Origin of the sequence: Methylobacterium sp. NFXW15, from assembly GCF_049887755.1 — a bacterium.
Classification (GTDB): Bacteria; Pseudomonadota; Alphaproteobacteria; order Rhizobiales; family Beijerinckiaceae; genus Methylobacterium.
Window position 1 is genome coordinate 1 of the sequence record NZ_JAGEKG010000001.1, and the last position, 223,605, is coordinate 223,605.

At 69.4% G+C, this 223,605-nt stretch carries 216 protein-coding genes, 1 tRNA gene and 1 pseudogene (1 of these 218 only partly in view); 97 read left to right on the top strand and 121 right to left on the bottom strand.

What is annotated here, in order from left to right; genetic code table 11:
• The 5 genes from J4O73_RS00005 to dsbD form a co-directional block, all read right to left on the bottom strand.
• The coding region (locus J4O73_RS00005) for a YeeE/YedE family protein (RefSeq protein WP_426213960.1) at window positions 1-343 on the bottom strand (343 nt) is incomplete at its 3' end.
• Between the two features lie 204 nt (window positions 344-547).
• Window positions 548-1,015 (bottom strand): DsrE family protein, encoded by a 468-nt coding sequence (locus J4O73_RS00010; protein WP_426213961.1) that lies wholly within the window; start codon window positions 1,013-1,015, stop codon window positions 548-550.
• A complete protein-coding gene (locus J4O73_RS00015; RefSeq protein WP_426213962.1) occupies window positions 999-1,805 on the bottom strand; it encodes a L,D-transpeptidase in 807 nt (268 codons plus the stop codon). The genes J4O73_RS00010 and J4O73_RS00015 overlap by 17 nt, the downstream gene beginning before the upstream one ends.
• Window positions 1,805-2,422 (bottom strand): DsbA family protein, encoded by a 618-nt coding sequence (locus tag J4O73_RS00020; RefSeq protein ID WP_426213963.1) that lies wholly within the window; start codon window positions 2,420-2,422, stop codon window positions 1,805-1,807. The genes J4O73_RS00015 and J4O73_RS00020 overlap by 1 nt, the downstream gene beginning before the upstream one ends.
• Window positions 2,423-2,457: 35 nt before the next feature.
• Entirely contained in the window at window positions 2,458-4,227 is a 1,770-nt protein-coding gene (dsbD, locus tag J4O73_RS00025) for a protein-disulfide reductase DsbD (protein WP_426213964.1), read from the bottom strand.
• 98 nt (window positions 4,228-4,325) lie between these two features.
• On the opposite strand from dsbD, the gene J4O73_RS00030 reads away from it, so the two are divergent.
• Window positions 4,326-4,988, top strand: coding sequence for a response regulator (locus J4O73_RS00030; protein WP_426213965.1), 663 nt, complete (start codon window positions 4,326-4,328; stop codon window positions 4,986-4,988).
• Complete coding sequence (locus tag J4O73_RS00035; RefSeq protein ID WP_426213966.1) at window positions 4,985-6,301, top strand: ATP-binding protein; 1,317 nt, start codon at window positions 4,985-4,987, stop codon at window positions 6,299-6,301. Before J4O73_RS00030 ends, J4O73_RS00035 begins: the two co-directional genes overlap by 4 nt.
• A gap of 5 nt (window positions 6,302-6,306) precedes the next feature.
• Here the strand turns inward: J4O73_RS00035 and J4O73_RS00040 are convergent, their stop codons facing one another.
• The 3 genes from J4O73_RS00040 to J4O73_RS00050 all read right to left on the bottom strand — a co-directional run bounded on the left by J4O73_RS00040 (window position 6,307) and on the right by J4O73_RS00050 (window position 9,239).
• Window positions 6,307-6,630, bottom strand: a complete 324-nt coding sequence (locus J4O73_RS00040; protein ID WP_426213967.1) for an ArsR/SmtB family transcription factor — start codon at window positions 6,628-6,630, stop codon at window positions 6,307-6,309.
• A gap of 468 nt (window positions 6,631-7,098) precedes the next feature.
• Window positions 7,099-7,175, bottom strand: a tRNA-Met gene (locus J4O73_RS00045).
• Between the two features lie 93 nt (window positions 7,176-7,268).
• Window positions 7,269-9,239 carry an OPT family oligopeptide transporter gene (locus tag J4O73_RS00050; protein ID WP_426213968.1) on the bottom strand — a complete coding sequence of 657 codons (1,971 nt, stop codon included), beginning with the start codon at window positions 9,237-9,239 and terminating at the stop codon, window positions 7,269-7,271.
• Between the two features lie 134 nt (window positions 9,240-9,373).
• Here J4O73_RS00050 and J4O73_RS00055 point away from each other — a divergent pair, with 134 nt between their 5' ends.
• From J4O73_RS00055 to J4O73_RS00070, 4 genes are read left to right on the top strand one after another with little or no spacing between them, the layout of a single operon-like run.
• Window positions 9,374-9,709 (top strand): hypothetical protein, encoded by a 336-nt coding sequence (locus J4O73_RS00055; protein ID WP_426213969.1) that lies wholly within the window; start codon window positions 9,374-9,376, stop codon window positions 9,707-9,709.
• A gap of 33 nt (window positions 9,710-9,742) precedes the next feature.
• The gene (locus tag J4O73_RS00060; protein WP_426213970.1) at window positions 9,743-10,645 is read left to right on the top strand and encodes an aldo/keto reductase; all 903 of its coding nucleotides are present in this window, start codon (window positions 9,743-9,745) and stop codon (window positions 10,643-10,645) included.
• The gene (locus J4O73_RS00065) at window positions 10,635-11,372 is read left to right on the top strand and encodes an NADPH-dependent F420 reductase (RefSeq protein ID WP_426213971.1); all 738 of its coding nucleotides are present in this window, start codon (window positions 10,635-10,637) and stop codon (window positions 11,370-11,372) included. Before J4O73_RS00060 ends, J4O73_RS00065 begins: the two co-directional genes overlap by 11 nt.
• Window positions 11,369-12,694 carry an NTP/NDP exchange transporter gene (locus tag J4O73_RS00070; RefSeq protein WP_426213972.1) on the top strand — a complete coding sequence of 442 codons (1,326 nt, stop codon included), beginning with the start codon at window positions 11,369-11,371 and terminating at the stop codon, window positions 12,692-12,694. Before J4O73_RS00065 ends, J4O73_RS00070 begins: the two co-directional genes overlap by 4 nt.
• A gap of 1,348 nt (window positions 12,695-14,042) precedes the next feature.
• Here the strand turns inward: J4O73_RS00070 and J4O73_RS00075 are convergent.
• The 5 genes from J4O73_RS00075 to J4O73_RS00095 all read right to left on the bottom strand — a co-directional run bounded on the left by J4O73_RS00075 (window position 14,043) and on the right by J4O73_RS00095 (window position 20,039).
• Window positions 14,043-16,100: an ATP-binding protein gene (locus J4O73_RS00075; RefSeq protein ID WP_050735150.1), complete on the bottom strand. Its 2,058-nt coding sequence runs from the start codon at window positions 16,098-16,100 to the stop codon at window positions 14,043-14,045.
• Entirely contained in the window at window positions 16,097-16,552 is a 456-nt protein-coding gene (locus J4O73_RS00080; RefSeq protein ID WP_236961626.1) for a hypothetical protein, read from the bottom strand. The genes J4O73_RS00075 and J4O73_RS00080 overlap by 4 nt, the downstream gene beginning before the upstream one ends.
• Window positions 16,553-16,626: 74 nt before the next feature.
• A complete protein-coding gene (locus J4O73_RS00085) occupies window positions 16,627-17,946 on the bottom strand; it encodes an SIR2 family protein (RefSeq protein ID WP_426213973.1) in 1,320 nt (439 codons plus the stop codon).
• Window positions 17,947-18,222: 276 nt separating this feature from the next.
• The gene (locus J4O73_RS00090; protein ID WP_050735148.1) at window positions 18,223-18,891 is read right to left on the bottom strand and encodes a uracil-DNA glycosylase; all 669 of its coding nucleotides are present in this window, start codon (window positions 18,889-18,891) and stop codon (window positions 18,223-18,225) included.
• Window positions 18,888-20,039: a nucleoside triphosphate pyrophosphohydrolase family protein gene (locus tag J4O73_RS00095; RefSeq protein WP_050735147.1), complete on the bottom strand. Its 1,152-nt coding sequence runs from the start codon at window positions 20,037-20,039 to the stop codon at window positions 18,888-18,890. The genes J4O73_RS00090 and J4O73_RS00095 overlap by 4 nt, the downstream gene beginning before the upstream one ends.
• A gap of 206 nt (window positions 20,040-20,245) precedes the next feature.
• Here J4O73_RS00095 and J4O73_RS00100 point away from each other — a divergent pair, with 206 nt between their 5' ends.
• The gene (locus tag J4O73_RS00100) at window positions 20,246-20,773 is read left to right on the top strand and encodes a hypothetical protein (RefSeq protein ID WP_050735146.1); all 528 of its coding nucleotides are present in this window, start codon (window positions 20,246-20,248) and stop codon (window positions 20,771-20,773) included.
• A gap of 7 nt (window positions 20,774-20,780) precedes the next feature.
• A complete protein-coding gene (locus J4O73_RS00105; RefSeq protein WP_050735145.1) occupies window positions 20,781-21,374 on the top strand; it encodes a hypothetical protein in 594 nt (197 codons plus the stop codon).
• A 603-nt stretch (window positions 21,375-21,977) separates the two neighbouring features.
• Here the strand turns inward: J4O73_RS00105 and J4O73_RS00110 are convergent.
• The 3 genes from J4O73_RS00110 to J4O73_RS00120 form a co-directional block, all read right to left on the bottom strand.
• Complete coding sequence (locus J4O73_RS00110; RefSeq protein ID WP_050735144.1) at window positions 21,978-25,271, bottom strand: efflux RND transporter permease subunit; 3,294 nt, start codon at window positions 25,269-25,271, stop codon at window positions 21,978-21,980.
• Between the two features lie 3 nt (window positions 25,272-25,274).
• Window positions 25,275-26,504: an efflux RND transporter periplasmic adaptor subunit gene (locus J4O73_RS00115; protein WP_050735161.1), complete on the bottom strand. Its 1,230-nt coding sequence runs from the start codon at window positions 26,502-26,504 to the stop codon at window positions 25,275-25,277.
• A 70-nt stretch (window positions 26,505-26,574) separates the two neighbouring features.
• Window positions 26,575-26,886, bottom strand: a complete 312-nt coding sequence (locus J4O73_RS00120; protein WP_050735143.1) for a hypothetical protein — start codon at window positions 26,884-26,886, stop codon at window positions 26,575-26,577.
• Window positions 26,887-26,993: 107 nt separating this feature from the next.
• Here J4O73_RS00120 and J4O73_RS00125 point away from each other — a divergent pair, with 107 nt between their 5' ends.
• Window positions 26,994-27,266, top strand: coding sequence for a metal-sensing transcriptional repressor (locus tag J4O73_RS00125; RefSeq protein WP_050735142.1), 273 nt, complete (start codon window positions 26,994-26,996; stop codon window positions 27,264-27,266).
• A gap of 8 nt (window positions 27,267-27,274) precedes the next feature.
• Entirely contained in the window at window positions 27,275-28,609 is a 1,335-nt protein-coding gene (locus J4O73_RS00130; protein WP_050735160.1) for an MFS transporter, read from the top strand.
• A gap of 299 nt (window positions 28,610-28,908) precedes the next feature.
• Here the strand turns inward: J4O73_RS00130 and J4O73_RS00135 are convergent, their stop codons facing one another.
• Both J4O73_RS00135 and J4O73_RS00140 read right to left on the bottom strand, forming a co-directional pair.
• Window positions 28,909-30,033, bottom strand: coding sequence for a nickel/cobalt efflux transporter (locus tag J4O73_RS00135; protein WP_050735141.1), 1,125 nt, complete (start codon window positions 30,031-30,033; stop codon window positions 28,909-28,911).
• A gap of 13 nt (window positions 30,034-30,046) precedes the next feature.
• Window positions 30,047-30,325: a metal/formaldehyde-sensitive transcriptional repressor gene (locus J4O73_RS00140; protein ID WP_050735140.1), complete on the bottom strand. Its 279-nt coding sequence runs from the start codon at window positions 30,323-30,325 to the stop codon at window positions 30,047-30,049.
• 87 nt (window positions 30,326-30,412) lie between these two features.
• Here J4O73_RS00140 and J4O73_RS00145 point away from each other — a divergent pair, with 87 nt between their 5' ends.
• Window positions 30,413-30,628, top strand: coding sequence for a DUF1289 domain-containing protein (locus J4O73_RS00145; protein ID WP_050735139.1), 216 nt, complete (start codon window positions 30,413-30,415; stop codon window positions 30,626-30,628).
• A 784-nt stretch (window positions 30,629-31,412) separates the two neighbouring features.
• Here J4O73_RS00145 and J4O73_RS00150 read toward each other — a convergent pair.
• The 15 genes from J4O73_RS00150 to J4O73_RS00220 all read right to left on the bottom strand — a co-directional run bounded on the left by J4O73_RS00150 (window position 31,413) and on the right by J4O73_RS00220 (window position 48,795).
• Entirely contained in the window at window positions 31,413-33,272 is a 1,860-nt protein-coding gene (locus J4O73_RS00150; RefSeq protein WP_050735138.1) for a TniQ family protein, read from the bottom strand.
• Between the two features lie 10 nt (window positions 33,273-33,282).
• Window positions 33,283-34,410 (bottom strand): ATP-binding protein, encoded by a 1,128-nt coding sequence (locus J4O73_RS00155; protein WP_050735137.1) that lies wholly within the window; start codon window positions 34,408-34,410, stop codon window positions 33,283-33,285.
• 10 nt (window positions 34,411-34,420) lie between these two features.
• The gene (locus J4O73_RS00160; RefSeq protein WP_050735136.1) at window positions 34,421-36,682 is read right to left on the bottom strand and encodes a DDE-type integrase/transposase/recombinase; all 2,262 of its coding nucleotides are present in this window, start codon (window positions 36,680-36,682) and stop codon (window positions 34,421-34,423) included.
• On the bottom strand, window positions 36,664-36,885 hold the full coding sequence (locus J4O73_RS00165; RefSeq protein WP_050735135.1) for a hypothetical protein: 222 nt from the start codon (window positions 36,883-36,885) through the stop codon (window positions 36,664-36,666). The genes J4O73_RS00160 and J4O73_RS00165 overlap by 19 nt, the downstream gene beginning before the upstream one ends.
• On the bottom strand, window positions 36,882-37,577 hold the full coding sequence (locus tag J4O73_RS00170) for a TnsA endonuclease N-terminal domain-containing protein (RefSeq protein WP_050735134.1): 696 nt from the start codon (window positions 37,575-37,577) through the stop codon (window positions 36,882-36,884). The genes J4O73_RS00165 and J4O73_RS00170 overlap by 4 nt, the downstream gene beginning before the upstream one ends.
• Window positions 37,577-38,776: a hypothetical protein gene (locus J4O73_RS00175; RefSeq protein WP_050735133.1), complete on the bottom strand. Its 1,200-nt coding sequence runs from the start codon at window positions 38,774-38,776 to the stop codon at window positions 37,577-37,579. The genes J4O73_RS00170 and J4O73_RS00175 overlap by 1 nt, the downstream gene beginning before the upstream one ends.
• Before the next feature lie 92 nt (window positions 38,777-38,868).
• Window positions 38,869-39,039: a hypothetical protein gene (locus J4O73_RS00180; protein WP_160320619.1), complete on the bottom strand. Its 171-nt coding sequence runs from the start codon at window positions 39,037-39,039 to the stop codon at window positions 38,869-38,871.
• A 472-nt stretch (window positions 39,040-39,511) separates the two neighbouring features.
• Window positions 39,512-40,012 carry a hypothetical protein gene (locus J4O73_RS00185; protein WP_050735132.1) on the bottom strand — a complete coding sequence of 167 codons (501 nt, stop codon included), beginning with the start codon at window positions 40,010-40,012 and terminating at the stop codon, window positions 39,512-39,514.
• 528 nt (window positions 40,013-40,540) lie between these two features.
• Window positions 40,541-41,947 (bottom strand): hypothetical protein, encoded by a 1,407-nt coding sequence (locus tag J4O73_RS00190; RefSeq protein WP_111473126.1) that lies wholly within the window; start codon window positions 41,945-41,947, stop codon window positions 40,541-40,543.
• Window positions 41,948-42,450: 503 nt separating this feature from the next.
• Window positions 42,451-43,371: a 3'-5' exonuclease gene (locus J4O73_RS00195; protein WP_050735130.1), complete on the bottom strand. Its 921-nt coding sequence runs from the start codon at window positions 43,369-43,371 to the stop codon at window positions 42,451-42,453.
• 23 nt (window positions 43,372-43,394) lie between these two features.
• The gene (locus J4O73_RS00200; protein WP_050735129.1) at window positions 43,395-44,375 is read right to left on the bottom strand and encodes a hypothetical protein; all 981 of its coding nucleotides are present in this window, start codon (window positions 44,373-44,375) and stop codon (window positions 43,395-43,397) included.
• On the bottom strand, window positions 44,372-46,315 hold the full coding sequence (locus tag J4O73_RS00205) for an AAA family ATPase (protein ID WP_050735128.1): 1,944 nt from the start codon (window positions 46,313-46,315) through the stop codon (window positions 44,372-44,374). Before J4O73_RS00205 ends, J4O73_RS00200 begins: the two co-directional genes overlap by 4 nt.
• A gap of 84 nt (window positions 46,316-46,399) precedes the next feature.
• Window positions 46,400-47,191 (bottom strand): metallophosphoesterase, encoded by a 792-nt coding sequence (locus J4O73_RS00210; protein ID WP_050735127.1) that lies wholly within the window; start codon window positions 47,189-47,191, stop codon window positions 46,400-46,402.
• A 54-nt stretch (window positions 47,192-47,245) separates the two neighbouring features.
• Window positions 47,246-47,677 carry a hypothetical protein gene (locus J4O73_RS00215; protein ID WP_050735126.1) on the bottom strand — a complete coding sequence of 144 codons (432 nt, stop codon included), beginning with the start codon at window positions 47,675-47,677 and terminating at the stop codon, window positions 47,246-47,248.
• A gap of 89 nt (window positions 47,678-47,766) precedes the next feature.
• Entirely contained in the window at window positions 47,767-48,795 is a 1,029-nt protein-coding gene (locus J4O73_RS00220) for a hypothetical protein (protein ID WP_007565570.1), read from the bottom strand.
• Between the two features lie 758 nt (window positions 48,796-49,553).
• Here J4O73_RS00220 and J4O73_RS00225 point away from each other — a divergent pair.
• From J4O73_RS00225 to J4O73_RS00240, 4 genes are all read left to right on the top strand, one after another.
• Window positions 49,554-50,339 (top strand): hypothetical protein, encoded by a 786-nt coding sequence (locus J4O73_RS00225; protein WP_050735125.1) that lies wholly within the window; start codon window positions 49,554-49,556, stop codon window positions 50,337-50,339.
• 17 nt (window positions 50,340-50,356) lie between these two features.
• Window positions 50,357-50,689, top strand: a complete 333-nt coding sequence (locus J4O73_RS00230) for a hypothetical protein (RefSeq protein WP_050735124.1) — start codon at window positions 50,357-50,359, stop codon at window positions 50,687-50,689.
• Window positions 50,690-51,316: 627 nt separating this feature from the next.
• On the top strand, window positions 51,317-51,631 hold the full coding sequence (locus J4O73_RS00235) for an ArsR/SmtB family transcription factor (protein ID WP_050735123.1): 315 nt from the start codon (window positions 51,317-51,319) through the stop codon (window positions 51,629-51,631).
• A gap of 188 nt (window positions 51,632-51,819) precedes the next feature.
• Window positions 51,820-53,142, top strand: a complete 1,323-nt coding sequence (locus tag J4O73_RS00240) for a hypothetical protein (RefSeq protein ID WP_050735159.1) — start codon at window positions 51,820-51,822, stop codon at window positions 53,140-53,142.
• A gap of 464 nt (window positions 53,143-53,606) precedes the next feature.
• Here the strand turns inward: J4O73_RS00240 and J4O73_RS00245 are convergent, their stop codons facing one another.
• From J4O73_RS00245 to arsH, 9 genes are all read right to left on the bottom strand, one after another.
• Window positions 53,607-54,725, bottom strand: coding sequence for a DNA-binding protein (locus J4O73_RS00245; RefSeq protein WP_050735158.1), 1,119 nt, complete (start codon window positions 54,723-54,725; stop codon window positions 53,607-53,609).
• Window positions 54,726-55,362: 637 nt separating this feature from the next.
• Window positions 55,363-56,097, bottom strand: a complete 735-nt coding sequence (locus J4O73_RS00250; protein WP_050735121.1) for a DUF4396 domain-containing protein — start codon at window positions 56,095-56,097, stop codon at window positions 55,363-55,365.
• A gap of 8 nt (window positions 56,098-56,105) precedes the next feature.
• Complete coding sequence (locus J4O73_RS00255; RefSeq protein WP_050735120.1) at window positions 56,106-58,547, bottom strand: heavy metal translocating P-type ATPase; 2,442 nt, start codon at window positions 58,545-58,547, stop codon at window positions 56,106-56,108.
• An 84-nt stretch (window positions 58,548-58,631) separates the two neighbouring features.
• On the bottom strand, window positions 58,632-59,189 hold the full coding sequence (locus tag J4O73_RS00260) for a DUF305 domain-containing protein (protein ID WP_426213974.1): 558 nt from the start codon (window positions 59,187-59,189) through the stop codon (window positions 58,632-58,634).
• A complete protein-coding gene (locus J4O73_RS00265) occupies window positions 59,186-59,518 on the bottom strand; it encodes a four-helix bundle copper-binding protein (protein ID WP_050735119.1) in 333 nt (110 codons plus the stop codon). The genes J4O73_RS00260 and J4O73_RS00265 overlap by 4 nt, the downstream gene beginning before the upstream one ends.
• Before the next feature lie 371 nt (window positions 59,519-59,889).
• A complete protein-coding gene (locus J4O73_RS00270) occupies window positions 59,890-60,366 on the bottom strand; it encodes a hypothetical protein (RefSeq protein ID WP_050735118.1) in 477 nt (158 codons plus the stop codon).
• A gap of 94 nt (window positions 60,367-60,460) precedes the next feature.
• On the bottom strand, window positions 60,461-60,673 hold the full coding sequence (locus J4O73_RS00275) for a heavy-metal-associated domain-containing protein (protein ID WP_050735117.1): 213 nt from the start codon (window positions 60,671-60,673) through the stop codon (window positions 60,461-60,463).
• A 131-nt stretch (window positions 60,674-60,804) separates the two neighbouring features.
• Window positions 60,805-61,110: a hypothetical protein gene (locus tag J4O73_RS00280; RefSeq protein ID WP_124262909.1), complete on the bottom strand. Its 306-nt coding sequence runs from the start codon at window positions 61,108-61,110 to the stop codon at window positions 60,805-60,807.
• A 35-nt stretch (window positions 61,111-61,145) separates the two neighbouring features.
• Window positions 61,146-61,892 carry an arsenical resistance protein ArsH gene (gene arsH / locus J4O73_RS00285; protein ID WP_050735116.1) on the bottom strand — a complete coding sequence of 249 codons (747 nt, stop codon included), beginning with the start codon at window positions 61,890-61,892 and terminating at the stop codon, window positions 61,146-61,148.
• Window positions 61,893-61,942: 50 nt separating this feature from the next.
• Between arsH and J4O73_RS00290 the strand changes: the two genes are divergently transcribed.
• From J4O73_RS00290 to J4O73_RS00310, 5 genes are read left to right on the top strand one after another with little or no spacing between them, the layout of a single operon-like run.
• Complete coding sequence (locus J4O73_RS00290; protein ID WP_050735115.1) at window positions 61,943-62,302, top strand: ArsR/SmtB family transcription factor; 360 nt, start codon at window positions 61,943-61,945, stop codon at window positions 62,300-62,302.
• Window positions 62,295-62,822 carry an arsenate reductase ArsC gene (locus J4O73_RS00295; protein ID WP_050735114.1) on the top strand — a complete coding sequence of 176 codons (528 nt, stop codon included), beginning with the start codon at window positions 62,295-62,297 and terminating at the stop codon, window positions 62,820-62,822. The genes J4O73_RS00290 and J4O73_RS00295 overlap by 8 nt, the downstream gene beginning before the upstream one ends.
• A complete protein-coding gene (gene arsC, locus J4O73_RS00300) occupies window positions 62,822-63,247 on the top strand; it encodes an arsenate reductase (glutaredoxin) (RefSeq protein WP_050735113.1) in 426 nt (141 codons plus the stop codon). Before J4O73_RS00295 ends, arsC begins: the two co-directional genes overlap by 1 nt.
• A gap of 35 nt (window positions 63,248-63,282) precedes the next feature.
• The gene (locus tag J4O73_RS00305) at window positions 63,283-64,578 is read left to right on the top strand and encodes an arsenic transporter (protein WP_050735112.1); all 1,296 of its coding nucleotides are present in this window, start codon (window positions 63,283-63,285) and stop codon (window positions 64,576-64,578) included.
• Between the two features lie 7 nt (window positions 64,579-64,585).
• Complete coding sequence (locus tag J4O73_RS00310; protein ID WP_050735111.1) at window positions 64,586-65,746, top strand: MFS transporter; 1,161 nt, start codon at window positions 64,586-64,588, stop codon at window positions 65,744-65,746.
• 242 nt (window positions 65,747-65,988) lie between these two features.
• On the opposite strand, the gene J4O73_RS00315 is transcribed toward J4O73_RS00310, so the two are convergent.
• The 7 genes from J4O73_RS00315 to J4O73_RS00345 form a co-directional block, all read right to left on the bottom strand.
• Window positions 65,989-66,465 (bottom strand): DUF411 domain-containing protein, encoded by a 477-nt coding sequence (locus J4O73_RS00315; RefSeq protein WP_050735156.1) that lies wholly within the window; start codon window positions 66,463-66,465, stop codon window positions 65,989-65,991.
• 20 nt (window positions 66,466-66,485) lie between these two features.
• On the bottom strand, window positions 66,486-69,638 hold the full coding sequence (locus J4O73_RS00320; RefSeq protein ID WP_050735110.1) for an efflux RND transporter permease subunit: 3,153 nt from the start codon (window positions 69,636-69,638) through the stop codon (window positions 66,486-66,488).
• The gene (locus J4O73_RS00325) at window positions 69,635-71,158 is read right to left on the bottom strand and encodes an efflux RND transporter periplasmic adaptor subunit (protein WP_050735109.1); all 1,524 of its coding nucleotides are present in this window, start codon (window positions 71,156-71,158) and stop codon (window positions 69,635-69,637) included. Before J4O73_RS00325 ends, J4O73_RS00320 begins: the two co-directional genes overlap by 4 nt.
• Window positions 71,155-71,559, bottom strand: coding sequence for a FixH family protein (locus J4O73_RS00330; RefSeq protein ID WP_050735155.1), 405 nt, complete (start codon window positions 71,557-71,559; stop codon window positions 71,155-71,157). The genes J4O73_RS00325 and J4O73_RS00330 overlap by 4 nt, the downstream gene beginning before the upstream one ends.
• Window positions 71,560-71,640: 81 nt before the next feature.
• Window positions 71,641-72,054, bottom strand: a complete 414-nt coding sequence (locus J4O73_RS00335; RefSeq protein WP_050735108.1) for a hypothetical protein — start codon at window positions 72,052-72,054, stop codon at window positions 71,641-71,643.
• Window positions 72,055-73,233: 1,179 nt separating this feature from the next.
• The gene (locus tag J4O73_RS00340) at window positions 73,234-73,884 is read right to left on the bottom strand and encodes an NrsF family protein (RefSeq protein ID WP_050735107.1); all 651 of its coding nucleotides are present in this window, start codon (window positions 73,882-73,884) and stop codon (window positions 73,234-73,236) included.
• Window positions 73,881-74,435, bottom strand: a complete 555-nt coding sequence (locus J4O73_RS00345) for a sigma-70 family RNA polymerase sigma factor (protein ID WP_039903061.1) — start codon at window positions 74,433-74,435, stop codon at window positions 73,881-73,883. The genes J4O73_RS00340 and J4O73_RS00345 overlap by 4 nt, the downstream gene beginning before the upstream one ends.
• Window positions 74,436-74,957: 522 nt before the next feature.
• Here J4O73_RS00345 and J4O73_RS00350 point away from each other — a divergent pair.
• The 10 genes from J4O73_RS00350 (at window position 74,958) to J4O73_RS00395 (ending at window position 84,591) form a co-directional block, all read left to right on the top strand.
• Window positions 74,958-75,569, top strand: a complete 612-nt coding sequence (locus J4O73_RS00350; RefSeq protein WP_050735106.1) for a DUF2231 domain-containing protein — start codon at window positions 74,958-74,960, stop codon at window positions 75,567-75,569.
• 842 nt (window positions 75,570-76,411) lie between these two features.
• Window positions 76,412-76,708, top strand: a complete 297-nt coding sequence (locus J4O73_RS00355) for a hypothetical protein (protein WP_050735104.1) — start codon at window positions 76,412-76,414, stop codon at window positions 76,706-76,708.
• A 47-nt stretch (window positions 76,709-76,755) separates the two neighbouring features.
• Window positions 76,756-78,288: a TolC family protein gene (locus tag J4O73_RS00360; protein ID WP_050735103.1), complete on the top strand. Its 1,533-nt coding sequence runs from the start codon at window positions 76,756-76,758 to the stop codon at window positions 78,286-78,288.
• Between the two features lie 41 nt (window positions 78,289-78,329).
• On the top strand, window positions 78,330-79,748 hold the full coding sequence (locus J4O73_RS00365) for a multicopper oxidase family protein (RefSeq protein WP_043380886.1): 1,419 nt from the start codon (window positions 78,330-78,332) through the stop codon (window positions 79,746-79,748).
• Between the two features lie 163 nt (window positions 79,749-79,911).
• Window positions 79,912-80,202, top strand: a complete 291-nt coding sequence (locus J4O73_RS00370) for a copper-binding protein (RefSeq protein ID WP_050735102.1) — start codon at window positions 79,912-79,914, stop codon at window positions 80,200-80,202.
• 75 nt (window positions 80,203-80,277) lie between these two features.
• The gene (locus tag J4O73_RS00375; protein WP_050735101.1) at window positions 80,278-80,988 is read left to right on the top strand and encodes a copper-binding protein; all 711 of its coding nucleotides are present in this window, start codon (window positions 80,278-80,280) and stop codon (window positions 80,986-80,988) included.
• Window positions 80,989-81,170: 182 nt separating this feature from the next.
• Entirely contained in the window at window positions 81,171-81,698 is a 528-nt protein-coding gene (locus tag J4O73_RS00380; RefSeq protein WP_373320056.1) for a transglycosylase SLT domain-containing protein, read from the top strand.
• Between the two features lie 121 nt (window positions 81,699-81,819).
• Entirely contained in the window at window positions 81,820-82,617 is a 798-nt protein-coding gene (locus J4O73_RS00385) for a GNAT family N-acetyltransferase (protein WP_050735099.1), read from the top strand.
• Between the two features lie 66 nt (window positions 82,618-82,683).
• Window positions 82,684-83,988, top strand: coding sequence for a hypothetical protein (locus tag J4O73_RS00390; RefSeq protein ID WP_007563965.1), 1,305 nt, complete (start codon window positions 82,684-82,686; stop codon window positions 83,986-83,988).
• A 327-nt stretch (window positions 83,989-84,315) separates the two neighbouring features.
• Window positions 84,316-84,591: a MerR family DNA-binding transcriptional regulator gene (locus tag J4O73_RS00395; RefSeq protein ID WP_007563962.1), complete on the top strand. Its 276-nt coding sequence runs from the start codon at window positions 84,316-84,318 to the stop codon at window positions 84,589-84,591.
• A gap of 129 nt (window positions 84,592-84,720) precedes the next feature.
• Here J4O73_RS00395 and J4O73_RS00400 read toward each other — a convergent pair whose 3' ends face one another.
• The gene (locus J4O73_RS00400; protein WP_007563961.1) at window positions 84,721-84,945 is read right to left on the bottom strand and encodes a GDCCVxC domain-containing (seleno)protein; all 225 of its coding nucleotides are present in this window, start codon (window positions 84,943-84,945) and stop codon (window positions 84,721-84,723) included.
• A complete protein-coding gene (locus tag J4O73_RS00405; RefSeq protein ID WP_007563959.1) occupies window positions 84,945-85,367 on the bottom strand; it encodes a hypothetical protein in 423 nt (140 codons plus the stop codon). Before J4O73_RS00405 ends, J4O73_RS00400 begins: the two co-directional genes overlap by 1 nt.
• Before the next feature lie 69 nt (window positions 85,368-85,436).
• On the opposite strand from J4O73_RS00405, the gene J4O73_RS00410 reads away from it, so the two are divergent.
• Window positions 85,437-85,862 (top strand): MerR family transcriptional regulator, encoded by a 426-nt coding sequence (locus tag J4O73_RS00410; protein WP_007563956.1) that lies wholly within the window; start codon window positions 85,437-85,439, stop codon window positions 85,860-85,862.
• 145 nt (window positions 85,863-86,007) lie between these two features.
• Here J4O73_RS00410 and J4O73_RS00415 read toward each other — a convergent pair whose 3' ends face one another.
• Complete coding sequence (locus tag J4O73_RS00415; RefSeq protein ID WP_007563954.1) at window positions 86,008-86,553, bottom strand: MerR family transcriptional regulator; 546 nt, start codon at window positions 86,551-86,553, stop codon at window positions 86,008-86,010.
• 67 nt (window positions 86,554-86,620) lie between these two features.
• Here J4O73_RS00415 and J4O73_RS00420 point away from each other — a divergent pair, with 67 nt between their 5' ends.
• From J4O73_RS00420 to J4O73_RS00445, 6 genes are all read left to right on the top strand, one after another.
• Window positions 86,621-87,376, top strand: a complete 756-nt coding sequence (locus tag J4O73_RS00420; protein ID WP_050735098.1) for a cation transporter — start codon at window positions 86,621-86,623, stop codon at window positions 87,374-87,376.
• A gap of 47 nt (window positions 87,377-87,423) precedes the next feature.
• Entirely contained in the window at window positions 87,424-88,410 is a 987-nt protein-coding gene (locus J4O73_RS00425; protein ID WP_050735097.1) for a cation diffusion facilitator family transporter, read from the top strand.
• 7 nt (window positions 88,411-88,417) lie between these two features.
• On the top strand, window positions 88,418-89,104 hold the full coding sequence (locus tag J4O73_RS00430) for a hypothetical protein (protein ID WP_007563950.1): 687 nt from the start codon (window positions 88,418-88,420) through the stop codon (window positions 89,102-89,104).
• Window positions 89,105-89,116: 12 nt separating this feature from the next.
• Window positions 89,117-89,863, top strand: a complete 747-nt coding sequence (locus J4O73_RS00435; RefSeq protein WP_007563949.1) for a response regulator transcription factor — start codon at window positions 89,117-89,119, stop codon at window positions 89,861-89,863.
• Entirely contained in the window at window positions 89,860-91,194 is a 1,335-nt protein-coding gene (locus J4O73_RS00440) for an ATP-binding protein (RefSeq protein ID WP_426213975.1), read from the top strand. The genes J4O73_RS00435 and J4O73_RS00440 overlap by 4 nt, the downstream gene beginning before the upstream one ends.
• A gap of 99 nt (window positions 91,195-91,293) precedes the next feature.
• Window positions 91,294-91,557 carry a hypothetical protein gene (locus J4O73_RS00445; protein ID WP_007563945.1) on the top strand — a complete coding sequence of 88 codons (264 nt, stop codon included), beginning with the start codon at window positions 91,294-91,296 and terminating at the stop codon, window positions 91,555-91,557.
• A gap of 213 nt (window positions 91,558-91,770) precedes the next feature.
• Here J4O73_RS00445 and J4O73_RS00450 read toward each other — a convergent pair whose 3' ends face one another.
• Both J4O73_RS00450 and J4O73_RS00455 read right to left on the bottom strand, forming a co-directional pair.
• Window positions 91,771-92,010, bottom strand: a complete 240-nt coding sequence (locus J4O73_RS00450; protein WP_007563942.1) for a hypothetical protein — start codon at window positions 92,008-92,010, stop codon at window positions 91,771-91,773.
• A 172-nt stretch (window positions 92,011-92,182) separates the two neighbouring features.
• A complete protein-coding gene (locus J4O73_RS00455) occupies window positions 92,183-92,419 on the bottom strand; it encodes a hypothetical protein (protein ID WP_007563940.1) in 237 nt (78 codons plus the stop codon).
• Window positions 92,420-92,649: 230 nt separating this feature from the next.
• Here J4O73_RS00455 and J4O73_RS00460 point away from each other — a divergent pair, with 230 nt between their 5' ends.
• The 14 genes from J4O73_RS00460 to J4O73_RS00525 all read left to right on the top strand — a co-directional run bounded on the left by J4O73_RS00460 (window position 92,650) and on the right by J4O73_RS00525 (window position 106,150).
• On the top strand, window positions 92,650-93,021 hold the full coding sequence (locus J4O73_RS00460; protein WP_039902985.1) for a hypothetical protein: 372 nt from the start codon (window positions 92,650-92,652) through the stop codon (window positions 93,019-93,021).
• Between the two features lie 120 nt (window positions 93,022-93,141).
• Window positions 93,142-94,494 carry an efflux RND transporter periplasmic adaptor subunit gene (locus J4O73_RS00465; RefSeq protein WP_007563937.1) on the top strand — a complete coding sequence of 451 codons (1,353 nt, stop codon included), beginning with the start codon at window positions 93,142-93,144 and terminating at the stop codon, window positions 94,492-94,494.
• 11 nt (window positions 94,495-94,505) lie between these two features.
• Window positions 94,506-97,754 (top strand): efflux RND transporter permease subunit, encoded by a 3,249-nt coding sequence (locus J4O73_RS00470; protein ID WP_007563935.1) that lies wholly within the window; start codon window positions 94,506-94,508, stop codon window positions 97,752-97,754.
• Between the two features lie 5 nt (window positions 97,755-97,759).
• Window positions 97,760-98,317 (top strand): hypothetical protein, encoded by a 558-nt coding sequence (locus J4O73_RS00475; protein ID WP_007563933.1) that lies wholly within the window; start codon window positions 97,760-97,762, stop codon window positions 98,315-98,317.
• Window positions 98,318-98,357: 40 nt separating this feature from the next.
• A complete protein-coding gene (locus tag J4O73_RS00480; RefSeq protein WP_007563931.1) occupies window positions 98,358-99,299 on the top strand; it encodes a cation diffusion facilitator family transporter in 942 nt (313 codons plus the stop codon).
• Between the two features lie 225 nt (window positions 99,300-99,524).
• Window positions 99,525-99,803, top strand: coding sequence for a hypothetical protein (locus J4O73_RS00485; protein ID WP_124262910.1), 279 nt, complete (start codon window positions 99,525-99,527; stop codon window positions 99,801-99,803).
• Between the two features lie 184 nt (window positions 99,804-99,987).
• The gene (locus J4O73_RS00490) at window positions 99,988-100,596 is read left to right on the top strand and encodes a permease of the major facilitator superfamily (RefSeq protein ID WP_007563927.1); all 609 of its coding nucleotides are present in this window, start codon (window positions 99,988-99,990) and stop codon (window positions 100,594-100,596) included.
• Window positions 100,597-100,727: 131 nt separating this feature from the next.
• Window positions 100,728-101,165, top strand: a complete 438-nt coding sequence (locus J4O73_RS00495) for an EamA family transporter (RefSeq protein ID WP_050733501.1) — start codon at window positions 100,728-100,730, stop codon at window positions 101,163-101,165.
• A gap of 67 nt (window positions 101,166-101,232) precedes the next feature.
• Window positions 101,233-101,892 (top strand): response regulator transcription factor, encoded by a 660-nt coding sequence (locus tag J4O73_RS00500; protein WP_050733500.1) that lies wholly within the window; start codon window positions 101,233-101,235, stop codon window positions 101,890-101,892.
• Window positions 101,889-103,184: a sensor histidine kinase gene (locus tag J4O73_RS00505; RefSeq protein WP_007563921.1), complete on the top strand. Its 1,296-nt coding sequence runs from the start codon at window positions 101,889-101,891 to the stop codon at window positions 103,182-103,184. Before J4O73_RS00500 ends, J4O73_RS00505 begins: the two co-directional genes overlap by 4 nt.
• A gap of 92 nt (window positions 103,185-103,276) precedes the next feature.
• Window positions 103,277-104,053: a COG4705 family protein gene (locus tag J4O73_RS00510; RefSeq protein ID WP_050733499.1), complete on the top strand. Its 777-nt coding sequence runs from the start codon at window positions 103,277-103,279 to the stop codon at window positions 104,051-104,053.
• A gap of 68 nt (window positions 104,054-104,121) precedes the next feature.
• On the top strand, window positions 104,122-104,529 hold the full coding sequence (locus J4O73_RS00515) for a hypothetical protein (protein WP_050733520.1): 408 nt from the start codon (window positions 104,122-104,124) through the stop codon (window positions 104,527-104,529).
• Window positions 104,530-104,558: 29 nt separating this feature from the next.
• Complete coding sequence (locus J4O73_RS00520) at window positions 104,559-105,341, top strand: COG4705 family protein (RefSeq protein ID WP_050733498.1); 783 nt, start codon at window positions 104,559-104,561, stop codon at window positions 105,339-105,341.
• Between the two features lie 29 nt (window positions 105,342-105,370).
• Window positions 105,371-106,150, top strand: coding sequence for a COG4705 family protein (locus J4O73_RS00525; RefSeq protein WP_050733497.1), 780 nt, complete (start codon window positions 105,371-105,373; stop codon window positions 106,148-106,150).
• A gap of 117 nt (window positions 106,151-106,267) precedes the next feature.
• Here J4O73_RS00525 and J4O73_RS00530 read toward each other — a convergent pair whose 3' ends face one another.
• A complete protein-coding gene (locus J4O73_RS00530) occupies window positions 106,268-106,462 on the bottom strand; it encodes a hypothetical protein (RefSeq protein ID WP_341776989.1) in 195 nt (64 codons plus the stop codon).
• Between the two features lie 11 nt (window positions 106,463-106,473).
• On the opposite strand from J4O73_RS00530, the gene J4O73_RS00535 reads away from it, so the two are divergent.
• The gene (locus J4O73_RS00535; protein WP_050733495.1) at window positions 106,474-107,091 is read left to right on the top strand and encodes a Uma2 family endonuclease; all 618 of its coding nucleotides are present in this window, start codon (window positions 106,474-106,476) and stop codon (window positions 107,089-107,091) included.
• A 422-nt stretch (window positions 107,092-107,513) separates the two neighbouring features.
• Here the strand turns inward: J4O73_RS00535 and gyrB are convergent, their stop codons facing one another.
• The 3 genes from gyrB to J4O73_RS00550 all read right to left on the bottom strand — a co-directional run bounded on the left by gyrB (window position 107,514) and on the right by J4O73_RS00550 (window position 111,798).
• On the bottom strand, window positions 107,514-109,958 hold the full coding sequence (gene gyrB, locus J4O73_RS00540; RefSeq protein WP_426213976.1) for a DNA topoisomerase (ATP-hydrolyzing) subunit B: 2,445 nt from the start codon (window positions 109,956-109,958) through the stop codon (window positions 107,514-107,516).
• Window positions 109,959-110,179: 221 nt separating this feature from the next.
• On the bottom strand, window positions 110,180-111,148 hold the full coding sequence (locus tag J4O73_RS00545; protein ID WP_426213977.1) for an aldo/keto reductase: 969 nt from the start codon (window positions 111,146-111,148) through the stop codon (window positions 110,180-110,182).
• A gap of 5 nt (window positions 111,149-111,153) precedes the next feature.
• Complete coding sequence (locus tag J4O73_RS00550) at window positions 111,154-111,798, bottom strand: MBL fold metallo-hydrolase (protein ID WP_426213978.1); 645 nt, start codon at window positions 111,796-111,798, stop codon at window positions 111,154-111,156.
• Window positions 111,799-111,940: 142 nt separating this feature from the next.
• On the opposite strand from J4O73_RS00550, the gene J4O73_RS00555 reads away from it, so the two are divergent.
• The 3 genes from J4O73_RS00555 (at window position 111,941) to J4O73_RS00565 (ending at window position 118,381) form a co-directional block, all read left to right on the top strand.
• Window positions 111,941-113,881, top strand: a complete 1,941-nt coding sequence (locus tag J4O73_RS00555; RefSeq protein ID WP_426213979.1) for a cytochrome C oxidase Cbb3 — start codon at window positions 111,941-111,943, stop codon at window positions 113,879-113,881.
• A 352-nt stretch (window positions 113,882-114,233) separates the two neighbouring features.
• Entirely contained in the window at window positions 114,234-117,299 is a 3,066-nt protein-coding gene (locus tag J4O73_RS00560; protein WP_426213980.1) for a penicillin-binding protein 1A, read from the top strand.
• Window positions 117,300-117,319: 20 nt separating this feature from the next.
• Window positions 117,320-118,381, top strand: a complete 1,062-nt coding sequence (locus J4O73_RS00565; RefSeq protein WP_426213981.1) for a hypothetical protein — start codon at window positions 117,320-117,322, stop codon at window positions 118,379-118,381.
• A gap of 31 nt (window positions 118,382-118,412) precedes the next feature.
• On the opposite strand, the gene J4O73_RS00570 is transcribed toward J4O73_RS00565, so the two are convergent.
• Window positions 118,413-118,625, bottom strand: a complete 213-nt coding sequence (locus tag J4O73_RS00570; RefSeq protein ID WP_426213982.1) for a hypothetical protein — start codon at window positions 118,623-118,625, stop codon at window positions 118,413-118,415.
• 294 nt (window positions 118,626-118,919) lie between these two features.
• Here J4O73_RS00570 and J4O73_RS00575 point away from each other — a divergent pair, with 294 nt between their 5' ends.
• Window positions 118,920-119,168 carry a hypothetical protein gene (locus J4O73_RS00575; protein ID WP_426213983.1) on the top strand — a complete coding sequence of 83 codons (249 nt, stop codon included), beginning with the start codon at window positions 118,920-118,922 and terminating at the stop codon, window positions 119,166-119,168.
• 99 nt (window positions 119,169-119,267) lie between these two features.
• On the top strand, window positions 119,268-119,867 hold the full coding sequence (locus J4O73_RS00580; protein ID WP_426213984.1) for a hypothetical protein: 600 nt from the start codon (window positions 119,268-119,270) through the stop codon (window positions 119,865-119,867).
• Here the strand turns inward: J4O73_RS00580 and J4O73_RS00585 are convergent, their stop codons facing one another.
• Window positions 119,868-120,446, bottom strand: a complete 579-nt coding sequence (locus J4O73_RS00585) for a polysaccharide biosynthesis/export family protein (RefSeq protein WP_426213985.1) — start codon at window positions 120,444-120,446, stop codon at window positions 119,868-119,870.
• A 186-nt stretch (window positions 120,447-120,632) separates the two neighbouring features.
• Between J4O73_RS00585 and J4O73_RS00590 the strand changes: the two genes are divergently transcribed.
• On the top strand, window positions 120,633-122,942 hold the full coding sequence (locus tag J4O73_RS00590) for a GumC family protein (protein ID WP_426213986.1): 2,310 nt from the start codon (window positions 120,633-120,635) through the stop codon (window positions 122,940-122,942).
• Between the two features lie 8 nt (window positions 122,943-122,950).
• Here J4O73_RS00590 and J4O73_RS00595 read toward each other — a convergent pair whose 3' ends face one another.
• From J4O73_RS00595 to J4O73_RS00605, 3 genes are all read right to left on the bottom strand, one after another.
• Complete coding sequence (locus J4O73_RS00595; RefSeq protein ID WP_426213987.1) at window positions 122,951-124,159, bottom strand: GNAT family N-acetyltransferase; 1,209 nt, start codon at window positions 124,157-124,159, stop codon at window positions 122,951-122,953.
• 127 nt (window positions 124,160-124,286) lie between these two features.
• Window positions 124,287-124,628 carry a hypothetical protein gene (locus J4O73_RS00600; RefSeq protein ID WP_426213988.1) on the bottom strand — a complete coding sequence of 114 codons (342 nt, stop codon included), beginning with the start codon at window positions 124,626-124,628 and terminating at the stop codon, window positions 124,287-124,289.
• Window positions 124,629-124,736: 108 nt separating this feature from the next.
• Window positions 124,737-124,940, bottom strand: coding sequence for a DUF2842 domain-containing protein (locus J4O73_RS00605; RefSeq protein WP_426213989.1), 204 nt, complete (start codon window positions 124,938-124,940; stop codon window positions 124,737-124,739).
• 154 nt (window positions 124,941-125,094) lie between these two features.
• Between J4O73_RS00605 and J4O73_RS00610 the strand changes: the two genes are divergently transcribed.
• From J4O73_RS00610 to J4O73_RS00620, 3 genes are all read left to right on the top strand, one after another.
• Window positions 125,095-126,195 carry a COX15/CtaA family protein gene (locus J4O73_RS00610; protein WP_426213990.1) on the top strand — a complete coding sequence of 367 codons (1,101 nt, stop codon included), beginning with the start codon at window positions 125,095-125,097 and terminating at the stop codon, window positions 126,193-126,195.
• 154 nt (window positions 126,196-126,349) lie between these two features.
• Window positions 126,350-127,033, top strand: a complete 684-nt coding sequence (gene trhA / locus J4O73_RS00615) for a PAQR family membrane homeostasis protein TrhA (RefSeq protein ID WP_426213991.1) — start codon at window positions 126,350-126,352, stop codon at window positions 127,031-127,033.
• Window positions 127,034-127,145: 112 nt separating this feature from the next.
• Window positions 127,146-128,654 (top strand): undecaprenyl-phosphate glucose phosphotransferase, encoded by a 1,509-nt coding sequence (locus J4O73_RS00620; RefSeq protein ID WP_426213992.1) that lies wholly within the window; start codon window positions 127,146-127,148, stop codon window positions 128,652-128,654.
• 137 nt (window positions 128,655-128,791) lie between these two features.
• On the opposite strand, the gene J4O73_RS00625 is transcribed toward J4O73_RS00620, so the two are convergent.
• Entirely contained in the window at window positions 128,792-130,033 is a 1,242-nt protein-coding gene (locus J4O73_RS00625) for a penicillin-binding protein activator (RefSeq protein WP_426213993.1), read from the bottom strand.
• 139 nt (window positions 130,034-130,172) lie between these two features.
• Between J4O73_RS00625 and rsmI the strand changes: the two genes are divergently transcribed.
• On the top strand, window positions 130,173-131,108 hold the full coding sequence (rsmI, locus tag J4O73_RS00630) for a 16S rRNA (cytidine(1402)-2'-O)-methyltransferase (protein WP_426214836.1): 936 nt from the start codon (window positions 130,173-130,175) through the stop codon (window positions 131,106-131,108).
• Window positions 131,105-131,488, top strand: a complete 384-nt coding sequence (locus J4O73_RS00635) for a YraN family protein (RefSeq protein ID WP_426213994.1) — start codon at window positions 131,105-131,107, stop codon at window positions 131,486-131,488. The genes rsmI and J4O73_RS00635 overlap by 4 nt, the downstream gene beginning before the upstream one ends.
• A 49-nt stretch (window positions 131,489-131,537) precedes the next feature.
• On the opposite strand, the gene J4O73_RS00640 is transcribed toward J4O73_RS00635, so the two are convergent.
• From J4O73_RS00640 to J4O73_RS00650, 3 genes are all read right to left on the bottom strand, one after another.
• A complete protein-coding gene (locus J4O73_RS00640) occupies window positions 131,538-131,927 on the bottom strand; it encodes a response regulator (protein WP_378969238.1) in 390 nt (129 codons plus the stop codon).
• A 290-nt stretch (window positions 131,928-132,217) separates the two neighbouring features.
• Window positions 132,218-133,327 carry a L,D-transpeptidase family protein gene (locus J4O73_RS00645; protein WP_426213995.1) on the bottom strand — a complete coding sequence of 370 codons (1,110 nt, stop codon included), beginning with the start codon at window positions 133,325-133,327 and terminating at the stop codon, window positions 132,218-132,220.
• A gap of 81 nt (window positions 133,328-133,408) precedes the next feature.
• Window positions 133,409-134,254 (bottom strand): extensin family protein, encoded by an 846-nt coding sequence (locus tag J4O73_RS00650; protein WP_426213996.1) that lies wholly within the window; start codon window positions 134,252-134,254, stop codon window positions 133,409-133,411.
• A gap of 161 nt (window positions 134,255-134,415) precedes the next feature.
• On the opposite strand from J4O73_RS00650, the gene J4O73_RS00655 reads away from it, so the two are divergent.
• A complete protein-coding gene (locus J4O73_RS00655) occupies window positions 134,416-136,491 on the top strand; it encodes a M3 family metallopeptidase (RefSeq protein ID WP_426213997.1) in 2,076 nt (691 codons plus the stop codon).
• An 86-nt stretch (window positions 136,492-136,577) separates the two neighbouring features.
• The gene (locus tag J4O73_RS00660) at window positions 136,578-137,441 is read left to right on the top strand and encodes a hypothetical protein (RefSeq protein ID WP_426213998.1); all 864 of its coding nucleotides are present in this window, start codon (window positions 136,578-136,580) and stop codon (window positions 137,439-137,441) included.
• 9 nt (window positions 137,442-137,450) lie between these two features.
• On the opposite strand, the gene J4O73_RS00665 is transcribed toward J4O73_RS00660, so the two are convergent.
• Window positions 137,451-137,669, bottom strand: a complete 219-nt coding sequence (locus tag J4O73_RS00665; protein WP_426213999.1) for a hypothetical protein — start codon at window positions 137,667-137,669, stop codon at window positions 137,451-137,453.
• A gap of 207 nt (window positions 137,670-137,876) precedes the next feature.
• The gene (locus J4O73_RS00670) at window positions 137,877-138,275 is read right to left on the bottom strand and encodes a DUF2267 domain-containing protein (protein WP_426214000.1); all 399 of its coding nucleotides are present in this window, start codon (window positions 138,273-138,275) and stop codon (window positions 137,877-137,879) included.
• Window positions 138,276-138,527: 252 nt separating this feature from the next.
• Between J4O73_RS00670 and J4O73_RS00675 the strand changes: the two genes are divergently transcribed.
• Window positions 138,528-139,388 carry a transglutaminase-like domain-containing protein gene (locus J4O73_RS00675; RefSeq protein ID WP_426214001.1) on the top strand — a complete coding sequence of 287 codons (861 nt, stop codon included), beginning with the start codon at window positions 138,528-138,530 and terminating at the stop codon, window positions 139,386-139,388.
• Between the two features lie 221 nt (window positions 139,389-139,609).
• On the opposite strand, the gene J4O73_RS00680 is transcribed toward J4O73_RS00675, so the two are convergent.
• On the bottom strand, window positions 139,610-139,795 hold the full coding sequence (locus J4O73_RS00680) for a hypothetical protein (protein ID WP_426214002.1): 186 nt from the start codon (window positions 139,793-139,795) through the stop codon (window positions 139,610-139,612).
• A gap of 852 nt (window positions 139,796-140,647) precedes the next feature.
• Between J4O73_RS00680 and ilvD the strand changes: the two genes are divergently transcribed.
• On the top strand, window positions 140,648-142,378 hold the full coding sequence (gene ilvD / locus J4O73_RS00685; protein ID WP_426214838.1) for a dihydroxy-acid dehydratase: 1,731 nt from the start codon (window positions 140,648-140,650) through the stop codon (window positions 142,376-142,378).
• Window positions 142,365-143,246, top strand: a complete 882-nt coding sequence (locus J4O73_RS00690; protein ID WP_426214003.1) for a tetratricopeptide repeat protein — start codon at window positions 142,365-142,367, stop codon at window positions 143,244-143,246. The genes ilvD and J4O73_RS00690 overlap by 14 nt, the downstream gene beginning before the upstream one ends.
• A 201-nt stretch (window positions 143,247-143,447) precedes the next feature.
• Here J4O73_RS00690 and J4O73_RS00695 read toward each other — a convergent pair whose 3' ends face one another.
• The gene (locus tag J4O73_RS00695; protein ID WP_426214004.1) at window positions 143,448-144,071 is read right to left on the bottom strand and encodes a glutathione S-transferase family protein; all 624 of its coding nucleotides are present in this window, start codon (window positions 144,069-144,071) and stop codon (window positions 143,448-143,450) included.
• Between the two features lie 19 nt (window positions 144,072-144,090).
• Entirely contained in the window at window positions 144,091-144,885 is a 795-nt protein-coding gene (gene xth, locus J4O73_RS00700; protein WP_426214005.1) for an exodeoxyribonuclease III, read from the bottom strand.
• 225 nt (window positions 144,886-145,110) lie between these two features.
• Here xth and J4O73_RS00705 point away from each other — a divergent pair, with 225 nt between their 5' ends.
• Complete coding sequence (locus J4O73_RS00705) at window positions 145,111-146,427, top strand: homoserine dehydrogenase (RefSeq protein ID WP_426214006.1); 1,317 nt, start codon at window positions 145,111-145,113, stop codon at window positions 146,425-146,427.
• A 139-nt stretch (window positions 146,428-146,566) separates the two neighbouring features.
• Window positions 146,567-147,556 carry a class II fructose-bisphosphatase gene (gene glpX, locus J4O73_RS00710; RefSeq protein WP_426214007.1) on the top strand — a complete coding sequence of 330 codons (990 nt, stop codon included), beginning with the start codon at window positions 146,567-146,569 and terminating at the stop codon, window positions 147,554-147,556.
• Between the two features lie 100 nt (window positions 147,557-147,656).
• On the opposite strand, the gene J4O73_RS00715 is transcribed toward glpX, so the two are convergent.
• The 9 genes from J4O73_RS00715 to J4O73_RS00755 all read right to left on the bottom strand — a co-directional run bounded on the left by J4O73_RS00715 (window position 147,657) and on the right by J4O73_RS00755 (window position 156,354).
• Window positions 147,657-148,016 (bottom strand): hypothetical protein, encoded by a 360-nt coding sequence (locus J4O73_RS00715; RefSeq protein WP_426214008.1) that lies wholly within the window; start codon window positions 148,014-148,016, stop codon window positions 147,657-147,659.
• 160 nt (window positions 148,017-148,176) lie between these two features.
• On the bottom strand, window positions 148,177-150,753 hold the full coding sequence (locus J4O73_RS00720) for a TonB-dependent receptor (protein WP_426214009.1): 2,577 nt from the start codon (window positions 150,751-150,753) through the stop codon (window positions 148,177-148,179).
• Window positions 150,754-150,980: 227 nt separating this feature from the next.
• Entirely contained in the window at window positions 150,981-151,601 is a 621-nt protein-coding gene (locus J4O73_RS00725; RefSeq protein ID WP_426214010.1) for a hypothetical protein, read from the bottom strand.
• Window positions 151,598-152,485: an ABC transporter permease gene (locus tag J4O73_RS00730; RefSeq protein ID WP_426214011.1), complete on the bottom strand. Its 888-nt coding sequence runs from the start codon at window positions 152,483-152,485 to the stop codon at window positions 151,598-151,600. Before J4O73_RS00730 ends, J4O73_RS00725 begins: the two co-directional genes overlap by 4 nt.
• Window positions 152,486-152,498: 13 nt before the next feature.
• A complete protein-coding gene (locus tag J4O73_RS00735) occupies window positions 152,499-153,245 on the bottom strand; it encodes an ABC transporter ATP-binding protein (protein WP_426214012.1) in 747 nt (248 codons plus the stop codon).
• Window positions 153,242-153,487, bottom strand: coding sequence for a hypothetical protein (locus J4O73_RS00740; RefSeq protein WP_426214013.1), 246 nt, complete (start codon window positions 153,485-153,487; stop codon window positions 153,242-153,244). Before J4O73_RS00740 ends, J4O73_RS00735 begins: the two co-directional genes overlap by 4 nt.
• On the bottom strand, window positions 153,487-153,897 hold the full coding sequence (locus J4O73_RS00745; RefSeq protein WP_426214839.1) for a hypothetical protein: 411 nt from the start codon (window positions 153,895-153,897) through the stop codon (window positions 153,487-153,489). The genes J4O73_RS00740 and J4O73_RS00745 overlap by 1 nt, the downstream gene beginning before the upstream one ends.
• Window positions 153,898-154,051: 154 nt before the next feature.
• Window positions 154,052-155,035, bottom strand: coding sequence for a YVTN family beta-propeller repeat protein (locus J4O73_RS00750; RefSeq protein ID WP_426214841.1), 984 nt, complete (start codon window positions 155,033-155,035; stop codon window positions 154,052-154,054).
• A 101-nt stretch (window positions 155,036-155,136) separates the two neighbouring features.
• Entirely contained in the window at window positions 155,137-156,354 is a 1,218-nt protein-coding gene (locus J4O73_RS00755; RefSeq protein WP_426214014.1) for an ABC transporter substrate-binding protein, read from the bottom strand.
• 192 nt (window positions 156,355-156,546) lie between these two features.
• Here J4O73_RS00755 and J4O73_RS00760 point away from each other — a divergent pair, with 192 nt between their 5' ends.
• From J4O73_RS00760 to J4O73_RS00790, 7 genes are all read left to right on the top strand, one after another.
• Window positions 156,547-157,083, top strand: coding sequence for a DUF3280 domain-containing protein (locus J4O73_RS00760; RefSeq protein ID WP_426214015.1), 537 nt, complete (start codon window positions 156,547-156,549; stop codon window positions 157,081-157,083).
• Between the two features lie 69 nt (window positions 157,084-157,152).
• On the top strand, window positions 157,153-157,851 hold the full coding sequence (locus tag J4O73_RS00765) for a (5-formylfuran-3-yl)methyl phosphate synthase (protein WP_426214016.1): 699 nt from the start codon (window positions 157,153-157,155) through the stop codon (window positions 157,849-157,851).
• Window positions 157,848-158,423, top strand: coding sequence for a uridylate kinase (locus J4O73_RS00770; RefSeq protein ID WP_426214017.1), 576 nt, complete (start codon window positions 157,848-157,850; stop codon window positions 158,421-158,423). Before J4O73_RS00765 ends, J4O73_RS00770 begins: the two co-directional genes overlap by 4 nt.
• Window positions 158,420-159,967: a DUF6513 domain-containing protein gene (locus J4O73_RS00775; protein ID WP_426214018.1), complete on the top strand. Its 1,548-nt coding sequence runs from the start codon at window positions 158,420-158,422 to the stop codon at window positions 159,965-159,967. Before J4O73_RS00770 ends, J4O73_RS00775 begins: the two co-directional genes overlap by 4 nt.
• Before the next feature lie 4 nt (window positions 159,968-159,971).
• On the top strand, window positions 159,972-160,577 hold the full coding sequence (locus J4O73_RS00780) for a DUF447 domain-containing protein (RefSeq protein WP_426214019.1): 606 nt from the start codon (window positions 159,972-159,974) through the stop codon (window positions 160,575-160,577).
• 21 nt (window positions 160,578-160,598) lie between these two features.
• Complete coding sequence (locus J4O73_RS00785; RefSeq protein ID WP_426214020.1) at window positions 160,599-161,132, top strand: SRPBCC family protein; 534 nt, start codon at window positions 160,599-160,601, stop codon at window positions 161,130-161,132.
• Window positions 161,129-162,094 (top strand): YncE family protein, encoded by a 966-nt coding sequence (locus J4O73_RS00790; RefSeq protein WP_426214021.1) that lies wholly within the window; start codon window positions 161,129-161,131, stop codon window positions 162,092-162,094. Before J4O73_RS00785 ends, J4O73_RS00790 begins: the two co-directional genes overlap by 4 nt.
• Here J4O73_RS00790 and J4O73_RS00795 read toward each other — a convergent pair.
• The 6 genes from J4O73_RS00795 to J4O73_RS00820 form a co-directional block, all read right to left on the bottom strand.
• Window positions 162,091-162,291: a hypothetical protein gene (locus tag J4O73_RS00795; RefSeq protein WP_378969184.1), complete on the bottom strand. Its 201-nt coding sequence runs from the start codon at window positions 162,289-162,291 to the stop codon at window positions 162,091-162,093. The two genes, J4O73_RS00790 and J4O73_RS00795, sit on opposite strands and share 4 nt — an antisense overlap.
• A gap of 90 nt (window positions 162,292-162,381) precedes the next feature.
• On the bottom strand, window positions 162,382-163,527 hold the full coding sequence (locus tag J4O73_RS00800) for a chlorophyllase/cutinase-like alpha/beta fold protein (protein ID WP_426214022.1): 1,146 nt from the start codon (window positions 163,525-163,527) through the stop codon (window positions 162,382-162,384).
• Window positions 163,528-163,625: 98 nt separating this feature from the next.
• Window positions 163,626-163,847: a hypothetical protein gene (locus J4O73_RS00805; RefSeq protein WP_426214023.1), complete on the bottom strand. Its 222-nt coding sequence runs from the start codon at window positions 163,845-163,847 to the stop codon at window positions 163,626-163,628.
• 110 nt (window positions 163,848-163,957) lie between these two features.
• Entirely contained in the window at window positions 163,958-164,404 is a 447-nt protein-coding gene (locus tag J4O73_RS00810) for a response regulator (RefSeq protein WP_426214024.1), read from the bottom strand.
• A 234-nt stretch (window positions 164,405-164,638) separates the two neighbouring features.
• Window positions 164,639-165,508, bottom strand: a complete 870-nt coding sequence (locus tag J4O73_RS00815) for a dienelactone hydrolase family protein (protein WP_426214025.1) — start codon at window positions 165,506-165,508, stop codon at window positions 164,639-164,641.
• A gap of 66 nt (window positions 165,509-165,574) precedes the next feature.
• The gene (locus tag J4O73_RS00820; RefSeq protein ID WP_426214026.1) at window positions 165,575-166,507 is read right to left on the bottom strand and encodes a YihY/virulence factor BrkB family protein; all 933 of its coding nucleotides are present in this window, start codon (window positions 166,505-166,507) and stop codon (window positions 165,575-165,577) included.
• A gap of 171 nt (window positions 166,508-166,678) precedes the next feature.
• Between J4O73_RS00820 and J4O73_RS00825 the strand changes: the two genes are divergently transcribed.
• The 4 genes and pseudogenes from J4O73_RS00825 to J4O73_RS00840 all read left to right on the top strand — a co-directional run bounded on the left by J4O73_RS00825 (window position 166,679) and on the right by J4O73_RS00840 (window position 171,312).
• The gene (locus J4O73_RS00825) at window positions 166,679-167,575 is read left to right on the top strand and encodes a DMT family transporter (protein WP_426214027.1); all 897 of its coding nucleotides are present in this window, start codon (window positions 166,679-166,681) and stop codon (window positions 167,573-167,575) included.
• An 85-nt stretch (window positions 167,576-167,660) separates the two neighbouring features.
• Complete coding sequence (locus J4O73_RS00830; protein WP_426214028.1) at window positions 167,661-169,214, top strand: FAD-dependent oxidoreductase; 1,554 nt, start codon at window positions 167,661-167,663, stop codon at window positions 169,212-169,214.
• Window positions 169,215-169,314: 100 nt separating this feature from the next.
• Window positions 169,315-169,521 (top strand): annotated as a pseudogene (locus J4O73_RS00835) (hypothetical protein).
• A 108-nt stretch (window positions 169,522-169,629) separates the two neighbouring features.
• Window positions 169,630-171,312 (top strand): acyl-CoA dehydrogenase family protein, encoded by a 1,683-nt coding sequence (locus J4O73_RS00840; protein WP_426214029.1) that lies wholly within the window; start codon window positions 169,630-169,632, stop codon window positions 171,310-171,312.
• 118 nt (window positions 171,313-171,430) lie between these two features.
• Here J4O73_RS00840 and J4O73_RS00845 read toward each other — a convergent pair whose 3' ends face one another.
• A complete protein-coding gene (locus J4O73_RS00845; RefSeq protein ID WP_426214030.1) occupies window positions 171,431-171,604 on the bottom strand; it encodes a hypothetical protein in 174 nt (57 codons plus the stop codon).
• A gap of 527 nt (window positions 171,605-172,131) precedes the next feature.
• Between J4O73_RS00845 and J4O73_RS00850 the strand changes: the two genes are divergently transcribed.
• The 4 genes from J4O73_RS00850 (at window position 172,132) to J4O73_RS00865 (ending at window position 177,130) form a co-directional block, all read left to right on the top strand.
• Complete coding sequence (locus J4O73_RS00850) at window positions 172,132-172,485, top strand: phasin (protein WP_426214031.1); 354 nt, start codon at window positions 172,132-172,134, stop codon at window positions 172,483-172,485.
• A 134-nt stretch (window positions 172,486-172,619) separates the two neighbouring features.
• Window positions 172,620-173,165 (top strand): hypothetical protein, encoded by a 546-nt coding sequence (locus tag J4O73_RS00855; RefSeq protein WP_426214032.1) that lies wholly within the window; start codon window positions 172,620-172,622, stop codon window positions 173,163-173,165.
• A 152-nt stretch (window positions 173,166-173,317) separates the two neighbouring features.
• Window positions 173,318-174,574 (top strand): N-acetylmuramoyl-L-alanine amidase, encoded by a 1,257-nt coding sequence (locus J4O73_RS00860; protein WP_426214033.1) that lies wholly within the window; start codon window positions 173,318-173,320, stop codon window positions 174,572-174,574.
• 144 nt (window positions 174,575-174,718) lie between these two features.
• On the top strand, window positions 174,719-177,130 hold the full coding sequence (locus J4O73_RS00865) for a penicillin-binding protein 1A (protein ID WP_426214034.1): 2,412 nt from the start codon (window positions 174,719-174,721) through the stop codon (window positions 177,128-177,130).
• A gap of 37 nt (window positions 177,131-177,167) precedes the next feature.
• Here J4O73_RS00865 and J4O73_RS00870 read toward each other — a convergent pair whose 3' ends face one another.
• The 3 genes from J4O73_RS00870 to J4O73_RS00880 form a co-directional block, all read right to left on the bottom strand.
• Complete coding sequence (locus tag J4O73_RS00870; RefSeq protein WP_426214035.1) at window positions 177,168-178,097, bottom strand: AEC family transporter; 930 nt, start codon at window positions 178,095-178,097, stop codon at window positions 177,168-177,170.
• Between the two features lie 700 nt (window positions 178,098-178,797).
• Entirely contained in the window at window positions 178,798-179,256 is a 459-nt protein-coding gene (locus J4O73_RS00875; protein ID WP_426214036.1) for a hypothetical protein, read from the bottom strand.
• 96 nt (window positions 179,257-179,352) lie between these two features.
• On the bottom strand, window positions 179,353-180,558 hold the full coding sequence (locus J4O73_RS00880) for a trans-sulfuration enzyme family protein (protein WP_426214037.1): 1,206 nt from the start codon (window positions 180,556-180,558) through the stop codon (window positions 179,353-179,355).
• A gap of 78 nt (window positions 180,559-180,636) precedes the next feature.
• On the opposite strand from J4O73_RS00880, the gene J4O73_RS00885 reads away from it, so the two are divergent.
• On the top strand, window positions 180,637-181,155 hold the full coding sequence (locus J4O73_RS00885) for a TspO/MBR family protein (protein ID WP_378969146.1): 519 nt from the start codon (window positions 180,637-180,639) through the stop codon (window positions 181,153-181,155).
• Window positions 181,156-181,159: 4 nt separating this feature from the next.
• Here J4O73_RS00885 and J4O73_RS00890 read toward each other — a convergent pair whose 3' ends face one another.
• The 4 genes from J4O73_RS00890 to J4O73_RS00905 form a co-directional block, all read right to left on the bottom strand.
• Window positions 181,160-181,693, bottom strand: coding sequence for a phosphate-starvation-inducible PsiE family protein (locus tag J4O73_RS00890; protein ID WP_426214038.1), 534 nt, complete (start codon window positions 181,691-181,693; stop codon window positions 181,160-181,162).
• Between the two features lie 73 nt (window positions 181,694-181,766).
• On the bottom strand, window positions 181,767-182,324 hold the full coding sequence (locus J4O73_RS00895) for a DUF4337 domain-containing protein (protein ID WP_426214039.1): 558 nt from the start codon (window positions 182,322-182,324) through the stop codon (window positions 181,767-181,769).
• Window positions 182,325-182,402: 78 nt separating this feature from the next.
• On the bottom strand, window positions 182,403-185,540 hold the full coding sequence (locus J4O73_RS00900; protein WP_426214040.1) for an efflux RND transporter permease subunit: 3,138 nt from the start codon (window positions 185,538-185,540) through the stop codon (window positions 182,403-182,405).
• Window positions 185,541-185,549: 9 nt separating this feature from the next.
• Window positions 185,550-186,716, bottom strand: a complete 1,167-nt coding sequence (locus J4O73_RS00905; RefSeq protein WP_426214843.1) for an efflux RND transporter periplasmic adaptor subunit — start codon at window positions 186,714-186,716, stop codon at window positions 185,550-185,552.
• Between the two features lie 201 nt (window positions 186,717-186,917).
• Here J4O73_RS00905 and J4O73_RS00910 point away from each other — a divergent pair, with 201 nt between their 5' ends.
• Window positions 186,918-187,100, top strand: coding sequence for a hypothetical protein (locus J4O73_RS00910; RefSeq protein WP_426214041.1), 183 nt, complete (start codon window positions 186,918-186,920; stop codon window positions 187,098-187,100).
• 35 nt (window positions 187,101-187,135) lie between these two features.
• Here J4O73_RS00910 and J4O73_RS00915 read toward each other — a convergent pair whose 3' ends face one another.
• The 4 genes from J4O73_RS00915 to J4O73_RS00930 all read right to left on the bottom strand — a co-directional run bounded on the left by J4O73_RS00915 (window position 187,136) and on the right by J4O73_RS00930 (window position 193,580).
• Window positions 187,136-188,191, bottom strand: coding sequence for a glycosyltransferase (locus J4O73_RS00915; protein WP_426214042.1), 1,056 nt, complete (start codon window positions 188,189-188,191; stop codon window positions 187,136-187,138).
• A complete protein-coding gene (locus J4O73_RS00920; RefSeq protein ID WP_426214043.1) occupies window positions 188,188-189,285 on the bottom strand; it encodes a glycosyltransferase in 1,098 nt (365 codons plus the stop codon). Before J4O73_RS00920 ends, J4O73_RS00915 begins: the two co-directional genes overlap by 4 nt.
• 12 nt (window positions 189,286-189,297) lie before the next feature.
• Window positions 189,298-190,395, bottom strand: coding sequence for a glycosyltransferase family 4 protein (locus J4O73_RS00925; protein WP_426214044.1), 1,098 nt, complete (start codon window positions 190,393-190,395; stop codon window positions 189,298-189,300).
• Window positions 190,396-190,712: 317 nt separating this feature from the next.
• The gene (locus J4O73_RS00930; RefSeq protein ID WP_426214045.1) at window positions 190,713-193,580 is read right to left on the bottom strand and encodes a phosphoenolpyruvate carboxylase; all 2,868 of its coding nucleotides are present in this window, start codon (window positions 193,578-193,580) and stop codon (window positions 190,713-190,715) included.
• Between the two features lie 69 nt (window positions 193,581-193,649).
• Here J4O73_RS00930 and J4O73_RS00935 point away from each other — a divergent pair, with 69 nt between their 5' ends.
• Both J4O73_RS00935 and J4O73_RS00940 read left to right on the top strand, forming a co-directional pair.
• Window positions 193,650-193,940, top strand: a complete 291-nt coding sequence (locus tag J4O73_RS00935; protein WP_426214046.1) for a hypothetical protein — start codon at window positions 193,650-193,652, stop codon at window positions 193,938-193,940.
• Complete coding sequence (locus J4O73_RS00940; protein ID WP_426214047.1) at window positions 193,937-194,527, top strand: hypothetical protein; 591 nt, start codon at window positions 193,937-193,939, stop codon at window positions 194,525-194,527. The genes J4O73_RS00935 and J4O73_RS00940 overlap by 4 nt, the downstream gene beginning before the upstream one ends.
• Window positions 194,528-194,536: 9 nt before the next feature.
• Here the strand turns inward: J4O73_RS00940 and J4O73_RS00945 are convergent, their stop codons facing one another.
• Entirely contained in the window at window positions 194,537-194,902 is a 366-nt protein-coding gene (locus tag J4O73_RS00945) for a ComEA family DNA-binding protein (RefSeq protein WP_426214048.1), read from the bottom strand.
• Window positions 194,903-195,133: 231 nt separating this feature from the next.
• Between J4O73_RS00945 and J4O73_RS00950 the strand changes: the two genes are divergently transcribed.
• Together J4O73_RS00950 and rpmF are read left to right on the top strand one after the other, a co-directional pair.
• Window positions 195,134-195,676 (top strand): PAS domain-containing protein, encoded by a 543-nt coding sequence (locus J4O73_RS00950; RefSeq protein ID WP_426214049.1) that lies wholly within the window; start codon window positions 195,134-195,136, stop codon window positions 195,674-195,676.
• Between the two features lie 163 nt (window positions 195,677-195,839).
• Window positions 195,840-196,028, top strand: coding sequence for a 50S ribosomal protein L32 (rpmF, locus tag J4O73_RS00955; protein WP_003601373.1), 189 nt, complete (start codon window positions 195,840-195,842; stop codon window positions 196,026-196,028).
• A 148-nt stretch (window positions 196,029-196,176) separates the two neighbouring features.
• On the opposite strand, the gene J4O73_RS00960 is transcribed toward rpmF, so the two are convergent.
• Together J4O73_RS00960 and phaR are read right to left on the bottom strand one after the other, a co-directional pair.
• A complete protein-coding gene (locus J4O73_RS00960; protein WP_426214050.1) occupies window positions 196,177-196,440 on the bottom strand; it encodes a hypothetical protein in 264 nt (87 codons plus the stop codon).
• 125 nt (window positions 196,441-196,565) lie between these two features.
• Window positions 196,566-197,153 carry a polyhydroxyalkanoate synthesis repressor PhaR gene (phaR, locus tag J4O73_RS00965; protein ID WP_426214051.1) on the bottom strand — a complete coding sequence of 196 codons (588 nt, stop codon included), beginning with the start codon at window positions 197,151-197,153 and terminating at the stop codon, window positions 196,566-196,568.
• 341 nt (window positions 197,154-197,494) lie between these two features.
• Between phaR and J4O73_RS00970 the strand changes: the two genes are divergently transcribed.
• Both J4O73_RS00970 and phbB read left to right on the top strand, forming a co-directional pair.
• Window positions 197,495-198,679 carry an acetyl-CoA C-acetyltransferase gene (locus J4O73_RS00970; protein ID WP_426214052.1) on the top strand — a complete coding sequence of 395 codons (1,185 nt, stop codon included), beginning with the start codon at window positions 197,495-197,497 and terminating at the stop codon, window positions 198,677-198,679.
• Window positions 198,680-198,812: 133 nt separating this feature from the next.
• Window positions 198,813-199,541 carry an acetoacetyl-CoA reductase gene (gene phbB / locus J4O73_RS00975; RefSeq protein ID WP_378969116.1) on the top strand — a complete coding sequence of 243 codons (729 nt, stop codon included), beginning with the start codon at window positions 198,813-198,815 and terminating at the stop codon, window positions 199,539-199,541.
• A gap of 42 nt (window positions 199,542-199,583) precedes the next feature.
• On the opposite strand, the gene J4O73_RS00980 is transcribed toward phbB, so the two are convergent.
• Entirely contained in the window at window positions 199,584-200,813 is a 1,230-nt protein-coding gene (locus tag J4O73_RS00980) for a glycerophosphodiester phosphodiesterase family protein (RefSeq protein ID WP_426214053.1), read from the bottom strand.
• A 262-nt stretch (window positions 200,814-201,075) separates the two neighbouring features.
• Here J4O73_RS00980 and ggt point away from each other — a divergent pair, with 262 nt between their 5' ends.
• Entirely contained in the window at window positions 201,076-202,665 is a 1,590-nt protein-coding gene (gene ggt, locus J4O73_RS00985; RefSeq protein ID WP_426214054.1) for a gamma-glutamyltransferase, read from the top strand.
• A gap of 129 nt (window positions 202,666-202,794) precedes the next feature.
• Window positions 202,795-204,285: a carboxypeptidase M32 gene (locus tag J4O73_RS00990; protein WP_426214055.1), complete on the top strand. Its 1,491-nt coding sequence runs from the start codon at window positions 202,795-202,797 to the stop codon at window positions 204,283-204,285.
• A gap of 20 nt (window positions 204,286-204,305) precedes the next feature.
• Here the strand turns inward: J4O73_RS00990 and J4O73_RS00995 are convergent, their stop codons facing one another.
• The 9 genes from J4O73_RS00995 to phnG all read right to left on the bottom strand — a co-directional run bounded on the left by J4O73_RS00995 (window position 204,306) and on the right by phnG (window position 210,784).
• Window positions 204,306-204,542 carry a hypothetical protein gene (locus J4O73_RS00995; protein ID WP_426214056.1) on the bottom strand — a complete coding sequence of 79 codons (237 nt, stop codon included), beginning with the start codon at window positions 204,540-204,542 and terminating at the stop codon, window positions 204,306-204,308.
• Window positions 204,543-204,602: 60 nt separating this feature from the next.
• Window positions 204,603-205,139 (bottom strand): phosphonate metabolism protein/1,5-bisphosphokinase (PRPP-forming) PhnN, encoded by a 537-nt coding sequence (gene phnN / locus J4O73_RS01000; RefSeq protein ID WP_426214057.1) that lies wholly within the window; start codon window positions 205,137-205,139, stop codon window positions 204,603-204,605.
• Window positions 205,139-206,275: an alpha-D-ribose 1-methylphosphonate 5-triphosphate diphosphatase gene (locus J4O73_RS01005; protein WP_426214058.1), complete on the bottom strand. Its 1,137-nt coding sequence runs from the start codon at window positions 206,273-206,275 to the stop codon at window positions 205,139-205,141. Before J4O73_RS01005 ends, phnN begins: the two co-directional genes overlap by 1 nt.
• A gap of 76 nt (window positions 206,276-206,351) precedes the next feature.
• A complete protein-coding gene (gene phnL, locus J4O73_RS01010; RefSeq protein WP_426214059.1) occupies window positions 206,352-207,056 on the bottom strand; it encodes a phosphonate C-P lyase system protein PhnL in 705 nt (234 codons plus the stop codon).
• A complete protein-coding gene (gene phnK / locus J4O73_RS01015) occupies window positions 207,053-207,823 on the bottom strand; it encodes a phosphonate C-P lyase system protein PhnK (RefSeq protein ID WP_426214060.1) in 771 nt (256 codons plus the stop codon). Before phnK ends, phnL begins: the two co-directional genes overlap by 4 nt.
• On the bottom strand, window positions 207,820-208,656 hold the full coding sequence (locus J4O73_RS01020) for an alpha-D-ribose 1-methylphosphonate 5-phosphate C-P-lyase PhnJ (protein ID WP_426214061.1): 837 nt from the start codon (window positions 208,654-208,656) through the stop codon (window positions 207,820-207,822). Before J4O73_RS01020 ends, phnK begins: the two co-directional genes overlap by 4 nt.
• A complete protein-coding gene (locus J4O73_RS01025; protein ID WP_426214062.1) occupies window positions 208,653-209,741 on the bottom strand; it encodes a carbon-phosphorus lyase complex subunit PhnI in 1,089 nt (362 codons plus the stop codon). Before J4O73_RS01025 ends, J4O73_RS01020 begins: the two co-directional genes overlap by 4 nt.
• A gap of 4 nt (window positions 209,742-209,745) precedes the next feature.
• Complete coding sequence (gene phnH, locus J4O73_RS01030; RefSeq protein ID WP_426214063.1) at window positions 209,746-210,330, bottom strand: phosphonate C-P lyase system protein PhnH; 585 nt, start codon at window positions 210,328-210,330, stop codon at window positions 209,746-209,748.
• 1 nt (window position 210,331) lies between these two features.
• Window positions 210,332-210,784, bottom strand: coding sequence for a phosphonate C-P lyase system protein PhnG (gene phnG, locus J4O73_RS01035; protein WP_426214064.1), 453 nt, complete (start codon window positions 210,782-210,784; stop codon window positions 210,332-210,334).
• A 63-nt stretch (window positions 210,785-210,847) separates the two neighbouring features.
• On the opposite strand from phnG, the gene phnF reads away from it, so the two are divergent.
• Window positions 210,848-211,615, top strand: coding sequence for a phosphonate metabolism transcriptional regulator PhnF (gene phnF, locus J4O73_RS01040; protein ID WP_426214065.1), 768 nt, complete (start codon window positions 210,848-210,850; stop codon window positions 211,613-211,615).
• Between the two features lie 17 nt (window positions 211,616-211,632).
• On the opposite strand, the gene phnE (J4O73_RS01045) is transcribed toward phnF, so the two are convergent.
• From phnE (J4O73_RS01045) to asd, 6 genes are all read right to left on the bottom strand, one after another.
• Window positions 211,633-212,502, bottom strand: a complete 870-nt coding sequence (gene phnE / locus J4O73_RS01045) for a phosphonate ABC transporter, permease protein PhnE (protein WP_426214066.1) — start codon at window positions 212,500-212,502, stop codon at window positions 211,633-211,635.
• Window positions 212,499-213,380, bottom strand: coding sequence for a phosphonate ABC transporter, permease protein PhnE (gene phnE / locus J4O73_RS01050; RefSeq protein ID WP_426214067.1), 882 nt, complete (start codon window positions 213,378-213,380; stop codon window positions 212,499-212,501). The genes phnE (J4O73_RS01045) and phnE (J4O73_RS01050) overlap by 4 nt, the downstream gene beginning before the upstream one ends.
• A gap of 160 nt (window positions 213,381-213,540) precedes the next feature.
• Window positions 213,541-214,473 carry a phosphonate ABC transporter substrate-binding protein gene (gene phnD / locus J4O73_RS01055; RefSeq protein ID WP_426214068.1) on the bottom strand — a complete coding sequence of 311 codons (933 nt, stop codon included), beginning with the start codon at window positions 214,471-214,473 and terminating at the stop codon, window positions 213,541-213,543.
• 75 nt (window positions 214,474-214,548) lie between these two features.
• A complete protein-coding gene (gene phnC, locus J4O73_RS01060) occupies window positions 214,549-215,373 on the bottom strand; it encodes a phosphonate ABC transporter ATP-binding protein (protein WP_426214069.1) in 825 nt (274 codons plus the stop codon).
• A gap of 195 nt (window positions 215,374-215,568) precedes the next feature.
• On the bottom strand, window positions 215,569-216,255 hold the full coding sequence (locus J4O73_RS01065; RefSeq protein WP_426214070.1) for a DUF1045 domain-containing protein: 687 nt from the start codon (window positions 216,253-216,255) through the stop codon (window positions 215,569-215,571).
• Between the two features lie 125 nt (window positions 216,256-216,380).
• On the bottom strand, window positions 216,381-217,256 hold the full coding sequence (asd, locus tag J4O73_RS01070; RefSeq protein ID WP_426214845.1) for an archaetidylserine decarboxylase: 876 nt from the start codon (window positions 217,254-217,256) through the stop codon (window positions 216,381-216,383).
• Between the two features lie 36 nt (window positions 217,257-217,292).
• On the opposite strand from asd, the gene J4O73_RS01075 reads away from it, so the two are divergent.
• A complete protein-coding gene (locus J4O73_RS01075; protein WP_426214071.1) occupies window positions 217,293-218,954 on the top strand; it encodes an aminotransferase class III-fold pyridoxal phosphate-dependent enzyme in 1,662 nt (553 codons plus the stop codon).
• A gap of 227 nt (window positions 218,955-219,181) precedes the next feature.
• On the opposite strand, the gene J4O73_RS01080 is transcribed toward J4O73_RS01075, so the two are convergent.
• The 3 genes from J4O73_RS01080 to J4O73_RS01090 all read right to left on the bottom strand — a co-directional run.
• Complete coding sequence (locus tag J4O73_RS01080; RefSeq protein ID WP_426214072.1) at window positions 219,182-219,793, bottom strand: hypothetical protein; 612 nt, start codon at window positions 219,791-219,793, stop codon at window positions 219,182-219,184.
• 47 nt (window positions 219,794-219,840) lie between these two features.
• Entirely contained in the window at window positions 219,841-220,527 is a 687-nt protein-coding gene (locus J4O73_RS01085; RefSeq protein ID WP_426214073.1) for a class I SAM-dependent methyltransferase, read from the bottom strand.
• 311 nt (window positions 220,528-220,838) lie between these two features.
• Window positions 220,839-223,605 carry the 3' portion of an AAA family ATPase gene (locus J4O73_RS01090; protein WP_426214074.1) on the bottom strand. 716 nt of this gene lie beyond the right edge of the window, so only the last 2,767 of its 3,483 coding nucleotides appear in the window; the start codon falls outside the window, past its right edge — the gene reads right to left on this strand; it ends in the stop codon at window positions 220,839-220,841.

A 223,605-nucleotide genomic window follows, 5' to 3' on the forward strand; every position in this document is an offset into this window, starting at 1 on the left:
GCGAGCCGCGGCCGATGCCGCAGACGCCGTGGCCGCTGGTGCAGCCGGCGCCGAGGCGCGCCCCGAACCCGACCAGCAGACCCGCGAGGACCAGGATCGGGAACGACGCCCCGACCGTCACCGGCGGAAGGCTGCCCCCCAGGCCGGCATAGGCGAGCGGCGCCACGACGAGGCCCGCCACGAAGGCGGCCCGCCATCCGGTCTCGCGCGAGGGTGGGGCGAGCAGTCCGCCGAGGATGCCGCTGATGCCCGCGATGCGTCCATTGAAGAGGAGCAGCAGCGAGGCGGACGCTCCGATCATCGCTCCGCCGAGAACCGCGCTGACGGGGGTGAAGCCTTCCATCTCGATCTGTCCCGAATCGCGATCCGGGTTGGTGCCCGAACCGGCCGCGGGAACGCTGCCCGCGCGAACATTAGATTATGCTCATTTAGCAAAATCTAATGTAACGGCAAGCGGGAATGCGACCCGGCGGAGAGTCGACCGAGGGTCAGGTGCGGCTGCGCACCAGCGGGGCTCCGCGGTCGATTGCCGAGGCCGTGCCAGACCTCAGGGATGGATGTAGGCGAACCCCATGCCCTGCAGGCGCCCCAGTTCGGCGACGCCGCTCGGCACGAGGTCGTCTTCGCCGACGCCGTACAGGGTGGTGCGGTCGATCTTCCGTTCGCGCAGGGTGTTGGCGCAGACCAGGAACCGCACGCCCATCCCCTTGAGCGCGTCGATGCGGCCGGCGAGCTCCTTGTCATTCGCAGCCGACTGGAAAAGCCCGACCCCGTCGCCGAGGCTCACCACGCGGATCTCGACATGCGCCTTGCCCACGGCCTCGACGTGATTGCGGAGGTTGGCGAGCAGGCGCTTGAAGTAGGCTGATCCGTTCGGGCCGCCCCCACCGTTGTGATAGACCACCTTCTGGTCGGCGTAGTAGCCGGCCGGCGCCTCCGAACCGGCGCGGACCGTCCCGATGCCCATCGTCGCGAGGATGACCGCCAGCATCAGGCTCCTAAAGACCGTCGTCATCCGCCACTCCATCGTCCGTCAGGGGTTCGGGCGCCGCCGAGGCGCCGCGCGAAAGGTCGTCGAGGCGCGCACGGTCGAGGCTGCCGGTGGTCTCCGGCGCGGCCGGCCGCGCGGCGTGTGCGGTGCCCTGCGACCCGAGCACGACGACCTTCGAGCCGGTGGGCACGCGTCGATGCAGGTCGATGACGTCCTGGTTGAGCATGCGGATGCATCCGGAAGAAACCGCCTCGCCGATGCTCCAGGGCTCGGTGGTGCCATGGATGCGGTAGAGCGTGTCCTTGCCGTCCTTGAACAGGTAGAGCGCCCGGGCACCAAGGGGATTGCGTGCGCCCCCGGGCATGCCCCCGGCCCAACGCCCGTTCCGGTCGGGGTCACGCCGGAGCATGTCGGGGGTCGGCGTCCAGCGCGGCCAGGACGCCTTGCGCGCGACCGTTGCCTCCCCGGTGAACTCGAAGCCGGCCTTGCCCACTCCGACCCCATAGCGCATCGCCTTGCCGCCCTCCATGACGAGGTAGAGGAAGCGCCTGTAAGGATCGACCACCACGGTGCCGGGCGGCTGCCGGGTCGGATAGTCCACGACCTGGCGGACGTTGCGGGCCTTGAGGTCGTGCGGCTCGACCGCATCGACCGGGAACGGCTCGTCCGTGATGGCGGCATAGCGGCGGACAGCATCCGCCGGTAGGCGCGGCCCCACCTCCGCGACCGGACCGGGGGCACCCATCGAGGCCGAACAGGCCCCGAGCGCTGCGGCGAGCGCGAGGAGCGCCACGAGGCGCAGGACCGGCCGCATTACGAGCGGCCCTTGGCGCGCGCCTGTGCCACCGCCTGCTTGAAGCCGTCGTAGTCGAGGGCGGCAGCGACCTTGAGCGGGCCGATCAGGAAGACCGGCGTGCCCTGTAGGCCGAGGGCGTCCGCCTGGTCGAGGTTGCGCTGGAGCAGGGCGGCGATCTCGCCCTGGTGGGACGCCCGGTCCGACTCCAGCCGGGCCATGTCGACGCCGGAGGCGGACACCGCCTCCAGCATCCGCTCCTTCGGGATCTTGCGGCCGGGGATGCCCATCAGCGTGCGATGCACGTCGTCGTAGCGCCCCTGGTACCTCGCCGCGAGGGCGAGCTGGGCGCCGTAGACGGAAGCCTCGCCGAGGATCGGCCAGTCCTTGTGGACGAGGCGGATGCGACCGTCCGCCTTCACCAGCCTGAGCAGGTCGGGCTCGGCCTTCTTGCAGAAGGGACAGTTGTAATCGAGGAAGGCGACGATGGTCAGGTCACCCTTCGGGTTGCCCGAGACCGGCGCCTCCGGGTCGTTGAGGATGGCGTTGGCGTCGATGCCCTCGGCGCGGGCGGGACCGACGGCCAGCCGTGCGAGGGCTGCGGCGGGCAGAAGGGCGAGCAGGGTCCTGCGGTCCATGACGGTCTCCTTGGAAGTGTCGAAAGGGGGATGGCTCAAGCGCCGACGAGGGCGAGGCGGCGCGCCAAGTCCTCGACCGTGAGCTCGCCCTCGGTGCGGGCCTCGCCGATCTCGCCGCCGTCGGGGCGCATCAGGATGAGGGTCGGCGGGCCGACCACCTCGAAGCGGCGCATCAGGGCGCGGGTGTCGGCGTCGTCGCGGGTAACGTCGGCGCGGATGACCGAGACGGCCTTGAGCCGCTCCCGGATGCCGGAATTTGCGAGGACCGTCCGCTCGTTCGTCCGGCAGACGGTGCACCAGTCGGCGGCGAACTCGACCAGCACCGGCTTGCCCTCGGCTCGGGCCGCCAGGAGCGTGGCCTCGAAGGCGGAAAGCGTGGAGACCGTGCGGCTTCCGGCGACATGATCCGCTTGCGACCAGCCGAGGCCGGCGAGGGGCCGCAGCGGGTCGTCCGCGCCCGTCGCAGCCCCGAACAAGAGGAGCCCCCCATAGGCGAAGGCCACCAAGCCGGCCGCGCGACCGGCGCATGACGGACGGCCGTTCGTGGTCAGCATCGCGAGCGCCAGCCCGGTGCCGATGGCGAGCGCAGCCCAAAGCAGGAGGGACAATCCGTCCGGCAGCAGGCGTGTCACGAGCGAGGCCGCGAGAGCGAGGAAGACGAAGCCGAAAGCTTGCTTCGCCCGCTCCAGCCAAGGGCCGGACCGGGGCAGGATGCCCGCACCGAACGCGCCGACCAGCACCAGCGGCGCGCCCATCCCGAGGCCGAGGGCGAAGAGGGCCAGCGCCCCGCGCAGGACATCCCCCGTTTGGGCGACGTAGAGCAGTGCGGCGGCGAGCGGCGGCGTCACGCACGGTCCGACGACGAGGGCCGAGCTGAAGCCGAGGAACGCGGCCCCGGCGACCGATCCTCCCTGCGCCGCCGGGGCGCCGAAGCGGTCCCGCCACCAGCGCGGCGCCTGCAGATCGAACAGGCCGAACATCGACAGGGCAAGCGCGACGAAGGCGGCGGCCATTAGGCCGAGGGCGAGCGGTGTCTGGAGCGCAACCTGCAGGTTGCGGCCGAGCCAAGCCGCCGCGACGCCGAGGCTGGCATAGGCCGCAGCCATGGCGAGGACGTAGCTTCCGGACAGCGCGAGGCCCCGCCCCGGCGTGAGGCCTTGGCCCGAGCGGACGATCATGCCCGACAAGATCGGCACCATCGGCAGGACGCAGGGGGTGAACGCCAGGAGGAGGCCGAGCCCGAACATGCCCGCCAGGACGCCGACGAGGTTGCCAACAAGGAGGGCCGCCGGTCCGGCGGGGAAGACGTCCCGGCGGGTAGGCGCGGCGGCCGTTTCGCCTGCGGGGGTGGCTTCGCCGCCATGGGATGCGTCGGCGCTCGCCAGGGCGGCAAGGTCCAGCCGCTTCGTGACCGGCGGGTAGCAGAGGCCACGCTCGGCGCAGCCCTGGTAGGTGACCCGGACCTCCCGCAGCCTGGCCAGCGCCGCGCTGGGCACGATGGCCTCCACCGAGTCGTGGTAGACCTCGGTCGGCCCGAAATTCGGGTCGTCCTTTGTCTGCGCGGGCGGCGTGCTGACGGGAAGCTCCGCGCCGGCACCGGCCTCGGCGCGGATCCTGTCGCGGTAAAGGTAGGTGCCGGGCGCGATGGTCCAGCGCAGGTGGAGCGAGAGGTTCGCGTCGCGGCTCGCGACGAGTGTGAAGGGCGTTGGCCGCGCGGCGCCCTCCTGCGACCATCCCGGCGACCACGGCGCGGCGCCCGCCCAGACCAGGGCGGCGAGGATGAGGTGTGCGAGGGGCTTCGGCATGGGCGGGGTCCGGATCGGCCCGCCGCAGGTCAAAAACGCAGCTTAAGCCAGGCTTAAGCCAGGCCCGGAGGATGAGGGACGGTCAGGGGGAGACACGCATGCGCATCCTCGTCGTCGAGGACGATCCCATCCTCTCGGACGGGCTCAGGGCGGGGCTCGGCCTCGGCGGGGCGACGGTCGATTGCGTCGCGACCTGCGCCGACGCCGAGGCGGCGCTGGCCACGAGCGCGTTCTCGGCCATCGTGCTCGACTTGATGCTACCCGACGGCTCCGGCCTCGACGTGCTGCGCGGCCTGCGCCGCCGGAAGGACCGGACGCCCGTCGTCCTGCTCACGGCCCTCGACGCGGTGGCCGACCGGATCGCCGGGCTCGACGGCGGCGCCGACGACTATCTCGGCAAGCCCTTCGACCTCGACGAACTCTCGGCCCGCATCCGCGCGGTTGTCCGCCGGGCCTCGGGACGGGCCGTTGCCATCCTAGAGCACGGGGGCATCCGGCTCGATCCCGGCAGCCTCACCGTCACGGTCGATGGCGTGCCGGTCGGCCTGTCCCGGCGCGAGGTCATGGTGCTGGCGGCGCTGATGGAACGTCCGGACGTCCTCCGCTCCAAGGCCGAGCTGGAGGAGCGGCTCTACGGCTGGCAGGAGGAGGTCGAGAGCAATGCGGTCGAGGTCCACGTGCACAACCTGCGCGCCAAGATTGGCAAGCACGCCATCGAGACCGTGCGCGGCCTCGGCTACCGGATGAGGGCGCCGGCATGACATCCCTGCGCGTCAGGCTCTTCGCGATCCTGCTCCTCGCGACCGGGCTGATCTGGCTCAGCGCGGTCGCCTGGATCTACCTCGGCTCGAAGCGCGAGGTGGAGCAGGTACTCGACACCCGCCTGCAGGAGGCCGCGCGCATGGTCGGCTCCCTCGTGGGAACGGTTGGCGCTTCGACTCCCGATGGAACACACTCCACCATCCCTGCTCCGATGTCCTACGAGCGGCAGCTCTCCTGCCAGATCTGGTCCCTGGACGGGCGCATGGTGGCGCGGTCGAGCGGGGCCCCGGAGCGGCGCCTGACCGACGCACCGGCCGGCTTCTCCGAGCGCGAGGTCGACGGCGAGACCTGGCGGGTGTTCACGGTGGAGGACGCCGAGAAGGGCGTGCGCGTCATGGTCGGCGACCGCCTGGGCCTGCGCGAGCGCCTCGTCACCGACCTCATCATGGGCCTCGTCACCCCCGCGCTCCTCGTCGTGCCGTTCCTCGGGATGCTGATCTGGGCGAGTCTCGGGCGGGGCCTGCGCCCCCTGCGCCGGATGGCCCGCGACCTCGCGGGCCGCGACGCCGACGACATGAGCGCCATCGACGCCGGCCGGGCTCCGGCGGAGGTCCGGCCCTTGGCCGACGCCCTTAACGGGCTGTTCCTCAAGGTCGAGGCGGCCCGTCGGCACGAGCGGGAGGTGACGGCCTTCGCCGCGCACGAACTGCGCACGCCGCTGGCCGGACTGAAGACCCAGGCGCAGGTCGCCATGGCCACCACTGACCCGGACGTGGCGAAGGCGGCGTTGCGCCAGATCCTGACGGCCGTGGACCGCACCACCCGCCTCGTCCGGCAACTGCTCGACGCCGCCAAGCTCGACGCGGCCGGGGAGATGCCGTCCCTGGCGGAGGTCGATGTGGGCGCGCTGGTAGCCGAGACCGTCGACGGGATGCGGGTGCCGCCGGGAGTCCGCACGGTGATCGACCCGGGGCTTCGCGGCTACACCCTGCGGGCCGATGCCGAGAGCCTGCGTCTGGCGGTCCGTAACCTGCACGAGAACGCCGTGCAGCACATGGAGGCCGGCACGGTGGAGTGGACGGCGCGACCCGGTGGCGACGGTGTACTGGTGCGCGACGAGGGGCCGGGGATTCCCGCCGAGGAACTGCCCCACGTCACGACGCGCTTCTTCCGCGGGCGCCATAAGAGCGCGACGGGAAGTGGCCTCGGCCTCGCCATCGCCGAGATAGCGTCCCGCCGGAGCGGGCTGAGCCTGCGGCTGCGCAACCGGCCGGATCGCCCGGGGCTTGAGGCGGAGATCGTCCGCGCCTGACGCGGTCAGCCGAGTTCCGGGCAGAAGATGTCCTTGAGCGTCGTCAGCACCTGGGCGACGCGGGGATCCTCAAGCCTGTAATGGAGCGTCTGGCTTTCGCGGCGGTACGCGACCAGCCCGTCCTCGCGCAGCTTGGCGAGGTGCTGCGACAGGGCCGACTGGCTGAGTTCGACCGCCTCGGCGAGGCTCGTCACGTCCATCTCGCCGCGAGCGACCAGCAGGCATAGGATGAGCAAACGCTTCTCGTTGGCCAGTAGCCGGAGCAGGCGTGCCGCGTCGTAGGCCTTGTCCTGAAGCCGCATCAGTTCGCTTGGCTTGACGGCGTCCATCGGCGGCGCTCCTGAATCAGTGGTACTCGCTTATTTAGCTGCCCCTAATATAGTGTGTCTATTCCGTCTGACCATCACAGCGCATACCGGCAAGGTCAGCGGTTCGGGCCAGGAACTCTCGTCTCAATGGAGTTCGCCACCCGCGCGGAAGGCGCCCATCCTCACCGAAGCAGACCGGCCCCTTTCGGCGTAGCTAGGTCGATAGAAGGCCATCCGCTGCATGAGCGCTCCCACCTGGAAGCGGCCATTCCGCTTACGGCTAGGTGTGGCCATTCGAAACCGTCCAGATTGCTGGTTAGCGGACGCCCCTCGAAGTGGGCTGAGGTGGGGCGCGAGTAGCAGGGCTTGCTCTCTTGTTTCAGACCGCCCATCGCATCCGGCGCTATTTTAGGATTTAAAGCCGACACCCGCAGAGAGCAAGGCAAACAAAAAGCCCCGCTAAGTGCCTAGCGGAGCTTCGGAAATTTTTGGTAGCGAGGGAGGGATTTGAACCCCCGACACAAGGATTATGATTCCTCTGCTCTAACCAGCTGAGCTACCCCGCCCCACAGCGTCGCCGGCCCCTGAGGGCGTCGTCGACCGGCGGGGTATAGGGAGAGCATGCGCTTTGTGTCAACGGGGCGCATCGCGGTTCTCGCTCAATTCGTGTGGGGCCGCATCAGCGCCGCGGCGATGGCGCCAAGGCCCAGGGCAAAGACGGCGAGGCCGAGCGACAGGGCGGTGCTAGCCCCCAATGCGCTGGCGAGGGACAGCGAGCCCGTCCGGCCGGAAGCCGCGTCGATCGCCGCCAGGCCGACGCCGACGAAACTCTCGCCCACCAGCAGGCCCGAAGCGATCAAGACGCCCCGGCGGCGGGACGGTTCGAGGGCTGAAGGATCGCGCCGCCGCAGGGCACGCTCGCAGAGGAAGCCCAGCAAACCGCCGAGCCCGATCGTCATCTCAACCGACAGGGGCAGGTACATGCCGATCCCCACCGTCAGGGCGGGGAAGCTGAAGCCCCGGCGCTTCGCCCGCACTTCGAGCCACACCGCCGCGAGACCGATCAGCCCCCCGAGCAGCAGCATCGGCCAAGGCAGGGTCGCGTGGACGATGCCCTGCGTGATCTGGGTGACGAGCGCCGCCTGGGGCACCGCCAACGCCTCGCGGGGATCCATACCCGGGCGCGGCAGGGCGCCGACGAAGCCATAGGCGGAATAGAGCAGCGACAGCAGCGGCACGATCACCAGGGAGCCCACCGCCACGCCGAGCAGCAGCACCGCCTGTTGCCGCCAGGGCGTCGCGTCAACGAGTTGGCCGGTCTTGAGATCCTGAAGGTTATCGTTGGCGATGGACGAGGCGGTGACGATCACCGAGGCGGCCAGCAGCACCGCCGCCATGCCGAAGCGTTGCAGGTCCGGCGAAGCGGTCGTGCCGAGGACGAGGGGCACCGCGATGGCGCCGACCATCGCGGCGAGGATGCCGATGCCGGAGATCGGGCTCGTGGACGAGCCGAGCAATCCCGCGAGATAGCCGCACACGGCCGCCATCGCCGCGCCGAAGACGAGGCAGAACACCACGCAAGCCGCCGTGACTCCCACCGCCGCAGCGCCGCCGAGGCCGGCCTCGATGCTGAAACGCAGGAACAGGCCCGCGAGGGGAACGCTCAACGCCAGCGCGCCGAGCCCCACACACAGGATCGGCAGGTCGCGCTCCTGCCGGGGCAGATCCCGTGCCGGGCGGCCTGCCGCGGAGGCCGCGGCCTTGATGCTTGCGAGGATGGGCCGGGCGAGGGCCGCCACCGTCCAGAAGCCGCCGACCGCGATGATCCCGGCGCCGACGAGGCGCACCTGACTGGACCAGACCGCCTGGGCCGCCTCTCCCGGATTGCCCCCGGCGGACGGGCCGAAGGCGGTCAGGAGCGGCACGAGGAGGCCCCAGGCGATGACCACGCCGGTGAGCAAGGCGAGGCAGGCACCGATGCCGACGAGGTAGCCGACCCCAATCAGGGCGAGGGAGAAGCCGCTTCCGATGCTGAAGGCCGCTCCACCCACGGAGAAGGCCGTGAGCACGCCGTCAGCCAGCACCCGTAGCCCGTTGGTGAGAAAGGCGACGAGTCCCGACCCTGCTGCGGCGGCGAGCAGGGTCGACAGCCCGCCGCGCCCCTCCTCCGTATGCCCGGCGCGCAGCACCTCGGCGGCGGCGATGCCTTCCGGATAGGGCAGGTTGCTACCGGTAACGAGGGCACGCCGCAGGGGGATGGAGAAGGCGACGCCGAGCCAGCCGCCGACGAGGCAGACAAGGCTTGTTTCCCAGAACGGGAAGCCGTGCCACGTCCCGATGAGCACGAGGCCAGGCAAGACGAGGATGACGTTGCACAGGGTGCCGGCCGCCGAGGCCTGCGTCTGCACGATGTTGTTCTCGAGGATGCCGCCGCCCACGAAGCGCAGCGCCCCCATCGACAGCAGGGCCGCCGGGATCGAGGACGAGAACGTCATGCCCGTCTTCAAACCCATGTAGACGTTGGCCGCCATGAACGCGACGGTGATGACGGCGCCCAGTGCGAGACCCCGCAGGGTGATTTCCCGTCCGTGCCGTCCCGCCGCGTCGGCGACCGTGTTCCTGGCGTCCATGGAACCCCGTTCATTCCCTTGCGCGCAAGACACCACGTCCGGGCGGCCCCGACAACGTGTTGGCCTTCGAGAGAAGCCTCCCCTATCTGAGCCCCGATCGGGACGGGCGATCGCGGGGAGCGGATCGGGACACAATGAAGCAACTCGAGGCCATTATCGCCTGGACGCCGGCCCGGTGGGCCGACCTTCGGCCGGAGACCGCCGGGCAGGTCGTGGTGCTGCCGCTCTCCGAGGGCGACGCCGCCAAACGCTTCGCCATGCGGGCCGGCGCCAGTTCCTCGGCGCTGGCCAAGCTCACGGAGGAAGAACGCATCGCCCGGTTGTTCATCGACTTCCAGACCCTGGTGGTCCGCGACGGGATCGATGTGCAGGCCGCGCACCGAGCCTTTCTCGCCATCGACGAGTACCGCTTCCGCATCGCCCCCGACACGGAGGGCGCCGAGTTCGAGGACCCGCCCGAGGAAGACTGACACGGCCCCCTCATCGCCAGAAGGACGAGCCCGATGCCCCTGTCCCGCCGCGCCCTCCTCGCCGCCGCCGCCCTCGCGCCGGTCGCGCAGCGCGCCATGGCCGAAGCCCCGCTGATCAGGCGGCCGATCCCTTCCTCCGGCGAGACCCTTCCGGCCATCGGCATCGGCACGTCGCGCCGCTACGAGGTCGCGCCCGTACCGGAGCAGGTGAAGCCGCTGCGAGAGGCGGTCGAGACCTTCGTGAAGCTCGGCGGCTCGGTGATCGACACGGCCCCGAGCTACGGCACCGCCGAGGATGTGCTCGGCATGATCCTGTCCGAGGGTGATCTCCGCCGGAAGGTCTTCCTGGCGACGAAGGTCGACACGCGCGGGAGCGAGGAAACCAAGGCGCAGGTCGCCCGATCCCTCCAGCGTCTGCGCACGGATCGCCTGGACCTCGTGGCGGTCCACAACCTGATCGACACGGCCAACAACCTCACTGTCCTGCGCGGACTGAAGGAGCAGAAGACGCTCCGCTATGTCGGCGTCACCGTCTGGCGGGACAATCAGTTCGACGGGCTCGAGCCGGTGATGCGCGCCGAGAAGCTCGATTTCGTGCAGGTGAACTACGCCATCGACAATCGCGCCGCCGCCGAGCGCGTCCTTCCGCTCGCGTCCGAGAAAGGCATCGCGGTGATGGTCAACGTGCCCTTCGGGCGCGACCGGCTGTTCAAGGCGGTGCAGGGCAAGGAGGTGCCGGGGTTCGCCAAGGAGTTCGGCTGCGCGACCTGGCCCCAGTTCTTCCTGAAATACGTCCTCGGCCACCCGGCGGTGACCTGCCCGATCCCCGGCATGGCCAAGGCGGCCTATGTCCAGGACAACCTCGGCGCCGCCCACGATCCGCTGCCCGATGCCGGGCAACGCAAGCAGATGGAGGCTTTCATCGATGCGCTTTGAGAAGCTCACGCGCCGCGCGGCGCTCGCGATCGCCGTCCTGTCCTTGGCGGCGACCCCCGCGCTTGCGCAGGACCAAACGGCCAAGATCCGGATCGGCGTCATCGGCGGCGGCAATATCGGCGGCACGATCGGTGGGTTGTGGGTGAAGGACGGACACGAGGTGATGTTCGCCTCGCGCCATCCCGAGCAGTTGAAGCCGCTCGTCGATGAACTCGGGCCCAAGGCCAAGGCGGGCACGCCCGAGGAGGCGATCAAGTTCGGCGACGCCGTGTTCCTGGCGGTGCCGTACAAGGCTTATCCGGACCTGTCGAAGGAGGTCGGCCCGCTCCTGAAGGGCAAGGTCGTGCTCGATGCCGGCAATGCCACGCAGAAGCGCGATGGCGAGCTCTACGACGAGGTGCAGAAGAATGGCCTCGGGATCACCTCCGCGAAGTACTTTCCCGGAGCCAAGCTGGTGCGGGCATTCAGCACCGCCAACTACAAGGTCTTCGCCAAGGAAGGCGCCAATGGCGGCAAGGATCGCGCGGGCGGTCGCATGGCGATCCCGATCGCGGGGGACGATCCGGAGGCGCTCAAGGTCGCCGAAGGGCTGGTGCGCGATGCCGGGTTCGATCCTGTCGTGATCGGCGGGTTGAAGGACGCCGACAAGGTTGCCATCGGCGCCCCCGGCTTCGGGCACAATGTCACCGCGCCGGAACTGCGTGAGAAGCTCGGGATGGCCAAGTGAATGACCACCCGAGTGGCGGCGAGGCGGTCGCGCCCCGGCGCGGGACCCTTGCGCGGCTCATCGATATCCGGCCGGGCGAAGGCCCGGCCCTGGCCTGGTCCTGGGCCTACATCTTCTCGATCCTCGCGGCCTACTACGTCCTGCGGCCGATCCGCGACCAGATGGGCGTAGCGGGAGGCATCGAGAACCTGCCCTGGCTTTTCACCGCCACCCTCATCGGGATGCTGGCGCTGAACGTGCCCTTCGCCTGGCTGGTGAAGCGCCTGCCACGGGCGCGGTTCGTGCCGCTGACCTATCGGTTCTTCGCGCTGAACATCCTGTGCTTCGCCGCCGCGCTCTATCTGGCACCGCCGGAATGGGTCGTGTGGATCGGCCGGGTGTTCTTCATCTGGCTGTCGATCTTCAACCTGTTCGTCGTCTCGATCTTCTGGGCGACCATCGTCGATGTCTACACCAACGAGCAGGGGCGGCGGCTCTTCGGCTTCATCGCAGCCGGGGCGACGCTCGGCGCCATTGCCGGGTCCGCGACCACGGCGGGGCTCGCCAAGAACGTGCCCACCTGGGGGCTGATGCTGTGTGCCGTGGTGCTGCTGGAGGCGGCGGTGTTCTCGATGCGCGGCCTCGCCCGGCTGGCGCGGCAACTCCACGAGATGCCCGGCTCGACCGAGATGGGGGAGACGCGGGATTCCGCCATCGGCGGCAGCATCTGGTCCGGGATCACGCGGACCTTGGCCTCGCCCTATCTCCTGAACATCTGCCTGTTTCTGCTGCTGTTCTCGATCACCTCGACCTACCTGTATTTCGAGCAGGCGGGCATTGCGAAGCGCAGCTTCCCCGACCGGCAATCACAGACCGCCTTCTTCGCGAGCGTCGACCTCGCGGTGAACGTGCTGACGCTCGGCGTGCAGCTCTTCCTGACGGGCCGGATCGTCGGTCGGATCGGCGTGGCGGCGACGCTGGCGCTGCTCCCCGCCTTCAGCGTCCTCGGCTTCGCGGCCCTGGCCTTCGCCCCGACCATCGCGGTCATCGTGGCGTTTCAGGTGCTGCGCCGGGCGGGCAATTTCGCCATCGCCCGGCCGATCCGCGAAGTGCTGTTCACCGTCGTCCCGCGCGAGGACCGCTACAAGGCCAAGAGCTTCATCGACACGGTGGTCTACCGCCTGGGCGATCAGGCGGGCGCATGGTCCTTCACCGGTATCGGCGCCCTGGGGCTCGGAACGGCCGGTGTGTCGGGCGTGGCCGTTCCGCTCTCGATCCTGTGGTTCTTCAACAGTCTCTGGCTCGGCCGGGCGCAGGAACGGCGGCGGCTGGAAGCCGAATAGACACCGCCGTCGTCGCATGTCATTTCTCGGCAAAGCTTGTCCTGATTTGAGGAATCCCCACAGGGAGTGCTCTCAAATGAGCTTGGCCTAAAGCACACGGAACTCTGTCCATACAGATCCGTGCTTACAGAGAAGTTTGACCTTGTTCGCGAACGGCCCCTCACGTCCGCTCAGCTTCGCGTTTCCGTGTTCTCGACCGACTGCGGCTTCCGCGATGGCTCGGAGGATAACAAATTGCCCTCGTCTCACCGTCTCACCGTCTCACCGTCACGGTTTTTCGGATTGAGGCGGCAGTACCACAGCCTGGTTCCGGAAAAGAATCTGCGCAGCACAGTCCGCAGCAGATCCGACAACCCGCCTTGGTGCACGCTAACATGAGAATTTGTCTTGATTTCTGTTACCTCTGGAGGGGCGGTCTCATTTAAGTTTATCCCGATTTGTAGGGAACGTGATCCGCCTCGCTCCCTAGACCCGACATGCCCAGGCGCGGATGCCTGGTCCAACCCTTGGAAACAGAGGCCGGCATCAAACCCGATGCCGGCTCGATCATAGGGCCGATGGGTCCAGACCGCGTCCTTAGCGTGATCTGCGGACCGGACCATGCCCTTCGGGTTGCCGTACTTTCTTTTCGGAATGGCCGCGAGGACACCACCGGCCCCCAACGCCGGGGGGCATCCGGTCGAGCGCCCTGATCGTTCAGGTCCGAGGAGGCGCCCTGGCGGTCGGCTCGGCTGGCTTCGCCGATACCGTCGCTGCGGTCCTCACGTGTTCGGATCGGCCGCTCCACGATGATCTGGACGGCGGCCCGGCATGCACGAGGAAGCCGCCTCGGGACGAGGCGAGCCGGACGGCTGGGACAGCCGAGGCAGACTATCATGAAAGCGTGTCCCGATTTACGGCCCTGCCAATGGTACGCACTCAAGAGAGCTTATCCCGATTGTCAGGGAAGCCTGTCCTCACGCCCGGGATGTGCTTGAAGCCGGTGGCCTCCGCAGAGGGGGTGGCCTCCGCAGAGGGGCGCCCGTGACCGCGCCGCCCCTCTGCGGACATGATGATTCCCGTGTTGGGCCTGAGCCAGGACCGCTGGCCGGGACGAAACCTTTTCGGTTTCGCGGCCTGATCGGGCATCCACTCCCCGGAATTGCCGCGCGCAGGAATGCTCTCCGCTTTCGACGGGCAGGGCGACACCCACGTCGGACGGGGTCTGCGGAGAGCGGGGAGCGTTTGCGAGGCGGTCGTCGAGCTCCCTGCCCTCTTCCTTCGTCGAGGTCACGAAATCGGGGACCGCGGGTCGAAACACCGGTCCTGGGCGGGCACAGCCCCGACGCCGTCGGTCATCGAGGCCGTCTCAGCTCGCCGCGCTCAGGTCCCTTGCCCTCCTGAGCACGCCGACCATGGCTGGTTCGATGTCCGTCGAGCGAGTGACCGAGGCACCCCCGCCGGGAACAAGATCCAGGTCGTGGCGGCGACCGAGCGCCGTGGGCTCGCTCATGAGGCGCCGGCACAGCAATTCCGCCAACGACGGATCCTCGACGGCACAGACGATCTGCCGGCCCGACCGCTGCAGGGCCGACAGGACCTCGACCAAGTGCAAGGCCCGGAAATCATCGATGTGCTGGACCGGGTCGTCGAGCATGAGCGTCCGCCAATTGCACCATGGCCGGGACAGGTGAACGGAGAGGAGGAAGGCCAGCCCGGCCGCACGCCTCTGCCCGCTGCTGAACACGAATTGCGGGTTCAAGCCGTTGCCGACCCGCAGGCTCAGGAAACGCCTGACGTCGCCGCGTATGCCGTAATCGATGGTCCGCCACTCGGAATGCGGGCGAAGCCGCTGGTACAGCTCGTTCAGCAGCGGGCTGATAACCGCCAGGCGCTCGTCGATGATCTCGGCATTCGTCCTGCGGACCGTACGATCCAGCGTCCGGGCGGTCGTCACCGCAGCGTGGGCGCGCGCGAGCCGGTCGCTCGCGTCGTCGGCCTCTGCCCGAAGCGCTTCGAGGCGCGCTTCGAGCTCCGTTACGCGTTCCACCGCCTGCGAAGCTTCCAAGGTGAGGATGCTCCGTTCCAGGTCGATCAACCGACTCCTTTCGGCCTCCACCACCTCCTCCAGGGCCTCTGGGTCGTAGGCCAGCTCTCCATCCAGGGAACGTCGCACGAGCTCGGCCGAAAGCGCCTCTTCCCGGGCTTCCAGCTCGGCTTGGGCGGACGCGAGGCGATGGACGACCGTCTCGGCCTGCTTCAGGATCTCGCCGGCATCCTCGACCCGGGTTCGGGCCGCCGCGACCTCGCCTCGCGCCTCCGGCACTGCCGACCGCCGGGCGGCGAGGCGCTGGCGCGCGGATGCGAGCCCCGTCTCGAACTCGGGGGCGCCCTGCGGCGCGCGGCATAGCGGGCAACGGTCGTCATGCAGGCCGATCCGGCTGCCGTGATCGACCAGGATCGCGAGCGACGCGGCGAGGCCGTCGCTTTCCTGTTCACGGTCCAGGCGCGCCTCGGCGGCCTGCAGCTGGCGGCGGGCTTCCTGGACCGCGACCTCGGCTTCGGCCACCGCCACCGCGTCCCGGCCTGCGCTGTCGCCGTGTCGCGCGACCGTGTCGCGCAATGCGGCCACCGCGCGAGCCTCGTCGGCGACCCATCCCATCTCGCCGAGGTTCGAACGGCGCCTGGCCAGCGTCTTCCGAGCTGCCGCGACCCGAGCTCCCAGGTCGGGGCCGGCCCCAGGCGTAAGCTCGTCCAGGGTGGCAAGGACGGCCGCGACGTCCCCGGCCTGCAGGGCGACGTCCCGGATCTGCTCCAAGTCGGTCAGCGCCGCGGTCAGACGTGCGCGCGCCTCCTCATAGGCCTGCGCGGCGGCATTGTGTACGGCCTCGGCGGAGGACAGGGCCTCGCGAGCCTTGGCGGCGTAATCCGGACCCTCGATGGCGCCCAGCGCCGCGCGCACGAACTCGAACCGTTGCGTTTCCGTCAGGTCGAGGCTGAGCGCAGCGATCCATTCGTCGCGAATGATGGATGTCCTGCAGACCTGCTGGAGGGCCCGCTCGGGCTGCGCGCCCGGAACGCAGAGCATCGCCTCGATGCGTGCCGCGTCCCGGTCGGCGCCGGTCTCGCGCGAGCGCGTCACTGCGAAGCCGCTCCCGTCATCGGCGCGGAATCCCACGGTGACGAAGTGCGCCTCCGGGTGGCCTTCGCCGCGCCACCAGACGTAGTCGTCGAGGCTTTCCTTCGCCGCCTTGTCGACGAGGTACTTGTCGATTTGGCCGGTGAGGGCGAACTCGACCGCGTCGCACAGCGTGCTCTTCCCGACGCCGTTGCGTCCGCAGATCACGGTGAAGCCAGTGCCGAAATCGACCCGCTGGCGCTCCAGGAAGCCCCGGAAGCCGCACAGTTCGAGGTAGTCGAGCCTCATGGCGCATCCACCAGGATGCGCGCCACCTCGGAAGCGCTCGCCGCGCCCAGGAACGCGGCCACAGCGTCGTCCGGCAGGTCGCTCAAGCGCGCCCGCAGACGGGCCCGGTAATCGGCCCCGCCGATCTCGGGTGCGCTGAGGACCGGCAGGAGGGGCAACAACGTTCTTCGCAAATCGGCCACCGTGCGCAAGTCGCCGCGCGCGATCTTGCGGGTCATGGAGAAGTCCTCCTCGATCCGCTCGATCCGCCGCGCGAGGGCCGGTTCGGAGCCGCAAGCCAGGAACAAGGCGTAAACGTTCCAGGCCTTTGTGCCTGCAGAGCGCAACGAGGCCGCATGCCGGCCGAGCGTGGCCTGCTGGATTTGCTGCCAATCGGCGAGCAGGCTCTCGCCGCTCGCGAAGACGTGCAGGAATCCGACGACCGCCGCGTTCTCGAAGCAGACGACCGGCACGCTGCCGCCCGGCCAGGTCCAAGTCTCATAGCCTGCCGACCGGAGGAGCACCTCGGATTGAGTCGCTATGTCCATCACACGTCGAGCTCCCTGCGGGCGGCGGGAAGGTCGAGCCATGCCGCGGAGGCGCTCGGCCGGATTATGTCGCCCGGTCGCCCTTCCCGAACGACGTTCAACGGCAGGCCGACGTCGGTGGCTCCGGCGCAGACCACGATGTCGGCGACCTCGAACGGCGTCTCCCTGAACCGGTCCTGCACCGTCTGGAGCAGCATGCCCGAACCGTTCACGACCCTGATCCGGCGGCCCGCGAGATCATAGCCGACGGGGGTCTGGCTGGCACCGGCACGCCGCAGCAACAGGTGCGCGTAGCCCAGGACCTCGGACGGCCCCGGGTTCCGCAAGGTCGCCGCGGCGGTGGCCGGCACGCCCTCGGCGTCCCGTCGAAGGTCGTAGAGTTCCTCGCTGCCCAGGTCGGGCGGATCGAGCCAGCCCGCCTCACACTCCGCTCCGAGCTCGCTCTCCAACGCGGCGCGCCCGGCGTGCAGGACCTTGCGTAGGTACGCCTGGGAAAACGCCCTCCGGAGTTCGTCTAGGACTTCGGCCCCCGAACGCTGAACATGCGTGAACCGGACGTTCTCCGAATTGGCCAGGGTCCAGAGTTCGGGCGCCTTGGCCTGCAGGACGTCCTCGGGCGCCAAATCGACCAGCGTCACCGACAGCGGCGCGACGCCCGTCAATGCCTCGGCGAGAACGGTGTTGAGATAGGACCAATCCGACCAGAAGCCGACGACGAGCAGGTCGCTCTCGCGGAGGTGGTGGGCCATCCACGTCTTCGTCTTCTCGATGCGCGCGGCGATCACCCGGTCCTCGGTGAGCTGTGAGGCCGTCCAGACCGTGGCGCGCCGCTCGCGGACGGAGCAGCCATGAAACTTGAGCAGGGGCGCGTGCTTGCGGGCCTGGACCTTTGCCTCGTCGCCGTCGAGGGAGGCGAGGAGATCGAACCCGTATTCCTGCGCGCGGCGCTCGATCAGGGTGTCGTAATTCGCCGACACGACACCGGCGGCCAAGCGCGTGATCAGGAAGTCCGCCACCGCGGCGTGCCCGACGTTGGGCGGCCGGACGAAATCCTCCCAGGGCACGAGAGCGTCGATGAAGACCGACCCGAGCATGTCCTCCTTGGCGAAGATCTCCGCCAGGGACTCCAGGTCGCCGCGCAGTTCCTGCGGGCACTCCGGATCGATGCTCATGACATAGCGGTCGTAGCACCTGGCGGCCACGGTCCAGGCCGACGGCAGGGAACTCGGCGGCGCCATCGACAGGCCGGCGCCGCAGAGGAGGACGAGGCGCCCGGCTTCCATGGAGGCGAGCAATCGCGCACGAACCGCCGCGTCCAAACCGCCCCCCTTCGTCCGCCGGATCTTCGCCAAGGCGATAGACCGGAGGCACGCCTAAGGTAAAGCAAGGTGATCCGGCTTCCCGTTGCCCGCCCCGAGGGTTCACCGGTGCGTCGCACCCTGGAAGTCTCGCCGGCATAGGTGCGCGTGGCCGCCGGGGCGATGGGAAGGTTCGAGGCGTCTCATCCCGGGCCAGCATACGAACACGTGCTGGTGCGTCATGCCTGACTTGGAGGCCCGCCAGACCAACGTCGGGAAGATCCGGCTGCGGTTTCCTTACGGCAGCGTGAGTTGCACCGCGTGCGGAGCTTTGGCGGGTAGGCCGTACAACTCGCCCATCCGAGCGACGAACTCGGTCTGACCTCCGTAGCTGGGATGCCGGACCCGCTCGGCCGCCATACCCAAGTCCGCCAACGCCGCCTCGGCATCCCTCCCGATGGCGACCAGGACCCGGGGCCGCAATTCCGACACCAGCCATTCGAGGAGGTGGCGGGACGCCTGCCGTTCCCGACGGGTGTGGCAGCGATTGGACAGCGGGTCGCCCGACGCGTGCGGATGGAGCGGGAAGACGTTCCAGAGGAAGATCGGACGTCGCAGGTCCCGGAGAACCTGCCAGATCACCGTCGCCGTGCGCTCGGTCATCGCGGGGCCGCGGGTTGCCCGCGCCAGCGGCAATTGACCGTAGAGGCCGGCATGGGCGGAGAGGTGGGCCTCGTCCGTGAGCGCCAGGCCCGTGCGCCGCCCGCCACGGTACCCGAGGTCGCGCGCGATCCAGATCGAGTCGACGCCTCCGGCGAGGGCCGCCTCCAGCACGAGGCGCAGGTTCTCACGCCGGACCTGGGGCGCACCGACGCCGTCGTGGTCCGGGCAGGCCTCGGCGTAGGGGTTGAAGGTGTCGCTGAAGCGAAGCGCCGCGAGGGCCTCGATGAAGGCGCCAGGTGTCATGTCGGCAGGTCCTCGACCAGCATCTTCCGCCCGACCAGATCGAGCCGAAGGCGCCCGCGGCGCTTCTCCCGCAAGAAACGAAACGCTTCGTTACCGGCGAGGATGGCCTCTTCCCAAAGCCAGAGCGGGCAGGCCTCGACCTCGTAGCCGCGCACGAATTGCCTCACCGATTTCAGGAAGGCGAAGCCCAGGTCGCCCGGGCGCTGTCCTTCGAAGAAGCCGAGCTGCTTCGCCTCACCGAAGACGAACGTCGCCACGCCCTCCTCGATCAGGATCGCGCGCGCTCCGTCCTGCCCCTCGTCGACGCGGGCCTCGCTTTTCCTCTTCAGGCGGAACAGCGCGCGCGTCACCGGCGACCAGCCGAGGACGGCGGCGTAGGCATAGTGGAAGGCGTCGTGGAACCGGTAATCGTCCGGCTTCATGATGTTGTCGGTCAGGCGGTCGCCGATGAAGATGCCGTTGCATCGCTGCACGACGTACCGCCTGTCGTTCCCGCCGGTGCGCTCGAAGATGTCGATGGTCAACGCGCGGGGTAGGCGCTCTTCGTCCGGGAACGCCTCGTCGAACAGCGGCGGGGCGACGCGCGTCGCCGGCCAACGGTCCTCGGCCTTCGCGAGGTTGCGCATGGCGGCCTGCTCCAGGGTGACGCCGGCCTCGTTCGCGGCCGCGACGAGAAGGCCGAACACTGCGGAGAGACGCTCCAGGAGGTCCGGGCTTCCCGCGAGGTCGCCCCGCGCCCCCAGCGCGGCCAGCCGGCCGACGGCCCCGGCCAGCTGTAGCAGGGTGTGCTCGAAGGCGACGGTCGGGACGTGCAAAGGCAAGGCACGCTGCGGCTGCACGTCCGCGAAGGTCGGCTCGGGTCCCCCGGCGAGGTCCCGGCCGGCGAGATCCCCCAAGCGCAGCCCGGCGTGATCGGCGATCACCGCCAGGTACCAGAGCGCGTCGCCCATCTCCTCGACGACGCTCGCCTCGTAGCCGAGATAGGACCGCGCGTCGCGCTGCTTCTTCTTGGTCTCGCTCAGCAGGCTGCCCGTCTCGCCGAAGAGGCCGAGCACGGCCAGGTCGAGGCCGGTGCCCTTCCCTCGCGTCCGGTCCGTCCGGACCGCCCCGGCTTGATAACCGTTCAGGCTAAGCGGCGCCGTATCCATGTCCCCTCCCCGCTCCAGGTTGGCCTATCCTCAGGTTGCCATCGTCGGACCTTTCCGGCGCTCAGTCCAGGGTGCCGGTGCCCACCCGCGCCGCCGCGGACGGACCCTTGCCATACCGACCGCGGCTGACCACCTAAGCTTTACTGAGCCAGGCTCCCGGGCGTAATGCGCGACGGAAGGACCTGGGCACCGGGGAGAAGCCGCACATGCCGAAGGTTTGCGTGCTCGGTCCTGTCGACGACGAGGAACGCACGGCCCTGCTCAAGCTCTTGGCCGAGGCGGGCTGCGATGTCGTGGACGAGGAGGTCGCCGCCGTCGAGCCCGGCGAAGGGGAGGACGACGAGGGGGAAGACGGCGAGCACGTCGAGGATCCCGTTGCGCCGGAAGACGACGAGCCCGCACCCGCGGATGACGAGGCCCCCGCCGGTCACGCCGAGACGCCGGACGAGGACTTGGGGGTGATCGTGCTGTCTCCCGATTGCCTCGCGGACGAGGAGCTGGGGCGCGTGATGCAGCGGGCCGCCGCCCAGGGTCGTCGCGTGATCGGGATCTGGCCTCCTGGAACCCAGGACGAGACGCTGCCGCGCGCGTTCGAGGATTACGGCGGGGATACCGTCCCCTGGGATGCGGGCAGCCTGCGGGGCGCCCTACCGCGGAGGAACGCGAAGCCCGAGTGGTTGAAGCCCGACGCCCAGCCGCGGGCGGAGCGCCAGACCAAGCGGAACAAGTGCTGAGGCCGGCGTGCGCGTCCACTCCTACGTGATCGACCACGACCTCGGGTTCGCGCCCAATCCGTTCCACCGGGTGTGCACGCTGAGCGCGTGCAAACCGCTGATCCGGCAGCACGCGAGCGTCGGGGACTTCGTGGTCGGGACCGGCTCGATCCCGAACGGGATCAAGGACCGTGTCGTCTACTGGATGCGGGTCGACGAGATCCTCACCTTCGACCGGTACTGGGACGACGCTCGCTTCGGCGCCAAGCGACCGGTGATGTCCGGCAGCCGCATGCAGATCTACGGCGACAACATCTATCGCCGCTCGGCCGACGGCACCTTCGTCCAGGCCGATTCCTTCCATAGCGAGCCCGGGGGCGTCACCAGCCTGCCGAACCTGGTGCGCGACACCGGTCGGACGGACCGGGTGCTTCTCGGGCGCGAATACGCCTACTGGGGCGGTTCGGGCCCGCTGGTCCCCCAGGAACTGAGCGATCTCGTGCACAGCACGCAGGGCCATCGAAACCAGTTCACGCCCGAGCGGGTGAGCGCCTTCGTGACATGGCTCCGCGGCATGCCGGGCCGCGGCTTGCTGGGTCGGCCGGCGAACTGGCCAGCCTGAGAGCCGAGCGCCCCGGCGGCCCCACCGCCGGCGAACCCGGCCACGAGGCCATGGGCGTGACCCGCTACGAGGTGGCCTCGCCCCGGTCCTTCGGCGACATCGACGCCGCGCGCCGGCTGCCCCCGACGGGCGGCTAGGAAGGCGGCGCTTGCCGGAATGAGCCTGGCTCAGAAGCCTCTACCGCCGACTTGTCCCGTGCGATGCCAAGGGGCTTTCGAGTAGGGGTGACGGGCGGCGACCTTTCATCCGAGCCGGTCGGAAGTCCGGGCGGACAGCCGCTCGTGGCCATGGATCTGGCCTCGATCCGTCGAGCCACGGTGGCGGGACGCGAGCCGAGACCAGGCGTTCCCAAAGGCGTTGAATGGCGGCGGCACACATCGGGTTACGTCGTCCCGCCGCGTGCGCGCCGTCTCACTCGGTCCGTGGCAACCTCGGTGATGCCGATCCTTGCGCGCGGCTGCGCAGGACACGCTCTCAAGAAAGCTTGTCCCGTTTGCAGCACCGCGACAGCGGCGCTCTCAACACAGCTTGTCCCGATTTGCCCGGAACCTTGTCCCGCCGCGATGCGGACGCCCCGATCCGACCGCTCGCGGGGCCGTCCGGCTAAGGTGTTCGTGGGTCGGCCCACGCCACGACATGGCCTCGTGGAGCGGACGGGAGGGACGCCTTGGCCTTGCCGAACCGGACGTAGAGCGCCGGAAGGACCAGCAGCGTCAGGACGGTCGCGCTGGCCAAGCCGCCGATGACGACGGTCGCCAGCGGCCGCTGCACCTCCGCACCTGTGCCCGTCGCCAAAGCCATCGGCACGAAGCCCAGGGCGGCGACCAAGGCCGTCATAGCCACCGGCCGCAGCCGGGTCAGGGCGCCCTCGCGGACGGCATCCGGAATCGCCGTCCCCTCCGCCACGAGCGCGCGGATGTGGTTCAGCAGCACCAAGCCGTTCAGGACCGCGACGCCCGAGAGCGCGATGAACCCGACCGCGGCCGAGACCGAGAAGGGCATGTCGCGCAGCCACAGGGCCGCAACGCCGCCGGTCAGGGCCATCGGCACGGCGCTGAACACGATCAGCGCGTCGCGCCCGGACCCTAGCGCCCCGAGGAGCAGGAGGAAGATCAGCGCGAAGCAGGCCGGCACGACCGCCGCCAAGCGCTGGCGAGCGGCCGTCAGGTTCTCGAACTGCCCGCCCCACTTCACCTCGTAACCGGGCGGCAGCCGCACCTCGGCGGCGATGCGCGCCTGCGCCTCGGCCACCAGCGAGCCGATGTCGCGCCCGCGCACGTTCGCGGTGACCACGACGCGGCGGCGGCCGTTCTCGCGGCTCACCTGGTTCGGCCCCTCGCCCAAGGCGAACGAGGCGAGCTGCCGCAGCGGCACGCTCGTACCGCCGGCCGGCCCGGGAGCGGCCGGGACCCCGGTGCCCGTCCGCGCGGGCGCGGCCTGCGAGGGCGGTAGCGGCACCGGCAGGTTCCTCAACGCCTCGACGTCGCCCCGGGCGTCGTCGGCCAACCGGACCACGATGGCGAAGCGACGGTCGCCCTCGAACACCAGCCCGGCGTCCTTGCCGCCGACCGCCGTGCCGATGACGTCCTGCACGTCCGCCATGCTCAAGCCGCGCCGGGCGATCTCGCGCCGGTCGACCTTGATCTCCAGGAACGGCAGCCCGACCGCCTCCTCGACCTTCACGTCGGCGGCGCCCTCCAGGCTGCGCAGGATGCCGGCGATCTTGCGGGCGCCGTCGACCATCGGGCCGAACTCCTCGCCGAACACCTTCACCGCGAGGTCGTCGCGAACGCCCGCGATCAGCTCGTTGAAGCGCATCTGGATGGGCTGCGAGAACCCGAGCAGCGTGCCCGGGATCAGCTTCGCCTCGGCGTCCATGCGGGCGATCAACGATTCCTTCGCCTCGGACGGGTCCGGCCACTCCGCTTGGGGCCTCAGGATCAGGTAGGTGTCACAGGCGTTCGGCGGCATCGGGTCGGCGGCGATGTCGGGCGTGCCGCAGCGCGAGTAGACGAAGGCCACCTCCGGGAACTTGCTCATGGCGTCCTCGACGCCGAGCTGCATGGCCTGCGACTGCGAGATAGCCGTCGAGGGGATGCGCCGCGCCTCCATGACGATGTTCTTCTCGTCGAGCGTCGGGGTGAACTCCTGGCCGAGCCGCGTCGCCAGGGCCCCGGCCAGCCCGAGGACGACCACCGCGCCGCCTATGAAAGCCAAGGGCGTCCGGACCGCCCCGCCCAGCACCGGTCGATAGGCCGCCTTCAGTCCTCGGATCAGCAGGTTGTCGCCCTCGCCGACCCGCCCGGTGATGAAGGTCGCGACCATCGCCGGGACGAAGGTCAGGGACAGCACGAAGGCCGCCACGAGCGCGATCAGCACCGTCAGCGCCATGGGTGCGAAGGTCTTGCCCTCCACGCCGGTGAACGTCAGCAGCGGCACGTAGACCAGGATGATGATGGCCTGCCCGTAGACGCTCGGCTTGATCATCTCCTCGGCCGAGACGCGCACGGTCTCCAGCCGCTCGTCGAGGCTCAGCGTCCGTCCCAGCGCGTGCTGGCGCTCGGCCAGGTGGCGCAGGCTGTTCTCGGCGATGATGACCGCGCCGTCGACGATGAGCCCGAAGTCGAGCGCGCCGAGGCTCATCAGGTTGGCGCTGATGCGGCCCGCAAGCATGCCGGTCGCCGTCAGCATCATGGCGACGGGGATGACCAGGGCCGTGATGATCGCCGCCCGGATGTTGCCGAGCGCCAGGAACAGCACCGCGACGACCAGCAGCGCACCCTCGGCCAGGTTCCTGGACACCGTCCGGATCGTGGCGTCGACGAGGTCGGTCCGGCTGAGCAGCGTCCGGGCCTGGATGCCCGGCGGGAGAAGCTTGTTGATCTCCTTGATCTTGGCGTCCGCGGCCGCCGAGACGGTTCGGCTGTTCTCGCCGATGAGCATGAGGGCGGTGCCCAGCACGACCTCGCGGCCGTTCTCGCTGGCCGAGCCGGTCCGGAGCTCGCGGCCGATCCCGACCTCGGCGACGTCCCTCACCAGGATCGGTATCCCGGCCCGGGTCGCCACGACGACATCGCGGATCTGGTCGACGTTCTCGATCAGCCCTCCGGCCCGGACGACATAGCCCTCGCCGTTGCGCTCGACGTAGTTGGCGCCTCGGGTCACGTTGTTGGCTCCGATGGCCCGGGTCAGGTCGGCGAAGCCCAGGCCGTAGCCGACGAGCTTCATCGGGTCGGGCTTGACCTGGTACTCCTTGACGAAGCCGCCGATGGCATCGGCACCGGCCACGCCCGGCACGCTCTTCATCTGTGGCCGGATGATCCAATCCTGGACCGTGCGCAGGTAGACCGTGCGCTCGAAGTCGGACCTCAGCCGCTCGCCCTCGGGCGTCAGGTAGCTGCCGTCCGACTGCCAGCCCGGCAGGCCATCGCGGACCGGGGCGCCGTCGCCGGCGGCCTGGTACTCGACCGCCCACCAGTAAATCTCGCCGAGGCCGGTCGAGATCGGCCCGAGCCTGACCTCGACCCCGGGTGGCAGGGTGTTGCGCACCTCGCCCAGGCGCTCGTTCACCTGTTGCCTGGCGAAGTAGACGTCGACCTTGTCGCTGAACACGGCCGTGAGCTGGGCGAAGCCGTTGCGCGAGAAGGAGCGCAAGCTCTCCAGGCCCGGCGTGCCGGCGAGCGCCCGCTCGACCAGGACCGTGACCTGCTTCTCGATCTCGACCGGCGTCAGCGCCGGCGCGATGGCGTTGACCTGGACCTGGTTGTTGGTGACGTCCGGCACCGCGTCGATTGGCAGCCGCGCGAGCGACCAGGCCCCGAAGGCGGTGGCGATGAGCGTCACCAGGATGACCGCGTAGCGGTTGGCGACGGAGAAGGCGAGGATCGGGCGGATCACGGTTCAGTCCTCCGCCGCGGCCTTGCCGAGCTCGGACTTCAGCGTGAAGGTGTTGGCCACCGCCACGGCCTCGCCGGGCTCCAGCCCCTCCGTCACCTCCACGGCGGCGTCGTCCGACCGCCCGAGCTTCACCGGCCTAGCCTCGAAGCCCGCGGCCACCCGCACGAAGACGTTCGGTCTGCCCTCCAAGGTCTGGATGGCCGAGGCCGGGATGAGCACCCGCACCGGCTTGTCGGAGATCACGATCTCGGCACCCACGAAAGACCCGGGCCGCCAGGTCTCGTCCGGGTTGGCCAGTTCCGCGACGACCCGCGCCGCGCGCGTGGCCTGGTCGAGGACGGGCACGATGATGACGATGCGACCGCGCGCGGCCTCGCCGGTCGCCTCGGCCCGCACGGCCACCGCCTGGCCCTCGCGGACCAGCGGCAGGTCGCCGGGGCTCACCGCGAGATCGACCCAGACCGTCGACAGGTCTACGACGCTGTAGAGCTCGGTCTCCAGGTTGTCCCGGCCGACGGCCGCCCCGAGGTCGACGCGCCGCTCCACGACCTTGCCACCGAGCGGCGAGCGGATCTCCTGGCGCTCGAACTGCGCCTCCGGCTGGTTCGGCAACGCCTGGATCTCGGCTTGGCTGAGGCCGAGGAAGGTCAGCTTGCGGCGGGCCGCGTCCTCCTTGACCTTCAGGTCCTGGTAGCTCGCCTGCGAGCGCAGGTACTGCTGCTCGGACGAGATGCGCCTGTCCCAGAGCTCCTTGTCGCGCTCGTAGAGCGTCTTCTGCAGGGCGGCCGACACGCGTGCCGCCAAGTATTCTCCCTTGGCGTCGGCGATCTCGCGGCTGTCGAGGAGCGCCACGACCTCGCCCTTGGCGACCTTGTCGCCGAGCCCCTTGCGCAGCTCCACCACCGTGCCGGTGGTCTTCACCGCGATGCGGGCGGTCAGGTTGGCGTTCGGGACGATGGTGCCCGGCACGTGCAGGTGGCGCGAGAGGTTCCCGCCACCGACCCCGTCCGTGCGGATGCCGGCTTTGCCGACTTGGTCGTCCGTCAGCTTGACGAGGCCGGATCTCTCCGGCTCCGGACCGGCCGCCGCGTGCGGTTCGGGCTTGGCAGGCGCGGCGGCCCCCCTGGCGCCCGCCAGCATGGTGCGGACCGCATCGGGAGCGCCGGGCCACCAGGTCGCGATCAGGACGCCGCCGGCGAGGGCCAGCAGAACGGGGATGAGACGTCTGGACATGTCGGTGCCATGGACGGGCGGCCGCACGCGCACGGCGCCGTCGTTCGAGGATGGGAAGTGGCGGAAAGCCTCAGGCCCTCGGAGGCTCGAACGGTCCCTGCGCCCCGCCCCCGGCTCGGAAGACGTCGTCCAGGCGGGCGAACGACCGCGCCGCCGACGTGGCCACGCTCGCGGGAGCCTTGGCGGCGACGGGCATCACGCCCTGCGCGTGCGATTGCGCGTGGTGGACCAGGTCATCGGCATCCTGGTGGGCCTTGGCGTGGTCCTGTCCCGCCACCGGCGGCATGGCGAGCGCGACGGGACCGGAGGCCGCGTGCCGGGCCTCGGCGAGCAACGGCATCACCGTCACGCCCGCCAGGAGCAACGCGACGGCCACCGTCATGAGACGCCGTCCGAATGACACCCGACACCCTCTTCCCGGCGAGCGCCGTCCATCCCGGCGCGTCGAACACCCTTCCCTTATCCCCTCCGGGGGGATAGCATGTCAACATGGATCACGTTCACGCCTCCCACCCGGAGATCATCAAGCGGCTGAGGCGCGCCCACGGCCATCTCGCCGGCGTCATCGCGATGATCGAGGAGGGCCGCCCCTGCGTGGACCTCGCCCAGCAGTTGCAGGCGGTCGAGAGCGCCATCGCCAACGCGAAGCGCACGCTGATCGAGGACCACATGGAGCACTGCATCGGCGACGGCGTCGCGGACGGCGGCAAGTCCGCCAAAGCGGCGCTGGCCGAGTTCAAGGCGCTGGCCAAGTACCTGTGAAGGCCCCGTTGCTGAGCGTCCTCGCGAACCGCACCTACCGGCACCTGTTCGCCGCGCAGGTCATCGCCCTGGTCGGCACCGGCCTGCTGACGGTGGCCCTCGGCCTGCTCGCCTACCGGTTGGCCGGGGCAGAGGCCGGGGCGGTGCTGGGCACGGCGCTCGCCATCAAGATGGTGGCCTACGTGCTGGTGGCGCCCATCGCGAACGCCTTCACCGGGCAGTTGCCCCGCCGCGCTTTCCTGGTTGCGACCGACCTCGTCCGGGCCGGCGTCGCCCTGATCCTGCCCTTCGTCGACCAGGTCTGGCAGGTCTACCTACTGGTGTTCGTGCTGCAAGCCTGCTCGGCGGCCTTCACGCCGACCTTCCAGGCGACCATCCCGGACATCCTCCCGGACGAGCGTGACTACACCCGGGCGCTGTCGCTCTCGCGCCTCGCCTACGACCTGGAGAACCTGCTCAGTCCGACACTGGCCGCCTTGCTGCTGACGGTCATCGACTTCCACTGGCTGTTCGGCGGCACGGTCGTCGGATTCCTGTGTTCGGCCGCCCTGGTCGTCTCGGTGGCGCTCCCGTCCCCGACGCCGCCCGAGCGCCAAGCGGGGGTGTACGAGCGCACCATGCGGGGGCTGCGGATCTACCTCGCCACGCCGCGGCTGCGCGGGCTTCTCGCCCTGAACCTCGCGGTGGCGGCGGCCGGCTCCATGGTCATCGTCAACACGGTGGTGATCGTGCAGGCCCTCCTGCAACGGCCCCAGAACGACGTCGCGGTGGCGCTCGGGCTGTTCGGGGGCGGCTCGATGCTGGCGGCTCTGCTGCTGCCGCGGGTGCTCGACCGGCTGCCCGACCGCACGGTCATGCTCCCGGCGGCGGCGTTCCTCGGCGTCGTGCTGCTCGGCTTTGCCGCTACGACCTGGGGCGGCGTCATCGGCTGGCCTATGCTGCTGGCCGCCTGGCTGGCGCTCGGGATCGGGTACTCCGCCGCGCAGACCCCGACCGGACGGCTGCTCCGGCGCTCCGCGACGCCCGGCGACCGCCCGGCCGTGTTCGCCGCCCAGTTCGCGCTCTCGCACGTCGCCTGGCTCTTGACCTATCCACTTGCCGGCTGGCTCGGCGCGAAGGCGGGCATGCCGGTCACGCTGGCGGTGCTGGGCGCGCTGACCTTGGTCGCCGTCGCCGCGGCGGCGGCGCTCTGGCCGGCCTCGGACCCGGACGTCGTCGAGCACGCGCACCCCGGCCTCGAATTTGGCCATCCGCACCTGGACGGCGTCGGGACGCGCCGGCATGCCCACGCCTTCGTCATCGACGACCTGCACCAACGCTGGCCCGCGGCCCGGCCGGGATGAACCGACCCGGATGTTCGTCGGGCGCTTCGGTCCCGAGGCCGTGGATGCCACGCGCCGCGGCTCTAACCGAATGGCGAAGGTGCGGGGCTATGCGCCGCCGGAACCCCGCCATGCGGGTCTTCGCAGTGGCAGCCCGGTCAGTCCGTCGACTTGCCCCACGCGTCAGGAGGCTCGACCGGTTCGCTCCGAGCGGGCAGCCGCGTCCATCTCGGCCACATCCGCCGATGCACCGGCGCTTCGACGGCTGTGGGCTTTCGCGGCGAGGACCGGCGGGGCGACCAAGCCCGCCGGGACCGCGCTTACGATGGGCTGATCGATGGGTCGATCCCGACCGCGTGCGCCGCGGGGTCGGGATGGATGCCCTGCCAGCCAAGCCAGCCGGTGTAGAGGCCGACGAGCACGATCAGGGCTGCCGAGGCGTAGGGCGCCCGACGGGCGAAGGCACCGAACCCGGACCACCGCGACGCGACGTGCTTGACGCTGAGGGCGGCCAGCACCCCGGCCGAGACCATCGTGACCGCGAGGCCGATGCTGAAGCAGACGACCAGCGCGAAGCCGAGGCTGAACTGCTTGAGCTGGATGCACAGGAGCAGGACCGTGATGGCGGCCGGGCACGGGATCAGGCCGCCGGTCAGCCCGAACAGCACGATCTGTCCCGTCGTCACCTGACGCCCGGCGAAGCGCCGCCGGATGTCCTCCGCATGCGCTCGGGCATGGGCGTCGTCCTCGTCGCCCAGGTTCATGTGACCGTGGTCGTGATCCTGCTCCTCGAACGCGACCTCGTGGGTTTCCGCACCCGCGGGCCCGTCAAGGCGCAGTCGCGCCGTGAAGGCGTGCGGCTCGGGGATCTCCTCCAGGCTCTCCAGGAAGTCGCCCCCATCGGCGAAGGCGAACGTCTGCCGCCCGCCGTCCGGACGGACCGTCTCGACGGTGACCGCACCCGGCGCGGGCAGCGGACCCGTCCCGGCCCGGAGGCGCCAGCGCGGCGGCACGCCGTCCTCGTACACCTCCAGCGTCAACCGGCCGTCGCCGGTCACGACGTGCCGGTGCTCGCCATGGTGATGATGGTGACCGTGGTGCTGCTCGCGCCAGGTCCGCCACGCCATCCAGAGCGCGATGCCGACGATGAGCACCGCCGACGCCAGCTGGAAATACGGCTCGGCCGTGTCGCCACCCCATTCCTGGCCGAGATACTGTCCGCCCAGCGCGATCACCCAGACGACCGCGGTGTGCGAGAGCGTCGCCGCCAGCCCGAGCAGGACCGCCTGCGTGACCGTGCCCCGGACCGCGATGATGAAGGCGGCCATCATCGTCTTCGAATGGCCGGGCTCCAGGCCGTGCAGGGCGCCGAGCAGGATGGCGCTCGGCACGAACAGCCAGGCATGCGCGGTCCCCTGCTGCAGCAGGTCGGCGAACGGGGTCATGGGGCGGCTCTCGTCATTTGAGGTAGGTCCGCACCACCTCGATCAGCTCGGCGGCGCCCCGGGCGCGCTCGGCGTCCGGCTCGGCGTCCGGGTTCACGACGTGGTGGCGGATGTGGTCTTCCATCAGCTCGGCGGTCAGCCCGTTGATGGCCCCGCGCATCGAGGCGACCAGCATCAGCACGTCGGCGCAGCCGTGCTCGGCCTCCAGGGCCCGCTCGACCGCCTCCGCCTGTCCCTTGATCCGGCGCACCCGCGCCAGCAGCTTGGTCCTGTCCTTGATCGTGTGAGCCATGAATGGCGTCCTCGTCCTCGCAATACATAGGGGGGTACCCTATCTGTGTCCAGCGACCGATGCGTCGCGTGGCGGGGAGGCCCTAGCATGAGGAAGGACGACCCCTGCATCGGGGTTTGCCAGTGGGATGGGCGGACCGGCTGGTGCCTCGGTTGCGGCCGCACGGTCCCGGAAATACGCGCGTGGCGGAAGATGACGCCGTACAGGAAGGCCGCCCTCGCTCGCGAACTGCCGCGGCGCGTTCGGCAGGTCGCCGTCGCGCAGGTCGAAGCCGAGCCCGGCAGGACCCCGAGCCGCTCCTAGATCGCAGGATCTGCCGGGCGGAACGGCGGCCCCGGTCAGATCGTCCCCGACATGGGTTTCGTCCAGCCGGACGCCCCGTCAAGCCACCCCAGTGTAGCCGAGCCGGAATCGAAAGGCGTCGTGACCGGTGACCGTCACCGCCGCGATTGCGTCCGGCACGTCGGGCGGCATGCGTCGGACGATGCGCTCCATCCCGCAGCAGCAAGCCCGGCGGACGAGGACGGCGAGCCCCGATCCGTTTCCGGCGGTCGCGGTCGCCGTCTTTTTGCGCCGGGACACGCCGGGCCAGACCACGAGGCTGACCAGCCCCGCCGCTGCCGATGCCCGAGGCGCGAACCGAGCCCGCCGGCGTCGATGGGCAGGTGAAAGCCTGACCGCGAGGGTGGACGTCGGCACCGTCTCGGCCTCGCAGGCCGGCGGTGATCTCATAAGCGCGTTGGAGGCCGAACCCGAGCGGCGGCAGGACGGAGATCCGATCCAGCCAATGCCGGGCGATCCGGCAGGTCGCCGCCTGCAGCGCCGCCAGCGCCGCCAGCACCGCGACGCCGGTCGCACCGAGGACGGATCCGAGCGCGAGGCCGCGCCAGCCGAACCGGTGGGCCGCCGCCGCGATCACGGTCGCGGCGATGATCCGATCTGTTCACGTCCCCTGGAAGGCGACGGGGTCCCCGAACCAAGACGACGTCACATCCTTCCTCGGTCGACGCCCCGCGCAGATCCTCATCGCCCCGCTCATGGCTTTGCGCCGACGGCGCTCGCGCGGCACGGCGGTCCCGGCGTGCTCCTAGGGTCGCGGCGTGTGGGTCCTTGCGATGCGGCGCCGAAGGTCCGTCGGGACATCCATCCGGCGCCATACCGTCGTGGTCTTTCGGCCCGTGATCGCGAAGGCTGGCCTGACGCCGGCCCGATCCAAGGCTTCCCGCACCCACCGCGCGCCGGATCCCATCTCCCTGGCGAGCGCACCCGTGGTGGCGTACTCGGCCTCGTAAGCCGCGAGCGCATCGTCCCGCACCAGGATCTCCCCGCACGGCATTGCTGTCCCCGCCATGAGGCCTGCCCGGACGATCAGGCCGACGCTGTCCGTCGGGACCGTGAGCCGCCGGCCGACCTCTTCGAGGGTGAGACCCCCACCTTCGCGCGAACGCCGCGCGACCCTGATGTCCTCCGGGTCGACCAGGAAGCCCGCGAGGCCGGGTACGTCCCGCAGGACCGCCCTGACCCGAAGCTGGCCGGCCAGGATCATGTCGCAGGTGCCGCGCACGCCGTCGACCTTGCCGTGCTGGCTGGCTCGCGCGAGCGGAAGGAGGCCGGCGGGCATGGCCCCGACGGTCGGCGCCGAACCACGGATCCGGGATAGCACGGCGGCCACGGCATCCCGGTCGAAGACGTCGGCCTTGATGCCGGCGCGCGCGTGGATCTCGGCGGGCGGAACGATCCGCGCCGCGACCAACATCCGCGTCTGGCGCTTCGCCAGCCCGAGCGCCGCCGGCAGATCCTCCGCGCGGAGCGCGCGGTCGAGGATCGCCCGGATCTGGGCGGCGGTCTCGCGGGCGATGCCGATGGGCGTACCCCTCCTCGTCCGTTGCGGCCAGGCGCCCAGGGCCTTGACGTAGCCGGCGATGAACTCCGGCCTTCGGCCGCATTCCGCGGCGATGTCGGCGAGGCTGACCAACGGGACGTCGGCATGCCGGATCACCACCGAGGTCTTGTGAACCGGGCCCCGACCGGCGTGATGCGCGTATAGGGCCGCCCGAACCGCATCCCCGCTCGCTCCCGCCGGCAGCCGCTTCGCCCAGAGATACAGGTAGCCATAGACCTGTTCGGCCCCCCAGGCGCCGAGGCCGACATGGTCGGCTCTGGCCATCCCGTCGAGCAGGGCGTCGAAGGCGTGCGGCCAGTCCCGGGCGGCGGCGAGACCGGCCGAGAACACCTCCGGATGGCGCTCCGCCGGAAACTTCGAGAGGGCCCCGTCGGCGCCCCCGAGCAGGGCGACGCCGAACCGCTCCATGGCGTCGCAGGCCTCGGCGAGCGTCAGGCCGTCGAGGAGGGGCACGCTGGTCCGGGCCATGCCGCCGAGGCGGCCGACCACGTAGGCGTCCGCCAGCGTCGTCGCGGGCGGGACCCTGGCGCCGTCGCAGGCGAGAAGGGAATGGCCGTTCCTGCAACGGGTCAGTGAGCCGGCTTCCCAGGTGACGCCCGTCCGGCAAATCGGGCAGGACCCCTCCAGGCGGACATGATGGAGGGGACAGGTGCCGACGGCGGCCACGTCCCACCAGAAGCGCCGGTGGATGTTCCAGTGCGCGTGTCGTCCCGACGGCGTCCTGCGAAGGTCGTCCTGCCAACAGCAGGGGCACCACCGCCGCACGTTCGTCGTCCAATCGTCCCGGTGGACCACCTCGTCCGCGATCACGACCTTTTTCTTGGTGATCTCGGTGGGCGTCCAACCCCGGAACGCGTCCTCGCCACGGCCGAGCCGATCCGCGAGGGGGCCGGCGGCGCGGCCCTGCAGGATGTCGCTCATGGAATGGCCCGCGGTCCTGAGGCGTTCGCGGCTCCACGGCTCGCCGTTGACGTCGAAGGCGCGCAGCAGGTGCGCCGCGGCGGATTCCCCGTCGATGACGGGCGGGATGATGGTCAGCCGCATCGGTTTCCCCCTACGCGTCGTCGGCTTGCGTCTCGACCCCGGCCTCGGCGGTCCCCGTCAGGCGCGTGAGCCTCTCGAACTCGATCTCCTTCATCTTCGGCAGGGTCGAGATGTCGACCACCAGGAACGGGTTCCTGCGCGGACCGAGCTCGAAGATCTCCTCGAAGACGAAGCCGAGGTGGTCGACCTGCCCGATGCTCGGCTTGCCCGACTGGATGGCGCGGAAGGCCGCCTTCTTGACGAGGTGCATCATGCGACCGGTGTAGCCGTTCGAAGCCTTGAGCATGCGCTGAACCATGTCGTGCTCCGACAGGCCGCACGCGGCCGGGAAGCCGAGCCTTGCCTCGACCAGCGACAGGAATTTCGTGGCCTTCTTCACGCAGGCTTCCGAGTGACCCAGCGGCTTGATCGGCTTGAAGACGCAGCGCCGGAGGAGCTGGAAATCCTCCTTCAGCACCTTCTTGAGCCAGGGCATGCCCGAGAGCACGAGGGAGACGGGGCGCAACTCCGCACCGGGCGGCCGAAGCGGATCGTCCGGATCCGGGATGACGAGGTTCTTCAGCGTCTCGACCAGGGTGCGCCGCTCGTCACCGGTGCGTCCGCGGAAGGCATGGTGGAATTCGTCGATCATGATGATGGAGACGAGTTGGGCGTGCATCTGGTGGCGCACCCGGGTCCAGATATCGTGCTCCTTCAGGTTGGCGCTGAGCTCCTTCTCCGTCATGGCGAGGTACAGCGCGAGACCCAGCGTCTTCAGCGTGCAGGGGCTCGGCGCCTTGATGTAGACCAGCGGCCGCACGGGGCCGAACTCGTCGCGGAACGGCACGAGCGCCGGGCGGAGCTGCAACCGGGCGAGCAGATGCGACTTCCCGGCCCCGGAAGCGGCCGGGATGACGAGGCACTGACCCTCGACATCGTCGCCGAGGTCCTTGAGCATCTCGTCGAAGCGCGCGACGGTCTTGATCACCACGTCGGTGTTGACGTGGATGGTGTCGACGCGTCGCTTCCAGGCCCGCCGTTCGAGGTCCTGCGGGCTCAAGCGGATCGCGAACCGCTCACGGCGGACCGGGGCGGCCTGGGGGCCGGGAAGGATGGTGACGTCGGGGCGGAAGGTCTCCCCGTCCTGGCTTTGCGGCATGCGATGGCCCTCACTCGGCAGTCCAGTTGTCGGGATCGTCGGGGTCGAACTCGGCGCCGACGTCCGCCGTCACGCTCCGCGGATCGGCCTCGGCGGCGACGGGCCTCGGACCGGCCGGCCGGGCCGCCGGCGCGGCGTCCTGCGGGGCGTCCTGCGGGGCGCTGGCCGGGCGCGGCGCGGTCTTGCGGCCACCCTGCCCGACCCGGGGCGCGGGTGCCGCGTCGGCCGCGGCCGGCGGCGCGGCCTTCCGCGGGCGCCGGGTCCGCAGCCGCTCTTCCTCGTGGGCGCCCTCGTCCGCGACGTCCCAGGCGACCTCGAACATCGGGTCGTCGGCGTGGTCGCGGAACCAGTCGACGTCGGCGCTCGCCAGGCGCTTCGGCTTGACGCCGGCCTTGCGGCATTCGGCGCGCAACAGCTCCATCGCGCGGACGAGCGTCGCGCGAGCGACGCGCTGGCCTTCCTGCGTCATCCGACGCGCCGTGCGGACCACGTCTCGCCACTCCGCCAGGGAGGTCCCGTCGGCCAACCCGTCCTCGCAAGGGACCTTGATCCAACCGGCCTCCTCGTCCACCAGGACGAGGAGGTGGCCGAGATCGGACGCGTCGGCCTTGACGAGGAATTCGTCGCCGAAGTGGAAGCCCTTCCTGCGACGGACGCCCTTCAGTTCGTCGGACTGGTAGGTGAGGCCGAGGAAGGTGATCCCGTTCCGCTGAATGGTCCGCGGGACCACCAGGGCGATGAGCGGGTCGAGGTCGTCGGCCGACGGCGGCAGGCGCGTGCCGTAGCCCGCCAGGTCCTGCCAGCGCAGCAGGGGCGTTCGTCCGAGCAGCCCGCCATGCTTGCGGTTGTGGTAGATGTCGACGACCCAGATCGTGAAGAACTCGACGAGTTGGGCCAGGGTCAGGGCGGCCTGCCCGACGCTGTCGTAGTCGCCGCGCTCGCGCACGTCGCGGAAGGTCCGGCCGGGAAGGTAGGCGCAGAAGTCGCGCGCGATGGTGCCGAGGGCGCGCTCGACCTTGCCCTTCAGGTGGGGCTTGCGCCGGGGCATGTAGCGGAGCTCGAACCGCAGCTGTCCGGCGGCCGCCTTCATCGACCGGGAGTGGAATTCCTTCCCGTTATCGAGCTTGACGACCTCCGGCACGCCGAACACGGGCCACGCCGTGTCGACCCGGATGCCGGTCAGGTCCTTCGGCAGCACCGCCATGCGCAGGCAGTGCATCACCGAAGTCCAGGAGGGACGCTCGTCACTGAGGTGGAATCCCACGATCATGCGGGTCGCGGCGCAGATCGCGACCGTGAGCCAGACCCGCCTCGTGCGCTTGTCCTTGCGGCGCCGGTCCCGCGCCGGCGTGCCGTCGCCCTCCAGGACCAGCACGTCGAGCGGCGTGTGGTCGACCTCGACGATTTCGAGCGGCCGCGTCGCCTGGGGGGCCTTCTTGACGTGCCGGAAGGCCTGCTCCGCCGCCGCGGGGCCCTCGCGATGGTAGATCACGTCGAACTGGCTGACGTTCGCCTTCACCCAACGCCGGATCGTCATGCCATCGGGCACGTCGAAGGGCACGGTGCGCGTCTTGTTCTCGCGCTCGATCCTGCCCTGGATGAAGACGATGACATGGCTCAGCGGCGGTCCGTTCCGGGTGAGCCAGTCCTCGCGCACGCGCTCCGCGATGATCATCTCGACCTCGGGATCGAGGCGGAAACCCGCCCGTCCCTTCAGGTCGTCCAGCGGGATCAGCGCCACGATGGACTTGCCGCCCTTGCGCCAACGCCCGTACCAACCCTTCAGCGAGGAGCCGCTCACCCGTTCGAGCGGCACGTCGTCGGGATGGGAGCCCTCGTTCTCGATGGCCCGCTGCCGGCGCTCGGCCGCGACGAGCCTCGCGATATCGGCGTAGCCCTTCGGGACCTTCCTATGGGTCCGCTCGGCGAAGCACCGGTCGCAGGCCTGCACGTAGTCGAGGCGCATCAGCGCCGCGTCCTGCTGGCGAACGTCGAAGGTGTCGATGTTGCGAAGGAGGTTGTCCCTGACGCCTTGGGGGAGCCCGGCGGCGGTGTCCTCCACCAGTTGGAGCCGCCTGGGCTCGCCGAAGTAGAGGTCGGCCAACTCGGCATGGGTCTTCGTGACCGTGACCGGCCTCGCCCCGAGCGTGCGCAGCGTGACGCCGGCCTCGTCGCGCGAGAGCACCTTGTGGTAGACGCCCTCGACGATGACGAGCGCGTCCGCTTGGAGACGGATCTGGCACGCGCCCATGGTCAGCGCAGCCCCCCGCATGCGCCGGGTCCCGCCATGCGCACCCTCCCGCCGCGGTGGAGGTCCACCAGGACGGCGTCGCTCAGCAAGACGGTCTCGGAACCGCCCGCGAGCCTGCGCAGGGCGAGGCCCGCCCGCTCGCGGGCGACGGAGGCGTAGGGGACGCCGTCGACGACGACGACCGCGCCGATGGGAAGGCGGAACTGCTGGTCGAGCCTGTTCAAGGTGCACTCCTGAGGTTCGCGGGGCGGCGGATCATGGCGTGGTCGTCGAAGGGTCGGCCGGGGTCGGCCAGCTCGGCCTCGCCGCGCGCGACCAGGGCCACGACGGCCCGGAAGGCGCGGGCCTGGAGCCCCGACGCCGCCCGGAGTTCCCGGACGAGACCCCGGCCGCCGAAGCGGTCGAGGACCACGCGCATGGTGTGCTGCTCCGCCTCGTCGACCATGAAGGTGCGCTCGCTCGCGACGAGCGCGGCGTTCGCGACGCGGAGCGCGTCGATCTCGACCTCGGTCCAGAGCTCGAAGCCGTCGTAGCCGGCGGCCCTGGCGCCGGCCTCGATGCGGTGCCGGATCCCGTCCCAGCCCAGCCTGATCACCCTCTTCCGCGGCTTGACCTCGACGGCGAGGCGCCGCCCGTCGTCGATCTCGACGCCGAAGTCGGCCGTGTAGCTGCGCCACCGGACGCCGTCGTGCCAACGGAAGGGTGCGGGCTCCTCCTGGTAGCGCAGGACGGCATCGTCCTGCTCCAGGATCAGGATGAAGTCCCGCGCGAGGAGGCCCTCGTAGGCCACCATGCGGTAGCCCATCCCCGCCTTGCCGGATGGGACCTCGCCCGTGATGCAGTCCCGTCGGCCGGTGACGATCGGGCGCGACGGGCTCGGCTTGCCGACATGGCGGCTTCGCAGGGTCGCCGGCATCAGGACCTCCGCCGGGCGTCAGGGCCGTCAGGTCCCTCGGCCGCGTCGGCGCCACCCGATTCCTCGCCGGTCGGGATCGCGGGGGTGGCCCCGGGCGACAGCCGGATCGGATAGCGCGCGACCCCCTCCTGCCAGCGGTCCAGCGGGGTCGACCGGTCCGGTCCGGAGCGGCGGACGTCGAGATCGGCGAGCCAGGCGTGCGCGGCCGCCATCAAGCCTCCTGCGTCCTCGACCACCTCCCCCCGGGCCGTCAGCCAGCGCTGCAGGCCCGCCACCCGGCAGGGAGCGCCCGGATCGTCGACCGCGGCGAAGTGCAGCCGGATGCCGAGCGCCGCCGCGGAATGCCGGAACGTGGCGCCGAGGAAGGCGGGATCCCGGTCCAGCACGATCACCTCCGGCAGCCCCATGCACAGGCGGGCGGCGCCGAGCGGCTCCGGGGCCGCCGTCGCGGTTTGCGCCCCGAACAGGCCGAGCAGGTCCTCCCCGTCCGGCGGCGCGGTGCCGAGCGCCGCCGCCACGATCACGCCGCTGTAGCTGTCGCGTGCGGTGACCAGGTGAACGCGGTCGGCGCCGAGTTCCGGGACGGCGACCCGCAGGGCTTCCCGGGCGACGACGACCTCGGCGAGAGGACGCCCGCACGAGAGGTGCCGGAACCGGTACGCCTGCTGCAGGGGACGCAGACGGTCGCCCACCATCCGCACGAGGGTGCGGAAAGCGGGAACGTCAGCGGCCGCGCCTCCCCGCGCATGCGACGCTTCCAGGCACCTCGCCTGTGCGAGGCGGGCCATGGCCGTCAGAGTGACGCCCCGGCGCGGGTCGGCCTCGGCCACGACCTGGTCGACAAGCTCGCCGATCCACGGGGCCCAGTGGGTCTGCTGCCGGGGCGACCGCGCCATCCGCCGGTGGGCGAGGCCGGCCGGGTTGCCGTCGGCCTCCCGGAGCCGCGCTTCCCATGCCCTGACCTGGCGCGGCGTGGGCGGATCGACGTCGTCGCTCAGCTCGCAGACGGCGCGGATCGCGACCCGCAGGTGGCGGTCGCCCCGCCGTCCTGGCGGGAGGTCCTCGACCGCCCGCACGTAACGGTGGCGGCGCAGCGCGGCGGCGCGCTCGCGCTCCGTCATCTCGTTGAGGGCCTGGATCTCGGCCCGGAGCCGGTCGGTGTCGGCGGTCGTCGCGGGAAAGAGTTCTAGCTGCTTCATGATCGCGCGGGTCCTCGAAAGGCGGACGGAGCCAGCCTTGGTGGTGGGATGGGCGGTGACCCCGGCCCGGAGGCCGGGGCTTCGGCGGCGGCTCAGAACTCGGTGGGCTCGCTGGCCTCGGTCTCCGGCTCGAACGTCCCCCGCGGGACGCCGAGCAGCGCGGCGACGTCCCCGTCCCAGGCATCGAAGGCCCGGTCGATCAGGGGGGCGAGGGGCGGCTGGAAGTCGGCCGTGAGGGTCTCGACGCGGTACGGCTCGTTCATGGTGCTCTCCTCGGATGGGGTCGCGCGGGGCCGGTCCGGATCCGTCGCGGGGACGGTCCGGGCGCGGCCGGCTTGGGCCGGCGGATCCCGAGGAGGCGGAGCGCAGCCCGCTTGCTTTCGCAGGCGAGAGCTGGCATACGTCATCGGTCTCGAATGTCGGCCTTGTCCCGGTGGTTGGCCGGTTTGGTATGCGGCGGTCGTGATCACGAGGTCCGGCGGTGACGTGGTCGAGAGGGCTCAAGCTCTCGTCCGGCGTGCCGGACCTTACCCGCTACAGCCTTTCGGCTGCGTAGCGGGCAAGCTCAAAGCGTGCGGCCCGGATCGGGCCGTGCGCTTTTATTTTGCCTCGACGATCACTGCCTGGCCCGGAGGGTCGCGGGAGCGCGCGCGGAGGGCTGCGCGATATCGGTTGCGCATCGAAATTCTCCTCGATAATTGATGAGTTGTTGGATCTAGACTGATCTTATGACGCTCAGGCCTTCGTTGGATCTTTCAGATACCAATGTTGTGCCTTCCGATCATGGTAAACGAGGTTTTTATTCTTAAGACGGGTCTTATTTTTCTCCGAGGCATCGAGCGTGTAGCCGGCGTCCCGGACCGCGTCGTTGACTTCAGTCCCCGACAACCCCTTGGCGCCAGCCTTCGCGAGAGCGTCGACGATGACCTGGGCGACCAGGCCGGAGACTTTCGGCGCCGGCATCCGTTCGGCCTCGTCCGGTACCGGCTCGTCGTCCGGCGCCGGCCGGGCCTCCGCTTTCGTCTCGGCCTGGTCGGCCGCCTGGGCCGGTTCCGGGGCGTATGCCGCCCCTTGCTGCAGGGTCGCGATCATCTGGTCGAGGCGGGCCGCCTTGGCGGTCTCCGCCGCGATGGCGCTCACGTGTTCCAACATGAGCTCCTGAAGCTGCCGCGTCCTGTCCGCGGCGGCTTGCCGGGCCCGGTCGCGCTCCTGGCACATCTGGGTGATCACATCCATTCGGCACCCCCGACCAGGTCCAGGTCCGCATCCAGGTCCGGAGGAGCTCCGCGACCTGATGATCGGACCATAGACCGGGTGCCCGCCCAGCCGCAAGTTCTTTCGCCCAGGTCCACCGGACGTGGTAAACGGAAGCTGACCCGGTCGACCCGGTTGAGTGGCTGAATAAAACCGGGTCGCGCCCCCGGCCAACCTTGTCCGTCCCGTCCCCGGGTCATCCTCCGGCCGAGTGTCGCTTGTCTCCAACGGCGGGCGGCCGTCGACGTACCCTAGGACACCCGCAAACGCGACGTCCGCGTTCGTGGATCTTCAAATCGACGAAGCATTCATTCGAGCACAGGCCGCCGTAACAAATGTCGGTCTCCGTATTCTGATCAGCATCGGCGCCGAGACGAAGGCGTATGCCGCATTTCATCGAGCTGGCCCCCGCGGGTCGGCGGGTAGCGCGACCCTCGCATTGGCCGAGCGGCATTGCCGTCGACAGGGCCCCCGATCCGGCCGGCGACCCGGCCGTCCCGGACCTGGTCGTCACGGGCCTGGCCGACCGGTGGGTTGGGCCGGGGCGCGGATCAGGCACCGACCGGCCGGCCCGTCGTGCCACTCGAAGCCGATCTCGACCAGGCCGGACGCCAGCACGAGGTCGCGGACCGGGTCGAACCTCACGGCGCTTCCCTCCTCGTCGGCGGTGCGGACAAGCTCCTCCAGCAACCCGGCATCCTGCGTCCGAACCGCCTCAGGAGCGACCTGGAGCTCGCCGGTCCCGTTGACATGCATGGGGAGGAGTGATGCGCCGTCCAGCCGCGAGAGGCGACGCATCGCGCGATGTGCGGGCGTGTTGAGCTCGTCGGGGATGGACGCATCGAGGAGCGCATCGGCGTCTTCGGGCGCGAGCGTCGTCGGCGCGCCGTCCGACGAGACGACCGCGGATGATTGCTCGAACCGCCCGGCGGCGACGTCGAAGCGGACCGCCAGGAGCAGCCTGACGCCGGCGCGGGACAGGGCGAGGTCCAGCCGGCCTCCGTGTCTCTCGCCCCGGGCATAGCGGGCGTCCCCGATCTCCAGGCCGGCATGCCGGCGCAGCAGTCGTACTGCGGCCGGCGCGAGCGCCTCGTCGATCAGGTCGCGGGAGAGCGCGCCGGCGAGGCTCCGGCGCCATTGCGGACCGCCCCAGTCCGATGTCCGTGTGCCGCGCGCGGGCGGCGCGAGGAGCGCGGCGGCCGTCCAGCGCAGCGCGGGGACGTCGGCCGCGGCCGCGGGGCCGCGGTGAACCAGGTCGGCCAGGTCGCCGATCAAGGATGGAAGGCCCGGCGACAGCGCCGCCTTGAGCCGGCGCTGGACCAGTGCGGCGGCGTCGGCGAGGGCCGACGAACCGGGTCCGGATGCGGGGCGGCCCGTTCGTGTGGCGCCCGGCGCGAGGCCTTCGAGATCGGCGAGGGCCTGTAGGATGAGCGGCAGCATCCGCAGGTACTCGAAGGCCCGCCCGAGGTGCGCCCGCGTGCCGTCGGCATCCTCGGGGACCCAACGGGCGATCCGTTCCAGGGCGGCCAGCACCTCGGCGTGGGCCCTCAGGGCGAAATCCTTCGGGATCGCGTCGAGCACGGCGCGGTCGGCCGGATGGCGCGACCGGGCTAGGGGGGCGACGATGCCGTCCATCCAGGCCTGCCTGACGTGTTTGCGGATGGCGCTCTGCAGCCCGGGGATCTTGGAGACCTGGAGACCGCCCCCGGAAAGCGCCGCATGCAGGGTGCCCATGGCCGTGTCGACGATGGGCCGCGTGTCGGGATGGGCAAGGGCGGAGATGGCCTGCCGCGCCCGCGCGAGTTCGTGCACGTCCGCCCGCATCGGGCGGACGTCGGCGGGGGAAAGCGGGAAGTCGGGGTCGGGATGCATGGCCGGACGGTGCCCCAGGCGCGCGGGCGTCCGGTCGAGGCGCACGGCACGGCCTCGCACCGGGATTGTGCGCGGAGGCCGGGCCGGGTCGGTCCTGTCCTTGGACGGCGCCCGGGAATCGGGCGCACAGCCCATTGTGCGAGGCGCGCGGCAAGGCACAAACGCCCTCCCCGACCCTGCCGGGACGTGCCGCCGCGCCGCCGTCGGCCGCGACGTTCCCGACGGCAAGCCCGGTGAAGTTCCGCTCGCGCGTTCCGCCATGTCCCGCCTCGACATCCAGGGGTTCTCGGGGACCGGGCCGCCTCAGGCGGCCCGGCGCGAATGCACGGGGCGCCGGACCGCGGCGCGCCGCTTCGGCATCCGTCGCACGACGGCGCTCGCGGTGGGCGTCACCGGTCCGGGCGCGGGCGCCGCCGGCCGGTCCGTTGTGCCGGCGACGCCGCGCGGCCCGGGCCCGAGACGCGGCGATTCGGACCGGGGCCCCGAGCCCGATCCGGGTGCCGCGCCCCGCGCCCTCGGGAGACGGGGCCGGGACCCGAGGGCGAGGGTCATCCGCCCCGGCGGTCCCTGTCGACGACGAACGCCGGCCGCGTGTCGGACAGGCGTCGCCAGGCGTCGAGGTAGGCGCCGAGATGCGGTCTGCGGGTCCGCTCCAGCTCCAGGTAATCCTGGAGGCCCGCGATCGCCCTGTCGTGGGCCGCGGCGTCGGTCCGCCCGGCGAGATACGCATGGCGGACGTAGATGCCGAAGGTCGTCATCGTGTCGGTCTCGCAATACGCCCGGACGCGCTCGATCTGTCCGGCTGCGACCATGTCGGCCACCAGCGACCCGTGCTCGCCGAGTTTGCCCGGCATGCCGACCAGCGCGGCGGCCTCCTCCAGGGTGAGCCGGCTGGCGCACCCGAACCCGGACATCTCGTCCATGACGTCGACGTGGGCGCCGCCGTACCGGTTGCCGTAGCTTGACCAGCGCGTGCCGCGCCGGAACCAGGCTTCCGCCGAGATGCCGTGGAGCATCGTGCGGTGGAGCAGCGTCGGCATGTCGAAGCCGCGGCCGTTCCAGGTGACGAGCCGGAACCTGCCGGAGGCGAAATGCCGCCAGAAGCCGCGCAGGATGCGGGCCTCGTCCCAGCCCGCCTCGCCGCCGCTCCTGCAGGCGGTGACCCGATATTCCTCCAGTCCCGTATCGCCGTCGCGCAGGATCTCCGCCTGCACGAAGCTGACGGCGACCACGGCGTGCCACGCGCATTTCGGAAACCTGTCCCTGGCCCACACCTCGGGCGGCGGCATCAGGGTTTCGTCCGGCACGGTCTCGATATCGACGACGAGGAGCGCGTCCGCATCGACGCCGGTTTCCGCCGCCGGCCGACGGTCGTGGCGGACGGCGGAGCGCGCGCCGGCCGCGGGTGCGCTCGCGTCGGACATGGAGGGGAGCCGAAGCCGGGGCGACGGGGAGCGGGTCTGGTGCATGGGGCGGTTCTCCGGGGCGGCTGTCAGACCAGGATCGTGCGGCTGGCGTCGAACCCGTTCGTCGGGTCGTCCGGGTCGTAGGGGTTGCTCACGACGCGCGTGCGCCCGAGCCGCAGGTCGCAGGCCTGCGGCACGTTCCCGTGGATCCAGACGGCCGGGGCGCCCCACCCCTCCATCACGGGGTCCAGGGCGGAGGCGTGCCAGCAGACCCGCCACGGGTCGAGCACGGGCCTCGCCAGGGCTGGCGGCAGGCAGGACCGGGACGGGGCGAAGGCGGTGACGACCGCGGCGCGGTCGCCCGGGCCGATGTCACGCAGGACCGGGTTCGGCATATGGCCATACAGGCCGGCACCGACGGCGACGGCGTTGAGCCCATCCTCGATGAACGCCCGCGAGCGTGCATGCGCGCCGGCCGCGTCGTGCGGGAAGAAGGGCACCCCGGGTGCGCTCGCCGCCTTGTCAGACACCGTCCAGCGGCTGCGGGCGTGCGCGCGGGCGGTCCGGGCGTTCTCGACGCCGTCCAGGGCGAAGTCGGTCCAGAGCGTCGCCCCCAGGATGATCAGGCCGGGCCGGAGCGGATCGCCGAGGCGAACGGCGCCGTCGTGGAGCACGGTGATGCCCAGCGCCGCCCCAAGCGGCACGGCCTCGGCGAGCGCCTCGCCCACGGGTTCGCCGTCGAGGTACTCCGCCGGTCCCGGGACGAGGACGACCGGCCGCCGACCCTGGCGGCCGCCGAGCGCGTCCGCAAGCCAGCGCACGGACCGGCACAGGCCGGGCGCGATCCCGCCCGGGACGAGCAAGGCGTCGAAGTCCGGCAGCGGGTCCGGCAGCACGTGCGGCGCCCGGTCAATCCTCAGGTCGGACAGGGTCCATAGACGGAACGGGACGGGCTTCGGCGGGGCGGACCGCGCCCCGGGGGCGGCCGGCACGGCGGACGGGCCTTCCGTCGGTGCCGGTGCATGCACCTCGGCCCGGGCCACCGGATCGGGAACGTGGAGCGTCACGGCTGTCCTCCGTCCTGCGCGGCGCGGTGTTGGTCCGCCTCGGCGATCAGCGCCCGGAGCGCGTCGCCCGAGACCAGGCGCCGCGCGATCAGCAGCTCGGCGACGGCCGCCACGGCGGTGCGGTTCGCCTCCATGACGGCCAAGGCCTCGCCGCTCAGCCGGTCGAGGTCGCGCTCGACCGCCCCGAGAAGGGTGGGGTCGAGCGACAGCGCGACCGCCACTTCGTGGGGGGCGCCGCGATACGCCAACCGGTCGCCGAGGCCGAGCGAGGCGTGGTTGCCGGCGAGCAGGGTCGTCACGCGCGCGAGGTCCGAGCGGCTATCGCCGCCCGCCCCGGCGCTCGGCTCCCCGAGGAACAGGATCTCGGCGGCCCGTCCGCACAGGAGCGCGACCGCGAGGCCCTCGATCTCCGCGCGGGTCGGGGACTGGCCGAGGCGGGTCGCCACGGAGGTCGCGCCGAGCGAATCCCGGCGCGGGACCAGGTCGACCTGGGCGACGCGGGCGCCGATCCGCTCGAACGCCACGGCGTGCCCCGCCTCGTGGTACGCGCTCCGACGTCGGTCCGCCGGGCTCCCTTGATCCGGCGGCGCGACGCGGCCGAGCAGGTCCTCCGGGCGCATCGGCCGTCCGGCGGCGCGCGCGGCGGCACGGGCCTCGGACACCCACCCGGCGACCTGGGCGCCGCTGGCGCCGAGCGCAAGCGCGCCGAGCGGCGCGAGGTCCATGTCGGGCACCTCGCCGTCGTCGAGGTGTTGCCGGAAGATGACCGCCAGGTCGGCGGCCGAGGGCGGCTTGATCTCGATCACCCGGCCCAGCCGTCCGGGCCTGATCAAGGCGGGATCGAGCCTATCGCCGTGGTTCGTCGCCGCGATGATGCACACCTCGGGGGCGCCGGGCGCGTTGAGCGCATCGAAACCGAGCAAAATGCTCGTGCACAAGGGGGTCCACCACTCGCGTGCGTGGTTGTCCATCGTGGCCCTATTAGGAATACTGTCAGCTTCATCTAGGAATAAAATACTCGGCGCCAGAGCGCACGCGTGCGTGTACGCGGCATCCCATGCGCGGAGCACGCCACCCAGATGTCCGTCGGATCCGGTGAACCAGGCGCCGACCGAGGTCGCGACCAGCGGCAGGCCCGCGGCCTTCGCGAGCGAGCGGACGAAAGATGATTTTCCTAGTCCCGGGGCGGAGCTGAGGGCGACGTGCCTGTCGAGCCGCTGGAACGCGGGCGCGCCGCCGGAGGCGCGCCAGGTCGCGATCTCGTCGATGAGGCGCGTGCCCCAGGCGTGGGCATCGCCGAAGCCGACCAGGGTCGCGAAATCGGGCGCCGACCCGACGGCGGGATCCGCGGTGGCCTTCGAGCGCGCCGCCGCGGCGAGGCGCGCGACGCAGGCCCGCGCCGTCGTCCCGCGCACCGCGGCGGCGATCTCGAAGAAGTCCAGCCCGCGCGCGATCCCGGGCGGCAGGGTCGGACGCCGCCCCGTGGCGGCCCGGACGACCCGCGCGATCACGGCGTCGGTCGCGCCCGGGAGCCGCACGTGCAGGTCCGCCGCGGCGACGAGGGCCGAAGGCAGGTAGCGCGCGGGCGATTGCGAGACGCCGAGCACCCGGTCGCCGCGGGCGAGCCGGTCCGCCACCCGGTCGTTTCCGCGGTCCGCACGGTCCTCGCTTCTCGAAGCGCCGGTGCGCGCCGCCACGTAACCCCACGCCGCCAGGCGCCCGCACGCCTCGCGGACCGGCTCGACCCAGTCTGCGGCCGGAACCTGGACGACGAGGGCGAAGGCGGGGTCGGCGGCGATGCGGCGGCGCTGGGCGGGCGAGAGCGCCGCTTCGAGCGCGAAGGCCGCGAGCGTCTCGGTCGCGGGACGGCGCTCGTCGGCGGCGACGTCCCCGGTCTCCGCCTCGTTCAGGTCGTCGCGCAGGAATGTCAGGTGGGGCATGGTCGCCTTGCTCCGAGGGTGGGTCGAGGTCCGGGGCCGGGTTACGGCGGGCCCGGGTCGCGGCACGCATCCGCCGGCGACGGCCTACGACGGCACCTCGACGACGCAGGCCGGGTCGAAGGCGGGGTTCTCGCCGTCGTAGCCGAGGGGGTTGCACAGGATCCGGGTCGGACCGATCCGGTGGTCGCGGCGGGCGTGGACGTGGCCGTGAAGCCAGAGGTCCGGGCGGCCGGCGGCGATGAGGCTGCCGAGGTCGCTCGCGAAGGCCGGGTTCAGCACGCTGCCGGCGAAGCCCGGGTCGAGCGAGGCACGGGCGGGGGCGTGGTGCGTGACCACGACGTGCGGTCGCGCCCGCGTGCCCGGCGGGTCGACCTCCAGCAGCGCGCGCTCCAGGAAGGCGCGGCTGGCGGCGTGCAGGGCCGCCGCGTCCCCCGGCCGGAATGTGCGCCAGCCCGGGTTGCGGGTCGTCGCGATGCAACGGTGATCGTTGAGGCCGGCCTGCGCGGCCGCCATGGCCCGCCGGCGGTTGCCCGCGCCGTCGATGCCGTAGTCGGTCCAGAGCGTGCCGCCGGAGAAGGCGACGCCGCCGATCTCGACGGTGTCGTCGTCGAGCAGGGTTACGCCGTGCCGTTCCGCGGCCCGGCGTCCGAGCGCGCGCTCCTCGTCAACGGCCGAGCCGTAGAATTCATGGTTTCCCGGCACGACTACGACCGGCATGATCGGTCGGATGGCCTGGCCCAGCCAGAGGATGGTGTCCGCCAGACCCTGGCCGACGTCGCCCGCGACGACGGCGACGTCGGCTTCGGGGATGTGCCCGGGCGTCCACGGCGCCCCCGACAGGTCGCGATGCAAGTCGCTGAAGATCCAGATCCGCACGTGATCGACTCCGGGGTTCTCGGGAACTTCTCGCTCTTCGGGATGCGGCGGCGGTCACCGCCGAGGCGGGGGGCGGCGCCCGGCCCGCCGCCTTCCGGGTCGGCCCGGACGCCCGCCGCGCACGTCCGGCGGTAGGCCGGCGAGGACGTGGGCGAGGACGGTGCGGGCCGCCGCATCGCCCCGCCAGGCGGCGACGAGCACCGTCGAGAGCGCGAGGTCCACGACGGCGGGGTCCGGTTCGGCGCGCCGCGTGAGGTCGAGCGTGACGGCGATGGCGGCCGCGGCCTCACCCCTCCGGGCCGCGGGCCAGGACCGATGATGCAGGCAGACGCCGCCGGCGAGGGCTCGGCGGACCTCCCGGATCGCGGAGGCCTCGATGTCCGGAAGCCGTGCCGTGCGCCAGAGCGCGAGCGGATGGCTTCCCGCGGGCGGCTCGCGGCGCGGGAGGGTCCGGTCGCGGGGATGGGAATCGTCGCTCGCGCGCATGCGTCCTCCGGGCTCGTGACGGGCAAGACGGACCCGCTCCCGCGCGCCGAGGCGCGCGGGCGGGGTTCGTTCGGACGGGATGGCGGTGGCTAGTGCCGGTCGAGGCGCTCGGCGCCCGTGTCGGGTTGGCCCAGGACGAAGTACCTCGACAGGGTGCGCGCCCAGCGCCGGCCATCGGAGGCGTACAGATCGCTGGTGGTGATGCGGCGGCCGTCGGGGAAGTTCGGATGCCCGTGGACCTCGCCGGTGAGCACCCTCACGGACCGGGTGGAGGCCCGCCACCGCTCAAGGCGCGGGGCGCCGTGCAGGTCCTCCCGCGTCGGCTTGACCTGGTCGCGGATCCCCTGGAGCTCGTCGGCGAGGTCGCGCAGCCGGTCGCCGGCCTCGCGCTCGTCCGGCGCCCGAGCCTGTTCGACGTCGACACCGAGGTTCGCGGCGAACGCGGCGGGGTCGACCTCGGCGGCGTGCGGGTTCGCGGCGGCGGCGCGCAGGGCGGCGAGCAGCGTGACGGAGGCCCCGAGGCTGCGGCTCGTGCGATCCCCTTCGGCGATGCGCTGTGCCTCCCCGCGGCCGAACGCCGGCACGACCGTCGGCAGGGTCCGGACACGGCCTCGACCCGGCACGAGCGCCTCGTGCCCACGCATGACGCGGCCGAACGCGTCGGCAGCGGCGGCTCCGCCGCTGCGCCCGCACCCGAGGAGCCAGGGCGGCGAGACCACGTCCAGACCGAAATCCTCCGACGGGTTCATGCCCGCGAGCGCCGACGCCGCGGCATGCTCCTCGAAGGGGGTCGGGCCCACCGGCAGCACCGGCGCGTCGATGCGCGCCCTCAGCCCGAGGTTCCCCAGGCACGCCGCCGGCAGGTCGAGGACGAGATCGTCGTCCCGCCCCACGGCCTCGGCCGCGATCTCTCCCGCCTCCCGTGCGTCGCGCGCCTCGCGCTCGCTGACGGTGAGGCCCTCCTCCGTGACCGTCCGGCCCGGCAACGGGGCCTCCTCGGGGAACCTGACGCGCAGGAGCGTGACGGGGCGGCCGAGAACGCCATAGGCGTCGGCGAGGAGGAGCGCGGCGTAGGCGGCATGGGTCCGGCCAGCGGAACCGAAGAAGGCAGAGATCAAGGGCAATCTCCATGACGGAATCCGGACGCCGGCGCGCCCGGTGGAATGGCCACCGGGCGCGCGACGTCGGACACGTTGTGATTGATCCGTGAATCTTAAGGCAAAAGAGCGGAAATGAACAGCATAATCTGACTATTATCAAGAGCCATATTTTCGGGATGGTTAACGGCGTCGTGGCATATAGTCTTGGGCGCTTCGGATTACTTACGCATACGCGCGAGGTGGACCGGCGTGACGGTGCCGGAGGTACGCTTCCTGCGACCGGCACGGGGCCCCGTGTGACACGTCCGGACCGCGCCCGGCGACCCGAGCGGCGACCTGCGGTCGAAGCCGGCCGGTGCTTGGATCCCCACGCCCCATGCCGTCGTCGCGCAGATGACCCGCTGCGCCCCTGAGAGCCGGGCTTGACCGACCGCCGTGACCGCCGGTTCGGCGCGACGGTCGCCCGGTCAGCACCGATGCCGGGACGAGCCGGCGGCCGGGTCGCAAGGGGGGACCACGCCTCAGGCAGTTCAGGAATTGACGGGTGCGGATCTCGCGGGCGCTGACGGACGCGACAAGGGGCCGTGCCCGCGGCCCGGCCCCGAGGAGGGCGGGACGCCGACGGCGGTCGGCACGAGCGCGGGACCGCGCGACGCGCGATAGACAGTGCGCCGGGAGCGACCAGGGATCCGATAACCAGTAATTTCTGTATTTCTAGACTTACAGAAATACAGATGGCAAGATTCCCTCGATGCATCGGCCCAAAGGAGGACGCCGTGATCGCGACCATCCATTCCAACGACCGCACCGGCCTCCTGGCCGCAGCGTTGGTGGCCGGCGGCCTGACCGCCGCCGGCTCCCGTCCCACCGTCGTCGCCGTCGGCGCCAACGGCGCCCAGGCCTGTGGCCTGGCACGCCTCTCGGGTTCGTTCGACCTGCTCCGCCCCGATCCCGGCGACGCGGCGGCCGTCCTGTCGGGACTGGCGGCACGGTCGGAAGGCGACGTGATCGCCGTCCTGCCGACGGACCTGCTTCGCGAGGGCGGTCCGGGCGAACCCGGGCACCTTCGCGTCGTGGCCACGGCGTGCCGGCTGACCGCGGCCCAGGCCCTGCACGCGACCGCGTCGGGGGCGTGGCACCTTCGCTGCGACAGCGGGCTCGGCCAGCCGGCCTGGCGGATCGCCCCGCGCGTCCTGCCCCTCCGGCTGCCGAGGCTCTCGCCGCTGGAACAGATGCGGCTGCTCGCGGGAGATCTCGGCGGCGGCATGCGGTACGCGGCGGTCGCGCTCGCCGCCACCCTCCTCGCCGTCTCGGCGGATCCGGACGCCGAGCGCTTCGAGGCGGGTGACCTGGCCGCGCTCATGTCGCCGCTTTCCCCGGCCCGGGACCGTGCCCTGCACGAGCGGCTCCTCGACTGCGCTGCCGCCCTGGCCGACCCGGTTCTCCGAGACGCCCCCGTCGGCACCGCCGAGGCCGCGGGCGACCGAATCCGCAAAGCCCGCCCGACGCCGGTGGCGACCGCTCGCCTCCGCGCAACGCAACCCGCCCGCCTTCGCGCCTGACGGAAAGGACCAGAGCGATGATCAACCGCACGAAACCGAACCGCCTCTCGCCAGCGCCCCGGCCGCGCGTCGCCTCGCCCGGGACCGCTCGTCCCGGTCGCTCCGGAAGCGCCCGCCGGGCGCGCGCCGGGGCGGGCTTCTCCCGCGCCCGGATCGGACAGGGCGACCTCTCCCGCGACCGGGCGCCGACGGCGCCCCCGCACCGGGACGCGAACCCCTACGAGGCGTTCTACGCCTTGTCGGCGGACGGTGTCGGCCTGCTCGACCCCGGTTTCGACGACTGGGACTTGGACCCGTGCGTCCTCGTCGGGCTGTCGCCGTACCGCGGCGACGAGCCGGACGACGCGTGACCGCTTCCCGGGGCCCCACGGCGAGGGCGCCCGGGGGATGCGAGCCGGCACGGACCGGCTTCCGCGTCGCAGCGGGAGCCGGCGCACGGCGAAGGACCGGCTTTCGGAGCCTCAGAAATCGTCTCGGACGCGGCGTCTCGGCGAACGCGTAGCGGGTATCGTTATGCGTGACGCGTTACGGGCGTCGACCCTTCGGCTTGATCGGGAAGCCGGGACACGGGGTTGTGGCATGGTCGGGGAGCGGTCGGTCGAGCCGCCCAGGTTGTCTCCGGGAGGGACGAGGCGACGCCGCATCGAGGATGCCGCGCCGCGGCCGGACGCCCCGGCAGGCGGAGGCACCGGAGGTGGTTCGGGTCCGCCGGGCGTGCCGGAGGATGGAGCCGGTCACCGTTGTCACGCGCCTCGCGACCGGTCTCGGCGCCGGTGCCGATGCATCCGCTGCCCCACGGCACCGCGCCGCGCTGATGGGGCGGGACTGGCGAGCGTGCAGGGACGCAGCGGCCGGTCACGAGGGAGCGGAACCTCCGTGCGTCGGCGCGCGCGGTCGGACGCCCATGCCGCGGCCATAGTTCTAGATATACAGAAATAAGGGTTGCGCACCCCGTGCCGCGTCTCCATGGTGCTTCCATGGAGCTCGAACTCGCGGCACGACAGTTGGAGGCCCTCGGCAATCTGACCCGCCTGAGGGTGTACCGTACGCTCGCGCGGGCGGGCCGAGACGGCCTGCCGGTCGGTGCCCTCCAGCGGCGCGTCGATGTCCCGGCCTCGACGCTCTCCCATCATCTCCACCGTCTGATCCAGACCGGTCTGGTCGCCCAGGAACGCCAAGCCACGACACTGGTCTGCCGGGCGGTCGATCCGGCGATGAACGCCCTGATCGGCTTCCTCGATGAGGGTGGGCATCGGGAGCGGTCGGCCGGTCCCGCGTCGATGTCGGCCTGATCGACCGTTGTCCGCGACCGGGCATGCAACCTTCGCTCGACCGGCGCCGTTCCGACCGCCGCGACCCGTCCGGGCCCGCGCGGCCTTGCCCGGCGGAGGCGCGCCGCTGAGACTTGCCGACGACAGCGCCGATCGGGGCGGCGATGGTATGCTCCGGCCCGAATCCGGATTTTGGGAATGCCGCGCCGATGCGCCTGACGGAAGAGACCGGGACGGATCACCGCCCCTCGGACGAGGCCTGGATCGGCAACCTGATCCGGCATTGGCGCGAGGACCCCGGCGCCTCCTATCGGACCTGGTTCCTGTGGGAGGAGCGCATCAAGAACTTCCGCTCGATCCGGCGCGGCCTCCAGGCGGTGATAGACGAGATCCGGGCCGACGCGTTCGGCAACGCCTATCGCGGCTCGTCCTTGGAAACGGTGGTCCACTCCATCGCGGAGCAGCGCCAGGTCTTCAAGGGCGCCGACCACGCATTCCTCTGGAAGCCTAAGCTGCGCATCCCCGACATCTACGAAGACCGCGCCAACCAGGTTGCGTTCGGCCGGTTCCTCGACGCCTGCCTGTGCTGCAGTGCAGAGGACGGGGTGCTGGCCGCCATCCACGGCCTCGACCGGCAACGCATCAAGGGGCTGGGTCCGGCCGCGGCGAACCTGCTGTACTTCCTGCACCCCACACTTGTGCCCCCGTTCAACACGGCCATCGTGAAGGGCTACAACGCCATCGCCGGCGCCAATGTGAAGCTCGGCAAGTGGGACGAGTACCTCGCCATGCGCCGGGGCATCGTCGCCCTCAACGCCGCCCATCGCGGCCTGCTCTCCAACGATTACGGCGCCATCGCGGGCTTCCTGTTCGACGTCGGGTCCGGGCGATACCCGCTGCCGGAGCGCGACGGGGCCGCCGCGCTGGCGCGCTGGCGCGAGGATCTCGACCGAGTGCGGGCGGAGGCCGCGGCCACGGCCTCCAAGGCGGCGCTCGCCGCGCGTGAGGCGGACCACACCCACACCGAGGTCCAGGGCTGGCTGCGCGACCTCGGCCTCGCCCTCGGCTTCGACGTCTGGATCGCGTCGAACGACGGCAACCGCCCCTATGCCTCCGGCCGCCTGTCCGACGGCTGCCTCGACCGCCTGCCCGGGCGGCTGACGGCGAATGGGTCGGCCGAGATGGTCCGGCTCATCGACGTGATCTGGCTGGACAAGGCGGACGGCGACGTCGCGGCCGCCTTCGAGGTCGAGCACACGACGAGCATCTACTCGGGCATCGTGCGGATGCTCGACCTGGCGCTCGGGGTCGAGGGCGGGGCCGCGCGCAACTTCTTCCTGGTGGCGCCCGACAACCGCGAGGAGGACGTGCGCGCGCAGTTCGCCCGGCCCGCCTTCTCGCGGGTGGCCGAGCTCGACCTGCGCTACCTGCCCTACAGCGAGCTGCGCGGGCACCGGGAGACGATCGCCCGCTTCGGGAGCGGCCTGAAGGGCGTGCTCGCCATCGCTAAGCCCGTCGGGCGTCCGCGCTGACCCCGGTGACCGGCGCGACGAAGCCGGCCGGAGGGATTCGGTCGTCATTCCAGCGGCTGGCCGAGAGCGTCCGGAGGTCGCGCAACCGCATCGGCCACTATCGCGCCGTCCTCGACGAGGGACCGACCAACCACCACGCCGACGCCCTGGACCCGATCCGCTGGTGCCGTCCGACCATCGCGCGATGGGCGAGCACCGTGTCACGGGTGGCCGCCGTCGTCATCGGGCGTCCAGCCGCGGGCGCGGGTTCCGAGGGCGCCGGACCGCACGCGCGGATCCCGACGGTCACCGAAGACGTTCGCGGCGCGGCCGATGTTCCGCCGTCGGCCGGGATGCCGGTGGCCCCACGACAACGAACTCCGCCGGTGCGGCCGGACCCCGCGGCGTAGCCTTCGAGCGGGCGTCGGATAAGTCGGCTGTCGCGTCGCGGTGGCCCCGCTCGCCGCGGGCCTCGGCCGCGGGCGTCATCCGGCCCTCGCCGCCGGGGCCTCGGCCGGGCTCTCACCGTCCCAGGGAGCCTCGCCCACGAGGGCGGCGAAGCGCTCGTCCGGGAGTTCCTCGAACGGCCTCCGCTCCGCTATGCGCTGGCGCAGCTTCCACCGGAGCAGCCGGGGCGTGATCCTCTGGAAGCGCCCCGTCGCCGCGACCAACTCAGGATCCAGGCCGCCGAGGATGCCTTCCGCCGTCTGTGCCCCGCCTCTGGCGAGAAGGGCGTGGACCTCCCGCATGAACAAGCGCCAGAACGGCCGCTTTCCCATCGCCGCGACCGCCTCGGCGAGTGGCGGCTCGGGCGTCGCCGCGACGTCCGGCTCGGGCTCGGCCAGCCCGAACCGATGGCCGACGAGGGTCAGCCCGTTGCCGTCCTGCACCAGGCGCAGGAGGTGATAGCGCAGCCACGCCTCGGTGAGCGGGAAACCCGCCCGCTCGCCCTCCTGCTTGAGCCGGGTCGGGAGCGCTCTCAGGAGCGGGTGGACCGCCATGGGGCCGCGTTGGCGCACCGCCGCTTCGACCGCGTCCCGCACCTGCCCCCAGAAGTCGTTCGCCTCTCGCGCCAGCTTGAGCCCGTGCGCGGTATCGACAAACCCGGGCCCGGCGCGACCCTGCGCGAGGGAGTCCGCCTCTCCCGCGGCGGAAACGGGCGGCGCGGCCCCGCCGGCCTGAGTGCCGACGGCCCGCACCCGGTCGAGCTCGACCTGCAACGCCGCGACCCGCTCCTCCAAGAGATCGACCCGGTCCAGCGCCTCGTCGAGCAGATCCCTCGCCGCGGCCCTGCAATCCTCGGCTCCGACGAAGTCCGCCAGACCCGCCCGGGCCGCTTCGACCCGGGCCAACTCAAGCAGCTCCCGCCCGATCACCGTAAGCCGCCTCTCGAACGCCTCCGGCAGGTCCGCCCGTTCGATGGCCGGCCGGTAGTCCTCCCTGTCCTTCCACTTCCTGAGCTCGCGAGCGATGTCGCCGAACGACCCGCCGCCGAGCTCCCTCCGGACCGTGCGGACCGAGACCCGCTCCTTGGTGCCACCGGGCGGTGCCGGCCTGGCCCGTATCCGATCCGCGGCTGTCCAGACCCCGTTCTCCGTCACCATGCCCGCCATCCCAAGCCGTTACCGGTATCATCGCCGCGAGCGGTGAAGAAACGGTCGCGGTCCGCGTGGAGGCTCGGTGTGGGCGCGAGCGCGAGCCGGACCCGAAGGCGACCGGACAGATAGGCCGCGGGAGGCCTTCGGATTGAGGAACGCCCGGTCGGCGAACGCCCCCATCGTGTAACGCGTACGCATAACGTTACCCGTTATGCGTACGCCTCGGAGTCGCGTGCCAACCGCCGGCGGCAGCAGCCGCCATCCCGCCTTGAGCCGCCGGAAACCTCGCTACCACCGAAGACGTACTTCGTCGGCCTGCCTCGCCGCACTACGAAGCCATTCAGGACCGTCGCGGCCGACCAGAAGGTGATCCTGTCGGCCCGTACGCAGGGGCCTCACCGAGGTGCGGCGGCCCGCGAGATCTCGGCACGGGACGGCAGGGGCGCCCATGCTCTTATCCAAGTGCGGTTGCTGCGGGCGGACGGTTCGCACCGACGCGACGAGGTGCCCGAGCTGTCGCGCCGCAACCGGGGCGGGCATGCGCCCTTCCCCGAACGAGGCGGCATACCGGATCTGCATGCTCGCGGACGCGTGCGCCGTCCTCTTCTGGCTCCTCGTGATCCGCCGATAGGCGCGGACCGGCCTACATCCGCTCCTTGATGCCGGAGCCGACGAGCCACCAGTTCACCGGGTAGCTGGTCAGGAATCCCGCCACCATCGCGACCTGCATGGCGAACCAGAACTCGACCGAGTTCACCGGGGCGCGCTGGCCGGCCCAGTGCGGGAACAGGAAGAATTGGGCGAACGCCATGAAGCCGTACATGCCGACCTGCCAGGCGATCAGCGAGACGGTGTCCGCCTTCACGGCCGCCACCAGACCCTCGCCGGGGGATAGCCCGCGCATCGGCACGATGGCGTAATACTGGAACGCGATCCCGAGCGCGTACGCGAACACGAAATCCAGGACCCAGACCGCGTACATCTTCTCATCGAAGAGGGAGTGCCAGCCGAACCAGACGGCGACGGCCGGCACCACGAAGGCGAGCCACTCGGCGGCGACATCGCCCAGCAGGCAGCCGCTGCCGCAGTGGAGCGCACCCTTGCCGACCATCACCGGGAAGGGCATCCCCGTCGTGTTCGGCGGCTTCTCGCCCCGCTCCTTCGCGTCGTGGTGCGCCTCCATGGTCGCGAGCCGGCCGTAACTGAAATAGGCCCAGACCACGACCACCGTCCCGAACAGGGCGCTGATCGGCCAGACCACGTTCATCACGGTCATGTGCTGCGGGTGACGGATCACCTGCGCCGACAGCAGCAGCGAGCAGGCCGCCCCGAGCAGCAGCGCGGCGATCGAGATGGCATGGAGCCAGGTCGGGAACATGCGCGCTCCTAGCGGGCCGAGGAAGGGTCGAGGTTGGCCGCCCGCAGGCGCAGGGCATTGCCAATGACGCTCACCGAGGAGAGCGCCATGGCGGCCGCGGCGATGACCGGCGAGAGCAGGATGCCGAGGAACGGGTAGAGGATGCCCGCCGCCACGGGCACGCCCGCGGCGTTGTAGATGAAGGCGAAGAACAGGTTCTGGCGGATGTTGCCCATCACCGCCCGCGACAGCCGCCGTGCCCGCACGATGCCGAGGAGATCGCCCTTCAGCAGGGTCAACCCGGCGCTCTCGATGGCGACGTCCGTCCCGGTGCCCATGGCGATGCCGACATCCGCCGCCGCGAGCGCCGGGGCGTCGTTCACGCCGTCGCCGGCCATCGCGACCACCTGCCCGGCCGCCTTGTGGCGCTCGACCACCGCAGCCTTCTGGTCGGGCAACACCTCCGCCTCGACCTCTTCGATGCCGAGCCGGCGTGCCACCGCCTCGGCGGTGGTGCGGTTGTCACCGGTCAGCATCACCACCCGGATGCCCTCGGCCCGAAGCGCCGCCAGCGCCTCGGCCGTCGTGGCCTTGACCGGGTCGGCGATGGCGATGACGCCGGCCACCCGGCCATCGACGCCGGCGAAGATCGCCGTCGCGCCGTCACGCCGGAGTTCGTCGGCTTCGGTCGCATGGGTCGATACGTCGACCCCTTGCTCCTGCAGGAAGGCGGCGTTGCCCAGCGCCACGCGGCGGCCCTCAACGGTGCCGAGCGCGCCCTTCCCGGTCGGGCTGTCGAAATCCGCGACGGGGCCGGTCGCGATCCCGCGCTTCCCGGCGGCCGCCACGATGGCCAGGGCGAGCGGGTGCTCGCTCGCCCGCTCGACGCTCGCCGCGAGGCGCAGGAGCGTGTCCTCGTCGAACCCGGCCGCCGCCACGACCCGCGTCACGGCCGGCTTGCCTTCGGTCAGGGTGCCGGTCTTGTCGACCACAAGAGTCGTGACCCGCTCCATCCGCTCCAGTGCCTCCGCATTCTTGACGAGCACCCCGGCCCCGGCGCCGCGACCGACGCCGACCATGATCGACATCGGCGTCGCGAGACCGAGCGCGCACGGGCAGGCGATGATCAGCACCGCCACCGCGGCGAGGAGCGCGAAGGTGAAGCGCGGCTCCGGCCCGAACGCCATCCAGGCGGCGAAGGCCAGCGCCGCCACGCCAATGACCGCCGGCACGAACCAGCCCGCGACTTGATCGGCGAGGCGCTGGATCGGGGCCCGCGAACGCTGCGCCTCGGCCACCATCTGGACGATGCGCGCCAGCATGGTGTCGCGCCCGACCCTGGTCGCCTCGACCACGAGCGAGCCGGACTGGTTGAGGCTGCCGCCGATCACCGCGCCGCCGACCTCCTTGGTGACGGGCATCGATTCCCCCGTCACGAGGCTCTCGTCGACGGCGCTGCGGCCCTCCACCACCGCGCCGTCGACCGGGACCTTCTCGCCGGGGCGCACGCGCAGCCGGTCGCCGATGGCGATGGCATCGAGCTGCACCTCCTCGTCCTCGCCGTCGGGCCGGATGCGGCGGGCGGTTTTCGGCGCGAGGTCGAGGAGCGCCCGCAGCGCGCCGCCGGTGCTCTCGCGGGCGCGAAGCTCCAGGACCTGTCCGAGCAGCACGAGCACGGTGATCACCGCCGCCGCCTCGAAGTAGGCCGGCACCGCCCCGCCGTGCCCGCGTAGCGCTTCCGGGAACAGCCCCGGGGCAAGGGTCGCCACCACGCTGTAGAGGTAGGCCGTGCCCGTCCCGAGGGCGACCAGGGTGAACATGTTCAGGTTCCGAGACAGGACGGAGTGCCAGGCCCGAACGAAGAAGGGCCAGCCGGCCCAGAGCACCACCGGGGTGGCGAGCGCGAACTGGATCCAATTCGAGGTCTGCTGCCCGAGCCGTTCGGTCAGGCCGAAGAGGTGCCCGCCCATCTCCAGCACGAACACCGGCAGGGTCAGGACCAGCCCGACCCGGAACCGGCGGGTCATATCGACGAGCTCCTCGCTGGGGCCGTCGTCGGCGCCGACCATCGCCGGCTCAAGCCCCATGCCGCAGATCGGGCATGCCCCGGGGCCGACCTGCCTGATCTCCGGGTGCATCGGACAGGTGTAGATCGAGCCTTCCGGCACCGGGTCGGACTTGGCTGCGGACTGGCCGGGGTCGAGGTAGCGGACCGGCTCGGCCACGAACTTCGTCCGGCAGCCGTTCGAGCAGAAGTAGTAGGGATGCCCGTCGTGCTCGGCCCGGTGCTCGGTCGCGTGCGGGTCGACCATCATCCCGCAGACCGGGTCCTTCACGCGGGACGCACCCGCGTCATCCGCGGCCATGCCGGCATGGTCGTGCGCATGGGAAGCGACGGAGTGGTCATGCCCGTGTCCTTCGGAGCAGGCGCGGGCCGCCGGGGCGAGATGCGTTTTCGACGAATTGCTCATGACCGGTCCCTCCGCGCGACTTCGATCTCCGCGGCCCGCGAGAGCGGACGCGATTTGGGCCGCGGACAAGTGGTTCTCTCAGGCTTACTGCTTGCCTTCCTTACGGGCGTTCTTGTCGAGCCAGGCAGTGAGCTCCTTGATGCTCTTCTCCTGTTCCTGGATGCTCTTCTCGGCGATCTTCTTAGCCTCGGGATTGTCGCCGTTCCTCAGGCCGACCTGGGCCATGGCGATGGCGCCCATGTGATGCGGGATCATCGCGCAGATCCAGGCGATGTCGGGGTCGCCGGCCATCATGCCTTCCATCATCGGGCCGTTCATCTGCATCATGGCGTGCTGCAGGCCCTTCTGGGTGTCGGTCGCCTGACCGGACATGCCCTGCATCGCCATCGACATGTGGCCCTGCATGTCCTTCATCGAGGACTCCTTGCCGGCCGACGCCGCCTTGCAGGTTGCGGGCAGCTCGAACGACGGGGCCTGCATGGAGCCGTGGTCGTTGGAGCCATGGTCGTTATCCGCGGCGAGGGCCGCGCCGATGCCGGTCAGCGCCAGGGTCATCGCGAGTGTCAGGGTACGAACGTTCATGATCATCTCCTCCAATTGATCAATCGGGACGGCCGGCTCGGCCGCCCCGTCAGGGTTCAAGCGGTCATTTTCCGGCAGGTCTCGGCACACCGGCGGCACTGCGCGACGCAGTCCTGCATGTCGCCGACCGCCTCACAGCTCCGCGCGCAGGCCTCGCAGACCTCGGCGCAGGCTCGACAGGTGTGCGTGTGCTCGGGCAGGCCGATCAGCATGAAGTGCGCCGAGGTTCGGCATATTTCCGCGCAGGCCATCATCAGGCGAAAATGCTCCGGCTCGACGTGCTTGCCGCCGGCGGGGAGACAGTGGTTGGAGGCCATGCCAAGGCAGCTTTGATAGCAGCGCAGGCACTCGTCGATGCAAGATTGCATCTCGCCAGACATTTTGTGCATCCTTGTTCTCCTTAAGTTGATGGGTGCTGCCATAAGTTCAGCAAATACATAGACGTAATTTGCGTTTTTGCTGAATTGCGATCAGATCCATAACCATATTCGTCGGATTACGTTCAATTTATTGTCTATAATATTTCTGTATGTCTAGGCGCGGGTCTGCAATGAGGGCACGCGGCGGCGAGGCTCGTCGAGGCGTCGCCGACCTTGTGCTGAGCGTGGGCGAGCATCCCGCTGAGACAGCGGCAGAGGGACCCTACGTCAGCGGCGCCGGATCAACGCGAGATGAGAGATGGGCCTCGCCACGGGATAGTCGGTGCACGCCACGACTGCGGTCGCACCTCGGGCGTCGCGCGCCTCGGGCGCGCCTCATCTCACGCGAGGGTTCGTGGGGGCTTGCGCAGCGCCTCGGGAGCGATACCCGCGCGTCCGGCGACATTATCCGGGATTAACATGGCCGCCCGAAACATGGGCATGGCGGGTGATGCGGGTCCGGCAAAAACACCGAATGTGCCGCCCACCGTCGTCCCACAGCAGCGTCGCTTGCAGGGGCCGGGGCAGCAGCATCGGTCGGCATCGACCGCCCGAACGGATGCCGTCGACTTGCCGGTGGTCACGCGTAGGCGAGGCGCGGTCAACAGCGTCACCGCCAACTCGGCGATGCCCGACGCCTTGTCGAGACCCGGGTTCGCCGCGGGAAGGGACGCCGTGGCGGCATCCGAGACCATGCGACCGCGGTGGCCGCAGTGGACGTGCCCCTCGTGAGCCTGGACGGCGGACGGCGCGACATGGGCGATGATCGCGAGGATCATCGCCGCCATCAGACGCACGATATGCCGGTCGAAACCCATGCCGGTCGCCAACCTCGGCCCAAACGTAGGGACGGCGTCGTCCCTGGGACGTGAATGCGCGCATTCGGGTTTGGTTGCGGCTCGTCCCCCCGACTCACGCCGTCGGGCTCAGCGGCTCGGCGGGGAAGCCTGCGGCGACTATGGTCTCGGCAATGCGGTCCGCAGGGCCGGTCGCGCCGGACACGGTCACGAGCTTGGCCCCGAGGTCCACCTCGACCAGGGCGCCCGGCTCGATGCCGGCGATGGCCCGGGTCACGGACTTGGCGCAGCCTCCGCAACCCATCCTGTCGACCTTGTAGCGGTACATGACGCTCTCCCTGTGGTGGCGTCCCGCACAGATGGGGCTTCCCATGGTGGGAAGGTCAAGGGTCGCGGAATGCCTCCCGCCAGGTGGGAATGGCGTCGATTCGGGCGGGCGCCCAGGTCGGGGCCGACGTGTTAGGACACCGTGCGGATGATCGCGGCGAACTTGCCGACGGTCATTTGCGTGCGGTCGCCCTCGGTCACGTCCCGGAGAGGATGAGGGTATCCGATCAAGCTTCCGGGCTTGCGCCGCGTTCGAGGGCGGCGAACCGTTCGGCCTTCACCTCGGCGACGTGGCAGCCGCGTTGGATCGTCCGCCTGGCGTGACTGAACACCCATGGGCGTCTCCGGCTGCGTATCGCAGGCAGCGCGCAGGGCACCCAGCGGTATGTCGCTGGCGGCGGCCGGTGCCATCGTGTGCGGGCGTTCAAGGGTCAGCATCGGCATGCTCCTCGGGTTGTTTCCCGGGACTGGTCTCAGCGCTTCACAAAGCCAATGTCGGCGGCCACCGCGCTCAGCCGCTCCGGCGCGCGCTCCTTCCGCTCGCTGTAGCGGTCCACCAGGTAGTCGGCCCGCTCTCGGGTCAGGAGCGTGAACTTCACCAGCTCCTCGCACACGTCCACGACCCGCTCGTAGAGCGGCCCCGGCTTCATCCGGCCCGCGTCGTCAAACTCCTTGTAGGCCATCGGCACGGACGATTGATTCGGGATGGTGATCATCCGCATCCAGCGGCCGAGCACGCGCAAGGCGTTCACGGCGTTGAAGCTCTGCGAGCCGCCGGAGACCTGCATCACGGCAAGGGTGCGCCCCTGGGTCGGCCGCACGCTGCCCTCGCTCAAGGGCAGCCAGTCGATCTGACTTTTCATCACGCCGGTCAGGGTACCGTGCCGCTCCGGTGAGACCCACACCTGGCCCTCGGACCAGATCGAGAGATTGCGCAGCTCCTGCACCTTTAAGTGGTCGGCGGTCGCATCGTCCGGCAGGGGCAGGCCGTCCGCGTGGAAGATCCGCACCTCGCCGCCCATGGCTTCGAGGAGCCGGGCGGCCTCGTACGCGAGGCAGCGGCTGAACGAGCGCTCCCGCAGCGAGCCGTAGAGGATCAGGAAGCGGGGCGCATGGGTGAACGGCGCCGCCGCGTCTAGGCTGTCGCGGGTCGGCACCTCGAAATGCGCTTGGCTGAGGTTCGGCAGGCCATCTTTGAAGGGCTGGCTGAGCTTGTCCAAGGGACGTCTTTCTTGTACGTTCAAAATATCGTTTGAAGATTGTAACGAAAATGGATGAACCGCAAGCCCTCGCCGCCTTTGCGGCCCTGGCGCAGGAACACCGCCTGCGTCTGGTGCGGTCGCTCGTGACCGCCGGACCAGGCGGCCTCGCCTCCGGCGTTCTGGCCGAGGCGGTCGGCGTCTCTGCCGCGACCGTATCCCACCATCTCAAGGAGCTGAGCCATGCGGGCTTGGTCGCCTCGCGGCGCGAGGGCCGTTCGATCATCTACAGTGCTGCCTATCCGGCCCTGTCCGACCTGATCCAGTTCCTGATGCGCGACTGCTGTCAGGGCCACCCGGAGGTCTGCACCCCGGCCGTCGCCGCCCTCGCCGCCTGCAACTGCCCACCCGGAGACACCCTCTATGCCTGATCGCGTCTACAACGTCCTGTTTCTCTGCACCGGCAACTCGGCCCGCTCGATCCTGGCGGAAGCGATGCTGAACCAGGATGGGCAAGGCCGCTTCCGGTCCTACTCCGCCGGTAGCCAGCCCAAGGGCGAGCCGCATCCGCTGGCGTTGCAGACGCTACGGGAGAGCGACTACCCCGTGCACGGGCTGCGCTCGAAGTCCTGGGACGAGTTCGCCGCGCCCGGTGCTCCGGTGATGGATTTCGTGTTCACGGTCTGTGACAACGCAGCCGGCGAACCCTGCCCCTTCTGGACTGGTCAGCCCGTGACCGCTCATTGGGGCATCGAGGACCCTGCCGCTGCGGAAGGCTCGGAGATCGAGCGCAAGCGCGCCTTCGTGACAGCGCAGCGCTACCTGAAGAACCGCATCGCGGCCTTTATCGCCCTGCCGCTCGGCAGCCTCGACCAGGCGGCCCTGTCGGCCAAAGTCAGAGAGATCGGCCAACAAGCCGGTGCCACCGCGCTCCGGCCGGAGGTCGCTTGATGGACGTCATCATCTACCACAACCCGGACTGCGGCACGTCCCGCAACACCCTGGCGATGATCCGCAACGCCGGAATCGAGCCTCATGTGATCGAGTATCTGAAGACGCCGCCCGCCCGGGCGCTGCTGGTGCAGCTCCTCGCCCGGGCCGGCCTGCCCGTCCGCGACGCACTGCGGGAGAAGGGCGCGCCGTTCGCCGAGCTGGGCCTTGGCGATCCGGCATTGACCGATGCGCAGCTGCTCGATGCCATCGAGGCGCATCCGATCCTTCTCAACCGCCCGCTGGTGGTCAGCCCCAAGGGCGTGCGGCTGTGCCGGCCGTCCGAAGCCGTGCTGGACCTCCTGCCGGGGCAGCAAGGCGAGTTCGTCAAAGAGGATGGCGAGCGGGTCGTGGACGAGCACGGCCGCCGCGTCGGCACTGCCTGAACCCCAACCCCGACCCATAAGAAGAAAACGCCCGGATGCTCGCGCTCGCCATCTTCCTCGTCACCCTCGTCTTCGTCATCTGGCAGCCAAGGGGCCTCGGGATCGGATGGAGCGCGCTGGCAGGCGCGGCGGTCGCGCTCGCCACGGGGGTGATCCATCCGGGCGATATTCCGGTGGTCTGGCATATCGTCTGGGACGCCACCTTCACCTTCGTGGCGCTCATCATCATCTCGCTGCTGCTCGATGAGGCCGGTTTCTTCCATTGGGCGGCGCTGCACGTCGCCCGCTGGGGCAGTGGGTCCGGCCGGCGGCTCTTTCCGCTTGTCGTGTTGCTCGGCGCGGCCATCGCTGCGGTGTTCGCCAACGACGGCGCGGCGCTGCTGCTGACGCCGATTGTGCTGGCGATCCTGCTCCGGCTCGACTTCAAGCCGGCGGCGGCGCTGGCATTCATCGTCGCCTGCGGGTTCGTGGCCGACAGCACCTCCCTGCCGCTGGTGATCTCCAACCTGGTCAACATCGTCTCCGCCAACTTCTTCGACGTGACCTTCGGCAGGTATGCGGCCGTCATGGTGCCGGTGAACCTGGTGTCCCTGGCGGCGACCCTGGTGGTGCTTTGGGCTTTCTTCCGGCGCGACGTGCCGGCGGCCTACCCGGCGGCCGCCTTGGAGCGCCCGGTCGGGGCCATCCGCGATCCGCTGGTGTTCCGGGCGGCGTTCCCGCTGCTTGGCGTGCTCCTGCTCGCCTACTTCGTCACCGCGCCGTTCGGCGTGCCGGTGGCGGCCGTCACCTGTGCCGGTGCGGCCGTTCTTCTACTGCTTGCCGACCGGGGCAGGGTCATCCCGATCCGCAAGGTGCTGACCGGCGCCCCCTGGCAGATCGTGCTGTTCAGCCTCGGCATGTACCTCGTGGTCTACGGCCTGCGGAACGCCGGCCTGACCGACGAGCTGGCCACGGGCTTGGTCTGGCTCGCCGGCCATGGCCCGTGGGTCGCCACGGTCGGCACCGGCTTCGCGGCGGCGATCCTGTCGTCCGTGATGAACAACATGCCATCTGTGCTGATCGGGGCGCTCTCGATCCAGCAGGCGCCGGACCTGTCCCCGCTGACGCGCGAGCTAATGGTCTATGCCAACGTGATCGGTTGCGACCTCGGCCCGAAGTTCACGCCAATCGGCAGCCTCGCCACGCTGCTCTGGCTGCACGTCCTTGACAGCAAGGGCCAGAAAATCACCTGGGGCCAGTATATGAAGGTCGGGCTTGTCATCACCCCGCCCGTGCTGCTGGTCACGCTCGTGGCGCTGGCGGCTTGGCTGCCGCTTCTCGGCACCCGGTAGGCAGCCCGTGTCCGAGGCCCGCCGCTGGCCGGTGATCTCCGCCCTCGGCGTCGTGCAGATCCTCACCTGGGGCTCGTCGTTCTACCTGCCGGCGGTGCTTGCCGGCCCGGTCGCCGAAAGCACCGGCTGGCCGCTCGCCTGGGTCGTCGGCGGACTGTCACTCGGCCTGCTGGTCGCCGCGTTCGCCTCGCCGCATATCGGGACGGCGATCCACCGCCACGGCGGCCGGCCCATCCTGGCGCTGGCCGCGCTGCTGCTGGCTGCCGGGCTGACCATGCTGGCGCTGGCTCCGATCCTGCCGGTCTACCTCGCCGGCTGGCTGCTGCTCGGCCTCGGCATGGGTTGCGGCCTGTACGATCCGGCATTCGCGACCCTCGGCCGGCTCTACGGCGCGGCGGCGCGGCCGGCGATCACCACCCTGACCCTGTGGGGCGGGTTCGCCAGCACCGTTTGCTGGCCACTTTCCGCCTTCCTGGTCGCGCATTTCGGATGGCGCGGTGCCTGCCTGGCCTATGCCGGCCTGCACCTCGCGGTGACGCTACCGCTTGTCCTCCTTCTGATCCCCAAGGCCCCGGCACCGCCGTCGGCGGGGCATCACCAGGACCGAACCGGCCCGCTGTCCGCGAAGGAACGGCGGGCGTTCCGGCTGTTCGCCGGCGTGCTGATAATCGGCGGCGCGATCATGTCGCTTGTTTCGGTGCACCTGCTGACGCTCCTGCAGGCGCGGGGCGTGGCGCTCGCTTCGGCCGTCTCCTACGGGGCGCTGATCGGCCCGGCTCAGGTCGGCGCCCGCGTCGCGGAAATGTCGTTCAAGGGCCGGCACCATCCCCTGTGGACCCCGACCGCAGCCCTTGGCCTCGTCGCCCTCGGCCTGGTGCTGCTCGCCGGCGGCCTGCCCGGCGTCGGGGTCTGGCTGGTCCTCTACGGCGGCGGCAACGGCATCTATTCGATTGCGCGGGGCACGGTGCCCTTGGCCCTGTTCGGCCCCGTTCGCTATCCGCTGGTCGTCGGCCGCTTGGCACGGCCGGGGCTGATCGCGCAGGCGCTAGCGCCGCCGGCCGGCGCTTTCGTGCTGACCTACGCCAGCCCGGATGCCCTTTGGTGGCTCCTGCTCATCCTCGGCCTCGCCAACCTCGGACTTGTCGGCGGGTTGTGGCGGACACGGTAATCGCTCCACCGCTTCGGCAGCTATGGGAACTCGGTCGCGCTTCAGCATCCTTGGCTTCGACTTCCCAGTCCCCGGGACAATCGCCCCCCACGCCGTCCGTCCGCTTCGGCCAGGGTGGGCGGACCGGCCGGCCGACCAAGCTCCGCGAGAAGCCGGGCATCGGCTCCTGGGGGGATGCCTCAACGTCGGTTCACCGCCCCGAACGAGTACGGTGACGGCGAGCGCCCGCGCGACGGCTGCGCTCAAGCCGGCGCGCCTCCACGATAACGGGCGAAGGCGCCGCGCCCCTCCGGCCCGAACAGGACCACCTCGTAGATGTCGGGCTCCCTGCCCTCGACCTCCATGCCGGGCGACCCTGCCGGCATGCCCGGAACGGCCAGTCCCGTCACCTTCGGCCGCTCCGCCAGCAGCCGCCTGATGGCGTCCGCCGGAACGTGTCCCTCGACCACGTAGCCGTCCACGAGAGCGGTGTGGCAGGAGGCGAGGTCCCTCGGCACGCCGAGACGCGCCTTGACCGGGTTCACGGGACCCTCGGTCACCGTCACCGTGAAGCCGGCCTGTCGCAGGTGGTCCACCCACTTCGCGCAGCAGCCGCAACTCGGGTCCTTCGTCACGGCGACGGTCGGCAGGCTCTCCCCCATCACGGGTCGTCCGAGCGACACTCCCGCCGCCAAGCCCGCGAGCACGGCACGCCGGGACGGCATCATGTCTGACTTCATCATTCGCTCCTGTTGATTCCTCATTCGGCCGCCAGAGGCATCCGTGCACCCTCCGCGGCGGCCTCCGGCAACCCGCGACCTTTCACCAACGCGTAGACGGCCGGAATCACGACGAGGGTCAGCACGGTCGAGGACACCATCCCGCCGATCATCGGCACGGCGATGCGCTGCATGACCTCGGAGCCCGAACCGGTGCTCCAGAGGATGGGCAGGAGACCCGCCATGATGGCGACCACCGTCATCATCTTGGGCCGCACCCGCTCGACGGCGCCGACCATGATGGCCTGCCGCAGGTCCTCGCGCGTGAGGGGGCGTCCCTCACGCCGGCACCCTGCCCGGACCTCGTCGAGGGCGTGGTCGAGGTAGACCAGCATGATCACGCCGGTCTCGGCTGCGACGCCGGCGAGCGCGATGAAGCCGACCGCCACCGCCACCGACATGTTGAAGCCCATCCACCACATCAGCCAGACGCCGCCGACGAGCGCGAACGGCAGCGAGAGCATGACGATGAGGGTCTCGGTCAGACGGCGGAAGTTCAGGTAGAGGAGCAGGAACACGACGAGCAGCGTCAGCGGCACAACGATCCTGAGGCGGGCTTCGGCGCGCTCCAGGTACTCGTACTGCCCGCTCCACTGCAGGGTCGTGCCCTGGGGCAACCTGACCTCCCTGTCGACCGCGGCCCGCGCGTCGGCCACGTAGCCGCCGAGGTCGCGCCCCGTGAGGTCGACGAAGATGTAGACCGCGAGCTGGCCGTTCTCGGTCCGGATCGAGGTCGGCCCCCGGGTGAGCTCGACCTTCGCGACCTCACCGAGCGGCACCGTCCCGCCGGCCGGCAGCGGCACCTGCACCTCGTCGGCGATGGCCCGCGGGTCGGAGCGGAAGGCGCGCGGGTAGCGCACGTTGACGGTGTAGCGCTCGCGGCCCTCGACCGTGTTGGTGACGCTCTGCCCGCCGAGAGCCGAGGCGACCACGTCCTGGACGTCGCCCACCATGAGCCCGTAGCGGCCGAGCGCCTCCCGGTCGGGCGTGATGTCGAGGAAGTACCCGCCGATGACCCGCTCCGCGTAGGCACTCGACGTGCCCGGCACGTCGCGCACCACCGCCTCGACCTGACGGGCGACCTTCTCCATGGCGCCGAGGTCGGTGCCGAGCACCTTGATGCCGACCGGGGTCCGGATGCCGGTCGAAAGCATGTCGATGCGGGCGCGGATCGGCTGCGTCCAAGCATTCGAGACGCCCGGGAACTGCAGCGCCCGGTCCATCTCCGCCTTGAGGCTCGCGAGCGTCACGCCCGGGCGCCACTCGGCCTTCGGCTTGAGGCTGATGATGGTCTCGGCCATCTCCATCGGCGCCGGGTCGGTCGCGGTGCTGGCGCGCCCGGCCTTGCCGTAGACCGAGGCGACCTCCGCGAAGGACTTGATGATCCGGTCCTGGGTCGCCAGCAACTCGCCCGCCTTCGTCACCGAGATGCCGGGCAGGGTCGTCGGCATGTACATCAGCGTCCCCTCGTCGAGTTCCGGCATGAACTCCGAGCCGAGCTGGCGCGCCGGCCAGACGGTGACCGCCAGGACGCCGAGGGCGAGCAGGATCGTGGGCAACCGCGCCCGCAGTACGCCCGCGATGACCGGGCGATAGAGCCAGATCAGGAGCCGGTTCACCGGGTTGCGATGCTCCGGGACGATCCGTCCGCGCACGAACAACACCATCAGCGCCGGCACCAGGGTCACCGACAGGAGCGCCGCCGCCGCCATGGCGAAGGTCTTGGTGAGCGCGAGCGGCCCGAACAGGCGCCCCTCCTCGCCCTCCAGGGTGAAGATGGGCAGGAAGCTCACGGTGATGATGAGGAGTGAGAAGAACAGCGAGGGGCCGACCTCGCCCGCCGCCTCGACCAAGATCTCGACCCGCGGCTTGTCCGGCGGCGCCCGCTCCAGGTGCTTGTGGGCGTTCTCGATCATCACGATGGCCGCGTCGATCATGGCGCCGACCGCGATGGCGATGCCGCCGAGCGACATGATGTTGGCGCCCAGCCCCAGCGCCTTCATCCCGGCGAACGCCATCAGGATGCCGACGGGCAGCATCAGGATGGCGACCAGCGCGCTTCGGACGTGTAGGAGGAACACGATGCATACGAGGGAGACGACGACGCTCTCCTCGACAAGCGTGTGCCGCAGCGTCTCGATGGCCGCGTCGATGAGTTGCGAGCGGTCGTAGACCGGCAGGATCTCGGTGCCGGCCGGCAGGCTTTTCGCCACCTCCGCGAGCTTCGCCTTCGCGTTCTCGATGACGGTCAGGGCGTTCGCGCCGAACCGCTGCAGGACGATGCCGCCGGCGACCTCGCCGTCACCATTCATCTCGGTGATGCCCCGCCGCTCGTCAGGCCCGAGTTCGACCCGGGCGACGTCCCGCACCCGCAGGGGAGCACCACCGGTGGTCTTCAGGACGATGTTGTCGATGTCGGCCACGCTCCGCAGGTAGCCGCGTCCGCGCACTATGAACTCGAACTCGGAGAGCTCGACCGTGCGGCCGCCGACGTCGGCGTTGCTCGCCCGGATCGCGTCCCGGAGCTTGTTGAGCGAGATCCCCTGCGCCCGTAGGCGGTTCGGGTCGACCACGACGTTGTACTGCTTGACGAAGCCGCCGACGCCCGCGACCTCGGCCACGCCCTCGGCCCGCGACGCCCCGAAACGGACCACCCAGTCCTGGAGGGAGCGCAATTCCGCGAGCGTGCGCTCCTTGGCCACGACCACGTACTGGTAGACCCAGCCGACGCCGGTGGCGTCCGGACCGAGGGTCGGGGTCACGCCCGCCGGCAAGCGGCTGGCGGCCGCGTTGAGGTACTCCAGCACTCGACTACGGCCCCAGTAGGGATCGGTGCCGTCCTCGAAGATCACGTAGACGAAGCTGACCCCGAAGAACGAGAAGCCGCGCACCACCTTCGCCTTCGGGACCGTCAGCATGGCGGTCGTGAGAGGATAGGTGACCTGATCCTCGACCACCTGCGGGGCCTGGCCCGGGTACTCGGTGTAGACGATGGCCTGCACGTCCGAGAGGTCGGGGATGGCGTCGAGCGGCAGCGTTCGCAGCGCCATGACGCCAGCGGCCACGGCGAACACGGTGCCGACCAGCACCAGGACGAGGTTGCGGGCCGACCAGCCGATGAGGCGCGCGATCATGGCTTGCCCTCAAGGTTCGAGGCCTGCCGGTCGCTCGCCTTCGGGGCGGACATGGACTGAAGCGCCGCCTTCAGGTTGCTCTCGGCGTCGATCAGGAAGTTCGCCGCCGTGACGACCCGGTCGCCGGCGTCGACGCCCTCGCGGACCTCGACGTAGCCCGTGCCGCGAACCCCGACCTTGACCTCGCGGGGCTCGAAGCGCCCCCCGCCCCTGTCGAGCAGCACCACCTGCCGTGCACCTGTGTCGATGACCGCGTCGTCGGGCACCGCCACGACGGGCTTGCCCGCCCCCGTGGCGATCTCGACCTCGGCGTACATGTCCGGCAGGAGCGCGCCGTCCGGGTTCGGCAGCTCGATGCGCACCCGCGTGGCCCGGGTGTCCGGGTTTACCTGCGGATAGATCACCCCGACCTTGCCGGAGAAGGTCCGGCCCGGGGCCGAACGCAGGCGCACGGTCACGGCCTGTCCGGCGCGAACCCCGGCCAGGTCGCGCTCGGGCACGTCGGCCAGCACCCACATGACCGAGATGTCGCCGATCCGGAACAGGGTGTCGCCGGCCGCGGCCTTCATGCCCTCGACGGCCGAGCGCTGCAGCACCAAGCCGTCCCGGGCCGACGACCAAGTGATGGCCATCGGCACCTTCCGGGTGCGCTCCATGTCGTCGATGACGGCCTCGGAGACGTTGAGGTTCTGCAGGCGTCGCCGAGCTCCGTCGAAGCCGGGGTTGGCGATGAGCTGCGCGGCGGCGGAATTGATGTCGGGGGAGTAGACGTGGACCAGCGGCTGGCCTTTGCGGACGCGGTCGCCGGTGGTGACGTCCTCGACATGGTCGACGTACGCGTCCGACCGGGTCGCGATGACCGTCACGCGCCGCTCGTCGAGGGCGACGGTACCGGGCACGCGCACCGGCTGCGCCACCACCCGCCGCTCCACGGTTTCGGTTCGGACGCCGGTCCGCTGGACCTTGCCGGGGGAGACCGTCACGACGTTGCCGCCCTCGTCCTCGCCCGCGTAGACGGGGATGTAGTCCATCCCCATCGAATCCTTTTTCGGGGTCGCCGAGGTGTCCGGCAGGCCCATCGGGTTGCGGTAGTAGAGCACCTTGCGCGTGCCCCGGTCGGGCTTTCCGGCCGCCGCCGTTCCAGGCGCCGCCATGCCGTGCCCGGTCACGTCGTGGCCGGCCATGTCGGGGGATGTCGTCTCGCTCCCTTGTGCCTGGTCGAAGCGCACGTCCTCGCTGGCCCGAACCGCCCGGAAGTCGTGCCCCTCCGCAGTCGTTCTCGGCGACGCGGAGTAGACCGGCTTCCCATCCGGATCCTGGTAGTAGACCACCGGACCCGTGACCTTCGGCGGCGCCGGTGCCTGCGGACCCGGCATGCCGGTCGGCAGCCAGTGGGCGAACTCGGTCCGTGCGCGCTCGACGAGGACCGGAACGGGGCTGCCATCGCGCCCCGCCCAGTACCCGGTGCCCCCCGCCGCCAACGCGGCGAGGATCCCGGCGAGCCATGCCGAGCGGCTCACTTGACCGCCTGGAAGACGAGCCTGTCCTCGACGGTGCCGGTTTCGCCCTGGACCTTCGCCCCCAGCGAGAGCCGCCAGCCCCCGGCCATCGTGAGCTTCGCCTTGAAGCGGTAGATGCCAGGCTCCGTCGACGGGACCTGCTCGATCGTCGAGGTCATCTCGTCCATGCTGTCGGGCGCCATGTCGATGCGCTTGGCGAAGATCACCGCGTCCGGAACGGGCTTGCCGGTGCGCTTGTCCATGAGGCGCACCGAGAGGATGGTCTCGCCGACCTTCGCCTCCGTCCGGGTCGGCTCGAAGGCGTAGTCCTTGATGCCGGCGAGCGCCGGCAGGGCCGGGACCGACAGCGCGGCGCCGAGCAGCGCGGCACCGAGGGCGCGCGCGAAGGGGTACGTGGTCACGGATTTCGTCTCCTGAACGCGATGGATGGCCACGCGCGGACGCGCGGCGTCGTGCCGGCGTTCACGCCGGCGGCATCGGGCTCAGGCTCGGGGGGGCTCAGGTAGGGGGCGGCCGGACAGGCTGGCGAAGGACGCCGCATCGGGCCACACCCGGCTCGTCCGCGTCGCCACCGGGGCCGGGACGGACGCCGCGGTCGGCAGGAGGGAGGCGACGCTGGCGAGGCAGAGCGCCAAAAGCGGACAGCCGGCCTTGGCGCAGTCGGGCTTCGCCACCTTCCCGGGCGGGCAGCACGGCATGTCGGCCATGTCCGCGTCGCCCACGTCCATCCCCTCCATCTCGGCATGGGCAATGGCCGAGGTCGCCTCAGGCGCGGCTTGCGCCATGATGAACGCGCGCATCCCCGCGGCGGCCGCGGGCGCGGCCACCGGCGTCAGGGCGAGGCTGAGTACCGCCAGGAGCGGCAACAGTCGCCGAAGGGCGATCAAGAACGTCACGCAGGTACGATGCCAGCTTTTCGATCCGGGCGGAAGGCCAGTGTCACGGGAGACGGCGCGTCTCAAGTCTTGAGGGTCAAGGTTTCGTTCCGTCGGGCGGTCGATCCGCCGACCGACCTCGCCGGGCGGGCGTCTCGGCGACCCGTTTCTCGTGAGCCCGCCGGACCGCGCCATGGCGCGTCCGGCCTGCCGTGCCATGGCCGTCCCCGAACGGCAGGCAGAGGCCGGATCGAGGCCGCTACCCATGGAAGCCGCATCGACACCGTCGGTCCCCTGGCAAGCCCGCGGACATGGGGTGGCCGTCTGCCGGGCGCGCAATCTGGAAGGCGGTCAACAGGGGAATGGTCGCGTGCATCGCAGGCGTGAGCCGGTCGTCGCCCTCGGGCTGTTGCGCTGGCCGCCCATCGCAAGGGCGCAGGTTCCGGGCTCCCGGCATCCGCGCGCGTGCTGTCCGGGCATCTGGGAAACCTACCGCACACTTGGCCCTCCGCGCGGTAGGCGGTGCAGGGCGGCGCGCCAAACCTCACCCCGTACAACCCCAATCGGCCGGTCCGGCGGTTCGGACCCCGCGGGAGGTTCAGAAGTGCTGGGCGGTGGGTGCCGACCGGGCGGCGGCAGGGCGACGGGGCACCGCGCTGATCGATCCGGTCGTCAGGCCGACGTCCGGAGCTTCGACCTGAGGCCTTTCGGTCCGTTGCGATTGATGCGTCTGGGGCAGAAAACGGGGTGGGACGTTGTCCATCCATCCCGCGAGCGCGTAACCCGGCAGTCCGGCGAGCATGGCGATTCCTGCAAAGGCGGGGATGATCTTGCTTTTCATGGCGGAACCCGTTGATCTGACGAGAAGCTTGCCGCTCCTTGTCTTTAAGTCCGGATGTCTTGGACGTACCGTTACAGCGCGCTGCGAACCTTTGTGGGGTTGGGCCGGGGTCGCCCGGCGCGGCGCCTCGCTCACCGGGGGGATGATCCTGCAAGCGATTGTGGGATGCGCGGCGGCCGCATTGCCTCGCGCGGCCGGGCGGGTGGGAGGGTCATGCCCGTCGTCGTGCCGGATCCCATCCGCGGCGATACCGCAGCGAGGCCCGTGACATGAAGCGTCGGCCGGCGACAGGCCCCCAAACCGTCGCGTCGCCCCTTGAACCCCGGCAGGCGATCCGGAGGATGTTCCGAACCGGCTCGCTACCAGCGAAGGAGGCGCGGTCCCAGGAGCGCTCCGACGAGCGTGCACATCGCGATCGTCCCCCCGTACCAGACGGCGACGAACGGTACGGTATCGTCCATGCAGTGCAGTGAATAGCCGAGCGCGCTCACGGCTCCCGCGGAGAGGCCGACCAGGGCACCCGCCCGCACGAGATCCGTCGGCGCTCCGAACCGTCGAACCGCCCAGGTGACGACGGCGAACGGCACGACGGCGATCACGGGGATCGAGATGAGGCATTCGAGCCAGGTGTGACCGGATACCATGCCGTGCCAATGTTCGGTCGGCGCCATCAAAAGGCTCACGCACGCCAGCGCCGCGACCACGAGGAACGGCAAGGCGGCGACCCCGAGATGGACGCGGCTCTCGCCGCCGGGCCTGACCGCCCTGACGAGATACCGGAGCGCGAGACTCCCGACCGCGGCCGCGAACGAGAACTTGAACGCGAGGAACAGGAGCGGCCGGACCTCGGTCAGGCCGGGACGCAGGCCCAGAAACGCCAGCGCCAGGCACAGCGCGGCCGTCGCGCCGACCGCGACCGCCAGCGCGAGCCGGCGGGTCATCCAGGGGGCCCCGACCGGTTCGCGCTCGAAGCTGGCGCCCAGCAGGCCGATGAGTTCGTCGGTCTTCATCTCGCCTTGCCTCCCACGAGATTGGCCAGGGTCTTCAGGCCGCGGTGGACGCTCACCTTGATCGCGGTCTCGGACATCCCGGCACGTTCGGCCGCCTCGGCGGCGCTCAGGCCCTCGACCTTCGTCGAGAGGATCGCGTTCCTCATCTTGGGCGGTAGGTGCGCCAGGAGGCGCTCGACGTCGAGCGAGCTCTCCGCCGCGACATGATCGTCGCGAGCCACCAGCACGCCGGCATCCTCGACCGGGACGTCGGCCGCGGCCGTACGCGTACGCCGAAAATGGTCGATGAGCTTGTAGCGGGCGATGGCGTGGATCCACGGCGTCACCGGTTGCGTGACGTCATAGGTGTGCCGCCGCACATGGATCACCATCAGCGTCTCCTGGACGAGATCCTCCGCCTCGGTGTCGGTACGGCCGGAGCGAGCCAGCTTGCCTTTGTAATACGCGCGTAGGTGCGACCCGAGCCGCCCCAGGAAGCGCCGGTAGTCGGCCGCGCTGCCCGCAAGGCTGGCGATGAGCAGCGCGCGCAGTTCCTCTTCCACCTGCAGCACCGGGACTAGGCGGGCCGGTTCGTAGCCGCTGAGCGGATGTCAGAGATACGTCGCATGTTCCGCCACCCCACCGTGTCCTCACGACCGCAGCACCATCCTGTAGGAGCGTGTCGTACGGCGATCTGCGCCCTGAGGCTCGTCGGCCGAAAGCGACGTATGATCGGCCGCGCCGCTCGGAGAACAATCCGCAAGCGGCCGCCGAAACGTTACAGCGCTCGCGGCATGCCCGGGAGCGTAGGCATGTGCCGCGCATAATTGCCAAGCCTATGCCCCGATCTTAGACCCAGCCGTACCCGACGCCACGGGCCGGGCGGGAAGCCTCCGGAGCCTCGCCGCCGGCGCTCTCCCTTCGCATGGACAGGCTTGCCGAGAGCGCCGCGGAGAGGGCGGTCTCCGATCCGGGGAAGACGGCGGGCTCGGCCCGGGGCCGGCGTTCGGCGCCATCGCTTTTCCCCTCACCGCGGGCGGTCCGGGCAAGAAGCCGGCCCGTCCCGCCATCGACGTTTTCCTAGGAGTACGATCATGATCGAGGTGATCCCGAACTGGCATCCGGTCGCGGTCCATTTCACGGTCGCCCTCCTCATCACGGCCAGCGTCCTCTTCGCCGCGGGGACCCTGTTCAGGAAAGCGGCATCGGGAGGCGCGCTCACGGCCGCCGCCCGATGGAACCTCGCGATCGGCGCGGCAGTCACGGTCGCGACCCTCGCCACGGGTTGGTCGGCGTACAACACGGTCGATCACGACGCGCCCTCGCACGCGAACATGACCGTCCACCTTCGCTGGGCCGTCGCCACCGCGCTCGTGTTCCTCGCCGCCGCCGGCGTCGCCTGGCTGGAGCGCCGGAAGGTCGCAGGCGCGGGCGTCCTGCTGCTGGTGCTCCTCGCCGGAGGTTCCGGGGCCCTCGTGGTCACGGGCTGGCTCGGCGGCGAGAACGTCTACCGTTACGGCCTGGGCGTCATGGCGCTCCCGAGATCGGGCGACCACGTCCACCCCGCAAGCGGCGGCCATCCCCATGAGCACGGCCACGACCACGAGACCGCGGACGCCCCAAAGACGCCCGATGCCGCCGCGGGCAAGGTAGTGACGCGCCCGGCGCCGGACGCCCCCTCCACACCGCACGAACACGCTCATTGACGGACGGGCCGCGGTGATACCCGTCCCGGGTACCCCCAAGCGCCCGTCGCATGAACGCGGCGGGGGTCCTGGCACCGGTGTGGCGGTCAATCCGCCGAGTGCGGCTTCGCCGTCGACACCGGCATGTGGCGAACTTCCAACACGCTGAGTTTGTGGGACATCGGTCGAGCACCACGGATTGCAGCTTCCACCCCGGCGTGAGAATGTCCGCGAAGATTAGGCAGGGGCCCTGATCAGTGAATGTCGTGCGCGCATTGCTGCTTGCCGTACTCGCCTTGGCCTTGGCCATCGCGCCGGCAGCGCCGTGCACCATGGGCCGGCAGTCGATGGCTCACCGCCACATAGCAGCCGCCGCGGCGACGCCTCTCGCGCACGCCGCCGGCGCCTTGGGCGGCCAGAACGAGCCGGACGAGGCTGGGATACGGGGGACTTCCCTCGCCGTGCCGGCGGCGGCCGCCGACGAAGGATGCCCCGGCCATCGGCATCGCCCCAAGCATCCTCCCTGCCCGGCGACCTGCTGCCCGCTCGCGTGCCAAGCCGCGCTTCCCACCCTGCCATGGGCGAGCATCACCCTGGAATTTCATCCGTCCGAGCGGGTCCTGATCGTCCAGGTGGACGGGGCCGTCGACGCGCATCCGCTACGGATCGAGCGGCCGCCGAGGCGCCAAGCGTGACGCGCGGGCGGATCTAGCGCCCGCCCCCGGCCGCTCCGAAGGGACGGCCTCGCACACCCACAACGAGCCGACGCCTTCGCTGGGCGCGACGCCGTCGCCGCTCGGCCCGCGGCCCGTGCAACGCCTGGGACTGCCTTCGGCCGTCCGCCTCAATTCGGGAAATCCAAGATGTTCAAGCTGCCGAGACCGGCCGCGCTCGCGGCGGTCCTGCCGCTCGCCGGCTGCTTGCCCGCCGCCGTTCCCGCCGGGCTCGTCCTGCCCTCGGAGCCGGACATCCCGGTCCGGCCGCCCCGCTACGCCAAGGTGACGCAGGGCGTGAAGGATTTCGGCGTCGTCGACCCTAAGGATTGGCGCGAGCTCAATCGTCAGGTCGCGCCGAAGGCCGGGTCCGGCGGGATGGGGGGCATGCCGGGCATGGACGGGATGCCCGGCATGGGCGGCAAGCGCGATTCGGGGGGGCGGTGATGGCCCGTCGCTGTAACCAAACGGGCGGCGGCGCCGGACTACCGGACATGAGTGGCACGACGACCGCGCCGGGACACGCCGGTACGACCGCGCGACCGCCGGACGAGGCCGTCCGGGGGCGGTTCGTGCGCGTGGCCGCGAGCGTTACCGGCCTCGGCCTCGCCTTGGGGGGCTGCGCGAGCTTCTCGCCGGACGCGGGCCTCTCCGTCGCAGGCGGCTACGCAGCGTTGGAACTGCGCAAGGACATCGTGAAGGCGGACGACCAGGGCGTCGCGCCGAGCGCGGACGCGCGCGTGGACGCGTTGCTGCGCCGTCCCCTGACCGCCGACGGCGCGGTGCAGGTCGCACTCCTGAGGAACCGGGGCTTGCAGGCCGCCTTCAACGACCTCGGCGTCTCCGAGGCGCAGTACGTGCAGGCCACGCTGCCGCCCTCGCCGCGCCTCTCGATCACGCAGTGGGGATTGGGGTTCAACACGGAGATCGAGCGCGCCGTCGCCGCCAGCGTGCTGGAGTTGGCGACGCTCCCGGTGCGCGCCGAGATCGCGCGGCAGCGGTTCACGGCCGACCAGTACAACGCGGCGGAGCAGGTCCTGCGGCTCGGGGGCGAGGCGCGCCGGCAATTCTACCGGACCGTGGCGGCCAACCAGGCGACCGCCTTCCTCGAACAGGCGCTGGCCGGCGCGGAATCCGCCTCGACGCTGGCCAAGCAGCTGGGCGAGACGGGCGCGCTGAACAAGCTGGAGCAGGCGCGCGAGCACGCCTTCTACAGCGAGTTGGGCGCGCAGCTCGCCAAGGCGCGGGTGCAGCAACGCGCCGAACGGGAGCGGCTCACCCGACTGCTCGGTCTCTGGGGGCGGGACATCGATTTCCGCCTGCCTAACGGCCTGCCGCCCCTGCCTGGGAGGCTCGTCGACGGGCACGCCATCGAGGCCGAGGCGATGAGCAAGCGGGCCGACGTGCAGGCCGCCCGCTTCGAGCTGCAATCGCTCGTGGGGCAGTTCGGGCTGAACCAGGCCAGCGGCTTCGTCAGCGTCTTCGATGCGGGCTTCGCGAACCGGTTCTCGCGGTCGAGGACCGCGGGGGGCGAGGGCGGTGCCCCGAAGGTCGACAAGGCCAGCCTGAACGGGTTCTCGGCGGATCTCGTCATCCCGATCTACGACTTCGGGGCCACCGCTGTCCGGGGGGCGCAGGAAAGCTACATCGCCAGCGCCAACCGCCTGGCGGAGCGCGCGGTCAACGCCCGCTCCGAGGTGCGCGAGGCGTACCAGCGCTATCGCGGCCAGTACGACATCACCCGGCATTACCAGACGAGCGTCCTGCCCCTGCGGCGGACGATCCAGGACCAGGCGCTGCTCCAGTACAGCGGCATGCTGCTGGACGTCACGACGCTGATCGTCGACGCCCGGGCCAGGATCCTCAGCAACATCCAGGCGATCGAGGCGCAGCGCGACTTCTGGATCGCGGCGACCGACCTCAAGGCGGCGACTGTCGGCGGCGGTTTCTCGGGGGGCAACTTCGGCGGCGAGGCCGCCGGGGGCACCCCGGGGACGAGCCTCGCCGTCGCGACGCCCGGCGGCTGAGATCCGGACCCCGGACCGCCCATGACATTCGGAGGGAAACCATGACAGACATTTCGCGCAGGGGGATCCTGGGTGCGGGCGGCCTCGTGCTCGCCGGCACCTCCATGATCAGCGGGCGCGTCCAGGCCGCCGGGCTTCCGGAAGCCCCGATCATGGACAAGGCGACCATGCAGCCCCCGCTCTATCCGACGAGCGGGCCGGACTACCAGCCGGTGGTGACGCTCAACGGCTGGACGCTGCCGTGGCGCATGCGCGGCGACTGGAAGGAGTTCCACCTCATCGCCGAGCCGGTCGTGCGCGAGATGGCGCCCGGCATGGACGCGCGGCTCTGGGGCTACAACGGCCAGTCGCCGGGACCGACCATCGAGGCGGTCGAGGGCGACAAGGTCCGCATCTTCGTCACCAACCGCCTGCCGGAGGCGACCGCCGTGCACTGGCACGGGCAGACGCTGCCCAACGGCATGGACGGGGTCGCCGGCCTGACCCAACCCGGCATCCCGCCGGGCAAGACGTTCGTCTACGAGTTCATCCTCCGGCGCTCCGGCACCTTCATGTACCACCCGCACTCGGACGAGATGGTCCAGATGGCGATGGGCATGATGGGCTTCTTCGTCGTGCATCCGCGCGATCCGGCCGAGCGGCGGGTCGACCGCGACTTCGTCTGGCTGCTGAACGCCTACGACATCGAGGCCGGGTCCTATGTGCCCAAGGTCAACACGATGCTCAACATGAACATGTGGTGCTTCAACAGCCGGGTGTGGCCGGGCATCGATCCGATGGTCGCGCGCCAGGGCGACAAGGTCCGGATGCGCTTCGGCAACCTGACCATGACCAACCACCCGATCCACGTCCACGGCGTCGACTTCAAGGTCACCGGCACGGACGGCGGCTGGATCAACGAAAACTATCAGTTGCCGGAGGTGTCGGTCGACGTCGCGGTCGGGCAGATGCGGGCCATCGAGTTCAACGCCGACAACCCGGGCGACTGGGCGATCCACTGCCACAAGTCGCACCACACCATGAACGCCATGGGCCACAACGTGCGGACCTACATCGGCGTGAACCTGAAGAGCACGGCCAAGCAGATCCAGAAGATCGCCCCAGGTTACATGCCGATGGGTTCGACGGGCGGTGGCATGATGTCCGAGATGGAGATGCCGCTGCCCGAGAACACGCTGCCCATGATGACCGGCGCGGGCCCGTTCGGGTCGGTCGAGATGGGCGGGATGTTCACGGTCCTGAAGGTCCGTCCGGGACTGGCGGCCGGCGATTACCGCGACCCCGGTTGGTACAGGCATCCGGAAGGCACCCTCGCATACGAGTGGACCGGCGAGCCGATGCCGGAGCCGGCCCGCGCCCCGGACACCCCGAAGGCCCGGCGCGCCCGGCAGACCGACCTGCGGGTCGTCGATCCGCGGACGCGCCGCACGGCCTCGAACGCGGGCGGCCACGAGCACTAGGCGGACGCCCACAACGCGCCAGACGGCCTGCCGGAATCGCCACGAGCGAGGCAGGCGAACCCGTTCGGAACGGGAGCGATCCCGTCCGAAGTCCGCCGCGCCGGTCGCCGATCCCCTCAACGGCGCCGGCGTGGCGGTTCAATCGACCTGAGGAGAAGAAACCATGAGAAGCAAGTTCCCGCTCGCCGTCCTTTCGGCGGCCTTCCTGGCGGTCGCGGCGCCTGCATGGGCGCAGTCCGTGAAGGGGACGGTGACGAAGGTAGACCCGGCCGCGGGCAAGGTCACGCTCGACCACGCGGCGATCCCGAAGCTCGACATGGATGCGATGACGATGGCGTACCCCGTCAAGGATCCCGCGATGCTCAAGGATCTGAAGGCCGGCGACAAGGTCGATTTCGACGTCGCGGAGGCCGGCGGCGCGTACACCGTCACGAAGATCCAGAAGACGAAGTAGCGCCCTGGAGGGAAGCCCCGTGCGGCTTCCGCCCGGTCCCGCGCGAGGGCTTCGGAGCCCTGAGATGGAGCAACCATGCGACGCCTGATCCTGTCCACCGCGCTCGCGGCCGCGCTCGTCGCCCCGATCCCGCAGCACGCCGGCGCGCAGCCCGCCAAGGGCGCGCCCGCAGCCCTGGAGCGGGCGCGCGAAACGATGTCGAACCGTTTCCGGGACACGAAGCTGACCGGCGACCCGGACCGGGACTTCGCGGAGCTGCTGATCGCCAGCTACGAGGAGACGTTGTTCCTGGCCAAGACGCAGCTCGACTACGGCGGTGACCGGCAGCTGCGCGAGCTCGCGCAGAAGATCCAGGACGAGCAGCAGGCCAAGATCGACGCCCTGAAGCAGTGGCAGGTCCGCAGCCGCGAGGCCGGCTACCGGCCGCAGCCGAACCAGACGCCGTCGGGCGAGGGACCGTTGGACCGTCGAGCGAAGGGCGACCCGGCCCAGGGTCAGCCGGAAACGCCCCCCGCGGAGAAGGCGGCCCCGCAGCCGGCTCCGCAGGCGACGCCGTCGAACGCCCCGCTCGTCGCCGGAACCGTCAAGAAGGTCGACGACGCCGCGGGCAAGGTGACCCTCGACCACGAGACCATCCCGAACATCGGGATGGACGCGATGACGATGGCCTACAAGGTCCAGGACCCGGCCATGCTCAAGGGCCTGAGGCCCGGCGAGCGGGTGCGGTTCTCGGCCGACCGCGTGAACGGTTCGATCGCCGTCACCCGCATCCAGAAAGCCAAGTAGTGGGATACGGCCGGAACGTCCCACGCCCGGCGGCACCTCGCGCCCTGGGCGTCCTCCTCGGCCTCGCCGCCGTTGCCGGCGCCGGGGCGGCCGCGGCGGAGGGCACCGCGGGACCATCCGCCGCGGCCACGGCCCCCGGGAACGCCAAGGCCCGCGGTCGCACCGCCTATGGCGAACTCCTCATGCGGGAGGCGACGGCACGCGGGGTCCCGCCCGCGCTCGCCGAGGCGGTCGCGTTCGTCGAGAGCGGCTACGACGCCGGGGCGGTCGGAACGGTCGGCGAACTCGGGTTGATGCAGGTCCGGCCGGCCACGGCGGCGATGCTCGGTCATCGCGGGCCGGCCGCGGAACTTCTCGACCCTGCCACGAACATCCGCTTCGGCGTCGCCTACCTCGCACGGGCCTGGAGCCTCGCGGGCGGCGATGTCTGCCGTGCCCTGGCCAAGTATCGTGCCGGCCACGGCGAGGAGCGCATGACGCCGCACTCCGTCGATCACTGCCGGCGCGCCCACGACCGGCTGGCCGCCATGGGGTCGCCGCTCGCGGCGGTCGCGGCGACGGCCGGTCCCGGCATCCCGCGGACATCCGCATCGAAAACCCGCGCGGCGCCGACGGCCGTCATGTTCCTCGCGAACCGGTTCTGGGCCGCGCACGTCGCGCGCGTCCGGGCCGTCGAGATCCGGACCGCCCGGATCATGGAGGGCGGCTGATGCGGCCCGAATGGGCGGCGCTCCCGCCGCTCCCCTGGGTGCGCCGGAAGGCGCCGGTCACCCGTGCGCGTCGACGCATGGCCGCCCTGGTGCGCCGGCGGCGAATGGAGGGAGGCTCGGCATGACGTTCAAGCCTTACCCGCACGCGCGCGGCGACGGCTCCCTCGGCGATGGCTTGGCGATGCTGCGCGCCAGGGTGGCCCGGCGCATCGCCCTGGGCCCCTACTCCAGGCGGGTCTCGATAGGTTTTGGGCGGAACCTGTCGGTCGCCATCGAACCGCCGGTCGCCAAAATCCCGGTGCGATTGCGCGACTTCCGGCCGGACGACCTCGCGGCCCTCTTCCCCTCCGGCGGCGACGAGGCGGCGAAACGCGAACGCGATGACGTCGAGTGGCGATTGCGTGCCGCCGCGCACGGCGTCCTGCCGAGCCGCTGCTACGTGCTCGAAGAGGTCAGGTCGGGCCGCCCGTGCCACGTCCAGTGGCTCACCGACCCGGGTTACGGCGACGCGGTCCGTCGGTCCGGGGCCCTGCCGGTTCTGGCAGCCGACGAGGCCATGCTGGAGAACGCCTTCACGCCGAAGGGCTTCCGCGGCCTGGGCGCCATGGCCGCCGCCGTGTACCTGATCGCCGAACGCGCCCGGTCACTGGGCAAGGGACACTTGGTGGCCTTCGTCGACGCCGACAACGCCGCCTCCCTCAAGGCGGTCGAACGGGCGGGCTTCAGACCCTGTTCGATCCGCACGAGACGCCAGTTCGCCTTCGGGACGTTCCGAACCGTCCGATTCGAACCGCGGGCGGGGGCCGTGGGTCGCGGCGCGCGCGCCACGCCGCGGGACGAGGGCTACGGCGCTCACCCAGGGGACGGCATCCAGTCGGAGGTGGACGCACGAGAGGCGGAGCCGCCGGATGCCGACTGAGCCCATCAATCACGCCGGGCCGCGAAGCGCGCCCTCCCCTCCCGGACATTCGGACCGATCCGCCCCGTGACGGCAATCGAAGCCATCCACGCCCTCGCCCACAGGCTCACGGGCCTCGACTACCCACACGGCCACTGGTGGATCGTCGCCGATGCCCTCCTCGTCTTCGTCGTGGCGCCTGTGTGGACCGCGTGGCTCGTCGGCCGCGCCGCGCTGCGCCGCCGTCGGCGGACGGCGGATGCTGTCGCCGCGGCGGGAGCCACCGATGCCCTGCGGGACGCCCCGTCCCGTGGCCGTCGGCATCGCGGCTTCGCGCTCCGGCCGGGACGGCGCCTGGAGGCATACGTCCTGGGTGCCACGGCGGGCATCCAGGTCCGCTTGGTCTTCCTGTCTCTCGCCACGCTGCCGGCCGCCTGGCTGACCCTTGAGATACCCAAGCACATCGTCAACCACACGCTCGACGACGCGCGGGGCGACGGGCATCCCGGCATGACGTTCCTGGGACTCCCCCTCGGCCGCACGGAACTCCTGTTCGCCCTGTGCGCCGGCTACCTCGCCGTCCTCACCGTGAACGGCCTCCTGAAGTACGCGGCGAACCGGGTCCGCGGACGCGTCAACGAGCGGGTCGTGCGACGCCTGCGCCTGGCCGTCCTGCGGCGCGTGCGGACGGAGCGCTCGGTCGAACGCCGCACGACGCTCTCCGCCGTGGCGGTCCAGGAAGTCGAGCCCATCGGCTACTTCGGCGGCAGCCTCGTCGCGGTCCCCATCGTGCAGGGGGGCGTGCTGGTCACGAGCGTCGCCTTCCTCCTGCTCCAGGACGTCGCCCTTGCCTTCGCCGCGCTGATCATGCTGCCGGTGCAGCTTACGGTCCTGCCGCGCCTCCAAAGGCGTCTGAACGCGAAGGTCCGGCAGCGCGTCCTCGCCACGCGGACGCTGGGCGCCCTCGTCACCACGCCCGAGGTCGCCGGGCGTCCGGGCCTCGCCCCTTCCGCGGCGGAGCGCGATGCATCCGCCTCGTCGTTGCGGCGCCACATGGCGCACGTCGAGGAGCTTGAGCGGCTCCGCGTCGCCATCAACGACATGAAGGGCGGCATCAAGAGCCTGTACAATTACACGTCCAACCTCACGCCGTTCTTCTTCTTCCTGATCGGCGGCTATCTCGTCGTGCAAGGCCGCCTCACGCTCGGCGCCCTGGTGGCGGCGCTCGCGGCCTACAAGGAGATCGCGCCCGCCCTCAGGGAGCTGTTCGATTTCGCCCAGGATTGGTCGGACGCGGCGGCGCGCTTCGCCGAGGTCACGCGGGCCGTCGACCTTCCGGCTGCCGTTCAGCCAGGCATCACGAGGTCGGTTTCGGCACGGGAGGCGGCCTAGCCGACGGGCGCCCAACCTGTGCCGTTCCCCGACCGCGGCCTCCCCCCGCTCCGCCTCCCGGGGCCCGCACCATACGAGGTCCTGGCGCGGCCGCCCCCGGTAGCGAAGGCGACCGCGGCCCTCGGGGCTCCACCGTCGGTGCTTCCGGCCACGGCGACGTCGCGTGCCCTAAGGCCGTCCGGCGCGGCTCGGCCGGCGGCGATGCGAGCACGCTCCGGATCACACCGGCGTTCGAGCCGAGCGAAGCGGTCGCGGGGCCGGGTCGGTCGCGGCGTCCAGACTCATCCGGGTGCGCCGACGTGCCTCGACGGAACTAGGAGTGGGGCGATGAGGATCGGGGAGGTGGCACGCGCCTGCGGGATCTCGCCCAAGATGATCCGCTACTACGTGCGGACGGGCCTGATCCCGACACCGACCCGGTCGGTGTCGGGCCTTCGGGTTTACGCCGAGGACGAGGTGCGCAGGCTGCGGTTCGTGCACGCGCGGCATCCGTCGATAGTCGCGCCGCCGCTGGCTGCCATGGGGCGCGCGTGCGCCACGTTCACAATCCTACGATTCTGGGCAGGTTTCTGGCTGCTGCGCCGGCAGTGTTTTTGTCCTTAGCGCGCCAGACTGGGACGCTTTGCATCAGGCGACCCGCACGGCGTTCGGATGGGTTTGCGCAAGCCGACCTCGGTTTTGGCGCAGCGCCACTCACCGGGTGGGCGTGATGGAGCTAAACAGTATGGCTGCTCAGCCCTTGCAGCAGCTCGCCGGTTCATTTCGTTCCTGAGCTTCCTGGATCGGCGGGCACGGGACATCGCCGTACGAGCAGAATACACAGCAATCGCCCTTCTTCGGGCGGAGCAGAGTGCCGCAGCCAGGGCATTCGTAGAAGAACTGGCAGGCGTCGGTCGGCATCGTTTCCGAAGCCCGGTGCCCACAATGCGGACAGGTCAGGATCGAGATCAGCTTCATCAGGCTGTCCGCAGCATCTTGATCAGGGCGGGCTCAAAGTAGCTCCCGGCCGCAGCGGCGGCGATGAACAGCGTGGCGAGGCTGAGAAGCACCAGGGGGGCGGATGACCGACGCGGAGCTGGGCATGATCCATCCGGCCCGCAAGCAGCCCGTCGCCGCCGCGCGTAGAAGAACCAGCCGGCGATGACCGCCAGGACGCTGACGAGCATCAGCGGCGTGCGAAGAGAGGCGAGCACGCCGAGGACCGTGAAGACCCCAGCACCGATCCCGAGGCCGCCCAAGACTATGGGCAGCACGCAGCACGACGAGGCCGCCAGGGCACCGAGCCCCGTGATGGCGCCGAGCGCAGCGATGCTGCCAACGCTGACCGCGGCCGGTTCGTGGACGGGTCGTTCGGCAGGCGGTGTCTGATCGAGGGTCATGTCTCGTATCCATCGTGATCCTCGGCTACCCTGCATCCTGTAGCCACTACAGGATCAAGGGCGATCTTCATGGGTACGGCTAAGGGGGCGCGAAGCGGGGCCCTGACCATCGGTCAATTGTCGCTGCGGACCGGCGTCAACATCGAGAACATCCGGTACTTCGAGAAGGTCGGCCTACTCCCTTCGCCCCCGCGCACCGAGGGTGGCCATCGGTCCTACGGCGTCGAGCACGAGCGCACCCTGGCCTTCATCCGTCGCGGACGCGAACTTGGCTTCACGCCGAACGAGGTTCGGGCGCTGCTCGAACTGCGTCGGCCTGGTAAGGCAACCTGCCGCGAGGGACAGGGGATCGCGAGGCACCACCTTGACCGGGTGCGTGCGAAGATCGCGGACCTGTCAAGGCTCGAACGTCTCCTGGCCGAAACCATCGAGCAGTGCCCCGGTGGGGCGGCTCCTGGATGCCCGGTGCTCGATATGATCGACCCCGCCGAGTGAGCTTCGGAGCACCCATCCGACGCCTGCATCCTCGGTAGACCCAGAGGCCCCCACCGTCGGTCCGCTCCGGCCGCGAACCAGAGCGGTTACAGGAAGCGGTCCTGGCATTCGGTTGCTTCAAACCTCGAATGTTCGGAAGTCCCAATCACGGCTGAGCCCGGCCCTCCCGAAATATCATGTCGTCTTCCTGATCGAATGTCGACGACGATGCGCTCCGGGGCCGGGCTCCCTGCTTCGCTTCCGGCCTTGTGGGACGCCGGCTCCGGGTAGCGCGGTGGCCCTCATCCTCGCAGCAGGCATGGTCCGAGAGGACCTCGATGACACGGCACTCGCCGACCCGGCCTTGGCCGCACGCGTCGGTCATGCGGGCGAGCTCGCCCTTCAGGGCCATGAGCCGCTCGATGCGGCGCTCGACCTCGGCCATGTGACGCCGGGCGATCTTGTCGACCTCGGCGCAGGAGCGGTCGGGCTGGGCGGCCAGCGCCAGTAACTCACGGATGGCGTCCACCTCGAAGCCGAGCTCGCGCGCGTGGCGGATGAAGGCCAGGCGCTCGATGTCAGCCCGCCCATAGCGGCGGCGGCCGCCTTCCGTCCGCGGCGGCGGCGGCATCAAGTCGGCCGTCTCGTAGTAGCGGATGGTCGTGGCGAGCACGCCGGTACGCCGCGACAGCTCGCCTATCGACAGCTCCATTTTTCCGCTTGCTCCTCTAGTCGCTGGAGGAAGTAGGCAGTCGTCCACGACTTGGAAAGGAGGCGTCATGGCCAAGGAGTGCTGCGGCTCGACCGTTGGCTGTCAGGCATCGAGGGCGGAACGTGCGCATCCGGCGGCGCCGCCGCAGGTCGTCGCGGGGGGCGATTGCGGCACGGGGGATGCCTGCGGCTGCTCTGGGGGCGTGCCCGTCTTCGACGGGGTCGACCCGCGCTACAAGCGCGTGCTGTGGACGGTCATCGCCGTCAACGGCGCCATGTTCCTGACCGAGATGGCCGCCGGGCACCTTGCCGGCTCGCAGGCGCTCCAGGCCGACGCCCTCGACTTCCTGGGCGACACGGTCACCTACGGCCTGAGCCTCGCGGTCATCGGAGCGTCCCTCAGGGCTCGGGCCACGGCGGCGCTCGCCAAGGGGCTGTCCCTCAGCGTGATGGCAGTCTGGGTCTTTGGCTCGACTGCCTACCACGTCCTGGTGCTCGGGGTGCCCAAGGCCGAGGTCATGGGCGTCATCGGGCTGATGGCCCTGGCAGCCAACCTCGGCTCGGTACTGCTGCTGCGCCCCTACAAGGACGGCGACGCCAACGTGCGCTCGGTCTGGCTGTGCTCGCGCAACGACGCCATCGGCAACGTCGTGGTGATGGTGGCTGCGCTCGGTGTCTGGGGTTCCGCGTCGGCCTGGCCCGACCTCGCCGTCGCGGCGGTGATGGCCGGCATCTTCCTGACCTCGTCGGTGCAGATCCTGCGGCAGGCCTGGGCGGAGTATCGCGAAGGCGCCGTCACGACGCGAACCGCGGCGTCCGGATAAGGCGCGCACCGATCCGCGTACAGACCAAGACGGATACAGGGACGACCATGACATCACACGACGCACGCGCAGGACATGATCACGGATCGCATGACCACGACGGCGAGGCGGGTCACGACCATGCCGGGCATTCCCATGGGCCAGGGCACAGCCATGCCCCCGCAAGCTTCGGGACGGCATTCGCCATCGGCATCGCGCTCAACGTCGGCTTCGTGGCCGTCGAGGCGACCTACGGGGTCCTGGCGAACTCGGTGGCCCTGCTCGCCGATGCCGGCCACAACCTCTCGGACGTGCTCGGCCTCATCGTGGCCTGGATCGCGACGGTGCTGGCCAGGCGGGCCCCGAGCGCGCGGTTTACCTATGGGATGAAGGCCTCGTCGATCCTGGCGGCCCTTTTCAACGCCGTGTTCCTGCTGGTCGCCGTCGGCGCCATCGCGTGGGAGGCGATCCAGAGGTTCGGTGAGCCCGTCCCGGTCGCAGGCAAGACCGTGATGGTCGTGGCCGCAATCGGCATCCTGGTGAACGGCATCACCGCGTGGCTGTTCGCCTCCGGGGCCAAGGGCGACATCAACATCCGCGGGGCGTTCCTGCACATGGCGGCCGACGCCGCCGTCTCGGCCGGGGTGGTCATCGCCGGCCTCGTCATCCTCTACACCGGATGGACGTGGCTCGATCCGGTGGTGAGCCTCGCCATCGTGGCCGTCATCGTCTGGAGCACGTGGGGGCTCCTGCGAGACAGTCTTACGCTGTCCCTCGCCGCCGTCCCGCCGGGCATCGACCCGGTCGCCGTACGCCGCCACCTCGAAGGGCTGCCCGGCGTCGCGGCCCTGCACGACCTGCACATCTGGGCGATGAGCACCACGGACACCTGCCTCACGGCGCACCTCCTCATGCCCGGCGGCCGTCCCGACGACGCCTTCCTGATGGCGGCGGCCACCGGCATCAGGGAGCGGTTCGGCATCAGCCACACGACCCTCCAGGTGGAGACGAGCGAGGCCACCGCCTGCGCCCTGGCTCCGGACCACGTGGTCTGAGCGCGGCATGCAAGCCTGGTCCTATACCCTGATCCCCGCCGCGGCCGCCGTCGTCGGCGCGGCGGTGGCGGTCAACCTGCGGCCGGGCCCCGTCCTGGTCAGCGCCATCCAGCACTTCGCCGCGGGCGTCGTCTTCGCGGCGGCCGCGGGCGAGATCCTGCCCGACGTCAAGCATGCCGGATCGCCCTGGGCCATGCTGGTCGGGGGCGCGCTCGGCGTCGCCGCGATGCTCCTCGTCCGTATCCTGGAGAAGCGGGTGAAGGGGCCGGCCGGGCTGATGTCGGTCACCGGCATCGACATCCTGGTGGACGGCCTCGTCCTCGGCATCGCCTTCGCGGCCGGGGCGAAGGCCGGCATCCTGCTCACCGTCGCGCTGACCATCGAGGTGCTGTTCCTGGGACTAACCGTGGCGAACGAACTCGGCGAGGGCGGCGCGTCGAAGGGCAAGGTGGTCGGCCTGACGGCCGCCCTCGTGCTGCTGCTCCCGCTCGGAGCCCTGCTCGGCGGGCCCGTCGGCTCGCTGCCCGCCGCCGTCCAGGCCGGCTTCCTCTCCTTCGGCCTGATCGCCTTGCTGTACCTCGTGACCGAGGAACTCCTCATCGAGGCGCACGAGACCGAGGACCGCCCCTGGGTGACGGCGATGTTCTTCGCGGGCTTCCTGCTGCTGCTCCTGCTCGACGGGATGATCGGCTAGGCTGTATCCGGAATGCTTGCCGCGGGCGAAACCAGGTCCCTCCCGGACGAGGCCCACATCCTGCTCGTCGAGGACGACGACGGCATGCGCGTGCTCGTCGGCCGCATCCTGCGGGAGAGCGGCTTCCGGGTCACGGGCTGCCGCGGCGGCGCCGAGATGTGGTCGCTCCTGCCCGACACGCCGGTTGACCTCGTCCTCCTCGACGTCATGCTGCCGGGCGCGTCCGGGTTCGACCTGCTCAGGGCCCTGCGGGCGAAGGGCACCGTCCCGGTCATCATGCTGAGCGCCCGCAACGAGGAGGCGGACCGGGTGCTCGGCCTGGAACTGGGCGCCGACGACTACGTCGCCAAGCCGTTCGGGCGCCCAGAACTCCTCGCCCGGATCCGGGCGGTGCTCCGCCGGTCGGCGCTCGCGCCGGTGCCGAGCGCGGCGTCGCGGCCGGAATCCCTCGCCTTCGCCGGCTGGCGGCTCGACCTGCGCAGCCGCGCCCTGACCGATCCCGAAGGCGCCGCCGTCGACCTGTCGGGCGCCGAGCACGACCTGCTGCTGGTGTTCCTGGAACACCCGGGCCGGGTGCTCGGCCGCGAGCAGATCCTGGAGATGGGCCGCGGGCGCCTCTCCGCGCCGTCGGACCGCAGCGTCGACACCCTGGTCAGCCGGCTGCGGCGCAAGCTCGAACCGCCCGCGGGGACGGCCGCCGTCATCAAGACGGTGCGGGGCACCGGCTACATGCTGGCCGCCAAGGTCGAGCGGGCATGAGGGGCGTCCTCGGCCTCGCCCGCAGCCTGGAGGGGCGCACCGTCGTCGTCCTGCTCCTGGCCGTGCTCCTCGTCCATGGCGGCGCGCTGGCGATCTACCGCCTCTCGGCGGCGGCCGCCGCCGACGAGGCCTTCGCCACCGAGGTCGCCCGCCAACTCGTCATCGCGCGCGAGGCCGTGTCGCGGCGCCCGCCGGAGGAGCGGGCTGACGAGGCCGAGGCCCTCTCGTCGAACCATTTCGAGATCGGCTGGGACGCCCCAGCGCCGGCTCGCCCCCCGGGGGCGACCGATCCCGCGCTCCGGGACCTGCGCGACCGCCTCCTCGCCCTCGAACCGGTCCTCGGGGCGGGGCTCGCCCTGAACCTGGAGGCGCCGGACGAGCCGCTCCACCGGCAGGACCTGCGCGGGATCATCCCGCTTCCGGACGGGAGCGCGCTGACCTTCCGGTCCGCGCACGCCCCGAGCCTCGTCCCCGTCGCGCCCTGGGCCTCGCTCGCCACCGCCATGGCCATCCTCGTCGGGGTGGCCGCGGTCGTCCTGATGCATCGGATCGCCGGCCCCTTGCGGGAGCTGACCCGGGCCACCGGACGGATCGGCCACGGCGCCCCCGTCCGGGTTCCCGAGATTGGTCCCGACGAGACCCGAGGGATCGGCCGTGCCCTCAACGCGATGCAGGAGCGCATCCACCGGCTGATCGGCGAGCGGACGCAGGCGCTCGCCGCCGTGTCCCACGACCTGCGAACGCCCATCACCCGGCTCCGCCTGCGCCTCGACCACGTCGAGGACCCGGCCGGGCGCCGCGCCATGGCCTCCGACCTCGACGACATGCAGGCGATGGTCGACGCGACGCTGGCCTACCTGGGGGGCGACGCCGACCCGGAGCCGCGGCAGGTCACCAACGTCGCGAGCATTTTGATGGGGGTCGCCGACGCCTCCGCGGATGCCGGCCGGGCGGTCGCATACGGAGGACCCGGCCGGGCCCTGGCGACGGTGCGCCCAGTCGCCTTCCGGCGGGCGCTGGAGAACCTCGTGGACAACGGCGTGCGCTACGGCGCGCGGGTGCGCATCGCCCTGGCGGCCGAAGAGACAGCGCTGGTCTTGCGCATCGACGACGACGGGCCCGGCATCCCGGCATGCGACGTCGCCTGCGCCTTCGAGCCCTTCACCCGCCTGGAGGGGTCGCGCAACCGAAACACCGGCGGGACCGGACTCGGCCTGACCATCGCGCGGCGGGCCGTGGAAGCGGAGGGAGGCACGCTCATCCTGACCACGAGGCCGGAGGGCGGATTGCGGGCCGAGATCCGCGTGCCCCGGGCTGGGCGCGGCGGCTGACACACTTCGTCACGAACGCGGCGTCCCGGAGACAAACGGCTTGGCTATCTCGGACTTCGAAGCGGCCGACGCGGTCGGCGCCGAACAGGAGACCGACAGATGAAGCGCACGCTCGCCGCCGTCCTCGCCGCCGGGATGCTGGCCGCGGCCACGGGGTCCGCCTTCGCCGTGGACAGCCACGGCAATGCCTCGAACCCCGAGCGCGCCGTCCCGAACACCGGTGGCGTGTCGGGCGGCCCGGCCCATCGCGACGACCCGCGCGTCAGCGAGGCCCGTGAGAAGCGGCCCGACGGCAAGCCGGCGCATTCGGACAACGACGGGCATGCCCACGGGCACAGCCACGACAAGCCCGGCAAGAAGTGAGCTCGCCGGGCAGGCCGCGGGGGCGGGAGGCGCGGACATGCGGATGCTGCCCCTGCTCGTCGTCTTCGCGCTCCTGGCCGCGGTGATCGGCTACGCGCTCGCCGAGCCTGCTCGGCACGTCGTTCACGATGCGCCGACCCCTCGCGCGTCGTGATGCGCCCGCACCGGCGCGAGCCGGTGCGGGCGACCTCTTCTCGACGCCAGGCGGCGACCTCAGTCGTCGAAGTCGTGATGGTGATGGTGCCGCTCGAACCGGCCCGGCCCGTAATCCTCGCGGCGCGGGTGATGGTGCCGGACCACGACGTCGTCATGGTTGCCGTGGCGGTAGACATCGACATGGTCGTGCGGCCGCCGCTCGCCGTAGCCGTAGCCGCGCTCGTAATACTGGGCCGAGGCCGCGGCCGGCGCGAGGAGGATGGCCGCCGCCATCAAGCCTGCTAGGTGCCGTCGCATCGCTGTCTCCTCCGGGGATTCCTATTGCGGCGGTTTGCGCGGCGGCCGTTGAACAGGTTCTGAGACCGTCGTTCAGGAAGCCGTCACCCCAGGTTCGCCGACGTCCTCGAAATGCGAGGGGCCGGGCCGGACGTCGCTGCCCCCGGCCCGGCCCCGTCGCGATGTCAGCCGCTCAGTGGCGGTGCTCTTCCACGACGGTCTTCTCGTGATGGTCGTCATGATGTTCGTGCACGACCGGCCGGTCGCGATGGTTCTCCTCGACGGTGGTGTGCGTATGGTCGACATCGCGGCGGTGGCCGTCGCCGTGAACCCCGACTCCGCCGGGGCCGACGTCCACGTGCTGGGCGAGCGCACCGACCGGCGCGAGGGCCAGGGCGGCCGCGGCGGCGGCGGCGAACATGATCTTCATCCAAGGATCTCCATGTTTCGCGGTCGGCCGGGAATGCGGCCCCCCGCGAAACCGTTCCCGGATTTTCCTCGCCCGGTATTCGTCTCGGCCGAGCGAGAAACGGCTTGGCCGCTTTCGCGTCGTGACCGCGGCTGACCTTGCATGGCGGCCACAAAATCTGTTCAGACCGGGTTCAAGAGGCCAGGACGATGCCTTGTCCGATCCGGGATAAATCGCGCATAAGGCCGGAGATGGGTTCAGGACGCGGGCATAGCCGCAGGTGGGCGGCACGGGGATGGTGGGCGTTCGCCGCACGCCTGCTCGCGCTCGCCCTCGCCCTGTCCCTCGTCGCGCCCGCCGCCGGCCTCGCCGCCGACGTCGCGTACCACGATGGCGGCGGCAGGCACGTCACGGAGATCGCGAGCATTGAGGCCGCGCCCGACACCGGCGCGACCGACCCCGGCATGGCCTGCCACCTCCATTGTGGCTGCCACCAGGCGGCACCCGCCGTGGCGGACTTCTCGGAGCCGGTCTTCGGGGTCGCCCGGCTGGCCTATGCGCATTTGAGCCAGACGGTTTCCTCCGTCTCGCCGGACCGCCTGCCGAGGCCCCCCCGCGCCTGAGGTGACGCCGCAGAGGCGCGTCCCGAACCCGGAGCCCGCGCTCCGGGCCACTCCTCACGCCACAGAAGCGGGACTGCCGCGTCCGTCCGAACGGCGCCCGATCCCGGCCGAGCAGGTCTCATGCGCATCCTCATCACCGCGGTCCTCGTGGCCGCCGGCATCGTCGTCGGCGCCGCCGTCCCCGCCATATCCGCGTTCGTCCGCGGCCTCCTGACATCGGCCGGGCTGCCGCCGGCCATCCTCACCTTCGCCGCCGGCCCGCCCCCTGGCGGGAAGGCGCCGAAGGATGAGGCCGACCATGCCGAAGGCGACGGCCACGACCACGGCAAGGCCGCCGCGCCGAAGGCCGAGGGAGCCCACGCTCACGGCGAGCACGAGCATTCCGAGGCGGAGGGCGAGGAAGGCCACGTCAAGATGACGGCCGAGCAGGTCGAGGGGCAGGACATCGGCGTCGCCAAGGCCGAGGGCGGGACGCTCTCGCGACACGTCCTGGTGCCCGGCACCATCACGCCCGATACCGACCGGATCGCCCGCGTCCCCGCCCGCGTCGTCGGCACGGTGTCCGAGATGCGCAAGCGCCTGGGCGACGACGTCAGGAAGGGCGAGGTGGTCGCCCTCCTCGACAGCCGGGAAGTCGCCGACGCCAAGAGCGAGTACCTCACCGCGATGGTCCAGTCCGACCTCCAGAAGATCAACTTCGAGCGCCAGCAGAAACTCTTGGCGTCGGCGGCGGCATCCCAGGCGGCGTTCGACAACGCCAAGGCCGTGTTCCAGGAGAACCAGCTGCGCGTCGACCTCGCCCGCCAGAAGCTCTCGGCGCTGGGCCTGAACGCCGCCGAGGTCGCCGCCGCGCAGAAACGCGACGAGGCGACGCCGAACGCCTCGACGCTGCGCCAGTACGAGCTGCGGGCGCCCATCGCCGGCCGCATCGTGGAGCGCAAGGTCGATGTCGGCACGGCGGTGGGCAAGGAGGGCGACCCTGCCGACGTCTACACCGTCGCCGACCTCTCGACCGTCTGGATCGAGCTCGCGGTCCCCACCTCCGACCTCGCCGAGGTCCGGGAGGGCGCGCGGGTCACCGTGAACCGCGGCGGCCGCAGCGAGCAGGGCAAGGTGGTGTTCGTCAGCCCGCTGCTGAACGCCGACACCCGGTCCGCCCGGGTCGTGGTCTCGCTGCCCAACAAGGACATGGCCTGGAGGCCCGGCACCTACGTCACCGCCGAGGTCGAGACCGCGACGGACCAAGTGCCGGTGCGGGTCGCCAAGTCGGCGCTCCAGACCGTCGAGGGCAAGCGCGTCGTCTTCGTGCGCACGGACGAGGGCTTCGAAAAGCGCGAGGTCGAGCTCGGGCGCTCCGACGACGACGGCTTCGAGGTCGTCTCGGGCCTCAAGCCCGGCGAGACCATCGCGGTGGCCAACACCTTCCTCCTCAAGGCCGAGCTCGGGAAGAGCGAAGCCGACCACGACCATTGAGGAAGCCCGACATGATCAGCCGCATCCTCGACTTCTCCGTGCACCAGCGCTGGCTGGTTCTGCTCCTGTCGCTGCTGGCCGCCGGCTTCGGCGGCTACTCGGTCACCAAGCTGCCGATAGACGCGGTGCCCGACATCACCAACAACCAGGTGCAGATCAACACGACGGCGCCGTCGCTCTCGCCCGTCGACATCGAGAAGCAGGTCACCTACCCGGTCGAGACCGCGCTCGCGGGCATCAAGGGGCTCGAATACACCCGCTCGCTCTCGCGCAACGGCTTCTCGCAGGTCACCGCGGTCTTCGCGGAGAAGCTCGACATCTACTTCGCCCGCCAGCAGGTCGCCGAGCGCCTCGCGCAGGTGAGGCGGGACCTGCCGCCCGGCACCGAGCCCAGCATGGGGCCGATCTCGACCGGGCTGGGCGAGATCTACATGTGGTCGATCCATTACGCGAAGCCCGGCGAGCGCACGGTCTCGAAGGCGGGCAAGCCCGGCTGGCAGCCCGATGGCAGCTACCTGACCCCCGAGGGCCAGCGCCTGAAGACCGAGCTGGAGCAGACCGCCTACCTGCGCACCGTCCAGGACTGGATCATCCGCCCCCTAGTCAAGACCGTGTCCGGCGTGGCCGGGGTCGACGGCATCGGCGGCTTCGAGAAGCAGTACCACGTCCAGCCCGACCCGACGCGGCTCGCGTCCCTCGACCTGTCCTTCTCGGACGTCGCCCGGGCGCTGGAGGCCAACAACGCCAACCAGGGCGCCCGCTACCTGGAGGACAACGGCGAGGGCTACGTCGTGCGCGCCGCCGGCCGCCTGGAGAGCATGGACGAGATCGGCGACGTGGTCGTCGCCACCCGGGGCGGCGTGCCGGTGCGGATCAAGGACATCGCCGAGGTCCGCATCGGGCGCGACCTGCGCACGGGCTCGGGCAGCGAGGACGGCCAGGAGGTCGTCGTCGGCACCGCCCTGATGCTGATCGGCGAGAACAGCCGCACGGTGGCTGCCGCGGTCGACGCGCGCATGGAACAGATCCGCAAGAGCCTGCCGCCCGGCGTCGAGGTCCAGACCGTCCTCGACCGGACCCGGCTCGTCGAGGCGACCGTGAAGACGGTGGTGAAGAACCTGTCCGAGGGCGCGGCTCTCGTCATCGTCATCCTGTTCCTGCTGCTCGGCAACATCCGGGCCGCCATCATCACGGCCCTGGTCATCCCGGTCGCCATGCTGATGACCATGACCGGCATGGTCGAGGCGAAGATCTCGGCCAACTTGATGAGCCTCGGCGCCCTCGATTTCGGGCTGATCGTCGACGGGGCGGTGATCATCACCGAGAACGCCCTGCGCCACCTCGCAGAGAAGCAGCAGGAGCTGGGCAGGGGGCTCGACACCGAGGAGCGCCTCCAGACGGTCCGCGCCTCAGCCGAGGAGATGATCAAGCCGTCGCTCTACGGGCAGGCGATCATCATCTTGGTCTACGTCCCGCTCCTGACCTTCACGGGGGTCGAGGGCAAGATGTTCGAGCCGATGGCGCTGACCGTGATCATCGCGCTCGTGGCGGCCTTCGTGCTGTCGCTGACCTTCGTGCCGGCGCTCATCGCCATCGTCATCACCGGCAAGGTCACGGAGAAGGACAACCTCATCATCCGGGCGCTCAAGGCCGCTTACCGCCCGGTGCTCGGCGCGGCGGTCCGGGCGCCGTTCGTCTTCGTCGGCGCGGCGCTCCTGCTGCTCGTCGGGGCGGGCATCCTGTTCACCCGCCTCGGGACCGAGTTCATCCCGCAGCTCGACGAGAAGAGCATCGCCCTCAACGCCACCCGAATCCCATCGACCTCCCTCACCCAGTCGCAGGCGATGCAGCTCAAGGTCGAGAAGGTGGTCTCGAAATTCCCGCAGGTGGCCTACGTCTTCTCGAAGACCGGCACCGCCGAGGTCGCCTCCGACCCGATGCCGCCGAACTCCTCAGACACCTTCGTCATCCTGAAACCCCAGGAGGAGTGGCCCGAGCCGAGCCTGTCCAAGGCCGAGTTGCAGGAGCAGATCGAGAAGGCGGTCGGGGCGCTCGCCGGCAACGTCTACGAGTTCTCCCAGCCGATCCAGCTGCGCTTCAACGAGCTGCTCGCCGGCACCCGGGGCGACCTCGCCGTGAAGGTGTTCGGCGACGAGTTCGAGCCGATGCTGAAGGCGGCCAACCAGGTCGCGGCGGTCCTGAAGGGCATCGACGGCGCCGAGGACGTCAAGGTCGAGCAGACGGCGGGCCTGCCGTTCCTGGAGATCAAGATCAACAAGGCCGAGGCGGCGCGCTACGGCCTGAGCACCGGGGCGATCCAGGAGGTCATCGGCGCGGCCATCGGGGGACGGGACGCCGGCGTCGTGTTCGAGGGCGACCGTCGCTTCCCCATCGTCGTGCGCCTGACCGACAAGGTCCGCGAGGACCGGGAGGCCCTGGAGAACATCCCGGTGCCGCTGCCGGCGGGCCCGAACGGCCGGGCGAGCTCGGTCCTGCTCAAGCAGGTGGCGAGCTTTTCGGTCACCGAGGGACCGAACCAGATCTCGCGCGAGAACGGCAAGCGGCGGGTCGTGGTCACGGCCAACGTGCGCGGGCGGGACATCGGCTCGCTCGTCGCGGAGGCGCAGGCGAAGGTTGGAAGCCAGGTGCAGCTGCCGCCAGGTTCCTACCTCACCTGGGGCGGGCAGTTCGAGAACCTCGCCTCGGCCAAGCGGCGGCTGATGGTGGTGGTACCGGTCTGCTTCTTCCTGATCTTCCTGTTGCTGTACTCGGCCCTGGGCTCGCCGCGGGACGCGCTGCTGGTGTTCAGCGCGGTGCCGCTTGCCCTCACCGGGGGCATCTTCGCGCTTTGGCTGCGCGGCATGCCGGTCTCGGTACCGGCGGCGGTCGGGTTCATCGCGCTCTCGGGCGTTGCGGTCCTCAACGGCCTCGTCATGCTGACCTTCATCAAGCAGCTCGTGGCGGAGGGCCGGCCGAAGCGCGAGGCCATCCTGGAGGGCGCCATGACCCGGTTGCGGCCGGTGGCGATGACGGCGCTGGTCGCCTCGCTCGGCTTCGTGCCCATGGCCATCGCCACCGAGACCGGCGCCGAGATCCAGCGGCCGCTCGCCACCGTGGTCATCGGTGGCCTGATCAGCGCCACCCTGCTGACCCTGATCGTGCTGCCGGCCCTGTACGCCCGGTTCGGCAAGGTTGTCGTCCCGAAGGTCGCGGAGCGGCCGCGGGAGCCGGGGCCACGACACCTCAAGGCGGCGGAGTAGACGAGATGCGACGCGTCCCAACCTGGTTGGCGGCTCCTTTCGCCTTCCTCGCGCTGACGGGTGCGGCTCCGGGCGCGGACGGAGGCGTCGGCGAGGCTCCGTTCGGCCTCGCGTGGGGGCCCGTCGCCGACGTGCCGCGCCCGCTCAAGGCCGACCGCGAGGCCAACCTGACCGCGCTGTACTACCCGCGTGGCTGGCGGCCGGCCGTCGGGTCGGCAACGGCCGAGGTCGTGCTGGTGGTCTGCCGCGAGGAGGGTCTGCAGGAGGTCGTCTGGGTGGGGCTCCCCCTGGCGGGCGAGGAACTCGCGCGCGTGCGCCGCGCCATCCACGACGAAGGGGTGCGCCGCTACGGCGAGCCGACACCGGGGCCATCGGCCGATTCCGAGCTCTGGCCCGGCGGTCGGGCTCTCCTGGCCAGCCGCGAGGCTCCGGACGGGCGGCACGAGCTCGTCATGGCGGCGTTCGGTCCCGGCTACGCGGCCTGCTCGGCCGCCCACCTCGCCGCGACCGGACACCCCGCCGGCGCGCACGTGGCCGAGCTCATCGGCTCCTCCGGCCCCTGAGGCGGCCGGTCCGGGACGGCAACGAAAGACTGGGAGCGACATGGGACACGGACACGCGCACGGCGGCGGCCACGGGCATTCGCACGGCGGCGGCATACCCGCGGGCTCGGCGGCGGGCAGGAACAAGGGGCGCCTAGCCTGGGCGCTCGCCCTGACGCTGACCTACATGGCCGCGGAGGTCGTCGGCGGCCTGCTCACCGGCAGCCTCGCGCTGCTGGCCGATGCCGCCCACATGGTCACGGATGCCGGCGGCCTCGCGCTGTCGCTGCTCGCCATCCACTACGCGGCCAAGGCGCCGTCGCCGGGCAAGAGCTTCGGCTACATGCGCTTCGAGATCCTGGCGGCCCTCGCCAACGCCGTCGTGCTGCTCGGGGTGACGGCCTACATCCTGTACGAGGCCTACCGGCGCTTCTTCGAGCCGACCGAGATCCTCGGCTGGCCGATGATGCTGGTCGCGTTCGTCGGCCTCGGGGTGAACCTCGCCAGCATGAGACTCCTCGCGGGCGGATCGTCGGAAAGCCTCAACGTCAAGGGCGCCTACTTCGAGGTCTTCTCCGACATGCTGGGTTCGGTCGGCGTCATCGCCGCGGCCCTCGTGGTGATGGCGACGGGCTGGCGATGGGTCGATCCGCTGGTCGGCGCCGGCATCGGCCTGTTCATCGTGCCGCGCACCTGGCGCCTGTTGAGCGAGGCGCTTCACATCCTGCTGGAGGGAACGCCTCTGGGTGTCGATCTTGCCGCGCTACGAACGGAGATCGAGGCGATGCCTGGCGTGCGGCGCGCCTACGACCTTCATGCCTGGACGCTGACCTCCGGCTTCGACGCGATGAGCGGCCACGTGGTCATGGACGACGTCGCCGCCGGACCCGACCTCATCCGCGCGGTCCGGCGTCTGGTGAAGGAGCGACACGGCATCGAGCACGTCACCGTCCAGGTCGAGGACGAGGCGCTTTCGGCCGAGGCCGCGCGCCTGCCCGTGTGACGGCGAGCATCCGGCATGAGCAAGAAATCGGCGCGGCTGCAGAGCGAGTGGGCGCCAAATCCTCGGCGCAAGCGACGGGTCAGGCCATACGTCCGCAAAGCCGCGGATCGAATGATGATAGCGATCTGTATCGGATTGCCTCTGGCCGTATTGTTTCTCCAATACTTCAAGCACCTCATGAAGTGATGCCTGAGTAATGATGCTTGACTATGCAAGGTGTTTTCAATGAATGATCTACAAACGCACCATTTTGCCGTGACGACAACGGCGATGCTTGCGGTTCTGAGAACATCGACCATCGCCATGATGACCCTTCTCATGCAAAAACTTTCAGCACCTGAACGGGAAGAGGTTTTCGCAGAGATCGCGGCGACAATCGGTGAGTTGCCCCCGGATTATTCCCAGGCAGGCCCCGTGGGGACCAAGTTCTACGAAGAGGTGGTGGCCGAGGCGCCGGCGCTCGCGAAGGCATTCGTCCAAGATTTGCGTAGATCTCTTGGTTGAAATCCGATGAGACCATTTATCAGTTATCGAGTGTTGGTGACGGAGAGCAGAGGTCCCGCGGACCTGACGCGCCTGTCGCCTTTTCTGTGCTCGGTGCCCGGCCCGTCACTGAGGCTTAGGCGTCTCCGTATCGAGTGCCAACTGGGCATGGCGGATCTTCCTGGCGACACCGCGCCTGCGCGGGTTGCTCGCCCTGAATTTCGCCGTCGCGGCGGCCGGCGCCATGGTCATCGTCAATACCGTGGTAATCGTCCAGGCCCTGCTCGGACGCCCCCAGCACGACGTCGCCCTTGCCCTTGGACCCTTCGGCGCGGGCTCGATGGCCGCCGCCCTGGTCCTACCGCGGGTCCTGGACCGCCTGTCCGACAGGGGTGTGATGCTGCCGTCCGCCGCCTTCCTCGGAGTCGTCCTCGTCGGGGTCGCTGCCCTGACCTGGTGCGGGGCCATCGGCTGGCCCGTACTGCTCGGGACCTGGCTCGTCCTTGGGATCGGCTACTCCGCCGCCCAGTTCGCGCTCTCGCACGCGTCGTGGCTCCTCACTTACCCGCTGGCGGGCTGCCTCGGCGCTGCCGTCGGGATGCCCGCGACCCTGGCGGCACTCGGCGCCCTGACCGTCGCGGGCGTCGCGGCGGCGGCCATGCTTTGGCCTGCATCCGACCCGGACGTCGTCGCACATGCCCACGCGGACCTCGACCCGTCCCACCCCCACGTGCGGGGGATCGGTCAGGGCCGGCACGAGCATGCTTTCGTCATCGACGACCTGCATCGGCAATGGCCGTCCAGGGCGAATTAGGAACCACACGGCGAGCGTTGGAACGGCGACGCTCAGGGGGGGGCGTCGGGTGCCGGACATCCCTCATCCGATGGTCTGTCGGGGGCCGTGAGGATTGCGTCGCGGCAGGTCCGCATCGAGGGGAACACGGCATGAGGACGTTGCTCGGATCCTGGCAGCTGTGGGCGCTGCTTTCTGCCGCCTTCGCGGCGTTGACCGCGATCTTCGCCAAGGTCGGCATCGAGAACGTCAATTCCGACTTCGCCACCTTCATCCGCACGGTCGTCATACTCTGCGCCCTCGGCGCCATCCTGGTCGGCACGGTCCAGTGGGTACCGGTCGGGTCGGTCTCGGCCAGGACCTACGTGTTCCTGGTGCTCTCGGGCCTCGCCACGGGCGGCTCATGGATCTGCTACTTCCGCGCCCTCAAGCTCGGCGAGGCCAGCCGCGTGGCCCCGGTCGACAAGCTCAGCGTCGTGCTGGTGGCCGTCTTCGGGGTCGTCTTCCTCGGCGAACGTCTATCTCCACCGAATTGGCTCGGCGTCGCCCTCATCGCCGCCGGGGCCGTGCTCGTCGCCTATCGAGGATGAAGCCGGCGGGAAGGGATGCGTCGCGGCGCAGTCCAGGGCGAGGGCTCGAAACCGGACGGACCGACCGATGCGCGTGCTGTTGATCGAGGACGACCGGATGATCGGCGAAGGGCTGTCGAACGGCCTCTCGGCCGAGGGCTATTCCGTCGATTGGGTCCGCGACGGCGGCGAGGCCGAGACGGCCCTGCTCAACGGCGGCCACGCGCTCGCGCTGCTCGACCTCGGCCTGCCGGGCGGGGACGGACTTCGGGTGCTTCGATCCGCCCGGGCGGCCGGGATCGACACGTCGGTGCTCATCATCACGGCGCGGGACGGCCTCGAAAGCCGCGTCGCAGGCCTCGACCTCGGGGCGGACGATTACCTGGTCAAGCCGTTCGAGATGCGCGAGCTGCTCGCCAGGATGCGGGCCATCCTGCGCCGTCGGGCCGGGCGGGCGAGCGCGCGGCTCGTGGCCGCCGAGACCGAACTCGACACGGAAAGCCACGTCCTGTCCCACGCCGGGACCGTCGCGGTCCTGTCGGCGCGCGAATACGCCCTCATGCACGCCCTGATGGAGCGACCGGGGCGCATCCTCTCTCGTGCGCAGATCGAGGAACGCATCTACGGGTGGGGCGAGGAGGTCGAGAGCAACGCGGTGGACGCCCTGATCCTCACGGTCCGTCGAAAGGTCGGCAAGGGCGTGATCCTGAATGTCCGCGGCGCAGGTTGGATGGTACCCAAGCCATGAGGGCCGCCTCCCTGCGCCGCACGACGCTCGTCTGGATGACCGCCCTGCTCGCCGGAATCGGCTTGGCCGCGATGGTCGCGGCCTATGCCCTCGCGCGGATCGAGGCGGCCGATTTCCTCGACGGGCAGTTGCGGCAAGTCGCCCTCAACGCCGGTCCCGGGCTAACGGACGCGGACGCGCCGCCCGCCGCCGACCAGGACCCGGAGGACCAACTCGCCGTCACCATCTGGAAGGACGGGCAGGTCCTGCGCGACGACCGCGGCGTCGACGTCCGCCACCCCGGCCGCACGGGATATGCGAACGTCGTCATGGGCGGCGAGCTCTGGCGCACATACACGACCGCCAACGGCACAACGACGGTCCGGGTCGCCCAGCGCGACGTCGTGAGGGCGGAGTTCGCACGCAATGCGGCGCTCGGTGCCGTGGCCCCCCTGCTGCTCCTCGTCCCGCTGTCGTGGATCGTCGTCGGCTGGGCGATGAACCGGGCGCTCGGGCGGCTCGACGGCTTGGTGCATGACCTCGCCGGGCGCGGCGCCGCCGCCCAAGGCCCCTTGCCGACGCGCGGCGTGCCGACGGAGGTGGCGCCCCTCGTCGAGGCCATGAACGGGCTCATCCTTCGCCTGCAGGCCGCTCTGGCCGCCCAGAAGCGGTTCGTCGCCGACGCGGCGCACGAACTGCGTACGCCGCTCGCCGCGATGCAGATCCAACTCGACTCCCTCGGCGGGCCTGCCGGTGGCGGGAGCGACGCGCGGCGTACGGCGCTGGCGGACGGCCTCCGGAGGGCGAACCGGCTGGTGGATCAACTGCTCCGTCTCGCCCGGCTCGACGACGGTGCCGAGGCGCGTCCTGCATCCGTCGACCTCGGCCAGCTCCTGCTCGACTGCGTCGCCGACCACGTCGTGCTCGCCGAGCGCAAGGACATCGACCTGGGCGTGCATATCGAGACACCCGCGACGCTTCACGCGTCGGAGGACGAGGTCCGCGTCCTGTTCGCCAACCTCGTCGACAACGCCCTGCGCTACACGCCGTCCGGAGGCCAGGTCGACGTCCGTCTGCTGAACCGGGACGGTGCGTGCGTCGTCACGGTTCGGGACACCGGCTGCGGGCTGCCGCCGGGAAGCGAGGGCCGCCTGTTCGACCGCTTCTTCCGGGCCGCGCCACCGGAAGTCGAAGGCACAGGGCTCGGGCTCGCCATCGCCCGCCGCATCGCGGAGCGCAACGACCTCGGCCTGACGGTCGAAAACCGACGTGACGGGCAGGGGACCCTCGCAACCGTCAGACTGCCGGCCTGAGGCCGAGCCTGCGGCTCCTTTGGACGAAGCTCATTCTGCCCTCATTATGGCTCGCTATCACGGTGCCCGACCATGACGGACGGGAGACGGGGATGAGCGAGATCCAGCGCCAGATCTTGAACAAGGTACCGGAGGTCACCGCGGTCTTCTGGGTCATCAAGATACTGTCCACGACCGTCGGCGAGACCGGCGCGGACTACCTCGCGGTGAACGTCGGCCTGGGTGCCGCCGTCACCGCCACCCTCACGGCCGGCCTCCTCGCGGCCGTCCTCGCCCTGCAGGTGCGCGAGTGGCGCTACTTGCCCTGGACCTATTGGTCGACCGTCGTCCTCGTCAGCGTGGTCGGCACGCAGGTTACCGACATCCTGACCGACAAGCTCGGCGTGAGCCTCTTCGTCAGCACCGGCGTGTTCGCGGCCGCCCTCGCCACCGTGTTCGCCCTTTGGTACGCGACCGAGCGGACGCTCTCGATCCACGCCATCGTGACCCGGCGCCGCGAGGCGTTCTACTGGCTCGCCATCCTCCTGACCTTCGCGCTCGGCACGGCCGCGGGCGACCTGGCTACCGAGGCGCTGGGGCTCGGCTTCAATCTCGGCGTCGTCATCTTCGGCACGATGCTGGCCGCCCTCGCCCTCGCCTGGCGCCTCGGCACGAACCCGGTGACGATCTTCTGGCTCGCCTACATCGTCACGCGCCCCCTCGGCGCATCGCTGGGCGATCTGCTGTCGCAGGCACGGGAATACGGCGGCCTCGGCTTCGGCACGGCCTCCACCAGCCTCGCCTTCTTCGCCGTCATCGTCGCCCTGGTGACGTCCCTGAGCCTCGTCTCCGGACGCCCTGGCGAGCCGGCCGGACAGCGGCGGGCCTGACCGTCCGCCGCCTCCCGCATCCCCATCCTCCAGTCCTTCCAACGCCGCACGACACGGAGCGAATGACCATGCGAAACATCCTCCTCGCCGCCATCGCCGCGACGGTCATCGGCGCCACGGCCGCCCCCCTGGGCCTGCAGGCGATGCAGGACGCCGCCGTCGGAGCGACGCCCAAGGCGATGGCGGCCTCGAAGCTCGGCGACCTCTCCAAGTTCCGGACCATCGTCGTCGACGTAAAGGCGATGACCGACCGGGGCGACCTCGCCGCCGCCAAGACGCGCATCAAGGACCTGGAATTGTCCTGGGACGCGTCCGAGGCCGGCCTGAAGCCGCGAGCCGCCGCCGACTGGCACGTCGTGGACAAGGCCATCGACCGCACCCTCGACGCGTTGCGGGCTTCGAACCCCGATCCGGCCGCCTGCCGTCGCGCGGTCGACGACCTGCTCGCCATCATCGACCAGACCCACACCGCGTGAGCCAGCCCTCGCTTTCCCACGGCAGCCCGATGCAACCGACCGAGCGACCCGGACACGTCGAACCCGCCAAAGTGCCAGAAGCCACCGCCGGGTTCTGGGCCATCAAGATCGTGGCCACGACGTTGGGCGAGGTCGGCGGCAACGCGGTCACGTTGACGCTCGGTCTCGGCTATCTCGCCGGCACGGCGATCTTCGGGGCCGCCCTGGCGGTGCTGCTCGCCGCACAGGTCCGGGCGGACCGCTTCCAGCCGCTCCTGTACTGGGCCGTGGTCACCGCGACGACGCTCGCAGGCACGACCCTCGCCGACTTCTGCGACCGGTCCCTCGGCATCGGCTACGCGGGCGGGTCCCTGGTGTTGCTCGGATTGGTCGTCGCGACCCTGATCCTGTGGAAGCGCACGCTCGGCACGGTCGCCGTGGAGACGGTACGGTCCCCGCGGGCCGAAGGTTTCTATTGGGCCACGGTCATGTTCTCCCAGACGCTCGGCACCGCGTTGGGCGACTGGATGGCCGACAGCAGCGGACTCGGGTACAACGGGAGCGCGCTCCTCATCCTCGTCGCGCTGGTCGTGGTCACGGCCCTCCAACTGCGAACGCGCGTTTCCAGGCCGATGCTGTTCTGGACGGCGTTCGTCCTGACGCGGCCGCTCGGCGCCACCCTCGCCAACTCGCTCGACAAGCCAGTCGCTTCCGGCGGCCTGGGCATCGACGACATCACGATCTCCGGCGTGCTCGCGCTCGTCATGGCCGGGCTCGTCCTCCTCATCCCGCAGCGTGCCGGTCGCCGGGCGGCCTGCGCCGACGCGCCGTGAGGTTTCCCCTCGAAGAAGGAGCAGGTCCGATGGACGACCGTTACGAACGCGCTCTGAGCAAGGTGCCGGAGGTCACGCTGGGCTTTTGGATCATCAAGATCCTGGCCACGACGCTCGGGGAGACCGGCGGCGATACCGTCACCATGACCCTCAATTGGGGCTACCTCGCCGGTACCGCCCTGTTCGCCGTGCTGCTGGTCGCGCTCGTGGTCGCCCAGGTCATGTCGAAGCGGTTCCACCCGGTCCTGTACTGGTCCACGATCGTCGCCTCGACCACCTTCGGTACGACGATGGCGGACTTCGCCGACCGCTCGCTCGGCATCGGGTACACCGGCGGGTCGACCCTGCTCCTCGTTTGCCTCGCGGCCGTGCTCGGGCTCTGGTACGCGACCGAGGGCACCGTGTCGGTGAACACGGTTTCGACCCCCCGGGTCGAAGCGTTCTATTGGGGGGCGATCACCTTCTCGCAGACGTTGGGCACCGCGCTCGGCGACTGGCTCGCGGACACCGGCGGCCTCGGCTACGAGGGCGGCGCCCTCGTCTTCGCGGCGGCGCTCGCGGTCGTCGTCGCCCTTTACTACCGGACCTCGGTTTCGCGCGTCACGCTCTTCTGGGCGGCGTTCATCCTGACCCGCCCGCTCGGGGCCACGGTGGGCGATTTCCTCGACAAGCCGGTCGCCGACGGCGGGTTGAACCTGAGCCGGCCGCTCGCCTCCGCCGTGATCGCGGCCTTCATCGTCGCGCTCATCGTCCTCCTCCCGCAAAGGGCCGGTCAGCATCCGACAGAGGGAGCACAGGCGTCGCGCTGACCCGGACGTTCCCGTGCGAGCGCCGAACGGCCACCGTGCCTTGCCCAAAGCTTCCGGATCGCCACGTCCAAGCGTATGATGAGGGGGAACCTATAGTGCCAAAGCATGCCCGCTGCATTACGCGACGACTTCATCGGGCGGGATGAGTACGAACGCCTCTGCGAAGCGGCGGAGGAAGGGGAGCGGCTGGAGTACATCGACGGGCAGGTTGTCCGCATGCTGGTCGGCGGCTCCATCGCCCACCATGCCTTGACCCGGTGCCTCGATAACCTGATTGCCGACCGCCTCCCCCCGGCGGGCCGTGCGCGTCATTACGTCAGACGATGCGGCTCCAAGCGGGAACGGCACGCGTCTACCCGGATGTCTTCGTCGCCTGCGGGGATACCGTCGAACCGGATCCGGAGACCAACAGCGTCCGTTCGGCGACCGTCATCGTGGAGGTTCTGCCCCCCGCGACCGAACGGTACGACCGCGGCGGGAAATGGCTCGAATACCAGACGCTGCACGACCTCATGCATTTCGTCCATGTCGCGCAGGACCAACGCCGGGTCGGATTCTTCCACCGTCAGGGAGACGGATGGCACTACGAACTCCTACAAGGACCGGACGCCGTCCTTCGGCTAGCGGCCATCGGGGTCGAGTTGAGGCTCGACGATTTCTACTCGTCCATCCCGCTGCTAGCCACGGAGGGCGGCGACCTCGCTACCCAAGCCACGTTTGCCACCGTTCAGGTATCGGGCATTGCGGGGATGAAGGGTCTTCCACGCTCGCCGGACATCTACGCCATGGTTACGGAGATGGACGCCGGCGAGTGTGAGGCGGCCGTAGCTGCCATCGTCGGCTTGGTCGGTACGCCCGCGATGGTGGATTGGAAGTCCGTACTGCCGGAGCGGCTGCAGAACCGGCTGGATGCTGTTCTGAGCGCCAGCACTTACTATTAGGCAGTCCTTTCAGGAGCCGGGCGGCTTAATCATAACCGAAGGGGGGCGGCCCCATGAGGGCTTGGGCGTCCTCCAACGCCCGGTCGACGTTGCGGGGGTGTTTGCCCGCTCTGGCACCCGCCGCGACGACCAACGCCGGATGGAACCCCGTCTTCATTACCCACTCCGAACCTAAGCGGTCCGTACCCCGACGGCTAGGGCGGCCATGGCGCTCAGCAGGTAACCGACCTCAAAGCGTTGGATCTCGGTCACCAAAGGGCACTGACGAAAGCTTGATGTTGACAGCGGAGAGCATCTCTGAATCAATGCTCTCCCAACCTGAAAACCTGCCGATACGCCGGCGAGGTCAGGCTTCTCAGTAAATCGGTCCACATAATTCGCTTCCCGGGACATATTTTACTGAGAAATTACATCGCAAGCGTTCACACGTCGAGGTTCGAGACGGTGAGCGCGTATTCCTGGATGAACTCCCGGCGGGGCTCGACCACGTCGCCCATCAGCTTGACGAAGAGATCGCCCGCATCGGTGGCGTCCTTCACCTTCACCTGGAGCAGCGAGCGCACATCGCGGTCCAACGTCGTCTCCCAGAGCTGCTGGGCGGTCATCTCGCCGAGGCCCTTGTAGCGCTGCAATTGCAGGCCCTTGCGGCCAAAGGCCATCACCGCCTCGAACAGGCCGACCGGCCCGTGAAGCACCGTCTCGTCCGTCTTGCGCACGAGGGTGACGGCCTCGCCGTAGATCTCGCGGAAGGTATCGGCGCGCTCCGCGAGGCGGCGGGCCTCCTGCGAGGTCACGAGGCCCGCATCGAGCATCGCCACCTGCGTCACGCCGCGCAAGGTGCGGGTGAGGCGATAACCGCCTTCGGCGACCTCGCCCTGCCAGCCGCGCTCGATCTCGTCGGCGATGTTGTCGAGACGCTTGGCAGTGACGTCCGCGAGCACCTCGGCCTCGCCGGGCCGGTTCTCGAGCTCGGGCTCGAAGGCGCCCGCCAGCACCGCCTGCTCCACCACCGAGCGGTCGTAGCGGGTGTGCAGCCCCTGCAGGATGCCGCGGAAGGCCCGCGCTTCGTCCACCAGCGCCCGCAGTTGCGGCCCGGCGAATTCGGCGCCCGTGGAGAGACGCAACACCGCGCCCTCGACGCCCTGCTCGATCAGGTAATCTTCGAGTGCCCGCTCGTCCTTCAGGTAGATCGCCCGGCGCCCGCGCTCGGCCTTATAGAGCGGCGGCTGCGCGATATAGAGATGACCACGGTCGATCAGCTCCGGCATCTGCCGGAAGAAGAAGGTCAGCAGCAGGGTGCGGATGTGCGAGCCGTCCACGTCGGCATCGGTCATGATGATGATGCGGTGGTAGCGCAGCTTGTCCGGATTGAAGCCCTCGCGGTCGGTCGAGGAGCGGCCGATCCCGGCGCCGAGCGCCGTGATGAGCGTGCCGATCTCGGCCGATGACAGCATGCGGTCGGCGCGGACACGCTCCACATTGAGGATTTTTCCGCGCAGCGGAAGAACGGCTTGGAAGGCGCGGTCCCGCCCCTGCTTGGCCGAACCGCCAGCCGAGTCGCCCTCGACCAGCAGGATCTCGCACTTGGTCGGATCGCGCTCCTGGCAGTCGGCGAGTTTGCCGGGCAGCGAAGCAATGTCGAGCGCGCCCTTCCGGGTCACGGTTTCGCGCGCCTTGCGCGCCGCCTCGCGGGCCGAGGCCGCGAGCACGACCTTGCTCATCACCACGCGGGCCTGCTGCGGGTTCTCTTCGAGCCAGGTCGAGAGTCCCTCGTTCAGCACGTTCTCCACCGCCGGGCGGACTTCGGACGAGACGAGCTTGTCCTTGGTCTGCGACGAGAATTTCGGGTCCGGCACCTGCACGGAGATGACGGCGGTCAGCCCCTCGCGGCAATCCTCACCGGTCAGCGAGACCTTCTCGCGCTTCGACACGCCGGAGCTATCGGCGTAGCCGGTGATCTGGCGGGTCAGGGCGGCGCGGAAGCCCGCCATGTGCGTGCCGCCATCCCGCTGCGGGATGTTGTTGGTGAAGGGCAGGACGGTCTCGTTGAACGAGTCGTTCCACCAGAAGGCGCATTCGACCCGGATCCCGTCCCGGTCCGCGCGGACGACGACCGGGTTCGTCATGCCGTCGATCGGCTTCTTCGACCGGTCGAGGTAGCGCACGAAGGCCTCGATGCCGCCGTCGTAGTAGAGCTCCTCGCGCTTCTTCTCGGCGTGGCGGGCATCCGTCAGCACGATCCGTACGCCGGAATTGAGGAAGGCCAGTTCGCGCAGGCGCTTCTCCAGCGTCGGATAGTCGAACTCGATCATCGTGAAGGTGTCGGTCGAGGGCAGGAAGGTCACTTCCGTGCCGCGCTTGCCCTCGCCAGGGCCGACCACCTTCAGCGGCTCCACCGCATCGCCGTGGCGGAACTCCATCGAATGCTCTTGGTCGTTGCGCCAGATGCGAAGCCGCAGCCATTGCGAGAGGGCGTTCACCACCGAGACGCCCACGCCGTGCAGGCCGCCTGAGACCTTGTACGAGTTCTGGTCGAACTTACCGCCCGCGTGCAGCTGGGTCATGATGACCTCGGCCGCCGAGACGCCCTCCTCCTTGTGGATGTCCACCGGGATGCCGCGGCCGTTGTCGGTCACGGTGCAGGAGCCATCGGAGTTCAGCGTGACGGTCACGAGGTCGGCATGGCCCGCCAGCGCCTCGTCGATGGCGTTGTCGACCACCTCGTAGACCATGTGGTGGAGGCCGGATCCGTCGTCGGTATCACCGATGTACATGCCGGGGCGCTTGCGGACGGCATCCAGCCCCTTGAGCACGCGGATCGATTCAGCGCCATACTCGGCAGGCTGGGTCTCGGGTGTATCGGCCATGAAATTCCTCGGGCGGGCGGCAGGCACCTCGCGCTGTGCGTGTACGCAGCGAGGGCGCCAGCCCGCTCATGCTTCCTGTTCGCCCAATATAGGGGTTTTCTGCTGCCGATGCACGCACTTATGGCCCTGGCGGCCGAGGCCGTGCCTGCGCTTCGGGCACCCTGTGGATGCCGTCCCCTACGCCCCTTCGAACCGCCTTGAGTTTGTGAGCGAAGGCGGGTTCAGCCCTCCCTGTTGATGCCACCCGCACTTGCCTGATCGAGCCGGGCGATGGCCTCGGCCGGGAGGGCCAGCCGCGCCGCGCCCAGCAACTCGTCCAGTTGCGCCACGGAGGTCGCGCTGGCGATGGGGGCTGTGATGCCGGGCCGGGCGATGATCCAGGCGAGAGCCACCTGGGCGGGGCTTGCCCCGTGGTCGCGCGCCACCGCGTCGAGCACGTCGAGCAGCGCGAAGCCGCGCGGGTTGAGGTAGGGCGCCACGCGGTTCTCCCGCGCCCGCCCGGCAGCCGACCCGGCCTCGCGGTACTTGCCCGTGAGGAAGCCTGCCGCCAGGGAGAAGTAACCGATCACGCCGATCTCTTCCGCCCGGCACAGGGGCTCCAGCTCGGCCTCGTAGCCCCGCGCGGCGAGGCTGTATTCCGGCTGAAGGCACTCGTAGCGCGGCAACCCCTTTTCCTGCGAGACCGCGAGCGCCTGCGAGAGCCGCCCCGCCTCGTAGTTCGAAGCGCCGATCACCCGCACCTTCCCGGCTTGGACGAGCCGGTCATAAGCGGAGAGCGTCTCCTCGAAGGGCACGTCGGCATCGTCGACATGCGATTGGTAGAGATCGATCCGGTCGGTCTGCAGACGGCGGAGCGAGGCCTCGCACGAGCGCTCGATATGGGCGGCGGACAGGCCCTTGCCCGCCTCGCCCATATCCATGCCGACCTTGGTGGCGAGCACGATCTTCTCCCGCGCCCCGGGGCGCGCGGCGAGCCAGCGGCCGATCACCGCCTCGGATTCACCTCCACGATGGCCAGGCGCCCAACGGGAATAGACATCCGCCGTGTCGATGAAGTCGAAGCCCTGCTCCACGAAGCGGTCGAGAATCGCGAAGGAGGTCGCCTCGTCCGCCGTCCATCCGAAGACGTTGCCGCCGAGGCAGAACGGGGCGACCGAGAGGGCGGAGCGGCCGATGCGGCGCTTGTCCATGGGATTCAGCCCTGCAGGAACGGGTTGGAGGCGCGCTCTTCGCCGAGCGTGCCGGTGGGGCCGTGACCGGGGATGAAGGCGACGTCGTCGCCCAGCGGCAGCACCTTCTCCTTGATGGCGCGGATCAACTGCTCGTGGTTGCCGCCCGGCAGGTCGGTCCGGCCGATCGAGCCCTTGAACACCACGTCGCCGACGAGGGCGAAGCGCGCGTCACGGCTCACGAATACGACGCTGCCCGGCGAATGGCCGGGGCAGTGAAGGATGTCGAAGGTCAGTTGGCCCACCTGCACCACGTCGCCCTGATCGAGCCAGCGGTCGGGCGTGATCGGCCGGGCCGGGTCGAGCCCGTATTGCGCGGCGGTCATCGGCAGGGAATCGAGCAGGAACTTGTCCGCGAGGTGCGGCCCCTCGACCGGCACGCCGAGCCGTTCACGGAGTTCGTCAGCTCCGGCGGCGTGATCGACATGGCCGTGGGTGAGGAGGATCTTCTCCACGGTCACGCCCTGTTCCGCAATGGCCGCCTGGATCCGGTCGAGGTCGCCGCCGGGATCCACGACGGCGCCGACCTTGGTGGCGTCGTCCCAGATCAGCGTGCAGTTCTGCTGGAAGGGCGTAACCGGGATGATCCCGGCGCGGGGCGTTCCTGGCATGGAGGCGGGCTCGTGGGTGATCGGAAGGTCGCCCCTTCTAACGCGCCCGAACGCCGCCCGCACCTTACCCAAACGAACTTCCCCGTGCCCCGGCGGTTAAGGAGGCCGCCGGCAACCGCGGCGATACCCCCGAGGCCACCCGTTGGGACGCACCCGAACCGCCCTCGCCCTGACCGGCGCCGTCCTCGTCGTCGGGCTCGGGGCCACAGCCCTCCTCGGCCGGTTCAGTTATGCCCCGATGCCCGATATCGCGGAGCTCGCCAATCCGGGCCGTTCCCCGCTGACCACGGCCTTCGACGTCCTGGGGCGGCGGATTTCCGAGGCCGAAGCGCAGACCCTGCGCCAGACCGAGGAGGGACGGCAGACCCTCTCGCCTGCGAGCGGCGCGGTCGCCATCGATGCGGCCCTTGTCGCGCGCGGCCGGGAGGCGTTCTACCGCGAGACCTTCGGCAACGAAGTCTTTCTGACAGACGTGATGGGCATGCTCGATGGCGCGATCACACCCTTCGAGGTCGTCCGCGCGGTAGCCGCCCTGAAGGGCGAGGCCACGACCAACCTTCAGGTGCCGCTCGCCCACGACATCACCATCGGCGACAGGACCTACAAGAAAGGCGAGAGGGTTCCGACCGGCCTCGACGTCCCGAAGGGCGGCGCCTTCATCATCGGGATCAAGACCTTCTACGATCAAGGCCATCTGCGCATGGGCATCACCTGCGCCCTCTGCCACGCGGCGGTGGATGCGGGCAGCGGCAAGGTGGTGGAGGGCGCGCCCAACACCGACCTCAATGCCGGGTTGTTGATGGCGCTCGCCAAGAATTCCTCCGCCTACTTCATGCATGCGAGCGTCCCGGAGGCCGATGCCAAGAGCAGCGATGCGAAGGGCGTCGTCTTGCCCGATGCGAAGGCTGTGGAGGCGGCGACCAAGGTGCAGGTGGCGAGTTGGCCGCCCGGCAGCTTCGACTCTTCGGCAGACCGGGTGACGAACCCGACCTCCATCCCGTCAAGCTTTTCCGCCTATGGCGAGCCCTATAGCTGGAGCGGGCGCGAGGCGCTGGGCCCGTTCTCGGGCCTGTCTTCGCTGAACAACAACGTCCATGCGGCGAATTCCGATACGACGCAGCTCGCCGCCGCCGCGTCCTGGCTCTTCGGCCTGGAGCCGGAGACCTATCTCGGCATCCTGCTGCGCGGTGCGCCCGAGGGGCCGCTGCGCTACGATCCCGCCGGTCAACACAGGCCGACCGAGGTGCTGAGCGCCGCCGATCCAACGCCGGGCGCCCCCGGCCTCAACAGCTACGCGGTGCTGCCCACTTATCCAGCCACCAACTACATGACCGATAACGGTCTCTTCGCCTCCGTACCCGGCGAGGCGGCCAACCATGCCAACAACGCCATGTCGGCCTTCCAGAACCTGCTGCGCCCGCCGCAGCTCAAGGCCAACCCCGAGCGCGTGCGTCAGGGCCGGGCCGCGTTCGAGCGCGCGGGCTGCGCCGGGTGCCATTCCGGCCCCGCCCTGACCAACCACCGGGTCGTCCCCGCCGCCGAGATCGGCACCGAACCGACCCGCGCCAAGGCGGGTGCGAAGATGGAGGCGCGGCTCGCAAGCCCCGCCATGTTCGCCACGGACACGCCCTTCCCCCTCCCCAAGGATCCGAAGCTCGTCCCCCTCCCCATACCCGAGGACAAGCGTGCGCAATTGCTACTCGCCTGGGGACAGGGCGGTACCGAGGGCGGATACAAGGTCCCGAACCTCGTCGGCCTCGCGTGGAGCGCCCCCTACCTGCACGATTCCGGAATCGCTGTCGGGCCGGATGCCCAAAAGGATCTCGGCCTGCCGGGCACCTTGGAGAAGGGCGTCTCTCCCGATCCGGCAAACAGCCTGCGCGCCCTGATCGACCGGCGCATCCGCGACACGATCGTCGCGGCCAACGAGAGATCGGAGAAAGCCCGCACGGCGCGAGCCACCGGGAAGGGCCACAGCTACTGGGCGGATGAGCCCGCAGGCTTCACCGGCGCCGAACAGGACGCCTTGATCACCTATCTCTTATCTATCGATCGGCTCACGGAAGACTTGCCGACGCCCTGAAACGGCTGAGCCATGCGTTGGACGCAATGCCGGCGCGACGCCCCGTCTCTTGTTGGGTGCAGCGCGTCATCGTACTTGTTGCATCGCAGGAACGCGATGGCGTCGCGGTCCTGCTGCCCTTCTTGGGCGTTTCCTCCCTAGACTTCGGGCCACTCCTTCGGGGGTGGCCTTTTTTCTGTCCGGGGCGCGGAACCTAGCCTCGACGGCGCGGCGCCACAAGCCCGCCCTCTTCGTTGCCCACCGCAAGAGCGACATCCGGCGCTCATCATAAATCAGCCGCGATGTGCACGCCCTGTTCAGTCTGGACGCCTCAACGTCCCGCCGACCACTGCGTCCCGCCGCCCCGGCCTGTATGAACATCATCCTCATCAAGCTGTTTGCCACTGCGCTGACGCTGAGCCAGGTCACGACCCGGCCGGACTCGCTGCGGACGCAATTCGATCCTGCCAAGGACGGGCCGGAGGTCATTCGCATTCTGCGGGACGGCTGCGCCCACATGCGCAAGGCGTTCGATATCGAGGATATCAACCTCGATGATCTGATCTCGACGGCGATGGAGGATCCTTCGACAGTCGCGGGTCCTTCTGCACCGAAGATCCTGCACGGGCTCGACATCAACGAACTGAACACGAGCTACAAACAGTTCTGCAAGGGCGAGGACCCGCCGAACTCTCCCTTCGACGCGAAGGCGGTGATCGAGTTCTACGACAACGCTACCAAGGACCTGCCCGCCGCGGAGACCCTGCGGGACAAGGCCCTGCCGGGCATGAGCCGCATCCTCGACGCCTCAGGCAAGCCCTTCGCCGAGACCTTCGAGCCGAACGCGCGGCGCCTCGTGGTGCCGATCACCGCGGTGCCAACCCTGGTACAGAAGGCGTTCATCGCCGCCGAAGACAAAAGGTTCGAGAGCCACCACGGCATCGACGAGCGCGGCGTGATCCGCGCCTTCATCGCCAACCTCGCCTCGCCAGGGCGTCCGGCGGGTGGCTCGACCATCACGCAGCAGGTGGTGAAGAATCTCTCGGTCGGCGACGACGTCACCTACGAGCGCAAGATCCGCGAGATGATCGTGGCGGCGCGGCTCGAAAAGCTCCTCCCCAAGCCGCAGATCCTCGGCCTCTATCTCAATGGCATCTATCTCGGCCGGGGCGCCTACGGCATCGAGATGGCGGCGCAGAGCTATTTCGGGAAGCCGGTGGGCGCGCTCACCCTGCCCGAGGCCGCGCTGCTGGCGGGCATGCCGAAGGGCCCGAACTTCTACAGCCCCGACAAATATCCCGAGCGCGCCCGTGAGCGCCGTTCCTACGTGCTCGCGCGCCTGAAAGAAGAGGGCGTGATCACCGACGCCGAAATGGCCAAGGCGAACACCGCCGATCTCGGCCTCAAGCCCGTGGAGATCGCCCGGCGCGATTCCGGTTTCTACCTCGTCGATTACCTGTCGCGGGAGGCACGTACGGTCGCGGGCCTCGACTCGCTGACCTCAGCCTCGTTCACGGTGAAGGCGACGGTGAACGCGCCGCTTCAGCGCGCGGTGGAAACCGCCCTTCAGGACGGGCTCGCGACCTACGAGCGAGGCACCGGCCGCCAAACCTTCGCCGGGCCGGAACTGAACCTCGCCGACAGCATCCGCCGGATCGAGGCCGCCGCCCCCGCGCCGGAAGCGTCGGCCCAGGCCCTTCCGGCGGTGACAGGCGCCAAGCCCGAGGCCGCGATCAAGCCGGAACAGGGCACGAAGCCCCAGAAGGGCAAGCCCGCCCGTGCGGCCAAGGCTGCCGCCTCCCTGCCCGTGGCGGGTAAGCCCGCGTGGCAACGGGCGCTGGAGAGTGCCCGGCCGGTGCTCTACGACGTGCATTGGCCGCTGGCCGTCGTGCTGGAAAACGGACGCGCCGGGGTGAAGGTCGGGCTGGAGGATGGGCGCATCGCGACCCTCGATCCCGGCATCGCCCGCGGGAAGCTCCAGCTCTTCGACGTGGTTCGGGTGAAGCTCACCGAAGGGCGTGGAGCCCCCCGCGCGCAAATCCGCGTCCGCCCCGGTGTGCAGGGCGCCGCCCTGGTCTTGGAGAACAAGAGCGGGCGCATCCTCGCCATGGCGGGCGGCTTCTCCTACCCGCTCAGTCAGTTGAACCGGGTGACGCAGGCCGTGCGCCAGCCGGGCTCGACGCTGAAGCCCCTCACCTATCTCGCGGCCCTCAATTCCGGGCTGCAACCGAACACCCTGGTCCTCGACAGCCCGGTCACCCTACCGCCCATCGGGGGCGCCGGGGATTCGTGGTCGCCGAAGAACTACGAGGGTGGCGGCTCGGGCCCGACGACCCTCCGCCGGGGCCTCGAATTCTCCAAGAACCTCGTCACCGCGCGGCTGCTTCAGGGCGGCATCGCTCCCAAGGCCCCGGACAGCCTGAAGCGCGTTTGTGACATCGCCCTGGAAGCGCAGATCTACGCCGAATGCGAGCGATACTATCCGTTCGTCCTCGGCGCGCAGCCGGTGCGGATGCTCGACCTCGCGGGCTTCTATGCGGCCGTCGCCAACGAGGGCCTGCGCCCCACGCCCTACGCGCTCGAATCCGTGGAGAAGGACGGCAAGCCGGTCTTCACCCATTCGGACCGCGAGCCGGTGCGGATCGGTTCGGCCGACCGCGTGTCGTTCTACCAACTCAAGACCATGCTCCAGGGCGTGACCCAGCACGGGACCGCCGCCGCCCTGTCCAAGTTCTCGAACAGCGTCGCGGGCAAGACCGGCACCTCCGAGAACGAGAACGACGCGTGGTTCGCGGGCTTCTCGAACGAGATCACCGTTGTGGTCTGGGTCGGCTACGACAACGCGGACGGCATCCGCCGCACCCTCGGGCGCGGCCAGACCGGCGGCCACGTCTCGGTGCCGATCGCGGGAGCGATCTTCCAGGCGGCCTGGGCGAACGGCATCCCGCGCACGCCCCTGCGCGGCCCCTCGCCCGAAACCCGGCCGCTCATCGCAGACGTCTCCGTCGATCCGCGCAGCGGCACGCCGGGCGGGGGCAGCTTCGTGGAGCATTTCCGCCTCGGCGGGAACGGCCAGATGACCGACACCCGCTACAAGCTGCTCCCGCGCGAGACGCTCTACGCGATGCGGCCGGATTCCGAGGATGGCGACCTCGCCGGGTCCGAGGACGGCGCGGATGTCCGGGGCGACTTCCTCGGCAACATGACGGGCGAGCGCGCACAGCCCGACCTGCTTGATCCGTTCGGGGACCGGCCCGCGCAGCAGCGCAACCGCCGGGCCGGAGCCGATACCTACGGCTATGGCTACGGTGCCCCCGAGGACCCGTATCGCCCCTGGCCCGGCCAGACCAACCGATCCCCCTTCGGCGAGGACGATGCGCCCCGCCGCCCCCGGCGCCGCGATCCCGACTACCTGTTCGGCGACGATCCCGGCTTCTGACGCCCCTTCCCGAGACTCCGATGCCGCGTCCGCAGATTCCTGCCGCCCTCACCCTCGCCCTTTGCCTCGGCGCGCCCTGCGCCGCATGGGCACAGACCGCCACGCCCGCCGCGAGCCCTGCCACCGCCGCCGCGCCGGTTCGGGAGGTGTCTTCGGTGGTCGCCGTCGATCCGGCGACGCTAAAGCCCGGCGAGATCCTGTTCACCGACCATCAGGACAAGGGCGGTAGCGCGGAGAGCGGCCTTATCCCCTATCTCGACTGGCTGAAGGCGCGGCCTGCCGAGGCGCAGGCGCTGTCGCCCTTCCCCGGTTACAAGGAGCCCGACTACACGGTGACGCTGAACGGCGTCTCCAAGCCCCGCCATGAGACCCTGAAGGTCTATGTCGCGGAGGGCCGGTTCGTGGTGGCGCGTCCGGCCGAGTCGATCGATCTCAAGGCCCTGGCCAATCTCGGCTTTATCCAGGCGATGGACCCGGCGATCAAGCACCGCGTGATCGCTCCCGCCGACGTGACGCCGACCAAGGACCCGGCGGCCGCCTTCGCCCAGCGGCCCGGCACGCCCTGGTGCGAGAACGCGGCCGCCTGCATCGAATCCCGCTACGACCTGGAAGGCAAGCTCCCGCTCGGCGTGCGACTCGCCAATAAGCTCGAAGAGGGCTCGGCCAAGAAGATCGCGGAGTTCGTCTCGTTCCAGAGCGAGGTGCGCCTGCTCGATCCGGCGCAGGCGGCTCCACTCACGGCGCTCACGAAGGTCGAGACTCCTCCGGCGGGCGGGCTCGAACAGACGATCTTCTGGGTCAACCAGATCCTGCGCTTCGGCAAATTCCTGGCGGTGTTCCAGCCGATGCCGAACGACCCGCAGAAGACGGTGGTGACCGCCTACGTCGCCCTGGCGATCAAGGGCGACGTGCTCGACCGCAAGGCCGAATATGCGCGTGTGCCGGTTCTGAAGAACCTGCTGCCCGCGCAGGTGCTGATGGGTAAGTCGAGCTTCAACACCGGCAACTCGATCAGCGCCGGGCTGCCGGTTTACGCCCGCAACCGCATCGCCGCATTCGCGACGGCGCTCGGCAAGCGGTGATGGCGGCGGGCGATGAGCCCGCCCCGTTCCATCACATGCCGCGGTTGGCGATCGAGGGCAGCGAGGGCTGCGTGTAGGCGCGGTTCACGTCGCGGCGGGTCTGCGTGCCGTTCGTGTCGGTCGACGCGCGGTAATTGCTGAGGTTGAGGCTGTCGGAAAGGCCGCTACGACCCCCATCGGTGCTGGAACAGGCGCCGAGGGCGAGGGCCGCGAGGGCGGAAACGGTGAGGGACAGAAGACGCATCGCGAACCCCGGCAGATCTGGCAGGCGGCAAGTTTGGCACGGAGCCAAGTCCGGCACGGTACAAAGTCCGGCAGGCGGCCAATGCTGACTCGAGCGTCATCGTAGGTCAGGACCCGGGGTTCTGCGTCAAGGCTTCTTCCCACACCGTGAAGCAGTTGCACGATGTGCGAGGCTCTGCGGCCACGGAAAACAAACCACTTCGGCGCTTTCACGCCCCAGTTACCGCCCAAAATGGGGGACTCCCCGCCCTCCCCCCTGGCGAAGAGGAGCGGTTTCGGGCGAGAAAGGCTGGCGATGAGCAACGTCCTGCCCTTCCGCCCACGTCCCGCCGTCGCGACCCTCGCCCGCTGCGAGGTCGTCGCCGTCGCCGGAGACCTCCTCACCCTGCTGGAGCAGCTTGAGGACGTCAGTGCGCGCGCCGCTGCCACCGGCCGTCCCCCCATCGAGGTGGAGCGGACGGTGCAGCACCTCCTCGACGCCATCTCGGCGGTTGAGCGAGCCCTCGATTGCGTCGGTGAGGGCGAGCAGGTCGCCCCGGCCTGAGCCGGAACCGCATTCCACCCGCACAGGTTGTAGCGACAAATCTGCGCAACCGGAGCGGGACTAATGCCATCTCGGACGGCAAGGGCGGCGTGTATCGCCGTGATCGCGATCGCCGGTTGTACCGGCATCCACGTGGCGACAGTCCAGGCGGCCGAGGGCAACTTCCTCGAAATGCTGTTCGGCGTGCGGCCCACCGCTCAACCGCAACCGCAACCGCAGTCTCCGGCTTATAATCCTTATGCGGGAGCGAAATCCGCCGTCCGGTCGCGGCAGGTCGGCTATGGCCGCCACAAACTCAAGACCCGTTACGCCGCGCTGCCCGTGAAGATCCGCGTCAGCGAGCGGCAGAAACCCCTCGACATGAGCGAGGGCCCCGCCGCCGCCTTGTTGAAGGACGACACGCTGCGACCCGGTGATATCGTGGTGTTCAAGAGCGGCGCGCAGGTCTTCGCCGGGCGGACAGGCCGCCAGCACACGATGGGCGACTTCGAACCTGTCCGCCAATCGGCCGCGATCGACAAGAAGACCCGAAAGCTGCTCGCCGCGATGACCCAGCCCGCAGGGACCCTCTCCGCCGACGAAGCGAGGCGAATGGTGTCGCGGATGAAGAAGGGCGTTCCCGCCCAGACCCAGGTCAAGGCGGAGATGGCACGCTCCGACGAGATCCGCGTCATCAATCCCTGGCGGACCGCCCAGTGATCAGAAGAACCGCTCCTTGACGACGATGGTGTCGCCGGGGCGCACGGCATAGGTCATCGGCACGATACCGGAGACGAGGCCGGAGGGCGTCGTGCGGGTGAGCACGGCGTAATCGCGGGCGGCGCGCGGGCCGAACCCGGCCGCGATGGCCACCGCCGTCTCGACGGTCATGCCGTTGACGTAGGCGTATTGGCCCGAGGTCGTGACCTCGCCCAGAATGTAGAAGGGCCGGTAGGCATCCATCTCGACGGTGACGTGCGGCTCGCGCACGAAGCCTGAGGACAGCTTGGCCTCGATGGCCTTCGATGCTTGGCCCGTCGTCTGCCCGCCCACCTGCACCGCACCGATCAGCGGCATCGCGATCTTACCCGCGCCGTCAACGGTGTAGATGTTGGACAGGTTGTCCTGCCCGAAGACGATCACCCTGAGGCGGTCCCCCGCAGCGAGCGTGTAGCGCGCGCTGATCGAACCCGTGCCGGTCGCATCGAGCTCGTTGGTGCGGAAGGTCGGCCGCAGGCAACCGCCGAGGGCCAGGCTGGTGCCGAGTGCGAAGACAAATGCGCGCCGGTTCATCACCATCGCCGTGTTGTGACTGTCGATACAACTGCTGGTACGGCGTTAAGGTTAACGAACCCTATCCAAGACCCATCTGAGTTGTCTTAAAAGAATTCGGAAGCTGATTAACCCTCAAGCAACCTTAACGCTTTCAAATGTGGGTTGCGGTCTCTGTACCGTTCGCAACAACTCCGCGTTGAAGAGCTGCTTATGTCCCGGATCAGAATGCGCAATGCCGCTCCCGCATTCCCGGCGGCCCCGCGTCCCGAGGGCGTCTCGGTAGCCCAGGTTCTGCGCAACTCCGTCAGTTGGATCGTCATCCCGACCGCCGCCGCCGCGATCGGCGCCGGGATCTTCGTCTCCGTCGTGCCGCCCACCTATACCGGCGAGACGAAGTTGGCCTTCGAGAACCGTTCGGGGACTGGCGAAATCTTGGACGGGCCGGCGGTGGCGGGCCAGATGCAGGCTCTGATGTCCCGCGACATCGCCCGCGAAGCGGTCAGGCGCCTCAAGCTCGTCGGGAACCCCGAATTTGACGCGACCGCCGGTGAGGTCGGCCCCGTCCGTCAGGCCTTGATGCTGCTCGGCATCGGTGGAAACCCCTTCGATCGGACCGCCGAAGACCGGGCGATCGAATCCTACTTCGACCATTTGGACGTCGCCCAAGCCGACCAGTCCCGGACGGTCGCCATCGCGTTCAGGTCCAAGGATGCTGCGCTCGCTGCCGAGGCCGCCAATACGGCGGCCCAGCTCTATCTCGCCTCGCTGGAGGCCGAGAAGGTGGACACGGCGAAGCAGGCGTCCAGCTGGCTCGGCGGCAACATCAAGAGCCTGCGCCGGAAGGTGGCCGAGGCCGAGGCGAAGGTCGAGGCCTTCCGCGCCAAGCATGGCCTCGTCGGCTCGGCGGGCGTGACCGGCCAGCCGTTGACGGCGCAACAATTGTCCGAACTCTCGAGCCAGTTGACCCAGGCCCGGGTACTGCGCGCCGACATTGCCGGTCGCGTCGCCGCGATCAAGGACCTGCTGAAGGACGGCCGCGCCTACGAGATCACCGATGTCGCCAACAACGAGATGCTCCGGCGCACCATCGAGACCCGGATCACGGTGCGGGCGCAGCTCGCGCTCGAGTCGCGCTCGCTTCTTCCCGGCCACCCGCGCATCAAGGATCTGAAGGCGCAGCTCGCCGATCTCGATGCGCAGATCAAGGGCGCCGCCGAGCGGGCCGTCCGCATCCTGGAGAACGATGCCACGATCGCCGATGCCCGCGTGACGAGCCTTCAGGCCGCCGTCGATGGCCAGCAGAACGTGGTGGTGAAGGGCAATACCAGCGAGATCGAGCTTCGCGCTCTCGAACGCGACGCGAAGGTCCAGCGCGAGCAGCTCGAAGCCTACCAGACCCGCTATCGCGAGACCTCGGCTCGCGAAGCCGAGATCGCCGCGCCTGCCGATGCGCGCATCGTGTCCCGCGCGGTCACACCGACACTTCCGTCCTTCCCACAGAAGCTGCCGATCATCGGCTTGGCAACACTGCTGGCCCTGCTCGTGTCCCTTGGCGGTGTTCTGGCCCGTGGCCTGCGCCACCGGATCGGACATGGCACGGCCGCTCTGGCCAAGGCGCGCATCGAGCCGCACGCTCAGGAGGCGGGCGAGACCTTCCAGCCGGTGGTGGCCGCGAACCCGTTCATGCTGCCGGAGGCAAGCCTCGACCGCGATGCCGCCAAGGAGACGGCGGAAACGCCCGTCGCCGAGCCGGTGATGGAAGGGCCCGCCGGGCCGGTGGCCGAGGCCGCGAGCGAGCCGACCCCGCAGGGGGAGCCGACGGTGGCCGAAGCGACCTCGCTCACCACCGAACCGGTCTCGCCTCGGGGGCCCTTGTCCGCTGTCGCTCAAAGCGCCTTCGATCTGGCGCCGCTTCTGGAGCGCCTGTCCAATCGCCCGGTCATCGCCGGAGCACCTCAGGGCCGGATGGTCGTGCTGATGGAGACCGAGGAAGCGGGCCCCGACGCCCTCCCCGATGCCCTCGCTGCCGCCTTCGGCCGTTCCGGCAGCGTGCTGGTGGTCGACCTCCTGTCGAAGCAGGCGGACGAGACCGGTCCGTGCGGCTTCACCGATGTAGTCTGCGGCGACGCCGACTTCGTGGAGGCGATCCAGGCCGAGGGACCCGGCGGCGCCCATCACGTGGCGGCCGGCATGGCCTCGAGCGACGTGCTATTCGAGGAGCCGCGTGCCCTGGCCTTCACCCTGGAAGCCATGGCCGAGGCCTACGATTGGGTGATCTGCCACCTGCATCCGCAAGCCGAGGCCGCAGAGATCCTGGGCCTCGTCGCGACGCTGGCCGACTCCGTGGTGATCGCGTCGAATGCCGACCCGGCCGATGAGGCGCTTGCCGACCTCTACGCCACCGCCACCCAGGCGGGCGCGGGTCAGGTGCTCATCGCCCAGGACCGGCCGACCGACGAGGCGCCGGTCACGATCGAGGCACCGAGCAACGTCTACGAGTTCCGCCGCCGGGCGGCCTGAACCGGGGGTCAGCCCTTCCGGCGCAGCAGACGACGGACGCGCGAAGCGGCGGCGAAGAGGCGAGGATCGCCCTTCACCCGCCGCTTCATGCGTTTCAGGCCCTTGCTGGCCAGGGCGAGAGCGTGGCCGCGCAGGCTCACCGGCCAGATCGACTCGACCAGTGCGATGGTCTCATCGCAGATGCTCGCCTTGTAGCGCGCCTCGCCCACGCCGAGATCGAAACTGAGCCTTCCCCTCGCCGTCTGTTCGCGAACGAGATGGTGGAGCAGCAGATCGCCGGGGCTGAACCGCCCGACCTCCGGATCGGCATCGAACGAGGTCATCATCCCGCTGTATCGCGTGGCGTTCACCGCCCCGCCGAACACCGCCAGGATACGGCCGCCCTCCGCCAGCCGCAGGGCATGGACCTCCATGGCCGGATTCTCGCCCGAGGCGGCCAGTTCGAGGAACCGCTTGATCGCGTCCGGCGCGTAGGGATCTGGAATTCCCATGGCGGCGAAGCGCGCCGCCTTCTGCCGGTAGAAAGCGGAGAGAATCGCACGGGCCTCCTCGCCATCGGCAGCCCGGTAGAAATCGATGGCGCCGAACGCCTCGACCAAGCGTTTCTCCTTGGAGCGCAGCTTCTTGCGAGCGTCGGCGCTGAAGACGCGCTTGATGGTGGAATCCGGGTCAGGACCGAGCACGAGGCCGTAGGCATCGCTCTGCGCGGGCTCACCGCCGCGCGCGAGGGGATTGAGCGTGCCCTCCCAGATGCGCGGCTGATGCGCGAAGGAGAAGGCGTCGATGCCCGCGTTCTTGCCCGCTTCCGCAAGGGCCGCGCGGATCTCCTCGATAGGCATGGCGCCGGCATCGCGGGTGAAGACCGGCAGATGATAATTCGCGTGGGTATCCCCCACCGTGCAGGCCAGGAGGAGACCGTGCCTGCGCCGCAGCACCAGGGGGAGCAGCATCCTGATCCGCCCCGATTGATCCCGCAGGATTGCGACGCGGGCCGAGTTCAGTTCGCCGGTCTCTCGCAGATAGGCCGAGCACCAAGCGTGGCGCTGATAAGGGGTCGCGAGGCAATCGGGCGACGCTTCCAGCCCGTGCCATAGAGCTTCCGCCGCATCGAGGCTCGGAAGGATTTCGGCGCTCAGCATCGGGAAAAGGATCGGCAGGGCGTCGGCGACCTCGCGTCCGCTGCCACGCTCAATCCGCCCGTGTACGATCGCCGCCATCATGCCCTCCGCCGAAGCCGCACGATCTGAGGCGCCGCACCTGAAGCGAGGGTTTACCAAAGGGCCTGTGAGCACCACTCACAGCCTGTCATCACTTGGTTTGGGTAACGCTTGGTTGTGATGTCCGTCAGCGACGGCGGTGGCGGCGATATTCGCCGGTGGAGAACATGGCGTATTGGCGCCCGTGGCGGCTGCGATAGGACCGGCGGCCCCGGCGGGGAGCGGCATCCGCCTCGGCCTGCGCCTCGGCGGGCGAGGCTTCCTGCAGGGCAGGCGCGGCGGCGGCATCGGCCGAGGCGTAGCCCGCCGCGACGTTCTTGGCCGCGGGACCGAACATCGCCAAGCACTGATTGTAGGCCAGATCGTTCTTCAGGCGCTCGCACTCACCGATGCTGCGGGGCGTCCCCTGCGCCAGCGCGGCGAACGGGACGAGGCACAGGATCGACGCAACGAAACGCGTGTAGGGCATGCGGCCGGAACTCACGGGCGGGGAGCGCGACCGCAACGTGCGAATCGCTCAAGCTCTGTCTCGGCTGCGAGTGCGGCGAAAACGAGGGGGTGTGCGCCCTCGCACCGGTCAATCCGGCCGTTCCATCCACTTGATCAGGGGCATCAGCGGCAAAATCCAGCCGATGCCGAGAATGGAATAGAGCACCGCCTGGATCGCGGGCGGGGTCTCGGCGATGCGGCTGTCGGCCAGCGCCATGGCGATGGGCGCATAGAGGCAGACGAAGGTGAGCATGCCCACCGTCCCGATCAGCAGGCGCAGGCGTCGCGGCATCGTCCTCTCCCCTCGTTGCGCCGGGCAGGGGCTAACCTCCTGACGCCACGGAGGCAACCGGCGCGTTGCCGCGCATCGGGCTGCGTCGCCCTGCACGTTGCCCCTGCCCGGCCGATCCCTTAACCCCGGCCCGTCGGGCGGCGCGGAGGGATGGATGAGCGCAATTCCGGATCGGACATCGGGCGCGGTTCGCCTCTGGCTCGCCGTGGTTGCGGCCCTGGTGATCGCCATGGTCGCGGTCGGCGGCGCGACGCGGCTGACCGGATCGGGCCTGTCCATCACCGAGTGGCGGCCCGTGACCGGCGCCATCCCGCCCCTGTCGGACGCTGATTGGGCGGCCGAATTCGCGAAATACCGCGACACGCCACAATACAACATCCTCAACCAGGGCATGGGCCTTTCGGCGTTCAAGGTGCTCTACGGCTGGGAATGGGGCCACCGCTTCCTCGGACGCCTGCTCGGCCTCGTCTTCTTCCTGCCGCTCATCGTCTTCTGGTGGAAGGGCATGATCCGCCGCCGCCTCGGCTGGGGCCTGCTGGCGCTGGGTCTGCTCGGCGGCCTCCAGGGCGCCATCGGCTGGATCATGGTCGCCTCCGGCCTCCAGCCGGGCATGACCGCCGTCGCCCCGCTGAAGCTCGCGCTCCACCTCACCACGGCGAGCCTCATCCTCGCCTTGCTCGTCTGGCTCGCGGCAGGCGAGCGGCCCTCCGCCCTGGCGCCCGCTCCTTCGCGCCTGCGCGTCACCGCCCTGTTCCTGCCGCCGCTGGTGCTGGCGCAGATCTTCCTCGGCGGCTTGGTCGCGGGCTCTCATGCCGGGCTCGTCTACAACACGTGGCCTGACATGGACGGCGTGATGATCCCCGCCGCAGAGCACCTGTTCGCCGTGACGCCGTGGATCGAGAATTTCGTCGACAACCACCTCCTCGTGCAGTTCGACCACAGGGTCGTCGCCTACCTGCTCCTCGCGCTCGCGCTGCTGCACGCCGCCGACGCCGTGAGCTCGGCGCGGGGCACCGGGGCCGCGCGGCGTGCCCTGGCGGTCGCTGGGCTCGTGCTCTCACAGGCCGGTCTCGGCATCGCGACGCTGCTGCTCGCCGTCCCGCTCTGGGCGGCGCTGGCCCATCAAGTGCTAGCGATGGTCGTCCTCACCGCCGCGACCCTCCATGCGCGGCTGAGCCAGGGTATCGGGAGCGGCGCGGCCACGCGCGCGGCGCCATCGCGGACTTATGCCGGGCTCGCCACACGCGGCGTCTGAACAAGCTTTTCGCCCTGCGACAATTCTCCCGCAGAGCACAAAATACTGCTTATCCACGATAAACCCAGTTCCACCGCTATTTGCGCAGTCTTACGGTGGAACAGGTTTATCGGTTCAGGATTACACTCCTGCGCGTTGTGCAGGAGGCTCCGCGATGTCTCTAGCCGAGGACGGACGTCCACTTTCCTTGACGTGGAATTACACGCCCCGCGAAATACTGGCCGATGGCATCGTCCACGGCTTGGGGGTTACCCTCGGCGTGACAGGCGCCGCGGCTCTGATGCTCACGGCATTGAGTGCCCATCTCGCCCTGGGGGCACAGGCTGCCCTCGCGATCTATGCCTGCGCCCTCGTGCTGATGCTCGGGGTCTCGGCAACCTACAACATGTATCCGGTCGGTCCGCGTAAGTGGCTTCTGCGCCGTGCGGACCATGCGCTCATCTACCTGATGATCGCGGGCACCTATACGCCGCTGGTGACCCTCGTCGGCTCCGGCCCGGTCGCCTACGTTCTGCTGGCGGTGATCTGGATCGTGGCGCTGATCGGCATCGCCGTGAAGCTATTTCTGCCGGGCCGGTTCGACCGCCTGTCGATCGGTCTCTATCTGATCCTCGGCTGGAGTGGCCTCTTCGCCTATGAATCGGTGATCGCCGCGCTCCAGCCGACGGCCTTCTGCCTGCTCGCGATCGGCGGCCTGCTCTATTCCATCGGCGTGGTGTTCCACGTCTGGCGGACGCTGCCCTTCCAGAACGCGATCTGGCACGGCTTCGTGCTCGTGGCGACGGCCTGCCATTACGGCACCATCTGGTGGAGCCTGCAGGGTCTGCCCCTCACCTGAGCCATTCGTTATCCACCGCGAAAGATACAACCAAAGGCTTTAAGCATTCCGAGAAACAACCGTGCGAGTCTCGGGCGACACGATCAGTCACCTAGGGCTGGAACACGGCGCGATGAGTGCTTTCGACGTCCGCGACATCATGAATGCGGTGGGCCCCTCCTCGGCCTATGCCGAGGCGGCCATGCCGGCGCTGAAGAGGCCGGCGGCAAGACCACGGGCGATGTCGCCCCTGGTCCTGTGCGGGACGGTCCGCATCCTCGAAGGCGCTGCCCTATTCGGCTTCGGCGTCCTTCTCTACGCGGTGATGCTTCACGGCCGCATCGCATCGGTGGCGACCTATGCCGCCGCGATCTGTCTCGTGCCCGCCGTGACCATCGCCCTTGCCCAGGCGGCGGGGGCCTATCGGCTCCCGGCGTTGCGCCAGTTCGTGCGGACCGCGATCCGCCTGACGGCGGCCTGGACCACGACCTTTCTCGTTCTGGCCGCCCTGCTGGTTCTTGCCAAACTCGCGGACCAGACCTCGCGTCTCTGGCTCGCGACCTACTATGCCGGGGGCCTCGCCCTGCTGCTCGGCGGCCGGATCGCCGTATCGCGCTATGTCGAGACCCAGGCCCGCGCCGGGCGCTTCGACCGTCGCGCCGCCATCGTCGGCGGTGGCGATGCGGGCGAGGAACTGATCAAGGCGCTCTCCGCCCAACCGGAATCCGGCATCAGTATCGTCGGCGTGTTCGATGATCGCAACGACGACCGCTCGACCGACACGGTGGCGGGCGTGCCGAAGCTCGGCAACGTCGATCAGTTGGTCAATTACGCCCGCAATCACCACCTCGACCTGATCGTCTTCACGATCCCGATCTCGGCCGAGGGACGCATCCTCCAGATGCTCGCCAAGCTCTGGGTGCTGCCGATCGATATCCGCCTCTCGGCTCATGCGACCAAGCTGCGTCTGCGGCCGCGGAGCTATTCCTATCTCGGCTCGGTGCCGGTGCTCGACGTGTTCGACAAGCCGATCGCCGATTGGGACGTGGTGGTGAAGGCAACCTTCGACCGCATCGTCGCCTTCCTCGCGCTGGTCGCGCTTTCCCCCGTGATGCTGGCCATCGCCTTGACGGTGAAGCTCACCTCGCGCGGGCCGATCCTGTTCAAGCAGCAGCGTCTCGGCTTCAACAACGAGGTGATCGAGGTCTATAAGTTCCGCTCGATGTACACCGACCTGTGCGATGTCGCCGGACAGCGCACCGTGTCGCGTGGCGACCCCCGCGTGACGCCGTTCGGCCGTCTCATCCGCAAATCGTCGATGGACGAACTGCCCCAGCTTCTCAACGTGCTGAAGGGCGATCTCTCCCTCGTCGGCCCGCGCCCGCACGTGCTCCACGCCAAGACGGCGGACACGCTCTACGATCAGGTGGTGGACGGTTACTTCGCCCGGCACCGGGTGAAGCCGGGCATGACCGGCTGGGCGCAGATCAACGGCTGGCGCGGCCAGACCGACACGGAGGAGAAGCTTCAGCGCCGTGTCGAGCACGATCTCTATTACATCGAGAACTGGTCCGTGCTGTTCGACATCCAGATCCTCGCGATGACGCCCTTCGCGCTGCTGAAGGCCGAGAACGCGTTCTGAAGCGGTCTTCGACCGACTTGGCTCACGCGCCTCCGTCATTGCGAGCGTCAGCGAAGCAATCCAGGGCAACGGGACGCCTCCAAACGGTGTGCCCCCCTGGATTGCTTCCCATCGTTCGCGAGGATTGAAGAAAAGGCCTACTGAGGCGCCGCCGTGAGGCCCGGCTTGCTCAGAACCCTCGGCGCCGGGCTCACCACGCTTACGGCGTTGTTGCGGATTTCGTAGACGGCGAGTGCCCGGTCGCTCGTGCCCTCGGCGCCGAACCGGAACGTCCCGTCGATACCCGCGAAACCGGACGGGTTGGTCAGGGTCGGCTCGGCGAAGCGCTGTGCGCCGAACTGCCGGGCGAGTGTCGCCGAGAGCATCACCGCATCGTAGGCGAGCGAGGCGACGCGCGGCGGGATGGCGCCGAACCGGGCTTGATATCGCGCGCTGAAATTCGAGAAGCCACTCCGGTCCGGCGCCGCAAAGCGCCCGCCCTGAAGCGCCGGAAGGGCGAACAGCGACGGCTCGTTCCAGGGCGCGGTGCCGACCGGTCTGACCCGCTCCGGCGAGAACTTCGCCTCGCCCAACGCTGTCGCCACGGCGGTGAGCCCGTCGGACGTCTCCGGAATGAACACCACGTCGGCCGTGGCACGGGGTCCCGTGATGACGCCCGCGAGGCGCTTCACCGCCGCGTCGGGCGCGCCTGCGGGGTAACGCTCGACCGCCGCGATCCGCGCCCCCCGGTTCGCCACCGCCTCACGGAACTGCGCCTCGACCGCGTTGCCGTAGGCGGTTTCCGGAATGAGCGCGGCGAAGGAGCGGCGGCCGGAGGCGATCTCTTCCTCGACGATCCGCGCGACCTCGGGCTGCGGCAGGAAGCTCAGGAGATAGACCCCGCGCGAGGCGACGCCGACATCCGTCGAGAAGGCGATGATCGGCTTGCCCGCCGCGCGGGCCGCCACCGAGGCCGAGCGGACATTGGCCGCGAAGAGCGGGCCGAGCACGAGGTCCGCGCCTGCCTTCAGGCCGCGCTCCGTGGCCTCCGCCGCCCCGGCCGGAGTGCCGCGATCATCCTCGACGAGGATCGTGAGATCCGGCTGTTGCCCCTCATCGAAGGCGAGTTGGGCCGCATTGCGGAGGGCCGCGCCGATCGAGGCCCCCTGCCCCGTCAGCGGGACGACCAGGGCGACCTTCACACGGCCCTGGCCGATGCGCTCGGCCGCGGCGGCAGGCAGCCCCCCCGGATCGGCGGCCGGTTCGGCGGGCGCGGCCGCGACGGGAGGCGGCGGCCGGTTGCGAGCCGTGCGCTCACTGGCGACACAGCCGGCCAGGGCCGTGGCGCCGAGGAGCACGGCCGGGAGAACGACACCCCGCGCGCGTGTCGTCTGCGCCATCGGAGATCCTTCCTGCAACGATTCCGGGGGAAGCCTGTCGATCCTGCAACGGCTTGTAAATGCCGGTTGCCCCTCTTCCCCCCATTCTCCACCTTCCCGGCGGCGACGTCGGAGCCTCCCTGTGGCAATCTCGTCAGCGATGAACCGTCGAATCGATCCCGCGCGGCCGGCTTCGGCCCGCAGCGCCACTTTCACCGCCTTCGGCCTCGCGAGCGAGGCGGAGCCCCTCTCCCCCGGATTGCACGTGGTGGCCACGCCCATCGGCAACCTGCGCGACGTGACCATCCGCGCCCTGGCGACGCTGGCCGCTGCCGATGCGGTGTTGGCCGAAGATACCCGTGTGACGCGCACGCTCCTTGCCCATTACGGAATCACCACACCGCTCGTCGCGTACCACGAGCACTCGACCGATGCCGTGCGTGAGCGGATGGTGACGCGGCTCACGGCCGGGGAAGCCCTGGCCCTCGTGTCGGATGCGGGCACACCCCTCGTCTCGGACCCAGGCTACAAGCTGGTGCAGGCCGCGATCGAGGCGGGGATCACCATCGTGCCGGTGCCCGGCCCCTCGGCGGTGACCACCGCCCTCGTCGCGGCGGGCCTTCCCACGGACCGTTTCTTCTTCGAGGGCTTCCTGCCGCAGAAGGCGGGCGCCCGGCGCAACCGGCTGGAGGCGCTGGCGCAGATGCCGGGCACGCTGGTCCTGTTCGAATCCCCGCACCGGCTCATCGAGATGCTGGCCGATGCCGCTGCGGTTCTCGGCGCCGACCGGGCCGCCGCCGTGACCCGCGAACTTACGAAGCTCTACGAGACCGTGCGGCGCGATAGCCTGGGCAGCCTCGCGGAACGCTTCGCCTCGGAGGGTCCGCCCAAGGGCGAGATCGTGGTGGTGATCGGCCCGGCCTCGGCGCAGGCGGCGGGACCGGAAGACGATGCCGCTCTCGACGCCGCCCTGCGCACCGCCCTTGCCCGGCATTCGATCAAGGATGCGGCGACCCTCGTAGCGGAGGAGACTGGCCAGCCGCGCCGACAGGTCTATGCTCGCGCCCTGGCGCTGTCGCGCGAGGCGGAGGCGTGAGAGCGGCAGCCCCGAGTCCGGAGCGACAGGCCGCCCATCGGCGCGGTCACCGGGCCGAATGGCTGGCGCTGCTGGCCTTGATGCTGCGCGGCTACTGGCCGCTGGCCCGGCGTGTCTCCCTCGCGGGCGGGGAGATCGATCTGATCGTCCGCCGGGGCGGCACGCTGGTCTTCGTGGAAGTGAAGGCGCGGGCGCGGCTGGATGATGCCCGCGAGGCGATCGGCGCGGCCAAGCGGCGGCGCTTCTCGAAGGCCGTGCGGGCCTGGGTGGCCCGCCATCCCTTCGCGGCGGAGCTGACACTGAGAGCGGATGCGGTCTTCGTCGGCCGAGGGCTCTGGCCGGAGCATTGCCCGGCCGCCTTCATGATCGAGGGCCTTTGAGGAGACGCTACCTCGAGTAGCGCCCTGCACCCTCCATCCCGGAAGCGCCTCAGCCTTTGACGCTGCGCATGGCCCCGATGAGGGTGCGCTTGAGATCGGCTTGGCTGAACGGCTTCTGGACCACCGGCCGGTCGCGGAAGGGCTCGCGGATGCCCGCACCACCGTAACCGGTGGAGAAGACCAGCGGCCGGTCCCGCGCGACGATGGCCTCGGCCACCGGATAGATCGGCTCGCCCGCCACGTTCACGTCGAGGATGGCGACGTCGAACGTCTCCTGTGCCGCCATTTCGAGAGCTGTCGACAGGCGCGCAGCAGGTCCCACGACCGTGCAGCCGAAGTCGAGCAGCATATCCTCGAGCAGCATCGAGATCGCGGCTTCGTCCTCGACTACGAGAACACGGACGCCGTTGAGCAGTTCGTCGTTGAGGTCAGCACTCACGCCGGGCCGTCTTCCCTTCGCCGGCCCCGCCGGGGCCGCTTCCGTGCGATAACATCGGCCCTCCGGTGCGCGACTTGCCGTAGCACACCTTGCAGGACCAATGGGTGGGTCGCCCGTCCGGGCTGACGTGTCAAGCGACAGCACGCCACGCCCGGGCTCAGCCCTCCACCCTATGTTAAGCTCCGATACATTTTCGGCAAGATGCGTCTTGAATGCAACTTACATGAAGTGCCTGCGAAATCCCGCGACGGCCCTTCTCGATGACACGTCTGGTATAGGTATACCACGCGTCAGTTGTCCGTGAACGCAACCTTGGCGCCACGTGCGACATGCTTCGCCAGATCACGCGCAGACCAGTTGGTCAGACGGATGCAGCCATGGGACTCCGTCTTGCTCACCCGCTCGGGCTCGGGCGTGCCGTGGATGCCGTAGCTCGGGATGGCGAGGTCGATCCAAACGAGGCCGACGGGATTGTTCGGGCCGGGGCGGATGGAGAAGGCGCGCTTCGTCTTCACACCCTTGAACGCGTATTTCGGGTTGTAGGTATAGACCGGATCGAAGGCGACGCCCTTCACCGTGGTCTCGCCGCTCGGCGCGGGCTTCTCGCTGCTGCCGATGGAAGCGGGATAATAGGCGATGAGCGCCCCGTCCGCCCCGAAGGCACGCACGTCGCGGTTCGTCTTATCGACGGCGATGCGCTCGACCTTCGGATCCTGCGGCAGGTCCTTGGCCTTCGGCTTGTCCGTGCCCATGGGCTCGACCCCCGCGACGAGGATCGTCGTGCCGGGCTCATCGAACGACTTGCCGGGATTCAGGGCGCTGAGAAGGTCGCGGCTCATGTGGAAGCGTTCGGCCAGCATCTCGCGGGCATTGGTGTAGCCCATCGCGTCGAGTTCGGCCTGCTCCTCCATCTTCGGTGGAATGCGCCGCTCGAACGGACCCTTCGCGTCGTCCTCGGTGATCGTGTAGCTTTTGACGGCAGGGGCTGAATCGCCCGTCTGCAGCGCGTCCCAGACGTCCTTGGTCAGGTGGTCGGCGGCCGGAAGCTTCCGTTCCGCAGCGAAAGCCGCGATGGCCCGGTGGTAATTGTCGCCCTCCCGTCCGTCGATGGCGCCGGGCGAGAAGCGCGCGCGGTCGAGGAGAACCTGCGCCCGCACGGTGATGGGCTCGATCGGGGGCTCGGCCGTCTTGGCCTGCTTACCCTTCTTGGCCGTCTTGCCCTCGTCCTTGGTCTCCGCCTTTTTCGCGCCCTCGGCGAAGGTCGCGGCATTGACGGCATCCTCGGTCAAGGCCGACGCTGCCTTGTCCTTGCCCGGCTCCTTGCCCGGCGCGGCGGCGGCCCATCCCGGCAGGGCCAAGCCCGCCAGGAGGACGGGCATCGTCAGCCAGGCACGCGTCATCGTCGGTCGCTCCCGGAGCGGACGGCTCCGACGCCCTCAAGCGCTAAAAGCTCGCGCCCGTTCCGGGCCGATCTGTCGCACCTATTCGCAGAGGCGATGGCCGGCTGTCCGCTCCCGCTCGTCGAAGTGGAAATGGTTGGCGTGGGTGGCACTGGACCCGGGCCCGAGGACGGTGCGGAAGAAGGTACAGGCCTTGGCCCGCGTCACCTTTAGGAAATCCGCCTCGGCGGAATCACTCACCGACTCCCGCACGATCACTTGGGGGCGCCCGGTGACGGTGAAGGCCATCACATCGATCGCATCGGCAAAGGCGTGCTCGCTGAGCTTGGCATCGACATCGTGGTTCTGGCCCCGGCAGACGTAGGTGCCGCCGAGATCCAAGGCGGCCACCGGCTTGCCGAAGCTTCGCTGCGCCGCGACCTGCACCTCGCTCGCCCAGCGTGCCAACCCTTCGGCTGCGCGGCAGGTCAGCGTCGCAGCGGGCCGCAGGGCGATACCGTCGGCCAAGGCAGTGACCTTCAGCGGCAGCGGCGCAGTGCATTGGCCCTCGGAAATGGCGGGCAACGGTTCGAAGCTTGCGCCGAGGCGCTTGAGGCGGAGGCGACACGCCTCGTCGTCGGGCGCCGCGACCTTCAGGTCGAGTGCGGCCTCGCCGGACAGGTCGGCCGGGCGACTCGGCGGAATCGGAGGCGGAACCGGCAGAGAGGGCGTCTCCGGCACGCTGACGGTGGCAGGCGGCGCGGGCGTCAATTCGGGCGGGCGCGGCGGCGGAACCGGGACGGGCTCCGCCGGGGGCGGCGGCGTCAGTTCGGCCGGGCGCTCGGGCGGGCTCGGCACCGCCTCGGGAGCGAGCGGCGCGGCCTGCGCAGAGCCAAGCATGAGCCACAGGGCGCAGCCTCCGGCCGCGCTCGCAAGATGCCTCGTCATGCCCCTCTGTCCCTCCCCACCTGAGCCATAACGGCCGAGGTGGCGTTCGGATCGCCCGGCGCGGTTGCCGCAGGCGCCGGAACGGACCAGAACAGGGGAGACGGGCGACACGCCCGGGACCGTTTCAAGACGGGGCGGGCCGCCCCCGACCGAGGATGCGAATGCCGGACACTCTCGCCGCCGGGCTCGACAGCCTTCCGCAGGACAACCCCTTCGCTCCGGCGCAATGGGGCACGCCTTACGAGTTGCCGCCCTTCGAGCAGATCCGGCCGGAGCACTACTTGCCCGCCTTCGAGGCCGCGCTGGCTCAGCACGAGCAGGAAATCGCTGCCATCGCGGCCGATCCGTCGCCTCCGCGCTTCACCAACACGGTGGCGGCGATGGAGCGGGCGGGCCAAGCGCTCGATCGCGTGGCGGGCGTCTTCTACAACCTCACCGGCAGCCACACGAACCCCGAGCTTCAGGCGATCGAGCGGCAGGTCGGTCCCAAGCTCGCCCGGCACGGCAGCGCCATCTACCTGAACCCGCAGCTCTGGGCGCGCATCTCGGCCGTCGATGCCGAAGCCGAGGGGCTCGGGCCGGAGGAGCGACGGGTGCTGGAACGCTACCGCATCCGATTCCGCCGGTCCGGCGCCGAACTCGCTCCCGCGGCGAAGGAGCGGATGGCGGCCATCGCGGAGCGCCTGTCCGAACTCGCGACCCAGTTCAGCCAGAACCTTCTGGCCGACGAGAGCGGCTTCACCCTCCCGCTGGAGAGCGAGGACGACCTCGCCGGGCTGCCGTCCTTCCTCCGCGCCGCCGCCGCGAGCGCGGCCAAGGAACGGGGGCTCGACGGCCACGTCATCACGCTCTCGCGCTCGCTGATCGAGCCGTTCCTCGTCTTCTCCACCCGCCGGGACCTGCGCGAGAAGGCCTACGAGGCATGGATTCACCGGGGCGAATCCGGCGGACCGACCGATAACCGCGCCCTCATGGCCGAGATCGTGAAGCTCAGGGCCGAGCGAGCCCGGCTGCTCGGCTACGAGAGCTTCGCCCATTTCAAGCTCGCGGACACGATGGCGGCGAGCCCCGACGCGGCCATGGAATTGCTGCGCGACGTGTGGACCCCGGCCCGCACCCGCGCCATCGAGGAACGCGACCGGCTGCAGGCTATCGTCCAGCAGGAGGGACACAACTTCGCCCTGCGTGCCCATGATTGGCGCCACTATGCCGAGAAGCTGCGCCGGGCCGAGCACGATCTCGACGAGGGTGAGATCAAGGCTTACCTCCCCCTGGAGCGGATGATCGAAGCCTCCTTCGACACCGCCACGCGCCTGTTCGGCCTGACCTTCGAAGAGTTGCACGACGTACCGCGTTACCACCCGGATGTCCGGGTATGGCGGGTGAACGATGCGGACGGCCGCGAGGTCGGGCTGTTCCTGGGCGATTACTTCGCCCGCGCCTCGAAGCGCTCCGGTGCCTGGATGAGCGCCTTCCGCTCGCAGGAGAAGCTGAGCGGGATCGTCACGCCGATCATCGTCAACGTGATGAACTTCGCGAAGGCCCCGAAAGGCCAGCCGACGCTGCTTTCCTTCGACGACGCGCGCACCCTGTTCCACGAATTCGGGCATGGCCTGCACGGCCTTCTCTCGGATGTGACCTATCCGCTGCTCGCGGGCACCTCCGTCTCGGGGGACTTCGTGGAACTGCCTTCGCAGCTCTACGAGCATTGGCTGGAACAGCCGGAGATCCTACGCGCCCATGCGCGTCACCACGAGACCGGCGCGCCGATGCCGGAGGATCTGCTCGCGAAACTGCTCGCCGCGCGGGCGTTCAACCAGGGTTTCGCCACGGTGGAATACACCGCCTCGGCGCTGGTCGACATGACGCTGCACCTCTCCGCTGAGGGCGAAGCCGGGCTCGACGTGCCGTCCTTCGAAGCGGATGCCCTGCGGCGCATCGCGATCCCCGCCGAGATCGGCATGCGCCACCGCTCCCCGCACTTCGCGCACATCTTCGGCGGCGAGAGCTATGCGGCGGGCTACTACAGCTACCTTTGGTCGGAGGTGCTGGATGCGGACGCGTTCGATGCGTTCCGCGAGGCCGGGAACATCTTCGATCCCGAGACGGCCAAACGGCTGCGCACCTACGTGTACGGGGCGGGCAACCTGCGCGACCCGCGCGAGGCCTACACCGCCTTCCGGGGGCGGATGCCGAGCATCGCGCCGCTGCTCAAGAAGCGGGGGCTGGCGGCTTGAGCCGCTGCTCCCAGCGGTAAGGAATTCGTAAAGAAACGTCCTTAACAACTGCTTACAGCACAGCCTGGAAGCGGGAGCGACGGACGATGACTGAAGCGAAGCCGACGACATCGACCGACGCGAGGCCGAAGATCGAGGTGGTCGAGAAGACCCCCAAGAAGGGCCTGAAGGTCGAGATCATCACCGAGAAGCCGCCGTTCTTCTCGGCCCCGCGCCGGTTCGCGCAGACGATGATGCGGGCCGAGGCCCGCCTCGTCGCCGTGGCGGGCGGAGCCCTGGCGCTCGGCGCAATGCTGGGCTTCGGCGCAGCCTCGCGGGATCAGGGTTCCGCCACGGCCATCGCCTCCCTCGCCACCGCCATCGAATCCGGGCGCAGCGATACGGCCAAGCTCGCCGCCTCCCTCGCCAAACTCGATCAGAATGTCGGCGAGCTTCGCGCGGTCGCCGACAGCGCCCGCAAGGAGAGCGGCGGCAAGAGCCTCAACGAGAAGATCGCACAGCTCGACCGCAGCCTGACCGCCAAGCTCGCGAGCCTCAACGAGAAGATCGAGCAGGCCGAGAAGGAGCACGCCGCCCGCATCGCGGCCCTCACCGCGCGCCCCGTCGCGCGGCCCGAGCCGACGCAGACCGGCAGCCTCGCGGAGCCGCGCGACACGAAGGCGGCCGAACCGAAGGTCGTGGAATCGAAGCCGACCGAGAAGGTCGCCGACGCCAAGCCGTCGGAGTCGGCGAAGGCTGCTGCGCCCGCGAAGTCGCCCGTGCTCGAGCAATATGCCGTGCGCGACGTGTTCGACGGCGCGGCGATCATCGAGAATCGCGGTCGGCGGCTGTTTCAGGTGATGCCCGGCGATACGCTGCCGGGGGCGGGCCGTGTCGAGGCGATCGAGCGCAAGGGGCGCCAGTGGGTCGTCGTTACGCGTCAGGGCCTCGTGACGCCCCAGGAGTGGTAAAATCCAACCTCAGGTCGAGGGGACGGTTACCGGCGTGAGGTCGTCCCCCGTCATGGGGAAGCGGGGCTCGATGGCGAACGGATCAGCCATCATCGCATTCCGCTCGGCGCGCCGACGGCCCAGGCGGAGGGCGCGTGTGCGGGCGCCGCGCGTCGGATGAAGGATCGCTCCGAGCAGAGCTTGCCCCTCGAATTCCCGATCCAGGTTCTTGGCTTCGAAAACGGGCATGGCGGGCCTGCGGGACGTCGCGGCAAGCTTCTCTCCGGTGAGCTCGACCGCACGTGTGAACAACGGGGATAACGCGGAACGGTTCCGTTAAGCTTTCGCCATGGAACGTTTTTTTCATGATCCGCGCATCCAGCGCTAGCCGCAGTGCGAAAACGCACGATCTCCGCGGCGCGTTAACTTTTTGCGCCGCGAAAACAGTGATCGCAATCAGACGAACTGATTCAAACCAGGAATCGAGCCCACGATTGGGCCCATGACATCTTCGCCAGCCTTTTCGCGACCGACGGCGAACAATTCCTGCCCGAGCGGCTGCATCTGGCCCATCGGAACGCCCGCCGCCATCAGCTTCTGGCCGAGTGCCATGACGCCGCCGCCGCCGCCCAGCATGCCACCGAGCATCCCCATCAGCCCGCCGCCGCCGCTGCCTTCGGTCGCGTCCGACTGCGCCGCCAATGCCTCGGAGCCGGGCAGAGCCGCCATGAGCTGGCCAACCTGAGGCTGCGGCCCTTCCTTCTGGAGGAAGGCGAGGATGTGGCCGATCGCGGTCTGTGCCGTCGCGGCATCGAGACCGGTCCGGGTACAGACGCGGGCAAGCAGTTCTTCCATGGGTCAGGAGTCTCGTTTGGAGGAAGTCCAATCTGTCCTTCCCCCGTGTCCTCGGGGAAATCAAGCGCGATGGGGAGAGCCTGGAAAAGCGGCGCACGTTCCCCAGCGCGTTCCGTCGGTAGCGTAGCCCGAACGTCGCCTCGTTGCGCAAAAGCCTGTCACGGCGGCGCTTTTTCGGGCAGGGACCAACGGAACTGCGGCCAGCCGCCGCGCTTTGGCGAGGGTGGAAGCCACACCGTCCGAGACCATTCGATGCGCTACACGCTGGGTTGCAGCCTCTCCTACAATATCCTCGCCGATACGACGTTCATCTTCAATCTGGAGGTCGCCAAGCTTCAGAGTGTCGAGATCCTGCGCGAGACGCTGACGCTGAGCCCCGATCTCAAGCGGGAGATCTACATTCACCCGGATACGCAGAACCGCTATCTCGGCGTCAACGTGCCGACAGGCCCCTTCTCGCTGGAATACGAGGCCGAGGTCGATCTGACGGTCCATCGGGGTGATCCGGCGCAGATCAGTGAGACGCCGGTCGCCAAATTGCCGATCGACATCCTGCCCTACCTGCTACCGAGCCGCTTCGTGTCCTCGGACCGGCTGACGCCCTTCGCCCAGGCCGAGTTCAGCGCCCTGCCCCAGGGGCACCAGCGGGTGAACGCGATCTGTAATTGGATCCACGAGCATCTCGCCTACCAGCCGGGCTCCAGCGACGAGCAGACGACGGCGCACGAGACATTGCTGAAGCGGGCGGGCGTGTGCCGTGACTTCGCGCATCTGGGCACTGCGTTCTGCCGGGCGCTCGGCATCCCGGCGCGCTTCGTCAGTTGCTACGCCCACGGCCTCGTGCCGAGCGACTTCCACGCGGTGTTCGAAGCCTATCTCGACGGGCGCTGGTGGCTGTTCGACGCCACGCGGCAGGCCGACCCGGATGGCCTCGTGCGGATCGGCGTCGGGCGTGACGCGGCCGAGATCGCCTTCTCGACGCCCTTCGGCAACATGCAGCCGGTGAACCAGCAGATCCGTATCCAGCGGTCGGACGGGCAAGGCAGCCCGATGCCGCGCACGGTCGACGCCATCTCCACCGAGGTCCCGGCGCCCCATGCCGGGGCGGCGTGAGGACGACCTGGAGACGACACCACACCTCATCGTAAGAGGCTGACTGGCACGACATTCGTCCCCTCACCCCCCTCATCCTGAGGTGCCGCGAAGTGGCCTCGAAGGAGGACTCCAGGGATCGCACCGCCGTCTGGAACCTTCCTTCGAGGCCCCGCAAGCCGGGCACTTCAGGATGAGGAAGAGGGTGGGCAGGAAGGGAGGAGCGTGCCCGTGCCGCTTCGCTACGACCCTGCCTTTCGATGCGGGGTCTTGTGGCCCTCTTCGAGCAGGCCGAGAATCCGGGCGAGGAAATCGCGCGTCTTGACCTTCAGCGGATCGTCCACGGGGAGATTCACGACGGAATCGAACAGGCTGCGCAGGCTCGCGGCGAGTTCCGCGGGATCCTCGGGTTTCTCCGTGTCACGCATGACCAACCCTCGCGGGGCCCGTGTCTGCGGTACGCCCCCGCATGACGAGCCTCGACCGTCCCTAGTCGGGGAGGTGGAAAACCGCACTGATCCGGCTCCTACGACCTTTAGCACCGGAGCGCCTGGACATGCGTCGCAGGCTCCCCGACCGAAGGGTCAAGGACAACGGTGCCCAAGCCAGCGGGCACCAAGCCGAACAGTGAGGGGCTTCCACACCCCAGGGCGGCGCGTACCGCCCCAGGACGATCTAAGCGATCATAGGCCAGCACCGTCAAGCGCTTGCACGGCCTCGTCCCGGACCCGCCGAACACTTTCAACTCAGGCTCGGAGCTGCGCGGGCCTATATACAATTTAGCGTTGAAGCTGCCTGAGCTGGCTCACGAGCCTCCGTCCTTGCGAGCGCAGCGAAGCAATCCAGGGATGCGCATCGTTCGGCGACGTCCCGCTGCCCTGGATTGCTTCGCTGCGCTCGCAAGGACGACAAGGATTTCGGACGACAAGGATTTCGGACGACAAGGAAATCGGACGACGAGGGTTTTATCGCCGGTTGTGGCTCAAGACGGTCGGACACAGCTCCCGGGGTGAATAGAGCCGCCAAAGCGTGGCTGTGGCGAGGTCGCAACACCCCAAAAGCATCCCGGTACCGCCCCCGATCCTGCGCGAGCGCGCCGCGATCCCGCCATAGTCCAAGCCCACTTCGGCACCTGCGGTAAACGGCAGTCTTGCCAAAGATTTACCTGACAGAAACGAAAGCCTCGGAGTGAGCGGGCAAAGTATCGGCACATCGCCGTGGGCGACGTGCCGCTCCGCGTCGCACCCTCCGACGGACGAAGCAGGATCGCGGTGCTGGTCATGGACGGGCGTGTGAACGACAAGTCGAAGCTTCCGAGCCGTCACGTCACCGAGGGGCCGGATCGGGCCCCCCACCGTTCGTATCTCTATGCCATGGGCCTGACCCGTGAGCAGATTCACCAGCCGCTCGTCGGCGTCGCCTCGTGCTGGAACGAGGCCGCGCCCTGCAACATCTCGCTGATGCGCCAGGCGCAGGCGGTGAAGAAGGGCGTCGCCGCCGCCAACGGCACGCCGCGCGAATTCTGCACCATCACCGTCACGGACGGCATCGCCATGGGCCATGGCGGCATGCGCGCCTCGCTTCCCTCACGCGAAGTCATCGCCGACTCGGTCGAGCTGACCATGCGCGGCCATTCCTACGATGCGCTCGTCGGCCTCGCGGGCTGCGACAAGTCCCTGCCCGGCATGATGATGGCCATGGTGCGCCTCAACGTGCCGTCGATCTTCATCTATGGCGGCTCGATCCTGCCCGGCTCGTTCCGGGGCAAGCCGGTCACCGTGCAGGACCTTTTCGAGGCGGTCGGCAAGGTCGCGGTCGGCGACATGAGCCTGGAAGACCTCGACGAGCTGGAGCAGGTGGCCTGTCCCTCCGCCGGTGCCTGCGGCGCGCAGTTCACTGCCAACACGATGGCGACCGTCTCCGAAGCGATCGGGCTCGCCCTGCCCTACTCGGCGGGAGCCCCGGCCCCCTACGAGATCCGCGACAAGTTCTGCGCCACGGCGGGCGAGAAGGTCATGGAGCTTCTGGCCAAGGGCATCCGTCCGCGGGACATCGTGACCCGCAAGGCGCTGGAGAACGCCGCCGCCACCGTGGCGGCCTCCGGCGGCTCGACCAACGCGGCCCTGCATCTTCCGGCCATCGCCCATGAATGCGGCATCGAGTTCACCCTGTTCGACGTGGCCGAGATCTTCCGGCGCACGCCCTACATCGCCGACCTCAAGCCGGGTGGGCGCTACGTCGCCAAGGACATGTTCGAGGTCGGCGGCATCCCGCTGCTCATGAAGACCCTGCTCGACCACGGCTACCTGCACGGCGACTGCCTGACCGTCACCGGCCGGACCATCGCCGAGAACCTCGAGAAGGTGAGGTGGAACCCCGATCAGGACGTGGTGCGCCCGGCCAACCAGCCGATCACCCCGACCGGCGGCGTCGTCGGCCTGAAGGGCAACCTCGCCCCCGAGGGTGCCATCGTGAAGGTGGCGGGCATGCCGCAGGAGGCTCAGGTCTTCACCGGCCCGGCTCGCGTGTTCGACGGTGAGGAAGCCTGCTTCGCCGCCGTTCAGTCGCGCTCCTACAAGGAAGGCGACGTGCTGGTCATCCGCTACGAGGGTCCGCGCGGCGGCCCCGGCATGCGCGAGATGCTGTCCACCACGGCCGCCCTCTACGGCCAGGGCATGGGCTCGAAGGTCGCCCTCATCACCGACGGGCGCTTCTCCGGCGCCACGCGCGGCTTCTGCGTCGGCCATGTCGGGCCCGAAGCCGCCGTGGGTGGGCCGATCGGCCTGGTCAAGGACGGCGACATGATCACCCTCAACGCGATCGACGGCACGCTGTCGGTGGCCGTGAGCGACGAGGAGTTGGCCGAGCGCCGCAAGGCGTGGGCGCCGCGCTCCAACGCCGCCACCTCCGGCTACCTCTGGAAGTACGCGCAGGGTGTCGGCCCGGCGGTGTACGGCGCCGTGACCCATCCGGGCGGGGCTCAGGAGACGGAGAGCTATGCTGACGTCTAGGGCTGCACGGAGCCGGTGTGGACCGGCCGGTGCGTCCGCGCGCCGGCGTCGCGTGATCGCCCTGGTGGCCCTGACCGGTGCCCTGCTCGCGCAGGGTCCGGCGGCCCAGGCGCTCGACGCTCTCGTGCGCACCCCCGTTCCGGCCGCCGAGAAGAGCTACCGCTCCGCGCGGGATGCCCTTCGGGCGGGCGTTCGGGAATATAACGCGGGCGACAAGGAAGGCGCCGCCCGCGCGCTCGAATACGCCGCCGGGCAGGGCCACGCCCTCGCCTTGTGGAAGCTCGGGCGGATGTATGCCGAGGGTGACGGCGTCCCCCACGACGACCTGAAGGCGTTCGAGTTCTTCTCGCGCATCGCCGATGCCAGCACGGATGACGGCGGCGATACGCAGAACGCGGCGGTGACGGGCAGCGCCTTCACGGCGCTGGGCTCCTACTTCCTCGACGGGATCAAGGGCACCTATGTGCGCCCGAACCCCGAGCGCGCCTACGACATGTTCAACTACGCGGCGTCCTATTACGGGGACCCGAACGCGCAATACAATCTCGCCCGGCTCTATCTCGACGGCAACGGCGTCGAGGCCGATCCGCGGCAGGCGGCACGGTGGTTCAACCTCGCCGCCGAGAAGGGGCACCATCCGGCCCAGGCGCTGCTCGGCGACATGCTCGTCAACGGCGCGGGCGGCCTGCCGCAGCAGCGGGTGAAGGGCCTCGTCTGGCTCTCCCTCGCCCGCGACGGGGTACAGAGCCGCAAGGACGAGTGGATCGTCGCCCTCTACGACAAGAACTGGGCTGCGGCCTCCCCCGACGACCGGAACGAGGCGCAGACCCAGCTCCAGACCGTCGGGTCGATCAAGCGGAAGAACTAAGCGGGACGCGCGCCATAATCCCGAGAGTTTAACGGAGAAGCCGGTTTTCCCACTCCCACCCTCATCCTGAGGTGCCCGCGCGAGCGGGCCTCGAAGGAGGGCTCCAGAAGGCGCTGCGAACCATGGAGCCCTCCTTCGAGGCGGCTTCGCCGCACCTCAGGATGAGGCGCGGGATGGGATAAGGGACCCCTTCAGGTCCGACTAATTCTTCGCCGCCGCAATGGCCTTCACGAAGGAGGGCCGCTCCAGGGTGCGGTTGACGAAAGCCGCGAGCTTGGGCCAGCGCCCGGCATCGATCTCGTACTTCGCCAGCCGCAGGTTGTGGAAGTTGGTCGCTACGGCGATATCGGCGATGCTGAACGCGTTCCCGACGAGGTATTCGCCTTCGATCTGGCTTTCGAGATAGTCTAGCAGCGGCGGAAATTTCTCGTCGATCGCGTTCTGCGCCCGCGCCTCGTCACCTTCCTTGTTCATCAGCTTCGGCTTCAGGAAGCGCTCCACGAAGGGGATGATGAGCACCGGGAAGAGTTCGGTATCGCCGTACTTGTCGAACCACACTGCCCGGCCACGTGCCTTCGCCTCCGTGGGGATCAGCGCCGGCTCCGGGTGCTTGGCCTCGATGTAGTTCAGGATCGCGGTCGAGTCGGGCAGCAGGAAGCCGTCGTCGTCCAGAGCCGGGATCTTGCCCGTGGGGCTCGCCGCCTGGAAGCCCGGATCGGCCGCGTGGAACGGGACGGGCTTGTGATCGAACGAGATGCTTTTCTCGAACAGCGAAACAAGGACCTTCCGGACGTAGGGCGAGACGCTGGTGCCGTAAACGATCATCGAGACCTCAAGTGTCGTGTCAGGTGCGGGCGAGTTCGACGGTCACGGGCACGTGGTCCGAGGGCTTGTCGAGCCCGCGCAGGTGCTTCTGCACAGAGGCGGAGATAAGCCGGTCGGCGGCCTGCGGCGAGAGCAGGAGATGGTCGATCCGTATGCCCTGGTTCCTCGGCCAGCATCCGGCCTGATAATCCCAGAACGTATAGAGCCCGTCGCGCGGGTCGCAGGCGCGGACCGCATCCGTGTAGCCCTCGGCCAGCAGGGCGCGGAAGGCAGCGCGGGAGGGCGGGAGGAACAGCGCGTCGCTGCGCCACGCTTGCGGGTCGGCAGCATCCTCCGGTTCCGGGATGACGTTGTAATCGCCCGCCAGCACCACCGGGATTTCCACCTCGGCGAGGGCGCGGGCATGACGCCGCAGCCGTTCGAGGAAGGCGAGCTTGTAGGGGTATTTCGGGCTGTCGACGGGGTTGCCGTTCGGCAGGTAGATCGAGGCGACGCGCACGGGCGCGAGATCCTCGCCTCCGATGAGCGCCTCGATGTAGCGCGCCTGCACATCCTCCTCGTCGCCGGGCAGCCCCCGGCGGATCTCGGACAGCGCGAGCGGCGCGCGTACCAGCAGGGCGACGCCGTTATAGGCCTTCTGCCCCAAGGTCTCGACGGCGTAGCCCGCCGCCTCGACCTCCGCCCGGGGGAAGGACTCGTCCTGGCATTTCAGCTCCTGCAGGCACACCACGTCGGGCTTCGCCTCATCGAGGAAGCCGAGCAGGTGCGGCAGCCGCTGCTTGATCGAATTGACGTTCCAAGTGGTGATGCGCATCGGCCTCGTCCGGCAGGCGGCCCGTCATCGGGCCTTCGCGGCCGGGTGACAAGCCGTTTCCGGTCTCGACCGTCGCCTTCTCCCCCGTCGCCCCACCCAAGGGACAAGGGTTCAACTCCTTGCGGGCGCGAGGGAAAGGTTGCAGAACTGCGCCGCACGGGCGATGAGCCCAGGATCGCGGGTGGCGTGGCACGGTGGCCGCGAACCGCGACTACGGAAGGTCCCATGTCGCAGTCTCTCCGCATCGGCGTCGCCGGTCTCGGCACCGTCGGCGCGTCCGTCGTCCGCATGATCGCCCGGCGCCGGGAGGCCATGCTCGCTTCGGGCCTCGATCTGACCGTCACGGCGGTCTGCGCCCGCGACCGCTCGCGCGACCGCGGCCTCGACCTTTCGGGTGTCGAGTGGTTCGAGGATCCGGTCGCCATGGCCCGCTCCGGCGCGGTCGATTGTGTCGTGGAGCTGATGGGCGGCGCCGAGGGCGCGGCGAAGGACACCGTCGAGGCGGCGCTCGCCGCCGGCAAGCCGGTCGTGACTGCCAACAAGGCGCTGCTGGCCAAGCACGGTGCAGCGCTCGCCGCCGCCGCGGAGAAAGCCGGCGTGGCCCTGACCTACGAGGCCGCCGTCGCGGGAGGCATCCCGGTCATCAAGGCGCTGCGCGAAGGGCTGGCGGGCAACAAGGTCGAGCGCGTCTACGGGATCCTCAACGGCACCTGCAATTACATCCTCAGCCGGATGGAGCGAGAGGGCCTGACCTTCGAGGCCTGCCTGAAGGACGCTCAAGCTCTGGGCTATGCCGAGGCGGACCCGACCTTCGACGTCGAGGGCTTCGACACGGCTCACAAGCTCGCGATCCTGACCAGCCTCGCCTTCGGCACGCAGGTCGATGCAGAGGGCGTCTCAGTGGAAGGCATTTCGCGGGTCCAGCCCCTCGACCTGCGCATGGCCGACGAGCTCGGCTACCGCATCAAGCTGCTCGGCGTCGCACAGGCGACCGCAGCGGGGATCGAGCAGCGCGTCCACCCGACCATGGTGCCGAAATCTTCGGCCATCGCGCAGGTGATGGGCGTGACCAACGCCGTGACCATCGATGCGGACGCGGTCGGCGAACTCACGCTGATCGGCCCCGGCGCGGGTGGCGAGGCCACCGCGTCTGCGGTGTTCGGCGACATCGCCGACGTGGCCCGGCGCATCCTGCGCCCGACCTTCGGCGTCGCCGCCGCGACCATGGCGCCGCCGCCGCGCGCCGAGATGCAGCGCCACGAGGGCGGCTATTACATCCGCCTCACCGTCCATGACCGTCCGGGCGTCGCGGCGGGCGTCGCGCAGCGTATGGCCGAGCGGGAGATCTCCATCGAGAGCATTCTTCAGCGGCGCGTCGAGGGCGCGGACAGCGATCCGCGCGGACGCTCCGGCCGCCCGGTGCCGCTGGTGCTGATTACCTACGCCGCCACCGAGGGCGCGATCCGCGAGGCCCTTGATGCCATCGCCCAAGATGGGCTGCTGGCGGAATCGCCGCAGTTGATCCGCATCGAGAGAGAGTAAAACGCCAAGCGCGCCGGACAGCGGATGTTCAGGTATGCTGCGGCTAGCATAGTTTAGCACGCGGCAGGGGCGCCCGCGTCATGATGGAGCGCACCGGGATTCGGCGAAAAGACCGAGCCCGGGTGAGGGACAGGAAACGATGACCGAGACCGGACACTCGCGTTCGCAGCCCGTGCCGCGAACGCTCGCCCTCGAACTCGCCCGCGTGACGGAACGGGCCGCCGTGGCCGCCGCCCGGCTTCGCGGCAAGGGCGACGAGAAGGCGGCGGATCAAGCCGCCGTCGATGCCATGCGCGCCGAGCTCGCCGGGTTGCCGATCAGCGGCACGGTCGTCATCGGCGAGGGTGAGCGCGACGAGGCGCCGATGCTGTTCATCGGCGAGAAGCTCGGCTCCGGCGAGGGGCCGGAGGTCGACATCGCGGTCGATCCCCTGGAGGGGACCACCCTCTGCGCCAAGGATATGCCCGGCGCCATCGCCGTCATGGCCCTCGCACAGCGCGGTTCGCTGCTCGCCGCGCCCGACGTCTACATGCAGAAGATCGCCATCGGGCCGGGCTACCCGTCCGGCCTCGTGGATCTCGATATGAGCCCGATGCAGAACATCCGGGCGCTCGCCCGCGCCAAGGGCTGTCCGACCGACCAGATCACCGCGTTGATCCTTGATCGCCCGCGCCATGCCGCGCTGATCGCGGAGGTTCGCGAGGCGGGCGCCTCGGTGCGGCTGATCACCGATGGCGATGTCGCCGGGATCATCTTCACCGCGAGCCCGGAGGAGACCGGGGTCGACATCTATCTCGGCACCGGTGCGGCCCCCGAGGGCGTGCTCGCCGCCGCCGCCATGCGCTGCATGGGCGGGCAGATGCAGGGACGGCTGATCCTCGACACATCCGAGCGACGCCGCCGGGCGCAGGAGATGGGCATCCGCGACTTCGACCGGAAATACGAGCTGACCGATCTCGCGGGCGGTGACGTGATCGTGGCAGCAACCGGCGTCACCGATGGCTCGCTCCTGAAGGGGGTGCGCTTCCGCCAGGACCGGATCCAGACGGAGACGCTGGTCTTCCGCTCCGAGGCCGGGACGATCCGGCGGATCGTCGGCGAGCATCGGCGGGATTTCGGTCGGCCCTGAGGGTCGAACCGACCTTTGTCATCGCGAGCGAAAGCGAAGCGAACCAGGGTTGCGTGACGCTTCCCTGGATGGCTTCGCTACGCTCGCAGGGACGATGAGGCTACGGCAGCGCGCCCGCCTTCTCCTTGGCCTTCATGATAGTCTGGCGGCACTCTTCCGCCTTGCCCGCCTTGTCCTCCTCGCGGGCCTGGGCGACGAGCTTCTTCGCCTCCTCGACGCCTGAAGCGGTCGGCTTCACGTTCTGGTCGCTCGGCGTCAGCTTCGGCGGGGTGGCGAGGGCCTTCGGGCTGTCGGACGAGGTCGGGCCGCCGGGCGGGGTCGTGCCCGTCACTTCCGCCGCGCCCGCGCTGTTGAGGCGGCGCTCCAGCGTGCTCACCTCATCGGCGCAGGGAGTTGCCAAGGCCGGTCCGGCGGTGGCTGTCGCCACGGCGGCGAGGGCGAGAACGAAGCGAAGCGTCATGAAGCATCTCCCGTGGCGGCGCCGATCAGAGCGGCCCGCCTTCGGGATGGCGACGCGAGACTCAGCGAACCCGTTCCCGAGACAGGTCGCCGCGCCACGTCACGAAAAAAGGGCCGCGCCTCTCTCGAGACGCGGCCCCACGGACGGATCCCGGTGACGATCAGTACTTGCGGATGATCGGCTCGGGCGACATCGGCACCGGGTCGGCACCGAAGGCGTACTTGAAGCCACCATAGACCGAGAACGGCTGCGACAGCGTCGTGGTGCGCGCGTTGTTGATCACGAGGTTCCCCGCGACCGGGCCCGGCTCGGCGAAGGTGCCGAACGTGGCGTAGCGGTTGTTGGTAAGATTCGTGATCAGACCGAACACTTCGAGGTTCTTCGTGACCTGATACTTCGTCTGGAAGTTCATCACGTAGTAGGGCGGAAGCTTGCGGTTCAGGTTCGACTCGTCGCCACGGTAATAGGACGAGGAGAAGGCTTGGAGGTAAAGGCCGACCTGCCATTCCGGCGTGATGTAATAGTCGAAGCCCGCCTTGATCTGGTGGTTCGGCACCAGCGGCACGGAGTTGCCCCGCGTCACCTGGATCGCCCCGTCCACCGCGAGCGGGTTGTTGGGCGAGGACAGGGTGCCGTTGAACTGGAAGGTCGCATCGACCAGGGCGTAGTTGGCGTAGACGCGCAGGTAATCGGCCGTGTACTCGCCGCCGACCTCAACGCCCTGCCGCTGGGTGGCGGGCACGTTCACGAAGTAGGCGCGGGCCGCGTTGCCGGGCGTGGCGAGCGAGAGGATGTCGTTCGACAGGTCGGTGCGGAAAGCGCCGATCTTGTAGGTGATGATGCCGCCGTCATAGGTGTTCGGCAGCTGGCCGCGGAAGCCGACTTCGTAGGTCCTGCCCGTCACCTGCTTCAGCGGCGGATCGGCCACCAGCGAGTTCGGCAGCAGGCATGGCCGGTCGGGATTCGCGCAGGCGAGTTCCAGCGGCGTCGGAGCACGGTTCGATTCCGAGTAGCTGCCATAGAGGTTCAGCGCGTCGAAGAACCGGTAGGTCAGACCCGCCACCGGGTTGATCTTGTTGAAGTAATGCGTGCCCGTCACGTCCGGCGAGAAGCCGGTGAGATCCTCGCTCTGGATGCGCGCGAAGTTCAGGCGAGCGCCCGCCGTCACCGACAGGCGATCGGTCAGGTCCAGCGTGTCCTGGGTGTAGAGGCCGAGATAGAGGTTCGAGCCGTTGACGGAGCTCGGTGCGATGCCGAGCGCCCCGGCGGTGCGGATGAACGGCGTGCCGAGGCCCGGGATCGTGCCGTAGAACGGGTTGTTCGGATCGGTGGTGATCGACAGGTTCGGGTTGATGACACCGAGCGTGCTCGATGACTTGAACGAATAATTCGCCGCGTCGATGCTGCCGCCAACGATGAAGGCGTTGTTGAAGCCGAACAGCGTGTCGCGGTTGGCCGCCTGGAGCGAGCCGCCGTAACCGGTGGCCTGCGTCCGCGTCACGTCCAGGGTGCCGTAGGGCACGTTGTCGGTGAACGGGACCGCCCGGTTCTGCTGACCGAGGATCAGGAACTGGTTGCGGAAGGCGAGCTGCGTCTGGTTCGGGGCGCGAGTAAAGCCGTCATCCTCGAAGCAGAGGAAGCCACGGAAGCTGCTCTGGCGGCTGCACTGCTCGAAATTGCCGTCGTTGCCGTCGACATAGACTTGGCTGAACCGGCGGAAATAGGCATTGCCCGCGAGGTCCCAGGTCGGGGAGATGTCGACCCGGCCGGTGAGTTGCAGGGTGCCGACCTCGGTGGTCGTGGTCTGCGGGTAGGTGAAGATCGCGCGCGGATCGTTGCGGGTGAAGTCCACCGGGGTCGCGGCGGCGGCGCCGAAGTAGCTGCGCGCGGCCATGCCGATCAGGTGGAACTCGGCATCCTGCGAGCGGTAGCCGATGTCGCCGTACATACGGCCGATCGTGCTCGGGCTCTCGTAGCGCCAGCCGCGGTCGTTCAGCCCGTCACCGGTGAAGTAGAAGCTCCACGGGCCGGACACCTTGCCGTATTCGAGATAGCCCGCCGTGCGTGCATCCGAGCCGCCCCAAGCGCTGATCTCGGTGCCCTGCCACGTGAAGCCGTTCTTCATCTGAATGTTCACCGCGCCGCCGAGCGCGTTGAGGCCGAAGACCGGGTTGCCCGTCACCACGTCGATCCGCTGGATCGCTTGCGGCGGGATGAGGTCGAAATTGACGATGTCGCCGAAGGCTTCGTTGATGCGCACGCCGTTCTGGTACACGGCGAGCCCCTGCGGCACGCCCTGCACGGGCGAGGCGACGAAGCCGCGATAGGTCACGTCGGGGCGGTTCGAATTGCCCTGGCTGTCCGAGATGTTGAGGGCCGGAGTCCGCCGCGCGAGTGTCGCGACCACGTTGTTGGTGCCGAGATCGGCCTGAACGTCCTGAGCCGTCACCGTCTCGACGGTGCTGGGGATCTTGTAGAGAGGCTGCTCGCTACCGCGCAGGCGCGGGGCGGCCACCACGGTCCCAGGCGGCGCCGTGGCGGCGGCGATGGGGGCCGTTTCGTTGAAGTTCTGCACGCGGCTGGAATTTCCGCCGCCGGAGCCGACCGGAGACGTGGCGACGACGCTGATCTCACCCAGGGTGACCGCCTGCTGGGCGTGGGCCGTGCCGACCACCATCGAGCCTGCGAGAACCGACGCTGACGCCGTCAAACCCCTCCTGAGCGTCCGCAACGACATTCCCCACTCCCTCGACACTTGGACCGCAGACCCGATTCCGACGGGCTTGCGATCACTAGTGTCTGGGAGCTGGAACGACTTCAATCACCGGGTCGTGACCCGTGCAGGACTTTCGTGCTCCGCCGGCCATTCTGAAGCGCCGCGTGGCCACGCCGCCACAGTTTTGCTCCGCAAAATCAAAGACTTAGGGAGCTATCGGCAAGCGTGGACGGGAGGAATCGGCAAGCCTAGAGGTGGGCTTGGATCCGCTTGCCGATCTCGCCGAGCCGCTGTTCGAGGATTTGCGGCACCTCGCAGACATAGGTCAGGGATTGGCTGCGCTCCTGAAAGATGCGCCGGTCCCAGGCGAACTTGGTCTCGAGATCGGTCTGGTCCTTGGGCAACTCGGTCTCGTCGCCCTTGCTCGGCGCGTCCTTGATCTGGCTGATCTTGTCGGCCTCGTCGCGGATGCGTTCGGCCATACGGCGCTGGCCCTGCGCGTAGCGGGCGATACCGCTCATGATCTTGTTGCGTTCGCCGTTCAGCACCTCGAACACACCGGCATAGACGCGGGTCAGCGCCTTGTCCTTGGCATCCTTGTCGGATCCGAACTTGCCCGCGAACTCGTCGAGGAGTGGATCGACCTGGGACAGCTCCGTGCGGCGAGAGGCAATCTTCTGCGCCAGCACGGCCGCGTCGTTGTCGCTGCCCCAATCGCCTGCGGCGGCGATGTCGGGCCCGGTCCAGAACTGGCCGGGACTCAGGGTCTCGACCTTGCGTTGCACGCAGGGCCAATCCGGGTCGGGACGGGGCTGCGCGACGGCGGCGGTCGCGGACACGAGAAGGATGAGAGCGGACGTTCTGATCATGAGGCTTCTCCGGCCGGCCCGCCGCGCCGGGCCATGAGGCCGCGGCCCGGATCGTAGGCGATCACGGCCATCGCGAAAAAGACGAGGGTCGTCCCGATGACGACGGCGCAGGACAGGGGCTCCAGCTGCTCGTAGAGGGCGAAGCGCACCAGTTGCACCGCGTGGGTGAAGGGGTTCAGTTCGCAGATCCAGTACAGCGTCTCGGACGATTCCCGGATCCGCCAGAGCGGATAGAGAGCCGACGAGGCGAAGAACATCGGGAAGATCACGAAGTTCATCACGCTTGCGAAATTCTCCAGTTGCCGCACCAGCGACGACAGGAACAGGCCGATGGCGCCGAGCATCAGTCCCGAGGCGAGGAAAGCAGGCAAGGCAGCGAGATAACCGAGCGTCGGAATGTCGCTTTCCCAGAAATACGCCACGGCCAGGAAGGCATAGGCCTGGACGATCGACACCGAGACACCCGCGAAAAGCTTGGCGAGCAGCAGCATCCAGCGCGGATAGGGCGAGGTGAGCAGCACCTTCATCGATCCGACCTCGCGGTCGTAGACCATCGACAGCGAGGATTGCATGCCGTTGAACAGCTGGATCATCACCGCCAGCCCCGGCACCACGTAAACTTCGTAGAGCACGTAGGTCTGGTACGGCGGCTCGATCGAGACACCCAGCGTGTTGCGGAAACCCGCAGCGAAGATGAACAGCCACACGAGGGGCCGCACCAGCGCCGAGAAGAACCGCTCCTTCTGGTTGAAGAAGCGCAGCAATTCCCGGCGCACAATGCCGCCGAGGCAGATCAGATAGCCGACGGCATCGAGCCGTCCGAGCTGACGCGACGGCGTATGGCTCTTGGCGTCGAGTTCGGCGACGCGGGGCGACGAGGTCATGGCTTGTCCACCTTCACGCCGCTTGCCTTCCGCGCTCGGCCACGAGGCGTCGGAAGGCTTCCTCCAGGCTCTCGGACCCGTGGGCGATCGTGCCCGCCGTGCCGCGCGCGACGATGCGGCCGAGATGTAGAACCACCGCATCGTCCTCGGGCCGGATTTCTTCGAAGATATGCGTGGCCCAGAGGACCGACAGGCCCTCCTCGCGCACCAGCGCGCGGACGATGGCGACGATCCCGGCGCGGGATTCGAGATCGAGCCCCACCGTCGGTTCGTCGAGGAGCAGCAGGTCCGGCCGGTGGACGAGGGAGCGGGCGATCTCGATGCGGCGGGATTGGCCGCCCGAGAGGGTGCGCACCTTGTCCCCGCGCCGGTCGGCGAGGCCGACCCGGTCGAGCAACTCGCCGATCCGGATCTTGGCGGCCTTGCGCGGGATGCCGTGCAGGCTCGCATGGTAGAGCAGGTTCTGCTCCACCGTGAGATCGGTATCGAGAGTGCGGGCCTGGAACACCACCCCGAGGCGGGCCAGCGCCCGCGACGGCTCCCGATCCAGCCCGTGGCCGAAGATCGCGACCCGGCCGCTCTGGTTGTTGTAGAGCCGGGTGATCACCGAGAAGAGCGTGGTCTTGCCCGCGCCGTTCGGGCCGAGCAAGGCCGTGAACCGGCCGCTCTCGACACGCATCGACACGTCGTCCAGCGCCGCCCGCGCGCCGAAACGATGACCGACATTCGCGACCAGGAGAGCGGGCGTGTCCCCGCTCATTGGCCGAGCGCCTTGCGGGCGTCCGCGACCGCGTCGAGGCACTCGTCGAACTCACCCTCGCGTTGTTCGCGCTCGGCGTTCTTCAGCGCCTTCTTCAGCTTCGTCACGGCGGCTTCGGGCGGGTTGTTGGCCATGGCGTCGCGGATCATCGTGATCCCCTCGGCGCAGGACGAGGCATCGTCCGCCGCGAGGGCGGGCGACGTCAGGCCGATGGTCATGAGGGCGATTGCGAGGGCCCTCATCACTTCACCGTCAGGGTGCCGGTCATGCCCTTCGATTCAAGGCCGCGCGCCTCCCACTTGTAGGCGCCGGGCTTGATCGCGACGAACTCGATGGCGATCTCGCCGGGTTCGTCGAACTCCAGATGATCGGGCGGGCCGCCGCCATGGATCTCCTTGTGCTCGATCACGATCTGGTTGAGCCAGATGTAACGGAAGAACTCGGGCGCGTAGAACTTGTACTCCTGCCCGCCCTTGGCGACGATCCGCAGGCGGTAGGCCTTGCCGGATTCGAGTTCGATATCCTTGTTCTCGACCACGAAGTCGTTGCCCTGGTCGTTGCCGAGGACGAGATCAGGCAGGTTCTCCCGCTTCTTGGTGAGGTCGAGGGACGAGGCGGGCATTGTCATCGCCCCCACCATCACAGCCGTCATTGCGAGCGGAGCGAAGCAATCCAGTAGCGCCACGCCCACGAACGTCCCCCTGCCCTGGGTCGCTTCGCTGCGCTCGCGATGACGGTGAAGGAAGGACTGGCCAAGTCTAAGCATTCGCACTCCGTCGATCGCGAGCGGTAGAAATCACAGAAAGTCAGTTCGGCGAGATCGCGACGCCCCAGGGCAGAAGGCCCACGGGGATGCTCTTCACGACCTTGTCCGCCTCGACATCGATCACCGACACGTCGTTGGAGGTGCCGTTGGTGGTGAAGAGCTGCTTCTGGTCCGGGGTGAAGGCGAGCTGCCAGACCCGCTGGCCCACGGGCAGGTACTTCTGAACCTCGTAGGACTTGGCATCGATCACCGCGACGCGGTTGGCCGGGCCGAGCGCCACGAACGCCTTGGATCCGTCCTTGGTGATGCGGATGCCGACCGGCTGGATCGCCTCGTCGTTCACGCTCGGGATCTTGAAGGTGATCTTCTTCACCACCCGGCGGGTCGCGACGTCGATCACGCTCACCGTGCCGCCGACCTCGGCCGACACCCAGAGGAACTTGCCGTCGGCCGTGAATTCCGCGAAGCGCGGACGGGCATCGACCAGCACATTGTCGATCACCTGGAAGGTCTTGGTGTCGATGAAATGGGCCATGTTGGTGGTCTCGGAGGTATTCACGAGAATCTTCCCGTCCGGCGACAGGCCCATTCCCTCCGGCTCGACGCCCACCGGCACCTCGGCGAGCACCTTGTTCTTCTCGATGTCGATGATCGTGACTTGGCTGTCGTCCTCGTTGGCGACGTAGAGAGGGTTGCCCGAGGCGTCGAGGATGAACTGCTCCGGATCGGGCCCTGAGCGGAGCGAGCGCACGACCTTGCCGTTCGAGGTGTCGAGCACGTCGATACGGTCGTCGTCGCTGGCGCAGACGAACAGTTCCTTGCCATCCTTGGAGACGGTGACGCCGCGCGGACGCCGCCCGACCTTCCACGTCGCGGTGACGGCGAGCGTGGTGCTGTCGATGACGCTGACCGTATTGGCCTTTTCGTTGGTCACGTAGGCCGTGAAGGCGAAAGCCGGAACGCTCGATGCGAGCCACAGACCGAGGGCGGCACTGCCCCATCCTGCCAGTTGCTGGCGGCCCATCCGTTCTCCTCCCTTGGGCGCCCTCTCGGGGCGCTTCTCACGCATGATAATAGTGTCTCCGCCGCCGGATGCGAGACCGGACGGCGCCGCAGGTCAGTTCCTCACGGGAACTTGCAGGTGGTCTCGGGCAGATCGATGCCCAACGTGTCGAGGGGCGTGCGCTGGTGCAGGAAGCCCTGTTCCGGCGCCACCGAGACCATCGATTTCGGCTGCACGACGATGATCGGCTGCCGCATCTGGTGATCCCAGGGGCGGAAGCTGAGCGACGTGCCCTTGTAGGCCGGTATCCCGAAGGACGGGTCCGTAAGGTATGGCGTGATGGCGGCGGGATCGTTGGCCTTCTTGGCCGTCACCGCCTCGCCCACCGTGCGCACCGCCACCCAGGCCTGGTAATCGAGCGGGCGCATCAGCCGCCCGGCCATCCGCCGGAAGCGGTTCTGCGCCTGGGCCGCGCCCCAGGTTTCCAACACCGGCGACCACGTGGTCGGCGTGAGACCCTGCGTGCCGCCGACAGGGCGGGGATCGACGGTGCGATAGGGGACATAATCGCCCCAATCGCCTTCCTCGTCGGCCACCACGGCCATGTCGTAATCGAGCCCCCGCGTGAACACCATCGCCTCGGCGCGGGTCGGCGTATCGCCCCGTGCCTTGGCCAGCGGGCCGAAGGTCCAAGGTTTGTCGGCCGTGACCTTCAGCGCGAATTTCCGCGCGGAATTGCGCATCGCGTCGGCATAGGCCTTGTCGGCCTCGGTCGGGCCGACGATCAGGAACACCTTCCGCCAGCGCATCACGGTCAGATATTGTGCCAGCGCGTCGGTCATCATCGCCCGCGAGGGCAGGATGTGGAACACGTTGGCCCGGCAATCGGCCCCGCGCAGGCGGTCGTCCGGCGCGCCCGCGTTGAACACGACGGCGCCCGTGTCCTTCACCGCGTCGGCGACCTTGAGGACCTGATCCGCCGGGAGGGTCAGGACGAGGTAGCGGATCCCCTTGCCGACCAGTTCCTTCGCCGCCGCCACCGGGTCGGCGGCGTCATCGGAGAGAGCCTTCTCCTCCAGAACGTAGGTCTGCTTGGTGAAGCGGCCGGTGGTGTTGTCGTCGGCGATGCCCATCCGGGCCCCCGCCACACCCTCATCCTCCGGCACGGCTTCGGCATCGTAAGAAGCGGGCGCCGATTGCGGCCGGTAGATCAGGCCGATCTTGGTCTCGATGGGCGCGGGTGCGGGCTGCTGCGCCCAAGCCGGGCTGACGAAGCCGGTGGCGAGCATCAGAGCCGCGAGGGCCGCGGCGGGACCGGAGTGATCTGCACGATCTTGCATGCACGCGGCCTGTATCAGCAACGGAGGGGTCCGCTCAACCTGTCCGGGCAGGAAGGCCGAGGGGAAAAACGCTCACGGATCCGGGAGTTGGGGCGTCCGGGGCCATCCGTCCATTGCCAAAACGTCCCAGCGACCGAATTGTTTGTCATCACGACACGGCCCCCGAGGGCCGGCGACCGGAGGAGACGCAGCATGCGAGCGACGACCCGCCCACCGGCCCTTCCCCGCGCGATCATCGCGGCGGTGGCGGCCTGCGCCTGGATCGGCGCCGCCGAGGCGGGCGCGGAGAAGGCGGCCGTCTTCCCGATCGAAATGAACGATCCCGGCGCCACCTATGGCGCACGCACCCGCCCGGCGGATGCGAAGAAGCTGACCCTGGTGACCGACGAGCTCCGCAACGCCCTGAAGGCGCAGAGCGGCGTCGAGGTGATCGACACCGCCCCCGCCGCCAAGGAGGTCGAGCAGAAGGGACCGCTCTACAAGTGCAACGGCTGCGCGGACGACATCGCCAAGGGCCTGGGCGCGGATCTCACGGTGACGGGCTACGCCCAGCGCGGCGCCAACCAGATCTTCAACCTCAACGTCACGATCGCGGAGGCTGCGACGGGCAAGCTCATCCGTGGCGGGCAGGTCACGGTCCGTGCCGACGACGACAACACCTGGGCGCATGCCATGCGCTGGCTGGTGAAGAACCGGCTGCTCGCCGAGCCCCTGCCCGCGAAGCCGTGAGATGAGAGTTTTCGTGAAACGTGTTCCCCTCGGGCGGAGTCTGGGCTAGCCCAGGGGCGTGATCCCGGAATGCGTTTCATCGTGAGCCCTGTATCTCCTCCCCGCCTCCTCGTGAGCGTGCGCGATCCGGCCGAGGCCGAGGCCGCCCTGCTCGCGGGCGCGGACCTGATCGACGCCAAGGATCCGGAGCGCGGCGCGCTGGGCGCCCTCGCCCCTGAGACGGTGGCGGAGATCATGGCGCGCCTGCCCGGCGAAGGCATCGAGACGAGCGCCGTGGCGGATTCGGCCGAGAGCCTCGCGGCCATGGCGGCGAGCGGCGCACGCTGGGTGAAGCACGGTATCACCCGCGCGGAATGGGACGATGCCGCGCGGCTCGCGCAGATTGCCCGCTCGGTCCCCGGGCGGGTGATCGCGGTGCTGTTCGCGGAGGACGAGCCGGGGGCCCATTGCGTGCCCGCTCTCGCCGAAGCCGGTTTCGCCGGGGCGATGATCGACACGGCGGGCAAGAGCGGCGGCCGCCTGCCCGACCTGTTGGGCCCCGAAGACCTGGCCGAGTTCGTCGCGGCCTGCCGGGGCGCGTCGTTGCTCTGCGGTCTCGCTGGCTCGCTGCGCATCGGCGACATCCCGACGCTATCGGCCGCCGGGCCGGATTATCTCGGCTTCCGGGGCGGCCTGTGCCGCGGCTTCGACCGGACCAACGGCATCGACCCCCTGCGCATCGCCGAGGCGGTACGTGTGCTTCGTCCACAGACGCAGGACGCCGCGTGAGGGTTGTGGTGAAGGTCGGCGGCAGCCTCCTCGGAGACGGCGACCGCCTGCACCGCGTGCTTGCGGGTCTCGCTGACGGCGACGAGGGGCCCTGCATCGTGGTGCCGGGCGGAGGCCCCGATGCCGATGCCGTCCGCGCGGCTCAAGGCGATCAGGGCTTCTCCGACGCGGAGGCCCATCGCCGGGCTCTCGACGCGATGAGCCGCACCGCGTCCCGCTTCCGCGCCATCGAGCCGCGCCTCGCTTTGGCGCAATCGCCCTGGAACGGCGTGGCCACCGAGACCGCGCTGGTCTGGGACCCGGCTGATCTGAAAGGGGGACACCCCGACATCCCCGAGACCTGGGACGTCACCTCCGACAGCCTCGCCCTGTGGCTCGCGACCCGTGTGCGGGCTCCTGCCTGCCTCGTGGTGAAATCCGTCGATGCCGCGCCCGGCCTCGATGCCGAGGCGCTGTCGGCGAGCGGCCTCGTCGATGCCGCCTTCCCCGCTTTCGCGCGTTGCTTCCCGGGGAGCATCGCGATCCGGGGACCGGCGCGCACCGTCCCGATCCAGCGCAGGAGGGCCGCATGAGCGCCCCTGAGACTGGCACGACCGAACATCTCGTCTTCATCACCGGCCGCCTCGCCCGGCCGCGCCTGGAGAAGATCGCGGCGAGCCTGCCCGCACATCTCCGCTGGAGCATCGCGGATGCCGGGGTGAAGGTCGCCGCGCTGATGACCGAGGAGATCATCAAGCGCCGGGTCGAGATCCCAGAGGGTGCGACGCGGATCGTGTTGCCCGGCCGCTGCCGGGCGAACCCGGAGGCGCTGGCCGCCCATTTCGGCCTGCCGGTCGAGCGGGGGCCGGATGAGATCGTGGATCTTCCCGCTTGGCTCGGCCTCGCCGGCCGCAGCCTCGATCTGTCGAGCCACGACGTGCGGATCTTCTCCGAGATCGTCGATGCCTCAAAGATGACGCCCGAGCAGATTCTGGCGCGGGGACTCGACCTCGCCCGGCGCGGGGCCGACGTGATCGACCTCGGCGGCCTGCCGGATACGCCGTTCCCGCATCTCGAAGCCTCGGTGAAGGCCCTGAAGGGCGCGGGGCTGAAGGTGAGCGTCGATTCCTTCTCCCGCGACGAGCTCTCGCGGGGCGCGAAGGCCGGGGCCGACTTCCTGCTGAGCCTCAACGAGGACACCCTCGACCTCGCCTTCGAGACCGACGCGGTGCCGATCCTCGTGCCGACCCGGCCCGACGATCTGGACTCCCTCGATCGGGCGATCGAGCGGATGCTCGCGGCGGGCAAGCCGTTCATCGCCGACGCCATTCTGGAGCCGATCCACCACGGGCTGGTCGATTCGGTGGCCCGCTACCGCGACACCCGCGCTCGCTGGCCCGACATCGAAATGATGATGGGCACCGGCAACCTCACCGAACTCACCGAGGCCGACAGCCTCGGCGTCACCGCCCTCCTGATGGGGATGTGCTCGGAGTTGGCGATCCGCAACGTGCTGATCGTCCACGTCTCGAACCACACCCGCCGCACCGTGGAGGAGCACGATGCCGCCCGGCGGGTCATGTACGCGGCCAGGGCCGATGCCGCCCTGCCGAAGGGCTATGGCCGGGCACTTCTGGCACTTCACGACAAGCGCCCGTTCGTGCAGAGCCCTGAGGAGATCGCCCAGGCCGCCTCCGAGGTCCGCGACCCGAATTACCGGATCGCCGTGGCCGAGGACGGCATCCACGTCTACAACCGCGACATCCATAAGGTCGGCACCGACGCGATGGCCTTCTTCCCCGATCTCGACGTGAGGAGCGACGGGGCGCACGCCTTCTATCTCGGCGGCGAACTCGCCAAGGCCGAGACGGCTTGGCGGCTCGGCAAGCGCTACGTGCAGGACGAGCCCCTCGATTGGGGCGCCTCGGCCGATAGGCCGGACGAGGATACGACCGCCTTCAAGAAGGCAGGCCACACCAAGCATTCCGGTCCCGGCGCCCCTCCGCCGGGCACTCGCGACGCGCGACCCGAGGCCGATGCCGAGCGTCCGGAAACGGTGTCCGGCACCGGCTCAGAGCCGGCTCGAACGGGCGAGCGGATCGTCTGCGGTCGCCTCGTTCCGTCGGACGAGGCGTAAGCCGATGCCGCTGATCCTCGAAACCATCGTCACGACGATCTCCCCGGAGGGGATGCTCCACCTCGTGCCGTTCGGGCTGATCCGGGAAGACGACGCGCCGGAGGCGGAGGCCTACGTGCTCGCGCCGTTCCGCCCTTCGCCGACGATCGAGAACCTGCACGCCAGCCCGTATTTCGCGGCGTCGAGCCCGCGCGACATCCGGGTGATCGCGGGCGCCGTCACCGGACGCCGCGATTGGCCGACCGAGCCCTGCGACGCCATTCCCGGCCGACGGCTCGCGGACAGCTTCGGCCATGCCGAATTCGAAGTGGCCTCCGTGCAGGACGACGAGCAGCGCCCGCGTTTCCGGGGCCGCCTCCGGCACATGGCGGCCCATGCGCCGTTCATCGGCTACAACCGGGCGCAGGCGGCGGTGCTGGAGGCGGCGGTGCTGTCGACGCGGCTGCACATGCTGGAGCCCGCTAAAATCTTCAGCGAGATGACCTACCTCGCCATCGCCATCGCCAAAACGGCGGGGCCGCGCGAGCGTGAGGCCTGGGGTTGGATCGAGGACAAGGTCGCGGCGGCCCTCGGGCCGGACGCCCGCATCCTCGGCCGGGAGGACCGCTAAAGGCGGCAGGAGAGAGTGACGATGAAGAAAATCACCCTGGCGACGGCGGCAATGGCCGCCCTCGTCGCCTTCACCGCCCAGGCGCACGGCCCGACCCGGCGCAAGGTCTCGGAGTCCATCGAGATCAACGCTCCGGCCGACAAGGTCTGGGCCGTCGTCGGCAATTGGAAGGACGCGAACTGGCTCGAGAACGTCACCAAGACCGAGACCCAGGGCGACGATCCGGCCAAGTCCAAGCGGACCTTGACGCTTAAGAGCGGCAACACGATGAGCGAGACCGGCGGCAAGTATAAGCCGGAAGACAAGCTGTTCATGTTCTACATCGACAAGGTCGATGTGAAGGACCTGCCGGCCAACGACTATTCCGGCACGATCACCGTCGAACCCGCCGGCGACATCAAGTCGAAGGTCGAGTGGAAGTCGGCCTTTTACCGCGGCTACATGAACAACGATCCGCCGCCGGACCTGAACGACGAAGCCTCCGAGAAGGGCGTCAGCAACTGGGTCAAGGCGAGCCTTCAGAACCTCAAGAACAAGGTCGAGAAGGGCTCTTGAGCCACCGCAAGCTCGGCCCGGCGCTCGGCGCCGGGTTCGCGGCGTGGCTCACCCTCGCGTCGGCCCAAGCCGGGCCGGCGCGGGAGGCGATCGTCACGGCGCAGCTCGCCAACGCGGTGGAGGTGATCGACCTCGCCTCCGGCAAGGTGGTGCGCCAGATCGCCGTCGATGGCGCCCCGGCGGGCATCGCCCTCTCGCCGGATCGTCGCCTCGCCTACGTCACACGCCCGGAAGGCCACGGCCTCGCCGTGCTCGACCTCGATGCCGGGACAGTGCGCGCCGAGATCGCCCTGCCCGGCGGGCCACTCGGCGTCGCGGCCGACCCGCGCGGCGACCGGGTCTATGTGGCCGATTGGTACGGCAGCCGGATCTTCGTTCTCGCCGGGCGGGATGGTGCCTTGCGCCTCGACGGGGAGATCGCGGTGGGGAAATCCCCCTCCGGCATCGCGGTCAGCCCGGATGGGGCGAAGCTCTACGTCGCCAACCGCGAGGCCAATACGGTCTCTGTCGTGGATGCGGCGGCGCAGCGGGAGATCGCCGTGATCCCCGTGGGCCAGCATCCTTTCGGCATCACCCTCGATGCGCAGGCCGGGCGTGCCTACACCGCCAACGTCACGGGTGACGACGTGTCGGTGATCGACCTCGCGACGAGCAAGGAGATCGGCCGCGTCCCGACCGGGCGGAGACCCTACGTCATCGCGCTCCTGAACGGGCGCGGCTTCGTCACCAACCAATACGCGAACAGCGTCACGGCCTTCGACCTGACGACGCTCAAGCCGATCGACGAGATCGACGTCGGCGATCACCCGGAGGGCATTGCCGCCGATCCCGCGACCGGGCGGCTCTACGTGGCCGATTGGGGCGACAACCGCCTCAGCGTGATCGACGCGAGCACCCTGAAGGTCGCCTCGCCCATCGCCACCGGCAACGGCCCGAGGGCGTTCGGCGACTTCCTGCGCTAGCCGAGCCGCCGCTGCGGCGCCCGGCGATAGGTCGCGCGGGCGGCGACCAGGGCGCCGCCATATTGCAGGAAGCCGTTCTCGCAGAAATCCTGCGGGCCGAGATGCGCTTGCAGGAGCAGCCGTGTCGCGGCGTTGAGCACGAGCAGGGTGAAGCAGAAGGCGGCGGCTGCGAGCAGCGTGGCGACGAATTCCGGCATGGCGCGTCCCCTTGGTTCGGGTCCGCATGGACGGCTCTCGCCGCCATGCCGGCTAAGCTTAGCAAAGCTTACGCCAGTGACCAGAGGCGATCAGCGGCGGCCGGTCTCGGCTCCGTTCGCTACGGCAGGCGCCTTGGTCGGCTTCGGGATCTCGACCGAGAGGCGCTTGACCGGCCAACCGTCGCTCCACCGCTCCATGTCGGCGAGCCGGGGATTGGCCTTCAGCGACACCGCGTCGGCGCCCGAGAAGGCGGCGGCGGCGGCGAGGTCGAAGGTCTTCCAGAAGCCAAGGTAATCGAGGGCATCCGAGCGAGCGAGATTGATCTGCGAGACCAGGGTCTGCTGCTCACCGGTCAGGGCCATTTCCGCCGACCAGCGGAAGGGCGGCGGCTTGGGCGCGTCCTTCGGCTCCGGCGGCATCTTGATGGCGCCCGAATCGTAGGCCGTGTCGAGACCGGCGGGGGATGCGAGGGTCGCGGTCAGAGCCGGAAAACCGTGATCGTCCGAGAGCGCCCGCACGAACAGCTTGCGCTCCGGCGGCACGGCACTGGCCTCGCGCAGCAGGCGGCGGGAGGCGAGGTCGGCGGCACGGGCGTCCTTGTCACCGACCATGGTGACGATGAGCGTCTCGGGAGCGATCTTCTCCAGATCGTGCAGGGCGATGCCGCGCGATTTCGGGCCGCTGGCGATGCCGCCTGGCGTCACCGCGAAGATCAGCTTCGGGACGGGAAGGCCGTCCTTCGTCGCGTCGGCGGCAAGATCCATGGCAAGCGGCGCGCCCGCGAGGTGACCGATCATCGCGACCCGCGACCGGTCCGGCTTAGCCTCCTTATCGGAGTCGACCTCGTCCAGAGCGGCCTTCACCAGCGCCCCGGCGATGGCGGGGGCGTCGGACGGTTTGGTGCGGTTCACCTCCTGGAAGCGCGGAAACAGCACCAGCCAGCCCTGCCGGGCGAGGTGATCGATCCAAGCGCCATAGGCCTGCGGGTTCGTTGCGCCCCAGCCGTGCAGGAGCACGGCGACGGGGCGCCCCGCCTCGGGCGCGGGACCGGCCGCGTGGAAGGCGAAGGTCGGCGCACTCGGGCGGCCGAGGGCGCGCTTGACGATCGTGGCTTTGCGATCCCCGACGCCGCCCGGTCCCTCGTTGGGTTGGCTCGGCGGCGCCGCCGCCTGAGCGGTGGCGGCCACGGCGAGCAGCCCGGCAGCAAGCGTGGCGCGAAGGATCTTAAGACGCATGGCGGTCTCAGGCACGGGTACTTCCAGGCCGGCTCAAACCGGTGGTGGTCCCCATAACAGATTCGGCGCCGATGGCGATGGAGCGCCGCCTGTCTTCGTCAAGAGATTGCGGCGTGATCCGTCGTCTGATCCCGCATCGGTTGCCGTCTGACCCCATCGAGGGACAGGACGAGAGCCAGAAGGGTATCGGGCAATTCGACCGGCTCGTGCTCGTAATTCTCACGTAAGCCCTCGCCGATCACGGCCGCGATCAACGCATCCGAGGAGAGGCATCCCGGGCGTCGCAGTCGTTCGGCGTGGTTTTCGGCAACGATCTTCATGGGGGACGGTCTGGCAGCGAGGGGGCCTGCTCACGGCAGCGCGATGTAGTGGAAAGCCACGAACGCGAGACCGGATCGAAAGTTTCAAACCGCCAGGTGATTCCGGCCGGTCAGGCCTGCTGCTGAACCTTGCCGTTGGCGCCGATCACCTCGGTTCCGCCTGCCGCGGGAGGCTTGCCCGCAGCCTCCTGCACCCATTCCAGGATATCCTCGGCCCGCCAGGGCTTGGGGATGAAGGTCGCGGAGACGCGCAGGTCGCTCGGCTGGTCACCGGCATCGCCGGAGGTGAGCAACACGCGCACCTTCGGCCATGTGACACCGATGATGCGGGCCAGTTCGAAGCCGCCGATCGGGCCAGGGGTCCGCACGTCGGAGAAGACGACGCTCACTTCGTCCGCCCGGTCGTTCAGAATGGCGAGGGCCCGCTCGGCCGTTTCGGCCTCGATCACAGTAAAGCCCGTGTCTTCGAGCAGAGTGGCCGCGAGAAATCGCTCGTCGGGCTGGTCCTCCACGACGAGGATGACAGGCTTCCGTCCAGGCTGCCGCGCGTCGCTCATAGAGCCGCCAATCCACTAGGTCTGAACGGCGGACGCGTCGATCGGTTCACGTGAAAGCGACGTCGCACCCTGCCGGACCCGCGCACCCACAGATCCTGTCTGTTTCATCGCACAACCGGCAGCAAACGGCCGTGTCATTCCGAACACAGCGCCCGTCTAACGACGAAACAACTTCTGCAGCCGATCAGTGCTTCATGGGTCCGAGCGGAGATAAAGCAAAGGTTCTGCGCTTGGTCAGACTCCGTGTGCCTTGAGGAACGCTAACGCGCGGCTCCAGCCATCCTCGGCCGCCTCCTTGCGATAGCTCGGCCGGTAATCGGCGTGGAAGCCGTGCGGCGCTTCCGGATAGACGACCAGCTCCACCTGCTTGCCCGCCGCCTTGGCCGCGTCGCGGGCCGCCTCCACGGACGCGACGGGAATGCCGGTATCGGCGCCGCCATAGAGTGCGAGAAGGGGAGCATGAATCTCGCCCGCCACGTCGCCCGCCGTGCGCGGCTGGATGCCGGTGCGCTCGCCGCCGAGCGGGCCGTACCAAGCCACCGCAGCCTTCAAATCGGTGCGGTGTGCGTCGTAGAGCCACGCCGCCCGGCCGCCCCGGCACCAGCCCATCACCGCGAGGCGCTTCCCGTCACCCTTGGCGGCGGAGGTCGCCCAGGCCACCGTCGCGTCGAGATCGCCGATCCACTGCGCGTCCGGCGTCTTCGAGATCACCTCGGCGATGATCTGTTTCACATCGGTCATCTTCGAAAGGTCGCCCTGACGGGCGTAGAGTTCCGGCGCCACGGCGCAGTACCCGGCCTTGGCGAGCCTGCGACAGATATCCTTGATGTAATCGTGGACGCCGAAGATCTCCTCGACCACGAGGATCACGGGGAACGGGCCCTCGCCCTTCGGCACCGCCCGGTAGGCAGGCATCGGCCCGTCGGCGGCCGGAATCGCAACCTCACCCGCCTCGATCCCCTCGGCGTCCGTCTTGATCGCCTGCGCCTCGACCCGCGTCGTCGCGAGGGTCAGGCCACTCATCAGGCTGGTCATCACGAAGCCTCGCCGTGACAGGGGCGAGGTCACGAGACCGTCGAGACCGGCATTGGCGTCATCGCTCATATCAACTCTCGGTTGTCTTCTCGTGAAAGGGCTAACCGTCTTGGCCGGCTATGGTCAAACCGGCCTTCAGCCGCTCTCGGCTTGGCGTTGCGCCTCCAGGGCCGCGGCCTGCCGGGCGCGCATCCGGGCCTGGAGCTGGCTGCGACGGGCGGCGATGGCGGTGCCGTTGATCTCGCCGCCGAACAGGAACATCGCGGCGAGCCAGTAGAGGAAGACGAGGAACACCATCGCCGTGGCGAGACCTCCATAGGTGGAGGCGTAGGCGTTCGAAAACCGCTCCAGATAGAAGCCGAAACCGAGTCCGGCCAGGAACCACAGGACCAGCGTCACGGCGATGCCCGGCAGGACCGAGACGATGGAGCGCCGCCCTGCCGCAACGAATTTGTGGGCGACGACCAGCACGAAGGCGAGGAGCAGCGCGGTGATGCCGATCCGCGCGATGGCGATGGTGAGGCCGAGGGGTTCGAGCCCCGGCGCCACGAGGATCAGGCGACTCCAGATCAACGGCCCGAGCACGACGAGGAGCGCGAAGGCGAGGATCGCAAAGGCGCCGCAGATGACGTAGCCGATGGATTCGAGGCGGGTCAGCCACCACGGCCTGCTCTCACGCAGGCCGTAGGCGCGGTTGAGCCCGACCCGCAGGCTCTCGACGCCGGATGAGGAGAAGTAGAGGGCGAAGAGCGCGCCGAGGGTCAGGACGCCGCCCCGCTGGGTGGTCAGTACCCGATGGACCTCGGACACGATGGGTATCGCGATCTCGCGGGGCCACGCCTCGAAGATCAGCGTGCCCGCTTCGTCGGCGAGGGACGCGGTACCGAACAGGCCCGCCAGGGCGGCCAGCAGAATCAGGAACGGGAACAGCGACGTGAGGATCGACAAGGCGATGTGGCTCGCGATCGCCCAGCCGTCGTGCGAAACGAATCGCTGGGCGGCCAGACCCGCGATACCGAACCCTTTGCGAAGGAAACTCAACGGTCCGGTCCGTCCTCGCCGTGACATGCGCCGCCGTCGATGACGGCCCGGCGGCCCCCGCGTCAACGCCACCCGTCGGAAGCGGTGCCATTCGCGCGGGTGTGACGCCTTCCGGCAACGCCGGGACGTGAAAACATGGTTGCCGGAATGGGTGGGCCATGCTTGGCCTTGCGCGTCATCTGCGTATCCCGAGCGTCCGTGAGCCCGTCGCGTTCCCCCTCCCCGTCGCCGGTCGCGACCGCCCTCATCCCGGGGCTGTTCGTCCTGATCTGGTCGACGGGTTTCATCAGCGCGCGCGGGGCCGTGCCCCATGCCGATCCGTTGGCGTTCACCGCCGTGCGGTTCAGCGCCGTCGCGATCATCCTCGGCCTCATCGCGCTGGTGGTGGGCGCGCGGTTCCCCAGCGGCTGGAAGGCGTGGCGCGGTCCGCTCGTCGCGGGCTTCCTGATGCAGGGCGTCTATCTCTCCGGAACGTTCGAAGCGATCAGCCACGGCCTGCCCGCCGGAATCGCGGCCCTGGTCGGAAGCCTGCAACCCCTGCTGACCGCCTCGCTGGCCGGGCCGCTCCTCGGGGAACGGGTCAGCCCGCGCCGGGCGGCGGGCATCGCAATGGGCTTCCTGGGGGCCGGGCTGGTGTTGCTGCCGAAGCTCGGCGCCACCGATCACGCGGGCATCCCGCCCGTGGCGCTGGCGATCTCCCTGTGCAGCGTGGTGGCGCTGACGCTCGGCACCCTCTGGCAGAAGCGCACGGGCGGCGGCGGCGATCTGCTCGCGAGCGCCGTGCTGCAATTCCTCGGTGGCACCGCCTGTGCCATCCCCCTGGCCCTCGCCTTCGGCAGCGGACAATTCGATGCGGTCGCACCGCTCTGGGTCAGCCTCGGCTGGGCGGTGCTCGTGAATTCCGTGACCGGGGTGCTGCTGTTCCTGTTCCTGATCCGGCGTGGGGCCGTGGCCGGGGTGGCCGCGCTGTTCTTCCTCGTACCGCCGGTCTCGGCGGGGATGGGTTACGTCCTGTTCGGCGAGACCCTCACATGGGTGCAGATCGCGGGGATGGGTGTAGCCGCCATCGGCGTCGCCGTGGCGAATCGCGGCTGAGAACGCGACGAACCGGCTCGCAACCGGATCGGCTTCCGCGACTTGTCCGGCCGGGCGGATCGGCGCCCGTGAGGAGCCAGCCGCCATGTCCGCCACGGAAATCCGCCTTGCCCTCGACGCGATCCCCATGGGGGGCATGGCCGAAGGCGCGGCCGGAGACGCTAAGGCGCTTTTCGTGCGCGACGCTGCGGGCGTGCGGGCCTTTCAGGCCAAGTGCCCGCATCTCGGCGCACCGCTCGCGAAGGGCGAGATCTGCGGCGACCGGATCTACTGCCCCTGGCACAAGGCGGCCTTCGCCCTCTCGAACGGGAGCGTGCTGGAACCCCCGGCCCTCGACGGACTGACCCGCTATCCCGTGCGGATCGAGGGATCCGAGGCGGTGGCGACTCTCTCGCCCGAACCCGCTGAGACGGCCAAGGTCGCAACCTCCGTCAACAGCGTGCTGATCGTCGGGGCTGGTGCGGCGGCGGTTGCCTGCGTCAAGACGCTCCGCCGAGAGGGTTATGCCGGGGCCATCACCCTGATCGGTCGCGAGGCGCACCCGCCCTACGACCGCACCAAACTGTCGAAGCAGTTTCTGGCGAAGCCGACCCCGCCGGAGAAGGTGCTGATCGAACCGGATTTCGAGAGATCCAACGGCGTCGAGCGGATCACCGGTGAGGTCGAGCGGGTCGATCCGGCTCAGCAGCAGGTCACGCTGAAAGGGGGCCGGACCCTCACCGCCGATGCCGTCCTCGTCGCGACCGGCAGCCGGGCGTCGATGCCTGATTTCCCCGGTAAGGAGCTGAAGGGCGTGCACACCCTCCGCAGCCTCGACGACGCAGTGCGCGTGAGCGAGGCCGCTGGCGAGGCCAAGCATGTCGTCGTGATCGGCGCGGGCTTCATCGGCATGGAGGCCGCCGCCTTCCTGACGAAGCGAGGCCTGTCCGTGACCGTGCTGGCGCGGGAGGAGGTGCCCTTCGCCAAGCGCTTCGGCGAGGCGGTGGGCGCAGCCTTGAAGCAGTATCACGCGGGCAACGGCGTCGCGTTCGCGCAGGGCTCCGTCGCCCGGATCGCGGGCGGGTCCCATGTCGAGGCGATCGAAACCAAAGAGGGACAGCGCCTCCCCGCCGATCTCGTCCTCGTCGGTGCGGGTGCGGAGCCCGAGACGGGGATCGTGGCGGGCGTCGAGCCCGACGAGAGCGGCGGCCTGCCCGTGGGCGGCGATCTGCGCCTCGCGGAAGGCGTTTGGATCGCAGGCGACATCGCCGCCTTCCCGGAGCGGGCGAGCGGCGAAACGGCGCGGATCGAGCATTGGCGGCTGGCGCAGCAGCACGGCACGCATGTCGCGCACGCCATCCTGGGCCACAGCGGCGACTTCTCGGGCGCGCCGTTCTTCTGGAGTAACCAGGGGGACAAGCGTCTCGATTACGGCGGCTACGCCAAGGGGTTCGACCGGATCATCATGCAGGGCGATCCGGCCGCGCTCGATTTCATCGCGTTCTACGTGAAGGGTGAGCGCGTGACCGCCGCCTGCAGCATCGGGCGCAACACCGCCTTCACCGCCTTTCTGCACCTCCTCGATCAAGGAAGGCTGCCCCCCGCCGCCGAGATCGAGGCCGGAGCGGACCTCCCCGCACTGGCGAAAAACGCCGCATAACCAAGACGTGGCAGCCCCTGCTGCGTCAGCGAGACGCGGAACCGGGATCCGGAAATGGTGCTTCTCTGCACTCGCGCCGTTCCGGCGCCGGGGAAGCGCCATGAATACCATCATCGTCGTCGCGCTGATCTGCGGCGCGTCGGTCCAGGGGCCGGATTGCTCGCGCTAGACCGCCCTCGACGTCATCACCGCTCCGGCCCACACCCTTCAGGAATGTCTGATGCAGGGGCCGGTTCTGGCCGCGAATGCCGGATTTCGCGGTGAGGACGGCGCCTATGTGAAGACCCGCTGCGAGCGAAAGAAGTGAACCCGCCTTGAACTTTGGTTCAAGCGTGGAGCAATCGAATCTATTTCGACGTACGCCGCGGAGCGGTTAGAAGGGCGTCATAACAAACGCCAGACGCGAGAGAATGCCATGTCCGCATCCCCCGCCATCCAGACCGAGCCTTTCGACACGGTCGCCACGACGAAGGCCGCCGGCCAAGCCGCCAAGCGGCTGAGCGACGAGGCCATTCGCCGGATCCGCGCCCGCGTCATCGGCGCTGACGGCAAGATCGACGCCGCCAAGCTCGAAGCGCAGCAACATGCCGCCCACGGTATCGCGTGGCTCGCTACCTATGCCGAAGCCGTGCGCGAACTCGGCGACTACGCCGAGCGCCTGACCGAGTCCGGCCAGTTCGGGGAGACCGAGGATCTGCTCGTGCGCATCGGCGCGGGCGAGTACCTCGACCAGATGTTCTCCGCCATCCCGATGAGCCAGGGCGAGATGGTTCGGCCGACCGGCTCGCTGGGCATGACCGCGAAGGAGGTTGCCGAATTCCGCACCGAGGCGGTCGAGACCTTGATCGCCGAAGGCAACACGCCCGAGAACCGGGCTGCCCTCGTGACCCATATGCGTGACGGCAGCGGCGGTGCCACCGTCGGCGCGTCCGGCCTCGATGAGGACATGGAGGCGATCCGCTCTGAGATGCGACGCTTCGGCAAGGCCGAGGTCGCCGATCACGCTCACGAGTGGCACCTGCATAACGCCTACATCCCGATGGAGGTCATCGCGAAGATGGCCGAACTCGGCGTGTTCGGCCTGACGATCCCCGAGGAATACGGCGGCATGGGCATGCCGAAGGCCGCCATGTGCGTGGTCTCGGAGGAATTGTCCCGCGCCTATATCGGCGTCGGCTCGCTCGGCACGCGCTCCGAGATCGCGGCCGAGCTGATCCTGTGCGGCGGCACCGAGGAGCAGAAGCACCGCTTCCTGCCCAAGATCGCCAGCGGCGACATCCTGCCGACCGCCGTGTTCACCGAGCCGAACACGGGCTCCGACCTCGCCTCGCTGCGCACCCGCGCGGTGAAGGAGGGCGACACGTGGAAGATCACCGGTAACAAGACCTGGATCACCCACCCCGTCCGCGCCGACATCATGACCGTGCTGGTGCGCACCAAGCCGGAGGAGAAGGGCCATAAGGGCCTCTCGCTTCTCATCGCCGAGAAGCCGCGCGGCACCGACGAGGATCCCTTCCCCGTCGAGGGCCTGTCCGGTGGCGAGATCGAGGTGCTCGGCTATCGCGGCATGAAGGAATACGAGCTCGCCTTCGAGAACTTCTCTGTTCCGGCGGCGAACCTGCTCGGCGAGGTCGAGGGCAAGGGTTTCACCCAGCTGATGCAGACCTTCGAGTCGGCCCGCATCCAGACCGCAGCCCGCGCCATCGGTGTCGCCCAGGCGGCCCTCGACGTCGGCCTACGCTACGCCGAAGAGCGCGTTCAGTTCGGCAAGGCGCTGGTGAACTTTCCCCGCGTCTCCGACAAGCTCGCGATGATGGCAGTGGAAATCAACATCGCCCGCCAGCTCACCTACTTCTCCGCCCGCGAGAAGGACGAGGGCAAGCGCTGCGACCTGGAGGCCGGGATGGCCAAGCTGCTCGGCGCCCGCGTCGCCTGGGCGGCGGCGGACAACGCCCTGCAGATCCACGGCGGCAACGGCTTCGCCCTGGAATACCCGGTGAGCCGCATCCTCTGCGACGCGCGCATTCTCTCGATCTTCGAGGGCGCGGCCGAGATCCAGGCCCAGGTCATCGCCCGTCGCCTTCTCGACGTGGCGTAACCGCAAAGCGCCCTTCCCCCGGCGGGAGGGGCGTCCATACCGACGCGGACGAAACAAAGAGGCGATCCGGGCAGCCCCCGGATCGCCTCTTTCGTGTCCGGAAGTCCTCAGGCCGCGATCACTTCGTGATCTTCACCGAGACCGGATCGCTCGACGGGAACGTCTCCTCGAGGGCGTCATCGAGGCGCTCGTTCAACTTCTCCTGCTTGTTGTCCGGATTGTGCTTGTCGCCGGCCTTGGCGCTGTCCTGCTGGAAACCGGCCTTGTCCTGGTTCTTCTGTGCGTCGCCCATCGTTCGGGTCCTCTCGTGGTCGGGGCGCACCGCTGGGTGCGAGTGCCGGACAACGCGAGGCGCTGCCGGTGTTTCCGAAATCTCCCCGACTTTATGAGTCGTCCCACCGCCAGAAGTTGAAGCGCCAAGCCGCCTCTCTGGTGCGTCGCACAATGACAAGGATCAATCGCCGCCCGAATCAGTCACACCACGAGCACCCCATTACTCGCAGGTGAACCAGTCATTCTCTGCGGCCAAGCTCGCAACGCTGCCAGCCGGCGGCGTACAGACGGCCTCCGCCTCAGCTTGAATAGAGAATACTGCTTGGATCTGCTTGAAGCCGTTTCGGGACGAACCCTGCCGTGAAGGCGCGAGGTCTGGGAAGCCGCATGAATTCGACGCCCCGGCCTTGCATGAAATCGGCCCGGGTGGCACAATAATTTTGTTGAATAAGCCGATTGACATTTATTGCACCGCAACATAAATCAGGTGCGTCAACGGCGGAGCCCGAAGGCTCCCGCCTGATGTCATTCTGGCTGGAGACTGCCATGCAGACCCCGAACTTCGAGATCCCGAACGAAATGCGCGATTTCGCTGAGAAGAGCGTTGATCAGGCCCGCACCGCCGTCGGCACCATGATGGCCAACGCCATCAAGGCCAGCGAGCAGATGCAGACGGCCGGCCAGACCTTCCAGTCGACCTACACCGCGGCGATCTCGAAGGGTTTCGATCACGCCCAGAACAACGCGAACGCCGCGTTCGACTACGCCCAGAAGCTGGTCCGCACCCGCGACCTGCGTGAGGCTTTCGAGCTGCAGTCCGAGTTCGTCCGCAGCCAGTTCGCCGCGCTCCAGTCGCAGGCGAAGGATTTCGGCTCGCTGGCGCAGAACGTCGCCCGCTAATCCGGCCGATCCCGGTGCGCCGCTGCTGGGCGGCGCATCCCCTTGCCGTCCGGCTGTCCCGACCGGGAGCCGGACCTGGCGGGCGCGCTGACGCGCAATGTCGTTGAGCGAGCCTGCGACGAGGAGCTCCCGCGATGTCCAAGCCGCGTCGACCGAAATATCAGAGGCAAGTGGCCAAGCCCGTGACGGCGCAGGAAGCGCCTCCGGTCTCTGCGTCACCCGAAACACCCACCGCTGAGCCGCCCCTCGTCGAGCAAGTCCTCGCCGAAGCCGACGAGCCCGCACCGACGTTCGAGCAGACCCCGGAGCCTGCCCTCCAAGAGGCCGGTCTTCTGGAAGCCGCGTATGACGAGGTCGCTTCCGACGAGGCTTCCCCGACCGTGGAGAGCCGCCCCGCTCCGGTCGCGGACATCGTGCCGCCGATGCATGTCCCTGCCGTCTCTTTCGCGGCGACATCGCCCCGCGTTCTGGGCGCCGAGTCCATCGGCACCACGGTGATGAACTACTTCATCGGCGAGGGAGAGGCGTTCGCCGCCCATATGCGGGCGCTCGCCGGTGCGCGGACCATGGCCGATTATGTCCGCATCCAGATCGGCGAATTCCAGCGTGCGGCGGATTCGACGCTGACCTGCTGGGGCCTGCTCACCATGTCGGCGAGCCGGACCTTCTCCGCGCGCTGATGCGGATCCGGACCGGGTGACGCAACTTTGAGTTGCGCACACCTGTCGCATCGCCGCAACGGTTCCAGGGCGATCGAACCTGTAGTGGAAAGCTTCGGTTAACCATCCCGCTCCTATTGCCTATCGAGGCGCATGGGAAACGACATGGTCCGATGCTTGGCCGCATTCAGCTGATCCGTTCTGTCCTTTTCGGGCTTGCCGCCACCCTGGCCCTTGCCCTGCCGCTCCGCGCGCAGGACAGCGAGCGCGGCTCGGCGGTGGCGATCGCGGCGGACCTGTCGAGCCAGGGCGCCCAGAGCAAGCTGACGCTGACCCTGTCGAAGGCCGTGGAGGCCCGCGCCTTCATCATGGAACGGCCCGACCGTGTCGTGATCGACCTTCCCGAGGTCAACTTCCAACTGGATTCCGACAGCGGCCGACGCCGTGACGGCGTGGTGCAATCCTTCCGCTACGGATTGTTCGCGCCGGGCCGCTCGCGCATCGTCATCGATCTCGCCTCGCCCGCGACCGTGGGCCGGATCGACACCGTGACCCGCCCCCGCGACGGGGCCGTGCTGATGACGATCCCGCTTCAGCGGGTCGACCGGGACAGCTTCCGGAAAGCGGCGGCCTCGTCCGATCCCCGGCCCGCACCGGCGCAGGTGGCCAAGACCGCGAACACCGATCCACGCCCGCTCATCGTCATCGATGCCGGGCATGGCGGCACCGATCCCGGCGCCATCGCCAGCACGGGCGTGTTCGAGAAGGACATCGTGTTCGGCTTCGCGCAGGATCTCGCGGAGAAACTCAACGCCGCCGGGCGCTACCGGGTGCAGATGACCCGAGACCGGGATGTGTTCGTGCCCCTGAACGAGCGGGTGCGCATCGCCCGCGAGGCGAAGGCCGACCTGTTCATCTCGATCCACGCAGATTCGATCTCTTCGGCACCGCAGGTGCGCGGGGCGACGATCTACACCGGCTCCGAGAAGGCGACCGACGCCGAATCAGCCAAGCTCGCCGAACGCGAGAACAGGGCCGATGCCGCCGCCGGAGCCGAGGCGGCGGAGGCGACACCCGACATCGCCGACATTCTTCAGGAACTGACGTTACGCGAAACGCGCGGCTTCTCGTCGAGCTTCGCACGCAACCTCATGGGGCAGCTCGCCCCCGTGATGGAGATGAGCACCAAGCCCCACCGCGAGGCACGTTTCGTGGTGCTGCGCTCCCCCGACGTGCCGAGTGTGCTGGTGGAACTCGGCTACCTGTCGAGCAAGCGTGACCTCGAGAAATTGCAGGACCCCGATTGGCGCGCCGGGGTGACGGGTTCGATGGCCAAGGCGATCGAGCAATTCTTTGCAACCCGCACGAGCATCGGCAAGCCGGGCTCGGGGACGCGCCGCTCGGCGGCCATCGCCCCAGTTTCACCATAGATCCGGTGTGGATACGGGGCGTTCGGACGCCCCGGCACGTGTGGTTGCAAAGTGGCTCCCCGTGGGGCTCCTGAGGGCAGCGTCCGGGAGCCGATTGCGCCGCGATTCGGTGCGGCTCCGGGCTGGCGGCGAGCGGAAAACCGGATGCGTCTGATCCTTCGTTTCTTCGGGATTCTGTTCAGTGCCGGCGCGGTGCTGTTTTGCGTCGGCGCCGTCGTCGCGGGCTATTTCTACTGGAAGTACAGCCAGGATCTTCCGGACCACGCCGCGCTCGCCAATTACGAGCCGCCGGTGATGACCCGCGTCCACGCGGCAGATGGATCCCTGCTCGCCGAATATGCCCGTGAGCGGCGCCTCTACCTGCCGATCCAGGCCATGCCGAAGATCGTCGTGGCGGCCTTCCTCTCGGCCGAGGACAAGAACTTCTACAAGCATGGCGGCATCGATCCCGAGGGCATCGTGCGCGCCGCCCTGACCAACGCCAAGAGCGGCAAGCGCCAGGGCGCTTCGACCATCACGCAGCAGGTGGCCAAGAACTTCCTGCTCTCCTCCGAGCAGACCTTCGACCGCAAGATTCGCGAAGCGCTGGTCGCGCTGCGCATCGAGGCGGCCTACTCGAAGGATAAGATCCTCGAGCTCTATCTGAACGAGATCTTTCTCGGCACCATCGTTCCGGGCCGCAACCTGCATGGCGTGGCCGCCGCCGCGCTCGATTATTTCGGCAAGTCCGTCCACGAGTTGACGATCAACGAGGCGGCCTATCTCGCGGCGCTGCCGAAGGGCCCGAACAACTACCACCCCTACCGCAAGACCCAGGCGGCGCTGGACCGGCGCAACGAAATCATCCGCCTGATGCGGGAGAACGGCTACATCACCCGTGAGGAAGAGGAGAACGCCAAGAAGCAGCCGCTCGGCGTGAACCCCCGCGTGGCCTTCCCGAACGGCACCATCGCCAACTACTTCACCGAGGAAGTCCGCCGCGAGATCTCCGAGCGGTACGGCGAGAAGAAGCTCTACGAGGGCGGCCTCTCCGTGCGCACCACCCTCGATCCGAAGATGCAGGCCTGGGCGCGCAAGGCGCTGGTGGACGGCCTCGTGCGCTACGATCAGGCGCGCGGCTGGCACGGGCCGGTCAGCCATGTCGACCTTGCCGGGCGTGATTGGGGGCAGGCCGCCTCCGAAGTTCCTGCCCTCGGCGATGTGGCGCCCTGGCGGCTCGCGGTGGTGCTCGGCAACACGGCGGGTGGCATCCAGGTCGGGCTTCAGCCCCGCCGCGAAGCCTCCGGCCAGTTCTCCAAGGACCGCGATACCGGCGTGATCCCGCCGGAGGGCATGCGCTGGGCCGGGCGGCCGAACCTCAAGCAGGGCGACATGATCTATGTCGAGGCCATGGAGGGCACGCGCGGCCAGTTCCGCCTGCGCCAGCGGCCCGAGGTGTCCGGCGCCATCGTCGCCATGGATCCTAATACCGGCCGCGTCCACGCGATGGTCGGTGGCTTCTCATACGACGAATCCGAGTTCAACCGCGCCACCCAGGCGATGCGCCAGCCCGGCTCCTCGTTCAAGCCGATCGTCTATTCGGCGGCCTTGGACAATGGCTACACCCCGTCCTCGATCGTCCTCGATACGCCGATCACCATCGAGGCCGGTCCCGGCCAGGAGGCGTGGACGCCCTCGAACTACGACGGCAAGTCCGGTGGCCCGCATACCCTGCGCTACGGGATCGAGCACTCGAAGAACCTGATGACGGTGCGGCTGGCCAAGGATGTCGGCATGCCGCTCATCGCCGAGTATGCCCGCCGTTTCGGCGTCTACGACGACCTGTTGCCGGTGCTGCCGATGTCGCTGGGCGCGGGTGAGACCACGGTCATGCGCATGACCACGGCCTACTCGATGCTCGCCAATGGCGGACGCCGCATCCGCCCGACCCTGATCGACCGCATCCAGGACCGGATCGGTGAGACGATCTACCGGCACGACAACCGCAAGTGCATTGGCTGCGACGCGGAGAAGTGGTCGGGCCAGGACGAGCCGAAGCTGGTCGACGATTCCGAGCAGGTGCTCGACCCGCTGACCGCCTACCAGATGGTCTCGATCATGGAAGGCGTCGTCCAGCGCGGCACCGCCACGATCCTGAAGCAGCTCAACAAGCCGCTGGCCGGCAAGACCGGCACGACCAACGACGCGAAGGATGCGTGGTTCGTCGGCTTCTCCCCCGATCTCGCGGTGGGCATCTATGTCGGCTACGACAAGCCGCGCTCGCTGGGTGACCGGGCAACCGGCGGCGGCCTCGCCGCGCCCATCGCCCTCGACTTCCTGCGCCAGGCGCTGAAGGACAAGCCGCCGACGCCGTTCCGTGTGCCGGCGGGGATCAAGCTGATCCGCGTGAACCTCGCCTCCGGCACCCGCGCCGGGTCGGGCGAAGGCGCGGGCACGATCCTGGAAGCCTTCAAGCCGGGCACCGCCCCGCCGGATGCCTATGTCGCCCCGGCCACTCCCGCCGCTGCGCCGCAGCCCGGCGCGGACAGCGCCGCCCAGGCCGGAGGCTTGTACTGACGGATCGACGGGTCGGCGGTCCGCATCGCCGACCCGGTCAGGCCTTTCCGAGCACCGTGAGCCAGAACAGAGCCGAGAGCGGCGCCATCAGAGTCGACACCAGCACCGAGGCCGCGATCATGCCCGTCTCGGTCTTATAGCGTGAGGCCAGCAGGTAGGCGTTGATGCCGACGGGCATGGCCGCGAACAGGGTCGCCACACCCGCATAGGCCGCAGGCATCGAGAAGACGTGGAAGGCGAGAAGCCATACCGCGAGGGGATGCAGCATGTTCTTCAGAAGCGCGATGACCATCGCCCCCTTCAGGTCGAACAGCACCCGGTAGCGCTTCAATCCTGCGCCCAGAGCGACAAGGGCACAGGTCGAGGCCGTGCCCGCGAAGGCATCGATCAACGCCTTCGGGATGCCGGACGGAGTGATCCCCGCCCCTTTCAGCACCATGCCGATGATGAGCGCTATGAAGATCGGGTTCTTCAGAAGAACCAGGGCAAGGCCGCGCAGCCGCGCGAGGATCGGCTTGTCGGAATCGGACTCGATGAGGAACGTCGCGCTGCCCATCATCAGCGGGAGGTGGACCGCCAGCAGCATGAACAGGGGAAAGGCGCCCTCGTCGCCATAGGCCTGCAAGATCATCGGCACACCGACGAACACGGTGTTCGACTGGCTCGCCGCGAAGCCATGCAGGATCGCCCCCCGCCGCTCGACGCCGACCCGGCGCTTGGCGATCAGCGTCCCCGTCAGCCACGATACGGCGGCGCCGCCGAAATACGAGATCCAGTAAGACCATGCGATCTCGCCGCTCATGCCCGGCCGGGTCAGAGTCGCGAGGATGAGGGCGGGCACCGCCACCGCGAAGACATATTCCGAAAGTCCGTCGCTCACCTTCTCGGAGAGGAGACCCGCCAGAGCGGCGCCCCAGCCGATCAGGACGATCCCGAAGATCGGGGCGATGATGAAGAGGGCGTTCACGGATCCGGCGATCTTGCACGTGGTTCGGCAACGAGCTTTGCCGGCGCATAGCACGGACAGACGTGGCGCGGACGCACGAAGACGCCGGAATGACTTGGAACGACGGTCGGACGAGATATTGACCGGCCTCGGGGACCAGCCTCATATTTGCGGAGCGGGTCGGGGCGGCTTTCGCCACCCCGACCCTTCTTGGTGTCGTTATCCAAGTTTAAAGCGGAGGATCAGGTGCAAGCTGGTCCTCCGCACTCGTTTAACGACCACAAGAACGCTGATCCGTGGCAGAAACCACATGTCGGCGTCTCCGTATGATCGAGCGATGCCGTCGCCTGCAGGCACCCGGCGGCTCACCGGGCACGGGGTCTGGCCACCCTGGCGTTTCCGCTCGATCACGCCACCGCTTTCGCATCGGACAGTCATTCGCTCAAGATCACGAAGTCTATGAGCGTCGTCCTACGTGATCTTTCAAATCAATCTTGTATTAGCGCGCATAATTCCACGTAGAAGTTGCGCAGCCATCCGAGCTTCCAGAGCTGTCTTCGATCAAGGTGGCTCACGTACCTCCGTCTTTGAGAGCGTTGGCGAAGCCATCCAAGGCAGCGGACGCTTCAGAACGTTGCGCCTCCCTGGATGACTTCGCTGCGCTCGCAAAGACGGCCGGGACTCCATCGGCGGGGGCAGCTCAACTCGGTCGGTTACGGATCTAGTTCTTTTCGAGAACCTTTATCGGGTCCGTGCGCTGGCTCGGGCTCGGCTCCTTGGTGAGACTCTGTGACTTTTCCTGCTGAACGCGCGCAGCCTTCGGCGTGCCCTCTCCACCGACGGCGGTATCACCCGGGTTCTGGTTCGGAACGACGCCGGTGGCGAGTTCGAGGCAGGTGATCATCTCGACATAGGACGGGTAGCCACCGGCCTTGAACTGCGCCTCGCACTGCTTCTTGGCCGCGGGCGTGAACTTGTTCCAATTCTCCTCGGCCTGACGCTTGGCGTCCTTCTCGGAGCGAAGGCAGCCGTCATAGCTCGCCCGGTCGTTCACGCTCGACCCGGCGAGCTGGGCTGACCGGCAGGTCTTTTCTACGTCGAGCACGGGCACGGTGTCGGCCAGAGCGGTACCGGCGCCGAGGGTGATCAGAAGCGCGGAGGCGGGCAGAAGCGGTCTCATGGGAACTCTCGCGGATGCCGGAGGCATGGCCCCGGACGGGATTGTGCGCGACAACGCGCCAGCCCCGCTTTCGGCACCAGCGAGAGTTCCGCTGCCCTACTTCGCGTGCGCGGCCGTCAAGGCGGCGTCGAGATCGCGGTAGAGATCGTCCGTCGACTCGATGCCGGTGGATAGACGCAGCAGGTCGGGCGGGCATGGGCTGTCCGGCCCCTCCACCGAGGCACGGTGCTCGATCAGGCTCTCGACTCCACCGAGGGAGGTCGCCCGCTTCCACAACCTGACCCGTGCGGCGGTGGCGATGGCCGCTGCCTCACCACCCGCGACGCGCAACGAGAGCATGAAGCCGAACCCGTCCCGCATCTGGCGGGTGGCGACAGCGTGGCCGGGATCGCCGGGCAGGCCTGGATAGAGCACTTGGACGATATGTGGATGCCCGTCGAAGCGTTCGGCGAGACGTTGCGCCCCGGCTGATTGCGCCGCCGCGCGCAGATGGAACGTGCGGAGGGAGCGCAGCAGCAGATAGGCCTCGAACGGCCCGAGGATGCCGCCGCTTCCCGCACGGATACCGCCGATCCGCTCCCAGAATGCATCGGCCTTGGCTGTGGCGAGAGCGCCCGCCACCACGTCGGAATGGCCGTTCAGGATTTTGGTCGCCGAATGCATGACGATGTCGGCGCCGAGCTCCAGGGGCCGCGTATGGAAGGGCGAGGCGGCGGTGGAATCGACCGCGAGCCGCGCGCCGGCGGCATGGACGATCTCCGCCGCGGCGGCGATGTCCGTCACGGTCCACAGCGGATTGCCGGGCGTCTCGATCCAGACGAGCTTCGTCGCCCCGGGGCGGATCGCGGCCTTCAGGGCCGCGAGATCGTCGGTGCCGACGAAATCGACCGTCACGCCGCGCCTCGGCAGTTCGGCACGCAGCCAGCGCTTGAGCGCCCAATACATGACTGTCCCGGCCACGACGTGATCGCCGGGTTCGAGGGCGCCGAACACAGCGGTCGCAGCCGCCATGCCGGATCCGAACAGCATCGCCCCGGCCTGGGCACCTTCCAGCATCGCCAGCACGGCCTCCGCCTCGCGAACGGTGGCGTTGTCGGGGCGGGCGTAGGAATAGCCGGAGCTGTAGCCGTTGTCCGGATCGCGAATGAAGGTCGTCGCGACGTGGAGGGGCATCACCACGCCGCGCGTGGTGGGATCGATATGACCGAGGGCCTGCGCGGCGAGGCTCGCGCGCGAGAAATCCACCGGAGACGTCTCGTCCGGCATGCCATCGGTCCCATCTGGTGCGTTAGTGCCTGACATTCATCCGTCCCTCGCCGAACCGCGCCTGCGCTGACACGGTGGCGGGATGGCCGCAACCCATTGACCCAACGAGCCGCCATGCCAGCCGCCACTCATGTCCCCGAAGGCCCGGCTCTGAGGCCCTGGCTGCGTCTCGCCTGCGCCATCCTGCCCGTCGCCGCGACGGCGATGATCGGCTCGCTCTCGACCCAAGCCGAGATCGACGGATGGTATGCCGGGCTCAACAAGCCCTGGTTCAACCCGCCGAACTGGGTGTTCCCCGTCGCCTGGACGCTGCTCTATGCGATGATCGCCGTGTCGCTGTGGCGGTTGCTCGGTGCGCGCCCCGTGACGGGGCCGAGCCGCGAGGGCTGGCGGCTCGCCCTCGGCGCCTTTCTCGTCCAACTGGCGCTGAATGCCGCCTGGACACCGGTCTTCTTCAGCGCCCACGCCATCGGCCTCGGGCTGGTCGTGGTTGCTGCACTGCTGGTGATGGTGCTGTGGACCATCCGCCTGACATGGCGGTTCGACCGGGCCGCCGCGTGGCTGCTCGTGCCCTATGCGGCCTGGGTCGCCTTCGCGACCATCCTCAACGCGGCGGTATTACGCTTGAACTAGTAGTTTAGCCGCCTGCATGCTCGTCTTTCTCCTCGCCCGCCGGCTTTCCGTCGTCACGGGCGCGGTGGAGCATGAAGATCGCCGCGACCATGACGATGATCAGTCCGGCGAGGACGCCGAGCTCGATCATCGCCGCCTGGAACAGGGCGTATTTCTCGGGCGGCAGTTCCTTGGCGTGGGTCAGTTCCGAGGATTGCAGAGTAATGACCAACACCCGCCGGATCGAGGCGATGAGCCCGACGATCAAGAACGGCTCGCAGGTCAGTTTGCCCGACCGCATCGACACCCGCACTGTGTGCAGGATCTCGATGATCATGAGCAGGAACAGCAGCCGGTCGACCACTTCCAGGATCTGGTCCGCGCCGCCGAGCGAGCGCAGGGCCTCCCAGGTGAGGACCACAGCTTCCGTCAGCGCCGCCAGCGCTGTGAGGGCCAGGAGCAGGCCGAGCGCCGCGTAGATCGCGTGCTCGGTGTGCAGGAAGATGAAGCTCGCGGCCCGCGTCAGCCGACCCTGATCCTCTTTTTCTTGCTCAGCCATGACGTTCCCCCGTTTCATAACGGTGTAGAGCGCAGCTGAAGGAAGGGAATACCGGTCTCCCGGTCCCGCTGACCTAATGCAGGAACGGAAGGGCGTGCGGTGCGAGGTAGCCGAAGCCCAGCAGCGCCGCGCCCGCGATACCCAGGGCCCCGCCCGCGAAGACGAGGGCGGCGATGCCGGTGATCACCTCGGCCGAGGCGAGCACGATGCCGATTTGGAAGGCGGCCGAAGCCAGTTCGTAATGGTGGTAGCGCAGCAGCGAGAGATCACGGCGATCCTCGGCGAGCTTGGCCTTGGCCGCGAGCTCCTTGCGGCCCTCGCCCGTGGCGGGCTCGGAATCGTAGCGCGCGATGGTCTTCGCCCAATCGGCGCGCTTGGCCTGGATGGCGTCCTGGCTGGTGCCCGGCGGCAGCAGCGCGACGGCCTCGTCGGCGGTGCGGATGACCGTCATGCGGATCGTCCGCGCCTGGAAGAAGGCCCAGAGGTTCGACGCCTCGACATTGGCGCCGAGCGCCTCCGTCTGCGAGGCTTTGCCCAGGGTCTCGCTGAAGGCCAGGAAGAGAGCCAACACCGAGATGAGCAGCGCCACGCGCTTGTTCGAACTTCCCCCAGCCCCGTGTCCACCCGACATCGCTTACCGCTCCCCTCGTGAATCCCGCCGGGGAGACACCCCATCCCGGCAAGAAGCGCAAGGGTCCCGCGCGCGCTCCTACTCCGCAGCGACGCGGGGCGGCGGACGGTGTCCGTCGTTGGAGGCGGACGGGTGGACGTAATCGGGCGCGTCGAGCGGATCGTCGCGCTCGCCCACGAAACGGCCGAGCAGGCGGCCGATGACGCGCGAGAGATCGTCCATCAGCACGAAGATCGCGGGCACGAAGACCAGCGACAGACCGGTGGACACGATGAGGCCGCCGATCACCGCGATGGCCATGGGCGAGCGGAACTCGCCGCCGATGCCGAGCGCCATGGCCGAGGGAACCATGCCCGCCGCCATGGCGATGGTGGTCATCACGATGGGGCGGGCGCGCTTGCGGCCCGCATCGACAATGGCCGTCGTGCGGTCGACACCCTCGCGGATCTGCTCGACGGCGAAGTCGACGAGCATGATCGCGTTCTTCGTCACCACGCCCATCAGCATCAGGATGCCGATGACGACGGGCATCGAGATCGGCTTCTGCACGATGAGCAGCGCCAGGATCGCGCCGCCGATGGAGAGCGGAAGCGAGAACAGGATGGTCAGCGGCTGCAGGAAGTTGCCGAACAGCAGGATCAGGACGCCGAACACCATCATCAGGCCTGCGCCCATCGCGAGCGCGAAGCCTTCGAACACCTCGCCCATCACCTCGGCGTCGCCGGTCTGCTTGATGGTGACGCCCGGCGGCAGGTTCGTCGCCGCAGGTAGCCTCATCACCTGGGAGATGAGTTCTCCGAGGGCATCCGAGCCCTGCATATCGCCTTCAATGGCGACGCGCACGGCGCGGTCGTAGCGGTCAATGGCAGTCGGCCCCTGGCCGAGGCTGATGTCGGCGACGGTGGCGAGCGGTACGGCCTGCCCGCCCTTCACCGGGACCTTCATGGCGCCGATCTCCGAGAGGTCGCCGCGCAGGCGTTCGGGCAACTGCACGCGAATCGGGACCTGCCGGTCCGTGGCGTTGAACTTCGCGAGGTTCAGGCCGATGTCGCCGATCGTGCCGACGCGCACCGTCTCGGCGATGGTGTCGGTCGAGACGCCGAGATCGGCCGCGACCGCCGGCTTCGGGCGGATGCGAATCTCGGTGCGGTCGAGGGGCGCCGTCGACATCACGTTGACGAGGTGGGGCACCTGCGCCGCCTCGCGCTGGAGCCGCGCCGCGACATCGGCCACCACCGCCTTGTCCGGCCCGGCGACGATGAGCGCGAGATCGCGCTGGCCGCCTTCGCGCAGCGCCCAGAACCGGATATCCGGCTCCTGTCGCAGGATCGCGGCGACCTCGGCATCCACCTGCTTCTGCGTGCGGTGGCGGGTGTTCTTCGGCGTGAGGTTAATCGTGAGGCTGGCGAGCCGAACCTCCTTCTTGCCGGGCAATTGCCGGCCGCCATCGACGAAGACGCTCTTCACCTCCGGCAGGGTCCGGATCCGCTCGACCAGCCGGTCGCTCACCGAGATCGTATCGTTGAGCCGCGCGCCGGGGGGCAGTTCGACCACGAACAGGGTGCGGGCCTGATCCTCGGCGGGCAGGAAGCCCGCAGGCAGCAGGCCCGTCGACATGATCGAGGCGACGAAGCAGGCGAGGCCGAGCACCAGCGTGATGTACTTGTGCCGCACCGACCAGCGCACGAGGCGGGTGTAGCCCCGCATCACCGGCCCTTCGTGGCTGTGGTCAGGTCCGTGGTCGCGCAGGAAATAGGCGGCGAGCAGTGGTGTGATGAGCCGCGCCACGAGCAGCGACATGAACACGGCCGCCGCGATGGTAAGGCCGAACTGCTTGAAATACTGCCCGGCGATACCGCCCATGAAGGAGACAGGCGCGAAGATCGCCATGATCGTCGCGGTGATGGCGATGACGGCGAGGCCGATCTCGTCGGCGGCTTCGAGCGAGGCGCGATAGGGCGATTTGCCCATGCGCATGTGGCGAACGATGTTCTCGATCTCGACGATGGCATCGTCCACGAGGATGCCGGTGACGAGCGTGATGGCCAGCAGGCTGACGGCGTTGAGCGAGAAGCCCATCGCGCCCATCGCCCAGAAGGTCGGGATGACCGAGAGCGGCAGGGCCAGAGCCGCGATCACCGTCGCACGCCAGTCGCGCAGGAACAGCAGCACCACGACGACCGCAAGCGCCGCGCCCTCGATGAGGCCCAGCATCGCGGAATGGTAGTTGCCGATGGTGTTGGTGACGCTCGTGTCGATCAGGTCGAAGCGCACGTCGGGATTGGCCGCGTGTAGCGCCTCGATCTTCTTGGCGACGCCGACCGAGACGTCCGCATCGCTCGCGCCCGTCGCGCGGGAGATGGCGAAAGCCACCACCGGCTCGCCGTTGAACCGCGCGAAGGTGCGCGGCTCCTCGGCCGTGTCGGAGAGCGTCGCCAGTTCGTCCAGCCGCACCTTGCGGTTGCCGGGGACGACGATGGACGTCGCGGCCAGGGTGTCGAGGCTTGCGGAGGCGGCGAGCGTGCGGATCGACTGCTCCTGCCCGCCGACCTCGGCACGCCCGCCCGCCATGTCGGCGGAGGTGAGGCGCAGCTGACGGTTCACGTCGGCCGCCGTGATGCCGAGCGACAGCAGCCGGTCGGGCTTGAGGGTGACGCGGACCTCGCGGGCGACGCCGCCGAGGCGCTCGACGCCGCCGACGCCCTTCACGCTCTGAAGTCCGCGCGCGACGACATCGTCCACGAACCACGACAGGTCTTCAGGCGTCATGGCGGGTGCCGAGGCGCCGTAGATCATGATCGGCAGGCCCGCGATCTCCACGCGGGAGATGATCGGCTCATCGATCGTGCGTGGCAGGTTGATGCGGATCTTGGAGATCGCATCCTTCACGTCGTTGACGGCGCGGTCCTGATTGATCTCCAGCCGGAACTCGATGGTCGTGGTGGAGATGCCCTCGGTGATGGTCGAGAGGACGTGCTTCACGCCCTTCACGCCCGCCACCGAATCCTCGACCCATTTGGTCACCTGGGTCTGCAATTCGGAGGGCGCCGCACCCGACTGGGTGATCGTGACGGAGACGATCGGGATATCGATGTTCGGAAAGCGGGTGATCGGCAGCGACCGGAAGGTCACGAGCCCCAGCACCATCAGCACCAGGAACAGCACGATGGAGGGAAGCGGCTTGCGGATCGCCCAGGCGGAAACGTTGAGGCGCATCGTTCGCCCTCAGCGCGCCGCGACCGAGGCGGCGTCGACCGCCCGCACCCGATCGCCATCGCGCAGGAAGCTGCCCGCGCGGGCGACGACCCGCTCTCCGGCGGCGACGCCGTCGCGGATCTCGGTGAATCCCTCGGCCGAGAGGCCGGGTGCGACGGTCCGCGCCTCGACACGCTCGTCCTTCACGACGAGCAGGCTCGCCCGACCGTCGGCGGCGTAGATCAGGCTCGAAACGGGGACGGCGACGCCCTCACGTCGGGCAATCTCGACACTGCCTCGGGCGAAGGCGCCGATGCGCAGGGCCGGATCGTCCGCAAGGCGGATACGCACCTTGCCGAGGCGTGTCATGCGGTCGACCTCCGGATAGACACGGCGGACCTTGCCCTCGACGATGCGCCCCTGATCGAGGGTGAGCCGCGCGGAATCGCCCGCCTTCATCCGAGCGAGCCAAATTTCCGGCACCTCGCCCTCCAGCTCGATCTCGCCGCGGGCGATCAGGCGAAACAGAGGCTCGCCGATAGCCGTCGCCGTAGCGCCGACCCGGGCGGTGCGGCGGTTCACGATGCCCGCTTCCGGCGCGCGAATATCGGTGCGGGCGCGCCGCAACGCGATCTCGGCGCTTGCCGCCCTGGCCGTGGCGAGATCGGCCTTGGCCGCCTGCAATCCGCCGCGGGCGGCAGCGAGGCGGCCGGTGGCGGCTTGTGCGGCGGAGGCGCGCTGCTCCAGGACTGCCGCCGTCGCATTGCCGGTCTTGCTCAGGGTCTGGGCGCGTTCGTTGGAGAGCCGCGCCTCGGTCTCGGCCGCCTCGGCCTGGACGATCTGGCTCTGGGCCTGGACGATAGCCGCCTCGGCCCGGGCGATGGCCGCGACGTTGGAGGCTTCCTGCGTCGCAATCATCTCGCTCGATAGCCGGGCCAGCACCTGCCCCTGGGCGACGCGGTCACCCTCCTCCACCAGCAATTCGGTGATGCGCAGACCCTCGACCTCCGGCGCGACAAGGATCTCGTCGCGCGGCACCAGCGTGCCGGTGACGACGGCGCGCTCCACGATCTCCCGCCGAGCCGCACTCACCACGGTGACCGCCGGGGCGAGCGCAGCGGGCTCCGGCACGGAGGCGGGCTCGACAGCCAAGGCGGGGGCGTTGAAGGCCGGAGCGGCGAGCACCGTCAGGGCCATGAGGCACACGACGTGCGAAGGGCGGATCGTCACGATGAAAGCTCGCTGGCGCCGGGCTGGGGTCACGGGAAGCGTCCTCGCCGATTAGCCCGGCGTTTTGATGGCGGTGTCTTGCCGGGGCACGGCCGTGAGGCCAAGCTGCAACCGGGGCCGTCGCACCGCGTTGATGAAATAACGAGCGCGTTCCGCGGGGAGACCACAATGAGCATCTTCCAGATCAGACAGAAGGACAATGGTGCCATTCTCTGGACTGGCTCTGCCCCGAACGAAGAAGCTGCTCTCGACGCCATGGCCCGCGAAGCGGGATATCGTGATTACGCGGCCCTTCCAGATACGCTGCGTGGCCTGGGTGTTCAGGCCGACAAACTCGACCTGATCTCGTAAGTCTTCGATTCCTCTGAACGGCGGTCGCCCGCTCTTCAGCGCGACCGCCGCGTGTCCCCGCCCTCGGCCAGATCATCGAGGAAGCGAGCGCAGCGCGCCAAACCTTCGGGATCGTGCAGGCTCGCGATGACGGCCGGGTCCAGACCCAAGGCCTCCCGCAGGAGAGCGGGCCAGTCCTCCACCATAGGCCATTCGGTGCGCACGATGGCCGCGCCGAGACGGCGCAGCGCCTCCGCCTTCTCGGTCTGCTCGCCGTAGGCCCGCGGCTCCGGCAGGCACAGGAAGCGTTTGCCGTGCGAGGCTGCGAGCGCGACCAGTCCGTCCCCCCCACCGCCGACGAGAACCGCCGCGTCCGGCATGAAGGCACCCACATCGGCGACCCAGCCGTGCAGTTGGAGGTTCGACGGGCATTCCGCTTCCCCGGTCACGGGGCCGAGAACATGCCACGTCCGCTCAGGGATGGCGCGGGCCGCCGCCGCAAGGGCCGCAAGGGAACCGCCTTCCCCGCCCCGGCCGAACACCACGACGATGTCCTGCCCGTCTCGCGTCGGCGCGGGCGCGGCGCCTCCGAGAAAGCCCGCATAGAAAGTTTTGTCGCGGACCCAACCCGGCGTACCCGGGGCGTCGAGAGTCGCCGGGAACGGAGCCAGCACGCGTGTCGCGCTGCGGAAGGCTTCGAGGTGCGGCCGGTCGTTCCGTTCGCCCGCGAGCCGCATGACCACGGTCGGCACTGAAAGGAGCCGTGCGAACAGAGCCACCTCGACGGAGACATCGACGACGATCAGCGCCGGGTCCGTCCGCTCCACCCAGGCGGCGATGCGGGCCATGCGCTGGCGCAAGCCGGGATGGCGCAGGGGCGCGTAATGGAACGCTTCCGGCCGCGCGGCCTCACCGTCCTGCCCATCGAAGCCCGCGCCCTCGGCGAGGGGCCGGTCGTCGGGAAGGTCGAGGATATCGAGACCGGCGGTGTCGAACCCGGCCAGGGTGCCGATGATCGTGCAGGGCCGCCCAAGATGCGCGGCGACGGCGCGGGCGCGCTGGAGATGGCCTACGCCCTGGTGATGGACATACCAGCCGATGCCGCGCGTCACGCGGCCTTCCTCGCGGATGTCTTCGTGGTCTTACCGCGCCGTTCGATCTCCGCCGCCAGCGACGCGAGGTCTTCCAGGGCCGTATCGATGTCACAGACCGGAGCCGGCGGCGTGCGCGTCCCGATCAGCCGGTCGGCGCGCTCCACGAAGGCGATGACGTTGGGGCATCCCGTGGCGAGCACCGCCGCGAGGTCGCCCGCCCCGAGCCCGATCTCGGCGCAGGCCGCCTCGCGCTCCGCATCGGGAAGCGTGAAGGCGCGGCGCAGCGCCGCCCTGCGCAGGACCAGAGCCTCCCAGAAGGCGGCCTCCGGAAGCAGGTAGGCTTCGCCGTCGGCGGCGCGGGCGCGACGTTCCATCTCGGTGGCCATGCCGCCCGAGACCCGGCCGTCGCGGCGGGCCGAGACCAGCACGCTCACCTCCGGGCAATGGCGCAGCCGGGCACCGCCATCGCGCATCAGGCCAACGAGGGCATTGTCCTCGCCGCAGGGCAGCGGCGGCAGGCCGCCCACGGCGCGGTAGAGAGAAACCGGGAAGGCGAGGCTCGCTCCGGTGTGGTCGCCGTGGCGCGGTGCCGGATCGTGGGGCGCCGGATCGAGCAGTTCCTCAAGCCGTCGCACGCCCGCCCAATAGCGCTCGACCCGTGCATTCAGGTCGGCCACGGCCGGGGCGATCGCCTCGTCGCCGTCGATGATGAGACGGCCACCGACGATCTCGGCCTTCTCCAAGGCCCGCAGGTTGGCGGAGAGCCAATGGGACGGAAGGCGCGCATCCGCGTCGGTGGTGAGCAGGATGCCATCCTCGCCGCCCTGTTCGAGCCACGCCGCGCCCTCATCGAGCGCCATGCGCCGGGCCGTACCGACATGAGCGTCGGCGCCTTCCAGAACGGCCTCGACGATCCGCAGGTTCAGCCGGTCGAGGCGCCCGGCCTCCTCAGCGGCACGCACGGCCTCGACCGTCCCGTCGGTGCAGTTGTTGGCCAGAACGACCACACGGACCTGCCCCTCGACATCCTGGCTCGCCAGGGTTTCGAGGAGGAGCGGCAGGCGCGCGGCCTCGTTACGGGCCGGCACGCAGACGACGCAGGGACGCATCATGGCGGGAACCCCTCAGCCGCGCCCGCCGGCCACCCGGCGCAGGCTCGGCCGGGCGCGCTCGGCCGCCTGGGCGACCACCTCTTCGTAGATCTCGAAATACCGGCCGAACATCTCCTCGGCGTCGTAGAGCGCCTCGGCCCGGTCGCGGCAGGCGCGGCGGGACAGGCCCGCAGCGCCCCGGATCGCCTCGGCGAGGCTCTGCGCGTCGTCGGGTTCGGCGAGACGACCGCAGGTCTCGTCCAGGATGTCGGGCATGGCGCCCCGGCGGAAGGCGGCCACGGGCGTGCCGCAGGCCAGCGCTTCGGCGACCACGAGGCCGAAGGGCTCCTCCCAGCGCGGCGACACGATCGCCACCCGCGCCCGGCCGAGATGGCGGGCCAGATCGCGATGGGTGAGATGGCCGAGATGGGTGAGGTCGGGCCCGAGCCGGGGGGCGATCTCCTGCTCCCAGTAGACGGGATTCATCTTGGGCCCTGCGAAGACCAGCGGCAGACCGGCAGCGCGGGCCGCGTCGATGGCGAGGTGCAGGCCCTTTTCCGGAACGATCCGGCCCGACCAGAATGCATAGGCCGGATCATCGGGCGTGGCGCCATAGGCGAAGGTCGACAGATCGACGCCGTTGCCGACCACCTGGGCGTGGGGGACGATCTCCGCCCATTCCTGAGCCAGTGAGGCGGAGACGGCGAGGAAGGCCATGTCCGGATCGGCCTCGACGACGCCCTTGGTCAGGCTCTCGAAGGGCGGCGTGTGCAGCACGGTGACCCACGGAATCCCGAGGCGTGCGCTCTCCTGCAGCGGCAGGGCATGCAGCGAATTGTTATGGACGAGGTCGAACCCGCCCGCCGCGACACGATCCATCATCTGGCGGTAGGCCACGGCCTCGGCGCGGTCGATCTCGTCTTCGCGCTCGGGATTGGCGACGGCGCAGCCGGTCGGCTCACACAGCATGACCGGCTCGAGGGCAGGATCAGAACCCTTGCTCGCAAACAGAACGACCTCATGTCCGCGCCGACGCAGGGCGGCCGTGAGAAGATGCGTGTGCATCTCGAGGCCACCGGCATGCGGTTGACCGATCGGATACTTGAGATGGGCGAGGACAGCGATCTTCACGCGCGCACCGATACGGTTGTGTGAGATGACGACGGGCCTGCCGGACGTACGAGACGAGAGGTAGGTCTGTGGCGAGTTCGGCGGTTATCCGCTCATGTTGTTATGGACAAACCCGCCAAGCCCGGAACCGAAGCACCGCACAGGACAAGCATGCCGGAACGGTTTAGCCGCCCGGGTCTGAACGATCGATGATCGTACCGGTAAAGCGAACGTTCAGGTGTGGGCCGCTCCAGACCACCACGCCGGACGAGACGAACGCGGGGCGATTTCAAGCCTTTTCGTCATGGCGCGCAGGACGGAACGAGGGCGGCGGAGCGCTACCCGAACGCTCCTACCTCGTGCTGGATCATCCCGGAAATCTCCCGCACCTGCGCGAACATTCGCCGGATCGGCTGGAACAGGGTGGCGTGCTCCGTCTCGTAGGTACCGGTATCGCGCGGGCCGGCGGGCTCACCGAAGTTGAGGCCCAGCGTCGGATCGGGCTCGTTGGGGAAGATGGCGTCGAGCATCGTCAAGCACCCGTCGATGTCGAGGCGCAGGAACCGCTCCAGCATCTGCTCGCGGGAAAGGCCCGCCTGCGGCCGGAAACCGGGGATGTGCACCGCCAGGAACCAGATCCGGTGGATCAAGGCGAGCCGCAGGGCGTGGAGCAGGGTCAGACGGGCCGACATGCCATTCAGGTCCGGGGCGGCGGCGCGCAGCGCCAGCCAGTCGCGGGTGAGACGCCCGAACAGGCGGCGGAGGTCCGGTGCGAGATCGAGCCGTTCCAGGGCGCCCGCGATCACCACCAGTTCGTCCCGGCGAAAATCCTTCTGGGTCCGGCGGGCGCGCTCCAGCCAGACGGCCGGATCGAGCGTGTCGATATAGGCACGCAGCACGTCGAGATCGCCGACGGAGGCCGCGTATTGCACGAGCCGGAAGGCGCGGGAGAACCGCAGCGAATCCCGCCGCATCTCGCGGAACAGGTCCGGCCCCCTGCCCGCCGCCCGGCCGAGCCCGTGTAGCGAATTCGCCAGGAAGCCGAGCTGGTGCAGAATCGCGTTGTTGGGAATCGCCCGCATCTGGCGGGGATGGGTGATCCGCGCCGGGCCGCCCGAATCGGTCTGGCGGGCCACGGGGCGCGAGCCGGTCCGGTCGAGGAGGCTGGGGCCGAACGTGCCGAGCAGCGCCGCATAGCCCGGCTCATCGACCAGCGCTTCCATGTCCTGCCGGACGACGGTGAAGAACTCGAGGGCGAAATCGGGCTCGGAATAGATCGGATCGTCAGCTGGGTCGCCGCCCTCCTTCGCATCGTCCAGGGCATAGCCCGCGAAGGCGTCGTCCTCCGCCACGTCGAGGGCGAAGACGTGCTCGGCGATGCGCGCGACGCTGGCCTGGGCGAGTTCGCGCGTGCCGAACAGCAGATAGCCGTCCGTGCCCTGGAAGCTCGATTCGAGCCGCACCATCAGCCCCGCCTTGCGGGCGCGGTCGCGGGCATCCTCCGGGGCGAGATAGGCGAGCCGATCGCGCAGCGAGGTCGGGTGCGCGCCCCGGCCGATCGATTCGCCGTGCGTGTCGAAGATCGCGAGTTCGACATCCGACAGGCCATTCTGCACCAGCATCTCGGTGATGCGCAGGCGCAAGCGCTCGATCCAGAAGGTCGCCGCGAGCTGGCCGACATAACGGCCCGAATCCGAATAGCCGAACTGCACGGTCAGGCGGCCGATGCGCTTGAGGTAGGCCCGCCAATGCGGGTTGCGCAGGGCATCGTCGAGGACGCGGATCCCCTGCTCGAGGGCGCTCGCCGTCTCGAAGAGCGGCGTGATCTCGACCTTGTCCGCGATGCCGTAATGACGCGCGAGCCACAGGGCCGCCAGCAGGGTGTAGCCGGTCTCCGTCTCCGCGATCAGGAAGCGCACCGGGTGGGTGCCATCCACGTGCTTGAGGATCTGCGTGATCGTCATCATCAGCCGAGCGGCGGAGGCACGCTCGGCGGCGAGCGCGCCGAAATCCACCGCGACGGGCGTGACGTGGTTCAGCAGCGTGTGGATCGTGGCGAGGTGCGAACGGCGCTGGGCGGCATCGGTCGGCTCGCCCTCCAGCTCGATCACCCGGCGCACGGCGTTGTGGATCTGCGAGGCGTTCAGCCGGAAATGCGGCAGGGCGTTCGACAGGCCGTGGGTCTCGACCCCCGCCCGCAGCACCGCGATGGCCCGCCTGTCGGCTTCGTCCTCCGCGCCGGAGAGGGCGGCATCGAGGGCAGCGACCAGCGGGGCGGCGTCGGTCTGCGCGCGCTCGCGCTCGATGATGAGGGCCAGGGCGAAGCGATGCACCGCTTCGAGGGACGGCTTGTCCCCGAGTCGCGGCGCGACGGCGAGCTGCCGGTTCACCGCGCTCAGCGCGCCCTCCGCGAGACCCCGCGCCTCGCGGGCGGAGGGGACGGCGGGCAACTCCCGGAGAACCCGGTCGAACTGCATGCGCTTCGAGATCAGGCGGTAGCGCACCGTGTCCCACCAACCGATATCGGTGCGCCCGTCGGTGTCGCAGCCGACCCAACTCGCCACCGCGAAAGGGCGCGGACGGAGGTCGGACCAGCGATCCGGCCAGCGCGCGCGGGCGGCATCGAACAGGGCGGCGTTGAACGCATCGAGGGCGAGGCGCGCATTGTTGGCGGCGGCGCAGGCCTGATCGAATTCGAGATCGAGGCTGACCGGCGAATCCGGTCGCGTGGACAGGGCGGCGGCCTTGGCGATAGGCTCGGCCCTTGCCGTCGAGCCGGGCAGGCCCGCTGCCTGCGCGAGCAATTCTGCCACGGCGCGGGGCATGCCGAAGGTCGGGTGGGCGGTGAACACCACGGCGAAGGCGGTGCGGTGGATGAAAGCCGCGAAATCCTCGAAGGCGCCGGTCTTGTCCGGCACCGCCGAGACGAGGGCGGCCGCGACACCGGTATCGGCCCGCTGGCCTAGGCCGACATAGTCACGAAGGCGCTGCGCCCGCGCATCCAGCGCCTCGGCGCGAAGCCGCTCGAACAGCCCGTCGAGATCTCCGTCCGCGATCTCGCCCCGGTCGAAGGAGCGCGTGATGGCGAGTGTCACGGCCAGGACCGGATTGCGGAACGGATCCTCGCTCGCCTGCTCCCGTGCCGACTCGATCAGTCCGAGCAGATGCGCCTCGAGCTCCTCGGGACCGCGACCGACCTGCTGCATGTTCCACCCTCGTTGCGCGTCCGCCACCCGGCACCGGTTACGCAAGGAGCGTTCCGGCGCCGTTGTCGGGTGACGGGCACCCCGCATGGCGTTATCACTGGCGCCCTGATGGAGCGACTGCTGATCTTCCTCGCCGTCCTTGTTCTCATCGCGGTGGGGGCGATGGTGGCCGTGATGGCCGCCCGTGGCCGCCGCGCGCCGCTGCAGATGGATAGCGACTTCCACCACGACGACACGGACCTGCTGATCGGCCCCCTCAGCCGTCGCCGGGAGAGTCCGATCGACCGCAATGCGGAGGTCATCGACATCACTCCGGACCCACGCCCTGCCGAGGCCGCATCGCGCGGAGGCGAACGGTGAGGGCTGGTATCGGGTCCATCCTGCTCCTCATGGCAGCGGTGAACGCCGCGCAGGCCGCGCCCGGCGGCGCCGTGCAAGCGTGCGGCGCTCAGGCGGCGCGCTACGAGAATGGCCAGGGCTTCACTCTGTCCGTGATCCGTTCGGGCGAGGTGCGGATCGTCAATCCCCTGCGCCCGCTCACGCCGGAGGTCACGCAGGTGCTGGAGGTCGCGATCGGGGGCAAGCGCGCCACCGCCTACGGGCCGGACTTCACCAGCCTGCGCCGGGGCGGATCGCCGGCGGCGATGCAGGGCAGCCTCGGCGGGCCCATCACCTGGGAGACGACACTTCCGCCGTTGCCCGCCACCCTCGGCATCGTGGCCGAGGACGGGGCCCCGCTGGCGGACTTGTCGTTCAAACTGTGCGAGACGCCACCGGCGCTCGCGCCGGAGCCGCAGGTGGCCAAGAAGAACGGCAAGACGCAAAAGGCGTCCGGCGAGGGCGGCAAGAAGGCCCAGACGAAGGAAGCCCAAGGCAAGAAAGCTCCGGCAAAGCCGGAGAAGACGCCCCAGGGGTTCACCATCCCCCAGGGCGCCGTCAGCGAGTAGAATTCGCAGTTACTTCTGCTTGGCGATGATCTTGTCCTTGATCCCGTCATAGACGCTCTGCGGGATGATCTTCTTCTGCACGAGCTCGTCCTTACCCTTGTAAGGCCGCCCCTTGATGATCGCAGCGGAGCGTGCCGCACCGATGCCGGGGAGCTTGTCGAGCTCTTCCGCGCTGGCGCTGTTCAGATCGAGCAGGGGCGCCTTGGCGGCGTTCGGCGCACCGGCGACCGGGGCACTCGGCGCCATCGGCTTGGCGGGAGCGGTCGGCGCCGTCGTGGGGGCGGGCGCAGGCGCCTGAGCCAAGGCGGGTGCGGCCAGCAATCCCGAGAACAAGGCGAAGGCGCGGAGGGTGGACGAAGTCTTGGAGGAAGCCATGGGGTTACTCCTGGCAATGACGGCCCGCCCTGCGGAACCGTTGCCCCACTTGTCGGCCCTGCGATTTGAACCCTCGCTTAACAGATTTTTCGACTCCACCCCGTGGCTAGGCCCACACCCTACCAAATGATGACGACGGCCGTTGCTTCCACTTGTAGATAGATGGCTCGCTTGTTCGGTAATGAGCCGGGTCAACGGCACACGCTTCGATCAAAACGGGGAATCGGGAGGATGGTCTACGTCACCGACGCCAATGGGCATGTCACCCATCTGGGGCGGCATTGGCGCCAATTGACCGGTCAAACCCTGGCCGAAGCGCGCAATTTTGGATGGGTGAGCGCCCTGCACCCGGAGGACCGCGACCTCGTGCGACGTCTCGTCGAGGAGGCGATCGGCACCCTGAGCAGTTTCTGCGTGCGGTACCGCCTGCGCCGCCCCGATGGCGAATTTCGCTGGGTGATGTCCGGGGCAGTCCCCTCCTTCGGACCACCGGGCCGGACCTTCCTCGGCTTCCTCGGCTCGCTGACGCCCCTGGACGAACCGCCCGGCGACATCACCAAGGCGGATGGTCAGTTGCGCCCGCCCGAGCCCCCCTGGCAGGACGGCTCGCCCCTGGAGCAGGCCGCCGATTATCTTCTGGCCGCCCATAGCCTGATCGCCCGATCGGGCCGCCCGGCGACGCTGCAGGCCGTCGAATCCGCCCTGCGGCGCCTGGGCGAGGAGCTGGCCGAGGAAACACTGATCGACGCTTCGGCCCATGCGGATCTGCGTTGACGCATCCGCCGGTGTGCGGCAGCGCCGAGTGCTCTAGCCAGGCGGGGGCGTCATCGCTATAAGCGCCTACTCATCCGTATCCTGCGGTGTGCATGGCGGCTCCCCGAGGCGGGACCCGCCCGCGCACTGCTTTGTCCGCCGGCATATCTGAAGGATCCCCGCCATGGCCGTTCCGAAGCGAAAGACTTCCCCCTCCCGCCGCGGCATGCGCCGCTCGGCCGACGCCCTCAAGGCGCCGACCTATGTCGAGGACAAGGATTCCGGCGAGCTGCGCCGTCCGCACCACATCGACCTGAAGACCGGCATGTACCGTGGCCGCCAGGTGCTGAAGGTGAAGTCGGCCGAGGCCTGAGACGGCGCTTCGGACACGTTTACGGACGAAGGTTCGAGAAGAAGGGGCGCGGCCGACGAGGCCAGCGCCCTTTTTCGTTGTGCGATGCCGTCGGGTCTCGCCGAGGATGGCGGCGGCGATGCGACGAAGGGTCGTTCCGGCCGGGTCCTCAGGCGAGGCGGCGAGCCGTCTCGGCGTAGCGGGTCGCCGCGATCTGCGCCCGTGCGCTGCGCGACGGTTGGAGGGTGGGATCCGCCCCGACCAGAAGCTGCGTGACGAAGGCCGATTCGGTGCGACCGTCTCGGAGGACGGCCGAAGAGGCGCGCGAGGCCTCCTCACGGCGCCCGCCCGCGATGATCGTCAGCGCCCGCGAAGGCGGTGTGTCCGCGGCGGAAGTGGACGAGACCGGTCGAATTGTCTCGACCCGTCCCATTCTGGCACTACCGACCGGCCCGATTCGTTCCATCGCAGCACCCTCGCCATCGTCGATGGCTCAAGGAGCAAGCGTGGGGCCGCCGGTAACGTTTCGTCAACCTTTCGAGGTTAACGGCCGCACCCTCATTTGCGGGCGAGCTGTTCGAGGCGCGCCTGCATCTCCAGCATCTGCCGCTTCAGGTCGTCGAGTTCGGCGCCGGCTACGGGGGCGGGATTGCTGGCGGGCGGCGTCGGGATGACGCCGGGAGGGCCGAAGCCCGTGAACATCTTCATGGCATCGCCGAAGAAGTTCATGTTGGTGCGCACCTGCTGCTCGATGGCATGCTGGAATGCCGAAGGACCGAAGCTCTGCGAGAACTTCTCGCGCAGGCCGTCCTGATCCTTGGCGAAATTCGCCATGGAGAATTCGAGGAAGCTCGGCACCATGGCGCGCATGCTGTCGCCATAGAAACGGATCAGCTGCCGCAGGAAGGCCACCGGCAGGAGGTTCTCGGCACCGGCCTTGTTCTCCTGCTCGAAAATGATCTGCGTGAGCACCGAGCGGGTGATGTCGTCGCCGGTGCGGGCGTCGTAGACCACGAAATCCTCGCCGTTCTGGACCATTGTAGCGAGGTCTTCCAGCGTGACGTAGGTCGACGTTCCAGTGTGATAGAGCCGCCGGTTCGCGTATTTCTTGATGACGGTCTGAGGCGTCTTCACAGTATCCGCCATCGCAGAACGGCCTTTCTGAACTCGAACAACGCAAGCGGCGCGGGGCGCACCGCCGGTTCACATCGCAGTCGCGATATCGCGCCCGCACACAAGCATAAGACCTTCGAGAAGCGCAGAAAACAGCAAAGTGCCTCCGTCCAGTGCAGAATATTGCACCTGCGCGATCACGGGAGCCTCCGCGGTGCCGCATGCGCGTGATCGTGGTTGAAGAGAACCGCCATAGGCGGGCCTCACCCGGATGACCTGCTTGACTTCAACCGCACGGCGCACTTCATCGCTGGAACGGCTTTCGAAAAGCGCGCGCGAGTGAAGGCGACGCGTGGCCGCGAGAGGAGAACGTCATGGCAGGCAGCGAAGAGATCGTCATCGTCGGGGCGGCACGCACCCCGGTCGGCTCGTTCGGTGGCGCGTTCGGCGCTGTACCGGCCCACGAGCTCGGCGCGACGGCGATCAAGGCCGCGCTGGAGCGCGCGAAGGTTTCGCCGGACGACGTCGATGAGGTGATCTTCGGGCAGGTGCTCACGGCGGGCGCAGGCCAGAACCCGGCGCGTCAGGCCGCCATCAAGGCGGGAATCCCCGAGAAGGCGACCGCCTGGGGCCTCAACCAAGTGTGCGGCTCCGGCCTGCGCACCGTCGCGGTCGGCATGCAGCAGATCCAGAACGGCGACGCCAAGGTGATCGTGGCGGGCGGCCAGGAATCGATGTCGCTCTCGCCCCATTGCCAGTACCTGCGCGCCGGCCAGAAGATGGGCGACATCAAGCTCATCGACACGATGATCAAGGACGGCCTGTGGGACGCCTTCAACGGCTACCACATGGGCACCACCGCCGAGAACGTCGCCCAGGCGTTCCAGCTGACCCGCGAGCAGCAGGACGAGTTCGCGACCCGCTCGCAGAACAAGGCCGAGGCCGCCCGCAAGGAAGGCCGCTTCAAGGACGAGATCGTCCCCGTCACCGTGCCGGGCCGCAAGGGCGACACGATCGTCGACACCGACGAGTACATCCGTGACGGCGCGACCATCGAGGCCATGGCCAAGCTGAAGCCCGCCTTCTCGAAGGACGGCACCGTCACCGCCGCCAACGCGTCGGGCCTCAACGACGGCGCCGCCGCCATCGTGCTGATGTCGGCCTCGGAAGCCGAGAAGCGCGGCCTGACCCCGATCGCCAAGATCAAGTCCTGGGCGACGGCGGGCGTCGATCCGAAGATCATGGGCACCGGCCCGATCCCGGCCTCGCGCAAGGCCCTCGACAAGGCGGGCTGGAAGCCCTCCGACCTCGACCTGATCGAGGCCAACGAGGCGTTCGCCGCTCAGGCGCTGGCCGTGAACAAGGACATGGGCTGGGACGACGCGAAGGTGAACGTGAATGGCGGCGCCATCGCCATCGGTCACCCAATCGGCGCCTCCGGTGCCCGCGTGCTCGTCACCCTGCTGCACGAGATGAAGCGCCGCGACGCCAAGAAGGGCCTCGCGACGCTGTGCATCGGCGGCGGCATGGGCGTGGCCATGTGCATCGAGCGGCCCTGATCGTTTTGTAACGGGGCACGCTCGACAGCGTTCGAGCGTGCCCCAAAAGTTGTCTTGAAGATCGGTGCGAAAAAAATGACGTGCGGTTGTCATCCGCACGCAGCACAGATTGTGCGGTTATAGGAGGAAACACATGGCTCAAGGACGCGTCGCCCTCGTCACCGGCGGCACCCGCGGCATCGGCGCGGCGATCTCGAAGCGCCTGAAGGACAAGGGCTACAAGGTGGCCGCCAATTACGGTGGCAATGACGAGGCCGCCCAGAAGTTCAAGGACGAAACCGGCATTCCGGTGTTCAAGTTCGACGTCGGCGACATGGCGAGCTGCGAAGCCGGCATCAAGGCGATCGAGGCCGAAGTCGGACCGATCGACGTCCTGGTGAACAACGCGGGCATCACCCGCGACGGCGCCTTCCACAAGATGACCTTCGAGAAGTGGCAGGCGGTCATTAAGACCAACCTCGACTCGATGTTCACCTGCACCCGTCCGCTCATCGACGGCATGCGCAGCCGCAACTTCGGCCGCATCATCATCATCTCGTCGATCAACGGCCAGAAGGGTCAGGCCGGGCAAACCAACTACTCCGCCGCGAAGGCGGGCGTGGTCGGCTTCGCCAAGGCGCTGGCGCAGGAGAGTGCCTCGAAGGGCATCACGGTCAACGTCGTGGCGCCGGGCTACATCGCGACCGAGATGGTGATGGCGGTGCCGGAGGACATCCGGAACAAGATCATCTCCACGATCCCGACCGGCCGCCTCGGCGAGGCGGATGAGATCGCCCACGCGGTCGAGTATCTCGCCAGCGACGAGGCGGGCTTCGTGACGGGCTCGACGCTGACGATCAACGGCGGCCAACACTTCGTGTAAGACCGATGGGGCGGGGGCGACACGCCTCCGCCCTCGCCGAGACTACGGCGCCCCGACGCAATTCGCGTAGAAGGTGGCCGTCGCCGGCCAATCCGAGAAGACGCCCATCACGCCGACTTTCCCGTGCAGCGCATCGAGCAGCCGGAGGATGTCGCCGTCGCCCTTCACCAGGGGCTTGATCGACTTGTAGTAATAGCCACCGCCATCGGCCAGCGTGCCCGAACGCTCCAACGACCACGCGATGAGCCCGAGCCCGGCCGCCTTCGCCTCCCGCGCATAGGCCGAGGGCTCGATCGCCCCATCCGGCCCCGGCCGCACCAGCATCCAGAGCGGCGGCGCGAGGATCTTCACGCCCTGGGCGGCCAGCTCCGCCATGCCCGGCTTCCAGGTCTCGGGCTTTTCGGGATCGAATGCCTTGTCGCGCTCGTCGCGGTCATCAAGGAAGACCGCCTGCTTTCCGAAAGCGGGCTCCTTCTCCAGCCAATACAGGATGTCGCGAAGCTGGAAGCTCTGCGGATAGACGTCCGAGGCCGGGATGCCCGCCTGCTTGTACTCGTCGATCAGTTGCTGGGCATAAGCATCCTGCGTGTAGGTTCCCTCGAAGGGCATCGGCACCTGCGGCGCCTTGAGTTCGGGGGTGAACTTCCGCCCGAGCGACTTCACCAGCGCGATATACTCCTTGTGCGACATCAGCGTGCCAGTGGTCGCGTAGAGGTCGGTGCGCCAGCGCGGCGTCGCGTCGAGATAGGCGGCGAGGCTCGTCGCGTCCGGGTTGGCCGCGTCCATCTTGCCATTAAGGGATTTGAACTCGGCGAGAGTCAGGTCGCTGGTGCAGCACTTGGCCGAGGCCTTGCGGCCGGTCGCGGGATCGGCGGGCTCGAAACCCTTCGTGCATTTGGCGGCGAGATCGGGCCGGGTGAGGATGTCGGTCGTCGTGTGCAGATCGCACTGGCTGTGGCGGCAGACGAGTTGCCGGTCCTTCGTGAAGGCGACATCGCACTCGATGATGCCCGCCCCCATCCGGTCGGCGGCCATGATCCCCTCGCGCGTGTGCTCGGGGAACATGAGCGGCGCGCCGCGGTGCGAGATCGAGAAGGTCCGCGGCGTATAGGGCCGCTCGATGCCGCAGGCGGACAGCTTGTCCTTCAGCGGGCCGGGCGCGAGCCGGTCCACGAGGTAGAACGGACGCGGCCCGAGCTGTGCCGTGTCGGTCGCGTGAGCCCATCCTCCGAGCAGCAGGAGAAAGCTGGTCGCGAGGGCGGAGCTGCGCATGGTCGATCCTCCCGTGAGACGCACTGGCTCGTGCCGTCTTCGACCAAGTTGGCTCACCTGCCTCCGGCCGGAAATCCACCGACGGGGGCGGCTCAACTCGGTCGGATACGGCTCTAGTTAGCGGCTGTGACGATGAGGTGAAGAGGCGAAGACTCGGCCGCACATCCATCGCGCCGCTCTTGCATACGGCATCCCACCCGAGCACCATCACCTTGGGCCGTTGCTTCTGGCCGTGAGACCGATTGATCGCGCGAGACCGAGCTTGAGAGATTTTTCCCACCCTGGCCGCTCCCCCGTCTTCGCCGCCAATGCGGCCGTGGCGACGTCTCATCCGCTCTCGACGCTGGCGGCGATCGAGATGCTGCGCGCGGGCGGCAACGCCGTCGATGCCGGGCTCGCGGCGGTGGCCGTGCAATGTGTGGTCGATCCGTTGATGACCGGGATCGGAGGCGATTGCTTCTGCCTCTATGCCCCTGCGGGCGCATCCGTGCCGGTGGCGATCGACGGGTCGGGCCGGGCGCCCGCCGCCGCGACGCCGGACTGGTACGCGGAGCACCGTGTGGGCATCGCGCCGGATTCTCCCCATGCCGTCACCGTACCGGGCGCGGTCGCTGCCTGGGACACGCTGGCGCGGGAGCACGGCACGAAGTCCCTCGGCGAGATCCTCCAGCCCGCCATCCGCTACGCGGAGGACGGCTTCGTGGTGCAGCCGCGCGTCGGCTGGGATTGGGCGCGCTGCGTGCCGCGTGTCGCGGGCGATGCGGATGCCGCAGCGATCTATCTGCGCGAGGGCCACGCCCCCGCCATCGGCAGCGTGATGCGCCTTCCGCGCCTCGCCGCCACCCTCAGGCGGATCGCCGAGGCGGGGCCGAAGGGTTTCTACGAGGGGCCGGTGGCCCGCGACATGGTCGCCAAGCTCCATCGCCTCGGCGGCCTTCACACGCTGGAGGATTTCGCTCGCGCCCGCGCCGACACGGTCACACCGGTCTCGACGCGCTATCGCGGCTACGACGTCTATGAATGCCCGCCCGCTGGCCAAGGGCTCGCGGCGCTGATGATGCTGAACGTGCTGGCTCTCTACGATGTCGGCAGCCTGTCGGACCTCGACCGGATCCACCTCTTCGCCGAAGCGTGCAAGCAGGCCTACCACCACCGGGACGCGCTGTTCGGCGACGCCGACCTCGCCAAGGTGCCGATCTCGCACCTGCTCTCGGATGCGTGGCACGCGGCGGCGCGGGGCGACATCGACATGGCCCGCGCCCGCGAGCCGGTGCTCTACCCCGAAGCCGCCGAGACCGTCGCGCACAAGGACACGGTCTATCTCTGCGTGGTCGATCGCGACGGCAACGCGCTTTCGCTGATCAATTCGATCTTCCAGGGCTTCGGTTCGGGCATCCTGGCGCCGGAGAGCGGCGTGTTGCTGCACAATCGCGGCCTGTCGTTCCGCACCGATCCCGGCCACCCGAACAGCATCGGCCCCGGCAAGCGGCCGATGCACACGATCATCCCCGGCATGGTGATGAAGGAGGGCCAAGCGGTCGCGCCCTTCGGCGTGATGGGCGGCCATTACCAGGCCATGGGCCATGTCGAGCTGCTGAGCGGCCTCCTCGACCGCGGGCTCGACGTGCAGGAAGCCCTCGACGCTCCGCGGAGCTTCGCCTATGGCGGCGGCCTCGAACTGGAAAGCACCATTCCCGACGCGGTGATGGCGGGGCTTGCGGAGCGCGGCCATCCGGTGCTCCGGGCGCCGCTCCCCCTCGGCGGCGGGCAGGTGATCTGGATCGACCGGCAGGCGGGCACGCTCTCGGCGGGCTCCGACCCGCGCAAGGACGGCAGCGCGCTGGGGTATTGAAGCCCGCACCGTCATTGCGAGCGCAGCGAAGCAATGCAGGGATGCGCCTTCGTCGGACACATCCCGCGATTCTGGATCGCTTCGCTGCGCTCGCGATGACGACGGCGGGGCGACAAGAGTGAGACGACGATGAACGCCTATTCCTCCCTCGAATCCCGTTTCGCCCGCCTCTCGGCCATCGAGGGCGCGGCGGGCATCCTCGGCTGGGACGCGCAGACCCTGATGCCCGAGGGCGCCGCTGAGACGCGCGGCGAACAGCTGGCGGCCCTGCGCGGGCTCGCCCACGAGATCCTGACCGCCCCCGAGACCGCCGACACCCTGGCCCAGGCCGAGGAAGCGGGCGGGCTCGATGGCTGGCCCGCCGCCAACCTCACGGAGATGCGCCGGGCCTATATCCATGCGGCGGCCGTGCCTCGCGAGCTCGTGGAGGCGGAATCGCGGGTGCGGTCCCGCTCGGAGATGGTCTGGCGCGAGGCGCGGCGGGATTCCGATTTCGCGCGGCTGGCTCCCCACCTCGCCGAATTGCTCCGGCTCGAGCGCGAGATCGGGCAGGCCAAGGGCGCGGTGCTCGGCCTCGATCCCTACGACGCGCTGCTCGACGGCTATGATCCCGGCATGCGCCGGTCGATCATCGATCCGCTGTTTGCGGACCTCACTTCCTGGCTCCCCGGTCTGATCGCCGAGGCACGGGCACGGCAGGAGGCGGCGGGCGAACCCCTCCCCCTCGACGGCCCGTTCCCAGTCGAGACGCAACGGCAGCTCGGCCTGACGCTGATGCGGGCGCTCGGCTTCGATGAGGCGCGCGGGCGGCTCGATATCAGCCTGCACCCGTTCTGCGGTGGCGCCACGGACGACGTGCGCATCACGACCCGTTACGACGAGACGGATTTCTCCCGCGCCCTGATGGGCGTGCTGCACGAGACCGGCCACGCCCTCTACGAGCAGGGCCGCCCGGCCGCGTGGCGCCACCAGCCGGTGGGCTCGGCGCGGGGCATGAGCCTGCACGAGAGCCAGTCGCTGATTGTGGAGATGCAAGCCTGCCGCAGCCGCGAGTTCATGGCCTACCTCGCCCCACTGCTGCGCGAGGCGTTCGGCCGTTCAGGCCCCGCCTGGGAGCCGGAGAACCTGTTCCGCCTCTACACCCGCGTGGAGCCGGGCTTCATCCGGGTCGATGCCGACGAGGCGACCTATCCGGCTCATATCCTGCTGCGTTACCGGCTGGAGACGGCGATGATCGCGGGCGATCTCGCCATCGCGGACCTGCCCGGCGCATTCAACGACGGGATGAGGAAGTTGCTGGGGCTGACCGTTCCGGACGACCGTCGCGGTTGTCTCCAGGACATCCACTGGCCGAGCGGCGCCTTCGGCTACTTCCCGACCTACACCCTCGGGGCGCTGGCGGCAGCGCAATTGTTCCAGGCGGCGAAGGCGGCCGAACCTGCCCTACCGGGCTGTCTGGCGGCGGGAGATTTCGCTCCGTTGCGGACATGGCTGCGGACCCACATCCACGAGCGCGGGAGCCTGCGCTCCACCGACGCCCTCCTCAGCGATGCGACCGGCGCGCCGCTCGGGACCGCGGCGTTCCGGTCGCATCTCCAGGCGCGCTATCTGGGGGCGTAAGCCCCGGCGCGCCCGCCGGATCAGTCGCAGCTCTCCTTGTGGACCGTCTTGCGATCGCCGAGCTCGTTGGTCTTGGTCACGGTCTTCGAGGAGCAGCCATCGCCATCGTCACGACGCACGACGGTCTTGCTCTCGGCGGCGGGACGATCGACCACCACGTCGGGGCGGTCACGCTCGATCACGGTGGTCTGGGCGGCGGCGAAATGCGGGGTCAGGCCGGCCAGCAGAATCGCGGCGGCGGGGGCAATAAGGCGCATCGTGGGCTCCTTGCACTCACAGGTGCCCTGAAACGGGAAGTAACGCCTTACGGTTCCGCTTTATCTGCTTGATCCCTGTCGGAGTAAGTAGTCGATGAATGTCGCGGCCCCGGCCTCGGGCGCGCCTGAATTGTCGATGGTCAAATCGGGCACCACGCTCCCCCGCCGGGCGAGGCGGGCGGCGAGGTTTCCGTCCTCTGCCCTGGCTCGCGCGGCGAGACGCTGCGCCAGAACCTCCGGCGGGGCGGTGATCTCCACGACCTGCGTCCCGGCGAAGCGCGAGCGGGCCTCGCAGACGATGCGGCGGGAGACGTTGCACACCACCACATGCCCGCTACGAGCGAGGCGGCCGAGCCGCTTCGGCACGGCATAGCCGAGCCCGTGCGCCCGCCAGGACAGGGCAAAGCGCCCTTCCGCCTCGGCGCGGGCGAAGGCGTCGGCGTCGATCGGCGCGTTGTCCTCGTCCGCCGAGGGCGGCCGGGTGACGAGGCGCTGCGCGAAGACGATGCCGGCCTCCCCGGCGAGGCTGTCCCGCGCCATGCGGATCAGCGTGTCCTTGCCCGCTCCGCTCGGGCCGACGACGAGGACGAAGCTCATCAGACGACCCGGATCCCAGCGCGCCAGACCTCGCGCATCACCGGAACGCCGGAGGCGAGGCGCACGCGTGCGAGATCGGCGCGCAGGCCCGGCCGCAACGCCCCACGGTCGGTGAGGCCGGTGGCGCGGGCGGGGTTCGAGGTCACCGTGGCGATGGCGGCGGGCAGGCCGATGCCGGGCACCCGCTCTGGGATCATGAAGGCCGCCATGGCGAGGCTCGCGGGCACGTAATCCGAGGAGAGGATGTCGAGCAGCCCGGCCTCTGCCAGATCCTGCGCCGCGACGTTGCCGGAATGGGAGCCGCCGCGCAGCAGGTTCGGCGCGCCCATCATCACGGTAATGCCCCGCCCATGCGCCGCCTCGGCCGCCTCGCGGGTGGTGGGAAATTCGGCCAGGGCCACGCCCTCGTCCGAGGCGAGAGCGACATCGGCAAGCGTCGTGTCGTCATGGCTCGCGAGGGTTATGCCCCTGGACCGGGCGAGGTCCACCAAGGCCGGGCGGTTCACGGCGTTGAGTTCGGTCCCCTTCGCGATCTTCCACGCGGTCGCCTCGCGGACCTGATCGATCGAGCGACCGCCCCGCGTGGCGTAGGTCTCGTACTTGCCGATATCGCGGAATTGCCGCTGCCCCGGCGTGTGGTCCATCAGCGAGATCAGATCGATCGCGTAGCGGGCGGCGAAGGCCTCGACGGTGGGGATCACGTCCTCCGAGGGCAACTCGCAGCGCAGATGGGTGCGGTGTTCCGCCCGGAGCAGATTGCCCGCCCGCGCGGTCTCGATGGCCTCGGCGAGCGCATCGAGTTCGGAGCCGAGCCCGCTGCCATCCGGGTCGCTGCCCGCGCGCAGGGAATCGAACACGGTCGTGATGCCCGAGGCCGCGATCTGCGAATCGTAGGCGAGCACGGCGCCGAGCGGATGCCAGCGCACCTTCGGCCGCGGCGCGTAGTGGCTTTCCAGATGGTCGGTGTGCAACTCGATCAGGCCGGGGATCAGGTGATCGCCGCCGAGGTCGAGGCCGCGCTCCGGTGCCTGCCCCTCGCCGATCTCGGCGATGCGTCCGTCCACCACGGCGAGCCAGCCCTGCTGTACCCTGTCGGGTAGCACGAGGCTGGCATTCTCGATCACGAAATCCTTCATCGGGCTCCCGTCCCTTTTCCGTCCTCCCGTCATTGCTTCGCTGCGCTCGCAACGACGGCGTGTCATGTCGATGGCGTCACGCCGCCCGCGCCGTGCCGAAGCGCGTCACGTCGATGATCCGTCCGCCGATCGCCTCGCGCATGGCGGCGTCGTGGACGATTCCGAGGATGGCGGCGCCCGCCTTCCGGCGCTCCTCCACCAGTTCCGCCACCACGGCGCGGTTCTGCGCGTCGAGGGAGGCGGTGGGTTCGTCCAGCAGCAGGATCGGGCGCGGGGCGATCAGCCCCTTGGCGATATTCACGCGCTGCTGCTCGCCACCGGAGAAGGTCGCGGGCGGCAGGCCCCACAAGCGCTCGGGCAGGTTGAGCCGGGCCAGGAGATCGCCCGCGCGCTGCCGCGCCTGATCCTCGCTCAAGCCCCCCTCGCGTCCCGCTGCCTCGACCACATCGCGGGACGAGACACGGGGAATCACCCGAAGGAATTGCGAGACATAGGACATGGTCCGCGCCCGCAGGGCCAGCACGTCGCGGGGGGCCGCACGCGCCACGTCCACCACGCGCTCACCGTCGCGGACGAGGATCGCGCCCGCATCGCAGCGGTAATTGCCGTAGGCCATGCGCAGGAGAGAGGACTTGCCGGTGCCGGAAGGCCCCCAGAGGACGGCACATTCGCCCGGCGACACGGAGAAGCTCGCCCCCGCTACCACCGGCAGCACGGTGCCGCCACGCAGGTGCAGGGTGAAGCTCTTGGCGACGTCGCGAAATTCGAGGGCGGCGATCATGCGGCGAGCACCGATGAGACGAGGAGTTGGGTGTAGGCGTCGGCAGGATCGTCGAGCACCTGATCGGTCAGGCCGGTCTCGACCACTTGGCCCCTCCGCATCACGGCGATGCGGTGGGAGAGGAGCCGCGCCACGGCGAGATCGTGGGTCACGATGATGACCGCGAGCCCGAGTTCACCGGAGAGGCGCCGGATCAGGTCGAGGAGGCGCGCCTGCACCGAGACGTCGAGCCCGGAGGTCGGCTCGTCCATCAGGACGAGGCGCGGGGCGGTGACGAGGTTGCGGGCGATCTGCAATCGCTGGCGCATGCCCCCGGAGAAGCGCGTCGGCGGATCGTCGATCCGGTCGGCGGCGATCTCGACCCGGCCGAGCCAGTCCAGCGCCTGGGAGCGGATGTTTCCGTAATGGCGCGCGCCGAGGCCCATCAGCCGCTCGCCGACATTGCCGCCGGCCGAGACCGCCATGCGCAGGCCCTGAGCCGCGTCCTGACGGACGAAGCCCCAATCGGTGAGCGCGAGCGCCCTGAGTTCCGCCGGGCCGATCTCGGCCAGCGGCCGCACGCGACCCTGCCGGTCGCGGTAGCGCACCTCGCCGGAATCGGGGGCGAGTTCGCCCGCCAGCATCGAGAGCAGGGTCGACTTGCCCGACCCCGATTCCCCGACGATCGCCAGCACCTCGCCCTCGGCGACGTCGATATCGACACCCGCGCAGGCCGTGCGGGGGCCGTAGGTCTTAGTCAGCCCGTGGGCCGAGAGCAGCGGGGTCATGGTCGATCCTCCCGGCGCATCTCGCAGGCATCGGTGTCGGAGCAAATGAACATCCGTCCGCCCGCATCGTCGGTGACCACCTCATCGAGGTAGTGGCCCTTCGCGCCGCACAGGGCGCAGGGTTGGGTGAAGTGCTGCACCCGGAACGGATGGTCCTCGAAATCGAGGCTGCGCACCGTCGTGTAGGGCGGCACGGCGTAGATCCGCCGCTCGCGGCCCGCGCCGAAGAGTTGAAGCGCGGGGCAATCGTCCATTTTCGGGTTGTCGAACTTCGGCGTCGGCGACGGGTCCATCACGTAGCGGCCCGCGACCTCCACCGGGTAGGCATAGGTCGTGGCGATATGGCCGTGGCGGCTGATATCCTCGTAGAGCTTCACATGCATCAGCCCGTACTCGGCGAGCGCGTGCATCTGGCGCGTCTCGGTCTCCCGCGGTTCGAGGAAGCGCAGGGGCTCTGGGATCGGCACCTGATAGACCAGCGTCTGGCCCTCGGTGAGCGGCGTCTCCGGGATGCGGTGGCGGGTCTGGATGATTGTGGCCTCGCCCGTTCGGGTCGTGGTGACGATCCCGGCGGTCTTGGCGAAGAAGCGGCGGATGGAGACGGCGTTGGTCGTGTCGTCGGCGCCCTGGTCGATGACCTTGAGCACGTCCGACCGGCCGAGGATCGCCGCCGTCACCTGCACGCCACCCGTGCCCCAGCCATAGGGCATCGGCATCTCGCGGGAGGCGAACGGAACCTGATAGCCCGGCACGGCCACCGCCTTGAGCAGCGCCCGGCGGATCATCCGCTTGGTGCCCTCGTCCAGATAGGCGAAGTTGTAGGCGTCGCTCATTCCGCAGCCTCCCGCCCAGCCTCGAACTCGGCGCGCATCCGCCGGACCAGTTCCAGCTCGGCCTGGAAATCGACGTAGTGGGGCAGCTTCAGGTGCTCCACGAAGCCCGTTGCCTGCAGGCTGTCGCAATGGGCGAGGACGAATTCCTGGTCCTGCGCCGGGCTCGCCAGCGGCTCGCCGAGTTCGCCCGCCCTCAGGGCACGATCCACCAGGGCCATGGCCATGGCCTTGCGCTCGCTCTGACCGAAGACCAGCCCATAGCCACGGGTGAATTGCGGCGGCGCCTCTCGCGAGCCCTTGAACTGGTTGACCATCTGGCACTCCGTGACCTGCACGGTGCCGAGCGGCACGGGAAAGCCCAGTTCCTCCGGCACGAACTCGACCGCGACGGTGCCGACCCGGACCTCGCCCACGAAGGGATGGGTGCGGCCGTAGCCGCGCTGGGTCGAGTAACCGAGCGCCAGGATGAAGCCCTCGTCGCCCCGCGCGAGCGCCTGGAGCCTCGCCGCCCGGTCGCAGGGATAATCGACCGGCTCGCGGGTGATGTCGGGCAGCGGCGTACCGTCTTCCTGCGGCGAGGGCTCGATCAGCCCGTCGCGACCGAGGAGATCGGTGACGCGGGGCGTCGCGGCGGCATCTTCACGCGGCTCGGCCTCGGCGGCGGGCTCGGCCTCCGTCTCGTCCGCCAGGGCGAAATCCATGAGGCGGTGAGTGTAGTCGAAGGTCGGCCCGAGCACCTGTCCGCCGGGCAGATCCTTGAAGGTCGCGGAGATGCGCCGCCGCAACGTCATGGCCCCGGTCTCGAGGGGCTCGGAGGCACCGAAGCGCGGGAGCGTCGTGCGGAAGGCCCGAACGAGGAACACCGCTTCCACGACGTCGCCCCGCGCCTGCTTGAGCGCCAGGGCCGCCAGATCGGGATCGTTGAGCGACCCCTCGGCCATTACCCGGTCCACCAGCAGGGCCATCTGCTCGCGAATCTGCGCGACGGTGAGTTCCGGCACGGCCGGATCGCCCCGGCGCACCTCCGCGAGGAGCCGGTGAGCATTGTCGATGGCGGCCTCGCCGCCTTTCACGGCCACGTACATCGGCTCAAGCCTCCAGGGCGGTCGAGCGCGGCAGCCCGGCGAGGCGGCCGGGCGCGGTGAGGATCAGATCGACCCCGAGGGGGAAGCCGTCATGGTTCGCCCGCAGGTCTTGCGGCCAGCGGGGCGGCAACGGCGAGACGGCGAGATCGGCCGTGCCGCGGATGCCCGGCCCGGCGAGGCGAAGGCCCAGCCCGGCCTCGATCGCCTCGAAGGCCAGAACCAACGTGGTCGAGGTGTCGGGATAGGCGGGCACTCCTTGCGCGAACTCGGCGAGAGGCGGGCAGCGGGCGGTGTCCCTCACCAGGGCGAAGGCCGCCCGCGCGGGATCGTCCGTCAGGGGCGCCCCGGTATGGAAGCGTAGATAGGCGGCGACATCCGGCGCAGCGGCCAGCGCCGGATCGAGCCAGACCGGCGTGTCCCCGTCGGTGAGCGCGAGGGCGACCGCCGCGAGTTCGGGCGTCAACGGCGCGGGCGGGTTGAGCCCTGCCGCCACGGACTGGATGGTCCCCGGCCGGGCCAGGGCATCGAGCACCGCACGGAAGATCCCTTGAGCCTCGTGGACGGGATCGGTGAAGCCGGGACGCAGCATCTCAATCCTCCCCGCGGGCGAGCGTCAGGAAATCGACCTGCGTCGCAGCGGTGCGCCGCGCCTCGGCGACCGCCTCCTGCGCCTGTCGCCGGGCGACGGGGGCCAAGGCCGCCTCGACGCCGAGCCGGTCGCCTTGCCAGAGAGCATCAAGGATCGCGGCCTGCCGGGCGCGGCGACGGTCGCGGCCGAGGTGGTAGGCGAAGCCGGTCCGGCCGTCGGTGAGCCGCACGGCGGCGCGGGTGACGCTGACCTCGCCGAGGTTGAACGGACGCCCGTCGCCGCCAATCCGGCCCGTCGCCATGACCAAGCCGATCTCCGGCGCACGCAGGTCCTCGGCCTCCGGAGCGCCGAGGCCGGTCAGGGCGCGGCTTAATTCGTCCGTCGTCGCGGCGGCGCACAGGGTCATGATGGCCCTGCGCGCGTCCGTGTGCGTGTCCCGATTCGTCACCGGCATCGCGGCCTCCGATCTTGTCTATATGTTTAGACAACTGGCGCGAGCCGCGCAAATGAAGTTTGTATGACGCCGCTGAAGAGGGACGGGTGGCGGGTGAGCGAGACGGTCGAGGCGTTGAGCCGTGGGGCAGGTCTGGCCGCGTGGCGGCAGATCGCAGATGCGCTGGAAGCGGAGATCGCGGCGGGCAAACTCGCGCAGGGAACGCAGTTGCCGACCGAGGCGACTTTGGCGACGCGCTTCGGCGTGAACCGGCACACGGTGCGCCGGGCGCTGGCGACGCTCGCCGAGCGTGGCCTGATCCGCGCGAGCCAGGGACGGGGCACCTTCGTGGAGGCGGCTCCCCTCGCCTATCCGATCGGACGGCGCACGCGCTTCTCCGAGATCGTGACGGGGGCCGGTCGCGAGCCCTGGGGCGAACTGGTCGCGCAGACCGAGGTGACGGCCGACGCGGAAGGCGCGGCGATGCTCGAGGTGAGCGAGGGCGCGCCGCTGATCGAACTCGTCACCGTCCACCGTGCGGATGGGGTGCCGCTGTCCACCGCACGGACGTGGCTGCCGCTGCCGCGCTTTTCCGGCTTCGCGGAGGCCTACGCGGTGTCCGGCTCGATCACGCGGGCGCTCTCGGCCTGCGGCGTGCCCGATTATACCCGCCTCTCGACGCGGATCCGCGCCCGTCCGGCCCACCCGGCCGAGGCCGCCCGTCTCGACCTGACGCCGGGGCGCGTGGTCATCGTGGTGTCGAGCGTCAACATCGATGCGGCGGGCATTCCGATCCAGGCCAACCGCTCGGCCTTCGCCGCCGACCGGGTGGAACTGGTGGTGAGCCCTTGACGGGAGGACCCGGCGCCTCAATGCGCCGGGCCGCCGATGATCGCCCGGCGCAATCGCCCCGAGATCCAATCGATGGCCGAGACGGTCACGAGGATCATCAACACGAGGAAGGCGACCTGCTGGAGTTCCAGTACGCGGATCAACTCGGTGAGGTACTGCCCGATGCCGCCCGCCCCGACGATGCCGATGATCGTCGCGGAGCGGGTGTTCGATTCGAAGAAGTACAGCACCTGGCTCGCCAACACCGGCAGCACGCCTGGAATGAGCCCGAACCGGATGCGGTGGAACGACGAGCCCCCCGAGGCGACGACGCCCTCGGCGGGCTTGCGGTCGCAGGTCTCGATCGCCTCGGAGAACAGCTTGCCGAGCGCGCCGATATCCGAGCACGCGATGGCGAGCGCCCCGGAGAAGGGGCCGAGCCCGACCACGTTGATCCAGATGAGCGCCCAGATCAGCACATCGACGGAGAGCATGACATCGAGCCCCCGGCGGACGGCGAAGCGCGCGAAGGGGTTCGGCACGACGTTGCGCGCGGCGAGGAAGGCGATTGGAAACGCGATCAGGGCAGCCGTGAGCGTCCCGAGGAAGGCGATGCCCAACGTCTCGGCGAGGGCATGGAGGAACAGGGTGAACCGCCCGCCCGCGCTCGGAGGCAGCATCTCCAGGGCGAAGCCCGCGAGCCGCCCGAGCCCGCCGAAGATCCGCGCCAGCGAAAAATCGAGCGCCCACATCCCATAGGCGGCCGAGCCGAGGAGGCCCGAGAGCAGCGCCAGCACCCGCAGACGGCCCGCGATGTCGGTGCGGAACTGGTCCGGGTGGCGGGCGCGCAGGACCGCGAGTTCCGCGAGCGCCGTCCTACGGAGGGAATGCGGTTCGCGCGCGCTCATCGCCGCTCCTCGTGACCGATCAGGTGATGCCGCAGCTTCTCGGTGCCGAGATCGATGGCGAAGACGGTGAGTACGATCATCAGCAGGATCGCGCTGACATCAGAGTAGTAGAAGTTGCGGATCGCGATCAGCAATTCCTGCCCGATCCCGCCCGCGCCGACGAAGCCCATCACGCCGGCGCCGCGCACGTTGATCTCGAAGCGCAGCAGCGCATAGGAGGCAAAGTTCGACAGGACCTGTGGCAGCACCGCGAAGCGCACGGTCTCGACCCAGGTCGCCCCCGTGCCGGTGAGCCCCTCGACGGGCTTCATGTCGATATTCTCGACCACCTCGGAGAACAGCTTGCCGAGCGCGCCCGTCGTGTGGATGGCAAGCGCCAGCACGCCGACCATCGGCCCGAGGCCGAAGGCAATGACGAAGATCAGCGCGAAGACGATCTCCGGCACGGTGCGGCAGATTTCGAGGAAGCGCTTGGCCCCAAAGCGCAGGGCGGGGCTGCGGATGAGGTTTCCGGCGGCGACGAAGCACAGGACGAAGCCGCCGAGGGCCCCGAGCAGCGTGCCGAGATAGGCCATCAGGAGGGTTTCGCCGAGGAGCGAGAGCCATTTCGGCAGGCCCCAATACCATTCGGCAAGATCGCCCCCGAGCTGGGCGGGGCGCAGCACCGGTACGATCTGAGCGATGTAGGCGGTGAACTTGTCGATATTCCCGGCGAGCACCAGCGGGCGCACTTCGGCCGCGTAAGAGGCGAGGACAACGAGCGCCGCCAGGACGACGAGGCCCACGAGGAGCCGCCGCCGGGCGCCCGCCCGCGCGGCGGCGTAACGTCCGACAAGTTCGGCGGCCCGTTCAGGCGGAAGGAGCGTCAGACGCGGCAACGGTCGCTCGCCGTTTGGTGAGAAGAAGCGGAAAAGTGTCCGACCGTCATTGCGAGCGCAGCGAAGCAATCCAGAGGGGCGGGACGTCTTAAGACGAGGCGGATCCCTGGATGGCTTCGCGTTGCTCGCAATGACGGGTTTGGATGGGGTCCCTTGGGCGCTACGACTTGCGGCGCTGCTCGTCGTTGAACTTCAGCATGTCGATGATCGGCTGGTAATCCTTCATGGTCACGGGAGTCAGGCCCTTGTCCTTCCCGTCGGAAAGACGGTCGAAGGCAGCCTTGTCCTTGGTGGGCAGCTCTTCGAAGGCGGTACGGAGCTTCGCCTTCAGGTCGGCGGGCAGGCTGTCCAGCATCGCGAAGGGGCCTTCGGGCAGGAAGTCCGACTTGAAGACCACACGGAAATCCGATTGCTTCATCGGGGTGCCGTCAGCGTTCTTCAGAAGACCCTTGGCCGCCATGCGGGTGACCATGGTGTCGGTCTCGGAGTTCCACAGGTTCGCCGCCGCGTCGGCCGTGCCTTGCGTCAGCGCGAGCACTGCATTCTCGTGGCTGCCCGCGAAGACCGTCTTGCCGAAGAACTTGTCGACCTCGTAACCCGCCCGCTTCAGGAAGAAGCGCGGCGCTTGGTTGCCGGAGGTGGAATTCGGATCGACCAGGGCGAGGTTCTTGCCCTTCAGATCCTCGATCGTCTTGTACGGGCTGTCGGCCTTCACATAGATGACCGAGTAATAGCCCGACACGCCGGTCTCATGCTTCTGGTTGACGATCGGATCGATCTTCACCCCCGTCAGCACGGCGCGGGCGAAGGAGGCCGGGCCGTAGAAGGCGATCTGGATGTTGCCCGCGCGCTGGCCCTCGATCACCGCCGCGTAATCGTTGGCGACGCGTAGCTTGACCGGCACGCCGAGGGACTTGGTCAAGTATTCGGTGAGCGGCGCATAGCGATCCGTCGTGCCGGAGGCGTTCTCGGCCGGGATCACGGCCAGGGTCAGCTCCAGATACTGCGCCTTCCAGGCGTCGTCCGCATGGGCCACGCCACCGAAGAGCCCGAGCGCCAGGGCGGCGCCGGCCAGGGTCCGTCTCGTGATCATCGATCGTCTCCGTTCGCAGGTCATCGTTCCGGCACTTGCCGGTCGAGAGTCGGGCGTTTCCTCAGGTCCGGTCTGTCAGGCGCCGAGGGCCGCGTGATGGGCCGGGCGCGCCGGAATCGTCATGTTCGGAGGCGGCATGGGCGCCTCGTCGTCCAGAACCTCGCCCGCCTCCAGGCCATAGAGGCGGCGGGCCACATCCTCGGTGAGGTCGAAGCCGCGCCCGTCGAACACGACCCGCCCGGCGACGAGACCGATGAGCCGGTCGCAATAGGCGCGGGCGAGATCGAGCGAGTGGAGGTTGCACACCACGGTGATTCCGTAGCGCTTGTTCACATCGGACAGCGCGTCCATCACGAGGCGCGTGTTGCGCGGATCGAGGGAGGCGACCGGCTCGTCCGCGAGGATGATCTCGGGCTCCTGCACCAGGGCGCGGGCGATGGCGACGCGCTGCTGCTGGCCGCCGGACAACTGGTCGGCCCGCACGCCTGCGAACTGGCCCATATCGAACCCGTCGAGGGAGGCCAGCGCCATGGCCTTATCCTCCTCGGACCACATCCGCAGGAGCGAGCGGTGGCTCGGCACATGGCTGAGGCGGCCCATCAGCACATTCGTCATCACGTCGAGACGACCGACGAGATTGAATTGCTGGAAGATCATGGCGCAGCGCGCGCGCCAGTCCCGCAACTGACGCCCGCTCAGGGCGGTGACATTCGTCCCGCCGTGCAGGATGCGGCCGGAACTCGGCTCGGCGAGCCGGTTGATGAGACGCAGCAGCGTCGACTTGCCCGCACCAGACCGGCCGATCACTCCGACGAAGCTCCCCGGCTCGATGCGCAGGGACACGCCGTCCAGAGCGCGACGGTCACCATAGTGGCGCGTCAGATGGTCGATGACGAGCATTCGGGAACCCACAACTTGTGTAGTTCCGTAGACACATCTTGCACGACGATTAGATGACGATTGCCGGCGAAGTATTATTGCGGGACACCGTCGTCTTGGCGGCTTTGCGCAGCGATGACGTCGATCTTCTCTCTCAGACTCCTGGCTGAAGACCTCTCATCGCGCTTGGGAATCATCATCCCGAGCCGGACGCGATCACTCGCTCCATCCGAAGGGGATGCGCGCCAGCAGGCGGAACGGCGCCGCCCCGTCCTGGCGCAGGATGCCGAGAGACCGGATTGTGAGCGGCCCCGCGCCACTCTTCAGGTACGCCTCCGTCAGGCGGGCCTTCCAATCGGCCTGTGCCTCCGGCGGTAGGGCGTCGGTGAGGGTCATGTGAAAGCGGAACTCCTCGAAGACATGGGGGTAGCCCCACCTGTCGAGGAGCGCGCGGGCGCGGGGGCTCAGCCGCTCGGGCTTCCGCTTGGCGATCTCGGCCTCCGTGAGGGGCGCCCGAAGGGGATCGAGGGCCGCGACGCATTCCGCCGCTAGCAGGGCGAGGGCGGCAGGCGCCGCCACCGGCACCAGCGCCAGGAAGCGGCCGAGCGCCGCGACGGCGAGTTCTCCCACCGCTACGGGCGGATGCGCGGCGGCGAGGCGCTGCACGTGCTCCAAAAGATGAGCCTCGGTGCAGCCGGGCACGAGTCGCATTGGCGCCTTCAAGGTCGCGTGGAAGCCGTAGACGCGGGGCGCGACCGTCACGCCCGCGAGATCAGGCAGGTCGGCCGGATGAGCGACGGCCTCCGCGGTGACGTTGTCGATTCCGAGAACCGACCGGCCGAAGTGTTCCAAGGCTGATCCTGCCTCCGGCAAGGCATAGATCGCGTAGCGGGGTTCGCTCATGTCGCTCCCGGGCAGTTACGAGCGCCGTCCTTGCGAGCGCAGTGAAGCAATCCAGGGGCGGTGGGCCGTTGTCCGACTGTCGCGCTGCCCTGGATTGCTTCGCTTCGCTCGCAAGGACGGTGAGGTCAATGTGATCGGATCGGCGCCCGCAGCAGCGCCTGCCCCATGCGCAGCCGCGCGCCCTCGCTCAGGGCCGGATCGAGGGTGTAACCGGGGGGCGCGAGCACGACGATGGTCGAGCCGTGCTCGAACCAGCCCATCTCCTCGCCCCGCGCGAGGGCGGCGGCGCAGGGGAGTACCCGCCCGCCCGTGGTGCGCAGATTGCCGCCCTCGGGCAGAAAGCCGAGCTTCAGCCCGGCGACGAGGATCGCGGCCACCGGCACCAGCGTCATCGCCGCCCCGTCGGGCAACCGGATCCGAATGACCGCGCGCTCGTTGCGGCAGAACAGGGCCTCGACCCGCTTCAGGGCAATGGGGTTCACGTTCCACGTATCGCCCCAGAGATGACGCACCGAGTCGACCCGCAAATCGGCCGGTGCGTGGAAGCGGTGGTACATCCCCGCCGTCAGGCGAAGCGTCGCGTAGGCGCAGCCCTCGTGGGAGCGCGCCAGAGCCTCGTCCTGCACGAGGTCGGCGAGGCGGTAGGCGCTCCCCTTCACCTGCAGCACCTGCCCGGCGGCGACAATGCCGTTCGCCCCGAGGATCGCGTCCGAGGGGCTGACCAGCACGGAGGGGTCCGGGTCGATCCGCCGGGCGCCGGGGCGGAGTTCGCGGATGAAGGCATCGTGCAGGCTCCTGAAGCGGGTCTCCTTCGCATCGGACAGATCGACATCGCAGAACAGCCGCCACAAGCCGATCGAGGCATCCCGCACCAGGGGCTGCTCGATCCGGCTCACCTTGCCCATCACCTGCGTGGCAAGGCGGCGGGGCAGCCGGTTGGTGAGGAGGAAGTTCAGGTCCTCCTGCGCGCTGATGCGGCCGAGACCTTCGCGAAGCGTCATCATCCCGTGAACCGTTCCCGTTAGCCGCGATCCGTGATGGATCCGATTCTCACTTCCCTGTCGGCCGCCGCGGCGGTCGCCCTCGCCCTGCCGCCCGCCGTGCGGCGCCTGCAGCTCTCACGGGCGAAGCACCCGTCGCTGACCGGCCATGCCCGGATGGCCCGGCGAATCGCCCGTCAGATCCCCGCCTATGCCTACGATTCGCGACAGTTCTTCCGTGCCGACGATCCGCCGGAGACGGTGGCGCAGGCGCGCGAAGCCGCCTTCGCCCGGCTGTCGGACCTGTTCCGCACGCGATACGGGAAGAGCCGGGCGGAAACGGAGGGCGTGCGCTCCGGCCTGTCGGACCTTCAATTCACCGGTCTCTACCGGGTACCGTTCCAATTCGCGGAGCCCGTGCGCCGCAACCTCGGCGCGGGCGCCTTCATGGCGGCCTCAGACGGGGTGACGATCACCGATCTCGACGGCAACGCGTTCTACGACCTCGCCGGGTCCTACGGCGTGAACCTGTTCGGGGTCGATTTCTACCGCGCCTGCCTGGAGGACGGTGCCGCCCGCGTCGCGGCCCTGGGGCCGGTGCTCGGACCGCTCCATCCGGTGGTGGCGCACAACGTCGCCCGGCTGAAGGCGATCTCCGGCCTCGACGAGGTGTCGTTCCACATGTCCGGCACCGAGGCGGTGATGCAGGCGGTGCGGCTCGCCCGCTACCACACCGGCAAGCGGCGGATCATCCGCTTCTGCGGCGCCTATCACGGCTGGTGGGGCGATGTGCAGCCGGGCATCGGCAACCCCGTCGCGGCCAACGACACGCTGACTCTCGCCGACATGTCCGAGCGGACGCTGCACGTGCTCGCCACCCGCAAGGACATCGCCTGCATCCTCGTGAATCCGCTCCAGGCGCTCCATCCGAATGCGGGCGCGCCGTCCGATTCATCGCTCGTCGACAGCGCCCGGAATGCTCATTTCGACCGCGCCGCCTATACCGAATGGCTCGCCAAGCTCCGCGAGGTCTGTACGCAGCGGGGCATCGTGTTGATCCTCGATGAGGTCTTCCTGGGCTTTCGCCTCGCGAAGGGGGGCGCGCAGGAGTATTTCGGCGTGAGGGCCGACCTCGTGACCTACGGCAAGACGCTGGGCGGCGGATTGCCGGTCGGCGTGCTCTGCGGCCGAGCCGACCTGATGCGCCGCTACCGCGAGGACCGGCCGGTCGATATCTGCTTCGCCCGTGGCACGTTCAACGCGCATCCGCAGGTGATGGGCGCCATGGCCGCCTTCCTCGACAGGCTGGAGACACCGGAGGTGACGGCGCTCTACGCCGACCTCGACACCCTCTGGGATGGGCGGGCCGACGCGCTCAATCGCCACCTCGAAGGCGAGGGCCTACCGGTGCGGGTCGCCAACCTCTCGACCGTTTGGACCGTGCTCTACACGAAGCCCGCCCGCTACAATTGGATGCTCCAATTCTATCTGCGGGCAGCAGGACTTCACCTGTCCTGGGTCGGCACGGGGCGGCTGATCTTCAGCCTCGCCTATGGGGAGGCGGAATTCGCCACCGTGGCCGAGCGGTTCACCGCCGCCTGCGCGGCGATGAAGGCCGATGGCTGGTGGGACGGCCCCGAGACCACGAACAAGGCGATCCGCCGCTCGGTGCTGAAGGAGGCCGCGCGGGTGCGGCTGGGGCTGGCGCCAAGGAGATAGGCATCTCTCCCTCGGCCTCATCCTGAAAGCCTGACCGAGACCCCCTTTTCCCAGCGTCACCCTCATCCTGAGGCGCCCGGCTTGCCGGGCCTCGCCGCACCTTAGGATGAGGTGGAGGGTAGGATCGAGCGCATTGCCGTGTTTCCGGCGTGACTGTTCCAGGGCGAGAACAGCAAAGCCCCTCCCCCCGCGAGCGGAGAGAGGGGCCAAGCGTCGTGGAAGAACGATCAGGCGTGGTGCTCGGCCTGCTCTTCCTCGTCGATCAGCTTGCCCTGGAGCAGGCGCAGGGGCGTCTTATGGTAGAGCTTGATGTCGTGGAACGGGTCGGTGAGGATCTTCGTCGCCCACACGACGCCGGTCTGCACGCTCTGCTGGATGCAGAGCTGGCCGACGCGGAACAGCAGGCCCGCCAGGGCCAGCCACAGCCAGATCCAGCCGATATTGTGGATGACACCGCTCAGATCCTGTGCGGGGCTGAGCAGGCCGAAGAAGCCCGGATCGAAATACAGCGGCAGCGGCGACAGTACCCAGATCGAGAGCAGCACGATCTTACGCTGCAAGTTGTAGCCGACTTTGATCTCTTCCTTGTGCTCGTGGGTCGCATGATTGACGTGGTCATAGCCCTTCGGCTCGAAGAACAGATGCCCCGCCTGACGACTGGTCATCGCCAGCAGCCAGCCGACCAGGGCGGCCTTGGCCGGGTCCTTGAACGCCAGCACATAGGCCACCAGGAAGCAGATCGCGCTGACGACATGCAGGCTCTGGTTGATCATGTTGTGGTGATAGTAGCGGTGGTCGTCCCAGCGCTGGGTACGCAGCGCCTCCCGGAAGCTGGCCATGCCTCGTCACTCCGTTCAATCGTTGCCGTGGGGATGCTGAGGGCCGGTCAGGCCGTCTTGCGCATGCGGATGAGGGAGAAGTGGCCGAGGGGCGGCAGGGCGCGCCGCTCGACGACCTCGATGCCGGGCGCGGCGGCGGCCCAGTCGGTGTAGCGGGCGTAGGAAAACTCGGTTCGCCAGCCGAGACGGCTGGTGATCGGCATCAAGGTGCGCTCGATGATCCGGCGCAGGCCGCGCTCGGCGCCGATCCGGGTCGTGATGATGATCTCGCCGCCCGGCCGGAGCACGCGGGCGAATTCGTCGAGGGCGGCCTCGGGGTTCGGCACCGCCGTCACGACATACTGGGCCACCACCACGTCGAAGGATTCGTCGGGCAGTTCGAGACGCTCGGCATCCATCACCGCGAGGCGCTCGACGTTGCGCAGACCGAGCCGCACGACACGGGCACGGGCCTTGTCCAGCATCGGCGCCGAGATATCGATGCCGAAGACGCTGCGGGACTTGGCATAGGCCGGGAGCGACAGGCCGGTCCCGACGCCGACCTCCAACACCCGCCCGCCAACGCGCTCAGCCGCCGAGGCCGCGAGGCTGCGGCCCCGCGCGAAGACCGGCCCGAAGACCAGATCATAGACGGGAGCCCAGCGCCCATAGGCCCGCGCCACGCCGTCACGGTTCAAGGCAGCGCCGAGCGCGCCCGGCCGGGAGGGATCCCGGCTGTCCAATCCGATGGCCAAGTGTCGAAACCTTCTCTCAGGCGGTGGCGTCAGGCTTCGAGCCCGCCCGCCTCGATGCGAAGCCGACAGCAGATGTATGGGTGATTTTTGTATGTTCTGTGACACCGTGCACGACAGCCGCACTATTGGCCCGGTCGTTGCAAGTTTTTACTAGCCGGCTCATTGCGCGAATATGGCCATTGAGGCGCCTAAGTCGGCAAATAACCTGCCACACAGCTATTGCGAGCGCAGCGAAGCACACCAGAACCACGCTTCAGGCGAGGGCGCTACCCTGGATCGCTTCGCTCGCGATGACCGAAGAGGACCGTGGGCTACAGCGTCAGCACATCCACGGCCGCGCCGAGACGGGCGGTGGCGATATCCGCGACGTGGCGATGATGCGTGAACAGGATCGGCTGCACCGATCCGCCGATTGCGGCCAGGGTTTCGAGGCCATGGGCGGTGCGCGCATCGTCGAAGGTCGAGAACAGGTCGTCGCCCACGAAGGGCGCTGGCTCTGCGCGGCCCGCGTAATCCTCCAGATGGGCGAGGCGCAAAGCGAGATAGAGTTGGTCGCGCGTGCCCTCGCTCATGGCCTCGATGCCGACGGGCTCGCCCCCGGACGCCCGGCGGCCGACGAGGCGGGGCGTGTCATCCTCGTCATAGCTCTGAGCGAGGCCGGCGAAGGCATCTCCGGTGAGGCGGCGGAACAGGTCGCCCGCGCGGGCGATCATAGGATCCTGCTGGCCCGCCCGGTGCTTGGCGACCGCCGCGCCGAGCATCAGCCCGGCAAGGCGTAGCACCGCCCAGGACCGTGCGGCTTCCTGCATCTCGGCCTCGGCGCCCTTGCGGGTGGCGAGCGCCAGTTCGGCGCCCGTGCCACCTTCGAGTTCGAGCCGCCGGGCGAGGTCCCGTTCCCGGTCGGAATAGACCACACGACTGCGATCCTCGACCTCCTCGGCCTCGGCCGCGAGGGCGGCGAGACCCGCCTCGATCGCTTCCGGCGGCGTCTCCGCGAGACCGGCGCGTAGGTCGGCCTCCGGCACCCCGTCGCCCGCAGCGGCAAGGTCGCGTGACCGCAACTTGGCGAGGTCCACCCGCAGGCGCTCACGGGCATCGAGGCGGGCGTGCAGGGCGGCGATACCGTCGAGGGAATCCGGTCCCGCCTCGGACAGGCGCTCGGCCACGAGGGACGACAGACGATCCCGCGCCGCCTCGGCCCCACGGGCCGCCTCGCCCGCGGCATGCCCGGCGGCGTCCTGCAACCGCGTCAACTCGGTGCGGCGGACCGCTTCGGCCTGGGCGGCTTCGAGGCGGCCGTGCAGGGTCCGCAGGCCGGGACCGGGCGACATCTCCGCGAGGTCGGGGGCGAGGTCTGCGACGAGCCCGGCGGCGGCGGTGCGGAAGGCCTCCCTGTCGCGGGCGATGCCTGCCGCCCGGCGGGCGAGTTCAGCGTGGCGATCCAGGGCATCCGGCACCTCGCGCCACGCTGAGAGAGCGCCCTCGGCCTCGTCGAGCCCTGCGCCGGAGGACAGCCCGAGGGCGGACAGGGCCTGACCCCAGGCCTCGCGCCATGCGGCGCGGCGTGTCTGCGCCTCGTCCAGGGCAGCGGCGAAGCGGTCAGCCGCCTGCCGGGCCGCGTCGAGGCGGCCGATCTTCTCGCGCTCCGCCTCCCAGCGGGTCGCCAGAGCCGCGAGCCGCGCCTCGATCCGTTCGAGCACGCCGCCGATCTCGAGGCCGGACAGCGGCTCCAGACCCACACGCTCGCTCAAGGCGGCGAGCGGTGCCCGCGCGGCTTCGATCTGCGCCGTCAGCCTATCCCGGTTGATGCCTTGCTCCAGGATGTCCTGCTCGGCCTCGATGGCGACCTGGGCCTCCGCGAGCCAGCGCACCATCTCGGCGGGTGACGCGGGAACGAGGCCCACTCCGGCCCATTCCGCGCGCCAAGCGGCCTCGCCCTCATCGAGTTCGCCGTCGATGGCGGCGAGCGCCCTCGCCTCCTCATCAGCCTCGGCTTCCGCGCCCGCGAGCCGGTGAAGGTCAGCGGCATGCGCCGCGACTCGTGCCGCGTCGGCGGCCCGCTCGTCGGCCAAGCGGTCGGCGGCCGCCACGGCCCGCTCGTAGGCGCCGAGATCGGCCGGATTTGCGGTACGGTCCGCGAGCAAAGCCTCGCGCAGGGGCGCGAAGGCCTCCTCGCGGGCAGCGCGCAGGGCATCCAGCCGCTCCTGCGTCGCGACGGGGCGCTCGGCCTCGCGCTCGGCGAGGCGGGCGCGGATCTCGGCCACCCGGCGCAGGGCGGCGGCGTGCCGGTCGGACGCGCGCTCGCGCTCGCGCGCCTTGCCGTCGAGGAGCGCCTGATACGTCGTGACGACCTCGCCCGAGGGAAGCGGCGCGCGGGCGAGGGTCGCCGCATCCGCGACCGGCGGCGTCAGGCGCCCGATGCGGTTGCGCTGTAGGGTGACGGACGTGCGCAGGCCGTCCTCGAACTCGTCCCGCCGGGCCAGAACCTCTCGCAACCGCGCGAAGGGGCGCAGCATCTCGCGCAAGGGCGCCGGATCGAGGGCGGCGCCCGCCGCCTCGCCCTCGCGGGTCAGGCGCTCGCATTCGGCGCGGGCGGCTTCCGCCTGCCGGGCCGCCTGGGTCTCGGCGGCGTCGAGATCGCGGCCCTCGCGCAGGAGGCGCTCGATCCGCACGCGGGCGGCATCGGTCGGCAGGCTGGCGGCGAGCGCCTCACGATCCGCGAGACCGACGCGGGTGCAGAGCCGGTCGAGAATCTGCACCGCCCGGTCGGTATCGGCGGTGACGCGCGGCAGATCGGCCCCGTCCTTCTCGTAGCGGCCGATGCCCCGGAACGCCTCCAGGATCTCCTCGGCCCGTTCCGCCAGCGGCGGCACTTGCGGCAGGGCCTCGACCTCGCTGCGCGCCCTGGCGAGGGCGGCGGCGGCGCGGGTCGCCTCGGCCTCCGCCGCGCGGCACTCGGCCAGGGCTTCGCCGAGCCGCATGATCCAGGCGCCATCCGCCTCGACGGTGAGGGGATCCTCCGCGAGCCGGGCTTCCAGCGCGTCGATCTCGGCGAGGACCGGCCCGGCGCGCTTCAAC

Excerpts from the sequence above, each read along its gene's own strand:
- J4O73_RS00010 (WP_426213961.1), bottom strand. The coding sequence starts at position 1,015 with ATGACGACGGTCTTTAGGAGCCTGATGCTGGCGGTCATCCTCGCGACG.
- J4O73_RS00015 (WP_426213962.1), bottom strand. The coding sequence starts at position 1,805 with ATGCGGCCGGTCCTGCGCCTCGTGGCGCTCCTCGCGCTCGCCGCAGCG.
- J4O73_RS00020 (WP_426213963.1), bottom strand. The coding sequence starts at position 2,422 with ATGGACCGCAGGACCCTGCTCGCCCTTCTGCCCGCCGCAGCCCTCGCA.
- dsbD (WP_426213964.1), bottom strand. The coding sequence starts at position 4,227 with ATGCCGAAGCCCCTCGCACACCTCATCCTCGCCGCCCTGGTCTGGGCG.
- J4O73_RS00030 (WP_426213965.1), top strand. The coding sequence starts at position 4,326 with ATGCGCATCCTCGTCGTCGAGGACGATCCCATCCTCTCGGACGGGCTC.
- J4O73_RS00035 (WP_426213966.1), top strand. The coding sequence starts at position 4,985 with ATGACATCCCTGCGCGTCAGGCTCTTCGCGATCCTGCTCCTCGCGACC.
- J4O73_RS00040 (WP_426213967.1), bottom strand. The coding sequence starts at position 6,630 with ATGGACGCCGTCAAGCCAAGCGAACTGATGCGGCTTCAGGACAAGGCC.
- J4O73_RS00050 (WP_426213968.1), bottom strand. The coding sequence starts at position 9,239 with ATGGACGCCAGGAACACGGTCGCCGACGCGGCGGGACGGCACGGACGG.
- J4O73_RS00055 (WP_426213969.1), top strand. The coding sequence starts at position 9,374 with ATGAAGCAACTCGAGGCCATTATCGCCTGGACGCCGGCCCGGTGGGCC.
- J4O73_RS00060 (WP_426213970.1), top strand. The coding sequence starts at position 9,743 with ATGCCCCTGTCCCGCCGCGCCCTCCTCGCCGCCGCCGCCCTCGCGCCG.
- J4O73_RS00065 (WP_426213971.1), top strand. The coding sequence starts at position 10,635 with ATGCGCTTTGAGAAGCTCACGCGCCGCGCGGCGCTCGCGATCGCCGTC.
- J4O73_RS00075 (WP_050735150.1), bottom strand. The coding sequence starts at position 16,100 with ATGAGGCTCGACTACCTCGAACTGTGCGGCTTCCGGGGCTTCCTGGAG.
- J4O73_RS00090 (WP_050735148.1), bottom strand. The coding sequence starts at position 18,891 with ATGACACCTGGCGCCTTCATCGAGGCCCTCGCGGCGCTTCGCTTCAGC.
- J4O73_RS00095 (WP_050735147.1), bottom strand. The coding sequence starts at position 20,039 with ATGGATACGGCGCCGCTTAGCCTGAACGGTTATCAAGCCGGGGCGGTC.
- J4O73_RS00100 (WP_050735146.1), top strand. The coding sequence starts at position 20,246 with ATGCCGAAGGTTTGCGTGCTCGGTCCTGTCGACGACGAGGAACGCACG.
- J4O73_RS00115 (WP_050735161.1), bottom strand. The coding sequence starts at position 26,504 with ATGTCCAGACGTCTCATCCCCGTTCTGCTGGCCCTCGCCGGCGGCGTC.
- J4O73_RS00120 (WP_050735143.1), bottom strand. The coding sequence starts at position 26,886 with ATGACGGTGGCCGTCGCGTTGCTCCTGGCGGGCGTGACGGTGATGCCG.
- J4O73_RS00125 (WP_050735142.1), top strand. The coding sequence starts at position 26,994 with ATGGATCACGTTCACGCCTCCCACCCGGAGATCATCAAGCGGCTGAGG.
- J4O73_RS00135 (WP_050735141.1), bottom strand. The coding sequence starts at position 30,033 with ATGACCCCGTTCGCCGACCTGCTGCAGCAGGGGACCGCGCATGCCTGG.
- J4O73_RS00140 (WP_050735140.1), bottom strand. The coding sequence starts at position 30,325 with ATGGCTCACACGATCAAGGACAGGACCAAGCTGCTGGCGCGGGTGCGC.
- J4O73_RS00145 (WP_050735139.1), top strand. The coding sequence starts at position 30,413 with ATGAGGAAGGACGACCCCTGCATCGGGGTTTGCCAGTGGGATGGGCGG.
- J4O73_RS00150 (WP_050735138.1), bottom strand. The coding sequence starts at position 33,272 with ATGCGGCTGACCATCATCCCGCCCGTCATCGACGGGGAATCCGCCGCG.
- J4O73_RS00155 (WP_050735137.1), bottom strand. The coding sequence starts at position 34,410 with ATGCCGCAAAGCCAGGACGGGGAGACCTTCCGCCCCGACGTCACCATC.
- J4O73_RS00160 (WP_050735136.1), bottom strand. The coding sequence starts at position 36,682 with ATGCGGGGGGCTGCGCTGACCATGGGCGCGTGCCAGATCCGTCTCCAA.
- J4O73_RS00170 (WP_050735134.1), bottom strand. The coding sequence starts at position 37,577 with ATGCCGGCGACCCTGCGAAGCCGCCATGTCGGCAAGCCGAGCCCGTCG.
- J4O73_RS00175 (WP_050735133.1), bottom strand. The coding sequence starts at position 38,776 with ATGAAGCAGCTAGAACTCTTTCCCGCGACGACCGCCGACACCGACCGG.
- J4O73_RS00180 (WP_160320619.1), bottom strand. The coding sequence starts at position 39,039 with ATGAACGAGCCGTACCGCGTCGAGACCCTCACGGCCGACTTCCAGCCG.
- J4O73_RS00185 (WP_050735132.1), bottom strand. The coding sequence starts at position 40,012 with ATGGATGTGATCACCCAGATGTGCCAGGAGCGCGACCGGGCCCGGCAA.
- J4O73_RS00195 (WP_050735130.1), bottom strand. The coding sequence starts at position 43,371 with ATGCACCAGACCCGCTCCCCGTCGCCCCGGCTTCGGCTCCCCTCCATG.
- J4O73_RS00205 (WP_050735128.1), bottom strand. The coding sequence starts at position 46,315 with ATGCCCCACCTGACATTCCTGCGCGACGACCTGAACGAGGCGGAGACC.
- J4O73_RS00215 (WP_050735126.1), bottom strand. The coding sequence starts at position 47,677 with ATGCGCGCGAGCGACGATTCCCATCCCCGCGACCGGACCCTCCCGCGC.
- J4O73_RS00230 (WP_050735124.1), top strand. The coding sequence starts at position 50,357 with ATGATCAACCGCACGAAACCGAACCGCCTCTCGCCAGCGCCCCGGCCG.
- J4O73_RS00235 (WP_050735123.1), top strand. The coding sequence starts at position 51,317 with ATGGAGCTCGAACTCGCGGCACGACAGTTGGAGGCCCTCGGCAATCTG.
- J4O73_RS00240 (WP_050735159.1), top strand. The coding sequence starts at position 51,820 with ATGCGCCTGACGGAAGAGACCGGGACGGATCACCGCCCCTCGGACGAG.
- J4O73_RS00245 (WP_050735158.1), bottom strand. The coding sequence starts at position 54,725 with ATGGTGACGGAGAACGGGGTCTGGACAGCCGCGGATCGGATACGGGCC.
- J4O73_RS00250 (WP_050735121.1), bottom strand. The coding sequence starts at position 56,097 with ATGTTCCCGACCTGGCTCCATGCCATCTCGATCGCCGCGCTGCTGCTC.
- J4O73_RS00255 (WP_050735120.1), bottom strand. The coding sequence starts at position 58,547 with ATGAGCAATTCGTCGAAAACGCATCTCGCCCCGGCGGCCCGCGCCTGC.
- J4O73_RS00265 (WP_050735119.1), bottom strand. The coding sequence starts at position 59,518 with ATGCACAAAATGTCTGGCGAGATGCAATCTTGCATCGACGAGTGCCTG.
- J4O73_RS00270 (WP_050735118.1), bottom strand. The coding sequence starts at position 60,366 with ATGGGTTTCGACCGGCATATCGTGCGTCTGATGGCGGCGATGATCCTC.
- J4O73_RS00275 (WP_050735117.1), bottom strand. The coding sequence starts at position 60,673 with ATGTACCGCTACAAGGTCGACAGGATGGGTTGCGGAGGCTGCGCCAAG.
- J4O73_RS00280 (WP_124262909.1), bottom strand. The coding sequence starts at position 61,110 with ATGCTGACCCTTGAACGCCCGCACACGATGGCACCGGCCGCCGCCAGC.
- J4O73_RS00290 (WP_050735115.1), top strand. The coding sequence starts at position 61,943 with ATGGATGAACCGCAAGCCCTCGCCGCCTTTGCGGCCCTGGCGCAGGAA.
- J4O73_RS00295 (WP_050735114.1), top strand. The coding sequence starts at position 62,295 with ATGCCTGATCGCGTCTACAACGTCCTGTTTCTCTGCACCGGCAACTCG.
- arsC (WP_050735113.1), top strand. The coding sequence starts at position 62,822 with ATGGACGTCATCATCTACCACAACCCGGACTGCGGCACGTCCCGCAAC.
- J4O73_RS00305 (WP_050735112.1), top strand. The coding sequence starts at position 63,283 with ATGCTCGCGCTCGCCATCTTCCTCGTCACCCTCGTCTTCGTCATCTGG.
- J4O73_RS00315 (WP_050735156.1), bottom strand. The coding sequence starts at position 66,465 with ATGAAGTCAGACATGATGCCGTCCCGGCGTGCCGTGCTCGCGGGCTTG.
- J4O73_RS00320 (WP_050735110.1), bottom strand. The coding sequence starts at position 69,638 with ATGATCGCGCGCCTCATCGGCTGGTCGGCCCGCAACCTCGTCCTGGTG.
- J4O73_RS00340 (WP_050735107.1), bottom strand. The coding sequence starts at position 73,884 with ATGAAGACCGACGAACTCATCGGCCTGCTGGGCGCCAGCTTCGAGCGC.
- J4O73_RS00350 (WP_050735106.1), top strand. The coding sequence starts at position 74,958 with ATGATCGAGGTGATCCCGAACTGGCATCCGGTCGCGGTCCATTTCACG.
- J4O73_RS00355 (WP_050735104.1), top strand. The coding sequence starts at position 76,412 with ATGTTCAAGCTGCCGAGACCGGCCGCGCTCGCGGCGGTCCTGCCGCTC.
- J4O73_RS00360 (WP_050735103.1), top strand. The coding sequence starts at position 76,756 with ATGAGTGGCACGACGACCGCGCCGGGACACGCCGGTACGACCGCGCGA.
- J4O73_RS00365 (WP_043380886.1), top strand. The coding sequence starts at position 78,330 with ATGACAGACATTTCGCGCAGGGGGATCCTGGGTGCGGGCGGCCTCGTG.
- J4O73_RS00370 (WP_050735102.1), top strand. The coding sequence starts at position 79,912 with ATGAGAAGCAAGTTCCCGCTCGCCGTCCTTTCGGCGGCCTTCCTGGCG.
- J4O73_RS00375 (WP_050735101.1), top strand. The coding sequence starts at position 80,278 with ATGCGACGCCTGATCCTGTCCACCGCGCTCGCGGCCGCGCTCGTCGCC.
- J4O73_RS00380 (WP_373320056.1), top strand. The coding sequence starts at position 81,171 with ATGCGGGAGGCGACGGCACGCGGGGTCCCGCCCGCGCTCGCCGAGGCG.
- J4O73_RS00385 (WP_050735099.1), top strand. The coding sequence starts at position 81,820 with ATGACGTTCAAGCCTTACCCGCACGCGCGCGGCGACGGCTCCCTCGGC.
- J4O73_RS00395 (WP_007563962.1), top strand. The coding sequence starts at position 84,316 with ATGAGGATCGGGGAGGTGGCACGCGCCTGCGGGATCTCGCCCAAGATG.
- J4O73_RS00400 (WP_007563961.1), bottom strand. The coding sequence starts at position 84,945 with ATGAAGCTGATCTCGATCCTGACCTGTCCGCATTGTGGGCACCGGGCT.
- J4O73_RS00405 (WP_007563959.1), bottom strand. The coding sequence starts at position 85,367 with ATGACCCTCGATCAGACACCGCCTGCCGAACGACCCGTCCACGAACCG.
- J4O73_RS00410 (WP_007563956.1), top strand. The coding sequence starts at position 85,437 with ATGGGTACGGCTAAGGGGGCGCGAAGCGGGGCCCTGACCATCGGTCAA.
- J4O73_RS00415 (WP_007563954.1), bottom strand. The coding sequence starts at position 86,553 with ATGGAGCTGTCGATAGGCGAGCTGTCGCGGCGTACCGGCGTGCTCGCC.
- J4O73_RS00420 (WP_050735098.1), top strand. The coding sequence starts at position 86,621 with ATGGCCAAGGAGTGCTGCGGCTCGACCGTTGGCTGTCAGGCATCGAGG.
- J4O73_RS00425 (WP_050735097.1), top strand. The coding sequence starts at position 87,424 with ATGACATCACACGACGCACGCGCAGGACATGATCACGGATCGCATGAC.
- J4O73_RS00430 (WP_007563950.1), top strand. The coding sequence starts at position 88,418 with ATGCAAGCCTGGTCCTATACCCTGATCCCCGCCGCGGCCGCCGTCGTC.
- J4O73_RS00435 (WP_007563949.1), top strand. The coding sequence starts at position 89,117 with ATGCTTGCCGCGGGCGAAACCAGGTCCCTCCCGGACGAGGCCCACATC.
- J4O73_RS00440 (WP_426213975.1), top strand. The coding sequence starts at position 89,860 with ATGAGGGGCGTCCTCGGCCTCGCCCGCAGCCTGGAGGGGCGCACCGTC.
- J4O73_RS00445 (WP_007563945.1), top strand. The coding sequence starts at position 91,294 with ATGAAGCGCACGCTCGCCGCCGTCCTCGCCGCCGGGATGCTGGCCGCG.
- J4O73_RS00450 (WP_007563942.1), bottom strand. The coding sequence starts at position 92,010 with ATGCGACGGCACCTAGCAGGCTTGATGGCGGCGGCCATCCTCCTCGCG.
- J4O73_RS00455 (WP_007563940.1), bottom strand. The coding sequence starts at position 92,419 with ATGAAGATCATGTTCGCCGCCGCCGCCGCGGCCGCCCTGGCCCTCGCG.
- J4O73_RS00460 (WP_039902985.1), top strand. The coding sequence starts at position 92,650 with ATGGGTTCAGGACGCGGGCATAGCCGCAGGTGGGCGGCACGGGGATGG.
- J4O73_RS00465 (WP_007563937.1), top strand. The coding sequence starts at position 93,142 with ATGCGCATCCTCATCACCGCGGTCCTCGTGGCCGCCGGCATCGTCGTC.
- J4O73_RS00470 (WP_007563935.1), top strand. The coding sequence starts at position 94,506 with ATGATCAGCCGCATCCTCGACTTCTCCGTGCACCAGCGCTGGCTGGTT.
- J4O73_RS00475 (WP_007563933.1), top strand. The coding sequence starts at position 97,760 with ATGCGACGCGTCCCAACCTGGTTGGCGGCTCCTTTCGCCTTCCTCGCG.
- J4O73_RS00480 (WP_007563931.1), top strand. The coding sequence starts at position 98,358 with ATGGGACACGGACACGCGCACGGCGGCGGCCACGGGCATTCGCACGGC.
- J4O73_RS00485 (WP_124262910.1), top strand. The coding sequence starts at position 99,525 with ATGAATGATCTACAAACGCACCATTTTGCCGTGACGACAACGGCGATG.
- J4O73_RS00495 (WP_050733501.1), top strand. The coding sequence starts at position 100,728 with ATGAGGACGTTGCTCGGATCCTGGCAGCTGTGGGCGCTGCTTTCTGCC.
- J4O73_RS00500 (WP_050733500.1), top strand. The coding sequence starts at position 101,233 with ATGCGCGTGCTGTTGATCGAGGACGACCGGATGATCGGCGAAGGGCTG.
- J4O73_RS00505 (WP_007563921.1), top strand. The coding sequence starts at position 101,889 with ATGAGGGCCGCCTCCCTGCGCCGCACGACGCTCGTCTGGATGACCGCC.
- J4O73_RS00510 (WP_050733499.1), top strand. The coding sequence starts at position 103,277 with ATGAGCGAGATCCAGCGCCAGATCTTGAACAAGGTACCGGAGGTCACC.
- J4O73_RS00515 (WP_050733520.1), top strand. The coding sequence starts at position 104,122 with ATGCGAAACATCCTCCTCGCCGCCATCGCCGCGACGGTCATCGGCGCC.
- J4O73_RS00520 (WP_050733498.1), top strand. The coding sequence starts at position 104,559 with ATGCAACCGACCGAGCGACCCGGACACGTCGAACCCGCCAAAGTGCCA.
- J4O73_RS00525 (WP_050733497.1), top strand. The coding sequence starts at position 105,371 with ATGGACGACCGTTACGAACGCGCTCTGAGCAAGGTGCCGGAGGTCACG.
- J4O73_RS00530 (WP_341776989.1), bottom strand. The coding sequence starts at position 106,462 with ATGACGCGCACGGCCCGCCGGGGGGAGGCGGTCGGCAATCAGGTTATC.
- J4O73_RS00535 (WP_050733495.1), top strand. The coding sequence starts at position 106,474 with ATGCGGCTCCAAGCGGGAACGGCACGCGTCTACCCGGATGTCTTCGTC.
- gyrB (WP_426213976.1), bottom strand. The coding sequence starts at position 109,958 with ATGGCCGATACACCCGAGACCCAGCCTGCCGAGTATGGCGCTGAATCG.
- J4O73_RS00545 (WP_426213977.1), bottom strand. The coding sequence starts at position 111,148 with ATGGACAAGCGCCGCATCGGCCGCTCCGCCCTCTCGGTCGCCCCGTTC.
- J4O73_RS00550 (WP_426213978.1), bottom strand. The coding sequence starts at position 111,798 with ATGCCAGGAACGCCCCGCGCCGGGATCATCCCGGTTACGCCCTTCCAG.
- J4O73_RS00560 (WP_426213980.1), top strand. The coding sequence starts at position 114,234 with ATGAACATCATCCTCATCAAGCTGTTTGCCACTGCGCTGACGCTGAGC.
- J4O73_RS00565 (WP_426213981.1), top strand. The coding sequence starts at position 117,320 with ATGCCGCGTCCGCAGATTCCTGCCGCCCTCACCCTCGCCCTTTGCCTC.
- J4O73_RS00570 (WP_426213982.1), bottom strand. The coding sequence starts at position 118,625 with ATGCGTCTTCTGTCCCTCACCGTTTCCGCCCTCGCGGCCCTCGCCCTC.
- J4O73_RS00575 (WP_426213983.1), top strand. The coding sequence starts at position 118,920 with ATGAGCAACGTCCTGCCCTTCCGCCCACGTCCCGCCGTCGCGACCCTC.
- J4O73_RS00585 (WP_426213985.1), bottom strand. The coding sequence starts at position 120,446 with ATGGTGATGAACCGGCGCGCATTTGTCTTCGCACTCGGCACCAGCCTG.
- J4O73_RS00590 (WP_426213986.1), top strand. The coding sequence starts at position 120,633 with ATGTCCCGGATCAGAATGCGCAATGCCGCTCCCGCATTCCCGGCGGCC.
- J4O73_RS00595 (WP_426213987.1), bottom strand. The coding sequence starts at position 124,159 with ATGGCGGCGATCGTACACGGGCGGATTGAGCGTGGCAGCGGACGCGAG.
- J4O73_RS00600 (WP_426213988.1), bottom strand. The coding sequence starts at position 124,628 with ATGCCCTACACGCGTTTCGTTGCGTCGATCCTGTGCCTCGTCCCGTTC.
- J4O73_RS00605 (WP_426213989.1), bottom strand. The coding sequence starts at position 124,940 with ATGCCGCGACGCCTGCGCCTGCTGATCGGGACGGTGGGCATGCTCACC.
- J4O73_RS00610 (WP_426213990.1), top strand. The coding sequence starts at position 125,095 with ATGAGCGCAATTCCGGATCGGACATCGGGCGCGGTTCGCCTCTGGCTC.
- trhA (WP_426213991.1), top strand. The coding sequence starts at position 126,350 with ATGTCTCTAGCCGAGGACGGACGTCCACTTTCCTTGACGTGGAATTAC.
- J4O73_RS00620 (WP_426213992.1), top strand. The coding sequence starts at position 127,146 with ATGAGTGCTTTCGACGTCCGCGACATCATGAATGCGGTGGGCCCCTCC.
- J4O73_RS00625 (WP_426213993.1), bottom strand. The coding sequence starts at position 130,033 with ATGGCGCAGACGACACGCGCGCGGGGTGTCGTTCTCCCGGCCGTGCTC.
- rsmI (WP_426214836.1), top strand. The coding sequence starts at position 130,173 with ATGAACCGTCGAATCGATCCCGCGCGGCCGGCTTCGGCCCGCAGCGCC.
- J4O73_RS00645 (WP_426213995.1), bottom strand. The coding sequence starts at position 133,327 with ATGACGCGTGCCTGGCTGACGATGCCCGTCCTCCTGGCGGGCTTGGCC.
- J4O73_RS00650 (WP_426213996.1), bottom strand. The coding sequence starts at position 134,254 with ATGACGAGGCATCTTGCGAGCGCGGCCGGAGGCTGCGCCCTGTGGCTC.
- J4O73_RS00655 (WP_426213997.1), top strand. The coding sequence starts at position 134,416 with ATGCCGGACACTCTCGCCGCCGGGCTCGACAGCCTTCCGCAGGACAAC.
- J4O73_RS00660 (WP_426213998.1), top strand. The coding sequence starts at position 136,578 with ATGACTGAAGCGAAGCCGACGACATCGACCGACGCGAGGCCGAAGATC.
- J4O73_RS00665 (WP_426213999.1), bottom strand. The coding sequence starts at position 137,669 with ATGCCCGTTTTCGAAGCCAAGAACCTGGATCGGGAATTCGAGGGGCAA.
- J4O73_RS00670 (WP_426214000.1), bottom strand. The coding sequence starts at position 138,275 with ATGGAAGAACTGCTTGCCCGCGTCTGTACCCGGACCGGTCTCGATGCC.
- J4O73_RS00675 (WP_426214001.1), top strand. The coding sequence starts at position 138,528 with ATGCGCTACACGCTGGGTTGCAGCCTCTCCTACAATATCCTCGCCGAT.
- J4O73_RS00680 (WP_426214002.1), bottom strand. The coding sequence starts at position 139,795 with ATGCGTGACACGGAGAAACCCGAGGATCCCGCGGAACTCGCCGCGAGC.
- ilvD (WP_426214838.1), top strand. The coding sequence starts at position 140,648 with ATGGACGGGCGTGTGAACGACAAGTCGAAGCTTCCGAGCCGTCACGTC.
- J4O73_RS00690 (WP_426214003.1), top strand. The coding sequence starts at position 142,365 with ATGCTGACGTCTAGGGCTGCACGGAGCCGGTGTGGACCGGCCGGTGCG.
- J4O73_RS00695 (WP_426214004.1), bottom strand. The coding sequence starts at position 144,071 with ATGATCGTTTACGGCACCAGCGTCTCGCCCTACGTCCGGAAGGTCCTT.
- xth (WP_426214005.1), bottom strand. The coding sequence starts at position 144,885 with ATGCGCATCACCACTTGGAACGTCAATTCGATCAAGCAGCGGCTGCCG.
- J4O73_RS00705 (WP_426214006.1), top strand. The coding sequence starts at position 145,111 with ATGTCGCAGTCTCTCCGCATCGGCGTCGCCGGTCTCGGCACCGTCGGC.
- glpX (WP_426214007.1), top strand. The coding sequence starts at position 146,567 with ATGACCGAGACCGGACACTCGCGTTCGCAGCCCGTGCCGCGAACGCTC.
- J4O73_RS00715 (WP_426214008.1), bottom strand. The coding sequence starts at position 148,016 with ATGACGCTTCGCTTCGTTCTCGCCCTCGCCGCCGTGGCGACAGCCACC.
- J4O73_RS00720 (WP_426214009.1), bottom strand. The coding sequence starts at position 150,753 with ATGTCGTTGCGGACGCTCAGGAGGGGTTTGACGGCGTCAGCGTCGGTT.
- J4O73_RS00725 (WP_426214010.1), bottom strand. The coding sequence starts at position 151,601 with ATGATCAGAACGTCCGCTCTCATCCTTCTCGTGTCCGCGACCGCCGCC.
- J4O73_RS00730 (WP_426214011.1), bottom strand. The coding sequence starts at position 152,485 with ATGACCTCGTCGCCCCGCGTCGCCGAACTCGACGCCAAGAGCCATACG.
- J4O73_RS00735 (WP_426214012.1), bottom strand. The coding sequence starts at position 153,245 with ATGAGCGGGGACACGCCCGCTCTCCTGGTCGCGAATGTCGGTCATCGT.
- J4O73_RS00740 (WP_426214013.1), bottom strand. The coding sequence starts at position 153,487 with ATGAGGGCCCTCGCAATCGCCCTCATGACCATCGGCCTGACGTCGCCC.
- J4O73_RS00745 (WP_426214839.1), bottom strand. The coding sequence starts at position 153,897 with ATGACGGCTGTGATGGTGGGGGCGATGACAATGCCCGCCTCGTCCCTC.
- J4O73_RS00750 (WP_426214841.1), bottom strand. The coding sequence starts at position 155,035 with ATGGGCCGCCAGCAACTGGCAGGATGGGGCAGTGCCGCCCTCGGTCTG.
- J4O73_RS00755 (WP_426214014.1), bottom strand. The coding sequence starts at position 156,354 with ATGCAAGATCGTGCAGATCACTCCGGTCCCGCCGCGGCCCTCGCGGCT.
- J4O73_RS00760 (WP_426214015.1), top strand. The coding sequence starts at position 156,547 with ATGCGAGCGACGACCCGCCCACCGGCCCTTCCCCGCGCGATCATCGCG.
- J4O73_RS00765 (WP_426214016.1), top strand. The coding sequence starts at position 157,153 with ATGCGTTTCATCGTGAGCCCTGTATCTCCTCCCCGCCTCCTCGTGAGC.
- J4O73_RS00775 (WP_426214018.1), top strand. The coding sequence starts at position 158,420 with ATGAGCGCCCCTGAGACTGGCACGACCGAACATCTCGTCTTCATCACC.
- J4O73_RS00780 (WP_426214019.1), top strand. The coding sequence starts at position 159,972 with ATGCCGCTGATCCTCGAAACCATCGTCACGACGATCTCCCCGGAGGGG.
- J4O73_RS00785 (WP_426214020.1), top strand. The coding sequence starts at position 160,599 with ATGAAGAAAATCACCCTGGCGACGGCGGCAATGGCCGCCCTCGTCGCC.
- J4O73_RS00795 (WP_378969184.1), bottom strand. The coding sequence starts at position 162,291 with ATGCCGGAATTCGTCGCCACGCTGCTCGCAGCCGCCGCCTTCTGCTTC.
- J4O73_RS00800 (WP_426214022.1), bottom strand. The coding sequence starts at position 163,527 with ATGCGTCTTAAGATCCTTCGCGCCACGCTTGCTGCCGGGCTGCTCGCC.
- J4O73_RS00805 (WP_426214023.1), bottom strand. The coding sequence starts at position 163,847 with ATGAAGATCGTTGCCGAAAACCACGCCGAACGACTGCGACGCCCGGGA.
- J4O73_RS00810 (WP_426214024.1), bottom strand. The coding sequence starts at position 164,404 with ATGAGCGACGCGCGGCAGCCTGGACGGAAGCCTGTCATCCTCGTCGTG.
- J4O73_RS00815 (WP_426214025.1), bottom strand. The coding sequence starts at position 165,508 with ATGAGCGATGACGCCAATGCCGGTCTCGACGGTCTCGTGACCTCGCCC.
- J4O73_RS00820 (WP_426214026.1), bottom strand. The coding sequence starts at position 166,507 with ATGTCACGGCGAGGACGGACCGGACCGTTGAGTTTCCTTCGCAAAGGG.
- J4O73_RS00830 (WP_426214028.1), top strand. The coding sequence starts at position 167,661 with ATGTCCGCCACGGAAATCCGCCTTGCCCTCGACGCGATCCCCATGGGG.
- J4O73_RS00840 (WP_426214029.1), top strand. The coding sequence starts at position 169,630 with ATGTCCGCATCCCCCGCCATCCAGACCGAGCCTTTCGACACGGTCGCC.
- J4O73_RS00845 (WP_426214030.1), bottom strand. The coding sequence starts at position 171,604 with ATGGGCGACGCACAGAAGAACCAGGACAAGGCCGGTTTCCAGCAGGAC.
- J4O73_RS00850 (WP_426214031.1), top strand. The coding sequence starts at position 172,132 with ATGCAGACCCCGAACTTCGAGATCCCGAACGAAATGCGCGATTTCGCT.
- J4O73_RS00855 (WP_426214032.1), top strand. The coding sequence starts at position 172,620 with ATGTCCAAGCCGCGTCGACCGAAATATCAGAGGCAAGTGGCCAAGCCC.
- J4O73_RS00860 (WP_426214033.1), top strand. The coding sequence starts at position 173,318 with ATGCTTGGCCGCATTCAGCTGATCCGTTCTGTCCTTTTCGGGCTTGCC.
- J4O73_RS00865 (WP_426214034.1), top strand. The coding sequence starts at position 174,719 with ATGCGTCTGATCCTTCGTTTCTTCGGGATTCTGTTCAGTGCCGGCGCG.
- J4O73_RS00875 (WP_426214036.1), bottom strand. The coding sequence starts at position 179,256 with ATGAGACCGCTTCTGCCCGCCTCCGCGCTTCTGATCACCCTCGGCGCC.
- J4O73_RS00880 (WP_426214037.1), bottom strand. The coding sequence starts at position 180,558 with ATGTCAGGCACTAACGCACCAGATGGGACCGATGGCATGCCGGACGAG.
- J4O73_RS00885 (WP_378969146.1), top strand. The coding sequence starts at position 180,637 with ATGCCAGCCGCCACTCATGTCCCCGAAGGCCCGGCTCTGAGGCCCTGG.
- J4O73_RS00890 (WP_426214038.1), bottom strand. The coding sequence starts at position 181,693 with ATGGCTGAGCAAGAAAAAGAGGATCAGGGTCGGCTGACGCGGGCCGCG.
- J4O73_RS00895 (WP_426214039.1), bottom strand. The coding sequence starts at position 182,324 with ATGTCGGGTGGACACGGGGCTGGGGGAAGTTCGAACAAGCGCGTGGCG.
- J4O73_RS00900 (WP_426214040.1), bottom strand. The coding sequence starts at position 185,540 with ATGCGCCTCAACGTTTCCGCCTGGGCGATCCGCAAGCCGCTTCCCTCC.
- J4O73_RS00905 (WP_426214843.1), bottom strand. The coding sequence starts at position 186,716 with ATGGCCCTGACGGTGCTCGCCGCTCCGGCCTTCAACGCCCCCGCCTTG.
- J4O73_RS00910 (WP_426214041.1), top strand. The coding sequence starts at position 186,918 with ATGAGCATCTTCCAGATCAGACAGAAGGACAATGGTGCCATTCTCTGG.
- J4O73_RS00920 (WP_426214043.1), bottom strand. The coding sequence starts at position 189,285 with ATGATGCGTCCCTGCGTCGTCTGCGTGCCGGCCCGTAACGAGGCCGCG.
- J4O73_RS00930 (WP_426214045.1), bottom strand. The coding sequence starts at position 193,580 with ATGCAGCAGGTCGGTCGCGGTCCCGAGGAGCTCGAGGCGCATCTGCTC.
- J4O73_RS00945 (WP_426214048.1), bottom strand. The coding sequence starts at position 194,902 with ATGGCTTCCTCCAAGACTTCGTCCACCCTCCGCGCCTTCGCCTTGTTC.
- J4O73_RS00950 (WP_426214049.1), top strand. The coding sequence starts at position 195,134 with ATGGTCTACGTCACCGACGCCAATGGGCATGTCACCCATCTGGGGCGG.
- rpmF (WP_003601373.1), top strand. The coding sequence starts at position 195,840 with ATGGCCGTTCCGAAGCGAAAGACTTCCCCCTCCCGCCGCGGCATGCGC.
- J4O73_RS00960 (WP_426214050.1), bottom strand. The coding sequence starts at position 196,440 with ATGGGACGGGTCGAGACAATTCGACCGGTCTCGTCCACTTCCGCCGCG.
- phaR (WP_426214051.1), bottom strand. The coding sequence starts at position 197,153 with ATGGCGGATACTGTGAAGACGCCTCAGACCGTCATCAAGAAATACGCG.
- J4O73_RS00970 (WP_426214052.1), top strand. The coding sequence starts at position 197,495 with ATGGCAGGCAGCGAAGAGATCGTCATCGTCGGGGCGGCACGCACCCCG.
- phbB (WP_378969116.1), top strand. The coding sequence starts at position 198,813 with ATGGCTCAAGGACGCGTCGCCCTCGTCACCGGCGGCACCCGCGGCATC.
- J4O73_RS00980 (WP_426214053.1), bottom strand. The coding sequence starts at position 200,813 with ATGCGCAGCTCCGCCCTCGCGACCAGCTTTCTCCTGCTGCTCGGAGGA.
- J4O73_RS00990 (WP_426214055.1), top strand. The coding sequence starts at position 202,795 with ATGAACGCCTATTCCTCCCTCGAATCCCGTTTCGCCCGCCTCTCGGCC.
- J4O73_RS00995 (WP_426214056.1), bottom strand. The coding sequence starts at position 204,542 with ATGCGCCTTATTGCCCCCGCCGCCGCGATTCTGCTGGCCGGCCTGACC.
- phnN (WP_426214057.1), bottom strand. The coding sequence starts at position 205,139 with ATGAGCTTCGTCCTCGTCGTCGGCCCGAGCGGAGCGGGCAAGGACACG.
- J4O73_RS01005 (WP_426214058.1), bottom strand. The coding sequence starts at position 206,275 with ATGAAGGATTTCGTGATCGAGAATGCCAGCCTCGTGCTACCCGACAGG.
- phnL (WP_426214059.1), bottom strand. The coding sequence starts at position 207,056 with ATGATCGCCGCCCTCGAATTTCGCGACGTCGCCAAGAGCTTCACCCTG.
- phnK (WP_426214060.1), bottom strand. The coding sequence starts at position 207,823 with ATGACCCCGCTGCTCTCGGCCCACGGGCTGACTAAGACCTACGGCCCC.
- J4O73_RS01020 (WP_426214061.1), bottom strand. The coding sequence starts at position 208,656 with ATGAGCGACGCCTACAACTTCGCCTATCTGGACGAGGGCACCAAGCGG.
- J4O73_RS01025 (WP_426214062.1), bottom strand. The coding sequence starts at position 209,741 with ATGTACGTGGCCGTGAAAGGCGGCGAGGCCGCCATCGACAATGCTCAC.
- phnH (WP_426214063.1), bottom strand. The coding sequence starts at position 210,330 with ATGCTGCGTCCCGGCTTCACCGATCCCGTCCACGAGGCTCAAGGGATC.
- phnG (WP_426214064.1), bottom strand. The coding sequence starts at position 210,784 with ATGCCGGTGACGAATCGGGACACGCACACGGACGCGCGCAGGGCCATC.
- phnF (WP_426214065.1), top strand. The coding sequence starts at position 210,848 with ATGACGCCGCTGAAGAGGGACGGGTGGCGGGTGAGCGAGACGGTCGAG.
- phnE (WP_426214066.1), bottom strand. The coding sequence starts at position 212,502 with ATGAGCGCGCGCGAACCGCATTCCCTCCGTAGGACGGCGCTCGCGGAA.
- phnD (WP_426214068.1), bottom strand. The coding sequence starts at position 214,473 with ATGATCACGAGACGGACCCTGGCCGGCGCCGCCCTGGCGCTCGGGCTC.
- phnC (WP_426214069.1), bottom strand. The coding sequence starts at position 215,373 with ATGCTCGTCATCGACCATCTGACGCGCCACTATGGTGACCGTCGCGCT.
- J4O73_RS01065 (WP_426214070.1), bottom strand. The coding sequence starts at position 216,255 with ATGAGCGAACCCCGCTACGCGATCTATGCCTTGCCGGAGGCAGGATCA.
- asd (WP_426214845.1), bottom strand. The coding sequence starts at position 217,256 with ATGACGCTTCGCGAAGGTCTCGGCCGCATCAGCGCGCAGGAGGACCTG.
- J4O73_RS01075 (WP_426214071.1), top strand. The coding sequence starts at position 217,293 with ATGGATCCGATTCTCACTTCCCTGTCGGCCGCCGCGGCGGTCGCCCTC.
- J4O73_RS01080 (WP_426214072.1), bottom strand. The coding sequence starts at position 219,793 with ATGGCCAGCTTCCGGGAGGCGCTGCGTACCCAGCGCTGGGACGACCAC.